At 72.6% G+C, this 226814-nt stretch carries 199 protein-coding genes, 7 tRNA genes, 3 pseudogenes and 1 riboswitch (1 of these 210 running past the window's edge); of the genes and pseudogenes, 63 read left to right on the plus strand and 146 right to left on the minus strand.

Annotated elements, in window-relative coordinates:
* Nucleotides 1–552: 552 nt before the first annotated feature.
* Both ACIHCX_RS20510 and ptsP read left to right on the plus strand, forming a co-directional pair.
* A complete protein-coding gene (locus ACIHCX_RS20510; RefSeq protein WP_400031387.1) occupies nucleotides 553–1002 on the plus strand; it encodes a PTS glucose transporter subunit IIA in 450 nt (149 codons plus the stop codon).
* A 90-nt stretch (nucleotides 1003–1092) separates the two neighbouring features.
* Nucleotides 1093–2763 (plus strand): phosphoenolpyruvate--protein phosphotransferase, encoded by a 1671-nt coding sequence (gene ptsP, locus ACIHCX_RS20515; RefSeq protein ID WP_400031389.1) that lies wholly within the window; start codon nucleotides 1093–1095, stop codon nucleotides 2761–2763.
* A gap of 70 nt (nucleotides 2764–2833) precedes the next feature.
* Here ptsP and ACIHCX_RS20520 read toward each other — a convergent pair whose 3' ends face one another.
* Both ACIHCX_RS20520 and ACIHCX_RS20525 read right to left on the minus strand, forming a co-directional pair.
* Complete coding sequence (locus ACIHCX_RS20520) at nucleotides 2834–3742, minus strand: hypothetical protein (RefSeq protein WP_400031391.1); 909 nt, start codon at nucleotides 3740–3742, stop codon at nucleotides 2834–2836.
* A gap of 138 nt (nucleotides 3743–3880) precedes the next feature.
* Complete coding sequence (locus ACIHCX_RS20525; protein WP_400031393.1) at nucleotides 3881–5857, minus strand: acetoacetate--CoA ligase; 1977 nt, start codon at nucleotides 5855–5857, stop codon at nucleotides 3881–3883.
* 214 nt (nucleotides 5858–6071) lie between these two features.
* Between ACIHCX_RS20525 and ACIHCX_RS20530 the strand changes: the two genes are divergently transcribed.
* On the plus strand, nucleotides 6072–8438 hold the full coding sequence (locus ACIHCX_RS20530) for a glycoside hydrolase family 31 protein (protein ID WP_400031395.1): 2367 nt from the start codon (nucleotides 6072–6074) through the stop codon (nucleotides 8436–8438).
* Between the two features lie 52 nt (nucleotides 8439–8490).
* Here ACIHCX_RS20530 and ACIHCX_RS20535 read toward each other — a convergent pair whose 3' ends face one another.
* Entirely contained in the window at nucleotides 8491–9027 is a 537-nt protein-coding gene (locus tag ACIHCX_RS20535; RefSeq protein WP_400031397.1) for an NUDIX domain-containing protein, read from the minus strand.
* A 143-nt stretch (nucleotides 9028–9170) separates the two neighbouring features.
* Here ACIHCX_RS20535 and glpK point away from each other — a divergent pair, with 143 nt between their 5' ends.
* Nucleotides 9171–10700: a glycerol kinase GlpK gene (gene glpK, locus ACIHCX_RS20540; RefSeq protein ID WP_400031399.1), complete on the plus strand. Its 1530-nt coding sequence runs from the start codon at nucleotides 9171–9173 to the stop codon at nucleotides 10698–10700.
* A gap of 64 nt (nucleotides 10701–10764) precedes the next feature.
* On the opposite strand, the gene ACIHCX_RS20545 is transcribed toward glpK, so the two are convergent.
* The 5 genes from ACIHCX_RS20545 to ACIHCX_RS20565 are packed head-to-tail and all read right to left on the minus strand — an operon-like array spanning nucleotide 10765 to nucleotide 18759.
* Complete coding sequence (locus ACIHCX_RS20545; protein ID WP_400031401.1) at nucleotides 10765–11370, minus strand: GTP-binding protein; 606 nt, start codon at nucleotides 11368–11370, stop codon at nucleotides 10765–10767.
* Nucleotides 11351–14989: a hydantoinase B/oxoprolinase family protein gene (locus ACIHCX_RS20550; protein ID WP_400032035.1), complete on the minus strand. Its 3639-nt coding sequence runs from the start codon at nucleotides 14987–14989 to the stop codon at nucleotides 11351–11353. The genes ACIHCX_RS20545 and ACIHCX_RS20550 overlap by 20 nt, the downstream gene beginning before the upstream one ends.
* Nucleotides 14990–15031: 42 nt before the next feature.
* Complete coding sequence (locus tag ACIHCX_RS20555; protein ID WP_400031403.1) at nucleotides 15032–15424, minus strand: DUF742 domain-containing protein; 393 nt, start codon at nucleotides 15422–15424, stop codon at nucleotides 15032–15034.
* Between the two features lie 18 nt (nucleotides 15425–15442).
* On the minus strand, nucleotides 15443–15886 hold the full coding sequence (locus tag ACIHCX_RS20560) for a roadblock/LC7 domain-containing protein (RefSeq protein WP_400031405.1): 444 nt from the start codon (nucleotides 15884–15886) through the stop codon (nucleotides 15443–15445).
* Nucleotides 15883–18759, minus strand: a complete 2877-nt coding sequence (locus tag ACIHCX_RS20565) for a nitrate- and nitrite sensing domain-containing protein (RefSeq protein ID WP_400031407.1) — start codon at nucleotides 18757–18759, stop codon at nucleotides 15883–15885. The genes ACIHCX_RS20560 and ACIHCX_RS20565 overlap by 4 nt, the downstream gene beginning before the upstream one ends.
* 423 nt (nucleotides 18760–19182) lie before the next feature.
* Between ACIHCX_RS20565 and ACIHCX_RS20570 the strand changes: the two genes are divergently transcribed.
* Nucleotides 19183–19644 carry a hypothetical protein gene (locus ACIHCX_RS20570; protein ID WP_400031409.1) on the plus strand — a complete coding sequence of 154 codons (462 nt, stop codon included), beginning with the start codon at nucleotides 19183–19185 and terminating at the stop codon, nucleotides 19642–19644.
* 44 nt (nucleotides 19645–19688) lie between these two features.
* Here the strand turns inward: ACIHCX_RS20570 and ACIHCX_RS20575 are convergent, their stop codons facing one another.
* The 8 genes from ACIHCX_RS20575 to ACIHCX_RS20610 form a co-directional block, all read right to left on the minus strand.
* A complete protein-coding gene (locus tag ACIHCX_RS20575; RefSeq protein ID WP_400031411.1) occupies nucleotides 19689–24368 on the minus strand; it encodes a hypothetical protein in 4680 nt (1559 codons plus the stop codon).
* Nucleotides 24369–24451: 83 nt separating this feature from the next.
* Complete coding sequence (locus ACIHCX_RS20580) at nucleotides 24452–25330, minus strand: hypothetical protein (RefSeq protein WP_400031413.1); 879 nt, start codon at nucleotides 25328–25330, stop codon at nucleotides 24452–24454.
* Between the two features lie 66 nt (nucleotides 25331–25396).
* On the minus strand, nucleotides 25397–26923 hold the full coding sequence (locus tag ACIHCX_RS20585) for a hypothetical protein (RefSeq protein WP_400031415.1): 1527 nt from the start codon (nucleotides 26921–26923) through the stop codon (nucleotides 25397–25399).
* A 304-nt stretch (nucleotides 26924–27227) separates the two neighbouring features.
* Nucleotides 27228–28088: an SGNH/GDSL hydrolase family protein gene (locus ACIHCX_RS20590; RefSeq protein ID WP_400031417.1), complete on the minus strand. Its 861-nt coding sequence runs from the start codon at nucleotides 28086–28088 to the stop codon at nucleotides 27228–27230.
* A complete protein-coding gene (locus ACIHCX_RS20595) occupies nucleotides 28085–29248 on the minus strand; it encodes a glycosyltransferase (RefSeq protein WP_400031419.1) in 1164 nt (387 codons plus the stop codon). Before ACIHCX_RS20595 ends, ACIHCX_RS20590 begins: the two co-directional genes overlap by 4 nt.
* Entirely contained in the window at nucleotides 29245–30372 is a 1128-nt protein-coding gene (locus ACIHCX_RS20600; RefSeq protein WP_400031421.1) for a glycosyltransferase family 4 protein, read from the minus strand. The genes ACIHCX_RS20595 and ACIHCX_RS20600 overlap by 4 nt, the downstream gene beginning before the upstream one ends.
* 288 nt (nucleotides 30373–30660) lie before the next feature.
* Nucleotides 30661–32079: a HEAT repeat domain-containing protein gene (locus ACIHCX_RS20605; protein ID WP_400031423.1), complete on the minus strand. Its 1419-nt coding sequence runs from the start codon at nucleotides 32077–32079 to the stop codon at nucleotides 30661–30663.
* 323 nt (nucleotides 32080–32402) lie between these two features.
* Complete coding sequence (locus ACIHCX_RS20610; protein ID WP_400031425.1) at nucleotides 32403–32795, minus strand: ankyrin repeat domain-containing protein; 393 nt, start codon at nucleotides 32793–32795, stop codon at nucleotides 32403–32405.
* Nucleotides 32796–33107: 312 nt separating this feature from the next.
* Between ACIHCX_RS20610 and ACIHCX_RS20615 the strand changes: the two genes are divergently transcribed.
* Nucleotides 33108–33302 carry a hypothetical protein gene (locus ACIHCX_RS20615; protein ID WP_400031427.1) on the plus strand — a complete coding sequence of 65 codons (195 nt, stop codon included), beginning with the start codon at nucleotides 33108–33110 and terminating at the stop codon, nucleotides 33300–33302.
* Between the two features lie 49 nt (nucleotides 33303–33351).
* Nucleotides 33352–34929: a hypothetical protein gene (locus ACIHCX_RS20620; RefSeq protein WP_400031429.1), complete on the plus strand. Its 1578-nt coding sequence runs from the start codon at nucleotides 33352–33354 to the stop codon at nucleotides 34927–34929.
* Between the two features lie 112 nt (nucleotides 34930–35041).
* On the opposite strand, the gene ACIHCX_RS20625 is transcribed toward ACIHCX_RS20620, so the two are convergent.
* Nucleotides 35042–36541, minus strand: coding sequence for a PLP-dependent aminotransferase family protein (locus ACIHCX_RS20625; protein WP_400031431.1), 1500 nt, complete (start codon nucleotides 36539–36541; stop codon nucleotides 35042–35044).
* A gap of 99 nt (nucleotides 36542–36640) precedes the next feature.
* Here ACIHCX_RS20625 and ACIHCX_RS20630 point away from each other — a divergent pair, with 99 nt between their 5' ends.
* The 4 genes from ACIHCX_RS20630 to ACIHCX_RS20645 all read left to right on the plus strand — a co-directional run bounded on the left by ACIHCX_RS20630 (nucleotide 36641) and on the right by ACIHCX_RS20645 (nucleotide 40132).
* A complete protein-coding gene (locus tag ACIHCX_RS20630; RefSeq protein ID WP_400031433.1) occupies nucleotides 36641–37291 on the plus strand; it encodes a YitT family protein in 651 nt (216 codons plus the stop codon).
* A complete protein-coding gene (locus ACIHCX_RS20635; RefSeq protein ID WP_400031435.1) occupies nucleotides 37288–38055 on the plus strand; it encodes a glycerophosphodiester phosphodiesterase in 768 nt (255 codons plus the stop codon). The genes ACIHCX_RS20630 and ACIHCX_RS20635 overlap by 4 nt, the downstream gene beginning before the upstream one ends.
* A 73-nt stretch (nucleotides 38056–38128) precedes the next feature.
* Entirely contained in the window at nucleotides 38129–39478 is a 1350-nt protein-coding gene (locus ACIHCX_RS20640) for an MFS transporter (RefSeq protein WP_400031437.1), read from the plus strand.
* 279 nt (nucleotides 39479–39757) lie between these two features.
* On the plus strand, nucleotides 39758–40132 hold the full coding sequence (locus ACIHCX_RS20645; protein ID WP_003977404.1) for an RNA polymerase-binding protein RbpA: 375 nt from the start codon (nucleotides 39758–39760) through the stop codon (nucleotides 40130–40132).
* 158 nt (nucleotides 40133–40290) lie between these two features.
* Here the strand turns inward: ACIHCX_RS20645 and fxsA are convergent, their stop codons facing one another.
* The 4 genes from fxsA to ACIHCX_RS20665 form a co-directional block, all read right to left on the minus strand.
* Complete coding sequence (gene fxsA, locus ACIHCX_RS20650) at nucleotides 40291–40848, minus strand: FxsA family membrane protein (RefSeq protein ID WP_400031439.1); 558 nt, start codon at nucleotides 40846–40848, stop codon at nucleotides 40291–40293.
* Between the two features lie 88 nt (nucleotides 40849–40936).
* Entirely contained in the window at nucleotides 40937–41737 is an 801-nt protein-coding gene (locus ACIHCX_RS20655) for a polyprenol monophosphomannose synthase (RefSeq protein WP_400031441.1), read from the minus strand.
* Between the two features lie 546 nt (nucleotides 41738–42283).
* Nucleotides 42284–43888, minus strand: a complete 1605-nt coding sequence (locus tag ACIHCX_RS20660) for an amidohydrolase (RefSeq protein WP_400031444.1) — start codon at nucleotides 43886–43888, stop codon at nucleotides 42284–42286.
* Between the two features lie 136 nt (nucleotides 43889–44024).
* The gene (locus ACIHCX_RS20665) at nucleotides 44025–44465 is read right to left on the minus strand and encodes an Lrp/AsnC family transcriptional regulator (protein WP_400031446.1); all 441 of its coding nucleotides are present in this window, start codon (nucleotides 44463–44465) and stop codon (nucleotides 44025–44027) included.
* A 234-nt stretch (nucleotides 44466–44699) separates the two neighbouring features.
* Between ACIHCX_RS20665 and ACIHCX_RS20670 the strand changes: the two genes are divergently transcribed.
* Together ACIHCX_RS20670 and ACIHCX_RS20675 are read left to right on the plus strand one after the other, a co-directional pair.
* Entirely contained in the window at nucleotides 44700–45146 is a 447-nt protein-coding gene (locus ACIHCX_RS20670) for a hypothetical protein (protein ID WP_400031448.1), read from the plus strand.
* Between the two features lie 182 nt (nucleotides 45147–45328).
* A complete protein-coding gene (locus tag ACIHCX_RS20675) occupies nucleotides 45329–45580 on the plus strand; it encodes a hypothetical protein (RefSeq protein ID WP_400031450.1) in 252 nt (83 codons plus the stop codon).
* On the opposite strand, the gene ACIHCX_RS20680 is transcribed toward ACIHCX_RS20675, so the two are convergent.
* Complete coding sequence (locus ACIHCX_RS20680; protein ID WP_400031452.1) at nucleotides 45543–46715, minus strand: acyl-CoA dehydrogenase family protein; 1173 nt, start codon at nucleotides 46713–46715, stop codon at nucleotides 45543–45545. The genes ACIHCX_RS20675 and ACIHCX_RS20680 overlap by 38 nt on opposite strands.
* A 322-nt stretch (nucleotides 46716–47037) precedes the next feature.
* On the opposite strand from ACIHCX_RS20680, the gene ACIHCX_RS20685 reads away from it, so the two are divergent.
* Entirely contained in the window at nucleotides 47038–48270 is a 1233-nt protein-coding gene (locus ACIHCX_RS20685; RefSeq protein WP_400031454.1) for a glycoside hydrolase family 18 protein, read from the plus strand.
* A gap of 84 nt (nucleotides 48271–48354) precedes the next feature.
* Here the strand turns inward: ACIHCX_RS20685 and ACIHCX_RS20690 are convergent, their stop codons facing one another.
* Nucleotides 48355–49053, minus strand: coding sequence for a TetR/AcrR family transcriptional regulator (locus tag ACIHCX_RS20690; RefSeq protein ID WP_400031456.1), 699 nt, complete (start codon nucleotides 49051–49053; stop codon nucleotides 48355–48357).
* A gap of 119 nt (nucleotides 49054–49172) precedes the next feature.
* Nucleotides 49173–50549, minus strand: a complete 1377-nt coding sequence (locus ACIHCX_RS20695; protein WP_400031458.1) for a peptidase C39 family protein — start codon at nucleotides 50547–50549, stop codon at nucleotides 49173–49175.
* 499 nt (nucleotides 50550–51048) lie between these two features.
* On the opposite strand from ACIHCX_RS20695, the gene ACIHCX_RS20700 reads away from it, so the two are divergent.
* Both ACIHCX_RS20700 and ACIHCX_RS20705 read left to right on the plus strand, forming a co-directional pair.
* Nucleotides 51049–51669 carry a uridine kinase gene (locus tag ACIHCX_RS20700; protein ID WP_400032037.1) on the plus strand — a complete coding sequence of 207 codons (621 nt, stop codon included), beginning with the start codon at nucleotides 51049–51051 and terminating at the stop codon, nucleotides 51667–51669.
* A gap of 431 nt (nucleotides 51670–52100) precedes the next feature.
* On the plus strand, nucleotides 52101–53966 hold the full coding sequence (locus ACIHCX_RS20705; protein ID WP_400031460.1) for an AAA family ATPase: 1866 nt from the start codon (nucleotides 52101–52103) through the stop codon (nucleotides 53964–53966).
* 37 nt (nucleotides 53967–54003) lie between these two features.
* Here ACIHCX_RS20705 and ACIHCX_RS20710 read toward each other — a convergent pair whose 3' ends face one another.
* From ACIHCX_RS20710 to ACIHCX_RS20755, 10 genes are all read right to left on the minus strand, one after another.
* A complete protein-coding gene (locus tag ACIHCX_RS20710; RefSeq protein WP_400031462.1) occupies nucleotides 54004–55107 on the minus strand; it encodes a hemolysin family protein in 1104 nt (367 codons plus the stop codon).
* Nucleotides 55104–56450 (minus strand): hemolysin family protein, encoded by a 1347-nt coding sequence (locus ACIHCX_RS20715; RefSeq protein ID WP_400031464.1) that lies wholly within the window; start codon nucleotides 56448–56450, stop codon nucleotides 55104–55106. Before ACIHCX_RS20715 ends, ACIHCX_RS20710 begins: the two co-directional genes overlap by 4 nt.
* 225 nt (nucleotides 56451–56675) lie before the next feature.
* Nucleotides 56676–57143, minus strand: a complete 468-nt coding sequence (locus ACIHCX_RS20720; RefSeq protein WP_400031466.1) for a PH domain-containing protein — start codon at nucleotides 57141–57143, stop codon at nucleotides 56676–56678.
* Nucleotides 57144–57164: 21 nt separating this feature from the next.
* On the minus strand, nucleotides 57165–58013 hold the full coding sequence (gene hisG / locus ACIHCX_RS20725; protein WP_400031468.1) for an ATP phosphoribosyltransferase: 849 nt from the start codon (nucleotides 58011–58013) through the stop codon (nucleotides 57165–57167).
* A gap of 88 nt (nucleotides 58014–58101) precedes the next feature.
* Complete coding sequence (locus tag ACIHCX_RS20730; RefSeq protein ID WP_031486114.1) at nucleotides 58102–58374, minus strand: phosphoribosyl-ATP diphosphatase; 273 nt, start codon at nucleotides 58372–58374, stop codon at nucleotides 58102–58104.
* 34 nt (nucleotides 58375–58408) lie between these two features.
* Nucleotides 58409–58894 carry a 6,7-dimethyl-8-ribityllumazine synthase gene (ribH, locus tag ACIHCX_RS20735; protein ID WP_225076283.1) on the minus strand — a complete coding sequence of 162 codons (486 nt, stop codon included), beginning with the start codon at nucleotides 58892–58894 and terminating at the stop codon, nucleotides 58409–58411.
* A gap of 21 nt (nucleotides 58895–58915) precedes the next feature.
* Nucleotides 58916–60244: a bifunctional 3,4-dihydroxy-2-butanone-4-phosphate synthase/GTP cyclohydrolase II gene (locus tag ACIHCX_RS20740; RefSeq protein ID WP_400031471.1), complete on the minus strand. Its 1329-nt coding sequence runs from the start codon at nucleotides 60242–60244 to the stop codon at nucleotides 58916–58918.
* Entirely contained in the window at nucleotides 60241–60885 is a 645-nt protein-coding gene (locus ACIHCX_RS20745; protein ID WP_400031473.1) for a nicotinamide riboside transporter PnuC, read from the minus strand. The genes ACIHCX_RS20740 and ACIHCX_RS20745 overlap by 4 nt, the downstream gene beginning before the upstream one ends.
* Complete coding sequence (locus ACIHCX_RS20750; protein WP_400031475.1) at nucleotides 60882–61490, minus strand: riboflavin synthase; 609 nt, start codon at nucleotides 61488–61490, stop codon at nucleotides 60882–60884. Before ACIHCX_RS20750 ends, ACIHCX_RS20745 begins: the two co-directional genes overlap by 4 nt.
* 153 nt (nucleotides 61491–61643) lie before the next feature.
* Nucleotides 61644–61774: riboswitch (FMN riboswitch) on the minus strand.
* A 362-nt stretch (nucleotides 61775–62136) separates the two neighbouring features.
* Complete coding sequence (locus ACIHCX_RS20755) at nucleotides 62137–63483, minus strand: ROK family transcriptional regulator (RefSeq protein ID WP_400031477.1); 1347 nt, start codon at nucleotides 63481–63483, stop codon at nucleotides 62137–62139.
* 133 nt (nucleotides 63484–63616) lie between these two features.
* On the opposite strand from ACIHCX_RS20755, the gene ACIHCX_RS20760 reads away from it, so the two are divergent.
* From ACIHCX_RS20760 to ACIHCX_RS20775, 4 genes are all read left to right on the plus strand, one after another.
* Nucleotides 63617–64828 carry an MFS transporter gene (locus ACIHCX_RS20760; protein ID WP_400031479.1) on the plus strand — a complete coding sequence of 404 codons (1212 nt, stop codon included), beginning with the start codon at nucleotides 63617–63619 and terminating at the stop codon, nucleotides 64826–64828.
* Between the two features lie 128 nt (nucleotides 64829–64956).
* Nucleotides 64957–66354, plus strand: coding sequence for a uracil-xanthine permease family protein (locus tag ACIHCX_RS20765; protein ID WP_400031481.1), 1398 nt, complete (start codon nucleotides 64957–64959; stop codon nucleotides 66352–66354).
* A gap of 110 nt (nucleotides 66355–66464) precedes the next feature.
* Nucleotides 66465–67130 (plus strand): DUF5995 family protein, encoded by a 666-nt coding sequence (locus ACIHCX_RS20770; RefSeq protein ID WP_400031483.1) that lies wholly within the window; start codon nucleotides 66465–66467, stop codon nucleotides 67128–67130.
* A 91-nt stretch (nucleotides 67131–67221) separates the two neighbouring features.
* A complete protein-coding gene (locus tag ACIHCX_RS20775) occupies nucleotides 67222–68151 on the plus strand; it encodes an LLM class F420-dependent oxidoreductase (protein WP_400031485.1) in 930 nt (309 codons plus the stop codon).
* 16 nt (nucleotides 68152–68167) lie between these two features.
* Here the strand turns inward: ACIHCX_RS20775 and ACIHCX_RS20780 are convergent, their stop codons facing one another.
* A complete protein-coding gene (locus tag ACIHCX_RS20780; RefSeq protein ID WP_400031487.1) occupies nucleotides 68168–69880 on the minus strand; it encodes a flavin monoamine oxidase family protein in 1713 nt (570 codons plus the stop codon).
* A gap of 77 nt (nucleotides 69881–69957) precedes the next feature.
* Nucleotides 69958–70746: a carbon-nitrogen hydrolase family protein gene (locus ACIHCX_RS20785; RefSeq protein ID WP_400031489.1), complete on the minus strand. Its 789-nt coding sequence runs from the start codon at nucleotides 70744–70746 to the stop codon at nucleotides 69958–69960.
* Nucleotides 70747–71205: 459 nt separating this feature from the next.
* Here ACIHCX_RS20785 and ACIHCX_RS20790 point away from each other — a divergent pair, with 459 nt between their 5' ends.
* Nucleotides 71206–71670, plus strand: a complete 465-nt coding sequence (locus tag ACIHCX_RS20790) for a hypothetical protein (protein WP_400031491.1) — start codon at nucleotides 71206–71208, stop codon at nucleotides 71668–71670.
* A 25-nt stretch (nucleotides 71671–71695) separates the two neighbouring features.
* On the opposite strand, the gene ACIHCX_RS20795 is transcribed toward ACIHCX_RS20790, so the two are convergent.
* The 8 genes from ACIHCX_RS20795 to fmt form a co-directional block, all read right to left on the minus strand.
* Nucleotides 71696–72148, minus strand: coding sequence for an Lrp/AsnC family transcriptional regulator (locus tag ACIHCX_RS20795; protein WP_400031493.1), 453 nt, complete (start codon nucleotides 72146–72148; stop codon nucleotides 71696–71698).
* A gap of 32 nt (nucleotides 72149–72180) precedes the next feature.
* Nucleotides 72181–73623: a GuaB1 family IMP dehydrogenase-related protein gene (locus ACIHCX_RS20800; RefSeq protein WP_400031495.1), complete on the minus strand. Its 1443-nt coding sequence runs from the start codon at nucleotides 73621–73623 to the stop codon at nucleotides 72181–72183.
* 132 nt (nucleotides 73624–73755) lie between these two features.
* The gene (locus ACIHCX_RS20805; protein ID WP_400031497.1) at nucleotides 73756–74085 is read right to left on the minus strand and encodes a barstar family protein; all 330 of its coding nucleotides are present in this window, start codon (nucleotides 74083–74085) and stop codon (nucleotides 73756–73758) included.
* Entirely contained in the window at nucleotides 74082–74483 is a 402-nt protein-coding gene (locus tag ACIHCX_RS20810) for a ribonuclease domain-containing protein (protein ID WP_400031499.1), read from the minus strand. Before ACIHCX_RS20810 ends, ACIHCX_RS20805 begins: the two co-directional genes overlap by 4 nt.
* 37 nt (nucleotides 74484–74520) lie before the next feature.
* Nucleotides 74521–75564: a sugar-binding transcriptional regulator gene (locus tag ACIHCX_RS20815; protein ID WP_400031501.1), complete on the minus strand. Its 1044-nt coding sequence runs from the start codon at nucleotides 75562–75564 to the stop codon at nucleotides 74521–74523.
* A 78-nt stretch (nucleotides 75565–75642) separates the two neighbouring features.
* Nucleotides 75643–76329: a ribulose-phosphate 3-epimerase gene (rpe, locus tag ACIHCX_RS20820; protein ID WP_400031503.1), complete on the minus strand. Its 687-nt coding sequence runs from the start codon at nucleotides 76327–76329 to the stop codon at nucleotides 75643–75645.
* A 60-nt stretch (nucleotides 76330–76389) separates the two neighbouring features.
* The gene (locus ACIHCX_RS20825) at nucleotides 76390–77805 is read right to left on the minus strand and encodes an RsmB/NOP family class I SAM-dependent RNA methyltransferase (RefSeq protein WP_400031505.1); all 1416 of its coding nucleotides are present in this window, start codon (nucleotides 77803–77805) and stop codon (nucleotides 76390–76392) included.
* Nucleotides 77806–77887: 82 nt separating this feature from the next.
* Entirely contained in the window at nucleotides 77888–78820 is a 933-nt protein-coding gene (fmt, locus tag ACIHCX_RS20830) for a methionyl-tRNA formyltransferase (RefSeq protein WP_400031507.1), read from the minus strand.
* Between the two features lie 359 nt (nucleotides 78821–79179).
* Here fmt and ACIHCX_RS20835 point away from each other — a divergent pair, with 359 nt between their 5' ends.
* Nucleotides 79180–79749, plus strand: coding sequence for a hypothetical protein (locus tag ACIHCX_RS20835; RefSeq protein ID WP_400031509.1), 570 nt, complete (start codon nucleotides 79180–79182; stop codon nucleotides 79747–79749).
* Between the two features lie 518 nt (nucleotides 79750–80267).
* On the opposite strand, the gene ACIHCX_RS20840 is transcribed toward ACIHCX_RS20835, so the two are convergent.
* From ACIHCX_RS20840 to pyrR, 14 genes are all read right to left on the minus strand, one after another.
* The gene (locus ACIHCX_RS20840; RefSeq protein WP_400031511.1) at nucleotides 80268–82415 is read right to left on the minus strand and encodes a primosomal protein N'; all 2148 of its coding nucleotides are present in this window, start codon (nucleotides 82413–82415) and stop codon (nucleotides 80268–80270) included.
* Between the two features lie 115 nt (nucleotides 82416–82530).
* Nucleotides 82531–83754, minus strand: coding sequence for a methionine adenosyltransferase (metK, locus tag ACIHCX_RS20845; RefSeq protein ID WP_400031513.1), 1224 nt, complete (start codon nucleotides 83752–83754; stop codon nucleotides 82531–82533).
* Between the two features lie 234 nt (nucleotides 83755–83988).
* Complete coding sequence (coaBC, locus tag ACIHCX_RS20850; RefSeq protein WP_400031515.1) at nucleotides 83989–85191, minus strand: bifunctional phosphopantothenoylcysteine decarboxylase/phosphopantothenate--cysteine ligase CoaBC; 1203 nt, start codon at nucleotides 85189–85191, stop codon at nucleotides 83989–83991.
* Between the two features lie 102 nt (nucleotides 85192–85293).
* On the minus strand, nucleotides 85294–85566 hold the full coding sequence (gene rpoZ / locus ACIHCX_RS20855; RefSeq protein WP_003977348.1) for a DNA-directed RNA polymerase subunit omega: 273 nt from the start codon (nucleotides 85564–85566) through the stop codon (nucleotides 85294–85296).
* A gap of 60 nt (nucleotides 85567–85626) precedes the next feature.
* Nucleotides 85627–86220 (minus strand): guanylate kinase, encoded by a 594-nt coding sequence (gene gmk, locus ACIHCX_RS20860; RefSeq protein ID WP_400031517.1) that lies wholly within the window; start codon nucleotides 86218–86220, stop codon nucleotides 85627–85629.
* Between the two features lie 59 nt (nucleotides 86221–86279).
* Nucleotides 86280–86603 carry an integration host factor gene (locus ACIHCX_RS20865; protein ID WP_003977346.1) on the minus strand — a complete coding sequence of 108 codons (324 nt, stop codon included), beginning with the start codon at nucleotides 86601–86603 and terminating at the stop codon, nucleotides 86280–86282.
* 288 nt (nucleotides 86604–86891) lie between these two features.
* Nucleotides 86892–87737, minus strand: a complete 846-nt coding sequence (gene pyrF, locus ACIHCX_RS20870) for an orotidine-5'-phosphate decarboxylase (protein WP_400031518.1) — start codon at nucleotides 87735–87737, stop codon at nucleotides 86892–86894.
* Nucleotides 87734–88849, minus strand: a complete 1116-nt coding sequence (locus tag ACIHCX_RS20875; RefSeq protein WP_400031519.1) for a quinone-dependent dihydroorotate dehydrogenase — start codon at nucleotides 88847–88849, stop codon at nucleotides 87734–87736. Before ACIHCX_RS20875 ends, pyrF begins: the two co-directional genes overlap by 4 nt.
* A gap of 110 nt (nucleotides 88850–88959) precedes the next feature.
* Nucleotides 88960–92268 carry a carbamoyl-phosphate synthase large subunit gene (gene carB, locus ACIHCX_RS20880; RefSeq protein ID WP_400031521.1) on the minus strand — a complete coding sequence of 1103 codons (3309 nt, stop codon included), beginning with the start codon at nucleotides 92266–92268 and terminating at the stop codon, nucleotides 88960–88962.
* Complete coding sequence (gene carA, locus ACIHCX_RS20885; protein WP_400031523.1) at nucleotides 92261–93418, minus strand: glutamine-hydrolyzing carbamoyl-phosphate synthase small subunit; 1158 nt, start codon at nucleotides 93416–93418, stop codon at nucleotides 92261–92263. Before carA ends, carB begins: the two co-directional genes overlap by 8 nt.
* On the minus strand, nucleotides 93415–94008 hold the full coding sequence (locus ACIHCX_RS20890; RefSeq protein ID WP_400031525.1) for a hypothetical protein: 594 nt from the start codon (nucleotides 94006–94008) through the stop codon (nucleotides 93415–93417). Before ACIHCX_RS20890 ends, carA begins: the two co-directional genes overlap by 4 nt.
* Nucleotides 94005–95291, minus strand: coding sequence for a dihydroorotase (locus ACIHCX_RS20895; protein ID WP_400031527.1), 1287 nt, complete (start codon nucleotides 95289–95291; stop codon nucleotides 94005–94007). The genes ACIHCX_RS20890 and ACIHCX_RS20895 overlap by 4 nt, the downstream gene beginning before the upstream one ends.
* Before the next feature lie 5 nt (nucleotides 95292–95296).
* Nucleotides 95297–96274: an aspartate carbamoyltransferase catalytic subunit gene (locus ACIHCX_RS20900; protein WP_400031529.1), complete on the minus strand. Its 978-nt coding sequence runs from the start codon at nucleotides 96272–96274 to the stop codon at nucleotides 95297–95299.
* Nucleotides 96275–96374: 100 nt separating this feature from the next.
* On the minus strand, nucleotides 96375–96959 hold the full coding sequence (gene pyrR / locus ACIHCX_RS20905) for a bifunctional pyr operon transcriptional regulator/uracil phosphoribosyltransferase PyrR (protein ID WP_400031531.1): 585 nt from the start codon (nucleotides 96957–96959) through the stop codon (nucleotides 96375–96377).
* A gap of 253 nt (nucleotides 96960–97212) precedes the next feature.
* On the opposite strand from pyrR, the gene bldD reads away from it, so the two are divergent.
* Nucleotides 97213–97716 (plus strand): transcriptional regulator BldD, encoded by a 504-nt coding sequence (bldD, locus tag ACIHCX_RS20910; RefSeq protein WP_030166512.1) that lies wholly within the window; start codon nucleotides 97213–97215, stop codon nucleotides 97714–97716.
* A gap of 229 nt (nucleotides 97717–97945) precedes the next feature.
* Here the strand turns inward: bldD and nusB are convergent, their stop codons facing one another.
* From nusB to ACIHCX_RS20995, 17 genes are all read right to left on the minus strand, one after another.
* Nucleotides 97946–98380, minus strand: a complete 435-nt coding sequence (gene nusB, locus ACIHCX_RS20915) for a transcription antitermination factor NusB (RefSeq protein WP_400031533.1) — start codon at nucleotides 98378–98380, stop codon at nucleotides 97946–97948.
* 2 nt (nucleotides 98381–98382) lie between these two features.
* Complete coding sequence (gene efp / locus ACIHCX_RS20920; RefSeq protein ID WP_400031535.1) at nucleotides 98383–98949, minus strand: elongation factor P; 567 nt, start codon at nucleotides 98947–98949, stop codon at nucleotides 98383–98385.
* A gap of 56 nt (nucleotides 98950–99005) precedes the next feature.
* Nucleotides 99006–100115: an aminopeptidase P family protein gene (locus ACIHCX_RS20925; RefSeq protein ID WP_400031537.1), complete on the minus strand. Its 1110-nt coding sequence runs from the start codon at nucleotides 100113–100115 to the stop codon at nucleotides 99006–99008.
* An 84-nt stretch (nucleotides 100116–100199) separates the two neighbouring features.
* Nucleotides 100200–101333, minus strand: coding sequence for a Pro-rich N-terminal domain-containing protein (locus tag ACIHCX_RS20930; protein ID WP_400031539.1), 1134 nt, complete (start codon nucleotides 101331–101333; stop codon nucleotides 100200–100202).
* Between the two features lie 165 nt (nucleotides 101334–101498).
* Nucleotides 101499–102590, minus strand: a complete 1092-nt coding sequence (gene aroB, locus ACIHCX_RS20935) for a 3-dehydroquinate synthase (protein ID WP_400031541.1) — start codon at nucleotides 102588–102590, stop codon at nucleotides 101499–101501.
* On the minus strand, nucleotides 102587–103069 hold the full coding sequence (locus ACIHCX_RS20940; RefSeq protein WP_400032039.1) for a shikimate kinase: 483 nt from the start codon (nucleotides 103067–103069) through the stop codon (nucleotides 102587–102589). Before ACIHCX_RS20940 ends, aroB begins: the two co-directional genes overlap by 4 nt.
* A 32-nt stretch (nucleotides 103070–103101) precedes the next feature.
* Nucleotides 103102–104286 carry a chorismate synthase gene (aroC, locus tag ACIHCX_RS20945; RefSeq protein ID WP_400031543.1) on the minus strand — a complete coding sequence of 395 codons (1185 nt, stop codon included), beginning with the start codon at nucleotides 104284–104286 and terminating at the stop codon, nucleotides 103102–103104.
* A gap of 268 nt (nucleotides 104287–104554) precedes the next feature.
* Nucleotides 104555–104692, minus strand: a complete 138-nt coding sequence (locus ACIHCX_RS20950; protein ID WP_400031545.1) for a hypothetical protein — start codon at nucleotides 104690–104692, stop codon at nucleotides 104555–104557.
* A 17-nt stretch (nucleotides 104693–104709) separates the two neighbouring features.
* Nucleotides 104710–105549: a shikimate dehydrogenase gene (locus tag ACIHCX_RS20955; RefSeq protein ID WP_400031547.1), complete on the minus strand. Its 840-nt coding sequence runs from the start codon at nucleotides 105547–105549 to the stop codon at nucleotides 104710–104712.
* Nucleotides 105530–107302, minus strand: coding sequence for an endolytic transglycosylase MltG (gene mltG, locus ACIHCX_RS20960; protein ID WP_400031549.1), 1773 nt, complete (start codon nucleotides 107300–107302; stop codon nucleotides 105530–105532). The genes ACIHCX_RS20955 and mltG overlap by 20 nt, the downstream gene beginning before the upstream one ends.
* Before the next feature lie 125 nt (nucleotides 107303–107427).
* Nucleotides 107428–107892 (minus strand): Holliday junction resolvase RuvX, encoded by a 465-nt coding sequence (ruvX, locus tag ACIHCX_RS20965; RefSeq protein WP_400031551.1) that lies wholly within the window; start codon nucleotides 107890–107892, stop codon nucleotides 107428–107430.
* The gene (alaS, locus tag ACIHCX_RS20970) at nucleotides 107892–110564 is read right to left on the minus strand and encodes an alanine--tRNA ligase (protein ID WP_400031553.1); all 2673 of its coding nucleotides are present in this window, start codon (nucleotides 110562–110564) and stop codon (nucleotides 107892–107894) included. The genes ruvX and alaS overlap by 1 nt, the downstream gene beginning before the upstream one ends.
* On the minus strand, nucleotides 110564–110938 hold the full coding sequence (locus ACIHCX_RS20975; protein ID WP_400031555.1) for a hypothetical protein: 375 nt from the start codon (nucleotides 110936–110938) through the stop codon (nucleotides 110564–110566). Before ACIHCX_RS20975 ends, alaS begins: the two co-directional genes overlap by 1 nt.
* Nucleotides 110939–110947: 9 nt before the next feature.
* On the minus strand, nucleotides 110948–111397 hold the full coding sequence (locus ACIHCX_RS20980; RefSeq protein WP_400031557.1) for a DUF948 domain-containing protein: 450 nt from the start codon (nucleotides 111395–111397) through the stop codon (nucleotides 110948–110950).
* A 188-nt stretch (nucleotides 111398–111585) separates the two neighbouring features.
* On the minus strand, nucleotides 111586–112200 hold the full coding sequence (rpsD, locus tag ACIHCX_RS20985; RefSeq protein ID WP_100567868.1) for a 30S ribosomal protein S4: 615 nt from the start codon (nucleotides 112198–112200) through the stop codon (nucleotides 111586–111588).
* A gap of 348 nt (nucleotides 112201–112548) precedes the next feature.
* Entirely contained in the window at nucleotides 112549–113904 is a 1356-nt protein-coding gene (locus ACIHCX_RS20990) for a replication-associated recombination protein A (protein WP_400031560.1), read from the minus strand.
* 60 nt (nucleotides 113905–113964) lie between these two features.
* A complete protein-coding gene (locus ACIHCX_RS20995; RefSeq protein WP_400031562.1) occupies nucleotides 113965–114621 on the minus strand; it encodes a vitamin K epoxide reductase family protein in 657 nt (218 codons plus the stop codon).
* A gap of 141 nt (nucleotides 114622–114762) precedes the next feature.
* Between ACIHCX_RS20995 and ACIHCX_RS21000 the strand changes: the two genes are divergently transcribed.
* Nucleotides 114763–115623 carry an ABC transporter ATP-binding protein gene (locus ACIHCX_RS21000; RefSeq protein WP_400031564.1) on the plus strand — a complete coding sequence of 287 codons (861 nt, stop codon included), beginning with the start codon at nucleotides 114763–114765 and terminating at the stop codon, nucleotides 115621–115623.
* Complete coding sequence (locus ACIHCX_RS21005; protein WP_400031566.1) at nucleotides 115620–116465, plus strand: ABC transporter permease; 846 nt, start codon at nucleotides 115620–115622, stop codon at nucleotides 116463–116465. Before ACIHCX_RS21000 ends, ACIHCX_RS21005 begins: the two co-directional genes overlap by 4 nt.
* Before the next feature lie 76 nt (nucleotides 116466–116541).
* Here the strand turns inward: ACIHCX_RS21005 and hisS are convergent, their stop codons facing one another.
* Nucleotides 116542–117804 (minus strand): histidine--tRNA ligase, encoded by a 1263-nt coding sequence (hisS, locus tag ACIHCX_RS21010; protein ID WP_400031568.1) that lies wholly within the window; start codon nucleotides 117802–117804, stop codon nucleotides 116542–116544.
* Nucleotides 117805–117817: 13 nt separating this feature from the next.
* Nucleotides 117818–118531 carry an MBL fold metallo-hydrolase gene (locus tag ACIHCX_RS21015; RefSeq protein ID WP_400031570.1) on the minus strand — a complete coding sequence of 238 codons (714 nt, stop codon included), beginning with the start codon at nucleotides 118529–118531 and terminating at the stop codon, nucleotides 117818–117820.
* Nucleotides 118532–118709: 178 nt separating this feature from the next.
* On the opposite strand from ACIHCX_RS21015, the gene ACIHCX_RS21020 reads away from it, so the two are divergent.
* Together ACIHCX_RS21020 and ACIHCX_RS21025 are read left to right on the plus strand one after the other, a co-directional pair.
* Nucleotides 118710–119543, plus strand: a complete 834-nt coding sequence (locus ACIHCX_RS21020; RefSeq protein WP_400031572.1) for a peptidylprolyl isomerase — start codon at nucleotides 118710–118712, stop codon at nucleotides 119541–119543.
* A gap of 146 nt (nucleotides 119544–119689) precedes the next feature.
* Nucleotides 119690–120919 (plus strand): DUF349 domain-containing protein, encoded by a 1230-nt coding sequence (locus ACIHCX_RS21025; RefSeq protein ID WP_400031574.1) that lies wholly within the window; start codon nucleotides 119690–119692, stop codon nucleotides 120917–120919.
* Nucleotides 120920–121012: 93 nt separating this feature from the next.
* Here ACIHCX_RS21025 and ACIHCX_RS21030 read toward each other — a convergent pair whose 3' ends face one another.
* From ACIHCX_RS21030 to pgsA, 15 genes are all read right to left on the minus strand, one after another.
* Complete coding sequence (locus ACIHCX_RS21030; protein WP_400031576.1) at nucleotides 121013–123550, minus strand: RelA/SpoT family protein; 2538 nt, start codon at nucleotides 123548–123550, stop codon at nucleotides 121013–121015.
* 443 nt (nucleotides 123551–123993) lie between these two features.
* Nucleotides 123994–124533 (minus strand): adenine phosphoribosyltransferase, encoded by a 540-nt coding sequence (locus ACIHCX_RS21035; RefSeq protein WP_400031578.1) that lies wholly within the window; start codon nucleotides 124531–124533, stop codon nucleotides 123994–123996.
* Entirely contained in the window at nucleotides 124530–125657 is a 1128-nt protein-coding gene (gene secF, locus ACIHCX_RS21040) for a protein translocase subunit SecF (protein ID WP_400031580.1), read from the minus strand. The genes ACIHCX_RS21035 and secF overlap by 4 nt, the downstream gene beginning before the upstream one ends.
* Nucleotide 125658: 1 nt before the next feature.
* Complete coding sequence (secD, locus tag ACIHCX_RS21045; RefSeq protein WP_400031582.1) at nucleotides 125659–127440, minus strand: protein translocase subunit SecD; 1782 nt, start codon at nucleotides 127438–127440, stop codon at nucleotides 125659–125661.
* A 134-nt stretch (nucleotides 127441–127574) separates the two neighbouring features.
* Nucleotides 127575–128072 carry a preprotein translocase subunit YajC gene (gene yajC, locus ACIHCX_RS21050; RefSeq protein ID WP_400031584.1) on the minus strand — a complete coding sequence of 166 codons (498 nt, stop codon included), beginning with the start codon at nucleotides 128070–128072 and terminating at the stop codon, nucleotides 127575–127577.
* A 165-nt stretch (nucleotides 128073–128237) separates the two neighbouring features.
* Nucleotides 128238–129332: a Holliday junction branch migration DNA helicase RuvB gene (gene ruvB / locus ACIHCX_RS21055; protein WP_400031586.1), complete on the minus strand. Its 1095-nt coding sequence runs from the start codon at nucleotides 129330–129332 to the stop codon at nucleotides 128238–128240.
* 15 nt (nucleotides 129333–129347) lie between these two features.
* Nucleotides 129348–129953, minus strand: a complete 606-nt coding sequence (gene ruvA, locus ACIHCX_RS21060) for a Holliday junction branch migration protein RuvA (RefSeq protein WP_400031588.1) — start codon at nucleotides 129951–129953, stop codon at nucleotides 129348–129350.
* The gene (gene ruvC / locus ACIHCX_RS21065; RefSeq protein ID WP_400031590.1) at nucleotides 129950–130498 is read right to left on the minus strand and encodes a crossover junction endodeoxyribonuclease RuvC; all 549 of its coding nucleotides are present in this window, start codon (nucleotides 130496–130498) and stop codon (nucleotides 129950–129952) included. Before ruvC ends, ruvA begins: the two co-directional genes overlap by 4 nt.
* Nucleotides 130499–130643: 145 nt before the next feature.
* Nucleotides 130644–131396 carry a YebC/PmpR family DNA-binding transcriptional regulator gene (locus ACIHCX_RS21070; RefSeq protein WP_400031592.1) on the minus strand — a complete coding sequence of 251 codons (753 nt, stop codon included), beginning with the start codon at nucleotides 131394–131396 and terminating at the stop codon, nucleotides 130644–130646.
* A gap of 48 nt (nucleotides 131397–131444) precedes the next feature.
* Complete coding sequence (gene pdxT / locus ACIHCX_RS21075) at nucleotides 131445–132053, minus strand: pyridoxal 5'-phosphate synthase glutaminase subunit PdxT (protein WP_400031594.1); 609 nt, start codon at nucleotides 132051–132053, stop codon at nucleotides 131445–131447.
* Between the two features lie 40 nt (nucleotides 132054–132093).
* Complete coding sequence (pdxS, locus tag ACIHCX_RS21080) at nucleotides 132094–132942, minus strand: pyridoxal 5'-phosphate synthase lyase subunit PdxS (protein WP_400032041.1); 849 nt, start codon at nucleotides 132940–132942, stop codon at nucleotides 132094–132096.
* Between the two features lie 203 nt (nucleotides 132943–133145).
* A complete protein-coding gene (locus tag ACIHCX_RS21085) occupies nucleotides 133146–133688 on the minus strand; it encodes a hypothetical protein (RefSeq protein ID WP_400031596.1) in 543 nt (180 codons plus the stop codon).
* A gap of 63 nt (nucleotides 133689–133751) precedes the next feature.
* Nucleotides 133752–134915: a glycosyltransferase family 4 protein gene (locus ACIHCX_RS21090; protein ID WP_400031598.1), complete on the minus strand. Its 1164-nt coding sequence runs from the start codon at nucleotides 134913–134915 to the stop codon at nucleotides 133752–133754.
* Complete coding sequence (locus ACIHCX_RS21095; protein WP_400031600.1) at nucleotides 134912–135850, minus strand: phosphatidylinositol mannoside acyltransferase; 939 nt, start codon at nucleotides 135848–135850, stop codon at nucleotides 134912–134914. The genes ACIHCX_RS21090 and ACIHCX_RS21095 overlap by 4 nt, the downstream gene beginning before the upstream one ends.
* The gene (pgsA, locus tag ACIHCX_RS21100) at nucleotides 135847–136575 is read right to left on the minus strand and encodes a phosphatidylinositol phosphate synthase (RefSeq protein ID WP_400032043.1); all 729 of its coding nucleotides are present in this window, start codon (nucleotides 136573–136575) and stop codon (nucleotides 135847–135849) included. Before pgsA ends, ACIHCX_RS21095 begins: the two co-directional genes overlap by 4 nt.
* Nucleotides 136576–136801: 226 nt before the next feature.
* On the opposite strand from pgsA, the gene ACIHCX_RS21105 reads away from it, so the two are divergent.
* Together ACIHCX_RS21105 and ACIHCX_RS21110 are read left to right on the plus strand one after the other, a co-directional pair.
* Complete coding sequence (locus ACIHCX_RS21105; RefSeq protein ID WP_400031602.1) at nucleotides 136802–139009, plus strand: elongation factor G-like protein EF-G2; 2208 nt, start codon at nucleotides 136802–136804, stop codon at nucleotides 139007–139009.
* 169 nt (nucleotides 139010–139178) lie between these two features.
* Nucleotides 139179–140846 (plus strand): hypothetical protein, encoded by a 1668-nt coding sequence (locus ACIHCX_RS21110; protein ID WP_400031604.1) that lies wholly within the window; start codon nucleotides 139179–139181, stop codon nucleotides 140844–140846.
* A 26-nt stretch (nucleotides 140847–140872) separates the two neighbouring features.
* On the opposite strand, the gene ACIHCX_RS21115 is transcribed toward ACIHCX_RS21110, so the two are convergent.
* The 4 genes from ACIHCX_RS21115 to ACIHCX_RS21130 form a co-directional block, all read right to left on the minus strand.
* Nucleotides 140873–141418, minus strand: coding sequence for an HIT family protein (locus ACIHCX_RS21115; protein WP_400031606.1), 546 nt, complete (start codon nucleotides 141416–141418; stop codon nucleotides 140873–140875).
* 90 nt (nucleotides 141419–141508) lie between these two features.
* Complete coding sequence (gene thrS / locus ACIHCX_RS21120) at nucleotides 141509–143485, minus strand: threonine--tRNA ligase (protein ID WP_400031608.1); 1977 nt, start codon at nucleotides 143483–143485, stop codon at nucleotides 141509–141511.
* 130 nt (nucleotides 143486–143615) lie between these two features.
* Nucleotides 143616–144860: a hypothetical protein gene (locus ACIHCX_RS21125; RefSeq protein WP_400031610.1), complete on the minus strand. Its 1245-nt coding sequence runs from the start codon at nucleotides 144858–144860 to the stop codon at nucleotides 143616–143618.
* Nucleotides 144857–145423, minus strand: coding sequence for a DUF4365 domain-containing protein (locus ACIHCX_RS21130; protein ID WP_400032045.1), 567 nt, complete (start codon nucleotides 145421–145423; stop codon nucleotides 144857–144859). The genes ACIHCX_RS21125 and ACIHCX_RS21130 overlap by 4 nt, the downstream gene beginning before the upstream one ends.
* Before the next feature lie 185 nt (nucleotides 145424–145608).
* Here ACIHCX_RS21130 and ACIHCX_RS21135 point away from each other — a divergent pair, with 185 nt between their 5' ends.
* Nucleotides 145609–146337, plus strand: coding sequence for a 3'-5' exonuclease (locus tag ACIHCX_RS21135; protein ID WP_400031612.1), 729 nt, complete (start codon nucleotides 145609–145611; stop codon nucleotides 146335–146337).
* Nucleotides 146338–146382: 45 nt separating this feature from the next.
* Here ACIHCX_RS21135 and ACIHCX_RS21140 read toward each other — a convergent pair.
* The 4 genes from ACIHCX_RS21140 to ACIHCX_RS21155 form a co-directional block, all read right to left on the minus strand.
* Nucleotides 146383–146454, minus strand: a tRNA-Val gene (locus ACIHCX_RS21140).
* 39 nt (nucleotides 146455–146493) lie between these two features.
* The gene (locus ACIHCX_RS21145) at nucleotides 146494–146940 is read right to left on the minus strand and encodes an SRPBCC family protein (RefSeq protein WP_400031614.1); all 447 of its coding nucleotides are present in this window, start codon (nucleotides 146938–146940) and stop codon (nucleotides 146494–146496) included.
* A gap of 331 nt (nucleotides 146941–147271) precedes the next feature.
* Nucleotides 147272–147343: transfer RNA gene (locus tag ACIHCX_RS21150), tRNA-Val, on the minus strand.
* A gap of 81 nt (nucleotides 147344–147424) precedes the next feature.
* Nucleotides 147425–147889, minus strand: a complete 465-nt coding sequence (locus tag ACIHCX_RS21155) for a TIGR02611 family protein (RefSeq protein WP_400031616.1) — start codon at nucleotides 147887–147889, stop codon at nucleotides 147425–147427.
* 192 nt (nucleotides 147890–148081) lie between these two features.
* Between ACIHCX_RS21155 and ACIHCX_RS21160 the strand changes: the two genes are divergently transcribed.
* Nucleotides 148082–148495: an SsgA family sporulation/cell division regulator gene (locus tag ACIHCX_RS21160; protein ID WP_004002642.1), complete on the plus strand. Its 414-nt coding sequence runs from the start codon at nucleotides 148082–148084 to the stop codon at nucleotides 148493–148495.
* Between the two features lie 235 nt (nucleotides 148496–148730).
* Nucleotides 148731–149291: a CGNR zinc finger domain-containing protein gene (locus tag ACIHCX_RS21165; RefSeq protein WP_400031618.1), complete on the plus strand. Its 561-nt coding sequence runs from the start codon at nucleotides 148731–148733 to the stop codon at nucleotides 149289–149291.
* Between the two features lie 126 nt (nucleotides 149292–149417).
* Here ACIHCX_RS21165 and ACIHCX_RS21170 read toward each other — a convergent pair whose 3' ends face one another.
* Both ACIHCX_RS21170 and ACIHCX_RS21175 read right to left on the minus strand, forming a co-directional pair.
* Entirely contained in the window at nucleotides 149418–149570 is a 153-nt protein-coding gene (locus tag ACIHCX_RS21170) for a hypothetical protein (RefSeq protein WP_172633024.1), read from the minus strand.
* Between the two features lie 151 nt (nucleotides 149571–149721).
* Complete coding sequence (locus tag ACIHCX_RS21175; protein ID WP_400031620.1) at nucleotides 149722–150168, minus strand: hypothetical protein; 447 nt, start codon at nucleotides 150166–150168, stop codon at nucleotides 149722–149724.
* Between the two features lie 190 nt (nucleotides 150169–150358).
* Here ACIHCX_RS21175 and ACIHCX_RS21180 point away from each other — a divergent pair, with 190 nt between their 5' ends.
* On the plus strand, nucleotides 150359–150889 hold the full coding sequence (locus ACIHCX_RS21180) for a DsbA family protein (RefSeq protein ID WP_400031622.1): 531 nt from the start codon (nucleotides 150359–150361) through the stop codon (nucleotides 150887–150889).
* A 49-nt stretch (nucleotides 150890–150938) separates the two neighbouring features.
* Here the strand turns inward: ACIHCX_RS21180 and ACIHCX_RS21185 are convergent, their stop codons facing one another.
* From ACIHCX_RS21185 to ACIHCX_RS21195, 3 genes are all read right to left on the minus strand, one after another.
* The gene (locus tag ACIHCX_RS21185; protein WP_400031624.1) at nucleotides 150939–151763 is read right to left on the minus strand and encodes a GNAT family N-acetyltransferase; all 825 of its coding nucleotides are present in this window, start codon (nucleotides 151761–151763) and stop codon (nucleotides 150939–150941) included.
* A 100-nt stretch (nucleotides 151764–151863) separates the two neighbouring features.
* On the minus strand, nucleotides 151864–152685 hold the full coding sequence (locus ACIHCX_RS21190; protein ID WP_400031626.1) for an aminotransferase class IV: 822 nt from the start codon (nucleotides 152683–152685) through the stop codon (nucleotides 151864–151866).
* A gap of 11 nt (nucleotides 152686–152696) precedes the next feature.
* On the minus strand, nucleotides 152697–153815 hold the full coding sequence (locus tag ACIHCX_RS21195; protein WP_400031628.1) for a chorismate-binding protein: 1119 nt from the start codon (nucleotides 153813–153815) through the stop codon (nucleotides 152697–152699).
* Between the two features lie 178 nt (nucleotides 153816–153993).
* On the opposite strand from ACIHCX_RS21195, the gene ACIHCX_RS21200 reads away from it, so the two are divergent.
* From ACIHCX_RS21200 to ACIHCX_RS21220, 5 genes are all read left to right on the plus strand, one after another.
* Nucleotides 153994–154066: transfer RNA gene (locus ACIHCX_RS21200), tRNA-Gly, on the plus strand.
* 38 nt (nucleotides 154067–154104) lie between these two features.
* Nucleotides 154105–154178: transfer RNA gene (locus ACIHCX_RS21205), tRNA-Cys, on the plus strand.
* A gap of 1 nt (nucleotide 154179) precedes the next feature.
* Nucleotides 154180–154251 (plus strand) — tRNA-Val (locus tag ACIHCX_RS21210).
* Between the two features lie 25 nt (nucleotides 154252–154276).
* Nucleotides 154277–154348, plus strand: a tRNA-Val gene (locus ACIHCX_RS21215).
* A gap of 36 nt (nucleotides 154349–154384) precedes the next feature.
* A tRNA-Val gene (locus ACIHCX_RS21220) sits at nucleotides 154385–154456 on the plus strand.
* Between the two features lie 200 nt (nucleotides 154457–154656).
* Here ACIHCX_RS21220 and ACIHCX_RS21225 read toward each other — a convergent pair.
* A complete protein-coding gene (locus tag ACIHCX_RS21225) occupies nucleotides 154657–154851 on the minus strand; it encodes a hypothetical protein (RefSeq protein WP_400031630.1) in 195 nt (64 codons plus the stop codon).
* A 569-nt stretch (nucleotides 154852–155420) separates the two neighbouring features.
* On the opposite strand from ACIHCX_RS21225, the gene ACIHCX_RS21230 reads away from it, so the two are divergent.
* Nucleotides 155421–156806, plus strand: coding sequence for a protein kinase (locus tag ACIHCX_RS21230; protein WP_400031632.1), 1386 nt, complete (start codon nucleotides 155421–155423; stop codon nucleotides 156804–156806).
* 323 nt (nucleotides 156807–157129) lie between these two features.
* Here ACIHCX_RS21230 and ACIHCX_RS21235 read toward each other — a convergent pair whose 3' ends face one another.
* From ACIHCX_RS21235 to ACIHCX_RS21270, 8 genes are all read right to left on the minus strand, one after another.
* A complete protein-coding gene (locus ACIHCX_RS21235) occupies nucleotides 157130–157948 on the minus strand; it encodes a TrmH family RNA methyltransferase (protein ID WP_400031634.1) in 819 nt (272 codons plus the stop codon).
* 53 nt (nucleotides 157949–158001) lie between these two features.
* Nucleotides 158002–159234: a uroporphyrinogen-III C-methyltransferase gene (gene cobA, locus ACIHCX_RS21240; protein ID WP_400031636.1), complete on the minus strand. Its 1233-nt coding sequence runs from the start codon at nucleotides 159232–159234 to the stop codon at nucleotides 158002–158004.
* Between the two features lie 208 nt (nucleotides 159235–159442).
* A complete protein-coding gene (gene cobT / locus ACIHCX_RS21245) occupies nucleotides 159443–163579 on the minus strand; it encodes a nicotinate-nucleotide--dimethylbenzimidazole phosphoribosyltransferase (RefSeq protein ID WP_400031638.1) in 4137 nt (1378 codons plus the stop codon).
* A 346-nt stretch (nucleotides 163580–163925) separates the two neighbouring features.
* The gene (gene cbiE, locus ACIHCX_RS21250; RefSeq protein ID WP_400031640.1) at nucleotides 163926–165134 is read right to left on the minus strand and encodes a precorrin-6y C5,15-methyltransferase (decarboxylating) subunit CbiE; all 1209 of its coding nucleotides are present in this window, start codon (nucleotides 165132–165134) and stop codon (nucleotides 163926–163928) included.
* Between the two features lie 130 nt (nucleotides 165135–165264).
* The gene (locus ACIHCX_RS21255; protein WP_400031642.1) at nucleotides 165265–165903 is read right to left on the minus strand and encodes a GNAT family N-acetyltransferase; all 639 of its coding nucleotides are present in this window, start codon (nucleotides 165901–165903) and stop codon (nucleotides 165265–165267) included.
* A 176-nt stretch (nucleotides 165904–166079) separates the two neighbouring features.
* Nucleotides 166080–166922, minus strand: a complete 843-nt coding sequence (locus tag ACIHCX_RS21260; RefSeq protein ID WP_400031644.1) for a MetQ/NlpA family ABC transporter substrate-binding protein — start codon at nucleotides 166920–166922, stop codon at nucleotides 166080–166082.
* Nucleotides 166923–166983: 61 nt separating this feature from the next.
* A complete protein-coding gene (locus ACIHCX_RS21265; protein ID WP_400031646.1) occupies nucleotides 166984–167721 on the minus strand; it encodes a methionine ABC transporter permease in 738 nt (245 codons plus the stop codon).
* A complete protein-coding gene (locus ACIHCX_RS21270; protein WP_400031648.1) occupies nucleotides 167718–168764 on the minus strand; it encodes a methionine ABC transporter ATP-binding protein in 1047 nt (348 codons plus the stop codon). The genes ACIHCX_RS21265 and ACIHCX_RS21270 overlap by 4 nt, the downstream gene beginning before the upstream one ends.
* 608 nt (nucleotides 168765–169372) lie before the next feature.
* On the opposite strand from ACIHCX_RS21270, the gene ACIHCX_RS21275 reads away from it, so the two are divergent.
* Nucleotides 169373–169732: a hypothetical protein gene (locus ACIHCX_RS21275; RefSeq protein WP_400031650.1), complete on the plus strand. Its 360-nt coding sequence runs from the start codon at nucleotides 169373–169375 to the stop codon at nucleotides 169730–169732.
* On the plus strand, nucleotides 169713–170165 hold the full coding sequence (locus ACIHCX_RS21280; protein ID WP_400031652.1) for a hypothetical protein: 453 nt from the start codon (nucleotides 169713–169715) through the stop codon (nucleotides 170163–170165). Before ACIHCX_RS21275 ends, ACIHCX_RS21280 begins: the two co-directional genes overlap by 20 nt.
* A 22-nt stretch (nucleotides 170166–170187) precedes the next feature.
* On the opposite strand, the gene ACIHCX_RS21285 is transcribed toward ACIHCX_RS21280, so the two are convergent.
* Both ACIHCX_RS21285 and ACIHCX_RS21290 read right to left on the minus strand, forming a co-directional pair.
* A complete protein-coding gene (locus ACIHCX_RS21285) occupies nucleotides 170188–170685 on the minus strand; it encodes a GNAT family N-acetyltransferase (RefSeq protein WP_400031654.1) in 498 nt (165 codons plus the stop codon).
* Nucleotides 170686–170912: 227 nt separating this feature from the next.
* Nucleotides 170913–172136 (minus strand): glycerophosphodiester phosphodiesterase, encoded by a 1224-nt coding sequence (locus ACIHCX_RS21290; RefSeq protein ID WP_400031656.1) that lies wholly within the window; start codon nucleotides 172134–172136, stop codon nucleotides 170913–170915.
* A gap of 319 nt (nucleotides 172137–172455) precedes the next feature.
* Between ACIHCX_RS21290 and ACIHCX_RS21295 the strand changes: the two genes are divergently transcribed.
* A complete protein-coding gene (locus ACIHCX_RS21295; protein ID WP_400031658.1) occupies nucleotides 172456–173217 on the plus strand; it encodes a lysophospholipid acyltransferase family protein in 762 nt (253 codons plus the stop codon).
* 39 nt (nucleotides 173218–173256) lie between these two features.
* Here ACIHCX_RS21295 and ACIHCX_RS21300 read toward each other — a convergent pair whose 3' ends face one another.
* From ACIHCX_RS21300 to ACIHCX_RS21320, 5 genes are all read right to left on the minus strand, one after another.
* Nucleotides 173257–174768: an MFS transporter gene (locus ACIHCX_RS21300; protein ID WP_400031660.1), complete on the minus strand. Its 1512-nt coding sequence runs from the start codon at nucleotides 174766–174768 to the stop codon at nucleotides 173257–173259.
* Nucleotides 174765–175331, minus strand: a complete 567-nt coding sequence (locus tag ACIHCX_RS21305) for a TetR/AcrR family transcriptional regulator (RefSeq protein ID WP_400031662.1) — start codon at nucleotides 175329–175331, stop codon at nucleotides 174765–174767. The genes ACIHCX_RS21300 and ACIHCX_RS21305 overlap by 4 nt, the downstream gene beginning before the upstream one ends.
* 111 nt (nucleotides 175332–175442) lie before the next feature.
* Entirely contained in the window at nucleotides 175443–176414 is a 972-nt protein-coding gene (locus tag ACIHCX_RS21310; protein WP_400031664.1) for an aldo/keto reductase, read from the minus strand.
* Nucleotides 176415–176556: 142 nt separating this feature from the next.
* Nucleotides 176557–177984 (minus strand): argininosuccinate lyase, encoded by a 1428-nt coding sequence (gene argH / locus ACIHCX_RS21315; protein ID WP_400031666.1) that lies wholly within the window; start codon nucleotides 177982–177984, stop codon nucleotides 176557–176559.
* 149 nt (nucleotides 177985–178133) lie between these two features.
* A complete protein-coding gene (locus ACIHCX_RS21320; RefSeq protein ID WP_400031668.1) occupies nucleotides 178134–179327 on the minus strand; it encodes an argininosuccinate synthase in 1194 nt (397 codons plus the stop codon).
* A 159-nt stretch (nucleotides 179328–179486) separates the two neighbouring features.
* Here ACIHCX_RS21320 and ACIHCX_RS21325 point away from each other — a divergent pair, with 159 nt between their 5' ends.
* The gene (locus ACIHCX_RS21325; RefSeq protein WP_400031670.1) at nucleotides 179487–180074 is read left to right on the plus strand and encodes a pyridoxamine 5'-phosphate oxidase family protein; all 588 of its coding nucleotides are present in this window, start codon (nucleotides 179487–179489) and stop codon (nucleotides 180072–180074) included.
* 3 nt (nucleotides 180075–180077) lie between these two features.
* On the plus strand, nucleotides 180078–180776 hold the full coding sequence (locus tag ACIHCX_RS21330) for a L,D-transpeptidase (protein WP_400031672.1): 699 nt from the start codon (nucleotides 180078–180080) through the stop codon (nucleotides 180774–180776).
* Here ACIHCX_RS21330 and ACIHCX_RS21335 read toward each other — a convergent pair.
* Both ACIHCX_RS21335 and ACIHCX_RS21340 read right to left on the minus strand, forming a co-directional pair.
* The gene (locus ACIHCX_RS21335) at nucleotides 180763–182301 is read right to left on the minus strand and encodes a sensor histidine kinase (protein ID WP_400031674.1); all 1539 of its coding nucleotides are present in this window, start codon (nucleotides 182299–182301) and stop codon (nucleotides 180763–180765) included. The genes ACIHCX_RS21330 and ACIHCX_RS21335 overlap by 14 nt on opposite strands.
* A gap of 47 nt (nucleotides 182302–182348) precedes the next feature.
* Entirely contained in the window at nucleotides 182349–183098 is a 750-nt protein-coding gene (locus ACIHCX_RS21340; protein ID WP_400031676.1) for a response regulator transcription factor, read from the minus strand.
* 156 nt (nucleotides 183099–183254) lie between these two features.
* Between ACIHCX_RS21340 and ACIHCX_RS21345 the strand changes: the two genes are divergently transcribed.
* From ACIHCX_RS21345 to ACIHCX_RS21365, 5 genes and pseudogenes are all read left to right on the plus strand, one after another.
* The gene (locus tag ACIHCX_RS21345) at nucleotides 183255–184607 is read left to right on the plus strand and encodes a ferric reductase-like transmembrane domain-containing protein (protein ID WP_400031678.1); all 1353 of its coding nucleotides are present in this window, start codon (nucleotides 183255–183257) and stop codon (nucleotides 184605–184607) included.
* 7 nt (nucleotides 184608–184614) lie between these two features.
* Nucleotides 184615–185082 (plus strand): FMN-binding protein, encoded by a 468-nt coding sequence (locus tag ACIHCX_RS21350; protein WP_400031680.1) that lies wholly within the window; start codon nucleotides 184615–184617, stop codon nucleotides 185080–185082.
* A gap of 93 nt (nucleotides 185083–185175) precedes the next feature.
* Nucleotides 185176–186558 carry a ferric reductase-like transmembrane domain-containing protein gene (locus ACIHCX_RS21355; RefSeq protein ID WP_400031682.1) on the plus strand — a complete coding sequence of 461 codons (1383 nt, stop codon included), beginning with the start codon at nucleotides 185176–185178 and terminating at the stop codon, nucleotides 186556–186558.
* A gap of 74 nt (nucleotides 186559–186632) precedes the next feature.
* Nucleotides 186633–187082: pseudogene (locus ACIHCX_RS21360) on the plus strand (FMN-binding protein); the annotation flags it as partial.
* A gap of 64 nt (nucleotides 187083–187146) precedes the next feature.
* On the plus strand, nucleotides 187147–187884 hold the full coding sequence (locus tag ACIHCX_RS21365) for an FAD:protein FMN transferase (RefSeq protein WP_400032047.1): 738 nt from the start codon (nucleotides 187147–187149) through the stop codon (nucleotides 187882–187884).
* Nucleotides 187885–187908: 24 nt separating this feature from the next.
* On the opposite strand, the gene ACIHCX_RS21370 is transcribed toward ACIHCX_RS21365, so the two are convergent.
* The 5 genes from ACIHCX_RS21370 to argC form a co-directional block, all read right to left on the minus strand.
* The gene (locus ACIHCX_RS21370; protein WP_400031684.1) at nucleotides 187909–188448 is read right to left on the minus strand and encodes an arginine repressor; all 540 of its coding nucleotides are present in this window, start codon (nucleotides 188446–188448) and stop codon (nucleotides 187909–187911) included.
* A 19-nt stretch (nucleotides 188449–188467) separates the two neighbouring features.
* Nucleotides 188468–189652, minus strand: coding sequence for an acetylornithine transaminase (locus tag ACIHCX_RS21375; protein ID WP_400032049.1), 1185 nt, complete (start codon nucleotides 189650–189652; stop codon nucleotides 188468–188470).
* Between the two features lie 26 nt (nucleotides 189653–189678).
* Nucleotides 189679–190608, minus strand: a complete 930-nt coding sequence (gene argB / locus ACIHCX_RS21380; protein WP_400031686.1) for an acetylglutamate kinase — start codon at nucleotides 190606–190608, stop codon at nucleotides 189679–189681.
* Nucleotides 190609–190771: 163 nt separating this feature from the next.
* The gene (argJ, locus tag ACIHCX_RS21385) at nucleotides 190772–191923 is read right to left on the minus strand and encodes a bifunctional glutamate N-acetyltransferase/amino-acid acetyltransferase ArgJ (RefSeq protein WP_400031688.1); all 1152 of its coding nucleotides are present in this window, start codon (nucleotides 191921–191923) and stop codon (nucleotides 190772–190774) included.
* A complete protein-coding gene (argC, locus tag ACIHCX_RS21390; RefSeq protein WP_400031690.1) occupies nucleotides 191920–192948 on the minus strand; it encodes an N-acetyl-gamma-glutamyl-phosphate reductase in 1029 nt (342 codons plus the stop codon). The genes argJ and argC overlap by 4 nt, the downstream gene beginning before the upstream one ends.
* 232 nt (nucleotides 192949–193180) lie before the next feature.
* Between argC and ACIHCX_RS21395 the strand changes: the two genes are divergently transcribed.
* The 7 genes from ACIHCX_RS21395 (at nucleotide 193181) to ACIHCX_RS21425 (ending at nucleotide 202086) form a co-directional block, all read left to right on the plus strand.
* Nucleotides 193181–194557, plus strand: a complete 1377-nt coding sequence (locus ACIHCX_RS21395) for an extracellular solute-binding protein (protein WP_400031692.1) — start codon at nucleotides 193181–193183, stop codon at nucleotides 194555–194557.
* Nucleotides 194535–195518: a carbohydrate ABC transporter permease gene (locus tag ACIHCX_RS21400; RefSeq protein WP_400031694.1), complete on the plus strand. Its 984-nt coding sequence runs from the start codon at nucleotides 194535–194537 to the stop codon at nucleotides 195516–195518. Before ACIHCX_RS21395 ends, ACIHCX_RS21400 begins: the two co-directional genes overlap by 23 nt.
* Entirely contained in the window at nucleotides 195515–196393 is an 879-nt protein-coding gene (locus ACIHCX_RS21405) for a carbohydrate ABC transporter permease (protein WP_400031696.1), read from the plus strand. Before ACIHCX_RS21400 ends, ACIHCX_RS21405 begins: the two co-directional genes overlap by 4 nt.
* A complete protein-coding gene (locus ACIHCX_RS21410; RefSeq protein WP_400031698.1) occupies nucleotides 196393–197493 on the plus strand; it encodes an ABC transporter ATP-binding protein in 1101 nt (366 codons plus the stop codon). The genes ACIHCX_RS21405 and ACIHCX_RS21410 overlap by 1 nt, the downstream gene beginning before the upstream one ends.
* Nucleotides 197490–198722: a CehA/McbA family metallohydrolase gene (locus tag ACIHCX_RS21415; protein WP_400031700.1), complete on the plus strand. Its 1233-nt coding sequence runs from the start codon at nucleotides 197490–197492 to the stop codon at nucleotides 198720–198722. The genes ACIHCX_RS21410 and ACIHCX_RS21415 overlap by 4 nt, the downstream gene beginning before the upstream one ends.
* A 79-nt stretch (nucleotides 198723–198801) precedes the next feature.
* Nucleotides 198802–201495, plus strand: a complete 2694-nt coding sequence (locus ACIHCX_RS21420; protein ID WP_400031702.1) for an alpha-mannosidase — start codon at nucleotides 198802–198804, stop codon at nucleotides 201493–201495.
* Between the two features lie 123 nt (nucleotides 201496–201618).
* Nucleotides 201619–202086 carry a DUF6314 family protein gene (locus tag ACIHCX_RS21425; RefSeq protein WP_400031704.1) on the plus strand — a complete coding sequence of 156 codons (468 nt, stop codon included), beginning with the start codon at nucleotides 201619–201621 and terminating at the stop codon, nucleotides 202084–202086.
* Here ACIHCX_RS21425 and ACIHCX_RS21430 read toward each other — a convergent pair.
* Both ACIHCX_RS21430 and ACIHCX_RS21435 read right to left on the minus strand, forming a co-directional pair.
* A complete protein-coding gene (locus ACIHCX_RS21430) occupies nucleotides 202068–202661 on the minus strand; it encodes a histidine phosphatase family protein (RefSeq protein WP_400031706.1) in 594 nt (197 codons plus the stop codon). The two genes, ACIHCX_RS21425 and ACIHCX_RS21430, sit on opposite strands and share 19 nt — an antisense overlap.
* A 178-nt stretch (nucleotides 202662–202839) precedes the next feature.
* Nucleotides 202840–204315, minus strand: coding sequence for a PLP-dependent aminotransferase family protein (locus ACIHCX_RS21435; RefSeq protein WP_400031708.1), 1476 nt, complete (start codon nucleotides 204313–204315; stop codon nucleotides 202840–202842).
* On the opposite strand from ACIHCX_RS21435, the gene ACIHCX_RS21440 reads away from it, so the two are divergent.
* Nucleotides 204314–205228: a DMT family transporter gene (locus ACIHCX_RS21440; protein ID WP_400031710.1), complete on the plus strand. Its 915-nt coding sequence runs from the start codon at nucleotides 204314–204316 to the stop codon at nucleotides 205226–205228. The genes ACIHCX_RS21435 and ACIHCX_RS21440 overlap by 2 nt on opposite strands.
* Before the next feature lie 124 nt (nucleotides 205229–205352).
* Complete coding sequence (locus tag ACIHCX_RS21445) at nucleotides 205353–205553, plus strand: DUF1918 domain-containing protein (RefSeq protein ID WP_400031712.1); 201 nt, start codon at nucleotides 205353–205355, stop codon at nucleotides 205551–205553.
* Between the two features lies 1 nt (nucleotide 205554).
* On the opposite strand, the pseudogene ACIHCX_RS21450 reads toward ACIHCX_RS21445, so the two are convergent.
* Nucleotides 205555–206795: pseudogene (locus ACIHCX_RS21450) on the minus strand (glycoside hydrolase family 10 protein).
* Nucleotides 206796–206966: 171 nt separating this feature from the next.
* Between ACIHCX_RS21450 and ACIHCX_RS21455 the strand changes: the two are divergent.
* Nucleotides 206967–207839 (plus strand): 3-hydroxybutyryl-CoA dehydrogenase, encoded by an 873-nt coding sequence (locus tag ACIHCX_RS21455; RefSeq protein WP_400031714.1) that lies wholly within the window; start codon nucleotides 206967–206969, stop codon nucleotides 207837–207839.
* A 199-nt stretch (nucleotides 207840–208038) separates the two neighbouring features.
* Here the strand turns inward: ACIHCX_RS21455 and pheT are convergent, their stop codons facing one another.
* From pheT to infC, 7 genes and pseudogenes are all read right to left on the minus strand, one after another.
* A complete protein-coding gene (pheT, locus tag ACIHCX_RS21460; protein WP_400031716.1) occupies nucleotides 208039–210591 on the minus strand; it encodes a phenylalanine--tRNA ligase subunit beta in 2553 nt (850 codons plus the stop codon).
* Nucleotides 210591–211712, minus strand: coding sequence for a phenylalanine--tRNA ligase subunit alpha (gene pheS, locus ACIHCX_RS21465; protein ID WP_400031718.1), 1122 nt, complete (start codon nucleotides 211710–211712; stop codon nucleotides 210591–210593). Before pheS ends, pheT begins: the two co-directional genes overlap by 1 nt.
* Before the next feature lie 159 nt (nucleotides 211713–211871).
* Complete coding sequence (locus tag ACIHCX_RS21470) at nucleotides 211872–213026, minus strand: ATP-binding protein (protein WP_400031720.1); 1155 nt, start codon at nucleotides 213024–213026, stop codon at nucleotides 211872–211874.
* A gap of 50 nt (nucleotides 213027–213076) precedes the next feature.
* Nucleotides 213077–213940 carry a TrmH family RNA methyltransferase gene (locus tag ACIHCX_RS21475; protein WP_400031722.1) on the minus strand — a complete coding sequence of 288 codons (864 nt, stop codon included), beginning with the start codon at nucleotides 213938–213940 and terminating at the stop codon, nucleotides 213077–213079.
* A 182-nt stretch (nucleotides 213941–214122) separates the two neighbouring features.
* The gene (gene rplT / locus ACIHCX_RS21480; protein ID WP_006141703.1) at nucleotides 214123–214506 is read right to left on the minus strand and encodes a 50S ribosomal protein L20; all 384 of its coding nucleotides are present in this window, start codon (nucleotides 214504–214506) and stop codon (nucleotides 214123–214125) included.
* Between the two features lie 111 nt (nucleotides 214507–214617).
* The gene (gene rpmI, locus ACIHCX_RS21485) at nucleotides 214618–214812 is read right to left on the minus strand and encodes a 50S ribosomal protein L35 (RefSeq protein WP_007829094.1); all 195 of its coding nucleotides are present in this window, start codon (nucleotides 214810–214812) and stop codon (nucleotides 214618–214620) included.
* A 112-nt stretch (nucleotides 214813–214924) separates the two neighbouring features.
* Nucleotides 214925–215588 (minus strand): annotated as a pseudogene (infC, locus tag ACIHCX_RS21490) (translation initiation factor IF-3).
* A gap of 400 nt (nucleotides 215589–215988) precedes the next feature.
* Here infC and ACIHCX_RS21495 point away from each other — a divergent pair.
* On the plus strand, nucleotides 215989–216357 hold the full coding sequence (locus ACIHCX_RS21495; protein ID WP_400031724.1) for a DUF1844 domain-containing protein: 369 nt from the start codon (nucleotides 215989–215991) through the stop codon (nucleotides 216355–216357).
* Nucleotides 216358–216405: 48 nt separating this feature from the next.
* Here the strand turns inward: ACIHCX_RS21495 and ACIHCX_RS21500 are convergent, their stop codons facing one another.
* The gene (locus tag ACIHCX_RS21500) at nucleotides 216406–217158 is read right to left on the minus strand and encodes an SseB family protein (RefSeq protein ID WP_400031726.1); all 753 of its coding nucleotides are present in this window, start codon (nucleotides 217156–217158) and stop codon (nucleotides 216406–216408) included.
* Nucleotides 217159–217340: 182 nt separating this feature from the next.
* Here ACIHCX_RS21500 and ACIHCX_RS21505 point away from each other — a divergent pair, with 182 nt between their 5' ends.
* On the plus strand, nucleotides 217341–218030 hold the full coding sequence (locus tag ACIHCX_RS21505; protein WP_400032051.1) for a hypothetical protein: 690 nt from the start codon (nucleotides 217341–217343) through the stop codon (nucleotides 218028–218030).
* A gap of 60 nt (nucleotides 218031–218090) precedes the next feature.
* On the opposite strand, the gene mycP is transcribed toward ACIHCX_RS21505, so the two are convergent.
* Entirely contained in the window at nucleotides 218091–219254 is a 1164-nt protein-coding gene (gene mycP, locus ACIHCX_RS21510) for a type VII secretion-associated serine protease mycosin (protein WP_400032053.1), read from the minus strand.
* A 47-nt stretch (nucleotides 219255–219301) separates the two neighbouring features.
* Nucleotides 219302–220135, minus strand: coding sequence for a hypothetical protein (locus ACIHCX_RS21515; RefSeq protein WP_400031728.1), 834 nt, complete (start codon nucleotides 220133–220135; stop codon nucleotides 219302–219304).
* A 1235-nt stretch (nucleotides 220136–221370) separates the two neighbouring features.
* Between ACIHCX_RS21515 and ACIHCX_RS21520 the strand changes: the two genes are divergently transcribed.
* On the plus strand, nucleotides 221371–222573 hold the full coding sequence (locus ACIHCX_RS21520; protein WP_400031730.1) for an amino acid deaminase/aldolase: 1203 nt from the start codon (nucleotides 221371–221373) through the stop codon (nucleotides 222571–222573).
* 34 nt (nucleotides 222574–222607) lie between these two features.
* Here the strand turns inward: ACIHCX_RS21520 and ACIHCX_RS21525 are convergent, their stop codons facing one another.
* Genes ACIHCX_RS21525 through ACIHCX_RS21535 form a run of 3 tightly spaced genes read right to left on the minus strand, consistent with a single transcriptional unit; the run spans nucleotide 222608 to nucleotide 224617 of the window.
* On the minus strand, nucleotides 222608–223537 hold the full coding sequence (locus tag ACIHCX_RS21525) for a DUF2510 domain-containing protein (RefSeq protein WP_400032055.1): 930 nt from the start codon (nucleotides 223535–223537) through the stop codon (nucleotides 222608–222610).
* Between the two features lie 37 nt (nucleotides 223538–223574).
* The gene (locus ACIHCX_RS21530) at nucleotides 223575–223712 is read right to left on the minus strand and encodes a hypothetical protein (RefSeq protein ID WP_400031732.1); all 138 of its coding nucleotides are present in this window, start codon (nucleotides 223710–223712) and stop codon (nucleotides 223575–223577) included.
* Nucleotides 223709–224617 carry a LysR family transcriptional regulator gene (locus tag ACIHCX_RS21535; RefSeq protein ID WP_400031734.1) on the minus strand — a complete coding sequence of 303 codons (909 nt, stop codon included), beginning with the start codon at nucleotides 224615–224617 and terminating at the stop codon, nucleotides 223709–223711. Before ACIHCX_RS21535 ends, ACIHCX_RS21530 begins: the two co-directional genes overlap by 4 nt.
* Before the next feature lie 70 nt (nucleotides 224618–224687).
* Between ACIHCX_RS21535 and ACIHCX_RS21540 the strand changes: the two genes are divergently transcribed.
* A complete protein-coding gene (locus ACIHCX_RS21540) occupies nucleotides 224688–225860 on the plus strand; it encodes a TDT family transporter (protein WP_400031736.1) in 1173 nt (390 codons plus the stop codon).
* Here ACIHCX_RS21540 and ACIHCX_RS21545 read toward each other — a convergent pair.
* Together ACIHCX_RS21545 and ACIHCX_RS21550 are read right to left on the minus strand one after the other, a co-directional pair.
* Entirely contained in the window at nucleotides 225772–226491 is a 720-nt protein-coding gene (locus ACIHCX_RS21545) for a helical backbone metal receptor (protein ID WP_400031738.1), read from the minus strand. The two genes, ACIHCX_RS21540 and ACIHCX_RS21545, sit on opposite strands and share 89 nt — an antisense overlap.
* A protein-coding gene (locus ACIHCX_RS21550) for a helix-turn-helix domain-containing protein (protein WP_400031740.1) crosses the window boundary here: on the minus strand, nucleotides 226491–226814 show its 3' portion. 243 nt of this gene lie beyond the right edge of the window; 324 of the gene's 567 nt are visible here — the last part of the coding sequence; its start codon lies off the right edge, out of view; its stop codon occupies nucleotides 226491–226493. The genes ACIHCX_RS21545 and ACIHCX_RS21550 overlap by 1 nt, the downstream gene beginning before the upstream one ends.

Raw genomic sequence — 226814 nt, forward strand, 5'->3', positions numbered from 1 at the left:
CGGTGACACATCACGAGAGCGGAACCAAGAGGAGGAATAGTCCCCTCGGTTCACAGCGTCCTCGCTGTGTTTTTTCAAAGGAACCTCGTCCCAGCCATTCCGGCCGGAGACGGGGTATCAACATATCTGGCGTTGACTTTTGGCACGCTGTTGAGTTCTCAAGGAACGGACGCTTCCTTCGTACTCACCCTCTCGGGCTTTCCTCCGGGCGCTTCCCTTCGGTGATCCAAACTCTATCAGGCTTTTCCGGTCTCTCTGACCACCATCCTGCGGGCATGCAGAAGATGATCCCGAGATAGGATCTGACAAGTATGGGTGCCGCCTGGGCAAAGACGCCTGGTGACGTCACTCGCCCCTGAGCAGGGGTACGACTGTACATGGCACCACGGAGCGGGTGCAAATCGTTTCGATTGGTGGTCTAGACCACCAACGTGAGCTGTGTAAGCTCTCGCCCGTAACCGGTACGTACCGTGACACAGCCTGCCGCACACTGCGCCGTCTCCGGCCTGGCAGTGACGGCGCACACGAATCTCCACCCCCGGGAGGCTTCCCATGACCACCGTGACGTCACCCGTCGCAGGACACGCCATCGGACTGGCGGCCGTGCCGGATCCGGTCTTCGCCGGAGCCATGGTCGGTCCCGGCACGGCGCTCGACCCGGTACGTGAGCCCGCCGAGGCCGTGGCCCCCGTGGACGGAGTCATCGTCTCGCTGCACCCGCACGCCTTCGTCGTCGTCGACGAGCAGGGGCGCGGGGTGCTCACGCATCTCGGCATCGACACCGTGCAGCTCAACGGCGAGGGCTTCGAGCTGCTGGTGAAGAAGGGCGACACGGTGGTGCGCGGCCAGGCGGTGGTGCGCTGGGACCCCGCCGCCGTCGAAGCCGCCGGCAAGTCCCCCGTGTGCCCGGTCGTGGCCCTGGAGGCCACCGCCGACTGCCTCTCCGAGCTGCGTGACAGCGGAGAGGTGAAGACCGGCGACAGCCTCTTCACCTGGAAGTGACATCCCTGCCCCCGGGGACGTCCTCCCGAGGGGCGGCGCGCAACAACCACCGCGGCGGTGGGACCCGCCGCACTAACGGAGACGGGTGAGATGGAGACAACCCTGCGAGGCGTCGGCGTGAGCCACGGTGTGGCGATCGGCGAGGTTCGGCACATGGGCACGGCGGTGCTGGAGCCGCCTGCCAAGCAGATCCCCGCGGAAGAGGCGGAGCGTGAACAGGGGCGCGCCCGTCAGGCGGTGGAGGCCGTGGCGGCCGATCTGATGGCGCGCGGCAATCTGGCCGGCGGTGAGGCGCAGGCGGTGCTCGAGGCACAGGCCCTGATGGCGCAGGACCCCGAGCTGATCGCGGACGTGGAGCGGCGCATCGCGGTCGGCAGCACGGCCGAGCGCGCGGTGTACGACGCGTTCGCCGCCTACCGGGACCTGCTCGCCGGCGCCGGTGAGTACTTCGCGGGCCGGGTGGCCGACCTGGACGACGTGCGGAACCGTATCGTCGCCCGTCTGCTCGGTGTGCCGATGCCGGGCGTGCCGGACAGCGACGAGCCGTACGTACTCGTCGCCCGTGACCTGGCGCCCGCGGACACGGCTCTGCTGGACCCGGCCCTGGTCCTCGGCTTCGTCACCGAGGAGGGCGGGCCGACGAGTCACAGCGCGATTCTGGCGCGGGCGCTCGGTGTGCCGGCCGTCGTGGCACTGCCCGGCGCCGTCGAGCTGGCCGAGGGCACGGTGATCGCCGTCGACGGCAGCACCGGCGAGATCTTCGTGAACCCCGGTGAGGAGAGGAAGGCGCAGCTGGAGGCCTCGGCCGCCGAGCGCAGGGCCGCGCTGGCCTCGGCGACCGGTCCCGGTGCCACGTCGGACGGCCACAAGGTGCCGCTGCTCGCGAACATCGGCGGTCCCGCGGACGTGCCGGCGGCGCTCGAGGCCGGTGCCGAGGGTGTCGGTCTGTTCCGGACCGAGTTCCTGTTCCTGGACGACAGCAAGAACGCGCCGTCCGAGAAGAAGCAGGTCGCGTCCTACCGGCAGGTGCTGGAGGCCTTCCCCGAGGGCCGGGTCGTGGTGCGTGTGCTGGACGCGGGCGCGGACAAGCCGCTGGACTTCCTGACGCCGGCCGACGAGCCGAACCCGGCTCTCGGTGTGCGGGGGCTGCGAACCCTGCTCGAACACCCCGAAGTACTACGCACCCAGCTGACGGCGCTCGCCAAGGCCGCCGAGGGCCTGCCGGTCTACCTCGAGGTGATGGCCCCGATGGTCGCGGACCGGACGGACGCCAAGGCGTTCGCCGACGCGTGCCATGACGCGGGCCTGCGGGCGAAGTTCGGTGCCATGGTCGAGATCCCGTCGGCCGCGCTGAGGGCTCGCTCGATCCTTCAGGAGGTCGAGTTCCTGTCGCTGGGGACCAACGACCTCGCGCAGTACACCTTCGCCGCCGACCGGCAGGTGGGTGCGGTGTCGCGCTTGCAGGACCCGTGGCAGCCCGCGCTGCTCGACCTGGTCGCGACCGCCGCCGAGGCGGCGAGGGCCGAGGGCAAGAGCTGCGGGGTCTGCGGTGAGGCCGCGTCCGACCCGCTGCTCGCCTGTGTGCTGACCGGTCTGGGGGTCACCTCCCTCTCCATGGGTGCGGCGTCGCTTCCCTACGTACGCGCGACGCTGGCGAAGTACACGCTGGCGCAGTGCGAGCGTGCGGCGGCGGCGGCGCGTGCCGCGGACAACGCGGACGAGGCGCGCGACGCGGCGCGGGCGGTGCTGTCCGGCGAGTGACCCGGACTCGCCGTCGCCGGCTGGTCTTCGAGGGGCGCTCCACCTGTGTGGTGGGGCGCCCCTCGGGCGTTCAGCAGTGCTGCGCGGCCGGTCCTTCTTCTCCGAGGTCGGGCGGAACTCCGTAGTCGACGCCGGATTCCGGGGAGATCAGGTCGCCGGACTCGATGTCGGTGCAGTAGGCGTCGAAGACCTCGCCGGCGGTGAGGGGTTCGAGGCCGCCGCCGCGCAGGCGCCAGCCGTAGACGCGGTCGGCGGTGCCGGGTGCGGTGGTGCGCATGACGAGTCCGCCGGGTCCGTCGGTGGCGATGCCGAGAGCGAGGACCGTGGTGAACTCCAGGGCTTCGGCCTCGTCGAGCTGTGCGGTCCCGCCGTCGTCCCCGTCCTGGTCGCGGTCGTCGTCGGCGTGCAGGACGGCGACGAGGCTCTCGGGTGTGCCGGTGACACTGCACACCAGGTGCCGGTTGCCGGGCGGGGCCGTGTCGAGGATGCGGACGACGAGGTCCGCGGCCCGGGCGAAGGCGTCGCGGCCGATGTTCTCGCCGCAGGAGGCGCAGGGGCCGAGTCGGGCCAGCAGGGTGGAGGCGTACTCCCAGGTGGCCTGGCGGACGGCCGTGTCGACGAGGTCGGGGACGAGTTCGGCCAGGGGCCGGCCGTCGTAGGGAAGGCTGGGGCCCGTGCCGGCGAGTTCGGCGGTGAAGCGGGCGCGGCTGGACGGGATGTCGGGATCGAGGCCCGTCGCCGCGCAGTATTCGGCGTACTCCTCGGGGTCGAAGAGGGCCACCGTGGTGTGGCCGCCCTGAGCGGCCACGAGTCGGAGGAGTTTCTCGACCTGTCGGAGGTAGATCGTGTGGTCGTCGAAGGTGAAGCTGCGGTAGCGCCGCATGGCGCGGAAGTCCTGTTCGTCGGTGAGCAGGCCGATGGTGCCGGCGATCTCCCGGCGCAGGACGCGTCGCATGGTCAGGTGGTCGGTGTGCGCCATGTTTCCCCCTGTGAGCGCAGTCGATCTGTGCTCACTCACCGTAACCGGGGCCACTGACAACGGGGCCGGGCAGGCGTTCAGGGAGCCTGCGGGTCCCCCACGCCGTGGGGGGTGCGTGGGGGGTGGGGGACCCGGGGCTCAGGCGCGCTTGCGGGCCAGCTCCTCGTAGAAGCGCAGCAGGCCGATGTCGTCGACCGAGCCGGGGTTGACCGCCTTGTCCAGCGGCGTGCCCTGGAGGAGGCGTTTGACCGGGACCTCGATGCGCTTGCCGGTGAGCGTGTGCGGGATGCCCGGCACCTCGACGACCTCGTCGGGGACGTGGCGTGGGGAGAGCTGTTCGCGGAGGGTCCGCTTGATGCGGCCGAGCAGCGCGTCGTCGAGGGTGGCTCCGGGTGCCAGGTGCACGAAGAGGGGCATCCAGTAGCCGCCGTCGGGCTGTTCGACGCCGATGACGAGGGATTCCTTGATCTCGGGGAGCCGTTCGACGACTTCGTAGATGTCGGCGGAGCCCATCCGCACGCCCTGGCGGTTGAGGGTGGAGTCGGAGCGGCCGTGGATGATCACCGAGCCGCGGGAGGTGAGCGTGATCCAGTCGCCGTGCCGCCACACGCCGGGGTACATGGCGAAGTAGCTGTCGTGGTAGCGGCTGCCGTCGGGGTCGTTCCAGAAGCGGATCGGCATGGACGGCATGGGGTTGGTGACCACGAGTTCGCCGACCTCGTCGACCAGCGGTGTGCCGTGCGGGTCCCAGGACTGGAGGTCGGTGCCCAGGCACGGGGCCTGGAGCTCGCCGATGTGGACCGGGAGGGTCGGTACGGCTCCGGCGAAGCAGGAGCACACGTCGGTGCCGCCGCTGACGGAGGCGATCCACAGGTCCGCCCCGCTCTCGGCGAACTCGTCGTGCAGCCAGCGGAATCCGTCGGGTGGCAGCGGTGATCCGGTCGTCGCGACGCAGCGCACCGTCGAGAGGTCGAAGGAGCGCGCGGGGTGCACTCCCGCCTTGCGGCAGGCCATGACGTAGGCGGCGGAGGTGCCGAACAGGGTGGCTCCGGTGCGTTCGGCGATACGCCACTGGGCGCCGGTGTCGGGGTACCCGGGGCTGCCGTCGTACAGGACGATCGTCGTGCCGGTCAGGAGTCCGGAGACGAGGAAGTTCCACATCATCCAGCCGGTCGACGTGTACCAGAAGAAGCGGTCCTCGGGGCCGAGGTCGCAGTGCAGGCCGAGCTGCTTGAGGTGCTCGACGAGGATGCCGCCCTGGGACTGCACGATCGCCTTGGGCAGGCCGGTGGTGCCCGAGGAGTACAGCACCCACAGGGGGTGGTCGAAGGGCACCGGTTCGAAGACGGGGTCGACGTCGGCGGACGTCAGGTCGGACCACTCCAGGGCGCCCTCGGGGGCTTCGGTGCCGAGGAGCGGGATGTGGACGACCGCGCGCAGGGTGGGCAGTTCGCGGCGCAGTTCGGCGACGACGTCGCGGCGGTCGTGCTCCTTGCCGCCGTAGCGGTAGCCGTCGACGGTGAACAGGACGACCGGTTCCACCTGCTGGAAGCGGTCGAGGACGCTACGGGCGCCGAAGTCGGGGGCGCAGGACGTCCAGACGGCGCCGACCGCGGCCGTGGCGAGGAGGGCGACGACGGCCTGGGGGATGTTGGGCAGATAGCCGCTGACCCTGTCCCCCGGGCGTACGCCGCGGGCGCGCAGCTCGGCGGCCAGGGAGCCCACCTGGCGGCGCAGCTCGGACCAGGTCACCGGGCGCGGTTCGTGGGTCTCGTCGACGTGGAGGAGGGCGGGTTCGTCCGCGCGTGTGGCGGCCGCGCGCAGGGCGTGTTCGGCGTAGTTGAGGGTAGCGCCGGGGAACCACTCGGCGCCGGGCATCGTCCGGTCGCCGAGAACGCGCGCGTAAGGGCTGGTGAACCGCACGTCGAACCACTGCGTGACGGCTTTCCAGAAGGTCTCCAGCTCCTCCACGGACCAGCGGTGCAGGGCCGGGTAACCGCCCAGGGCCGGAGCGCCGTGGTGCTCGGCCGCCCAGGCCTGGAACTCCGTGATCTGTGCCTCGGCGATCCGCTGCGGATCGGGCTGCCAGAGCGGCTGGGGCTTCGCGGTCGACATGGGGCGGCTCCCGGACTGTGCGCGTCGTGTGCGTCGGTCCGCGCACGTGCTGGGGTGTGCGCGTGACGCGGCTGACACGGACGATGCCATGTGATCGACTTCTGCACCAGGGTGCACCGCACATAGTCCGCATCGTGAAGATGTGGTCGCGGCATGGATGAACGGCAGTTGAACGCGACACGCGCTCACCGCCGGCGATGGCAGGGTGAGCAGCATGGACGGTCGTGACCTGGTGCGTTCGGTGAAGGCGGTCGGTTCGGCGGGGGTGGCCCAGGGGCTGCGCACCGTGCGGGCCGCGTGGCGCCGGCGGCTTGCGGATGCCGGCGGCCTGCCGTCGCGCGGGGCCGAACGCGCGCGGGTGCCCGGTGCGGTGCTGGACGTGGAGCCCGGGCCCGGGGGCGGGGTCGTCCGCTTCGCCCGCGCGGAGCTCCGTATCGCCGTGGCCGGGAACGGGGCCGTCTTCTGGGGCTGGGACGGCGCCGGGCCCGAGCCGTCGTACGCGCTCGCCGGCCGGTGCCCGGGTCCGGACCCGCGCGCGGTGCTGGAGCCGGACAAGGACGGTGGCTGGCGGGTCGTGGCCGAGCGGGTCACCGTCGGCATCTCGCGGCACGGCGCCATCGAGGTCCGTACGCCCGGGGGCGTGCCGTTGCGCCGTGATCTGCCGCCCCGGTGGTGGGAGCCGGTCGGCGGGGGGCCCGCACGGTGGTCGCAGCGGTCGGAGGTGGCGGCCGACGCGCGGTTCTTCGGTCTCGGCGGCCGGGCGGGCGGTCCCCGGCTGCGCGAGGGCACCTATCGCCTGTGGAACACCGATCCCGGCCGTGCGTTCGGTCCCGGTGACGATCCGCTCTACGTCACCATGCCGGTCCAGTGGGTCGTGGCCGACGCGGGCACGCACCTGGTCTTCCACGACAACTCCTGGGACGGCACGGTCGCGCTGCGGGAGGGTGCGGAGGGCGCCGGCTCGGGCCACGACCGGGCCGGGGCGAGCGAGCTGCGGATGGACGGCGGTCCGCTGCGCTGCTGGGTGATCGTCGGCACGCCCGCGCGCGTGGCGCACGTCTGGTCCCTGCTCACCGGGCCGGCCGCGCTGCCGCCCGCATGGGCCCTGGGGCATCATCACGCGCGATGGGGCTTCGGCAGCGAACAGGAGGTGCGGCGGATCGTCGCGGGCTACCACGAACACGGGCTGCCCCTGGACGCCGTGCACCTGGACATCGACCACTACGACGCGCACCAGGTGTTCACCGTCGACGAGGACCGCTTCCCCAAACTTCCGGTGCTGGCACAGGAGCTGCGGCGGGACGGGATCCGGCTGGTGTCCATCGTCGACCCGGCCGTGAAGGCCGCGCCGGGCAACGCCGTGTACGACGGCGGAACGGCCGAGGACGCCTTCGTGCGGGACGCCTCGAAGCGGGTGGTGCGGGGCGTCGTCTGGCCCGGTGAGGCGGTCTTCCCGGACTTCACGCACGCGCGCGTGCGGCAGTGGTGGGGCGGGCTGTACCGGGAGCGGCTGGCTCAGGGGTTCGCCGGCTTCTGGCACGACATGAACGAGCCGACCTCCTTCGCCGCGTTCGGTGAGACGACCCTGCCCCGGTCGGCCCGGCATGCCCTGGAGGGCCGGGGCGGCGACCATCGCCAGGCGCACAACGTGTACGCCCTGTGCATGGCCGAGGCGGCGTACGAGGGGCTGCGCGATCTGCTGCCCGAGGAGCGGCCGTTCCTCTTCTCGCGCTCGGGGTGGGCCGGGATGCAGCGCTACGGCGGCACCTGGTCGGGGGACGTGGCCACCGGCTGGCCGGGGCTGCGGGCGTCGCTGTCACTGGTCCTGGGTCTGGGTCTGTGCGGAGTGCCGTACTCCGGGCCCGACGTGGGCGGGTTCGACGGCAGTCCTTCGCCTGAGCTGTATCTGCGCTGGTTCCAACTGGGGTCCTGCCTGCCGCTGTTCCGCACGCACGCGAGCTTGCAGGCGGGGCGCAGGGAGCCGTGGGAGTTCGGACCGGAGGTCCTGGAGCACGCGCGCGTGGCGCTCGCCGAGCGCCGGCGTCTGCTGCCGTACTTCGTGACGCTCGCGCATCTGGCGCGGCGCACCGGGGCGCCCTATGTGCGGCCGCTGTGGTGGAGCGCGCCGGAGGACCGGGCTCTGCGGGACTGCGAGGACGCGTTCCTGCTCGGCGACGGCCTTCTGGTGGCGCCCGTGCTCGACCCCGGTACGGACCGGCGGGCGGTGCGGCTGCCGCGGGGCCGCTGGTACGACACGGCGACGGGACACGCGTACGAGGGGCCGGGGCAGGTGCTGGTCGACGCGCCGCTCGCGCGGGTCCCGGTGTTCGCGCGCGCGGGCGCCGTGATCCCCGTGCGGGGTGAGGGCGGCGGCCTGGAGCTGGAGGTGTGGGCGCCTGCCCGGGGGCGTACCGGGGGCGGGCTGGTGGTGCCGGACGCGGGCGACGGCTGGGCCGAGTCGGAGATCGAACGCTACGCGACCCGTTGGCAGGATGGGGAGGTCGTCGTCGAGCGCGAGCGGGAGGACGGTGCCGGCGAGCCGCCCCACCCGGTGCGCGTACGGGGGCTCGGCACGTCCTGAGTCCGGGCGGGCACCTGGTTCGGGCACACCCGTTTCGAAGCGTGCGGCCGTTTCAGAGGTAGCGGCCGTCGAACCAGGCCCGGACGGCTCGCGTGTGCAGCGGGAAGGCGAGCTCGGCGGGCCCGCGCAGCAGGTGGCGGCCCGCCGTCTCGTCGGTGACGGTGAACTGCGGCAGACCCTCGACGGGGCGCCGCGGAAGCAGTCCGAAGAGCAGCAGATGCCCGTCGGGCGAGCTCATCGCGTCGGCCAGGCGCACCTCGCGCGCGGCCGCCTCGATCCCGGTCTCCTCCCGGAGCTCGCGTACGACGGCGTGGCGCCAGTCCTCGCGGTCGTCGATGTAGCCGCCCGGCAGGGCCGTGCCCCCGCGCGCGGGCGCGATGGTGCGGGTGATGACGACCAGGGCGGTGCCCCGGGTGTCGTACACGGGCTGGAGTGCCACCGCGACCGGCAACGGGTTGCGGTAGGCCACGGTGCCGCAGGCCGGGCAGGTGCGGGGCCAGCCGCTGACGCGCTCGCCGTAGGGCGCTCCGCAGCTCGAACAGTGGGAGTGCGGCGCGGAGTTGACGACCGGTTGCGAGGCTTCGGGCACGCGCGGACTGTATCCGATCAGTGGGCGGACGTCTTCCGTCGGACGGGCTGTTTCCGTCGACGTAGGACAAACTGGTACGAGTGAGGGCTCAGGGGATGGATCACCCGGCCCTCGGCCGCTTCTCCACCTCCCAAGGGACAGCCATGACGGACAACGCCGAGAGGTTCGTGGCCGCCATCGACCAGGGCACCACCTCGAGCCGCTGCATCGTCTTCGACCACCGTGGCGCCGTCGTCGCCGTCGACCAGCGCGAGCACCGCCAGATCTTCCCCAAGCCGGGCTGGGTGGAGCACGACGCCACCGAGATCTGGTCCAAGGTGCAGGCGGTGGTCGCTGGTGCGGTCGCCAAGGCGGGGCTGCGGGCCGACCAGCTCGCCGCGCTCGGCATCACCAACCAGCGCGAGACGACCGTCCTGTGGGACCGGGCCACCGGCAAGCCGGTGCACAACGCGATCGTCTGGCAGGACACACGGACCGCGGGGCTGTGCAACGACCTGGGCGGCTCCGCAGGACAGGATCGTTTCCGCGAGCAGACAGGCCTGCCGCTCGCCAGCTACTTCTCCGGCCCCAAGGCCGCCTGGCTGCTGGACAACGTGCCCGGCCTGCGCGAGCGCGCGGAGCGCGGTGAGATCGCCTTCGGCACGATCGACACCTGGCTGATCTGGAACCTCACCGGTGGCGTCGACGGCGGCCGGCACGTCACCGACGTCACCAACGCCGGCCGCACCATGCTGATGAACCTCAAGACCCTCCAGTGGGACCCGTCGATCCTGTCCGCGATGAATGTCCCCGAGGCGGTGCTGCCCGAGATCAGATCCTCCTCCGAGGTGTACGGGACCGCCGTCGGCCAGCTCGCCGGGGTGCCCGTGGCATCCGCCCTCGGCGACCAGCAGGCGGCCGTGTTCGGGCAGGCCTGCTATGACGTGGGCGACGCCAAGAACACGTACGGCACCGGCAGCTTCCTGCTGCTGAACACGGGCAGCCGGCCCGTGCCGTCCAAGAGCGGCCTGCTCACCACCATGGGCTACAAGATCGGCGACGAGGCCCCGGTGTACTGCCTCGAGGGCGCCATCGCCATCACGGGCGCGCTGGTGCAGTGGTTCCGCGACCAACTCGGCATCATCCGCACCGAGGACGAGATCGAGCCGCTGGCGGCGAGCGTGGAGAACAACGGCGGCGCGTACATCGTGCCCGCCTTCTCCGGCCTGTTCGCGCCCTACTGGCGCTCCGACGCGCGCGGGGTCATCACCGGCCTGACCCGCTACGTCACCAAGGCGCACCTCGCGCGGGCGGTGCTGGAGGCGACCAGTTGGCAGACGCGCGAGGTCGTGGACGCCATGTACCAGGACTCCGGGGTCCGGCTGACGACCCTGAAGGTCGACGGCGGCATGACGAAGAACAACCTGCTCATGCAGCACCAGGCGGACGTGCTCGACGTGCCGGTGATCCGGCCCAGGATCTCCGAGACCACCTGCCTGGGCGCCGCGTACGCGGCCGGGCTGGCCACGGGCGTGTGGAACGACCTCGAGGAACTCAGGTCGCACTGGCAGAAGGACGCCGAGTGGACGCCGTCCATGGACGCCTCGGTCCGTGACCGCGAGTACCGCAACTGGCGCAAGGCCGTGGAGAGGAGCTTCGGCTGGTTGGAGGACGGCGAGGGCTACGGGGGCTAGCAGTCCCCTGGGCCCCTCGCATGCGGTCTGTGCCCCGGCCGGCCGGGGGACCGTGTACACGGCGTCAGATGGCGGCGGCCCGGCGGCGGTCCGCGGCGTGGGCCATCGCGTGCTGGACGACCGCGATGAGGACCTCCTTCACCGACTCGCGTTCGCGGGCGTCGCACAGCAGCAGCGGGACGTCGTCGTCGAGGTCCAGGGCCTGCCGGACGGTGTCCTCGGGATGGCGGGCGGCGCCCTCGAAGCAGTTGACGGCGACGAGGAAGGGGATGGAGCGCCGTTCGAAGTAGTCCACGGCGGCGAAGCAGTCCTCGAGGCGGCGGGTGTCGGCCAGCACGACCGCGCCGAGCGCGCCCTCGGACAGCTCGTCCCACATGAACCAGAACCGCTCCTGCCCGGGCGTCCCGAAGAGGTACAGCACCAGGTCCTCGCGCAGCGTGATGCGGCCGAAGTCCATGGCCACCGTGGTGGTGTGCTTGCCCGCCACGCCGCTGACGTCGTCGACCGGCCGCCCGGCCTCGGTCAGCGGTTCCTCGGTGCGCAGCGGCCTGATCTCGCTGACCGCGCCGACGAGGGTCGTCTTGCCCACGCCGAAACCGCCGGCCACCAGGATCTTGAGCGTGACGGGCTCGACCGGGGGCTTGCCGCGCTCAGAACGGCCGAAGATCATCGCTCTCTTCTCCTGCTCGGTGTGGGTCTGGTGACGGCGGGCCGTACCCTCCGCCGCCGGGGGTCTCGACGACGAGCACGTCACCGGGGGCGACGTCCGCGACGTCGGCTCCGCCGAGTTCGGCGACCGTGCCGTCCGCGCGTTCCACCCGGTTGGCGCCGAGGGCACCGGGCTCGCCGCCCGCCATGCCGTAGGGCCGCACCCTGCGGTGCTGACAGAGCGTGGAGACGGTCATGGGCTCCAGGAAGCGGATGCGGCGCACCGCGCCGTCCCCGCCCCGCCACTGGCCGGCGCCGCCGCTGCCGCGCCGGACCGCGAACTCCTCCAGCCGTACGGGCAGCCGCCATTCGAGGACTTCGGGGTCGGTGAGCCGGGAGTTGGTCATGTGCGTCTGGACGACGCCGGCGCCGGGGAAGCCGTCGCCCGCGCCCGAGCCGGAGGCCACGGTCTCGTAGTACTGGTGGTGCTCGTTGCCGAAGGTGATGTTGTTCATCGTGCCGGAGCCCTCCGCCTGGACGCCGAGCGCCGCGTAGAGGGCGCCGGTGATCGCCTGGGAGGTCTCGACGTTGCCCGCGACGACGGCGGCCGGGGGCTGCGGGGAGAGCATGGAGCCGGGCGGCACGATGATCTCCAGGGGGCGCAGACAGCCGTCGTTGAGCGGGATGTCGTCGGCGACCAGCGTGCGGAAGACGTACAGGACGGCCGCGTTGACGACGGAGAAGGGGGCGTTGAAGTTGGTGGTGAGCTGGGCGGAGGTACCGGTGAAGTCGATCGTCGCCGACCGCTGCTCGCGGTCCACGCGCACCTGTACCCGGATGACCGCGCCCGAGTCGGTCTCGTAGGCGTACTCCCCGTCGTCCAGGGCGCCGACGACCCGGCGGACGGCCTCCTCCGCGTTGTCCTGGACGTGCCGCATGTAGGCCTGGACGACATCGAGGCCGAAGTCCTCAATCATGCGGGCGACCTCGTCGACGCCCTTCTGGTTGGCGGCGATCTGGGCGCGCAGGTCGGCGAGGTTGGTCTCCGGGTTGCGGGAGGGGTACCGCGCGCCGGTCAGCAGGCGGCGGGTCTCCTCCTCGCGCAGGCGGCCGTCCTCCGCGAGCAGCCAGTTGTCGAAGAGGACGCCCTCCTCCTCGATGGTGCGGCTGTCGGCCGGCATGGAGCCCGGCGCGATCCCGCCGATCTCGGCGTGGTGGCCGCGCGAGGCGACGTAGAAGAGGATGCGGTCACCCTGTGTGCCGGCGGTGTCGAACACCGGGGTGATGACGGTGACGTCCGGCAGGTGCGTGCCGCCGTGGTACGGGTCGTTGACCGCGTAGGTGTCGCCCGGCCGCATCCGGGGGCCGCGGCGCCGGATGACCTCCTTGACGCTGGTGCCCATCGAGCCCAGGTGCACGGGGATGTGCGGGGCGTTGGCCACCAGGTTTCCGTCCGGGTCGAACAGGGCGCAGGAGAAGTCGAGGCGTTCCTTGATGTTGACCGACTGGGCCGTGGACTCCAGCCGGGCGCCCATCTGCTCGGCGATGGACATGAAGAGGTTGTTGAACACCTCCAGCAGCACCGGGTCGGCTTCCGTACCGAGATCGGAACTCTGCGTGACCGCCACGCGTTCCAGGAGCAGATGCCCGTCGTCGTTCGCCGCGGCCCGCCAGCCGTCGTCGACGACGGTGGTCGCACTGGCCTCGGTGACGATCGCGGGGCCGGTGACGGGATCGCCGGGGACCAGGTCCTCACGGCGGTGGAGGGGTACGTCGCGCCAGGCGCCGCCGGTGTGGAGGCGGACGGTCTCCGGGTCGCCGCGGCGGCCCGCGCGGGCGTGCGCGTGCGGGGCGAGGGCGGACAGGTCGGGGGGTTCGGTGACGCCGGTGGCTTCCACGGAGAGGGATTCGACGACGATCGGACGGTCGAGCGTGAAGGAGTACGTGGCGCGATGACGTTCTTCGAAGGCGCGCCGCATGGTGGCGGGTTCGGTCAGCTCGACGGTGAGGGTGGTGTCGGTGCCGTCGTAGCGGAGCTGGGCGCGGCGGGTGACCCGGACCCGTTCCTCGGGGACGCCCTCGGCGCGCAGTTCCGCGCGGGCCGCGCTCTCCAGATCGTCGGCGGTCTCGCGCACACCCGGCATGGCGGCGGGCTCCAGGGGCGCCTCGACGGACTGCTCGCGCATGGCCGTGGTGTCGGCGAGGCCGATGCCGAGCGCGGACAGGACGCCCGCCATCGGCGGGACGAGCACGGTGCGGATGCCGAGCGAGTCGGCGACCATGCAGGCGTGCTGTCCGCCCGCGCCGCCGAAGGTGGTGAGGGCGTAGCGGGTGACGTCGTGACCCTTCTGCACGGAGATCCGCTTGACGGCGTTGGCGATGTTGGCGACGGCGATGCGGAGGTAGCCCTCGGCGACCTGCTCGGGGGTGCGGTCGTCGCCCGTCCGCTCGCGGATCTCACGGGCGAGGGCGGTGAAGCGTTCGCGGACGAGTGCCTCGTCGAGGGGCTGGTCGCCGTCGGGGCCGAACACCTCGGGGAAGTGGGCGGGCTGGATGCGGCCGAGCATGACGTTGGCGTCGGTGACGGCGAGCGGGCCGCCGCCCCGGTAGCAGGCGGGTCCCGGGTCCGCGCCCGCCGAGTCGGGGCCGACCCGGTAGCGGGAGCCGTCGAAGTGCAGGACCGAGCCGCCGCCGGCGGCCACGGTGTGGATGTCGAGCATGGGGGCACGCAGCCGGACGCCGGCGATCTGCGTGGTGAGGACGCGTTCGTACGCGCCCGCGTAGTGGGAGACGTCGGTGGAGGTGCCGCCCATGTCGAAGCCGATGACGCGGTCGAAGCCGGCGAGCCGGGACATGCGGGCCATGCCGACGATGCCGCCGGCGGGCCCGGACAGGACGGCGTCCTTGCCGCGGAACTGTCCGGCCTCGGCGAGTCCGCCGTTGGACTGCATGAACATCAGCCGTACGCCGTCCAGTTCGTCGGAGACGTGCTGGACGTAGCGGCGCAGTCCGGGCGACAGGTAGGCGTCGACGACGGCGGTGTCGCCGCGGGGGACGATTTTCATCAGCGGGCTGACCTCGCTGGACAGCGAGATCTGCGGGAAGCCGACGCGGGCGGCCAGCTCGCCGACGGCCCGCTCGTGCGCGGGGTGCAGATGGCTGTGCAGGCAGAGCACGGCGACGGCACGGATCCCGTCCTCGTAGGCCTGCCGGAGGGGGCCCGCCAGCGCGTCCAGGTCGGGGGCGCTCAGCACGGTGCCGTCGGCCGCGACGCGCTCGTCGACCTCGATGACGCGCTCGTACAGCAGCTCGGGCAGCTCGATGCGGCGGGCGAAGATGTGCGGGCGGTTCTGGTAGGCGATGCGCAGGGCGTCCCGGAAGCCGCGGGTGACGACGAGGACGGTCCGCTCGCCCGTGCGTTCCAGCAGGGCGTTGGTGGCCACGGTGGTGCCCATGCGGACCGCCTCGATGGTGTGGGCGGAGCCGTCCAGGAGTTCGCGGATGCCCGCGACGGCCGCGTCGGCGTACCGCGCGGGGTTGTCGGACAGCAGCTTGTGCGTGACCAGACGCCCGTCCGGGCGCTTGGCGACGATGTCGGTGAACGTGCCGCCCCGGTCGACCCAGAACTGCCAGCCCGTCACGCCCGTCGTGCCCGTCATGTCAGTACCCCGCTTCCCGGCCGCTCACAGTGCCCGCAGGCCGTTGATCACGTCCCGCAGGACGCTCTCGTCCGGCAGTTCCGCGGGCGGCACCGGCCGCGTCACATGGACGTACTCCTCGTCCACGAGGTCGCCGACGAGCACGCGCACCACGCCGACGGGCAGATCCAGCTCGGCGGCGAGTTCGGCGACCGACTGCGGGGAGCGGCACAGCTCGACGATGCCGACGTGCTCCGGGGACAGCGTGATGTCCGCCTCCGGATCGTCCACGTGGGCCTCCGTGACGACCATCGCGATCAGGTCGAGACGGTGCTGGACCGCATGGCTGGTGCGGCCCCGCGTCATGGCGTACGGGCGGACCACCGGTCCGGCGTCGTCGTCGAACCAGTGGCTTCGTGCCTGACCGTCTCCGCTCATGTCATCCCACTACCCGCCTCAGGGCACATCGGTGCGCGGGGCGGTACCCAGATGCGCGCCGACCCGCTTGACCAGCAGGGTCATCTCGTAGGCCACCTGGCCGACGTCGGAGTCGGCGTCCGCCAGGACGGCGAGGCAGCTGCCGTCACCGGCCGCGGTCACGAACAGGAAGGCGTCGTCGAGTTCGACGACCGTCTGCCGGACGCCGCCCGCGTCGAAGTGCCGGCCCACGCCCTTGGCGAGGCTGTGGAAGCCGGAGGCGACGGCGGCCAGGTGCTCGCTGTCCTCCCGGGTCAGGTCCTTGGACACGCCGGTGGCCAGTCCGTCCCCGGACAGGATGATGGCCTTGCGGATGCCGGCGATCCGGTCCACGAGTTCGTCGAGGAGCCAGTTCAGCTCCGCCTTGTCGGTCGTTGCGCGCTTGTCGGTCGTTGTGCGGCCGGTCGCCTTCGGTGCGGTCATCGACCGTCCCCCTCTGTCGTTCCTTGTGCTGTGCTGCGTGCTGTGCTGTGTGCGGTGCCGCCGTCCGCGGCCTGGTCGTCCGCGGCGTTCTCCTCGCGGCCGCGCTGCCAGCCGCGCTGGAGCGAGGCCATACGGCTGCGTACCTCGTCGGCGTCCCGTTCGACGGGGTCGGGGCCGTCCCCGGCGGGCCGGCCGGGTCTCTGCTTGAGCTGCGGGGCGAGGCTGGCCTGCCGTACGCGCCGGGGCAGCGGACCCGCGTCGGTTCCCGGACCGCCGGGCGCCTCATCCGGTTCACGCCCTCCGCCGTCCGGCCCTCCGCCGGCGGGGCCGGGCCGGCCGTCGCGCCGCGGCAGGGCCGCGGCCGGCCGCGGCCCGCGGCCGCTCGCCGGGGACTCGTCGGCTCCGCCGCGTTGCCCGCTGCCGTCGGCCTCCGGCGGTCCGAGCGGGGACTCGCCGCGACGCCGGGTCGGCAGCGGGGCCGCCTGCTGGCGCTCCGAGTCGCCGGGGCCCGCCGGGTCCGCCGGGTCCTCCGCGTGGGCCGCCTCGGGCCGGGACCTGTGCTCGGTGACCGGGCGTCCGTGGGAGCTGACCAGCTTGGGTGTCCGGCGCCGGGGCAGCGGGACCGCGCGCCCCGTCTTCTCCTCCTCGCCGGTCTCCTGCGCCGCGCCACGTCGGCCCGCGCTCTGCCGGTGCTCGGCGAGGCTGCGGGGCAGCGCGTCGACTGCCGTCTGACGTGCCGGGGAGGGGCGGGGGCCGAACAGCCGGCCGTGTTCGCCGGACTCCTCGTCGAGGACGTCCGGAAAGTCCTCGACGGCGTCCAGGTCGACGGGTGCCTCCAGCTCCACCGGCCCGTCCAGGACCGAGGCGGGCAGTCCGGGCAGCCGCACGGGTGCCTGGGCGAGAGCGGCCCCGCGGCCCCCCTCGCGGTCGGCCTTCCCGGTGGGCCGGTCGAGGCGGAAGCCGAGGCCGTTGGTGTCCGGGACGTCGTCCGTCAGCAGCGTGTCGGGGATGAGGACGACCGCGGTGGTGCCGCCGTACGGGGACGGCTGCAGCGAGACCCGGACGTTCTGTCGGCGGGCGAGCCGACTGACCACGAACAGTCCGAGCCGGTCGGTGTCGGAGAGTTCGAACTCCGGTGTCTCGGCGAGCCGGAGGTTGGCGTCGAGGAGCGCCTCGGCGGCCATGCCGAGGCCCCGGTCGTGGATCTCCAGGGTGAAGCCGTTGACGACGCGTTCGCCGACGACCTGGACCGCGGTGTGCGGCGGCGAGAACACCGTGGCGTTCTCCAGGAGTTCGGCCACGAGATGGGTGAGGTCGGCGACGACGGGGCCGATGACCGCGGTGCGCGGCAGCCGCCGCACCTCGATGCGTTCGTAGTCCTCGACCTCGGCGACGGCGGCGCGCACGATGTCCATCAGCTGGACGGGTTTGCGCCACTGCCGGGACGGGGCGGCGCCGGAGAGGATCACCAGGCCTTCGGCGTGCCGGCGCATCCGGGTGGTCAGGTGGTCCAGCCGAAACAGGTCGGCGAGTTCGTCGGTGTCCTCGGTGCGTCGTTCCATCGTGTCGAGGAGGGTGAGCTGCTTGTGCAGCAGGACCTGGCTGCGACGGGCGAGGTTGACGAAGACCTCGGAGACGCCGGCGCGGAGTTCGGCCTGTTTGACGGCGGCCTCGACGGCGGCCCGCTGCAAGGTGTTGAGGGCCTGGCCGACCTCGCCGATCTCGTTCCTGTCGTACTCGAGGCGCGGGACCTCGGTCTCGACGTCGACCTGTTCGCCGGCGGACAGGCGGCGCATCACACTGGGCAGCCGGACACCGGAGGCCTCGTGGGCCTCCAGGCGCAGTTGTCTGAGATCGCGGATGAGGCCGCGGCCGATGCGCACGGACAGCACGAGCGAGACCAGTACGGCGATCAGGCCGAGGACACCCGCGACGGCGGCCTCCAGGATGACGTCCATCGCGACCGGGCGGACACGGTCCTGGAAGCGGTCGTTCGCCTCGTCGTTGAGGGTGCCCAGCTCGTCGAGGACGTCTCCGGCCGCGGTGTCCCAGCTCTGCGCGCTCACCCCCCGCGGCATGTCGGACGTGCCGGAGACGGCGGCCTGTTCGGCCGTCCGCAGTGGTGCGGAGGAGGCGTTCTGCCAGAAGCGGTCGTAGCGGCCGCGTTCGGAGGAGGGCAGCAGGGGCAGGTCCACGTCGTACAGCAGGGAGCGCTGGGCGACGAGGTCGGAGACGGCGCGGGACTCGTCGCGGGTGAGGCGGCCGACCATCAGCGAGGAGCCGAGCAACGCGTCCTCGCGGGCGAGGAGTTCGCGGGCCTGGGCGAGACCGACCAGGGCGCGGTACTGCTTGGCCAGGTCGACGTCGTCGACGACGTGGAGGTTGGTGAGCAGGGCGTAGCAGGGGTCGATGAGCCGGTTGTAGAGGTCGAGTGCCTCGGCGCGTCCGACGGTGCGGTCCTCGACGCTGCGGCGCAGCGTGCCGATGCCGTCGAAGGTGTCCAGGGCGACGCTCAGGCGTCCCGCGTCGTCCGGGCCGAGCGCTTCACGGACGTCGGGGTTCTTCGCGGTCCTGCGAATCCTGGCGATGGCCTCGTCCGTGGCGCTCCTGCTGCGCCGCAGTGCGGCGAGGCCGTCGGAAGCGCGGGGGTCGGCGAGGTGGACGAGGGTCTGGCGGCGTTCCTGCTGGAGGACCCGGACCGTGTCCTCGGTCGGGTAGGCGACCTCCTCCACGACGGAGGACGCGTTGAACAGCTGGGCCACCTGCCGCCCGGTGATCAGCGTGGCGAAGGCCCAGATCGCCGTGAGCGAGAGCAGCGGCACGAGAAGCAGCGCCACGATCTTCCGGCGGATGGACTTCCCGCGAAAGCGCATGGCCTCCCCCAGCTCGTCCCCCAAGGGCCCCGGGGGTACACATGTGCGTCAACAAACGGCGCGAGCCTACTACCGACACGCAGTCAACTCGAAGAGCCTTCCGGAGCCCGTACTTCCGTACGGGTGCCGGAAGCGGGCGAGTTGTCGGGGCATTGCGGGAGATGCCGGTCCACGGGCCCGAGTCGGCGGGTGTGCCGGAACGGGTCGTCCGGCCTGGTCGGTTGACCGATTCTTTTCGTCGGCCGGGAATCTTCGTGACGTCTCGTTCGTCCTTGTCCATAGGGGATGGGGGCGGAATCGGCCACAGGAGGCGCACTCCGTGTCCGGGCCGCGTAAAACAGCGCAAGCCGGGCAGCCACTGGGAAGCCGGTTCTTCGGACACCGGGCACGGGCGGTCTGCCGGTGGTGGGGAGGGACGCAGTGATGGGGACAGCGGAGCGACCGACGGCGTACGCGCCTTCGGCACGCACGGGCGGGGAGGCCGGGCGGCCGTCCTACAGACCGTTGTGGGTCGAGGAGCCCGCGCGGCGGCGCAGGATGCCCGATCCGGTGCGAACGGCCGCGGTGCGGGCGGTGCTGATCGCCTCGGTGACGCTGATACAGGCCGTGGTGGCGTTCCTGTTCAGCGTGTCCGGGTCCTGGCTGGCGTTCCCGATGCTTCTGAGCAGTGTGGCCGGCACGGTGGTGGCCACCTGGGCGGCGCTCGACGTGTGGGTGACCCGCCAGGTGTGGAACCAGCGCAACGGCGTGGTGTCGGTGCCGAGCAGCACCGCGCGGGCCCTGCGGCGCGAGCGGCGCCAGGCCCGGCGGGAGGCGCGGGCCGCCGAGCGGGCGCGGAAGCGGATAGGCGGACGGGGCGGCGCGGGGCGGCTGTCGCATCCGTAGGAGCGGTGGCCGCCCGGCCCGGTCGAGCCGGGCCGGGCGGGCCGTCACGCCGGGCGCTTGAACATCCGGGTCGCCGTGATCTCGCTGTGCACCGCCTCCCCCGCGGCAGCCTGCTGCGGCAGCCCCGGCCTCAGGTGCTCCTCCACGCTGATGTACTTGAGCCCGGCCCGGAGGTCGGCGTCGTTGCGCAGCCGGATGACCAGGGGGAACTCGGCGAGCGCCGTCGTGTCGAACAGGCCGGTGGTGTAGAGGAGCTGCACCCCGAGGGCGTCCGAGACGGCCCGCTGGAGTTCCAGCAGGTAGGTGGCGTTGGCGCGGCCGATCGGGTTGTCCAGGAAGAGCGTGCCCGCGTGGCGGTGCTTGTCGCGGCCGCGGTCGTTCGACCTCAGGGCGGCCATCGTGCAGTACAGGGCGATGGCCGCGGTGAGCAGCTGGCCGCCGGAGAACACGTCGCCCATCTGCCCGACGGGGACCCGCTCGGCGCGCAGCACGGCGTCCGGCTTGAGGATCTCCACGGCGACGCCCTTGGGCTGGAGCGCCGCGCCGACTCCGCGCAGCAGCAGGGACATGCCGTCGCGCCGCAGGTCGGAGTTCTTCTTCACGGCGGCGCGGGTCGCCTCGTCGACGACCTCGCCGAGCCACTCGGTGAGCGTGGCCTGGTCGGGCTCGTCGAAGCGGATGCGCAGGAACTCCTGCCCGGACCACTCGCCGAGCCCTTCCGGGAGGCGGGACAGGCGCTGGGCCGACCTGAGTGTGGCGAGCGCCGACTCGACCAGTCCGCGCAGCCGGTCCACGATCGAGTCCCGGTTGCGTTCCAGTTGGGCCAGCTCGTCGGTGAGCACCCGGAGCCGGGGCGCGAAGGCCTCCGCCCACTTCTGGGCGTGCTCGGGCAGGGCGGCGGCGGGAAGTTCGCGGATCTGCTGCCGGGCGGGGGTGCGCACCTGCTCGTAGCGGGTGGAGTTGGCGTGCCGGACGAGGACGTCGCTCGCCTCGCGGACGGCGGTCTCCGCGGCGGACAGGTCGGCGGCACAGCCGCGCAGTGACCTGCGGGCCTCGGCGGCCGCCTGCCGGGCGCCCTCCGGGTTGCCCGGGTACGGCTCGGGTTCCTCCTGCTCCTCGTCGCTCGCCTGCTCGCGCAGCAGATCGCGCAGCATGCCGGCGATCTCGTCGAAGCCGCCGGCCGCGTCCTCGGCGGCGCGGTGGGCCTCCAGCAGTTCGGCGTGCGCCTCGCGGGCCTGGGCCAGTGCCTCGGTCCGGGAGGCGAGTTCGCCGGTGGCGGTGCGCAGCAGGGCCTGTGCGTGCTCGGCGTCGCGCGGGAGGAGTTCCTCGGGAAGAACGGTGTGTGCCTCGCCGTCCTCGGGCGCGTGCCGCTCGGCCTCGCCGCGCAGCCGGCCGAGCTGTTCGCTCGCGGAGGACAGCCGGGTCTCCAGGAGCTGCACCAACTCCTCGGCGCGGGCGGCGGCGGCCTGCCGGGACGGCCCGTCGGAGCCCTCGAAGGACTCCAGGAGTTGCGCCGCGCGGGTGCGGACCTTGTTGCTGAGCCGGTCGAGTTCGGCGCGGGCGGCGCTCTCGTCGCTCTCCGCCCGGGCCTGCTCGGCCCGCAGGTCCGCGCCCACACCGACCTTCTCGTACACCTGGGATGCGGCGCGGTAGGCCTCGCGCAGGGCGGGCAGGGACACCTTGGGTGCGTCCTCGTCGCTCTCCGGGACGTCGTCGGGGGCACCGGCGATCTCGGAGCGCTCGGCGCGCAGTGCCCGTGCCGTGCGGCGGGTGTCGTCGGCGGCACGCTGAGCGGCGCGCCGGTCCTCGTCGGCGGCGCGGGCGCGTTCCAGGCAGACCTGGGCGCGGGCCTCCGACTCGGCGGCCTCCTCGGCGAGTTCGCGCAGTCGGGACTGCCAGCCGGCCCGCTCGCGCAGCCGGGAGGCGAGCCCGGCGAGCGCGTCGGCGGCGCGCCGCGCCCGCTGGGCGGCCTCCTGGCGTTCGTCGCGTTCCTGGGTGGCCTCGGCGGCGGCCTCGTCCGCCTCCGCCCGCAGGCTCCGCGCCTCGGCCAGCTCTGCCTCGGCCTCCTCGGCGAACACGCGCGTGTCCCCGGCGGCCCGGGCCAGCTCCAGCAGCCGGCCGGCGGGGCAGCCGGTGCGCCAGGAGGCGAGCCGCGCCGCCAGCTCCCGGTCCTTGCCGAGCCGGGCGGCGAGCCGGCGGATCTCCTCGTCCCGTTCGGTGGCCCGCGCGCGCAGCGCCTGCCGTTCCTCGTCGGCGGCGTACTCGTCGTGCATGGCCGGGTTCGGCGGGACGAGGAAGACGTCGCCCTGGGGACCGCCGTCGGCCGGGGTGGGGGCGAGCAGGGCGGCCGCGGTGCCGACGGCCACGGTGGACCGGGGCAGCAGGGCCGCCGCCGCGAGCGCCTCGCGGGCACGCGCGTGCGTGTCGGGGTCGGTGATGATCACGCCGTCGACCAGCTCGGGCCGGGCGGCCAGTACGCGCGCGTGGTCGGCGGGGTCGACGGCCTGGGCGAGGTAGCGCCAGCCGGGCAGCGCGGGGATGCCGTGCTCGCCGAGGAACTCCACGGTGGCCAGGACGTCCGGGCCGGGCGGCAGCAGCCCGCCGTCGCCGAGCGCGCCGAGGATCCGGGAGTCGTCGGCGGCGGCGGTACGCAGTTCGAACAGGTGCCGCTCGGCGGAGGAGACAGCGTCGTCGAGCAGTTCGCGCAGCTCGTCGGCGAAGCGGTCCAGGTCCTCGGGGGTGAGCGCGCCCCCGGCCCCGGCCATATCCCCGACCCCGTCTGCGGTGCGGTGGGCCGCCTCGGCGCCCGCCGCCGTGCCGCCCGTGTCGTCCGAGCCGGTCCGGGGCGCCGGCACTCCGGGCCGCGCGGCCGCGGTGGCGCCCGGCAGGCTCAGCAGTTCCGCGAGCCGCCCCTCGGCCGCCAGCGCCTCGGCGACGCGGCGCTCGGACTCGTGGGCGTGCTGGGCCGCCGTCGCCGCGTCGGCGGCGCGGGCCGCGGTGAGTTCCGCGCGGGATTCCGCCGAGGCGGCCTCGCGTGCGTGTTCCGTGGCCTTCCGGGCGGCCTCGCGGACCTGTTCCCAGGCGGCGACCGCCGTCTTCTCCGCGTCGCTGGCGGCCAGGGCCGCACGGGCCGGATCGGCGTCGGGGGCGCTGTCGTCCAGCCAGCCCGCGCGGACCGCCTCGGCGGTCTCCTGCTCGACCTCGGCGAGGCGCTGGCGCAGATGCCCGGCCTCGCTGCGGGCGCGCTGCGCCTCGGTCGCGGCGGCGGTCTGGTCCCGGTAGGCGGACTCGCCGACCTCCTGGAGCCGCGCGGACCGCTCCTCCTCCTCGTTGGCGAGGGTCTCGGCGCTCTCGGCGGCCGTGTGCAGGGCCCGCACGAGATCGGTGGCGGCCTTGGCGCGCGCGGCCAGCGCCGGGGCCGCGTCCCGCTCGGCCTCCTGGATCGCGGCGGAGACCCGGGCCACGCGGTCGGCGGCGGCGCGGTGGCGCAGCACGGACTCGGCGGCCTGCCATGCCGCGTACAGGGTGCGCGCGTCGGCGAGCTCCCGCTTCTGCGCGGCCGCGGACTTCTCGGCGGCGGCGAGGGCCAGTGACGCGTGCCGGTAGGCGAGCTCGGCGGCGATCAGCGCGCTGCGCTCGCGGGCGCCCTCGGCGTGCGTGACGGCGTGGGCGGCGCCCGTGACGCGCTGGGCGAGGTCGGCGGCCCGGACCCGCTCCCGTACCGCCCGGGCGGACAGCCGCCGCACCAGCGTCCGGGTGCGCCGCTCGGCGGCGGCGTGAATGTCACGCGCGCGTGTGCGGGCCTCGGCGGCCTCGACGATCCGGCCGAGCAGGTCGACGGAGCCGGCGGTGAAGTCCCGTTCGGCGATCAGTTCGGCACGCCGGCCCAGCTTGTTGCCGAACCCGCTGACCAGGTCGGCGAGCCCGTCGGTGTCGCGGGTGTCGGTGACCGCGCGCAGCAGCAGGTCGGTGAAGTCGGAGTCCTTCTTCACCGCGAACAGGCCGGCCGCCTCGCCCTCGTCGGCGTTCATCTCCCGCTGGTAGCGGAAGAGTTCGGGGTCGAGGCCGAGGTCGCCCAGGTGCTCGGTCCAGCGCTCGTGGATCTCCTCGAAGTGGACCTCCAGATGCGGGTAGGTCTTCCCCGCCTCGGTGATGGCATCCCGGAAGCCCTTCATGGTGCGGCGGCGGCCCCGCGCGCCCGACTGACCTTCGGCGGACGGCCGTACGGACGTGGCCTCGGCGACCGGGAGGTTGTCCAGGGTGAGTCCGGGTCCGGGCCGGAAGGAGTACCAGGCCTCGGCAAACTTCCGCGGGTCGTTGGAGACTTGGCGTCCGCGCCACTCGCTGACCTTGCCGACGACCACGCACTCGCCGGTCTGCACGTGCTGCCACTCCAGCGCCACGTGTCCGCAGTCGTCGGCGAGCAGGAACTTGCGCAGCACGCCGGAGCTGGCGCCGCCGAGGGTGTTGCGGTGGCCGGGAAGCATCACCGAGAAGATCAGCTTGAGCAGCACGGACTTGCCGCCGCCGTTCTCCAGGAACAGCACACCGGCGGGGGCGGGCCGGCGCGGCGGGCCGACCGGCTCCTCTTCGAAGAACTCCGCCTGGATGGGCGCGGGGTCGGGCACCGGCTCGCCCACACCCCGCAGGTCAAGCACGGTGTCGGCGTAGCGCGCACCGGCGGGCCCGATGGAGTAGAGGCGGACCCGGGACAGCTCGTACATGGCGGACTCTCGTCAGTCTTCTTGCAGTTGGGGGGCGTGCTTCGTGCGGACGGGGGTGGCGGGAGGCGTCGGGGCCCCGGGCCTCAGGAGTGGAACGGCAGCCCCGCGTCGGCCACCAGGTCCAGGTCGTCGGTGTCGTCGGCGGGCAGCAGGCTCGGTGTGCCGCCGGTCACCGGGACGATGCCCAGTTCGAGGAGTTCGGCCATTGCCGCGCTGCCCGCCATGTCGCGCACCTGGAGCTGGTAGCGGGCCGTCGTGCGGTACGTGCCGCCGCTCTCGTCCCCGGTGCGCTGGAGGAACCCGGAGTCGGTCAGGAACGCCAGCGCCTTGGCCACGATGCCCGTGGTCGAGGCGGCCGGCCGGCGTGCGTCCTTGGTGGCCCCGGTCGCGCTGCGTCTGGCCCAGATCCGCCAGGCGGCCTCGAGGCCGGGCGCGTCGGTGGCCGGGTCGGTGTTCTCGCCCTGCTGCTCGGCGCGTTCCTCCAGGCGGCGGCAGGCCTGGCGGACGAACGCGTCGACGCCGTTGACGGTGACCCGCCCGATGTAGGCGTCGTCGGCGAGGTCCTCGGGGCGCGGGAACGCCAGGGCGGCCACCGCGAGGTGGGCCAGTCCGTGCAGGAAGCGGTCGCCGGAGTCGGCGGCGGTACGGCGCGCGTAGTCGCTCATGCGGACGGCGAACACCGAGTCCTCGGCGGCGGTGACCGCCATCCCGGCGCGCGGGGACACCTCGAGGACGACAAGGCCGAGTCCGGCGGCCACGGCGTCCGCGAGCCGTGCGAACGCCGGGTCCTCGCGGTGGCGGCGCAGCAGTTCGGCGTACTCCTGGTCGCGGGCGGGCTGGAGCCTGGGCTGGAGCCCGAAGGCGACGAGCCGGGCCGCGTCGGCGGCGTCGGCGGGTGTGACGGCGACCGCCGTGGGCGTACCTGCGGCTTCCGGCTCACTCCGGTCGACGTGCTCGGTCACGGTTGGTGCTCCTTGCTGGGGTGTCGCTGCTGGGGTGTCACTCGTGCGTACGGCGGCCGGCGGGGCTCACGCCGCCTCCGTCCGGTCGGCCGCCATGCCCGCCGCGTCCAGCAGTGCCGTGCCGACGACGAGGTCGGCGCCGCCGAACTCCGGATCGTCCAGTTCGGTCCCGTCGTCCACCGCGAACAGCAGCTTCTCCTCGCCCTGCCGGTAGGCGGTGCCGACCGGGGGGCTGGCCGCGTGGACGGCCAGCAGGGCGACCAGGTACGGCAGGTCGGGGTCCTTGTCGCGGGCCTCGGCGAGCAGGCCCGACAGCCGTCGCGGCGCGTCGGCCGGCAGGCCAAGCAGCCCCATGGCGGCCGCGAGCTGCTCCTCGCTGAACCGGCTGTCGTCCGGGGTGGCGATCAGGTCGGGCTCGGGCATCTCGGCGCCCAGGTGCTCCCGCTCGACGGGCGGTGTCAGCAGGATGTCCACGAGGTCGGCGACGCGGACCGACACCGGGGTGCGCAGCCCGGTCCCGCGCGCGAAGAAGGCGTCCGTGACCCGGATCGCCTGCTCCAGCGGCAGCGGGAGGGTGGGCGCGAGCAGATGGCCGTAGAGGTCGGTCCCGGAGGTGGTCAGGGGGGTGGCGAAGGCCTGCCGGTCCTGCTCGGCGCGGAACAGGGGGCCGGCGTCGAGCAGCCGGGACTGCAGCTGGGTGTGCCTGCGAATGCAGTCCTTGACGATGTCGACCAGCTCGGCGGCGCGCCGCTTGTGCTCGGGGTCCTCCGACTCGTCGCGCGCCTTGCGGATGTTGGTCAGGATCGCGTTCTCGTGGCGGTAGCGGTCGGCGACGTGGTCCAGGGCCTCGGCGATCATGTCCGGGACGGCGCTGAGCCAGTCCACCGCCCGGACGTTGCGCCGGGTCGCGTCCAGGGCCCTGCGCAGGGTCTCCGAGTACTGAACGGTCCGGTAGCGGGCCTGTTCGGCGGCGAGCTGGGCGTCCGCGAGACGGCCGCGGCTGATGAGCACCTCCAGCTTGACCTCGGCGGCGATCTGGGCGCTGGTGACGTCGGTGTCGAGGGCGCCGACGAGGACGTTGACCGCCTCGTCCGTCGTGCGCAGGTAGACGCTGCCGCCGGGGCCGGGGACCTCCTCGATCAGCTTGAAGTCGTAGTCGCGGCGCACGTACGTGCCGTCCGGCGCGAAGGTGCCGTACACCGCGCGGAAGCCGCGGTCGACGCTGCCGACGTTGATCAGGTTCTCCAGGACCCAGCGGGCCACGCGCTCGTGCTCGCCGGCCGGGCGCCGCGGGGCCTGCGCGGCGACGCGCGGGACGAGCCGGGCCACGACCTGGTCGTGGTCGGCGCCGGTGTCGAAGTCCATGTTGAGGGTGACGAGGTCGATGGCGGCGAGCGCGACCTCCGACATGCCGTACACCGAGTACTCGCCGGCGAGGTTGGCCTTGCGCGCGTCCAGGTCGTGCAGCGGCGCGGTGCAGGCGAGCGCGCGCAGCCGCCGCGCCAGCCCCTCGTCGGCGGCCGGCCCCTGGGCGGGGCGCGGCCCCGCGCTGAGCTGGGGCGGAACGCTGTCCGTCGATGCAGGCGAAGTCACGGTGCACAGATTAGGTCCTCGGCCTGACAACCACCCAAACGGCACGAACACGGTCGGCGCGATGGGGCGTCCCGCCCCACCCGCGGGCGGGGTGCGGAGGATCCGCTGGTCGCGGGTGCGGGACGGCCCGTCAGCGCCGCCGGTCGTGCGCGGCGTGGCCGGCGGGACCACGGTTGACGGCGGTCGAAGGCGCCGCGCCGTCCCTGCGGGGACGTGGCAGGAGCGGCGGCACGCGGCCCCCCGGCCCGGCTCGCATGCTCGCCTCGGCACGCCGGGGCCACGTCGGCCTGGCACAGCTCCGGGATCAGGCCACTTCCGGTTCCGGTCGTTCCGGTGACGACAGGGCTGCCAGGGCCGCCGACACCGACGCCGACGCTCGCAGGTCGAGGCGGGCGCTCGTGCCGCGGGCGTGGTGGCGGAGTTCGTCGGCGGCCAGGGTGAGCAGTTGCGGCAGCAGGTCGGTGCAGCGGCGGGCCACCCAGCCGGTGCCCGCCGTGGCCAGCCACCACAGGCTCGCCGATCTGGTGGGGGCGGGGAACTCCGGCTCGGGTGAGGGCGCGGGCCCGCCCGCCACGCCCGCCTGCGCGAGCAACGCGTGGAAGCGGACGGCGAGTTGGCGGTGCCCGCGCTCCCCCGGGTGCAGCCGGTCCGCGCTCCACATCGCGCGGTCGGTCAGCCACTGGCCCGCATCGGCGTGCAGGTGCACGGCCCCGTACCGCTCCGACAGCGCGTGCACCACCGCGTTGACCGCCCGCTGCCGCCGGGCCAGCGGGCGGGCCAGCGCACCGGGCAGGCCGAGCATCGCGCCGGGGTCGGGCAGACAGGCCGTCAGCAGGACCGCTCCCCGGCCGGTGAAGGCCGCGTAGACCCGGTCGAGCCGGGCGGCCACGGCGTGGATGTCGAAGGTGCGGCGCAGGGTGTCGTTGACGCCGACGACGACCGCCACGACATCCGGGCGCAGCTCCAGGCCGGCCGGGGTCTGCCGCTCCAGCACGTCGCGGGTCTGCGCCCCACTGACGGCGAGGTTGGTGAACTCCACGGCCGAGGGCTGCTCGGCGAGGCCGCCGGCGAGCAGTGCGGCCCAGCCGCGCCATCCGTCACCCGCGGGATCGCCGACACCCTCGGTCAGCGAGTCACCGAGGGCGACGAAGCGCAGGGGTTTCATGCCGCACCCTCCGGCAGCGGGCGTCGCACGGGTGCCGGGGCGTCGTGCGCGGCGAGGAACGCCTCCACGGAGGCGGACCACCCGAAGCACTCCGCACGCGCGCGTGCGGCCTCGCGCCGCTCCCGTTCGGGGCGTGCCAGCAGGCCCTCCACGGCGTCGGCGAACGCCTCGCCGTGGTCCGCCGCGCTGTCGCCGGCGGAGCCGATCACCTCCGGCAGCGCGGAGGAGGCGCTGGCCACCACGGGGGTGCCGCAGGCCATCGCCTCCAGCGCGGCGAGCCCGAAGGTCTCCGCCGGCCCGGGTGCCAGGCACACGTCGGCGCAGGCCTGGAGCGCGGCGAGCCGACCGCGGTCGCGGACGTGCCCGAGGAACGTGGCCGGCAGCGCGCGCTCGCGGGCCCGCTGCTCCAGTCGCGCCCGCAGCGGACCGTCCCCGGCCACCACCAGCACCGCCCGCCGCCCGCGCCGCAGCAGGGCATCCAGCGCGTCCAGCGCGTTGCCGGGCCGCTTCTCCACGGACAGCCGGGAGCACATCACCAGCAGCGCCTCGCCGTCGGGTGCGTACCCGGCGCGCAGTCCCGCCTCCCGCAGCGCGGGGTGCCGCTCCACCAGGTCGACCCCCAGGGGCGCGCGCACGACGTTGTGCGCGCCGACCCGCACGAACTCGCGCTCGGCGAACTCGGTGGTGCACACCACGCGCGCGTAGGTGTGCGCGGTACGGACGTTGAGGGCGTCGGCGGCACGCAGGGACAGGGCCTGCGGCACGCCCCAGGTGCGCAGCACACCGTCGGCGGTCTCGTGGGACACCATCACGGCCGGGACCCGGGCCCGCCTGGCCCACCTGCCGGTCCACCGCAGCGTCGTGCGGTCGGAGACCTCCAGGCGGTCCGGTGCCAGCTCCTCCAGGAGGGCGGCCACCCGCCGTTTGTCGGTGAGGACGCGGTAGCCGCCGGTGCCCGGCAGCAGCGGCCCGGGCAGGGTGATCACGCGCCCCTGCTCGGTCTCCTGGTCGGTGTGGCGCTCGCCGGGGATGATCAGCACCGGCGTGTGGCCGGCGGCCTGGTAGCCCTTGCCGAGTTCGCGCAGCGCGGTGCGCAGTCCGCCGGAGGCGGGGGCGACGAAGTTCGCGAGCCGTACGAGGGTGAGCGGCGTGGCGGTCATGCGGCCACCGCCGTCCGGCGCGCGGCGAGCACGTCCTCGTAGTGGCCGAGGAGCTGGTCGCCGACCGCCGCCCAGGTGCGCCCCTCGACCGCGGAGCGGCCGGCCGCCGCGAACGCCGCCCGCCGTGACGGGTCGGCGGCCAGTGCCCCGACGGCGTCGCGCACGGCGGCCGCGTCGCGCGGCGGGACGAGCAGCCCGGTGCGGCCGTGGGCCACCAGGTCGAGCGGGCCGCCCGCGGCGGGCGCGACGACGGGCACCCCGGAGGCCATGGCCTCCTGCACGGTCTGGCAGAACGTCTCGAAGGGTCCGGTGTGCACGAAGACGTCCAACGAGGCGAAGATCCGGGCGAGTTCGTCGCCGGTGCGGCGGCCCAGGAAGACCGCGCCGGGCAGGGACTCGGTCAGCTGGGGGCGGCTGGGCCCGTCGCCCACCACCACGACCCGTACGCCGTCCAGACCGCAGACGCCGGCGAGCAGTTCGACCTGCTTCTCGGGAGCGAGCCGGCCGACATAGCCGACGATCAGCTCACCGTTCGGGGCGAGTTCGCGGCGCAGTGCCTCGTCGCGGTGCTCGGGGCGGAAACGTACGGTGTCCACTCCGCGGCCCCAGAGCCTGACCCGGGGCACGCCGTGTGCCTCCAGGTCGTGCAGGGCGGCGCTGGAGGGGGCGAGGGTGAGGTCGGCGGCGGCGTGTACGGAGCGGATGCGCCGCCAGGCGGCGGCCTCGCCGGCGCCCATGTAGGTGCGGGCGTAGCCGGCGAGGTCGGTCTGGTAGACGGCGACGGCGGGGATGCCGAGCCGGGTGGCGGCCGCCATGCCGCGGACGCCGAGGACGAAGGGGCCGGCCAAGTGGACGAGGTCGGCGCGGTGCTCGGCGAGCGCCGTCGCGACGCGCCGGCTGGGCAGGGCGACGCGGACCTGGGGGTAGCCCGGGAGCGGTAGGGAGGGGACACGGACGACGGGGCACGGCGCGGGGGCGCCGGGCCCGGTCGAGGCGGCGGTGGCGGGGGCCACGACGAGGGGGGCGTGACCGCGATCGACGAGGTGCCGGGCGGTCTGGAGCGCGCAGTGGGCCACGCCGTTCACATCGGGGGGAAAGGATTCGGTCACGATGACGACACGCATACCCGTGTTGTCGCCGTGCTGGACGTGCCCGCGTCAACGTGGATCTTTCCGTACGAGGAACGTCCCATGAGCGTTGGGCTGTGCGGCCGGACCGGACGCCCCCCGGCCACACGCTCCTGTCCCCCGGGTCACCGGCTGTTCACGCGGTGGGCGAGGTCCGGCCCGGTGTTCACGCGGTGGGCGAGGTCCGGCCCGGTGTTCGCACGGTGGGCGATGTCCGGTTCGCTGTTCAAGCGGTGGGCGCGTCCGGGTCCGGCGTTCACGCGGTGGCACGTCCGGGTCCGGCGTTCACGCGGTGGGCGCGTCCGGTCCGATCCGGCTGCGTACGGCGGTCTGGACCTCGTCCTCCTCGGCCGGGTCGGCGGCGAGCCTGCGCAGTCGCTCGACGACGCGCGTGTCGCCGGTCTCGGCGTGCCGGGCGGCGATCTCGCGGGTGGTCTCCTCGCAGTCCCACAGGCATTCGACGGCGAATCCGGTGGGGAAGGAGGGGTCGGTGGCGGCGAGGGCGCGGGCGGCGCGGCCGCGCAGATGAGAGGAGGCCGTCTCACGGTAGACGTGGCGCAGGACGGGCGCGGCGCAGGTGATGCCGAGCCGGCCGGCGCCGTCGACCAGGGTCCACAGGGTGGGGGCGTCGGGGCCTTCGCCCCGGACCGCCTCCCGCAGGGCGGCGAGGACGAGGTCGCGGTCCCGGACCGCGCCGCGGCAGGCGAGCACGCGTCCGGCGGCGGCGCCCAGCGGGTCGGGGCGTCGGGCCCAGCCGCGCGCCCGCTCGACGGCGGCGGCACCGCGCATGCGTTCGAACGCGTGGACGGCGGCCTCCACCACGGTGGCCGAGCCGTCGGACACCGCCGACTCGACCAGGTCCAGGGCGTCGGGGTCGTCGCCGTCGGCGAGGTAGCGCAGGGCGGTACAGCGGGCCGCGTCGGTGCCCGCGCGGGCGACGCGGAGGATCTCGGGCCGGTCCTCGGGGCCGGCGACGGCGGTGAGGCAGCGGGCGGCCGGGACATGGCGGGCCGTGCCGCGTTCGGCGCCCTGCTCGGCCCACTCGAACACCGCCTGCACGCTCCACCCGGGCCGGGGTCCGGTGGGACGCAGTTGCCGCTGCCAGAGGTCGAAGCAGCCGGCCTCGTGCGCGGCACGCACGCGCGTGGCGACCGACTCGCGCGGGTCGTCGGCCCACAGCCGCCACGGCCGGGGCTCGAAGGCGTCGCGCACCGCGGCGGCCAGCTCGGCCTCGCCCTCGGCGTCGGTGGCGAAGCGCGCGAGGACCGGCGCGGCGAGGGCGCGCAGCCCCGCGTCGTCGTCCCTGAGTGCCAGTTCGTCCAGGGCCCAGGCCCAGTTGGCGCCCGTGGCGGCGTACCTGCGCAGCAGCGCGAGCGCGTCCCGCCTGCCGTAGGAGGCGAGGTGCCCGAGCACGGCGAGGGCGAGTCCGGTGCGGGACTCGTCGGTGTCGAGGGCGTCCTCGGGGTCGAAGAGGTGCGCCTCGATCCGGTCCAGTTCGCCGTCGAGGTCGAGGAAGAGCCGGGCGTAGTAGAGGGAGCGGTTCTCCAGCTGCCAGTCGTGGCGGGGGTCGTGCAGCACGCAGTGGTCCAGTGCCGCCAGCGCCTCGGCGCGGGGGGCGGTGAGCGCGTGCAGCGTGCCGTCGCCGCGGCCCCGCTGGAGCAGGCCGAGCAGCGTACCGCTGGGCGCTATGACCGGATCGAACATGGGAAACAGCCTCACATCAAGCGTCGACGCAACCGGGGATCTCGCACTACCTGGCCGCGCGACAACACGTCGGGGCGCCCGCCGTCCGCTGCTTGCTGTAGACCATGTTCCTCTGCCTCTCGTCGGTGGCCCATGCGGGCCGGCTCACGGCCCGCGCGGTGCGGCAACACCTGCCCAGCCATCGCGTCCGTGAATCACGACGTCATGATGACCCGGCGTCCGCGCTGCCGCGACCGAAATTTCCGGCGGCCCTGTACCGCCTCCCCCGTTGTTTGTGTCGTTCCTGGTCAGAAGGGCCGAAGCCACTGCTCCGGCCCCGCGGATCAGCTCTCGCCGAACCTCTCCAGCAGCTCCGTCCTGCCGAACATCCGGGCCGTGTCGACGGCCGAGGGGGTGCCGAGGGACGGGTCCGCGCCGCCCTCCAGGAGGGCCTCGATCACTTCCTGCTCGCCCTTGAAGACCGCTCCGGCGAGGGGGGTCTGGCCCCGGTCGTTGACGCGGTCGGCGTCGGCGCCCCGGGCCAGCAGCGCGCGGACCGCCGCCGCGTGGCCGTGGTAGGCGGCGAGCATCACCAGGGAGTCACCGCGGTCGTTGGTGAGGTCGGCCGGGACGCCCGCGTCGACGTACGCCACGAGGGCCTCGGTCCGCCCCTGCCGGGCCAGATCGAAGATCTTGGTCGCCAGCTCCACGACCTCGGGGTCGGGGGCTTCACTCATCGGCGGGACCGCCTCTCACTGCGAACGTTCGGTACTGCGGGGAGCAAGCGTACGGCGGTCCGCGCTGGTCGGCCGTACGGGTGAATCGCCAGCGTACTGGCTCGCGGGCCACATGACCGGATGCGCCCAAGGTCAGAGATCATCGGGGACGCGGTCGGACGCCACAGTTCCGCTCAGGCACCCCAGGGGACTCCGCCACCCGATGGAAAACAAATGAAATTCACCCAGTTGCACCTTTTGTCATATGGATACATGCTGTGATGCTGGAAGAACTCAGGGTGACTGTCCCCACTCGACACCAGGAGACCTCCCATGATCCTCTCCGTCTCAGGCGTAATCCTGTTCGGCTTCGTCGTTGTCATCTTCTTCCGCAAGGACGGGCTGAAGCCGTCGCACGCGTGCGTGTCGGCGCTGTTCGGCTTCTACCTCTCGAGCACGGCCATCGCCCCGAGCATCAAGGCCGGCGGCGAGGGTCTGGCGAGCCTTCTGGGCGGCATGAGGTTCTGACGACGTCCGTCCCTCCCGTACGCACCGTACGCACCTCCAGGAGGCAGCAGTGGCCCGGCGCCCCCTCCCCAGCATTCTGAGCACAGGCAGCGCGCAGCTCACCCGGAGCCGGGAGCTGGCGCGCACGGCGGCGGACAGCGCCACCGACGTCCTCCACCCGCTGATCACCATCACGCGTGGTCTGCGCCGGCTGGCCTCGGCCGGACGGCGCAAGTGGTCGGACACGCCGAAGGACCGGCGCGGCCCGCTGCTGTTCCTCGTGGCCTCGCTGTTCCTGGTCGTGACGCTGGTGCCGTACGGCCCGCTGCTCGCCGCCGTCGTGCTGATGGCGGCGGCCGCCTGGCACGGCCGCGACCGCACCCCGCCGCGGCCCAAGGGCCCCGACGAGGCGCGCGTCCGGCGGCTTGCCTCCCTGTACGAGGCCCTGGTCCCCTACTTCTCGGCGGCCGAGGACCCGGCAGCGCTGTACGCGCACGGCGGCGCGTGGGAGAAGGCGTTCCCCACCCACGAGTTCGACGACTCGGGGCGCGTACGCCACCTGGTGATCCGGTACCCCGCGTACTTCACCGACGGCGAGACCGAGTCCCGCGCGCGGATCGAGCACCTGCTCACCGTCAAGGCCGGTCGCGGCCGCGAGTACCTCTTCTCCTGGGACGAGGAGAGCAACCAGCTCACCGTCACCGCGCTCGCCCCGCTGCCCACGGACATCGCCGCGCAGCGCTTCGTCACGGCGCCGGGCGAGACCGTGCTCGGCTTCACCGACCCCTCCGAGGTCCAGCGCACGCTCCCCCTCGGCCACGGCGCCGAGCAGCGCGACGTGCCGCCGGTCGTCTGGCGCACGGGCCTGCGCTCCACCGAGCCGCACCTGCTGGCCCTGGGCCAGGCCGGCAGCGGCACCTCGACGTTGCTGCGCTCCATCGCGCTCCAGGCCCTCCAGCACGGTGACGTGCTGATCGTCGACGGCGGCGGCACCGGCGAGTTCGCCTGTCTGACCGGCCGGGACGGCGTGCTCGCGGTCGAGTGCGGGCTGGCCGGGGTGCTCGCGAGCCTGGAGTGGGCGGCCACCGAGACCGAGCGCCGGCTGATCGCCGTCAACCACGCGCGGCAGGCGGGCCACCCGCCGCCCGAGGACACCAAGCGACCGCTGTGGCTGCTGCTCGACCGGCCGACCGCGTTCACGCACCTGGCCGCCGCGGACGGCCGCAAGGACCCGCAGGCGCTGCTCCAGGTACCGCTGCGGCACGGACGCGCGGTCGGCGTGGCGGTCGTCGTGGCCGAGCAGTTCGACACCGCGGAGGCGCTGAGCGACGCGGTACGACAGCACACACGCGCGCGCGTCGTCCTGGGGCCGGCGACGGCAGAGCAGCTCAAGGCGGTGCTGGGGGCGCCGCCGCACACCACACCGCTGCCCCTCGTCCCGGCCGGACGCGGGTACGCCCGGCTGGGGACGAAGCCGGTCCACCGGCTCCAGGTGCCGGCCACGCCCGACCCCTACGACGAGGCGACGAGCGACGCGCATCGGCAGGCCGTGCTCGATCTTCTGCCGCCGAAGACCACGCCGGCCGACGGCGAGCGGGTGCCGGAGCCCACGGAGGCCGTGACGGAAGCGGTCGTGGAGCCCTCGTGAGCGCCCACGTGCGGGCCCGCGGAGCCCGCGTGCGAGCCCGCGCGGGCTGCGAGGCCGCGACGGGAGGCGCGACCTGCCGCCCCGCGACGGTGGACCGTGCTCCGGGCGGGGCTCAGGCGACGAAGGTGCGAGGGGACTCGCTCCCCCCGGAGGTCGCCGTCTCCACCAGCCGGACCGCCGCAGCCAGCCGCGTCGCCGCCTCCTCCGCCACCGCCCCCGCGACCGTGAACGGGAGCCGGACATAGCCCTCGAAGGCGCCGTCGACACCGAAGCGCGGGCCGGAGGGGACACGGACGCCCACCCGCTCGCCGGCCTCGGCGATACGGGAGCCCGACAGGCCGCCGGTGCGCACCCACAGCGTGAGGCCGCCGCCGGGGACCTCGAACTCCCAGCCGGGCAGCTCGCGCCGGACCGCCGCGACCAGGGCGTCCCGGTTGTCGCGGGCCTGGACCCGCCGGACCTCCACGGCCTCCTCCCACCCTCCGGTGCTGAACAGCCAGTTCACGGCCAGCTGCTCCAGCACGGGGGTGCCCAGGTCGGCGTAGGCCCGTGCGGCGACCAGGCTGCGGATCACGTCGGGGGCGGCCCGCACCCAGCCGATGCGCATCCCGGCCCAGAAGGCCTTGCTGGCCGAGCCGACGGTGATCACCGTGGATCCGGCCGGGTCGAAGGCGCAGACCCGCCGCGGCATCTTCAGCCCCGGCTCCAGGTACAGCTCGCTCATCGTCTCGTCGACGACGAGCACGGTTCCCGCCGAGCGGGCCGCCTCCACCAGCCTGCGCCGCTGCTCCTCGTCGGCGAGCGCGCCGGTCGGGTTGTGGAAGTCGGCGACGACGTAGGCGATCCGGGGCGCGGCCTCGCGCAGCACCTGGCGCCAGCGGTCCAGGTCCCACCCGGTGAGTCCCTCGGCCATGGCGACGGGCACGAGCCGGGCGCCCGCCTCCCGCATCAGCTGGAGGATGTTCGCGTAGGACGGCGACTCGACGGCGATGCGCTCGCCGCGGCCCCCGAAGAGGTGGCAGATGGCGTCCATGGCGCCCATGGCACCGGTCGTCACCATGATCTGCTCGGGCATGGTGGGGATTCCGCGAGCCGTGTACCGCTCGGCGATCATCGACCGCAGCGCGGGCAGCCCGGCCGGATAGTCGCCGTGGGTGTGGGCGTACGGCGGCAGTTCCTCCAGCGCGCCCCGCACGGCGCGGGTGAGCCACGGCTCCGGGGCCGGCAGGGCCGCGGTGCCCAGGTCGATCACCGACCCCAGCGCCTCCGGCGGCAGGGGCTCAAGACCCCGCGCCGGCAGCGGATTCCCGGCCGGCACCGCGGTCCAGCTGCCCGCGCCCCGCCGGGACTCCAGGAAGCCCTCGGTGCGCAGGGCCTCGTAGGCGGCGGCGACCGTGGTGCGGCTGACGGACAGGGACAGGGCGAGTTCGCGCTCGGCGGGCAGCCGGGCGGCGACCGGGACGCGCCCTTCGAGCACCAGCAGCCGGACGCCGTCGGCCAGCGCGCGGTAGGCGGGCGGGCGGCGTGAGTTCGGGCCCGCCGGACGATCCTGCTGGGACTTGAGCAGCCGAGCGAGCTGCGCGGCTCCCACCGCCGAGGTCCACTGCGCCATGACGACCAGTCCACCTTCCCCGAATTGGCCATGGATGGATATTCTCCCCACGCCACAGAGTGTCATCCACCAGGCCACTTCCACCACCAGGGGGACGCTTTGTCCATACCGGCCCGACTGGGGCGACGACTGATCCAGCTCTACATCGGCCTCGCGCTGTACGGCGCGAGCTCCGCACTCCTCGTCCGGGCGGGCCTCGGCCTGGAACCGTGGAACGTGCTCCACCAGGGGCTGTCCGAACTGACGGGCCTGACCATCGGCATGGTGTCGATCGTCGTCGGCGCGGTGGTGCTGCTCCTGTGGCTCCCGCTGCGCCAGCGGCCCGGCCTGGGCACGGTCTCCAACGTCTTCGTCGTCGGCCTCGCCCTGGACGGCGCCCTCGCCCTGCTGCCCGACGTCCGCACACTGGCCGTCCGCGTTCCCCTGCTCCTGGCGGGCATCGTGCTCAACGGAGTGGCCACCGGCCTCTACATCGCCGCCCGCTTCGGACCCGGCCCCCGCGACGGACTGATGACGGGGCTGCACCAGCGCACCGGCCGCTCGATCCGCCTGACGCGGACGGCCGTGGAGGTGGCGGTCGTCGTCACCGGCTTCGCCCTCGGCGGCACGGTCGGCGTCGGCACGGTGCTCTACGCGGTGTCCATCGGACCGCTGGCCCAGCTCTTCCTGCGGGTGTTCGCCGTGCCGGCGCCGGCCGGAGACGGACTCGTTGCCGCCGGGCCACCCGAACGGGCGATACTGCGTCCGTGACCACGCCCGCGCACCACCCGTACCTCGACCATCCGGGGCCCATCCCGTTCGCGCACCGCGGCGGGGCGGCCGACGGGCTGGAGAACACGGTGGCTCAGTTCCGGCAGGCGGCCAGGCTGGGCTACCGCTACATGGAGACCGACGTCCACGCCACGGCGGACGGCCGGCTCGTCGCCTTCCACGACGCGACCCTGGACCGGGTGACCGACGGCGCGGGCCGGATCGCGGACCTGCCCTGGGACGAGGTGCGCCAGGCGCGTGTGGCGGGCCGGGAGCCGGTGCCGCTCTTCGCGGAACTGCTGGAGACCTTCCCCGAGGTCCGCTGGAACGTCGACGTCAAGGCGGAGCCCGCCCTGCGCCCCCTGCTGGACCTGATCGAGCGGACGAACGCCTGGGACCGCGTCTGCGTCGGCTCGTTCTCCGAGGCACGCGTGGTCCGGGCGCTGCGGCTGGCCGGGCCGCGCCTCGCGACCTCGTACGGCACCCGCGGGGTGCTGGCCCTGCGGCTGCGCTCCTGGGGTCTGCCGGCGGTGCCGCGCCGGTCCGCGGTGGCCGCGCAGGTGCCCGTCTCCCAGTACGGCGTCCCGGTGGTCGACCGGCGGTTCGTCCGCACCGCCCACGCGCGCGGGCTGCAGGTGCACGTGTGGACGATCAACGAACCCGCGCTGATGCACCGGCTCCTGGACCTCGGCGTCGATGGCATCATGACCGATCACATCGACACGTTGCGCAAGGTCATGGAGGACCGGGGTGTCTGGGCCTGAGGCCCGGCGCACCCCCGTTCCCCCTCAGGGGCCGTCGGCAGCAGGGGAACCAGCGGGGAAGCGAGGGCACGGGGTGGGCAGTGACACCGTGCGGGCAGGGCAGGCCGGCGACGAGGCCGCCGACCGGCGCCGCGAGCAGCGCGGCTGGTACTTCTACGACTGGGCGTGCTCCGTGTACTCCACGAGCGTGCTCACCGTGTTCCTCGGCCCCTATCTCACGGCGGTCGCCGAGTCGGCGGCGGACGCGGACGGGTTCGTGCACCCGCTGGGCCTCCCGGTGCGGGCCGGGTCGTTCTTCGCGTACTGCGTCTCCGCGTCCGTCATCGTGGCGATCGTGCTGATGCCGGTCGCCGGCGCGGCGGCCGACCGCACCGGCCGCAAGAAGCCGCTGCTCGCGGCCGCCGCCTATGTCGGCGCCGGGGCCACGACGGGCCTGTTCTTCCTGGACGGCCACCGCTATCTGCTGGGTGGTCTGCTGCTGGTCGTCGCCAACGCCTCGGTGGCCGTCTCGATGGTCCTCTACAACTCCTACCTGCCGCAGATCGCCCCGCCCGAGGAGCGCGACGCGGTCTCCTCGCGCGGCTGGGCCTTCGGCTACGCGGCCGGCTCACTGGTGCTGGTGGCGAACCTCGTCCTGTTCACCGCCCACGACTCCTTCGGCGTCTCCGAGTCGACGGCCGTGCGCATCTGCCTGGCCTCGGCCGGCCTGTGGTGGGGTCTGTTCACGCTCGTCCCGCTGAAGCGGCTGCGCGACCGCCGCACCGCCCCCGCCGTGGCGCGGGTCCACGGCTGGCGCCAACTCGCCGCCACCGTCCGGGACATGCGGGCCACCCCGCTCACCCTGTCCTTCCTGCTCGCCTACCTCGTCTACAACGACGGCATCCAGACGGTGATCTCACAGGCCTCGGTGTACGGCTCCCGGGAGCTGGGCCTGAGTCAGTCGACGCTCATCACGGCGGTACTGATGGTGCAGGTGCTGGCGGTGGCGGGTGCCCTCGGCATGGGACGGCTGGCCCGCAGGTACGGGGCCAAGCGCACGATCCTCGGATCGCTGGCCGCGTGGACGGTCATCCTGGCGGCCGGGTACTTCCTGCCGGCCGGGGCGCCGATGTGGTTCTTCGTGCTGGCCGCCGGGATCGGCATGGTCCTCGGCGGGAGCCAGGCGCTGTCCCGGTCGCTGTTCTCGCACCTGGTCCCGCCCGGCAAGGAGGCCGAGTACTTCTCGGCGTACGAGATGAGCGATCGGGGCATGAGCTGGCTCGGGCCGCTGCTGTTCGGGATCACCTACCAGCTGACCGGCAGCTACCGGGACGCGATCATCTCGCTGGTGGTGTTCTTCGCGATCGGGTTCGTGCTGCTCGCCCGGGTTCCGGTGCGCCGTGCGATCGGCGACGCGGGCAATCCGGTTCCCGACCGGATTTAGCGCTCAAGGCGAAAGGGCGGTAGTGTACGCGTTTGGCCTGCCAGACGTACCGTTACTGCGTGTCAAAGATGCCGAAACGCTGGGTGACATCTCCTAACAGATGTGACAAACCGGGCGTCGGTGGGTACTGCACTGGTTGACAAGGCTGCGGCTACGACGGCGACGCATGACCCGGAACGGGAGATCGGAACGGGAATCTTTACCGCCGACCGGACGTTGACCGGATGACGACGACAGCGACACCTGTCCTGTGGGCGACAAGCCCGGGAGGCACGATTCATGAGTGAGCGAGCTCTTCGCGGCACGCGCCTCGTGGTGACCAGCTACGAGACGGACCGCGGTATCGACCTGGCCCCGCGCCAGGCCGTGGAGTACGCATGCGAGAAGGGGCATCGGTTCGAGATGCCCTTCTCGGTCGAGGCGGAGATCCCGCCGGAGTGGGAGTGCAAGGTCTGCGGGGCCCAGGCACTCCTGGTGGACGGCGACGGGCCGGAGGAGAAGAAGGCGAAGCCGGCGCGTACGCACTGGGACATGCTGATGGAGCGGCGTACCCGCGAGGAACTCGAAGAGGTCCTCGAGGAGCGTCTCGCCGTGCTGCGGTCCGGTGCGATGAACATCGCTGTCCATCCCCGGGACAGCCGCAAGAGCGCGTAGTCCCCGCCGGGGGCCGGGCCGGTTCGCAGCGCACGCCGCGCATGCCTGTGGCAGCGGGCGCCGTACGATCACGTACGGCGCCCGCTGCCATGTCTGCTCTCAGTGCCGCGCGACGTCTGCTCTTCGGTCTGCTCTTCGACGGCGCGCGTGCGCCGGTGTCACCGGGTCAGCGGCGGGCGCTGCTCGCCCGGGGCGTCCGCCGGCTCGTCCCTGATCACCTCGCCCTGGACCACCTTGCCGTCGGGGCGGTGCATGCGGGCCTGCTGGAAGGCGTCGCCGAGCGTGCCGGGGGTGGCGTCGCGCAGCCTGCGGTCGACGGTCCGCCCGGCGTAGCGGCTCACGGCCTGCTGGACCGGCGGGACCAGCAGAAGCAGGCCCACCACGTCGGAGACCAGGCCGGGGATCATCAGCAGCAGGCCGCCCAGCATCATCAGGCCGTTGCCACCGCGGCGCGAGGAGGGGGCGCCGCCCTGCTGGAGCGCCTCGTTGAGGTTCTGGAAGGCGCGGCGGCCCGCCCGCTTGATCACCACCGCGCCGAGGACGAGGCCGGCGACCAGCAGCAGGAAGACCGTGAACCCGCCCGCCGCTCGCGCGACCACCGTCAGCAGCCAGATCTCCAGCACGATCCACACCGCCAGGCCCAGCGGCAGGTACCGGCGGGGCCGGGAGCGCCGGGGTCGGGCGGAGTACGAAGAGGTCGGAGCGCCAGTCGTCATGCTCCCAGTGTGCCTGGCGACCGCTCAATCCCGGATAAGGGTGAGGACCTGTTGTGAAAGTCCCGCCTGCCCCGCGACGCAACAGGCCCTAGCCCTGGGTCTTGCCGCCCCGGCGGGTGATCTTGGTCACCCGCTCCCCCACGCCCCACGCGGTGACCCGCCACAGCGCCTCGACGAGGATGTCGCGGCTCATCTTGGAGTCGCCGTGCTCGCGCTCGACGAAGGTGATGGGGACCTCGACGACGTGGTAACCGGCCCTCACGGCGCGGCGGGCGAGGTCGACCTGGAAGCAGTAGCCCTGCGAGGCGACCTCGTCCAGGCCCAGGCCCTCCAGCGTCTCCCGGCGGAAGGCGCGGTAGCCGCCGGTGATGTCCCGCAGGGGCAGGTCCAGGGCGAGACGCGAGTAGGTGCTGCCGCCACGGGAGATGAACTCGCGGGACTTCGGCCAGTTCACCACGCGTCCGCCGGGCACCCAGCGGGAGCCGAGGACCAGGTCGGCGCCCTTGAGGGCGGTCAGCAGCCGGGGCAGCTCCTCGGGCTGGTGGGAGCCGTCGGCGTCCATCTCGATCAGTACGCCGTAGTCGCGCTCCAGGCCCCAGCGGAAGCCCGCGAGGTAGGCAGCGCCGAGACCCTCCTTGCCCTTGCGGTGCAGCACGTGCACGTGCCCGTCCTCGGCCGCCAGTTCGTCGGCGATCTTGCCCGTGCCGTCGGGGCTGTTGTCGTCGGCCACGAGGACGTGCGCCTCGGGGACGGCCGTGCGCACCCGGCTCACGATCGTCTTGATGTTCTCCGCCTCGTTGTAGGTCGGAATGATCACCAAGGCCGTGCCGAGCGGGCCGGGTCGTCTGTCCCGGGAGCCGGCCGCGGGGGTGCCGTCGCCGTCGTTCACTACTGCCCCTTCATGTCCGTGCGCAGGGGACCACCATAGTGGCCCCCGCCTGCGAGGACGTGACATCGCAGACGCACGGGGGTGTCGATTCGGCAAGAGCGGGGTAAGAGCGCTCGCTTCGATCGTGCCATGGATCCGCCGGTACGGCGGATGGGGGCCCGGCGCCCTTCGGGCCGACCTGGGACCCGCTGGCTGCGGATCGACCCAAAGCCGTTGTCTACTGAGCGCCCGGGCCCCACCCGGGTCACACCTTGCCGACCGTTCGGAACGTTCCCCCGCGGACACGGGCGCTGAGCCTGGCTCCCAGCGACGGTGACCCGGTGCGGCACACCGTCCCTGACCCAGCGGCGCCGCGACGCGGGTACGGAAGTTCCCCGGCCGGGCGTCCGGTGGTGGACCCGGCAGAACCTACCGGCCCGCTGCCGTCGCCTGTCAACCAGCGCCTTGACCTGTACAAACGTCCGTGCCCGCCCGGTCGGCGCGGAGGATACGCAGGTCGCGCGACCGAGCGGCGGGCGCGGGGTGGCGCAGCGCGCCCGCGGGAGATCACTCGCCCGGCCGTACGAACACCGTCCGTCCGCCCACCACGGTCCGCAGGCAGACGGGCAGGTCACGCCCCGGGGTGAGGTCGGGCAGTCCCGGGGTGCCGGAGCGCGGGTCGGTCGACCAGCGCGCGACCCGGTCGTCGGGGGCCTGCACGAGGAGTTCGCCGGTACGCCAGACGGCGTAGTCCGCGGGGGCGCCGGGCACCAGGACGCCCGCGTCGTCCCGTCCGACCGCCCGCCAGCCGCCGCGGGTGTGCGCGGTGAACGCGGCGCGTACGGACACGCGGTGCTCGGGGGTGCGGTGGAAGGCCGCCGCCCGGACCGTGCCCCACGGGTCCAGCGGCGTGACGGGGCTGTCGGACCCGAAGGCGAGGGGGACGCCGGCCCGCAGCAGGGCCGCGAAGGGGTTCAGCGTCCGGGCCCGCTCGGCGCCCAGGCGCTGGGTGTACATGCCCTCCTCGCCGCCCCACAGGGCGTCGAAGGCGGGCTGTACGGACGCGGTGAGACCGAGCTCGGCGAAGGCCGCGACGGTCTCCGGCGTGAGCATCTCGGCGTGCTCGACGCGGTGCCGGGCGGCGCGGACACGGGCCGGCCCCACCTTCTCGACGGCGGCGCGCACCCCCTCGACGACCGCGGTCACGGCAGCGTCGCCGATGGCGTGGAAGCCCGCCTGGAGGCCCGCCTCGGTGCAGGCTGCGACGTGGGCGGCGACGGCGGCCGCGTCCAGGTAGGCGGTGCCGGTGTGGGCCGCGTCGGTGTACGGCGCGTGCAGGCAGGCGGTGTGCGAGCCGATGGAGCCGTCCACGAAGAGGTCGCCGGCGGCGCCGTGGGCGCCCAGCCGGCGCGCCTTGTCGACGTCCTCCTCCGCCCAGTAGCCGACGACCCGGGGGCCGGGTTCCTCGGCGGCGAGCCGCAGCAGGCCCGTGAAGTCGTCCTCGGAGGAGATGCGCGGGCCGCCGCACTCGTGCACCGATCCGATGCCCAGGGAGGCGGCACGGGCGAGCGCGGCGCGCTGCGCCCCGGCGCGCTGGGCGGGGGTGACCGCGGCGAACGCGGCGGCCCGCACGGCGTGGTGGGCATCGGCGGTCAGCGGGCCGTCCACGGGCCCGTGGATCTCCGGCACGAGGTCGAGCAGCGCGGTGGTGACCACCGCGGAGTGGACGTCGATGCGGCTGAGGTAGAGCGGCCGGCCGCCGGTGGCCTCGTCGAGTTCGGCGCGCGTCGGGGGGCGTCCGCCGGGCCAGCGGGCCGCGTCCCATCCGTGGCCGAGCAGGACGCGGTCGTCCGGGCGGGCGGCGGCGAAGTCCCGGACCAGGGCGAGCGCCGCCTCCAGGTCGGGCGCGTCGGACAGGTCGAGACCGGTGAGCGCGAGGCCGGTGGCGGTGGTGTGCACATGGGCGTCGGTGAACGCCGGGGTGACGAGGGCCCCGTCCAGGTCGACCACCTCGTCGACTCCGTCGGCGAAGGCGTCGGCCGCCCCCTCGGAGCCGACCCAGGCCACCTGGCCCGCCTCCACGACCATGGCGGTCGCGAACGGGTCGGCGGGACTGTGGACCTCGCCCCTGCGCAGAAGAACGGTCCTGACCTCGACAGCACGCTCACTCATGCCCCCAGTCTCCCGCCTCCTGCGAACCCTCCGGCACGCAGGTCGCCCCGGCACGCTCCGAGGCTCCGCCGCAGGCGTCCCGGCGAACCCGCCCGGTGTCCCGAGACGCGCGCCTGCCACGCCGGCCGGGGTGGGGTCAGATGCGGGGCGGGCGGGATTCGTACGGGGTGGAGAGGACCACCGTCGTGCGGGTCGAGACGCCTGCCAACGTGCGTACGCGGGCCAGCAGTTCCTCCAGCTCGTGCGGGGTGGAGACGCGGACCTTGAGGATGTAGTTCTCGTCGCCGGCGACGCTGTGGCAGGCCTCGATCTCGGGGACGCCGGCCAGGCGGTCGGCGATGTCGTCGGGGGCGCTGGGATCGAAGGGTTTGACCGAGATGAAGGCCGTCATGGGCAGCCCCACGGCCTCGGCGTCGACGACAGCGGCGTAGCCGCGGATGACACCGCGCTGCTCCAGCCGGCGCACCCGCTGGTGCACGGCCGACGTGGACAGACCGGTGGCCTTGCCCAGGTCGGTGTAGCTCATCCGCCCGTCCTCGACGAGCAGCTGCACGATCTGTCGGTCCAGCTCCTCCATGGCGCAAGAACCTACAGTGCGCCAGATCTCCCGGGACAGCCGAGCGGTCCGGAGCGTGCCGCGCCGGCGGACAAACCCACCACGGCGGACACCCGCACGCCGCGTGTGACCAACACCACACACCCCGGAGCCTCTCCGTGATGTTCCCGTGATTACCGGCGAGAGTGGACGGGAAGTGCTTGCTGTGGTCGAGGCCGCAGTGCCTTCACGGCCCAGCCTTAGGGGGAGAATCCCATGCAGAGTGTCAAGCGCCCTGGTCGTTCTGTGCCCAGGCGGCGGCAGACGGTCGTCGAGCTCCAGCCGGAGTGGCTGGACTCCGAGGTCGACGACGACGCGGAGGGTGCGGAAGCCGACGCCTACGACACCTTCGAGATGTACCGGGTGGTCTGCCCGGAGTGCGCACAGCCCATCGCCCTGCTGGCGGACGAGGAGGTACTGCCGGAGCACGCGCTGTGCGCCTCGCCGTGGAACCCGTTCGGGCTCACGGTCTGCGCCGGTACGGGACTCTGGGCGTCCGAGGCCCGGCCCTCGGACGAGTCCTTCGGCCCCCAGGAGCAGGACACCGCGCTGCTGCTGACGCTCCCGCAGAGCCTCGACTGGCGCATGCAGCCCTTCTCGCACGTCGGCGGCCCCGGCTCCCGCCCGATGCGCGTTCCGCAGGTGCGCCGGTACGCCGCCTGAGCGGCGCGACGCCGCCGCCGGGCGTCCGCATCCGCGCGTGCGCCACGGCCGGGGTCCGCAGGCCGCCGCGCCGCCCGGACAGCGCACCCGGTTCTTCACCGACCACCGCTCCGGACGCCGGTGAACTCACACTCGATTCCACCGGGCGGTGACCTGCCCGCCGGACGCCGCGTTGGCCGGGTATGACCATCACGCGCCCGGCAGCCGGACGACGGCGGCGCATCTTCGTGCCGCCACCGCCCGCGGCAACGGTTCCGCCCGCGTCCCCGCAGTCACCGGACCCGCCGATCTACCGCGACCTGATGCGCGCCTGGGCCGACCGGGGCCGCACCCTGCCGGGACGTCACGACCCGGAGTGGGTCCGCCTGGCGGCGCCGCCGAGCGGCCTCGCGCAGCTCAGCGGGTCTCGGGACCCGCGACGTGACGGGCGATGACCATCCGCTGGATCTGGTTGGTGCCCTCGACGATCTGCAGGACCTTGGCCTCGCGCATGTAGCGCTCGGTCGGGAAGTCCGTGGTGTAGCCGTAGCCGCCGAGCACCTGGACGGCGTCCGTGGTCACCTTCATGGCCGTGTCCGTGCAGAACAGCTTGGCCATCGCCGCCTGCCGCGCGAACGGCAGGCCCGCGTCCCGCAGCCGCGCCGCCGCCAGGTACAGCGCGCGGCCCGCCTCGATCTGCGTCGCCATGTCGGCGAGCATGAAGCGCAGGCCCTGGAAGTCGGAGATCGGCCGCCCGAACTGCTGCCGGCCGGCGGCGTAGCCGACCGCCTCGTCGAGCGCGGCCTGGGCGAGGCCGATGGCGCAGGCCGCGATGCCGAGCCGGCCCGAGTCGAGCGCGGACAGGGCGATGGCGAAGCCCTGCCCCTCCTCGCCCAGGCGCCGGTCGTCGCCGACCCGCACGCCGTCGAGGTGGAGCTGCGCGGTGGGCGAGCCCTTGAGGCCCATCTTCTTCTCCGGGGCCGCGGCGCTCAGGCCCTCGGCGTCGCCCGGCACGAGGAAGGCGGTGATGCCGCGCGGGCCCTGCTCACCGGTGCGGGCCATCACCGTGTAGAAGTCGGCGACCCCGCCGTGGGTGATCCAGGACTTGGTTCCGGTGAGCACCCAGCCGTCGCCGTTCCGGACCGCCTTGGTGCTGAGCGAGGCGGCGTCGGAGCCCGAGGCCGGCTCGGAGAGGGCGTAGCCGCCGAGCAGGCCGCCGCCCAGCATCGCGGGCAGGTGCTCGACCTGCTGCTTGGTGGTGCCGTAGGCGGCGAGCCCGTAGGAGGCGAGGGTGTGCACGCTCAGGCCGAGGCCGACGGTGAGACGGGCCGCGGACAGCTCCTCCAGGACCTGGAGGTAGACCTCGTAGGGCTGGTCACCGCCGCCGAACCGGGAGTCGTAGGGCAGGCCGAGCAGGCCCGAGCGGGAGAGCAGGGTGAAGACCTCGCGCGGGAAGCGCCCCGCGTCCTCCTCCTCGGCCGCCTTCGGGGCGATCTCGTGCTGCGCGATGTCGCGGACGAGCGAGATCAGGTCCCGGGCCTCCTCCGTGGGCAGTTGCCGGTCCACCTGCTGCGGGGCGCGGTCGGGCATGGCGACGCTCTCCTCCCTTTCGGGCACAACGACGGATGCAGGCCTTGGGTGGGGCGGCTCCGCCGGGGTCTTCCTCGGGCCCAGCCGGTTCGGCGATCCCGGGTCACGGTCTTGCTGACCAGCGGCTGTGCGCTGTGAGTATGCCCGATCCGGGGCATCTCGTCACCGGTTAACGACCGCTTACTTCAAGAAATCCCGCGGGCCTGAAAATGGTCCGAACCATTGACGCACTGGTCTAGTCCTCCTAGGGTTCCCCGGACCACGCGCTTACCGCGTTCATGCCAATCGGCCCGATCCCCTCTCCCCCACGAGGAGACACCCGATGCACACCTCCCACCGCCTCCGGGCACTGCTGTCCGCCGCCTGCACCGTCGCGCTCGGCGCCGGACTGCTCGCCGGCGCCGGCACGGCCACCGCCACCCCCACCCGGTCCGCCGCCCAGACGGCCGCCGCGGGCTCCAAGGTGGTCGGCTACTTCACCGAATGGGGCGTCTACGACCGCAACTACCACGTCAAGAACATCGAGACCTCCGGCTCCGCGGCGAAGCTCACCCACATCAACTACGCCTTCGGCAACGTCACCGGCGGCACGTGCGCCATGGGCGACTCCTACGCCGCGACCGACCGTGCCTACACCGCCGACGAGTCGGTGGACGGGGTCGCCGACACCTGGGACCAGCCGCTGCGCGGCAACTTCAACCAGTTGCTGAAGCTGAAGAAGCAGCACCCGGAGCTGAAGGTGCTGTGGTCGTTCGGCGGCTGGACCTGGTCAGGCGGCTTCGGCGAGGCCGCGAAGAACCCGGAGGCCTTCGCCCAGTCCTGCTACGACCTGGTCAACAACCCCCAGTGGGCGGGCGTCTTCGACGGCATCGACATCGACTGGGAGTACCCCAACGCCTGCGGCAACACCTGCGACACCAGCGGTCGCGAGGCCTTCAAGGACCTGATGGCGGCGCTGCGCGCCAAGTTCGGCGGCGGTTCGCTGGTCACCGCGGCGATCCCGGCGGACGCGAGCAGCGGCGGCAAGATCGACGCGGCCGACTACGCGGGCGCCGCGGCCGACGTCGACTGGTACAACCCCATGACCTACGACTACTTCGGCGCCTGGGACGCGGCCGGCCCGACGGCCCCGCACTCGCCGCTGACCTCCTACTCCGGCATCCCGAAGGAGGAGTACACCACCTCGGCGACCATCGCCAAGCTCAAGGACCTCGGGATCCCGGCCTCGAAACTGCTGCTCGGCATCGGCTTCTACGGCCGCGGCTGGACCGGCGTCACCCAGTCCGAGCCCGGCGGCACGGCGACCGGACCGGCGGCGGGCACGTACGAGCAGGGCATCGACGACTACAAGGTGCTCAGGGACAAGTGCCCGGCGACCGGCACGGTGGGCGGCACGGCGTACGCCAAGTGCGGCAGCGAATGGTGGAGTTACGACACTCCGGCGACCATCGCGACGAAGATGGCGTACAAGAACGACCAGGGCCTGGGCGGGACGTTCCTCTGGGAGCTGAGCGGGGACACGGCGAGCGGTGAGCTGATCGACGCGGTCGATTAGCGCCGCGGCCGAGGAGGCGGGGCGGGGGCGAGTCCCCCGGGGCGGGGCGAGTCCCCTCCACCCCGCCTCCTCGCCCCTTGCCGTTCAGTCGTCGCGGCGGGCGGGTGCGGGGGCCGGGTGAGTCGGGTCGACCTCCTCGATGGCCCGCAGCGTGCCGCCGAGGGTCTTCACCAGCAACTCGCGCAGGGCGTCCCGGGAGAGCTCGGGCCGGCCGATCCAGTCGAGGGTGGCGCCCTCGACACCGCACACCCAGGCGAGCAGCCCCGTACGGGCCGCCGGGGCGATGGCGGTACGGCCGTAGGCGCCCTCCGCGATGGTCGCGACGATGGCCTCGCGCACCCCGTCCCGGATGGCGTGCACCTCGGCGTCGAAGCCGACGCCGCCGCTGACGATGGTGCGGTAGGCGGCCTGGTTGTGCTCGGCGTAGCGGAGGTAGCCGTCGATGGTGCGGTGCAGCCGGTCCACGGCGGGCCGCTCCAGACCGCCGGCCGCGGAGGTGACCAGGGCGGCGACGGAGTCCTCGACGATCGCCAGGTAGTAGCCGCGTTTGGACCGGAAGTAGTAGTAGATCAGCCCCTTGGCCACATGGGCCTGCCGGGCGATGTCGTCCATCGAGAGGGCGTCGTAGGACGTGTCGGCGAACAACCTCCGTCCGATGGCGAGGAGTTCGGCGCGACGGCCCTCGGAGCGCTCGGTGCCGCGCACCCGGTCGTGGGGCCTTTCGGCTCGAACGGAGCCGAGGGGCTGGGGGCGGACGGACTCACGCGGTTGACTGCTGTTCAATGCGAATCTGGCCTCCAACTGGCGGTCGACCACCGCAGTATGGCAGGCCGGCCCCGCGCGCCGGCAGGTCGCCGGAAAGGCCCCGGTCGCCCGGGGCCTTCGTACGCGCGGGGCCCCGGTCAGCTCACGCCCACGGCGGCGAGCGCCTTGCGCTGGTGGCCCGTGACGTGGGCCGGGAAGTACAGGTAGCAGATGCCGCCGGAACCGGAGGCGACCTTGCCGGAGGCGTTGTAGCGCTTGGTCCTGAGCCAGATGTTCTCGAACTCCCGGCGCCGGTACACGCGCCGTACCGCCGCGTCGCTCGGCGAGGCGGGGTCGTTCGCGATCACGTCGCCGTCGGCGGTGAAGCCGATGACGGTCATCAGGTGGCCGTTGGTGCCGTAACCGGCGCCGGTCAGCTCGGTGTCGAGGAAGGACTGGGACGTTATGGCCGGGATTCCGGCCGCGATCAGCGTCTCCAGGTCGGTGAGCGAGGTGAGCCGGGTGATCACACCCTGCAGCCCGTTGAAGGTGGCCGCGTAGGCGGCGTTGAACGGCCAGTTGCCGCAGCCCTCGTACTGGTAGTCGTACGTGTACCGGGCCGCGTTGCAGACCTGCGGGTCGTCGTAGGACGGGTCCACCCAGGACAGTTGCTCGGGAGTGAGCCGGCCGCCCCAGTACTCGATGATCATCTCGGAGGAGGTGGGGCTGCACCAGGCCTCCCCGCCGTTGTCGTACTCGGGGTACTGGCCGTGGTGGATCGACTGCGAGTAGCGCGGGACGGCCAACTCCTTGGCCAGGCCGGGGGTGGAGGCGGGGACGGTGAAGCGGTCCGGGATGTCGGAGCCCATGGCGCCGACCCGCCAGACGGTGGGGGTGAGCCCGGTGCCGGGCTTGCGGTGGAGGGTGAGCCGCAGTCGGTACGAGACGAGGCGCAGCCCGGAGGCCGCGTCGTCCACGGAGAAGGTGTCCGTCCAGATCGTGCTGCGACCGTCGCTCTGGCCGTCGACGGAGGTTCGTCTGATGTCCTGGTCGCCGGCCGCCCAGCGACCCATCACGTACCAGGGGGTGTCCGTGCCGTCGGTGTACGTGCCCCGCAGTTCGACCTGGATCCACGTGCCGGACGGGGTGTGCGCGTTCCAGGAGGCGACCGCCTCCGTGGCCGGCACGGACAGCCGGTGCACCGGGCTGGTCCAGGTGGCGTACTCCCAGGTCGCGGTCGTGCCGGTGTGCGGGTCGGTGTAGTCGGTGGTGCCCGCGGGCTGCGCGATCTCGAGGCCTGGCCGGGCGCCCGCGACGGCGCGGGTGCCGCGGGCCGTGCCCGTGCGCCAGTCGGTGATCGTGGTCCAGGCGCGGTAGTCGACCGGGCGGGCCGGGGCGGTTTTGGCGTCCTTGGCGCGGGTGGCGGGGGCGGCCGTGGCCGCGGCGGCCATCGGGGCCGCACCACCCGCCATCGCCGCCGCGGCGACGGCGACGGCCAGGACGGATCTGCGGGACGGCTGTTCGGCTCTGCTCATGGGTGGGTGACCCCCAGGTGTCCGACGTCGGGGCGGGTCCGTGGCTGCGCCCACTATGGCCGCGCCGCCCGCCTCCTGCCAGCACTTCGACACATGCCGCGCGCACCAATATTGGTCTCCACCACTGGCATGACCTGCACCGAGTCCCCGGCCCGCCGGGCCCTCCGGCCCGCCGCAGGGGCGGCAGGCCGCGAGCGGCGGGAGGCGGACGGCCGCAAGCGGCGGGCCGCAGGCCGCGACCGGCAGGAGGCGGGCGGCCGCAAGAGGGGCAGGCCGGGGGCCACGGGAGGGGCAGGCCGCGAGCTGCGGGGCACGGAAGGGCAGGCGGCAGGCGGTGGGGCACGGGAAGGCGGGCGGCGGGCCTGCGGGAGGCCGCGAGCGGCGAGCAGCGGGCCGTGAGCGGCGGGAGGGCGGGCCGCAGGCGGGCGGGGGGTCACTAGAATGACCTCGGGAAACATGCCGTCGCCCTCTACGCCCTCTTCGCCCTCCGGGAACCGTTATCCGCGCCCTCGCCGCCTTCCTCCGTGATGTGCCGCCGTCCTGCGGGACCGTGCGGCTGGTCGGCATCGACGGGCACGCCGGGTCCGGGAAGTCCACGTTCACGGGGAAGCTGGCCGCGGCGCTGGGGGGCGCGCCCGTGCTGCGTCTGGACGACATCGCGAGCCATGAGGAGCTGTTCGGCTGGGAGGGGCGGCTGCTGAGCGAGGTCGTCGAGCCGCTCGGACGGGGAGCGGCGGCACGCTACGCCCCCTACGACTGGCGGGCACGACGGTTCGGGGCCGCGCGAGCGCTGCCTCCGGCACCCGTGGTCCTCGTCGAGGGCGTGGGCGCCGGGCGGCGGGTACTGCGTCCGCATCTGGCGCACCTGCTGTGGATGGACCTGCCACGCGAGGAGGCCTGGGCGCGAGGCCGGGCGCGGGACGGGGAGGAGCAGCGGGAGTTCTGGTCCGGGTGGGTCGAGGCCGAGCGGCGGCACTTCGCCGAGGATCCCTCGCGGCCCTTCGCCGATCTTCTGGTACGGCAGTTGCCCGAGGGGTACGCGGTGCTGCCAGGGCCCGCCGGGAATGTTGGACCGGACCAGTTCGTCACGCACCGTGACGGGCCGTCGGCAATGTGCTGAACTTGTGAAGGCCCTTGCCGGGCAACTTCCCCGAGTCCCTCAACTCCGCTTGACCCGGGGGCCGTACAGGTCTTACGTTCTCAATGAGCGGTCATCGCGTACCGCCCGCAGTCACGAAGCCCCCGATTGTTCCCCCGTGATCGGGGGCTTCGTTCTGCCCTCATCGCGTTTTCCGGACGCTGCGCGGTGCCATTCGCTCACACTCGGTCACCAAACCGAAGGCGTCGCGTCCGCCGCCACCTCGCCGAACGGCCTGTGCGGCACCCTTCGGCGGGCGGCGGCCCCGCAGGTACGATGCCCTCGGTGCGACCTTCGAACGGCTGCTTCGCGCACCTGCAACTCCGGTCCGCGGTACAGCGGTTCGACCACAGGAAGCCGTCAGGTGGATGCCTGGCGGCGAACCTTCGGGGGCACGGTTTGTGGGGGACGTGATGGACTTCGGCACGCAGGGCCCGAAGGCCCCGGCCGACCTCGCGTGGCTGCGAGGCGTGGACGCCTACACCATGGGCGCTTATCCGCAGGCGGAGGACGAGTTCCGGGCCGCGGTCCGGCTGGACCCCTCGATGGCCGACGGCTGGCTCGGCCTGCACGCGCTGCGCGTCGACACGACGACCGCGCTGCTCAGGATGTTCCGGCACCGCGACCGCTTCGGCGAACAGCGCGCCCGGCACCACCGCACACTCAACTCCTGGTACTGGCTGGGCTGGTGGGTGCAACCCGTGCTGGAGAGCCCGCGCGACCTGCTGCTCGCGCACGCCTCGCACTGGCTGGACGGCCGCCACGTCCCCGAGCTGGACCGCGCGCTGGCCGGGCTGCCGCCGGTGGACGCCGACCCCCAGGTCCGCTTTCTGCACGCCTGCCGCTCCTACCTCGTCAAGGACTGGGAGCAACTCGTCCGGCACACCGACCCGCTGGTCGACGACCCGCTGCTCGGCATCGAGGCCGGACTGTTCGGCGGCATGGCCCGGGTGCGCCTGGAGATGTACGGGCAGGCCGAGCCGATGCTGTCCGCCGCGCTGATGCGCTGCCGCAGCGAGCAGCCGCAGCGCAAGGAGCTCAGGTACTGGCTGGCACGGGCCCACGAGGGCACCGGCCGCAGCGCCGCGGCGCTCCCCCTGTACCGGGCGGTGCACCGGGTCGATCCGGCCTTCATGGACACCTCGGCGCGGCTCACGGCGATCTCCGAGAGCGACGGGTACGAGGACGCGGCCGACCTCGCCTCGATCACCCTCACCGGTCTCGGGCAGGACATCATGGACGGGCCGGATCTGCTGGACCCGCTGTTCGGCACCGAGGGCCGGGACCTGAGGCCGTCCGGGACCGACCTACCGGCGACCGGTCCGCTGCCGCCGGTGACCGAGCCGGCGGTGCGCCGGCGCGCGCCGGCCGCCGAGGTGCCGCTGCCCACCGGGCCCACCGACCCCGCCCTCCTGGAGGAAGCGCTCGCCCAGCTCGAGCGCATGGTGGGCCTCGAACCGGTGAAACGGCAGGTCAAGGCGCTGTCCGCGCAGTTGAACATGGCGCGGCTGCGGGCCGGGCAGGGGCTGCCCGTGCAGCCGCCCAAACGTCACTTCGTCTTCTCCGGCCCCTCGGGCACCGGCAAGACCACCGTCGCCCGCATCCTCGGCCGTGTCTTCTACGCGCTCGGCCTACTCGGCGGCGACCACCTGGTGGAGGCGCAGCGGGCCGACCTGGTCGGCGAGTACCTGGGGCAGACCGCCGTCAAGGCCAACGAGCTCATCGACTCCGCGATCGGCGGCGTGCTCTTCGTCGACGAGGCCTACTCCCTGTCCAACTCGGGCTACGGCAAGGGCGACGCGTACGGCGACGAGGCCCTTCAGGTGCTGCTCAAGCGGGCCGAGGACAACCGCGACCACCTGGTGGTGATCCTGGCCGGCTATCCCGAGGGCATGGACCGCCTGCTCGCCGCCAACCCCGGGCTGTCCTCCCGCTTCACCACCCGGGTGGACTTCCCGTCGTACCGGCCCGCGGAACTCACCGAGATCGGCAAGGTGCTCGCCGCGGAGAACGGCGACCTGTGGGACGACGAGGCCCGGGACGAGCTGCGCTCGATCGCCGGGCACGTGGTCGACCAGGGCTGGCTCGACGAGCTCGGCAACGGGCGGTTCCTGCGGACCCTGTACGAGAAGAGCTGCGCCTACCGGGACCTGCGGTTGTCCCTGTACCCGGGAACGCCGTCCAGGGACGACCTGTCGACCCTGCGGCTGCCGGACCTGATGCAGGCGTACGGGGAGGTGCTGTCGGGGCGGGGGCCCGAGGATCCGTCAGCCCTGTGACGGATCCTCGGGCCCCCGGGGCCCCTCGTCCGCGTGCCTACGGGACCTGAGTGGCCAGCGCCTCCTCCGGCTCCCCGCTTGCCCGCGGCTCGGTCAGCCGTACCTCCGTGGCCGCGGTGGCCGTGCGGTGCGCGGGGTCGCGCACCTCGCCCACGAGCAGTTCCAGCACGTCCTCCAGGGCCACCAGGCCCAGCACCGTGCCGGAGGCGTCCGCGACCTGGGCCAGGTGGGTCGCCGCCCGGCGCATGACGGTCAGGGCGTCGTCCAGCGGCAGCTCGGCCCGCAGGGTCGTCATCGGGCGCCAGGTCCGCTGCGGTACGGCCTGCTCGGCGTCCTCCACGTCGAGCACGTCCTTGACGTGCACATAGCCCAGGAAGGCACCGTTGCCGGAGGCGACCGGGAAGCGGGAGTACCCGGTGCGGGCGGTGAGCGCGACGATCTCGGCCGAGGTGACCGAGGGACCGACCGTGACCAGCGTCTCGCGCGGGAGCAGGACGTCGGTCACCGGGCGCGAGCCCAGCTCCAGGGCGTCCTCCAGACGCTCCTGCTCCTCGGGGTCGAGGAGCCCCGCCTGGCGGGAGTCCTCCACGAGGCGGCCCAGCTGCACGCTGGTGAAGGCGGCCTCGACCTCGTCCTTGGGCTCGACGCGGAAGAGCCGCAGCACCGCCTTGGCGCAGGCGCCGAGCGCCACCGTGATCGGCCGGCACAGCCGGGCGAAGGCGACCAGACCGGGGCCGAGCCACAGCGCGGCCTTCTCCGGCGCGGCCATCGCGAGGTTCTTCGGCACCATCTCGCCGATGACGAGGTGGAAGAAGATCACGGCGGCGAGCGCGATGACGTAGCCGAGCGGGTGGACCACGCCGCTGGGCATGCGGAGCCAGGCGAACACCGGCTCCAGCAGGCGGGCCACCGTCGGTTCGGCGACGGCGCCCAGGGTCAGCGAGCAGACGGTGATGCCGAACTGGGCGGCGGCCATCATCTGCGGCAGCCGCTCGAGGCCGTGCAGCACCTGGCGGGCCCGGGCGGTGCCGAGCGGTTCGATCTGGCTGCGGCGGACGGAGACGAGGGCGAACTCGGCGCCGACGAAGAAGCCGTTGGCGAGCACCAGCAGCGCGGCGAAGAGCAGTTGGATCACGCTCATCGGGCGGCCTCCGCCACGGCCGGGACCGTCTGAGCCGCACCGGCGGTACGGACCAGCCGCACCCGCTCCGCGCGGTAGTGGCCGACCTGGCGCACGGCCAGCCGCCAGCCCGGCAGCTCGGCGCGGTCGCCGGGGGCCGGGATACGGCCGAGCAGGTCGGCGACCAGTCCGGCGACGGTCTCGTACGGGCCCTCGGGCGCGTCCAGGCCGATCCGCCGGAGCAGGTCGACACGGCAGCCGCCGTCGACGTCCCAGGCGGGGCTGCCGCCCTCGGGCGGGGCCGGCGCGAGTTCCGGCACGTCCCTGGCGTCGTGCTCGTCGCGGACCTCGCCGACGAGTTCCTCGACGATGTCCTCCAGGGTGACGACGCCCGCGGTGCCGCCGTACTCGTCGACGACGACCGCGATCGGCTGCTCGTTGCGCAGCTGGGTGAGCAGCGGCTTCACCGGCAGGGTCTCGGGGACCAGCAGCGCCGGGCGGGCGATACGGCCCACCGGGGTGCGCAGCCACTCGTCGGACGGCACCGCGAGGGCGTCCTTGAGGTGGACCATGCCGACGACCTCGTCGATCTTCTCGTGGTAGACGGGGAAGCGGGACAGGCCGGTGGCGCGGGTGAGGTTGACCACGTCCTCGGCGGTCGCCGAGGACTGGAGCGCGCTGACCTTCACCCGCGGGGTCATGACGTGCTGTGCGGTCAGGTCGCCCAGGGACAGGGTGCGCACGAAGAGGTCCGCGGTGTCCTGTTCGAGGGCGCCGGCCAGAGCCGAGTGGCGGGCCAGCGAGACCAGCTCGCCGGGGGTGCGGGCGGAGGCCAGCTCCTCCGTGGGTTCGACGCCCAGGGCCCGCACCAGCCGGTTGGCGACCGTGTTGAGCGCGGCGATCACCGGGTGGAACAGGCGCGAGAAGAGGTGCTGCGGTCCGGCCACGAAGCGCGCCACCTGGAGCGGCCGGGAGACCGCCCAGTTCTTGGGTACGAGCTCGCCGATCACCATCTGGACCGCCGAGGCCAGCAGCATGCCGACGACGACGGCGACGCCGGACACGGCACCGCCCGGGACGCCGACGGCCGCGAACGGGCCGCGCAGCAGCCCGGCGAGCGCCGGTTCGGCGAGCATGCCGACGACCAGCGAGGTGATGGTGATGCCGAGCTGGGTGCCGGAGAGCTGGAAGGACAGCTCCCGGAGGGACGCGACGACCCTCAGGGCCCGTCTGTCGCCCTCCTCTGCGGCCTTCTCGGCGTCCGGGCGCTCGACCGTGACCAGGCCGAACTCGGCCGCGACGAAGAAGCCGTTGGCGAGAATGAGCAGGAACGCCGCTCCGAGGAGCAGCAAGGGGGTGGTCATGATGCCGCCGCCTCCGCGTTCACGCGGACCAGGTCCGCGCTATGTCGGCAGGGGGCGGCGCAGGTACTGCAGGACGATCCGTCCATCGCCGGAGGGAGTCACTCCTCGGGTAGCAGGAGCCCCTGGCACCGGTCGTGGAACCCAGGGGCGGAGGCGCTGCGAAAACGCGTCCGTAACCAGATTAATCAAGACACCGGCCGATGCGGCAGGGTGGACGTCCCCGAGTCAGCCCTGAGGTTTGTCCGGGGACCGCTCGGAACCCGGGACCGAACGGGCCTCGACGAGCGCGCGCAGGGCGCGCGCATCGGCGATGGCCTGCTGTTTCGCTATACCCGGCTGTATGCCGAGCGCGGCCAGGCTTGTGCCGTCGCTGAGGTTCAGGAACACCCACGGATCACCCGGGCGCAGGTTGACCTGGATTATCTCCGCCCATGCCAGACGGCGCCGGCCTGTGATATTGACGACGGTGACACCCGAGTCGTCGGCGACCACCTTGGGCCGGGCGAGCAGGACGAGGACCCCGGCCAGAAGCGCGCCGGTGAAGGCGAAGCTCACCCGTTCGCCGGGGCTGAGCTGCTCAAGCAGCAGCCCCACGGTGGTGATCACCACGAATATGGCCGCTCCGGCGGTGAGCAGGACGGCCCGGGTGCGGCCCGGCCGGAAGGTGACGGGAAGTGCGGGCAGCTCGGACATCTCTGTGTGCCTCCTCGTCCCTCAGAGGCGGCAGGCGTGGATGGCCGTGGTGAGGATGGCGCGGGCGCCGAGCTCGTAGAGATCGTCCATGATCCGCTGCGCCTCCTTGGCGGGGACCATGGCGCGCACGGCGACCCAGCCCTCGTTGTGCAGCGGGGAGACGGTCGGGGACTCCAGGCCCGGGGTGAGGGCGACGGCCCTCTCCAGCTGCTCGACCCGGCAGTCGTAGTCCATCATCACGTACGTCCGGGCCACCAGGACGCCCTGGAGGCGGCGCAGGAACTGCTGCACCTTGGGCTCCTCGACGTCGGCGCCGGTGCGGCGGACGACGATCGCCTCGGACTTCATGATCGACTCGCCGACGACCGCCAGGCCGGCGTTGCGCAGGGAGGTGCCGGTCTCGACGACGTCGGCGATGGCCTCGGCGACACCGAGTTCGATGGCGGTCTCGACGGCGCCGTCCAGGTGGACGACGGAGGCGTCGATGCCGCTGTCGGCCAGGTGCTTGCTGACGATGCCCTCGTAGGACGTGGCGACCGTCTTGCCGTTCAGGTCCTCGACGCCGCCCACCGTGCCGGGCTTGGCCGCGTAGTGGAAGGTGGAGCGGGCGAAGCCGAGCGGAAGGATCTCCTCGGCGCCCGCCCCGGAGTCGATGAGCAGGTCGCGGCCGGTGATGCCGATGTCCAGGCGGCCGGTGGAGACGTAGATCGCGATGTCGCGGGGGCGGAGGTAGAAGAACTCGACCTCGTTGACCGGGTCGACGATCCGCAGCTCCTTGGACTCCCGGCGTTGCTGGTAGCCGGCCTCATGCAGCATGTCCGCCGCAGGGCCGGAGAGGGAACCCTTGTTGGGGACGGCGATGCGCAGCATGAAGTCGGCTTCCTTCGTTCGTCTCGTACGACTGTTCGTCTCGTGCAACGGTGTGTGCGGTTGCTGGTGCTCAGGGTGCTCGGAGTGCTCAGAGGTGGGCGTAGACGTCGTCCAGGGAGATGCCGCGGGCGACCATCATCACCTGAACGTGGTACAGCAGCTGCGAGATCTCCTCGGCGGCCGCTTCCTTGCCCTCGTACTCGGCGGCCATCCAGACCTCGGCAGCCTCCTCGACGACCTTCTTGCCGATGGCATGGACGCCCTTGCCGACCAGCTCGGCGGTGCGGGACGTGGCGGGGTCGCCGTTTGCGGCCTTGTGCTGGAGCTCGGTGAAGAGCTCCTCGAACGTCTTCTTGGACATGGTGGTGCCAACCCTACGCGCTCCGGGCGACTGCTCACCGCCAGGGTTCGGACACCGAGCGCAGCGTGGCCGCGGTCGCGACCGCGGCGGTGACCGCCTCGTGGCCCTTGTCCTCGCTGGATCCCTCCAGGCCCGCCCGGTCCAGGGCCTGCTCCTCGGTGTCGCAGGTGAGCACGCCGAAGCCGACCGGAACGCCGGTCTCGACCGACACCTGGGTCAGGCCGTTGGCGACGCCTTGGCACACATAGTCGAAGTGGGGGGTGCCACCCCGGATGACGACGCCGAGGGCGACGACCGCGTCGTAGCCGCGGCCGGCCAGGACCTTCGCCACCACCGGGAGCTCGAAGCTGCCCGGGACCCGGAGCAGGGTCGGCTCGTCGATCCCCAGCTCGTGCAGGGCGCGCAGGGCCCCGTCCACCAGTCCGTCCATCACCTTCTCGTGCCACTGCGCCGCGACGACGGCGACCCTGAGGTCCCCGACGTTCCGGACGGACAGTTCCGGTGCACCCTTGCCGCTCACGTGTCTCCTCGCGTCTTTCGCTTACTGGTTGCCGCAGGTGGACACCGCGGTGGTGTCCAGCCAGGGCAGGTCGTGCCCCATCCGGTCCCGCTTGGTGCGCAGGTACCGGAGGTTGTGTTCACCGGCCTGGACGGGCATCGGCTCCCGTCCGGTGACCCTCAGTCCGTGGCGGACCAGGGCGTCGGTCTTGTCGGGGTTGTTGGTCAGCAGGCGCACGCTCCCGACCCCGAGGTCCTGGAGGATCCGCGCGCCGGCGCCGTAGTCGCGGGCGTCGGCGGGCAGTCCGAGTTCGAGGTTGGCGTCGAGGGTGTCCCGGCCGCGCTCCTGAAGTTCGTAGGCGCGCAGCTTGGACATCAGGCCGATGCCGCGTCCCTCGTGGCCGCGCAGGTAGACCACCACTCCCCTGCCCTCCTTCTGGATGCGCTCCAGGGAGGTGTCCAGCTGGGGGCCGCAGTCGCAGCGCTGGGAGCCGAAGACGTCCCCGGTGAGGCACTCGGAGTGGACGCGGACCAGGACGTCCTCGCCGTCGCCGATCTCGCCGTGCACCAGAGCCACGTGCTCGACGCCGTCGGCGGTGGAGCGGTAGCCGTACGCCGTGAAGGTGCCGTGCGCGGTGGGCAGGCGGACCTCGGCCTCGCGGAGGACCGCGGGCTGGGACGGCAGTGCCTCCTGCTCGGGCGAGGCCGGGAGCCCGGGGGCGCGCCGGTGCGCGATCAGGTCCTCGATGGAGATGATCGTCAGACCGTGCTTGCGGGCGAAGACGACCAGTTCGGGCAGGCGGAGCATCCGGCCGTCCTCACCGGCGATCTCGACGATCGCGCCGGCCGGGCGCAGCCCCGCGAGCCGGGCGAGGTCGACGGCCGCCTCGGTGTGGCCGGGGCGGACGAGCACGCCGCCGGGTCGGGCGCGCAGCGGGAAGACGTGGCCGGGCCGGACGAGGTCGGTGGGATCCGCGGTACCGCCCGCCAGCAGTTGGAGGGTGGTGGCGCGGTCGGCGGCGGAGATGCCGGTGGTGACGCCGTGGGCGGCGCCGGCGTCGACGGAGACCGTGAAGGCGGTCTTCATCGACTCGGTGTTCTCCTCGACCATCTGCGGGAGCTTCAGCCGGTCCAGCTCCTCGCCCTCCATGGGGGCGCAGATCAGGCCGCGGCACTCGCTCATCATGAAGGCGACGATCTCGGGGGTCGCCTTCTCGGCGGCGATGACGAGGTCGCCCTCGTTCTCGCGGTCCTCGTCGTCGACGACCACGACCGGGCGGCCGGCCGCGATGTCGGCGACGGCCTGCTCGACGGGGTCGAGGGTGAAGTCCTCCATGGGGTCGGTGCCGTAGAGGACGGTTGCCGCTGTCATGCGGGCGCTCCTTCCAGGACCGGCCGCGCGTCCGTGCGGGTGCGCAGCCACCAGTCGCGCATGCCCCACAGGACCAGTGCGCCGTAGACGATGTAGACGAAGCCGGAGAAGGCGAAGCCGTTGGCGAAGTTGAGCGGTACGCCGACGACGTCGACGAGCAGCCAGGCGAACCAGAACTCGACCATGCCGCGCGCCTGCGCGTACATGGCGACGACGGTGCCGACGAAGATGTAGGCGTCGGGCCAGGGGTCCCAGGACAGCGACGGGTAGGCGTGGAACAGTCCGGCGACGGCGACCGTGCCGACCGCGGCGGCGCCGAGCAGCACGGCACGCTCGCGCCAGGTGGCGAACCGTACGGCGATGTGGCCGTCCGCCGCCCGGCCCTTGCCGCGGTTCCACTGCCACCACCCGTAGACGGCGACGACCATGACGACGATCTGCTTGCCGGCGCTGCCCGAGAGATGGGCGGTGGCGAACGCGGCGAACAGGATCAGGCCGGACAGGAACTGGACGGGCCAGCTCCAGATGGAGCGCCGCCAGCCGAACGCGAGGCCGAGCAGGCCGATGACGTTGCCCGTCATGTCCGACCACTTGATGTGCTGGCCGAGGAGGCTGAACGCCTCGGAATTGAGCCAGTTCACCGTCCGGCCCCCGAAGCGCGGTCGCCGAGCAGCCGCTCGACGTACTTGGCGACGACGTCCACCTCGAGGTTGACCGGGTCGCCGGCCTGCTTCAGACCGAGGGTGGTCAGCGCCAGGGTGGTGGGGATGAGGCTGACGGTGAAGTGCTCGTCACCGGCCTCGACGACGGTGAGGCTGATGCCGTCGACGGTGATGGAACCCTTCTCGACGACGTAGCGCGCGAGGTCCGGCGGCAGCGAGATCTTCACGATCTCCCAGTGCTCGGAGGGGGTGCGGTCCAGGATCGTGCCGGTGCCGTCGACGTGTCCCTGCACGATGTGGCCGCCGAGGCGGGCGCCCACGGCGGTGGGGCGTTCGAGGTTGACACGGGAGCCGGTGGTGAGGACACCGAGGCTGGAGCGCTTGAGGGTCTCCGCCATGACGTCGGCGGTGAACTCGTCGCCCTCGTGCTCGACCACGGTGAGACAGACACCGTTGACAGCGATCGAGTCGCCGTGCCGTGCACCTTCGGTCACGACGGGGCCGCGGAGCCGGAAGCGGGCGGCGTCGCCGAGGTCCTCCACGGCGGTGATCTCGCCCAGCTCTTCGACGATTCCGGTGAACACTTCCCGGGTCCTCCTGCCTCTTCGGGCACGGACTCCGGGGCTGCCGACACGGGCAGATTCCGCGAACGAGAACACTCGGCGGACGACGCCGGACGGGACCCGTCCGCGAAGGACGAGCCCAGATACGGCGGCGCACACAGGTGTGCTCGCTCGCCGCGCACTGCCTCCCATCCGGACTTTAACCGTCGGTCCAGGAATTCCACCTGGTCAACCGGCCGCTGGAAGCGACCGGGTCGCGGACTATAACCGCCGGTTCGGACTTTCACCGACCCCGGAGTGCGCTGCTACTGGTACAGGGACAGTGTGCCACGCCCGATCGGCATGGCCGCGGACGAAGCGTGTGGGGTGGCTCACAGAACATGCCGTGCGCCGTGCCGACGCCGCGCCGTGCGCGGGCGTGGAGGTCCGGCGGCGGGCAAGGGCCGTCGTCACCGCCGCCGGACCGGTCTGGACGGAAGTCAGACACTAAGAGGACTAGACCAGGCAGGTCAACAGGTACGGGGAACAGGCGTGTTCCGCCGGACCGGGCCGAACAACGGCCTGGAGCTGTGAATTTGGTACGACATCCGGGAGGCGCGAGGCGCCTGCCGGACCCGGGTGGCGGCGGAGGCTCGAGCGCTCCGGCGGGGTGAACAACTCGGAGGCGTCAGCGCTCCGGCGGGGTGAACAAGTCGTCCTGGGCGCGGTCGCGGGCGGTCGCGAGCGCGCCGCGCAGCACCGCCCGGCCGCCGAGCGCGCTCGCCCTCACCTCGGTGCGGAGCGGGGACATCCGTGCGACGCGCTCCGCCACGCGCGCCACGAGCGCCTCACCCCCGGCCTGCCCGATCTCACCCCCGAGGACCACGCACCCCGGATCGAGCACGGCCACCACCGAGGCGACTCCGAGGGCGACGCGGTCGGCCAGGGCATCGAGGAAGCGTGAGGCCGCGGCGACGTCCTCGACGAGCGCACCGCCCACAGCGCCCTCCCCAACCCGGACGCCTTCGCCGACACCTGCCGGGGAGGCACCCGCCGAGGTCCCACCGTCCGAGGCGGAACCCGCCGCGGAGGCGGTCGCCCCCGTGATCACCCGCGCCGCCGCCCGTACCCGTCGCGCGGCGACCGGCTCGGCATCTGCTCCCTCCAGGTCGATCCCCTCCGAGCCGGTGCTCTCTGCCAACAGCCCGTGCTGTTCCGCCAGTTCCGCAACCGCCGTCGCGCCGACCAGGGAGTGGAAGCCGTCCGCGCAGCCCGTGGCCGAGGGGAGGCCCGCGGTGCCCGGGACGGGCAGGAAGCCGATCTCGCCGGTGCCTCCGGAGGCGCCACGGCGCAGGGTTCCGTCCAGGACGACGGCCGCGCCGGCGCCGTGGCCGAGCCACAGCAGGACGAACGTGTCCCGGTCCCGGGCGGCCCCGTCCCGCTGTTCGGCCAGGGCCGCGAGGTTGGTCTCGTTCTCGACGGTGACCCGCGCCCGCGGCAGCCGCTCCTGCAACACGGCCACCAGCCGGCGGTGCCATTCGGGCAGCCCCGTGGAGTCCCGGAGTTCGCCGGTGCCCGGGTCGATCAGGCCCGGCGCGCCGATGCCGACCGTGTGCAACCGCTCCGCCCCCGCCTCCTTGACCACCCGCTCCACCAGAGCGACCGCCTGCTCCAGCGCCGGCCCGGTGCCGGCGTCCCCGCCGATCGGCACGGACTCCGCGGCCAGTTCCCGGCCCAGCAGGTCGGCAACGATCACGGACACACTCTCGGTGCGGACGTCGAGCGCGGCCAGGTGGGCGCGGTCGGCGACGATGCCGTGCAGCCGCGCGTTCGGCCCGCGCCGCTGCTCGCCGGACTCACCGACCACGGTGATCAGGCCGGAGGCCGTCAGCCGTTCGACGAGGTCGGCGACGGTGGGCCGGGACAGACCGGTGAGCTGCTTCAACTGCCCCGCCGTCAGCGGTCCTTGCTGCTGGAGCAGCCGCAGGGCGAGCCGGTCGTTGATGACCCGGGCGGTGCTCGGGGATGCGGGCATGCCGGGAATCCTCCCAGATCTGCGGGCTGCTGCCGTCCGTGCGGGACGCTATCTATCAGGCAGGTTCCCTGATAGTTTACGTCGGCGCGACGGCGCGAGGGGCAACGGCGGTCAGCCCGGGAGGGGCCGGACAATGAGTGCAGTGGTCTACGAACAGCACGAGGTGCGGCGCGCACGGTACGCCGTGGCCGCCGTCTTCGCCGTGCACGGCGCCGTCACCGGCTCGTTCGCGACCCGCGTGCCGTGGATCCAGGACCACGCGGCGGTCAGCCCCGGACAGCTGGGGCTCGCGCTGGCCTTCCCGGCGCTCGGCGCGTCCCTCGCGATGCCGCTCGCGGGCGGCATCAGTCACCGCTTCGGCGCCCGCAACGCGCTGCGCGGCCTGATCGCCCTGTGGACGCTCGCCCTCGTCCTGCCCTCCCTCGCCCCGAACCTCCTGACCCTCTGCCTCAGCCTGTTCGTCTACGGCGCCACCGCGGGCATGGCGGACGTCGCGATGAACGCCCTCGGGGTGGAGGTCGAGAACCGGCTCGACCGCTCGATCATGTCCGGCCTGCACGGCATGTGGAGCGCCGGCGCCCTGGTCGGCTCGGCGGCCGGCACGGTCGCCGCGCACCTCGGCTCGGACGCGCGGCTGCACCACCTGCTGGCCGCCGCCGTGCTGACCGTGCTGGGCGTCGCCGCCTGCACCTGGGTGCTGGACCTCCAGCCCGCGCAGGACGAGGAGCCGCCGCCGCGGTTCGCGCTGCCGCCGAAGTCGGCGCTGCTGATCGGGGCGATCGGGTTCTGCGCGGTGTTCGCGGAGGGCGCGAGCCTGGACTGGTCGGCGGTCTACCTGCGGCACCAGTTGGAAACCTCGGCCGGCCTCGCGGCGGCGTGCACCACGGGCTTCACCCTCACCATGGCGATCGCGCGGATCGCGGGCGACCGGGTGGTGGACCGGTTCGGCGCCGTGCGCACGGTACGGGCGAGCGGTGTGCTGGCGGTCCTGGGCGGCCTGTTCGTCGTCGCGGGGGGCCACCCGGCGGTGGCGATGACCGGGTTCGCGCTGATGGGCCTCGGTATCGCGGTCGTCGTACCGCTGTGCTTCGCCGCGGCCGGCCGCAGCGGCCCGAACCCCAGCCAGGCCATCGCGGGCGTCGCGACCATCACCTACACCTCCGGACTCGTCGCCCCGAGCGCGATCGGCGGACTGGCCCAGGCGACCAGCCTGGTGGTGTCCTTCGGCCTGGTGACCCTGCTGGCGTGCGGTCTGGTCGCCTTCGCGGGGGTGCTCACGGCGGGCGACCGGAACCGGTCGAAGATCGGACCCACGAGCACCGCAGTTCCCGACCCGCGGCCCTGAACGGGGCCTGAACAAGGTCGGAACGAGGCCTGAACGGGATCTGAGCAGGGGCGGGTGGCACGGTGACCTCCGCGCACCCCGACAATGGTGCGGACAGGCACCACGTTCAGAGAAAGCGAAATCCCACCATGGACCTCGGCGTGCGCTGGAAGCTGCACGGTGACGGGCGTACGCCCGCACCCGGAGCAGTGGTACGGCCCGACGAACGGCTCTCCTGGCCCCGCACGACAGGACTCGGCGCCCAGCACGTCGTGGCCATGTTCGGCGCCTCCTTCGTCGCCCCCGTGCTCATGGGCCTCGACCCCAACCTCGCGATCATGATGTCGGGCGTCGCGACCGTGATCTTCCTGCTCGCCACCCGCGGCCGGGTGCCCAGCTACCTGGGCTGCTCGCTCTCCTTCGTGGGCGTCGCCGCGGTCATCCGGGCACAGGGCGGCACCAGCGCCACCGTGACCGGCGCGGTCTTCGTCGTCGGTGTCGTGCTGTTCCTGGTGGGCCTCGCCGTGCAGCGCTTCGGGGCGCGGATCATCCACACCGCGATGCCGCCGATCGTCACCGGCGCGGTCGTCATGCTGATCGGCTTCAACCTCGCGCCGGTGACCGCCTCCACCTACTGGCCGCAGGACCAGTGGACGGCCCTGCTCGTGATGCTGTTCACCGGGCTGGCCGTCGTGTGTCTGCGCGGTTTCTGGTCCCGGATCGCGATCTTCCTCGGGCTGGTCTTCGGCTACGGGATCTCCTGGGTCTTCGACCGGGTCCTCGGAAAGATCCACTCCGTGGACGCGACCGGCAAGCTCACCGACCACTGGCGCCTGGACCTCTCGGGCGTGGGCAGGGCCGACTGGATCGGGCTGCCGTCCTTCCACGCGCCCAGCTTCCAGTGGTCGGCCATCCTGGTGGCGCTGCCCGTCGTCATCGCGCTGGTCGCGGAGAACGCGGGGCACGTGAAGGCGGTCGGTGAGATGACCGGCGACCCGCTGGACGACAAGCTCGGCACCGCGATCTCGGCGGACGGCGCGGCCTCCATGCTGTCGACCGCGGTGGGCGGCCCGCCGAACACCACGTACTCCGAGAACATCGGTGTGATGGCGGCGACCCGCGTCTACTCGACCGCCGCGTACTGGGCCGCCGCGGGCTTCGCGCTGCTGTTCGGCATCTGCCCCAAGTTCGGCGCGGTCGTGGCCGCCATCCCGGGCGGTGTCCTCGGCGGCATCACCGTGATCCTGTACGGCATGATCGGCCTGCTCGGCGCGCAGATCTGGATCAACGCCAAGGTCGACCTGCGCAACCCGCTGAACCTGGTGCCGGCCGCGGCGGGCATCATCATCGGCGTCGGCAACGTCAGCATGAAGATCGGCGACACCTTCTCCCTCAGCGGCATCGCGCTCGGCACCCTGGTCGTCATCACCGGCTACCACGCGCTGCGCGCCTTCGCGCCCGCCCACCTCAAGAAGCAGGAGCCGCTGCTGGACGAGGGCACGTCGTCGTACGGCGACGAGGCCCAGGGCACCCGGCCCGCCTCGTAGGCCGACAGCCCGTCCCTCCGCCCGTCCCGGCGGCGGCAGCGTTCCCCCGTTCCGGGGAAGCGCCGGGCCCGTCGGCGCCCGGGCCGTCCCGGGCCTGGGACGCTGCCCCCATGGGGCAATCGGCACAACTCACCCACAGCCCGGACACAGTGGGCGCGGCGGTCGCCCGGATGCGCGACCTGGCCGCCGCGCTGCCCGAGCACGACGGGGTCGCCGTCTTCCACCGCGTGTACCTGGCCGCCACCGAGGCGGTCGGCCGGTGGCCGGCGACCACGCTGGACCTGCCGTGCGCCGGGCGGTATCTCGCCGCCGTGGACGCGGCCGCCGAGGGGCGGCGGCCGCCCGCCTGCTGGCGGCCGCTGTTCCAGTTCCGCCGGCATCCCGGGGTGCGGCCGGCGCAGTTCGCGCTGGCCGGCGTCCACGCGCACATCGGCCACGACCTGGCCCTCTCCGTGGTGGACGCCTGCCGGGCGGAGCAGCGCGAACCGGCCGAGCTGGAGGGCGAGTTCGACCGCCTGGGCGATTTCCTCCTGGCGCTGGAGGAGCGCGTCCGCGAGGATCTGGCGCCGGAGCCAGACCTGCTCCGGATCACCGACCCCCTCACCCACCTGCTCGGCTCATGGGACCTGGAGCGGGCCCGGGAGGCGAGCTGGTCGGCCGTGCGGGCCCTGTGGGCGCTGCGCCGACTGCCCGACGTGGCCGAGGAGTTCGGTCGCCGGCTGGACGCCGCGGTCGGCTTCGACTGCCGCATGATGCTCACGCCGCTGCCCGGCTGATCCGGACATCCGCCCGCACCTTCCCGGAACTGGCCCGTAATCACTGTACGTTGACCGTGGGACACGGACGATCACGAAGGAGCGCACCGTCATGGCGACCCGACTGGGAATCGGCCTTCCGCAGCAACGGCAGTACGACCTCGGCAGGGACGTGCCCGATGTGGCACGCGCGGTGGAACGCATCGGCTACGACAGCGTGTGGGTGTACGAGCGGGCCCTGTTCCCCGAGCCCGCCACCCAGGGGCTGTACGGCATCGAGGGTCTGCCCTGGCCCGACTCGTACCGGCACGTGGCCGACCCGCTGGTCACGCTCACCCTGGCCGCGGCGGCCACCGAACGGGTCCGGCTGGGCAGCAGCGTGCTGGTCGCGCCGCTGCACATGCCGTTCCAGCTCGCCAAGGCCCTCGCCTCGCTGGACGCGGCCAGCGGCGGCCGGGTGATCGCCGGCTTCGGCACGGGCTGGTCCCTGGACGAGTACGCGGCGGCGGGGATCCGGCCGATCGAGGAGCGCGGCCGGGTACTGGACGAGGTGATCGACGTCTGCCGGGCCGTGTGGGGGCCGGACCCGGTGCGCTACGACGGCGGCATCACGAAGATCGCGTCGGCGGTGGTGGGCCCCAAGCCGGCCCGGCCGATCCCGATCCTGCTGGCCGCGGGCACCCGCAGGGCCCAAAAGCGGCTCGTCGAGCACGCCGACGGCTGGCTGCCGGTGGCCATGGGCGCCGAGCAGGTCGCGAGCCAGTGGGACGCCTTGCGGGACTTGGCCGCCGAGCGGGGCCGGCAGCAGCCGATCCGGACGGTGCTGCGGGCGAACGCGTCGTACTCGGCCAAGGCGTACGAGGGCGCCGGCCGCCGGCCGTTCCAGGGCGACGCGGACCAGATCGTCGAGGACCTCCTCGCGTACGCGGCGATCGGCCTGGAGGAGATCCTGGTCGACGTGCAGAGCGGCCTGCGGGATGCCGAGGAGCTCAAGGACGTCGCCGCGGAGGTGCTCGAGAAGGCGCGGGCGGCCGGGGTGTGACCGCCCCGGACCTCCGTCAGTCCTCCGGGAGTTCGACCGGTGCGATGTCGTCGTAGACGTCGCCGGGGCCGGGGTTGACCGGGTCGGTGCCGCCGCCGAGGTGGTGCATGACGCCCCAGACCGCGTTCAGCGCGGTCTGCACGGCGCCCTCGGCCCACCCGGCCGTCCAGGAGATGTCGTCGCCGGCGAGGAAGACGCCCCGCTTGTCCTCGGGCAGCCGGTCCTGCATGAAGTGGGTGAACAGGCGCCGCTGGTAGCGGTAGTGGCCGGGCAGGTTGGCCTTGAACGCGCCCATGAAGTAGGGCTCGTTCTCCCAGGACACGGTCACCGGACTGCCGATGATGTGTCCCCGGATGTCGACGTCCGGATAGATCTCCGACAGCGACTTCAGCATGACCTCCATCCGCTCGTTCGCGGACAGCGGCAGCCACTTCAGGCTGTCGTCGCACCAGGTGTAGGAGAGGCAGATGACGGCGGGCTTGTCCGGGCCGTCGTCGAGCAGGTAGGTGCCGCGGGTCATGCGGTCGGTGAGCGTCATCGACATCACGTCCCGCCCGGTCGGCTCGCCCCGGTCGTCGACGGCCTTGTCCCGCCAGAACGGCCGGTCGACGGGCACGAAGAGCTTGCTGGACTCCATGTAGTGGGTGCGCTCGATCGCGGTCCAGTGGTCGATCGGGAAGAGCGCGTCGTCGCACTGAACCTTGGACAGCAGCATCCAGGACTGGGCGGTGAAGATCGCCGCCCGGTAGGTACGGATGTCGCCGTTCGCGTCCGTCACCGTGATGCGGTTGTTCGCGGTGCGGTGCAGCCGGGTGACGGCGGGGCGCGGTTCACCGTCCACGTGCAGGGACTTCAGCGACGTGCCGTAGGGCCAGTGCACGAGCTTCTCCGGCTCGCGCTCCCAGAGCCGGAGCGGCAGTTGCTGCGAGCCGCCCACGATGCCGCGGTGGTGGTCGTCGGCCTCGGTGTAGACGACGCGCAGGATCTCCAGGATGGAGTTGGGGAAGTCGGTGTCCCAGCCGCCGGTGCCGAAGCCGACCTGGCCGAAGATCTCGCGGTGCCGGAAGGACCTGAAGGCCTCGGACTCGCACAGGAAGCCGTAGAAGGTCTGGTTGTCGAGCTTCTCGACCAGGCGGGACCAGATCGCGCGGATGCGCGGCACGTCGCGCTCGCGCAGGGCGCGGTTCATGTCGGAAAAGTCGGCGCCCTCCTCCAGGCACCGGTTCCAGGCGTCCGCCACGTCCCGGTAGACCTGCGGCAGGTCGTCGATGGTCTCGGCGTAGTGCGACTCGCCCTTGAGGTCGACGACGGTCGACGGGGTCGCCTCGGCCAGGGGGTTGGGGAACGGCTGGGTGTCCAGACCCACCAGGTCGATGTAGTGCTGCAGGGCGGTGGAGGACGGCGGGAAGCGCATGGCGCCCATCTCGGCGGTCAGCGACTCGTCGCAGCCCTCGAAGCCGACGGTGCGCAGCCGGCCGCCGATCCGGTCGGCCTCGTAGACGACGGGCTTGAGGCCCATCTTCATCAGCTCGTAGGCGGCGATGATGCCGGACAGGCCGCCGCCGATGATCGCGACCTCGGTGCCGTGCTCGGTCGCGGGGACCTGTCCCAGGCCCGCCGGGTGGGCGAGGAAGTCGTCGTACGCGTACGGGAAGTCCGGGCCGAACATGGTGATCGGCGGCTGCTGCTCGCCTGCGTGCTCGGCGGCGTTGGGCACCGTGGACGTCATGGGGTGCGGACTCCTTGCGCGAAAGAACCGGGGAGGGGGAGGTCTGAGGGAGCCCGAGGGGGAACCCTGGGGGTCGGTCAGACGAGGGACCCGTAGAGGCCGGGGCGGCGGCCCTCCAGATACGGGTTGGCCTCGCGGGAGGCCGTGAGGAAGGCGGGGTCCGCGTCCGCGAGGACCAGTTCCTCGGACCGGCCGGCGCGAGTGCGCGCGACGCCGTCGGGGCCGGCCAGGGCGGAGAGCCCGACGAACTCGAACTCGCCCTCGGTGCCGACCCGGTTGACGTAGGCGATGTACATCTGGTTCTCGAAGGCGCGCACCGGGACCAGGGACTCGGCGACGAACTGGAACGGGTGCATCAGCGCCGTCGGGACGACGAGGAGGTCGGTGCCGGCCAGGGCGTGGGCGCGGACGTTCTCCGGGAACTCCACGTCGTAGCAGATGATCAGGCCGACGGTCAGTCCGTTCAGCTCGGCCTGGACGACCGGCTGCTCGCCCGGCGTGAACTGGGCGTGCTCGAAGTCGCCGAACAGGTGGGTCTTGCGGTAGCCGGCCAGGCGGGTGCCGTCGGCGGAGATCAGCTGCACGGAGTTGTACACCGCCTCGCCGTCCCGCTCCGGGTAGCCGTAGGCGACGGCCAGCCCGTGCCGGCGGGCCAGCTCCGCGACCGCGTCCGCCCAGTCGCCGTCGGCGGGCTGGGCCAGGCGGCCGATGTCGTCGCCGATCGCGTACCCGGTCAGGAACAACTCCGATGTCGCCAGCAGCCCGGCCCCAGCGGCGGCGGCGCGTCCGGCGGCGGTGTCGAGGACCTCGAGGTTCTCGGCGACGGCGCCGGGGCGTCCGGAGCTCTGGAGCAGGGCGGTGCGCATGGTTGTTCCTCACCGGTACGGGACGGGGGTCGGGGATCGCTTAGACGCTACGGTCGGCGGCCTGGGGCGGACAAGCGGCAGCCGTTGCGCGTCGATGATCTTTTCGTTGCGTACGACCGGCGATGAACGGCGATTCGTTGCGCGTCCCGCGAAGACGCCCTCGACATCACCGTGCGCGCAGCCCACTCAGGCCGGATGCCGAACCGCGCGGCAGGGCACGCGACGCCTCGTCGAAGACGGGCCCGGCCCCGGGAACGGCACCCGGACGACCGGGCTGCGGAGCCAGAAGCAGGACGCGTCGCTGGAGGCGAGTCGCGTCGCCAGAAGCAGGACGCGTCGCCGGAAGCGAGCAGCCTCGGCGGAGGCGGGACGCCTTGCCGGAGCGGGTGGCCAGGCCGGGCTCGCCGCGAGACGATGGCGCGGACGCCGGACGCCGGACGGCTGACCGAGGGAGCCGCGATGTACCCCGCCGCCATCACCGCCCTGCCTCACGTGGACGAGCACGCGACCGTCGTCGCGGCCGGCGCCGACGCCGTCTGGCGCGGGATCGGGGATGTCCTGGACCGCTCCTTCGCGAGTCCCCGGGCCACCCGTTACGCCCGCCTGGTGGGCTGTGCCGACCGGGCGGCGGGCGGCCCGCGGCCCCTGGCCGAGGGTTCGACGATGCCCGGTTTCCGGGTCGTCTCGGCGGTGGTGGGGCGGGAACTGGTGCTCACCGGGCGGCACCGCTTCTCGTCGTACGCCCTGATCCTCCGGCTCGAACAGGCGGGCCCGGGACGGTCGCGGCTGCGCACGGAGACCCGGGCGGACTTCCCCGGCCCGGCCGGCCGGCTCTACCGGACGCTGGTGATCGGCACGGGCGGCCACGCGGTCGGCATGCGGCGCCTGCTGTCGGCGATCGGCCACCGGTCGACGACGGGCTGAAACGGACCCGCGCCCGGCACGCGTGTCAGCCGGGCGCGCCCGAGGAGAAACGGCGCAGCAGAGGTGAGAGCACCAGGACGGACTTGGTCCGTTCCACGAACGGCTCGCCGGCGATCCGCTCCAGGACCCGTTCGAAGTGCCGCATGTCGGCGGCGAAGACCTGGACGATCGCGTCCGCCTCGCCGGTGACGGTGGAGGCGGACACGACCTCCTGGTAGCGCTCCAGGCCGCGTTGGATGGTCTCCGGGGAGGTGTTGCTGCGGCAGTAGATCTCGACGAACCCCTCGGTCTGCCAGCCGAGCGCGGCCGGGTCGACCCGGACGGTGAAACCGGTGATGGCGCCGGTGGCGCGCAGCCGGTCCACGCGCCGCTTGACGGCGGGCGCGGACAGGCCGACCAGCTGCCCGATGTCCGCGTAGGAGCGGCGGGCGTCCTCGGCGAGGGCGTGCACGATGCGTTCGTCGAGATCGTTCAGCACTGTGGGTGGATCACTTCTCGGGACTCGGCGGCTCAGTTCCAGCTGGCGTGCAGCGGCTTGCCCTCGGCGTAGCCGGCCGCGCTCTGGATGCCCACGATGGCCTTGTCGGCGAACTCCTCCAGGGAGCCGGCCCCGGCGTAGGTGCACGAGGAGCGGACGCCCGCGATGATCGAGTCGATCAGGTCCTCGACGCCCGGCATGGCCGGGTCGAGGAACATCCGGGAGGTGGAGATGCCCTCCTCGAACAGCGCCTTGCGGGCGCGGTCGTACGCCGACTCCTCGGAGGTGCGGTGGCGCACCGCGCGCGCGGAGGCCATGCCGAACGACTCCTTGTAGGGGCGGCCGTTCGCGTCGTGCTGGAGGTCGCCGGGCGACTCGTAGGTGCCCGCGAACCAGGAGCCGACCATCACGTTGGACGCGCCGGCCGCCAGCGCCATCGCCACGTCGCGCGGGTGGCGGACACCGCCGTCGGCCCAGACGTGCTTGCCGTACTTCTTCGCCTCGGCGGCGCACTCCAGGACCGCGGAGAACTGCGGGCGGCCCACGCCGGTCATCATGCGGGTGGTGCACATGGCGCCCGGTCCCACCCCGACCTTGACGATGTCCGCGCCCGCCTCGATCAGGTCCTTGACGCCCTCGGCGGAGACGATGTTGCCGGCGGCGACCGGCACCTGCGGGTCGAGGTCGCGCACCAGCTTGACGGCGTTGATCATCGACTCCTGGTGGCCGTGCGCGGTGTCGATGACGAGGGTGTCGACACCCGCCTCGAGCAGCTGCTCGGCCTTGCCCGCCACATCGCCGTTGATACCCACGGCGGCGGCGATGCGCAGCCTGCCCCGGGCGTCGGTGGCGGGGGTGTACAGCGTGGCGCGCAGGGCGCCCTTGCGGGTGAGGATGCCGGCGAGCCTGCCGTCCTTGTCCACGGCGGGCGCGTAGCGGCGGTTGGCCGCGTCGAGGGTGTTGAAGGCTTCGCGCGGGTCGATGTCCGCGTCCAGCAGGAGCAGGTCCTTGCTCATGACCAGTTCGAGCTGGGTGAAGCGGTCGACGCCGGTCAGGTCCCGGTCGGTGACCACGCCGACCGGCCGGTGCTGCTCGTCGACGACCACGCCGGCGTTGTGCGCGCGCTTGGGCAGCAGGGCCAGCGCGTCGGCGACGGTCTGGTGCGGGGCCAGCACGATCGGGGTGTCCAGGACCAGGTGGCGGCTCTTGACCCAGGAGATCACGTCGGTGACGACGTCGATCGGGATGTCCTGCGGGATGACCACGAGGCCGCCGCGGCGGGCCACCGTCTCGGCCATGCGGCGCCCGGCGATGGCGGTCATGTTGGCGACGACGAGCGGGATGGTGGTGCCCGTGCCGTCCGGGGAGCTGAGGTCCACGCCCTGACGCGAGCCGACCGCGCTGCGGCTCGGCACCATGAAGACGTCGTCGTACGTCAGGTCGTACGTGGGCTGGATGTCATTGAGGAAACGCACGTGCCGCACATCCCAGTCGATCAGAGGTGACCCCCGGGCAGGTCCGCCAGGGGGAAAGAGCACGTACTTCATTCTCCCATGGAGCGGACCGTGCCATGCCCGGGCCGAACGTCCAGGCCATCCGGCCGCCCGCTAGGAGGAACCTCCAAGCGCGAGGGCGACGTCCAGGGCAGGACGGCCGCCCACCGGGGCGGCGAGGACCTCCTCGACGATCTCCCACTCCTCGGGCCTGGCCTGCGCGTACGCCCGCCAGCCCCGTACCACGATCAGCATCCCCCGCTCCACGGCCTCGGCGGGCCAGAGGGTCTCGTCGCCGAGGCTGTCGGCCAGCGCGTCCCAGTTCCGCCCGAACCAGTCGGGCAGCGCGAGGGCGCGGGCGGCGCGGTCCATCAGTCCCGCCTTGTCCGTGACTCCGTCGAGGTCCAGGGTGACCACGACCCGGCCTGCCAGGTCTTCGCTCATCTCAGTACCGCCCGGAACGTGTTGTAGTGATCATCGGTGTAGTAGAACTGCCCGCCCTGGCCTGCGACGATGCGCCTGGCTCCACGGTCGCGCGACCCCGGGGTCCGCACCGTGTACTCGTGGTAGTAGCCGCGCGGCTCCTTGGGCAGCCGCCCCTCGAAGTTGCCGAACACGGTGTTGTCCTGCCGGTACGGGTAGGGGCCGCCCCTGTCGATGAGGTCCAGGGTCTGCCGGGCCTCGGCCGGCAGCCGGGACTGGCCGATCGTCGCCATCCCGTGGACCCACGACGTGGCCGAGGGGTCGGAACCGGCCGGCCCGGAGGGCGAGCAGCCCGTCAGGAGGACGGCGAGCGTGACGAGGAGCCCCGCGAGCACACGGGGGACGAACCGCAGCAGCATGCCGTCGATGCTCCCACGGCCGTCCCGCGCGGACTCGTCAGGGGCCGTCCGGGTCCGCCCTGTTGAGAGCGGGCCTGGGGGTGGGCCCCGCCGTCATCAGGTAGTCCGCGGCCGAGGTGTCCGTGACCAGGCTGGTGACCAGGCCGGACCGCAGCACCGCGTCGATCGCCGCCGCCTTGCGCTGCCCGCCCGCGATCGCGACGACCTCGGGGATGCGGCGCAGCTGGTCGGCCTTGACCGTGATGCACCGCTCCCCCAGGTCCCGTCCGATCCGGCGGCCCTCGGCGTCGAAGAGGTGCGCGGCCATCTCGGCGGCGACACCGAGCGAGGCGTAGTGGGCCCGCTCCTCGTCGCTGAGCATGTCGTGCACCGTCGAGATGCCCGGCTCCCAGGAGCCGATGGACACACAGGCGACCGTGACCTTGTCGAAGTACTCGTAGGCGCGCGCGATCCCGGTCTGGTGGCGCAGCGCCGCCGCGGTGGCCGCGTCCGGCAGCAGCATCGGCGCGTAGATGGGGTGGGCGTCGCCGCCGGAGACCTGGGCGGCGCGGCGCACGGCCTCCACCGAGCCGCGCTCGGAGGTACCGGCGTCGTACACGCCCGTCAGCTGCACCACCGTGCACGGCGGCAGCCGGTTCAGGGCCGCTGCCATGTGGATGGTGGACCGGCCCCAGGCCAGGCCCAGCACGTCTCCCTCGTCGACGAGTTCGCCGAGCAGATCGGCGGCCACTTCGCCGAGGTTCTCGGGGTCGGGCGTCTCCTCTGCCTCGGCCGGGGACTCGACCACGACGGCGTGCCTGAGGCCGTAGCGGGCGCGGAGCGCGTCGGAGCGCTCGGCGTCCAGCTCGGCCGGCACGCGGATCTCGATGCGCACGAGATCCCGTTCGAGAGCGGTCTCCAGGACCCGGGCCACCTTGAAGCGGCTGACGCCGAACTCCTCGGCGATCTGGATCTTCGATTTGCCCTCGAGGTAGAAACGGCGGGCCATGGCCGCCGCCTGCACCAGCTCAGCGGGTCCCATCCGCATGGCTGACCGGCCCGCCGACATACCCGACACGGCGATCTCCTCACTGCTGTTCACACTCTGGATTCACCGTTCATCCTTGCAGATCCGGCGCGGTTGATCAGCCCTGAAGGTTGCCGTTCACGCAGCCGTTGTTCAGTGGCCGCATCCCCAGGACGCCTTGGTGGTGGCCGTTTCCGCCTGGTCTCGCAGGGCTCGCACCGCTTCGGCGGGGTCCTGCGCCCCGTAGACCGCCGATCCCGCGACGAACACGTCCGCGCCGGCCTCCGCGCACCGCTCGATCGTCGAGGCCGACACCCCGCCGTCGACCTGGAGCCACAGCTGGAGGCCGTGCTTGCCGATCAGCTCCCGGGTGCGGCGGATCTTGGGCAGCATGATGTCGAGGAAGGCCTGGCCGCCGAAGCCCGGCTCCACCGTCATGATCAGGAGCATGTCGAGTTCGGGGAGCAGGTCCTCGTACGGCTCGATGGGGGTGGCGGGCTTGAGGGCCATCGAGGCCCGGGCGCCCTTGGCACGGATCTCGCGGGCCAGCCGGACGGGGGCGGCGGCCGCCTCGACGTGGAAGGTCACGGAGGAGGCGCCCGCCTCGACGTACTGCGGTGCCCAGCGGTCGGGCTGCTCGATCATCAGATGGCAGTCCAGCGGGGTGTCCGTCGCCCGGGCCAGGGACTCCACGACGGGCACGCCGAGCGTGAGGTTCGGGACGAAGTGGTTGTCCATGACGTCGACGTGGAGCCAGTCGGCCCCCTCGACCGCCTTCGCCTCCTCGGCGAGGCGCGCGAAGTCGGCGGACAGGATGCTGGGGTTGATCTGCACGGCCATGCCCCAAGCGTGCCATGCCCGGGCCCACGGTTCCGCCCCGGTACCCGGCGGAGGGGTCGGTCAGGCGGTGCGGCGGATCAGGGCCAGGTACATCGCGTCGGTTCCGTGCAGATGCGGCCACAGCTGTACATCGGGCCCGTCGCCGAGGGCCCCGACGCCCGGCAGCAGCGGGCGGGCGTCGATCAGGTCGGCCCCGGGGAACTGCTTGAGCACGTCGGTGACCACGGCACGGGTCTCGGCCAGGTGCGGGGAGCACGTCGCGTAACCGACCACACCGCCGACGCGCACCGACTCCAGGGCGGTGCGCAGCAGGCCGCGCTGGAGCGGGGCGAAGCCGTCCAGGTCCTCCGGGCGGCGCCGCCACCGTGCCTCGGGGCGCCTGCGGAGGGCGCCGAGCCCGGTGCACGGGACGTCGACGAGGACGCGGTCGAAGCTGCTCGGCCGCCAGGCGGGGCGCGTCCCGTCGGCGGCGATCACCTGATACGGGCCGGGGTTCCCGGCCAGCGCCTTCGCCACCAGGCCGGCCCGGTGGGGCTGCTTCTCGGAGGCGAGCAGGACGGCTCCGCGCTCGGCGGCGAGCGCCGCCAGCAGGGCCGCCTTGCCGCCGGGGCCCGCGCATCCGTCGAGCCACTTCCCGTCCGGGCCGTCGAGGGGCGCGTTCGCCAGGGCGAGCGCGACGAGCTGGCTGCCCTCGTCCTGGACGCCGGCCCGGCCCTCCCGTACGGCGTCCACGGCGCCCGGTTCGCCGCCCTCGGTCAGCCGCACGGCGTACGGCGACCAGCGGCCCGGCACCGCGGCCTCCTCGCGCAGCAGCTCCTCGGTGGTGGCCCGTCCGGGCCGGGCGACCAGGGTGACCTCGGGCCGCTCGTTGTCGGCCTCCAGCAGGTCCTCGATCCCGGCGCGTGGGCCGCCGAGGGAGTCCCACAGGGCGGAGACGACCCAGCGGGGGTGGGAGTGGACGACGGCGAGATGGTCCTCGGGGTCCTCGTCGTAGGGCGGCGCGACCTTCTCCACCCATCCGTCGAGGTCGTTCCGCGCGACCTTGCGCAGCACGGCGTTGACGAACTTGGCCCGCCCGTCGCCGAGGACGACCCGGGCGAGCTCGACGGTGGCGGACACGGCGGCGTGGCTCGGGATGCGCGTCCCGAGCAGCTGATGGGCGCCGAGGGTCAGCACGTCCAGGACGGGCGGGTCGACCTCCCGCAGCGGGCGGTCGACGCAGTCCGCGAGGATCGCGTCGTACGTCCCCTGGCGGCGCAGCGTGCCGTACACCAGCTCGGTGGCCAGCGCCGCGTCCCGCCCGTCGAAGTCGCCCTTCTCGCGCGCCTTGCGCAGCAGCGGGGGCAGGACGAGGTTGGCGTAGGCGTCCCGCTCGTCCACGGCGCGCAGCGCCTCGAAGGCGAGGATGCGGACGGGGTCCTTCTGGGGTCGGCGGTAGGGCTTTGCGGGCCTGCGGGGCCAACGGGTGTCGCTCACGGAAAAGGTGCTCCGGTTGTCTGGGTGCGCCGCGCTCGAACGCGCTGTGCGCCCAGCCTACGTCCCGGTCAGGGCCGCCAGGTCAGCCCCCGAGCGCCTCGCCCTCGGCGATGCGCGCCCCGCGCGTCCAGTCCGCCGCCCGCATCGGCTTCTTGCCCTGCGCCTGCACCCACAGCAGCTCGACGGCGTACGAACCGGTGCCGACGTGGACGCTGTTCTTGCCGACGGCGAGCGCGCCCGGGGCGAGGTCGGTGCGCTGCGGCGCCAAGGCGGCCTGGATCAGCTTGAGCCGCTCGCCTCGGAACGTGGTCCAGGCGCCGGGCGCCGGTGTGCAGCCGCGCACCACGCGGTCCACGCGCAGGGCGGGGGCCGTCCAGTCGACGTGGGCGTCCTCGACGGTGATCTTGGGGGCGAGGGTGACGCCCTCGGCCGGCTGCGGCACGGCCTTGAGGGTGCCGTCCTCGATGCCGTCCATGGTCGCCGCGAGCAGTCCGGACCCGGCGAAGGCGAGCCGGGTGAGCAGGTCGCCGCTGGTGTCGGTGGGCCGGATCTCCTCGGTGACGGTGCCGTAGACCGGGCCGGAGTCGAGTCCTTCCTCGATGAGGAAGGTGGACGCGCCGGTGATCTCGTCCCCGGCCATGAGGGAGTGCTGCGCGGGGGCGGCGCCGCGCCAGGCGGGCAGCAGGGAGAAGTGCAGGTTGACCCAGCCGTGGGCGGGGATGTCGAGGGCCGCCCTGGGCAGCAGGGCACCGTAGGCGACGACCGGGCAGCAGTCCGGGGCGATCTCCCTGAGCCGCTCCAGGAACTCCGGGTCTCGCGGCTTCACCGGCTTGAGCACCTCGATCCCGGCCTCCTCCGCCCGTTCGGCGACCGGGCTCGCGACCAGCCTGCGCCCGCGTCCGGCCGGCGCGTCGGGCCGGGTGACGACGGCGGCCACCTCGTGCCGCCCGGAGGCGAGCAGGGCGTCCAAGGCGGGAACGGCGACCTCGGGGGTACCGGCGAAGACGAGCTTCATGGGGTGGGCTGGGCCTCTCGGGCGGGATGGACGGCGGGCAGCGCACCAGTCTATGACCACGGGCCGGAAGCCGTGGCCGACAGGCGGTGCGGGGCCGCGGACGGCGAGCGGGCGGCAAGCGGGCGACGAGACGGGACGGCGGAGGCGGCAGGTGACGGGCCGGCAGGTGACGGGGGCGGATGGTGAGGACCGTCGGCGGTCGCGCAGCGCGCGCCCGGCGCGCGGGGGCGTACGTATGTGTTCCTACGCCCCCACACCGTGACCCGTGGAGCGCAAGCGCGTTGGTCAAGAAAGAGTTGACCACCGTGGGCCGGCTGCTCGGCCCGATTCCTTTCAACGCCGGTTCGAGAGGCTTGTTCATGGCCGACCACGCAACCCACGACGCCCAGGCCCGGGCCAGCCTGCATCTGCTGGTGCGGGACATCGAACGGGTCCGCCGGCAGGTGGACGCGCTGCGCACGCTCACCGCCCAGTTGGGCAACGTCTACCGCCCGCGCCGCTCCGGCCCCTCCACGGGCTTCGTCGTCTACGGGCGTGCCCCCGCCCCGACCGTCCGTCTCGCGCAGGAACTGCGCGACAGTGTCGAAACCCTGGTCACGGCCGCCGTGGACTTCGACCGCTCGCTCGGCTTCTCCTGGGACGCCGTCGGCTCGGCCCTCGGTGTCACCAAGCAGGCGGTCCACCGGCGTTACGGCGCCCGCCGCGCGACGGCCCAGGCCGTCGCGGAGACCGAGCGGGCCCCGGAGCCGACGGGCACCCGTACGGTCAACGTCGGCACCGGCATCCCCGCGGTTCCCGCAGTGCCCACAGTCCCCGCAGTGCCCACAGTCCCCGCGGCCCGCTCCATGCCGACCCAGCCGACGGCCGGCAGTCCGTCCCTGCGCGAGGAGCCCCGCCCCACCGCCTTCCCCGGTCCGCGCAACGGCTGAACGCCCCTTCTCGCGCGCCCCTCCCGGCGGGCAACCGGGAGGGTCCTCGACCTCCCCCGCCGACCGGGCATCGACGGCACCCGCCGCCTCCCCCTCGCGCGGCCCCCGCGCGACCGGGCACCCCGGACCCCCCGCACACCATGGCGGCGCTTTCGCGGCTCCGGACGTACGGCCGCCGGGCTGCCTGACGGGGCCCGTGCCGGCCGGTACGACACGGTCTCGCCTCGGCCGCCGCGTCGAGCCCTCGGGGCGCAGCCGAGCCCTCGGGACGCACGGCACACCCCAGGGACAACGGCACACCCAGGGACGAAGGACAGCGCCCCGCACCGGCCCCACCGTGCGCCCCGATCACCCGACCCGAGCAGCGACCCGGCGATCCGTCCGCCGTGGGACACCGAGCCGCCCGCGCCGCACGCGGACTCGGCCCCTGCGCGCCCCCGGCCCGGCCCGGACACGGCCCTTCGGCGAGCGGCCGTACCGGGGCGGACGTTCCCGTTCCCCGCGCGGGCGTCGCCGAGTCAGCCGATGTCCGGTGGGTCGACGCGTATCCAGACAGGGTCCTGGGTTCCGCGGGCCATACGGGCCGCCTGGGCGGACTTCAGGGCGGAGGCCAGGGCGGCTCCGCTGCCGGGCGGGACGCGGATCAGGGCCCGCGTCCAGTGTTCGCCGGGTGGCGGCGCGCCGGAGCCCCGAGGGCGGCCCGGCGGCGTGACCGGCAACGGAACAGGACCCAACACCTGTGCCTCACTCGGCAGTTCGACGGTGGGAAGGAAGTCCTCCACCACCTCCGCCGGGCCCGACACGGCCGCCATACGGGACACCGGGGGGAAACCGAGTTCGGCGCGCTCGGACAGCTCCCGCAGGGCGTGCCCGACCGGATCCCAGCGCACCAGCGCCTGCACCGGTCGCAGGGTCGGTTCGGCGACGACGACCACGGTGCCGCCCGCCGGCTGCGGCCGCACGAGCGCGGCCCCCGCGATCCAGCGCCGCAGCGCGTCCTCGCCCGCCCGCAGATCGGGCCGCCCGAGCATGGCCCAGCCGTCCAGGAGCAGGGCCGCCGCGTACCCGCCCTCGGCGACCGGCTCGGCGCCCGGGGTGCTCACCACCAGCGCGGGTGTCCCCGGCACCGTGTCCAGCACGTGCTCGCGCCCCGAGGTCCGCACCGGTACGGACGGGAACGCCCGGCCCAGTTCCTCGGCGGTCCGCCGGGCCCCGACGATCTGGGCCCGCAGCCGGAACGAACCGCATTCCGGGCAGTGCCAGGCGGACTCCTCCCGCCCGCACCAGCCGCAGCCGAGCGCCCCCGCGTCCTGCCCCTGGAGGGGCCCCGCGCAGTGCCGGCACCGCGCGGCCGCCCGGCACTGCGCGCAGGCCATCCGCGGTACGTAACCCCGGCGGGGCACCTGCACCAGGACAGGCCCGTGCCGCAGCCCCTCCCTGGCCGCCTGCCAGGCGAGCGAGGGCAGCCGTGCCGCCCGCGCGGCCTCGTCCCGGGCGAGATCGGCGTCGCCCACCGTGCGCACGAGCGGAGCCGCCCGCCGCACCTGTTCCCTCGCGGCGACGAGCGGCCGGGCCCAGCCGCTCTCGACGAGCTGCGCCGCCTCCACCGTGCAGCTCCAACCGCCCAGCAGGAAACCGCACTTGTCCTGCGCGGCGCGCAGCAGCAGCACCTCGCGGGCGTGCGGCTGCGGCGCGTGCTGCTCGCTGTGGCTGTCGTCCCCGTCGTCCCAGAGCGCGACAAGACCGAGGTCACGCACCGGCGCGAACATGGCCGCCCGGGTGCCGACGACGGCCCGCACGGACCCCCGGCGCACGGCGAGCCACTGCCGGTACCGCTTCTCCGGCCCCGCGTCGGCGGTGAGCAGCGCGTGCCGCCCCTCGCCCAGGAGGGCCGTCAGCTCGGCGTCCACCCGGGCGGCGGCCCGCCCGTCCGGCACGACGACGAGCGCACCGCGCCCCGAGGCGAGCGCGGCGGCGACGGCGCGGGCCAGCTCCCCGCTCCACTCGGGCCCGGGCAGCGCGTTCCACACGGCACGCGGCGAGCCGCCCGCGGCCAGGGCCCGCACGAACGCGGCCCCCTGCTCGTACCGCGCCCAGGAGCCCGGGTCGGGTGCGGGCGGCGGCGGCAGCGGTGCGGGCGAGGGCCGTTCCTCGGCCCTCGCCCTGCGCGGCGGCACCGCGAGTTGCAGGATGTCGGCGACGCTGCCCGCGTACCGGTCGGCGACGGCCCGCGCCAGAGCGAGCAGTTCCTCGCTGAGCACGGGCTCGGGCGACACGACCTGGGCGAGCGCGGCCAGCGGCCCCGCGTAGTCGGACTCGGCCCGGCGCTCGATCAGGTACCCGTCGATGAGGCCGCCGCCCTCGCGCCGGCCCTCGCGCACGCGGTGCCGTCCGGCTCCGAACCGCACGCGCACCCGCACCCCGGGCCGCGCGTCGGCGTCCAGTTCGGCGGGCACGGCGTAGTCGAAGTACCGGTCGAGGTGCAGTGCGCCCTTGTCGACCAGCACGCGCGCCACGGGCAGTTCCCCGGCCAGCGCGGCTCCACGCCAGGTGCGCGGCTTGGCCCGCGGCTCCTTCGCCTTGCGCACGCTCTCCCGGATGAGCGCAAGCTGCTCCGGCGGCGCCCCGGCGGCCCCGCCGTCCCCCGTCCCGTTCTCGCTGCTCACGCTTGCATTCTTACCAAACGGGACCGACAACCGACGACGAGCGAGGCCCGGACCCACCAGGGGTCCAGGCCTCGCTCAGGTCGCGCGGCAGCCAGGGGTCCGCGGCCCCCGGGTCCTACAGGCCCGCCGCCTCGCGCAGCGCGTCCACGCGGTCGGTGCGCTCCCAGGTGAAGTCGGGCAGCTCGCGGCCGAAGTGGCCGTAGGCGGCGGTCTGGGCGTAGATCGGGCGGAGCAGGTCGAGGTCGCGGATGATCGCGGCCGGACGCAGGTCGAAGACCTCGTCGATCGCCTTCTCGATCTTCTCGGGCTCCACCTTGTGGGTGCCGAAGGTCTCCACGAACAGGCCCACCGGCTCGGCCTTGCCGATCGCGTAGGCGACCTGGACCTCGCAGCGGGAGGCCAGGCCCGCCGCCACCACGTTCTTCGCGACCCAGCGCATCGCGTACGCGGCCGAGCGGTCCACCTTGGACGGGTCCTTGCCCGAGAAGGCGCCGCCGCCGTGGCGGGCCATGCCGCCGTAGGTGTCGATGATGATCTTGCGGCCGGTCAGTCCGGCGTCGCCCATCGGGCCGCCGATCTCGAACCGGCCGGTGGGGTTGACCAGCAGCCGGTAGCCCTCGGTGTCCAGCTTGATGCCGTCGTCCAGCAGCGCCTTCAGCTCCGGCTCGACGACGAACTCGCGGATGTCGGGCGCCAGCAGCGACTCCAGGTCGATGTCGGAGGCGTGCTGCGAGGAGACGACCACGGTGTCCAGGCGGACCGCCTTGTCCCCGTCGTACTCGATGGTGACCTGGGTCTTGCCGTCCGGGCGCAGGTAGGGGATCGTGCCGTTCTTGCGCACGTCCGACAGGCGCTTGGACAGCCGGTGCGCCAGGAAGATCGGCAGTGGCATCAGCGTCGGGGTCTCGTCGGAGGCGTAGCCGAACATCAGCCCCTGGTCGCCCGCGCCCTGCTGGTCCAGCTCGTCGACGTCGTCGCCCGCGGCGCCGCCCTCGATCCGCGACTCGTACGCCGTGTCCACGCCCTGTGCGATGTCGGGGGACTGCGCGCCGATCGAGACGGACACGCCGCAGGAGGCGCCGTCGAAGCCCTTCTTGGAGGAGTCGTAGCCGATCTCGAGGATCTTGTCGCGGACCAGGGTCGCGATGTCCGCGTAGGTCTTGGTCGTGACCTCGCCGGCCACGTGCACCAGGCCGGTGGTGATCAGTGTCTCCACGGCGACCCGGGAGGTCGGGTCCTCGCGCAGAAGCGCGTCGAGAATGGTGTCGCTGATCTGGTCAGCGATCTTGTCGGGGTGACCCTCGGTCACGGACTCCGAGGTGAACAGGCGACGGGACACAACGCTCCCTGGGGTTGCAGCGGCTGCTGGCTGATCATTGGCGGACGGGCACGGGGCTGCGCCCGGCGTCGTCCGGGAACAGTTTATCGGTCGCGCTCGGCCACCGGCCCACCTGTCTCGCCTCTCGGGAGCGCTGTGAGCTGCGGCACGGGCATTCTGCCGAAGCCCGGCGACCTTGACCAGGGTCGCCACGCGCCGGGCTTCGAGCTTCGAGCGGCCGTACGGGGCGGGCGCTCAGCCCAGCCGAGCCGCCACCAGGTCCCACACGGTGTCGGCCAGCGCTTCCTTCGGGCCGTGCGGCACGGGGGTCTCGCCGCCGTCGGCGGCCAGCACCACGGCCTCGTTGTCCTCCGCCCCGAAGGTCCTGCGCTCCCCCACCTCGTTGACCACGAGCAGGTCGCAGCCCTTGCGCGCGAGCTTCTTGCGCCCGTTGGCGAGGACGTCGTCGGTCTCCGCGGCGAAGCCCACGATCACCTGTCCGGGCCGCGCCCGTTCGGCTGATATCTCCGCGAGGATGTCCGGATTGCGCACCAGTGCGACGGGCTCGGGGTCCTGACCGTCCTTTTTCTTGATCTTGCCGGCCGCGTAGGTCGCGGGGCGGAAGTCGGCGACCGCGGCGGCCATGACCACCGCGTCGGCGTCCGCGGCGGCCTTCAGTACCGCCTCCCGCAACTGCACGGCCGTGCCGACCCGGACGACGTCCACGCCCGCCGGGTCCGGCAGGGCGGTGTTCGCGGCGACGAGCGTGACCCGGGCCCCGCGGGCCGCCGCCGTGCGCGCGAGCGCGTAGCCCTGCTTGCCGGAGGAACGGTTGCCGAGGAAGCGGACGGGGTCGAGGGGCTCGCGGGTGCCGCCGCCACTGACGACGACATGGCGTCCGGCGAGGTCGGGCTCGGCGGCGCCGCGGGCGAGCACGCGGCGACAGACCTCGAAGATCTCCGCCGGGTCGGGCAGCCGGCCCTTTCCGGTGTCGACGCCGGTCAGCCGGCCGACCGCGGGTTCGACGACGACGGCACCGCGGCGGCGCAGCGTCGCCACGTTGTCCTGGGTGGCCGGGTGCTCCCACATCTCGGTGTGCATCGCGGGGGCGAAGACCACCGGGCAGCGGGCGGTGAGCAGGGTGTTGGTCAGCAGGTCGTCGGCGAGGCCGTGGGCGGCCCTGGCGAGCATGTCGGCGGTGGCGGGGGCGACGACCACCAGGTCGGCCTGCTGCCCGATGCGCACGTGCGGCACCTCGTGGACGTCGTCCCAGACCTCGGTGGAGACGGGGTGGCCGGACAGGGCCGACCAGGTCGCGGCGCCGACGAAGTGCAGCGCGGAGGCGGTCGGCACCACTCGCACGTCGTGACCGGACTCGGTCAGCCGGCGCAGCAGCTCGCACGCCTTGTAGGCGGCGATGCCGCCACCGACCCCCAGAACGACCTTGGGCTTGTCCACCGTCTCTCCCCGGGCTAGGAAACGTACTTCCCCCATGACACACCACAGGCCCGGCAGTCGCGCTGCCGGGCCTGTGGACAAGTCAACCGCAGTCTGAACGTACTACTGCGCCGGCCCCTCGATGGCCTCGGACGTCAGCAGACCCGCGTTGATCTCGCGCAGGGCGATGGAGAGCGGCTTCTCGTGGACGTGGGTGTCGACGAGCGGACCGACGTACTCGAGGAGGCCCTCGCCGAGCTGCGAGTAGTACGCGTTGATCTGGCGGGCCCGCTTGGCCGCGTAGATCACGAGGCTGTACTTCGAGTCGGTGGCCTCGAGGAGCTCGTCGATCGGCGGGTTGATGATGCCCTCGGGCGCGGAGATGGAAGAGGACACGCTCTACCTTCCGATGGATGGGAAAGAATCAGTTGGTGCGACCGTCACGGTCACTCACGATCACACAATGTCCATCAAGGCTAGCAGCTCGCGAGCCACGCCCTCGACGGAGGTGTTGACCAGGGTCTCGTCGAACTCCGGCTCGGCCGCGAGCTCGGTCTTCGCCGCCTCAAGGCGTCGTGCGATCACCTCGGGCGGCTCGGTCCCCCGTCCGGTGAGCCGGCGCACGAGCTCGTCCCAGGAGGGGGGAGCCAGGAACACCAGCCGGCCCTCGGGCATGGACTCGCGGACCTGCCGGGCGCCCTGGAGGTCGATCTCCAGCAGCACCGGCACTCCCGACTCCAGGTGCTCGAGCACGGCGGCGCGCGGTGTGCCGTAGCGGTTGCCCGCGAACTCGGCCCACTCCAGCAGCTCACCGTTGGCGATCATCTTGTCCATCTCCTCGTCGGTGACGAAGAAGTAGTGGACGCCGTGCTGCTCATCGGGGCGGGGCCTGCGGGTCGTCGCCGAGACCGACAGCCAGACCTCGGGGTGTTCCTTGCGCATATGGGCGACGACCGTGCTCTTACCGACCCCGGAGGGGCCGGAGAGCACGGTCAGCCGCGGACGTGCGTCCGGGGGTACGGGGGTCGCGCCCCGGGGTGTTACAGCCATGCGGCGATTATTCCAGCAATCGCGCGGTGCCCGGGACGCGAGCCCTCAGCCCCCCGAACTCAGGAGCCGGTGCTGCCGAACTCGCGCTCCAGGGAAGCGATCTGGTTGGACCCGAGGCCGCGCACGCGACGGCTCTCGGAAATGCCGAGCCGCTCCATGATCTGCTTGGCGCGGACCTTGCCCACGCCCGGCAGGGACTCAAGGAGGGCGGAGACCTTCATCTTGCCGATGACGTCGTTCTCCTGACCCTGCTTGATGACCTCGTGCAGGGAGGCGCCGGAGTGCTTGAGTCGATTCTTGACCTCGGCCCGCTCCCGGCGAGCCGCGGCGGCCTTTTCGAGCGCGGCTGCGCGCTGTTCAGGGGTTAGGGGCGGAAGAGCCACGCCTACGTCACCTCGGATGTCGAACTGTCGGATACGGACCGGTGAGGAACCTAGTCGCCCCACACCTGGGGAGGCACGAGCAACACGCTTGCCCGGTCTCCCCCACTACCTTGAGGGCGTGGGAGGCGCCCCCACTCGACGGAGACTAGCGGTCCCGTCCGCCAGAGTCAGCGAGAACAGAGGAAAAGTCCTGGTCAGCCTCCGCCAGGCCGGGCATTTAGGACATAATGCCCCGGATTTGAGGATGTATCCAGACTCAGGTGGACCCCGCGCCGTCCGCTCGGGGACTCAGCCGCCGGTCACCGCGGTCCTGATCTCCTGAGCGAAGCGCTCCGCGGCACCCCGCAGCGCCCCCACCTCGGGACCGTGACGCAGAACACCCCGACTGACGCTCGGGACCACGTTGCGCACCGCGGAGCCGAACACCCGGGGAAGATCGGCCGGCGTCGCCCCCTGCGCGCCGATCCCCGGCGCGAGCAGCGGCCCGCCCATGTCCAGGTCGTACGACGACAGGTCGCCCAGCGTGGCCCCCACCACCGCGCCGAAGGACCCGAGCGGGGCCTGCCCCGCGTTCTCCTCGGCGAGGTGCGCGAGCACGGTCGCGCCGACGGTGCGGCCGTCGGGCCGCACGGCGTGCTGGACCTCGGCGCCCTCCGGGTTGGAGGTCAGCGCCAGCACGAACAGGCCCGCGCCGCTCTCCCGCGCCAGGTCGACCGCGGGCCGCAGCGACCCGTAGCCGAGGTACGGGGAGACGGTGAGCGCGTCCGAGAACAGCGGCGCGTCCTTGCGCAGGAACGACTCGGCGTAGGCGGCCATGGTCGAGCCGATGTCGCCGCGCTTGGCGTCCATGACGACCAGCGCACCGGCCGCCCGGGCCTCCTCGACGGACTTCTCCAGGACGGCGAGGCCGCGCGAGCCGAAGCGCTCGTAGAAGGCGCTCTGCGGCTTCAGGGCGGCCACCCGGCCGGCCAACGCCTCCACCACGGTGCGGCTGAACCGCTCCAGACCGGCCACGTCGTCGTTCAGGCCCCACTCGGCGAGCAGCGAGGCGTGCGGGTCGATGCCGACGCACAGCGGGCCGCGCTCGTCCATGGCACGGCGCAGACGCGCGCCGAAGGGTTCCACCGGGCTCATGCCGTCCGGCCTGCCTTCCTTACGTCGGCGCCGACCGCGTCGGCGAGGGTGGGGTACGGGCTGGTCTGCAGGCGCGCGGCGAGCCCCTTGTGGATCGCGCGGCTCCAGAAGGGCCCCTGGTAGATGAAGGCGCTGTAGCCCTGGACCAGGGTGGCGCCGGCCAGGATGCGCTGCCAGGCGTCCTCGGCGTTCTCGATGCCGCCGACGCCGACCAGGGTGATGCGGTCGCCCACGCGCGCGTAGAGGCGGCGCAGCACCTGGAGGGAGCGTGCCTTCAGCGGCGCGCCCGAGAGTCCGCCGGTCTCCTTCACCAGTGAGGGCCCGGACGTCAGGCCGAGTCCCTCGCGCGCGATGGTGGTGTTGGTGGCGATGATCCCGTCCAGGCCCAGCTCCACGGCGAGGTCGGCGACGGCGTCGACGTCCTCGTCGGCGAGGTCCGGCGCGATCTTCACGAGCAGCGGCACCCGGCGCCCCGGTACGGCACGGTCGGCGGCCTCGCGCACGGCGCCGAGCAGCGGGCGCAGCGCCTCGGTGGCCTGGAGGTCGCGCAGACCGGGGGTGTTCGGGGAGGAGACGTTGACGACCAGGTAGTCGGCGTACGGGGCCAGCCGCTCGGCGGACTTCACGTAGTCGGCGGCGGCCTCCTCCTCCGGGACGACCTTGGTCTTGCCGATGTTGACGCCGACGACGGTCCTGAACACGGGCGTGCGCGAGGCCAGGCGCGCGGCGACGGCGAGCGAGCCCTCGTTGTTGAAGCCCATCCGGTTGATCAGGGCTCGGTCCTCGACCAGCCGGAACAGCCGCTTCTTCGGGTTGCCGGGCTGCGGCTCCCCCGTGACCGTGCCGATCTCGACGTGGTCGAAGCCGAGCATCGACATCCCGTCGATCGCCACGGCGTTCTTGTCGAAGCCGGCGGCGAGCCCGAAGGGGCCGTGCATCCGCAGGCCGAGGGCCTCGGTGCGCAGCTCCTTGTGGCGGGGGGCGAGCACGGCGGCGGCGAAGGTGCGCAGCACCGGGACGCGGGCGGCGAGCCGGATCCAGCGGAAGGCCAGGTGGTGCGCCTGCTCCGGGTCCGTCCGCTGGAAGAACAGGCGGAAGAAAAGCTTGTACATCACTGGGTCACTGAGTCCTCGGGTGTCCTCGGGCGTCCCGGGGGCCTCATGGGTCCCCTGGGGTCCTCGTGAAGAGGGGGACACCGTTTCCGGTGTCCCCCTCGGGATCGCTAGTCGCGGGTCGCGGTCAGGAATCCCGCGTGTTCCTGGAGGGAGCGGACCCCCACGTCGCCGCGGTGGAGGGCGTCGATGCCCTGGACCGCCGCGGCCAGCGCCTGGACCGTGGTCAGGCACGGCACGGAGCGGGCCACGGCCGCGGTGCGGATCTCGTAGCCGTCGAGGCGGCCGCCGGTGCCGTACGGGGTGTTGACGATGAGGTCGACCTCGCCGTCGTGGATGAGCTGGACGATGGTCCGCTCGCCGTTCGGTCCGGTGCCCTGGGACTGCTTGCGCACCACCGTGGCGTTGATGCCGTTGCGCTTGAGCACCTCGGCCGTGCCGGAGGTGGCGAGCAGCTCGAAGCCGTGGGCGACCAGCTCACGGGCCGGGAAGATCATCGAGCGCTTGTCCCGGTTGGCGACCGAGATGAAGGCGCGGCCCTTGGTCGGCAGCGGACCGTAGGCCCCGGCCTGCGACTTGGCGTACGCGGTGCCGAAGACGGAGTCGATGCCCATGACCTCGCCGGTGGAGCGCATCTCGGGGCCGAGGACGGTGTCCACGCCGCGTCCGGAGGTGTCCCGGAAGCGGCTCCAGGGCAGCACGGCCTCCTTGACGGAGATCGGCGCGTCCAGCGGCAGCGTGCCGCCGTCGCCGTTCTTCGGCAGCAGCCCCTCCTGGCGCAGCTCGGCGATGGTCGCGCCCAGCGAGATCCGGGCGGCGGCCTTGGCGAGCGGCACGGCGGTCGCCTTGGAGGTGAAGGGGACCGTACGGGAGGCGCGCGGGTTGGCCTCCAGGACGTAGAGGATGTCGCCGGACAGCGCGAACTGGATGTTGATCAGACCGCGGACCCCGACACCGCGCGCGATGGCCTCGGTGGAGGCCCGCAGCCGCTTGATGTCGTACCCGCCGAGCGTGATCGGCGGGAGCGCGCACGCCGAGTCGCCGGAGTGGATGCCGGCCTCCTCGATGTGCTCCATGACGCCGCCGAGGTACAGCTCCTCGCCGTCGTAGAGGGCGTCGACGTCGATCTCTATGGCGTCGTCGAGGAACCGGTCGACGAGCACCGGGCGGGAGGGGCTGATCTCGGTCGACTCGGCGATGTACGCCTCCAGGCGCGCCTCGTCGTACACGATCTCCATGCCGCGGCCGCCCAGCACGTAGGACGGGCGGACCAGGACCGGGTAGCCGATCTCGTCGGCGATGGTCTTGGCCTGGGCGAAGGTGGTGGCGGTGCCGTGCTTGGGGGCCGGCAGGCCCGCCTCGGCCAGCACCTGGCCGAAGGCGCCCCGGTCCTCGGCCGCGTGGATCGCCTCGGGCGAGGTGCCGACGACCGGCACGCCGTTGTCCTTCAGGGCCTGCGCCAGGCCCAGCGGGGTCTGGCCGCCGAGCTGGACGACGACTCCGGCGATCGGGCCGGCCTGCCGCTCCGCGTGGACGATCTCCAGGACGTCCTCGAGGGTCAGCGGCTCGAAGTAGAGCCGGTCGGAGGTGTCGTAGTCGGTGGAGACGGTCTCCGGGTTGCAGTTGACCATCACGGTCTCGTACCCGGCGTCGTGCAGCGCGAAGGAGGCGTGCACGCAGGAGTAGTCGAACTCGATGCCCTGGCCGATGCGGTTCGGTCCGGAGCCCAGGATGATCACCGCGGGCTTCTCGCGCGGGGCGACCTCGTTCTCCTCGTCGTAGGAGGAGTAGAAGTACGGCGTCCTCGCGGCGAACTCGGCGGCGCAGGTGTCGACCGTCTTGTAGACCGGGCGGATGCCGAGGGCGTGCCGCACCTCGCGGACCACGTCCTCGCGCAGGCCCCGGATCTCGGCGATCTGCTGGTCGGAGAAGCCGTGCCGCTTGGCCTCGGCGAGCAGTTCGGCGGTCAGCTCGGGCGCCTCGGCCAGTTCGTCGGCGATCTCCTTGATCAGGAAGAGCTGGTCGACGAACCACGGGTCGATCTTCGTGGCGTCGAAGACCTCCTCGGGCGTGGCGCCCGCGCGGATGGCCTGCATGACCGCGTTGATCCGGCCGTCGGTCGGGCGCACCGCCTCGCGCAGCATCTCGTGCTTGTCGCCGGGCTCGCCGACGAACGTGAACCGGCTGCCCTTCTTCTCCAGCGAGCGCAGCGCCTTCTGGAGGGCCTCGGTGAAGTTGCGGCCGATGGCCATGGCCTCGCCGACCGACTTCATGGTGGTGGTCAGCGTGGAGTCGGCCTGCGGGAACTTCTCGAAGGCGAACCGGGGCGCCTTGACGACCACGTAGTCGAGGGTCGGCTCGAAGGAGGCCGGGGTCTCGCGCGTGATGTCGTTGGGGATCTCGTCGAGGGTGTAGCCGACGGCGAGCTTGGCGGCGATCTTGGCGATGGGGAAGCCGGTCGCCTTGGAGGCGAGCGCGGAGGACCGCGACACGCGCGGGTTCATCTCGATGACGATGACCCGGCCGTCCTCGGGGTTGACCGCGAACTGGATGTTGCAGCCGCCGGTGTCGACGCCGACCTCGCGGATGACGGCGATGCCGATGTCGCGCAGGATCTGGTACTCGCGGTCGGTCAGCGTCATCGCCGGGGCGACGGTGATGGAGTCGCCGGTGTGCACGCCCATCGGGTCGAAGTTCTCGATGGAGCAGACGACCACGACGTTGTCGTGCTTGTCGCGCATCAGCTCCAGCTCGTACTCCTTCCAGCCGAGGATGGACTCCTCCAGGAGCACCTCGGTGGTCGGCGAGAGGGTGAGGCCCTGTCCGGCGATGCGGCGCAGTTCCTCCTCGTCGTGCGCGAAGCCGGAGCCGGCGCCGCCCATGGTGAAGGAGGGGCGGACCACGACCGGGTAGCCGCCGAGCTCGTCGACGCCGGCGATCACCTCGTCCATGGTGTGGCAGATCACGGAGCGGGCGGACTCGCCGTGCCCGGTCCTGCGCCGGACGGCCTCCACGACCGCCTTGAACTGCTCGCGGTCCTCGCCCTTGTGGATGGCCTGGACGTTGGCGCCGATCAGTTCGACGCCGTACTTCTCCAGGACGCCGTTGTCGTGCAGCGAGATGGCGGTGTTGAGCGCGGTCTGGCCGCCCAGGGTGGGCAGCAGGGCGTCGGGGCGCTCCTTGGCGATGATCTTCTCGACGAACTCCGGGGTGATCGGCTCGACGTAGGTGGCGTCGGCGATCTCCGGGTCGGTCATGATCGTCGCCGGGTTGGAGTTGACGAGGACGACCCTGAGGCCCTCGGCCTTCAGGACGCGGCACGCCTGGGTGCCGGAGTAGTCGAACTCGGCGGCCTGGCCGATGACGATCGGGCCGGAGCCGATGACCAGGACGGACTGGATATCGGTGCGCTTAGGCACGCTGGCCCTCCATCGGGACTGTGCTCATCAAAGACGTGAAGCGGTCGAACAGGTAGGCGGCGTCGTGGGGTCCCGCTGCCGCTTCGGGGTGGTACTGCACGCTGAAGGCCGGCTTGTCGAGCAGTTGGAGGCCCTCCACCACGTTGTCATTGAGGCAGACGTGGGAGACCTCGACACGGCCGAAGGGGGTGTCGGAGACCCGGTCGACGGGGGCGTCGACGGCGAAGCCGTGGTTGTGCGCGGTGACCTCGACCTTGCCGGTCGTACGGTCCTGCACCGGCTGGTTGATGCCGCGATGGCCGTACTTCAGCTTGTAGGTGCCGAAGCCGAGCGCGCGGCCGAGGATCTGGTTGCCGAAGCAGATGCCGAACAGCGGCGTGCCGCGCTCCAGGACGCCCCGCATGACGGAGACGGCGTGGTCGGCGGTGGCCGGGTCGCCGGGGCCGTTGGAGAAGAACACCCCGTCCGGGTCGACCGCGTACACGTCCTCGACCGTGGCCGTGGCGGGCAGCACGTGCACCTCGATGCCGCGCTCGGCCATGCGGTGCGGGGTCATGCCCTTGATACCGAGGTCGATCGCCGCGACGGTGAACTTCTTGTCGCCGATCGCGGGAACGACGTACGCCTCCGTGGTGGCCACCTCGGCGGACAGGTCCGCGCCCTCCATCCGGGGGGACTCGAGGACCCGGGCCAGCAGCGTGGCGTCGTCCTGGACGGCCTCCCCGCTGAAGACGCCGACGCGCATGGCGCCACGGTCGCGCAGGTGGCGGGTGAGGGCGCGGGTGTCGATGCCGCTGATGCCGACGACGCCCTGCGCGGCGAGCTCCTCGTCCAGGGTGCGCCGGGCACGCCAGTTGGAGGGCCGGCGGGCGGGGTCGCGCACCACGTAGCCGGAGACCCAGATCCGCTTCGACTCGGGGTCCTCGTCGTTGACGCCGGTGTTGCCGACGTGCGGGGCCGTCATGACGACGACCTGGCGGTGGTAGGACGGGTCGGTGAGGGTCTCCTGGTAGCCGGTCATGCCGGTGGAGAACACGGCCTCGCCGAACGTCTCCCCCACGGCCCCGTAGGCACGGCCGCGGAAGATCCGGCCGTCCTCCAGGACGAGTACGGCGGGAACCCTCGAGGTTCCCCTGGTGGAGGTGGTCATCGTTCGGCGCCTTCCGTGCTGTTCTTCTCGATCATGGTGTTGAGGGCCTCGACCCACTCGGTGTGCTCGGCCGCCCGGTCGGAGCGGAACCCGGAGTCGATCAGGCGTTCGCCGTGTTCCCAGGTCACGACGAGCAGGCCGCCCTCGGTGAGCACCTTGCCGGCGATGCCCTTGTCGAGCCGGGCGCCGCGCAGCCGCGCGGCCGGGACGAAGAAGTCGTCCGCTCCGGGGCGCACCACGTCCAGGCCCGTGCCCGTCAGGGTCAGCTCGGCCCGGCTGCGGGTGCCCAGGCCGCGCGCCACGATGCGGTCCAGCCACTGTCCGGCGGTGGTGGAGCCGTGGTAGCGGCCGGTCATCGTCAGTGTCGCCGGGCCGGGGTCCTCCGGCGCGCTCGGCAGTTCGGGCAGGTCGCCCTGGAGGGTGGCGCGCCACTTCCAGCCCTCGCGCATCAGCCAGTAGACGAGGGCGATGAAGAGGACGAGGCCGATCAGCCAGCCGATGCGGGCGGCCCAGTCGGTGACCGCGGCCGACTTCCCTTCCGCGGCGACTTCGGTCGCGAGCCCGGCTGCGAGCAGAGGTGCAGGTGTCACGTGAGCTTCCCGTCGACGAGCGTGGCCTTGCCCCGGAGCCAGGTGTGGGTGACACGGCCCGGCAGCTCACGTCCCTCGTAGGGGGTGTTGCGGCTGCGTGAGGCGAAGCCCGCGGGGTCCACCTGCCCACGGTATGCCGTGTCGACCAGCGTGAGGTTGGCGGGCTCACCTGCCGAGACGGGGCGTCCGTGGCCGGTGGCCCGCCCGATCCGGGCCGGGGAGAAGGACATGCGGTCCGCGACGCCCGCCCAGTCGAGCAGTCCGGTGTCGACCATGGTCTCCTGGACCACCGAGAGGGCGGTCTCCAGGCCGACCATGCCCATGGCGGCCGCGGCCCACTCGCAGTCCTTGTCCTCGTGGGGGTGCGGGGCGTGGTCGGTGGCGACGATGTCGATGGTGCCGTCGGCGAGCGCCTCGCGCAGGGCGTGCACGTCCCGCTCGGTGCGCAGCGGCGGGTTGACCTTGTAGACCGGGTTGTAGGTGCGCACCAGCTCGTCGGTGAGGAGCAGGTGGTGCGGGGTGACCTCGGCGGTGACCCGGATGCCGCGGGACTTGGCCCAGCGGACGATCTCGACGCTGCCCGCGGTCGACAGGTGGCAGATGTGGACGCGGGAGCCGACGTGCTCGGCGAGCAGGACGTCGCGGGCGATGACCGACTCCTCGGCCACGGCCGGCCAGCCGCCCAGGCCCAGTTCGGCGGAGACGACGCCTTCGTTCATCTGGGCGCCCTCGGTCAGCCGCGGCTCCTGCGCGTGCTGGGCGACGACACCGTCGAAGGCCTTCACGTACTCCAGCGCCCGGCGCATGATCACCGCGTCGTCGACGCACTTGCCGTCGTCGGAGAAGACGGTGACCCCGGCGGCCGACTCGTGCATGGCGCCGAGTTCGGCGAGCTTCCTGCCCTCCAGGCCGACCGTGACGGCGCCGATGGGCCGCACGTCGCAGTAGCCGTGCTCCCGGCCCAGCCGCCAGACCTGCTCGACGACGCCGGCGGTGTCGGCGACCGGGAAGGTGTTGGCCATGGCGAACACGGCGGTGAAGCCGCCGGAGGCGGCCGCCCGGGTGCCGGTCAGGACGGTCTCGGAGTCCTCGCGGCCCGGTTCGCGCAGGTGGGTGTGCAGGTCGACCAGGCCCGGCAGCAGCACCTTGCCGTCGGCCTCGACGATCTCGGCGCCCTCGGCGGACAGCCCGGCGCCGACCGCTTCGACGACCTCGCCGTCGATCAGGACGTCCTGCGGCGCGCCGCCGAGCACCTTGGCACCACGGATCAGGATCTTGCTCATGTGTGTTACTTCTCCTCGGTGGTGCGGGCTTGGGGGGCGGGTTCCATGCCGCCGAGCAGCAGGTACAGCACGGCCATGCGGATGGAGACGCCGTTGGCGACCTGCTCGACGGCGGTGCAGCGGTCGGAGTCGGCGACCTCGGCGGTGATCTCCATGCCGCGGACCATCGGGCCGGGGTGCATCACGATGGCGTGCTCGGGCATCTTCGCCATGCGGTCGCCGTCAAGACCGTAGCGCCGCGAGTACTCGCGCTCGGTCGGGAAGAAGGCGGCGTTCATCCGCTCGCGCTGCACGCGGAGCATCATCACCGCGTCGGACTTGGGCAGCGTGGCGTCGAGGTCGTAGGAGACCTCGCAGGGCCAGGTCTCGACACCGATGGGCAGCAGGGTCGGCGGGGCGACCAGGGTGACGTCGGCGCCGAGGGTGTGCAGCAGGTCGACGTTGGACCGGGCCACCCGGCTGTGCAGCACGTCGCCGACGAGGGTGACGTGCCGGCCGGACAGGTCGTGGCCGAGGCCCGCGTCCCTGCCGACCAGCCGGCGGCGCAGGGTGAAGGCGTCGAGCAGGGCCTGGGTGGGGTGCTGGTGGGTGCCGTCGCCCGCGTTGATGACTGCGGCGTCGATCCAGCCGGAGTTGGCCAGCCGGTACGGGGCCCCCGAGGCGCCGTGCCGGATGACCACGGCGTCGACGCCCATGGCCTCCAGGGTCTGGGCGGTGTCCTTCAGGGACTCGCCCTTGGACACCGACGATCCCTTGGCGGTGAAGTTGATGACGTCCGCGGACAGCCGCTTCTCCGCGGCCTCGAAGGAGATCCGCGTGCGGGTGGAGTCCTCGAAGAAGAGGTTGACGACGGTGCGGCCGCGCAGGGTCGGCAGTTTCTTGATCGGCCGGTCGGCGACCCGGGCCATCTCCTCGGCGGTGTCGAGGATCAGGACGGCGTCGTCGCGGGTGAGGTCGGCGGCCGAGATGAGATGACGCTGCATCTGTCAGGCTCCGTAAGGCGGTTCATTCGGGAGAATTGGGGCAGACGGGCGCGTGCCAGGGCACACGCGCGGGGCGTACGGCGGTGCGTACGCGCGCGTGTTACGGCTGTTCGCCCTGGGCGGCCGGCTTGGCGCCGAGCAGCACGGTGTCGCGACCGTCCTCCTCGGCGAGCAGGACCTTGACCGTCTCCCGCAGCGACGTGGGGAGGTTCTTGCCGACGTAGTCGGCGCGGATCGGCAGTTCGCGGTGGCCGCGGTCGACGAGGACGGCGAGCTGCACCGCGCGCGGGCGCCCGATGTCGTTCAGGGCGTCGAGGGCGGCGCGGATGGTGCGGCCCGAGAAGAGCACGTCGTCGACGAGGACGACCAGGCGGCCGTCGACGCCGTCACCGGGGATCTCGGTGCGGGCCAGCGCACGCGGGGGCTGCATGCGCAGGTCGTCGCGGTACATGGTGATGTCGAGCGAGCCGCAGGGGAGCTTGCGCTCGGTGATCTGCTCGAGTTTGGCGGCGAGCCGCTGGGCGAGGAAGACGCCCCGGGTCGGAATGCCGAGGAGCACCACGTCGTCGGCGCCCTTGGCGCGCTCGACGATCTCGTGGGCGATGCGGGTCAGCACCCGCGCGATGTCGGGTCCCTCGAGAACGGGCCGGGCATCTGAGGCTTGCGTGTTCGCGTGCGTGTCCATACGAAACGGACCTCCTTCTCCGCCTCACGGGACGGACCTTAAAGGACGTCGGAATTGCGCCATACACGCTACCAGGTGCCGGAGGCCCCCCGATCACCCCCTTGGCGCAACCCGCCGCGGCTACCACGGAAGCGGCGCTGCGGACCATTCGGCTTGACGCGGCAGAGTAACGCTGCGTAACCTCACAGTGAGTTACCAGCCGCGCGGCGTGGCAAAGAAGCAAGTCGCGTCGACACAGTGTCCGGGGAGCCATATGTCCAGCGAATACGCCAAACAGCTCGGGGCCAAGCTCCGGGCGATCCGCACACAGCAGGGCCTTTCCCTCCACGGTGTCGAGGAGAAGAGCCAGGGACGCTGGAAGGCGGTCGTAGTCGGTTCGTACGAGCGCGGCGACCGCGCCGTGACCGTGCAGCGCCTCGCCGAGCTGGCGGACTTCTACGGGGTTCCGGTGCAGGAGCTGCTGCCGGGCACCACCCCGGGCGGCGCCGCCGAGCCCCCGCCGAAGCTGGTCCTCGACCTGGAGCGGCTGGCCACGGTGCCGGCCGAGAAGGCGGGCCCGCTGCAGCGGTACGCCGCCACGATCCAGTCGCAGCGCGGTGACTACAACGGCAAGGTGCTCTCCATCCGCCAGGACGACCTGCGCACACTCGCCGTCATCTACGACCAGTCGCCCTCGGTCCTCACCGAGCAGCTGATCAGCTGGGGCGTGCTGGACGCGGACGCGCGCCGCGCGGTGGCGTCCCACGAGGAGGGCTGACCGCTCCGCAGACCCAGCAGAAACGTGCCGCCGGGGTGGCCGGAACCAGAAGGTTCCGGCCACCCCGGCGGCTTTTCCGCAGGCCCTGAACGGACGGACACGGCCCTGGTGGGGCGGACCCGGTCGGACGGGGCCCGGGGCCTCGCACGGACGCCGAGGGGCCCGCAGCAGTCGTGCTGCGGGCCCCTGCGAGTCCGTCCGGCGCCGGCCCGGGCGGGCCGGCTCCTTCTCACGCCTGGTCGCGGCGGAGCGAGGGCTTGAGCTCCTTCAGACGGCACAGCAGGCCGTTGACGAACGAAGGCGACTCGTCCGTGGAGAACTCCTTCGCCAGCTGCACCATCTCGTCCAGCACGACGGCGTCCGGGGTCTCGTCGACCCAGACCAGCTCGTACGCGCCGAGCCGCAGGATGTTGCGGTCGACGACCGGCATGCGGTCCAGCGTCCAGCCGACCGCGTACTGCGCGATCAGCTCGTCGATCCGGGTCGCGTGCTCCGCGTAGCCCTCGACGAGCTGCATCGTGTACTCGCTCACCGGTGGCTGCCGGGTGTCGGTCCGGGACAGCCGGATCCAGTCGGCGAGGACCGTCAGGACGTCGGCGCCGCGCTGGTCGCCCTCGAAGAGGATCTGGAAGGCACGCTTGCGGGCCGTGTTGCGGGCAGCCACGGTTAGCTGTTCACCCGGCCGAGGTAGTCGCTGGTGCGGGTGTCGACCTTGATCTTCTCACCGGTGGTGATGAAGAGCGGGACCTGGATCTGGTGGCCGGTCTCCAGGGTGGCGGGCTTGGTGCCACCGGTGGAGCGGTCGCCCTGGACACCCGGCTCGGTCTCGGCGATGGTCAGCTCGACGGCGGCGGGCAGCTCGACGAAGAGCACCTCGCCCTCGTGCTGGGCGACGGTGGCCTCGAAGCCCTCGACCAGGAAGTGGGCGGTGTCGCCGACGGCCTTGCGGTCGACGTGCAGCTGGTCGTAGGTCTCCATGTCCATGAAGACGAAGTAGTCGCCGTCCATGTAGGAGAACTGCATGTCACGCTTGTCGACGGTGGCCGTTTCGACCTTGACGCCGGCGTTGAACGTCTTGTCGACGGTCTTCCCGGAGAGCACGTTCTTGAGCTTGGTGCGCACGAAGGCCGGGCCCTTGCCGGGCTTGACGTGCTGGAACTCGACGACGGACCAGAGCTGGCCGCCTTCGAGCTTGAGCACCATGCCGTTCTTGAGGTCGTTCGTGGAAGCCACGGTTGCGGAATCTCCTGGACTGACGTACGACCCCGGGGCAGGCGCGCAGCGCGAGGCTAGAGCGCGAGGAGCTCCTTGGTCGTGATGGTGAGTAGCTCGGGTCCGCCGTCCGCCTCGGGGCGTACGACGAGCGTGTCATCGATCCGGACACCGCCCCGGCCCGGGAGGTGGACCCCCGGTTCGACGGTGACCGGCACGCAAGCGTCCAGTTTACCCATGGCTGAAGGGGCCAGCTGCGGGTCCTCGTCGATTTCTAGTCCGACCCCGTGCCCGGTGAGGGGTTGCAGGCTCTCGGCGAACCCGGCCGAATCCAGTACCTGGCGTGCGGCGCGGTCCACATCGCGGTAGGCGGCGCCGGGGGCCAGGGCCTCCCGTCCGGCCCGCTGGGCGGCGAAGACCAGGTCGTAGAGCTGGATCTGCCAGTCCGCGGGAGACGTGCCGATCACGAAGGTGCGGCCGATCTCGCAGCGGTAGCCGCGGTAGGCGGCGCCCAGGCACACCGTGAGGAAGTCGCCCTCCTCGACCCGCCGGTCGGTGGGCCGGTGGCCGCGGCGGCCGGAGTTCGGGCCGGTGGCCACGGAGGTCGGGAAGGCGGGCCCGTCGGCGCCGTGGTCGACGAGCCGCCGCTCCAGCTCCAGGGCGAGATGGCGCTCGGTGCGGCCGACCAGGATGGACTCCAGCAGTTCGCCGAGGGCCTGGTCGGCGATCTCGGCGCCGATCCTCAGACAGGAGATCTCCTCCTCGTCCTTGACGACCCTGAGCTGCTCGACCGCACAGCCCAGATCGGCCAGGCGCAGCCCGGGCGCCACCGAGCCGAGGGCGTGGTAGCGGGCCACCGTGAGGTGGTGCTCCTCCACGGCGAGCGAGTCGGCGCCCTGGGTCCGGGCGTGGTCGGCGGCGGCGACGGCCGGGTCGCCGCCGGAGGGTTGGGGCAGGACCTGCACCGGCAGCGCCTCGTCGGGCCGGACCTCGCCGGGCCGGTCGTCCGGCGGGCTCTGGCACACCAGCAGGTCCTCGCGCCTGCCGAGAAGCAGGACGGCACCCTGCGGGGCTGCTCCCGCCAGGTACCGCACATTGGCGGGACGAGTCACCAGGGCCGCCGCGCTGCCGCCCGCGTTGCAGCGCTCCCTCAGCCGGGTCCGGCGGGCCGCGTACACCTCTGACATGAACCGAGCGTAAGAGTCATGGCTCAATATCGCCGTTCGAGAGGTCCGAGTGGGTCTGCCGGATGCCGGGCTTCGCGGCGCGTGCTACCAGTTCGGGGGGCTGGCGATGGCTCGGGACAGGACCTCGTCCAGGACGCGGGCCGTGGCCGGGACGTCGAGTTGGGAGTTGTCGATGATGGGGAGGCCGGAGCCGTACCAGCCGGCCATGCGGCCGTGGATACGGGCGACCTCCTCGTCGGTCAGCCGGCGGTTGCCGCTGCGCTCGGCGTTGCGCTCCAGGACGATGTCCAGTCCGGGCAGCAGCACGACCGGGAGCAGGCCGGGGCCGACATGACGCTTCCAGCCACCGAGCCCGACCACCGGGCGGTCGGGGAAGACGGCGTCGTCGAGGATGCACGAGATGCCGTTGGCGAGGAAGTTGCGGGCGGCGAAGCCGCAGGTGCGGCGGGCGAGCCGGTACTGCGCCTCGGAGTGGTCGTTCCATCCCGACTGCGGGTCGGCGAAGCCGGAGCGCACCCACTCGCGGACGTCGTCGAGGCTGATGTGCGCGGTGGGCACGCGGCGGTGGTCGGCCCAGTACTTGGCGACGCTCGTCTTGCCCGCGCCCGCCGGTCCGATCAGCAGCACCGCCAGCGTGGTGGTGGTCGGGTCGGGCGCGGTCTGGGCCGGCGGCACGCTGGGCATGCCGACCGGGCCGCCCGGCGGCAGCCGCACGTGACCGGTGGCGTCCGGCGCGGCCGGCGCGGCGGTCGGCGGGACCGCGGGGGCCGGCTGATGGGGTCCCTGGGAGTGCGGGCTCTGCGGACTCCGGGGGTGCGGTGCCGCCGGGGGCGGGCCCTGAGGACGCGGATTCTGCGGCTGCGGAGCCGACGGAGGCGGGCCCTGGTGGCGCGGTGCCGACGGAGGCGGACTCTGAGGGTGCGGAGCCGACGGAGGCGGACCCTGAGGATGCGGGCGCTGTGGCTGGGGAGCCGACGGATGTGGGCCCTGGGGGCGCGGAGCCGACGGGGGTGGGACGGGTGGTTGGCCGCCCGGCAGTTGCGGGGCCGGGGCGCCGGGGTAGCCCGACGCCGGAGGCGGCGGGGGCACGGGCGCGGAGCCCTGGGGTGCGCCCGGGTGCCGCGGCCCCGGCTGATGTGCGGCCGACGACCAGCCGGCGGCCGGTCCGTGCCCCGGCTGGTGGGGCGGCGGCAGCGGTGAACCCACTGCGTGCTGCATCCGGTGCGACTCCGTCTCGTACGGGGCGATGGGCGCCGGCAGCGGGTCCGAGCCCCGCCGCCTACCGAACGGTACCGTCCCCGGCCGCCCTGTGGTGAACGGCCCGGGACGGTCCGAAGTGCCCGTCCCGGCAGGCAGAACGGGTCGGATGCCGCGTGGTGGGACTTACTCACCGACCTCGCCGTACGCGCCGAGCAGCACGGCCGGGTCGGGGCCTTCCAGGACGGTGGGCTTGGCGAGCCCGTCCAGGACGATGAAGCGCAGCAGGTCGCCACGGGACTTCTTGTCGACCTTCATCGTCTCCAGCAGCTTGGGCCACTGGTCGTAGCGGTAGTGCAGCGGCAGGCCCACCGATTCGAGGATCGTGCGGTGGCGGTCGGCCGTGGCGTCGTCCAACCGGCCCGCCAGCCGGCCGAGTTCGGCGGCGAAGTGCATGCCGACGGCGACCGCCGCGCCGTGCCGCCACTTGTACCGCTCGTTCTTCTCGATCGCGTGGCCCAGCGTGTGGCCGTAGTTGAGGATCTCGCGCAGGCCCGACTCCTTGAGGTCGGCGGAGACGACCTCCGCCTTGACCCTGATGGACCGTTCGACGAGTTCGGCGGTGTGCGGGCCGGCCGGGGTGCGGGCGGCCTCCGGGTCCGACTCGATGAGGTCGAGGATCACCGGGTCGGCGATGAAGCCCGCCTTGATGACCTCGGCCAGTCCGGACACGTAGTCGTGGACCGGGAGGGAGTCCAGGGCAGCGAGGTCGCACAGCACACCGGCGGGCGGGTGGAAGGCGCCCACGAGGTTCTTGCCCTCGGCGGTGTTGATGCCGGTCTTGCCACCGACGGCCGCGTCCACCATGGCCAGCACGGTGGTCGGGACGGCGATCCAGCGCACCCCGCGCAGCCAGGTGGCGGCCACGAATCCGGCCAGGTCGGTGGTGGCGCCGCCGCCCACGCCCACGATGACGTCGGTGCGGGTGAACCCGCACTGGCCGAGCGCCTTCCAGCAGTAGGCGGCGACCTCCGCGGTCTTGGCCTCCTCCGCGTTCGGCACCTGGATGGCGACGGCCTCGTAGCCCTGCTCGGCCAGGTCGGCGCGGAGCGCGTCCCCGGTCTCGGCAAGGGCCTCGGGGTGGATCACGGCGACCCGCTTGGCCTTCGCGCCGACCAAACTGGTGAGTTCACCCAGGAGCCGACGGCCGACCAGGACGTCGTACGCCTCGGTGCCGGCCGTGCCGGCGATGTGGATCCGCGTGACCGGCTCGCTCATGCTTCCTTCAACTCCAGTGCGTCCAGGGCGGCTTGGGTGACCTCTTCCGGGGTGCGCCCGTCGGTCGGCACGACCGCGGTGGCGACCTCCTCGTACAGGTGCCGCCGGGCCTCCATCAACTCGCGCCACTGCTTGCGCGGGTTGACGGCGAGCAGCGGGCGGGCCACGTTGAGCCCGGTGCGCCGGACGGCCTCCTCGACGTCCATCGACAGGTAGACCACGCGTGCTCCGGCGAGCAGCGCGCGCGTGTCCTCGTCGAGGACCGCGCCGCCGCCGAGGGCCAGTACGCCGTCGTGCTCGGCCAGCGCCCGGCGCACCGCCTCCTTCTCCATCGCGCGGAAGGCGGGCTCGCCCTCGTCCACGAAGATCTCGGAGATGGCGCGGCCCTGCCCGGCCACGATGTCGTCGTCGGTGTCCCGGTAGGCGACGCCCAGGCGGTCGGCGAGCAGGTGTCCCACCGTGGACTTGCCCACGCCCATCGGGCCGACCAGGACGAGAAGCGGCGCCGCGGTCACCGGATCGCCAGGTTCTCGAGGTACGACCGCACGTTGCGGCGGGTCTCCGGCACGCTGTCGCCGCCGAACTTCTCCGCGACGGCGTCGGCGAGGACGAGGGCCACCATGGCCTCGGCCACGATGCCGGCGGCCGGCACCGCGCACACGTCGGAGCGCTGGTGGTGGGCCTGCGCGGCCTCGCCGGTGGAGACGTCCACGGTCCGCAGGGCCCGCGGCACGGTCGCGATCGGCTTCATCGCGGCACGCACCCGCAGCAGTTCGCCGGTGGTCAGCCCGCCCTCGGTGCCGCCGGAGCGGCCCGTCGCGCGCCGGATGCCGTCGTCGGTGGTGACGATCTCGTCGTGGGCCTTGGAGCCGGGCACCCGCGCCAGGTCGAAGCCGTCGCCGACCTCGACACCCTTGATCGCCTGGATGCCCATGAGCGCGGCCGCAAGCCGGGCGTCGAGCCGCCGGTCCCAGTGCACGTGGGAGCCCAGGCCCACCGGCACGCCGTACGCCAGCACCTCCACCACGCCGCCGAGCGTGTCGCCGTCCTTGTGGGCCTGGTCGATCTCCGCGACCATCGCCTTGGAGGCGTCCGCGTCCAGGCAGCGCACCGGGTCCGCGTCCAGCTTCTCCACGTCCGCCGGGGTCGGGTACACGCCGTAGGGCGCCTTGGCCGCGGCGAGTTCGACGACGTGGCTGACGATCTCGATGCCCGCGGTCTCCTTCAGGTACGACCGGGCCACCGCACCCAGTGCGACGCGGGCCGCGGTCTCGCGGGCGGAGGCCCGCTCCAGCACCGGCCGGGCCTCGTCGAAGCCGTACTTCTGCATGCCCGCCAGATCGGCGTGCCCGGGGCGGGGCCGGGTCAGCGGCGCGTTGCGCGCGACCTCGGCCAGCTCCGCCGGGTCGACCGGGTCGGCGGCCATGACCTTCTCCCACTTGGGCCACTCGGTGTTGCCCACCATGATCGCCACCGGGGAGCCGAGGGTGAGGCCGTGCCGGACGCCGCCGAGGAAGGTGACCTCGTCCCGTTCGAACTTCATCCGGGCACCGCGCCCATAGCCCAGGCGCCGCCGTGCGAGATGGTCCGCCACCGTCTCCGTGGTGATGGGCACGCCGGCGGGAAGGCCCTCCAGCGTGGCGACGAGTGCGGGGCCGTGGGACTCCCCCGCGGTCAGCCAGCGCAACCTGCTCAACGGTGCTCCTCATGCTCGCGCGCCCTGGTACTGCCCCTGCGTACGCGCGTCCTCGCGCGTGGTGCCGGCACGGCCGGGTGCGCGACCCCGGGGTGCCGTCTCCGATCCTCCCACGTCCGGCCCCGGGATCCGGCCGCCGGTCCAGCAGACGGACGGGCGCGGCCCGGTCTCCGGGGCACGGTCGGCGCCCCCGGCGACTGCGGCGGAACCTTGTTTGCGGCGGACCGGGCACCCGGGGCCCGGGTTCGGCGCCGGGGCCGCGCCCCGGTCAGGCGCGGTCGGGACGGTGGCTGCCGTGATCGGTCGTGTCGAGGACCTCGGCCTCGGGGATCGTGGACCAGCCGGTGGCGTGCGGCGGGATCGCCGGGAGCACGACCTCGGGATCGGCCTCGGGGCGCAGGTCCACCAGGGCGGCACGCGGCCCTAACGGGCGGCGAGGGCGCGTTCGCCCGCCTTGCGCATGGCGTCGAGAGGTGCCTGCGAGCAGCCCGTCATCTGTTCGACCTGGAGGACCGCCTGGTGCACCAGCAGGTCGAGGCCGCTGACGACGGCGCCGCCGGCCATGGACCAGCGGGCCGCGAGGGGCGTGGGCCACGGGTCGTAGAGGACGTCGAAGAGGGTGACGGGACGCTCGGGGACGCCGTCGGCGAGCGCGTCCGTGGTGCCGGCCGGGGTGGTGGCGATCACCAGGGGTGCCTTCAGGGCCTGCCTGGCGTCCGCCCAGTCCGCCGTGCGGACCTCGACGTCCAGCCGCTCACCCCACTGCCGCATCTCGGCCGCGCGGGCCTCGCTGCGGACGTAGGCGACGACCTCGCCGGTGCAGACGCGGGCGAGCGCGGCCAGCGCGGAGGAGGCGGTGGCACCGGCGCCGAGGACCGCCGCCGAGTCGACCTGCTCGATGCCGTGCTCGCGCAGGGCGGCGACCATGCCCGGCACATCGGTGTTGTCCCCGACCCGGCGGCCGTCCGCGGCGCACACGACCGTGTTGACCGCCTCGACGGAGGCGGCGGTGTCGCTGATCTCGTCGAGCAGCGGGATGACCGCCCGCTTCAGCGGCATGGTCAGCGACAGCCCGGCCCACTCGGGTCCCAGGTCCTCGAAGAACGCGGGCAGACCTGCCTCGTCGATCTCGAACCGGTCGTAGGACCAGTTCGCGAGCCCCAGTTCCGCATACGCCGCCCGGTGCAGCACCGGGGAGAGCGAGTGGGCGATCGGCGAACCGAGAACAGCCGCCCGACGGGCGTCAGTTGCCCTTCGTGGCATCGAACTTGTCCTTGAGCTTGAGGAACTCGGCATACGTCTTGGCGAACTCGGTTTTGTGTGCACCGTCGGTCGCCACGAAATAGATCCAGCCGTCCTGGGTCGGATTCAATGCCGCATTCAACGCCTCGTCGCCGGGGTTTCCGATCGGTCCGGGCGGCAGGCCCGTGCGGGTGTACGTGTTGTAAGGGTCGTGGTTGCTGTTGATCTCTTTTTCGCTGATGTGGATGTTGCTCTGGCCCTTCAGGTAATTGAAGGTCGAGTCGAACTGCAGCAACCGGTTGGTCTCGGTGTTGGTCGGCTTCAGACGGTTGTAGATCACTTCCGACATCTTGCGGAAGTCGTCGTGCGTCTTGCCCTCGGCCTGGACCAGGCTCGCCACGGTGAGCAATTGCCAGGGCCCTTCGAGGTCCAGGCCCTTGGCCTTCTTCTCCAGACCCAACTCGTTGTACTTCCCGTTGGCCCGCGCCACCATCTCCTTCAGGACGGCCTCGGGCTTCTGCCCCTTGGCGACGGCGTAGCTGGAGGGGTAGAGGAACCCTTCCAGCGGGTCCTTCAGGTTGGGATGGTTCAGCGCCCAGGAGGGCAGGCCGAGGTTCTTGTACTCCTTCTTCGCGACGCCGGCCGTGGTGCCGTCCGGCAGTTCGAGGCGCTTGTCGATCAACGCGTAGACCGCCACGTTGCGCAGGCCCTCCGCGAGGACCAGGTTGCTGCGGCTCTTCGGACTGAGCATCAGTTCGACCGCGCTGGCGGCCGACATCTGCTTGCGCAGCGTGTAGATTCCGTCCTGGATCGAGTTGCCATTGGGGTTCTGCTTCTGCGCCGCCACGAACGCGTCGACGCTCTTGACCACGCCCGCCGTCTTCAGCGCCCGGCCGATGTCGTAGCCGCCCGCGCCCTTGGGAATCTCGACGGTCACCATCTCGTTGATTCCGTCGCCCGAGTAGTCCGGGGCGGAGCCGAAATGGCTTTGGTAGAACTGGTAGCCGTAGTAGAGGACTCCGACCGTACCTCCGCTGAACACCAGGGCGACGACCAGGCAGGCACAGCCGCTGCGGCGCTTCTTGCCCTTGCCGCCGCGGCCCTTGCGGTCGCCCCGCCCCCGGCCCTCGTGCGGATCGTCGCTGTCGTCGTCCTCGTCGTCGCCGTCCGCGAAGAACGCGTGTTCGTCCTGCTCGGGTTCGGGATCCCAGTCCGGTTGCGGCTCCGGCTCGGCCCGCCGGCGGCTCGGCGGCTCCGGCGGCGGGTAGGCCTCGGGGGTGCCGTAGGGGTCGGGCTGCTGCGCGCCGTGGCCCCCGGCCTGCCGGCCGTACGGATCGGCCGGGTCGGCGGGGTACGCGGGCTGCTGCTGCCCACCGGCGCCGTCCCAGCCGCCCTGGCCGTATCCCTGTTGCTGGAGGTGCGCCGGGTACTGCTGGTCGTACTGCTGCTGACCGTACTGCTGACCCTGCTGGCCCTGCTGGCCCTGCTGGCCGTACTGCTGCTGACCCTGGGGGTCGTAGTACTGCTGGCCCTGCTGGTGGCCCTGGTTGCCGTAGTGCTGCTGCGGGTACTGCCCGTCGTAGCCACCGGGCTGCCCGGGGCCCCACTCGCCGTACTGCGGTTGCTGCGACTGCTGCGGATGGTGCTGCGGCCCACCACCGTAGGGGGACTGCGGGCCCGCCTGGGCCTGCTGTCCTCCCCATCCGCCGTCCCCGTACAACGGGTCCTCCGGATGCCACGGTTCGGGGCCTGGACCCCGGCCATACTCAGTCATCGATCCCCTAGAGCCGCGAGGCGCGGGGTGCCACGGCTGTGTGGCCCGGCTCCCGTTCCGCCTCTTGTGCTGTGCGTCGTCTGTTCGAACACCGGCGCATCGCGCGGAACGTTACCGTACCGCGATCAGATGACCACTTCGACGCCCTCGCCGGGTGCTTTCCCTGACCCTCGTTCGGATTCCAGGGCCTGCTGGAGGATGATGACGGCCGCGGCCTGGTCGATCACGGAGCGTCCCTTCCTGGACTTCACTCCGGAGGCGCGCAGTCCCTGGCTGGCCGTCACCGTGGTCATCCGCTCGTCCACCAGGCGGACCGGCACCGGGGCAATGCCCTTGGCCAGCTCGCCGGCGAAGGCGCGGACCTTGACCGCGGCCGGTCCCTCGCCCCCCTTGAGGGAGCGCGGGAGACCGACGACGACCTCGATCGGCTCGTACTCCGCGACGAGCTGCCGAAGGCGGCGGTGTGCCGCGGGGACGTCCCGGCCGGGAACCGTCTCCACCGGGGTGGCGAGGATCCCGTCGGGGTCGCACGAGGCGACCCCGATCCGGGCGTCCCCGACGTCGATCGCGAGCCGACGTCCTCTTCTCATCACTTGGCCGTTTCCGCCACGAGCCGCTCCACGGCGTCCACGGCCTCGCCGACGGCGGCCGGGTTCTGCCCGCCGCCCTGGGCGACGTCCGGCTTGCCGCCACCGCCGCCGCCGAGGGTCTTGGCGGCCGTACGGACCAGGTCACCGGCCTTCAGACCGCGCTCGCGGGCCGCCTCGTTGGTGGCGATGACCGTGAGCGGCTTGCCGTTGTTCACCGTGAACAGGGCAACCACGGCGGCCCGGCCGCCCTGGATCCGGCCGCGCACGTCGAGCACCAGCTTGCGCAGGTCGTCCGGGGTGGTGCCGTCCGGGACCTGCCCCGTGACGACGGCCACACCGCGGACGTCCTTGGCGGACTCGGCGAGACCGGCGGCGGCCTGGAGCACCTTCTCGGCGCGGAACTTCTCGATCTCCTTCTCGGCGTCCTTCAGCTTGCCGAGCATGGCGGAGACCTTCTCCGGAAGCTCCTCCGGACGGCCCTTGACCAGCTCCTGGAGCTGGGCGACGACCGTGTGCTCACGGGCGAGGAAGTTGTAGGCGTCGACGCCCACCAGGGCCTCGATACGGCGCACCCCGGAACCGATCGACGACTCGCCGAGCAGCTTCACCAGGCCCAGCTGGGCGGTGTTGTGCACATGGGTGCCGCCGCACAGTTCCTTGGAGAAGTCACCGATGGTCACCACGCGCACGCGCTCGCCGTACTTCTCGCCGAACTCGGCGATGGCGCCCTGCTTCTTGGCCTCGTCGATGCTCATGACCTCGGCGTGCACGTCGAGGTCATGGGCGAGCACCTCGTTGATCTTCTGCTCGACGTCGGTCATCACGGCCGTCGGGACGGCGGACGGGGAGCCGAAGTCGAAGCGGAACCGGCCGGGCTGGTTCTCGGAGCCGGCCTGGGCGGCCGTCGGGCCGAGGGCGTCCCGCAGCGCCTGGTGGGTCAGGTGCGTGGCGGAGTGGGCGCGGGCGATGGCCTTGCGGCGGCGGAAGTCGATCGAGGCGTGCGCCTTGGCGCCGACGGTGACCTCGCCGACCTGGACGACGCCCTTGTGGACGTACACGCCCGGGACCGGCTTCTGGCAGTCGCGGACCTCGATGACGGCGCCGGAGTCCACCTTGATGCGGCCGGTGTCGCCGATCTGGCCGCCGCCCTCGGCGTAGAAGGGGGTGCGGTCGAGGACGATCTCGACCTCGTCGCCCTCGGTGGCGGCCGGCGAGGAGGCTCCGTCGACGAGGATGCCGACGATCGTGGACTCGCCCTCGGTGTCCGTGTAGCCGATGAAGTCGGTCTCGCCGGCGGAGTCGGCGATCTCACGGTAGGCGCCGAGGTCGGCGTGGCCGGTCTTCTTGGCCCGGGCGTCGGCCTTGGCGCGCTCCCGCTGCTCCTTCATCAGGCGGCGGAAGCCGTCCTCGTCCACGGACAGGCCCTGTTCGGCGGCCATCTCCAGGGTGAGGTCGATCGGGAAGCCCCAGGTGTCGTGGAGCAGGAAGGCCTTGTCGCCGGGCAGCACGGCGGAGCCGGCGGCCTTGGTCTCGGCGACGGCGCTGTCCAGCACGTTCGTACCGGCGTTGAGGGTCTTGAGGAAGCGGGCCTCCTCGGCGAGGGCGACCTTCTCGATGCGCTCGCGGTCGGTGACCAGCTCCGGGTACTGCTGTCCCATCATGGCGATGACGACGTCGACGAGGTCCTTGACGACCGGACCGGTGGCACCCAGCAGACGCATGTTGCGGATGGCGCGGCGCATGATGCGGCGCAGCACGTACCCGCGGCCCTCGTTGCCGGGGGTGACGCCGTCACCGATGAGCATGGTGGCGGTGCGCATGTGGTCGGTGACCACGCGCAGCGAGACGTCGGAGGCGTGGGCCTCGCCGTAGGCGACACCGGTCAGCTCGGTGGCCTTCTTGATGACGGCCATGGACGTGTCGATCTCGTACATGTTCTGCACGCCCTGCAGAATCATGGCGAGCCGTTCCAGGCCGAGCCCGGTGTCGATGTTCTTGCTCGGCAGGTCGCCGAGGATCTCGAAGTCGTCCTTGCCGGTGCCCTCGCCGCGCTCGAACTGCATGAAGACGAGGTTCCAGATCTCCACGTACCGCTCGTCGTTGACGGCGGGACCGCCCTCGGCACCGAACTCGGGGCCGCGGTCGTAGTTGATCTCCGAGCAGGGGCCGCACGGGCCGGGGACGCCCATGGACCAGAAGTTGTCCTTCTTGCCCAGGCGCTGGATGCGCTCCTTGGGCACGCCGACGACCTCGTGCCAGAGCCGCTCGGCCTCGTCGTCGTCCTGGTAGACGGTGATCCAGAGCTTCTCCGGCTCCAGGCCGTAACCGCCCTTGTCCTGGGGCGTGGTGAGCAGCTCCCAGGCGAGCTTGACGGCGCCCTCCTTGAAGTAGTCACCGAAGGAGAAGTTGCCGCACATCTGGAAGAAGGTGCCGTGCCGGGTGGTCTTGCCGACCTCTTCGATGTCGGGCGTGCGCACGCACTTCTGCACGCTGGTCGCGCGCGAGAAGGGCGGCTTGACCTCACCCAGGAAGTAGGGCTTGAAGGGCACCATGCCGGCCGGGACGAGGAGCAGAGTCGGGTCGTCGGCGATGAGCGACGCCGAAGGGACGACGGTGTGCCCGCGCTCCTCGAAGAAGCTCAGCCAGCGGCGGCGGATCTCAGCCGACTCCATCAGTGGTCCTCATTCCGGTTGTACGAGTACGTCGTGTACGGGTGTTCCGAGGACGCCGGGTCCTCGACGTACTTCGGTTGGTTGCGGTTCTCGATGGCGGTGTACCGCCCGGACGGGGGCAGTTCCGGGTCGACCGGGGCGTTCAGGCCCAGTGCCTCGCCGAGTTCGGCCTCCCGCGTGGCCATGTTGTCGCGGACGTCGAGCGCGAAGCCGAGGGCGCGGTCCTTGAGCCGGTGACCGGCCTCGACCGCCTTGGTCGCCGCGGTCGCGGCGAGGCTCTCGGGGGTCAGCTGCCTGAGTTTGCGGTTGACCTTGGTGGTGGCCCACACTCCGGCGGCGACACCAGTGGTGAACCAGAACGTACGGCGGAACATCGCTAGTCCTTACTTCTCCCGGTTGTTCCGCTTCCCCCGCCGCGCGGCCGGGACGGTGCGGCCCACGATCACGGTACGCCTCGACGTCTTGCCGGGCACGTCCTCCTTGCGGCCGACCAGCGCCCGGCGCACGCCGTAGCCGAAGGCCGCGACCTTGACGAGCGGGCCGCCGAAGGTCGAGGCGACGGTGGTCGACAGCGCGGAGGCGTTGGACGTGACCTCCTGGACGTCCGAGGCGATCGCGTCGACGCGGTCGATCTGGGTCTGCGCGGAGCGCACCGCCTGGGAGGCCTCGGCCAGCAGCGGAACGGCCTGGTCGGTCACGTCCGCCACGAGTCTGGTGGTCGCCTTGAGCGTCTGGGCCAGCCTCGCCAGCGCGACGGCGAGGAAGGAGACCAGGATCGCCCAGAACACGGCCACCAGGATCCCGGCCACCTCTCCACCGGACACTGTGCGCACCCGCTCCCTGAAACGTGCCTGTACATCGAGAAAGTCGTGGCACCGAGCCTATCGCGCTGAGGGTGGGGCTCCGTACCGGATTGATGTCCGTGTGCCGGTGGCATGAACGAGCCCGCCGTCCCGCCCGCCCAGAAGGGCGGGGAGACGGCGGGCCGAGGTGGTGCTGCGGTGCTACGACCTGCCGGTGATCAGCGGGCGTAGTACTCGACGACGAGCTGCTCGTCGCAGATCACCGGGATCTCCTTGCGGTTCGGCTCACGGTCCAGGCGGAACGCCAGGGCCTTGAGGTTCACCTGAAGGTAGCGGGGGGTCTCGCCGTCGGGGGCGAAGCCACCCTCGCGGGAGACCTGGAAGAGGGTCTTCTCGCGGCTGCGCTCGCGCACCTGGACCACGTCGTCGGGACGGACCTGGAAGGACGGCTTGTCGACCTTCTTGCCGTTGACCTGGATGTGGCCGTGGACGACCATCTGACGGGCCTGGTAGATCGTGCGGGCGATGCCCGAACGCAGGACCAGGGCGTCAAGGCGCTTCTCGAGGTCGATGACCAGGGCTTCACCGGTCTTCATCGACGTCTTGGCGGCACGCTCGTAGGCGCGGACGAGCTGACGCTCGCTGACGTCGTACTGGGCGCGCAGACGCTGCTTCTCGAGCAGACGGACCTTGTAGTCCGAGTTCTGCTTGCGGCCACGGCCGTGCTCACCCGGCGGGTAGGGACGCGCCTCGAAGTACTTGACGGCCTTCGGGGTCAGCGCGATACCGAGGGCACGCGACTTCTTGACCTTGGGGCGGGACTGGTTCGCCATGAACCAAACACCTCTTGTCTTCTGTACGAATACGGCTTCACCAGGGTTAGGGGAGGTCGCATCCGCAGCCGGGGAAACCCGCCGGGACCCTGCCGGGCCCGATGGGCAGCCGCTCCCCTGGTCTGGGCACATACGTGCAGCACGCGAGTGGCCCACCGACCGCTCCCGGAGCTCCGGGTGGTGGTGGGCTGCCCGCGACACCGTTCGACGGTGCGCGACGCTCCTGGATCCCCGTCGTCCTGGACAGAACGGCGGAGTTCCGGCTGAATGTCCCGCTCTGGTGGCGCCGGTTCCCCTTTCGGGGTTCCGGACACGGAACTCAGCGCTTCAGGGAAGTCTACAGGGCGCTCACGACCGCTTCCGACCGAGGTGTTTGCGGGTCCACTCGACCGCGTCCGCGTACCGCGCCTCGGTGCCGTGCCGGGACGGGGTGTAGTACTCGCGGTCCTTCAGGGCGTCCGGCGCGTACTGCTGGGCGGCGATGCCCTCGGGCAGGTCGTGCGGGTAGACGTACCCCTGCGCGTGCCCGAGCTTGGCCGCCCCCTTGTAGTGCCCGTCCCGCAGATGGGGCGGGACCGGTCCGGCCAGTCCCTTGCGCACGTCGTCCAGGGCGGCGCCGATCGCCGTGGTCGCCGCGTTGGACTTGGGGGCGAGGGCCAGGGCGATGGTGGCGTGGCTGAGGGTCAGGGCGGCCTCGGGGAAACCGATCATGGCGACGGCCTGGGCGGCGGCGACCGCCGTGGGCAGCGCGTGGGGGTCGGCCAGGCCGATGTCCTCACTGGCGGAGATCATCAGGCGGCGGGCGATGAACCGCGGGTCCTCGCCGGCCTCGATCATCCGGGCCAGGTAGTGCAGGGCGGCGTCGACGTCGGAGCCGCGGATGGACTTGATCAGGGCGCTGGCGACGTCGTAGTGCTGGTCGCCGTCGCGGTCGTACTTCACCGCGGCCCGGTCGACGGTCTCCTCCAGCGTGGTCAGGCCGATCTCGCTCTCGCCCTTGTCGAGGGCGGCCCCGGCGGCGGCCTCCAGGGCGGTCAGGGCGCGGCGGGCGTCGCCGCCGGCGATGCGCAGCAGATGGCTCTCGGTGTCCTCGGCGAGGCCGACGGCCGACCTCAGGCCGCGCTCGTCGGTGAGCGCACGGCGGAGCAGACCGCGGACGTCGTCGTCGGTGAGCGGTTCGAGGGTGAGCAGGAGCGAGCGGGAGAGCAGCGGGGAGATCACCGAGAAGTACGGGTTCTCCGTGGTGGCCGCGATCAGGGTCACCCAGCGGTTCTCGACCGCCGGGAGCAGGGAGTCCTGCTGGGCCTTGCTGAAACGGTGGATCTCGTCCAGGAAGAGGACGGTCTCCTTGCCGTACCCGCCGGAGGCGCGGCGGGCGCCGTCGATGACCGCGCGGACCTCCTTGACGCCCGCGGTGATCGCCGACAGCTCCACGAAGCGCTTGTTGGTGGCCTTGGAGACCACGTACGCCAGGGTGGTCTTGCCGGTGCCTGGCGGGCCCCACAGGATCACCGACGAGGGTCCCGCGGGACCGCCCGCTCCCTCACCGACCAGCCGGCGCAGCGGCGAGCCGGGCTTGAGCAGATGCTGCTGGCCCACCACCTCGTCGAGGGTGCGCGGGCGCATCCGGACCGCCAGGGGACTCGCGGCCGGGTCCTTCTCCTGGCGTTCTTCACTTGCGGCGGTGAACAGGTCGGGCTCCACGCTGAAACCCTATGGCACACCGCCGACAACACGGCCGGACGGTGGATCACCGGCTCCGGCTCAGGCCCACAGGCTCGTGCCCCAGCGGGTCAGGATCAGCATGACGATGACTCCGCAGTGCGTGACCGGCAGGACCCAGGTGAACTCGGCGAGGAAGTTCTTCACCGGGCGCGGGGCGGGCAGGAAGTCGTTGCGGATGTTGAAGGAGGTCACGTACCAGAACATGACGATCGTGGCCACCCAGGCCAGCGAGCACCACAGGCACAGCGCGTTGATCCGGTACAGCGACTGGAACTGGAGCCAGGTGACGAAGCAGACGCCGAAGAGCGTGCCGAGGTTGAACGTCACCCAGTACCAGCGCGGGAAGCTGGTGCGGGCGAGCAGGCTCATGCCGACGCAGATGACGATGCCGTAGGCGACCAGGCCGAGCAGCGGGTTGGGGAAGCCGAAGACGGTGGCCTGCTTGCTCTCCATGACGCTGCCGCAGGACACGATCGGGTTGAGGCTGCAGCTCGGTGTGAAGGTCTTGCCGCTGAGCTTGCCCTCGAGGATCTTCTGCTTGTCGATCGTGATGATCCACGCGGCGAGCAGACCGGCCGCTCCGGTGATCACCAGCAGCAGGGCGAAGGCGCGGCTGCCGCCCACCGTCCGCGGTGCGGGCACCGCGCGCTCCGGCTCGGTCTCCGCGGGGACGTGTTTGACTGTCGTCTTGCTCATCACGCCGATTCCGTCACTTGTGGGTGGGACCTTCTTCGGGCACGGCCATTGTGCCGCACGTGTGCGCGTGAGCACCGTCAGGTGGACACGAAGGTGTGCACAGTCGTATCCGAACGTGCGGTTCCGGACCATGCTCGGAGCATGACAGGAAACGAACTCGCGGTGGACGTACGGGGGCTGCGCAAGCGGTACGGGGACGTCACTGCGGTCGACGGAATGGACCTCGCCATCAGGAAGGGCGAGGTCCTGGGCCTTCTGGGACCCAACGGCGCGGGCAAGAGCACCACGGTGGAGATCATCCAGGGCCACCGCTCACGGGACGCGGGCGAGGTCTCCGTCCTGGGGGCGGACCCGGCAAGCGCCCCGCGCGCGTGGCGCTCGCGCGTCGGAATCGTCTGGCAGGACGAATCGGCGCCCGCCGAGTTGACGGTCCGCGAGACCGTGCGGCACTTCGCCCGCTACTACCCCCGGCCGCGCGACCCGGAGGAGGTCATCGCCCTGGTCGGCCTGGAGGCGAAGGCGGGCAGCCGGACCAAGGCGCTCTCGGGCGGCCAGCGCCGCCGGCTGGACGTGGCCCTCGGGGTGATCGGCGGCCCCGAGCTGCTGCTCCTGGACGAGCCGACGACCGGTTTCGACCCGGCGGCCCGGCGCCGGTTCTGGACCCTGATCCGCACACTCGCCCAGGAGGGCACGACGATCCTGCTGACCACGCACTACCTGGAGGAGGCGGAGGCCCTCGCGGACCGGCTGGCGGTGGTCGCCCAGGGCCGGATCGTCGCCGAGGGCACCTCCCGCGAGCTGCGGGAACGGCACGGCAGCGGCGCCACCGTCGAGTGGACGGACCCCGACGGCACCCCGCACACCGAGCACACCGGCACCCCCACCAGGACCGTCGCCGATCTGGCGCGCCGCTTCGACGGCGAGATACCCGGCCTGCGGGTGAGCCGCCCCACGCTGGAGGACGTCTACCTCCGGCTGACCGGACAGGAGGACGCGGGATGACCACGACCGCCGCAGGCACCCGCACCGAGGCGGCCACGTCGCGCGGGCCCGGGGCGTGGGGACTCGGGCTGCACCAGGGCGCCCTGGAGATCACGCAGTTCTTCCGGCAACGCGATCAGGTGGTGTTCACCTTCGCCTTCCCGGTGGTGTTCCTGTTCCTGTTCGCGTCGATCTTCCGCAACGACGTGCACGACGCCGGCATCACCACCGCGCAGCTGTACGTCCCGGCGATGATGGCCTCGGGCATCATGTCGACCAGCTTCCAGTCCCTGGGCATATCCATCGCCGTCGAACGGGACGAGAAGGTGCTGCGCCGGCTGCGCGGCACGCCGATGCCGCCGGCGGCGTACTTCCTGGGGAAAATCTGGCTGGTTCTCTTCACCGGCCTGCTGGAGACGGCGATCCTGCTGCTCGTCGGCTCCACGGTGTACGACGTCCCGCTCCCCTCGGAGGCGTCCCGGTGGTTCGACTTCGCCTGGATCTTCGTCCTCGGCCTGACCGGGTGCGCTCTGCTCGGCATCGCGATCAGTTCGGTGCCCAGGTCGGCGAGGAGCGCCAGCTCGGTGGTCGTCCTGCCGTTCCTGGTGCTCCAGTTCATCTCCGGGGTGTACATCCCGGTCGACACCATCCCCGACTGGATGCTGAACGTCGGCGCGCTGTTCCCCCTGAAATGGCTCTGCCAGGGCCTGCGCGGAGTCTTCCTGCCGGACTCGGCACGGGTGCTGGAACAGGCGGGGAGCTGGGAGTTCGGGCGGATCGCCCTGGTACTCGCGGCCTGGTGCGTCGGCGGCCTGGCGCTGTGCCTGCTCACGTTCCGCTGGAAGGACCGGCGCAAGGAGTGAGACCGGGGCCCACCCAGAACGGCGAAGGGCGCCGGGTGCCCGACCGAGCACCCGGCGCCCTTCTGCACGCGGGGCGTCAGCCGAGGCGGGATTCCAGTTCCGCGACGATCTCGTTGACCGCGATCGCCGTCTGCTCGCCGGAGTCCATGTCCTTGAGCTGGACGACGCCTTCGGCGAGGTCGCGTTCGCCGGCGACGAGCGCGTAGCGGGCACCGGACCTGTTGGCCGCCTTCATGGCGGCCTTGAGGCCCTTGTGACCGTAGGAGAAGTCGGCGGCGATGCCCACCTTGCGCAGTTCGGAGACCTTCGCGAACAGCACCCGGCGCGCCTCCTCGCCGAGCGGAACGGCGAACACGCTGGTGCTGGACGGGAGTTGGAGCTCGACTCCCTCCGCCTCCAAGGCCAGGACCGTACGGTCCACGCCCAGCGCCCAGCCCACCGACGGCAGGGCGGGGCCGCCGATCATCTCGGACAGGCCGTCGTACCGGCCGCCGCCACCCACCGCGGACTGGGAACCGAGCCCGTCGTGCACGAACTCGAAGGTGGTGCGGGTGTAGTAGTCGAGTCCGCGGACCAGCTTGGCGTCGTCCTCGAAGGCGACCCCCTGGGCGTCAAGGAGCGCCCGCACTTCCTCGTGGTACGTCTTGCAGGCGTCGCACAGGTAGTCACGCAGCAGCGGTACGCCCGTGAGCTGCTTCTGGACCGACTCCCGCTTGTCGTCCAGGACGCGCAGGGGGTTGATCTCGATCCGGGCGCGGGTGTCCTCGTCCAGGTCCAGGCCGCGCAGGAAGTCCTGGAGGGCGGCCCGGTAGACCGGGCGGCACTCCTTGTCGCCGAGGCTGTTGAGCAGGATGCGGAAGTCGCTCAGGCCCAGCGAACGGTAGGCCTGGTCGGCCAGGATGATCAGCTCGGCGTCCAGGGCCGGGTCCTCGGCGCCGATCGCCTCGGCACCGACCTGCGAGAAGTGGCGGTACCGGCCCTTCTGGGGGCGCTCGTAGCGGTAGTAGGAGCCGGAGTACCACAGCTTGACCGGCAGGTTGCCCGCCTTGTGGAGGTTGGCCTCCAGGGCGGCGCGCAGGACGGAGGCGGTGCCCTCGGGCCGCAGGGCGAGCCTGTCGCCGCCCTTGGTCTCGAAGGCGTACATCTCCTTGGTCACGATGTCGGTGGACTCGCCGACCCCGCGCGCGAACAGCTCCACGTTCTCGAAGCCGGGGGTCTCGATGTACCCGTAGCCGGAGTTGCGCAGCGGGGCGGCGATCGCCTCGCGGACCGCCAGGTACTTCGCGGAGTCCGGCGGGATCAGGTCGTACGTGCCCTTGGGGGCCTTGAAGGTGCTCACGGAAGGTCTCTCGTCACATTCCTCGTCGGGGAGCGTCGTCCAGGTCCGCTCCCGGGCCGGCGGCCACCTGCCGCAGATAGGGGTTGGTGGCACGCTCCCGGCCGATGGTCGTCTGGGGGCCGTGGCCGGACAGCACCACGGTCGAGTCGTCGAGCGGCAGGCACACGCGGGCCAGCGAGTCGAGCATCTCGGCCATGTCACCGCCGGGCAGGTCGGTGCGTCCGATGGAGCCGGCGAACAGCAGATCCCCGGAGAAGAGGACCGGCGGGATGTCCGCGGCCTCGGGCATCCGGAAGGTCACCGACCCCTTGGTATGGCCGGGCGTGTGCGCGACGGAGAACTCCAGGCCGGCCAGCTTCAGCGCGGCGCCGTCGGCCAGTTCCCTCACGTCGTCCGGCTCCCCCACGGTCAGCTCGCCCATGAGCGGCATGCCGATGGAACGGCCGAGCGCCTTCTCGGGGTCGCTCATCATGTACCGGTCGGCCGGGTGGATCCAGGCCGGTATGTCGTGGGCGCCGCACACCGGGACGACCGAGGCCACGTGGTCGATGTGGCCGTGGCTGAGGACGACGGCGACGGGCTTGAGCCGATGCTTCCTGATCGCTTCCTCGACGCCTTGGGCGGCCTGGTGGCCGGGGTCGATGATCACGCACTCCTCACCGGCGGCGGGGGCGACGAGGTAGCAGTTCGTCCCCCAGGCCCCGGCGGGGAACCCGGCAATGAGCACGATCGTCCTTCGTTGTGTCGATACGGGAGGGCATCAGGCGGCTGAGCCCGTTGTCAGAGCCTACCGGCGCTGCCGGATCCTCAGGTAACCCATATACGGTACGGGGCACACGCGGGTGGCCGCCTCGAGCGACCCACCCGTACCGGTGGACACATGAGACGCATGAGGAGAGAACGCGGTGGTCAGCCAGGAGCAGCGGCGACGTCAGCTCGCCCGGGAGAAGTTCTTGCGGCAGCAGCAGCGGCGCACCGCCGCGCGGCGCAAGTCACACGTGCGCAACTCCGTGATCGCGTCGGTGCTGGGCGTGGTCCTCATCGGCAGTGTCGCGCTGTACACGACCGGGGTGTTGAAGAGCGGCAAGGACGACAAGGCCAACGCGAGCGCGGAGGTCACCCCCAGCGCCTCGGCCACCAGCAAGGCCCCGGACCCGTGCGCCAAGCCGGCCGCGGGCTCGGTGAAGAAGCTGAGCTGGCCCAAGGAGCCGGCGATGACGATCGACAAGTCGGCGAAGTACACGATGACGCTCGACACCACCTGCGGCGCGATCGACCTGGACCTGAAGGCCTCCGCGGCACCGCACACCGTGAACTCCTTCGACTTCCTGGCCGGCAAGGGCTTCTTCGACCACACCAAGTGCCACCGGCTCACCGCGGAGGGCATCTACGTCCTGCAGTGCGGCGACCCGGAGGGTACGGGCCGGGGCGGTCCCGGATACACGATTCCGGACGAGAACCTCAAGGACAAAAGCCTGAAGGGCGACGTCTATCCGGCGGGCACCGTGGCGATGGCCAACACGGGGCAGGAGCACTCCGGCGGAAGCCAGTTCTTCCTGGTGTACCAGGACAGTCCGCTTCCGCCCAGCTACACGCCTTTCGGCACCGTCTCCGCGTCGGGTATGAAGGTGCTGAAGAAGATCGCGGACGCCGGGGCGGAGCCCGCCGATCCGCAGACGGGCAACACCGCCCCGAACGCGACCGTGGTGATCAACAAGGCGACGGTGACGAAGTCCTGACGTCAGCGGCGGCGGGCCGGGAAATTTCGGTCGCGCTGGATGCGGACAGGTCACCCGCCGTTCGCCTATGTTGGCGGTGACGAAACTGTGGACGATGCCCGGGGGAGCTTCGAGGCCCTCCGCAGGCATCATGTGGAGGAGGCGCTGTGAGCAGCGACCCGTGGGGCCGCGTCGACGAGACGGGGACCGTGTACGTGCGAACGGCCGACGGCGAGCAGGTCGTCGGTTCCTGGCAGGCCGGCTCCCCTGAGGAGGCGTTGGCCTACTTCGAGCGCAAGTACGAGGGCCTGGTTGTCGAGATCGGCCTCCTCGAGAAGCGAGTGCGGACCACCGACCTGTCGGCCAAGGACGCCCAGGTCGCCGTCGACCATCTGCGGGAGCAGGTCGACGCGCACCACGCGGTCGGCGACCTGGCCGCGCTGCGTGCCCGTCTGGACAAGCTGGTCGAGACGGTCGAGGCCCGCCGTGAGGAGCGCAAGGCGCAGCGCGCCCGGCAGGCGGACGAGGCCCGGCACGCCAAGGAGGCGCTGGTCGTCGAGGCCGAGGAGCTGGCCCGTTCCGACCAGTGGCGGGCGGCCGGGGAGCGGCTGCGCGCGCTGGTGGACACCTGGAAGGGGCTGCCGCGGCTGGACCGCAAGTCCGACGACGAGCTGTGGCACCGCTTCTCGCATGCCCGGTCGGCGTTCTCCAAGCGGCGCAAGGCGCACTTCGCGCAGCTGGACGCGCAGCGCGAGGACGCCCGCAAGGCCAAGGAGCGGCTGGTCGCCGAGGCCGAGGCACTGTCGGGCTCGACGGAGTGGGGCCCCACCTCGGCCCGCTACCGCGAGCTGATGACGGAGTGGAAGGCCGTCGGCCGTGCCCAGCGTGAGCACGAGGACGATCTGTGGAACCGCTTCCGCGGCGCCCAGGACGTCTTCTTCGCCGCCCGCAGCGCGGTGTTCGCCGAGCGGGACGCCGAGCAGGCGGAGAACCTCAAGCTGAAGGAGGAGCTGGCCGAGGAGGCCGAGAAGCTCCTGCCGGTCACGGACCTGAAGGCAGCCCGGGCCGCCTTCCGCTCGATCAACGAGCGCTGGGAGGCCATCGGCCATGTGCCGCGCGACGCCCGTCCGCGGGTGGAGGGCCGGATGCACACGATCGACCGGGCCCTCCAGGAGGCCGAGGAGACCGAGTGGCGCCGGACGAACCCGGAGGCGCGCGCCCGCGCCGAGGGTCTGACCGGTCAGCTCCAGGCCGCCGTGGACAAGCTGAAGGGGCAGATCGAGCAGGCTCGTGCCCAGGGCAACACCGCCAGGGCCGACAAGCTCGAGAGGGAGCTGGAGGGCCGCCAGGCGCTTCTGGACCAGGCCCTGAAGGGCCTCCAGGAGTTCGGCGGCTGACCACCGGACACCACCCCGGATTCCCGAGCACGGCTGAGGGCCCCCGTAGCGCCTACGGGGGCCCTCAGCCGTGCTCTTGGTGTCTGGGGCGGCCTACGCCCGGCTGCGCGCCGAGGTGACCCGGTAGACGTCGTAGACACCCTCCACGCCCCGTACGGCCTTCAGGACGTGCCCCAGATGCTTGGGGTCGCCCATCTCGAAGGTGAAGCGGGAGGTGGCGACGCGGTCGCGGGAGGTCTGGACGGCCGCGGAGAGGATGTTGACGTGCTGGTCGGACAGGACGCGCGTGACGTCCGAGAGCAGGCGGGAGCGGTCCAGGGCCTCGACCTGGATGGCGACCAGGAAGACCGAGGACTGGGTGGGTGCCCACTCGACGTCGAGGATCCGCTCCGGCTCACGCGACAGTGAATCCACGTTGACGCAGTCACTGCGGTGAACGGATACGCCGCTGCCCCGCGTGACGAAGCCGATGATCGGGTCGCCGGGTACCGGAGTGCAGCAGCGGGCCAGCTTGACCCACACGTCGTCGACGCCCTTGACGACGACACCGGGGTCGGCGCTGGAGCGGCGCTTGCGGCCGCGCCCACGCGCGGGCGGCACGCTCTCGTCGATCTCCTCGGTGGCCGCCTCCTCGCCGCCGAGCGCCTGCACCAGCTTCTGCACGATGTTCGGCGCGGAGACGTGCCCCTCGCCGATCGCCGCGTACAGCGCGGAGATGTCCGAGTAGCGCATCTCGTGTGCGAGGGTGACCAGCGAGTCGCCGGTCAGGATGCGCTGGATCGGCAGGTTCTGCTTCCGCATCGCGCGGACGATCGCGTCCTTGCCCTGCTCGATCGCCTCGTCGCGGCGCTCCTTGGAGAACCAGGCCCGGATCTTGTTGCGGGCGCGCGGGGACTTGACGAAGCCGAGCCAGTCGCGGGAAGGCCCGGCGCCGGCCGCCTTGGAGGTGAAGACCTCCACGAGGTCGCCGTTGTCCAGGGTCGATTCCAGCGGGACGAGACGGCCGTTGACCCGCGCTCCAATGGTGCGGTGGCCGACCTCCGTGTGGACGGCGTACGCGAAGTCCACCGGGGTGGCGCCGGCCGGGAGCGCTATGACGTCGCCCTTGGGCGTGAAGACGAAGACCTCGTTGCGGGACAGGTCGAAGCGCAGCGACTCCAGGAACTCGCCCGGGTCCTCGGTCTCCTTCTGCCAGTCCAGCAACTGCCGCAGCCACGCCATGTCGTTGATGGCGCCCGCGTCCTTGCCCGCCTTGCCGGCGGGTTTCGGCGCGTCGGTACGGACCTTGGAGGCACCGGCGACGGCCTCCTGCTTGTACTTCCAGTGCGCGGCGATGCCGTACTCGGCGCGGCGGTGCATGTCGAAGGTGCGGATCTGCAACTCGACCGGCTTGCCGTTGGGGCCGATGACCGTCGTGTGCAGCGACTGGTACATGTTGAACTTGGGCATCGCGATGTAGTCCTTGAACCGGCCGGGGACCGGGTTCCATCGCGCGTGCACGGTGCCGAGGGCGGCGTAGCAGTCGCGGACCGTGTCGACCAGGACACGGATGCCCACCAGGTCGTAGATCTCCGCGAAGTCACGGCCGCGGACGATCATCTTCTGGTAGACGCTGTAGTAGTGCTTGGGCCTGCCGGTGACGGTCGCCTTGATGCGCGCGGCACGCAGGTCGGCCTGGACCTCGTCGGTCACGATCGCGAGGTACTCGTCGCGCTTGGGGGCGCGCTCGGCGACGAGGCGGACGATCTCGTCGTACATCTTGGGGTAGAGGATCGCGAAGGCGAGGTCCTCCAGCTCCCACTTGATGGTGTTCATGCCCAGCCGGTGGGCGAGCGGGGCGTAGATCTCCAGCGTCTCGCGGGCCTTCTTCTCCTGCTTCTCGCGCTTGAGGTAGCGCATGGTGCGCATGTTGTGCAGGCGGTCGGCGAGCTTGATGACCAGGACCCGGGGGTCCTTGGCCATGGCGACGACCATCTTGCGCACGGTCTCGGCCTGCGCGGCCTCGCCGAACTTGACCTTGTCCAGCTTGGTGACGCCGTCGACGAGCAGCGCGACGGTGTCGCCGAAGTCGCGGCGCAGCTGGTCAAGGCCGTACTCGGTGTCCTCGACGGTGTCGTGCAGCAGCCCCGCCATCAGGGTGGCCGGGTCCATGCCGAGCTCGGCGAGGATCGTGGTCACGGCGAGCGGGTGGGTGATGTACGGGTCGCCGCTCTTGCGCTTCTGGCCGCGGTGCCAGCGCTCGGCGACCTGGTAGGCCCGCTCGATCTGGCGCAGGGTCGCGTTCTCGATCTTCGGGTCGTTGCTGCGCACTATCCGCAGCAGCGGCTCGAGGACCGGGTTGTACGGGTTGGCGCGCTGCACGCCGAGGCGGGCAAGGCGGGCGCGGACGCGGTTGGAGGAACCGGAGCGCCCGGGCTGGCCGGTGGAGGGGCGCACGACGGGGGGCGGCGCGGGGCGCTCGGGCTGGGCCGGCTTGGGCCGGGCGGCCTCGGTCGACTTGCCGACGGGGGCGGACTGCGCGTGCTCGGCCGTCCCGCGGACTTCGCTCTTCGCGTGCGGCGCGGGCTTGGCCGCGGGCGCCGAGGCGGACTCGGGCTTGGCGGCGGTCAGTGGCTGGGCCTCGTCTGGCAAGAGGACTCCTCGTGCGCGATCCGGGTCCCCCGGTCAGGCTCCGGAAACCCCATGGTAGCGATCCAGAGCTCCAGGATCGCCTCGAGCCCGATCGAAGGGCCCTCCACGTCACAAACACACAAGCCGACCGCGGGATTCCGCTACCTCGTCTCAGACACGGGGTGGAGCCCCAGGGACGGGACCCCTCACCCCACCGAGACGGGTGGGCGGGTGGGAAACCGGGGGTGCAGGGGGCAAAGCCCCCGCGGGGGTCTGGGGCGCAGCCCCAGAGACGGGAGCCCACACACCCACCGAGACGGGCGGGCGGGAAACCGGGGGCGCGGGGGGCGAAGCCTCCGCCGGGGTCTGAGGCGCGGCCCCAGGGATGGGATCCCTCACCCGTGGGGCGGGGCGACGTGCCGACCAGGCGGGGCCTGGGGCCGGTAGCCCCAGGCCCCCGTTGGTCAGAGGCGGAGGAGGGCCTCCAGCGGGGCCCCCGACAGCGCGGGCTCCAACCGGGCCCGGCCACCGAGGAACCCGAGTTCCATCAGCACCGCCACCCCGGCGACCTCGGCCCCCGCACGGCGGATGAGCTGGATGGACGCCTCCGCGGTACCCCCCGTGGCCAGCACGTCGTCGACGACCAGCACACGGTCCCCGGCGCTCAGATCCTCCGCGTGGACCTCGATCTCCGCCGACCCGTACTCCAGGTCGTACGCCTGGCTGAGCGTCGCTCCGGGGAGCTTGCCCGCCTTGCGCACGGGGATGAAGCCGAGCCCCGCCCGGAGCGCCACCGGGGCGCCGAGGATGAAGCCGCGGGCCTCCAGGCCCACGACCTTCGTCGCCCCCTCCCGGGTGCCCACCTCCGCCAGCGCGTCGGTGAGGGCGGTGAAGGCCGCCGGATCGGCCAGGAGCGGGGTGATGTCCTTGAACATCACCCCCGGCTCCGGATAGTCGGCCACATCACGGATACGGCTGAGCAGCAGCTCCTGGACGTCGGTCATCGGCGCTTCCCCGAGGGTCGGCCGCGGCCCCGACCGCGGGTGGCGGACTGGTCGCGCGGGCCCACCACGGCGGGTGCGGCGTCCTCCGGGCCCCCGGGACGGTCACCGGCGGCGACGCCGGCCGGCTCCGCGTCCAGGGACTCGCCCTTCGCCGCCGCCTGCGCCCGCTTGGCGAGCACGCGCTTCTTGAGGGCCTTCATCGGCGGCTCGAGCTCCTTGAGGTCGGCGACGAGCGGCGTGGCGATGAAGATCGAGGAGTACGCACCGGCCGCGAGGCCGACGAACAGCGACAGCGAGATGTCGTTCAGCATGCCCGCGCCGAGCACACCGCCGCCGATGAACAGCAGACCCGCCACCGGCAGCAGCGCCACCACGGTGGTGTTGATGGAACGGATCAGCGTGCCGTTGATCGAGCGGTTGGCGATCTCGCTGTACGTCCAGCGCGTCTGCCGGGTGATGTCCTTCGTCTGCTCCTTGAGGCTGTCGAAGACGACGACCGTGTCGTAGAGCGAGTAACCGAGGATCGTCAGCAGACCGATCACCGTACCGGGCGTGACCTCGAAGCCGACGAGGGCGTACACGCCGGTCGTGATCGTCAGGTCGTGGATCAGCGCGACGAGCGCGGCCAGCGCCATGCGCCACTCGAAGGCGATCGCCAGGTAGATCACGACCAGGATCATGAAGATCCCCAGACCCTGCCAGGCCTTGTTGGCGATCTGCTCGCCCCAGCTCGGACCGACCAGGTCGGCGTTGATGTGCTCCGGGTTGACCTTCAGGTCCTTGGCCAGGTCTTCCTTGATCTGGTCGGACTTGCTGGTCTCGATGCCCGCGATCTGGATGCGCAGGCTGCCGTCACCGAGCTTCTGCACGATCGACTCCTGGCCGGAGGCGTTGTGCGCGAAGTCCTCGGCCTGGGCCACCGACGCACTCATGTGCTTCGGCGTGGTGAAGACCGCACCGCCCTGGAACTCGATGCCCATGTTCAGGCCGCGCACCGCCAGGCCCAGGATCGCCGTGATGGTGATCAGGATCGAGATGCCGTACCAGATCTTGCGGTTCTTGATGAAGTCGTAGCCGACCTCGCCATGATGCAGTCGGGCGCCGAGGTTGCCGAGCTTGGACACCTCACGCCTCCTTCGTCTCGACAGGGCCGGCGGCAGGACCGGCGGGACGGCGGGTGCGGCGCAGCGGAGGCTTGGCACCCAGGCGCTTGGGGTCCAGACCGGACCAGCTGTGGCCGCTGGCGAAGAACTTGCGGCGGGCGAGGATCGTCATCAGCGGCTTGGTGAACAGGAAGATGACGACCACGTCGAGCAGCGTGGTCAGGCCGAGCGTGAACGCGAAGCCCTGCACCTTGCCGACGGTCACGATGAACAGCACCGCGGCCGCCAGGAACGACACGAAGTCCGAGACGAGGACGGTACGCCGGGCCCGCGGCCAGCCGCGCTCCACGGCGGGGCGCAGCGAACGGCCCTCGCGGATCTCGTCCCTTATGCGTTCGAAGAACACGATGAAGGAGTCCGCGGTGATACCGATCGCCACGATCGCACCGCACACGGCCGGCAGGTTCAGCGCGAAGCCGATGGCCGGGCCGAGCAGCGACATGAGCGTGTAGGTGAGCATCGCGGAGATCATCAGCGAGGCGATCGCGACCATCGCCAGTCCGCGGTAGTACACCACCAGGTAGATCACGACCAGGGCGAGGCCGATGGCGCCCGCGATCAGGCCGGCGTGCAGCTGCTCACCGCCGAGCGCGGCGGTGACGGTGGTGACGCTGTCCTCCTTGAAGGTCAGCGGCAGCGCGCCGTAGGACAGCATGTTGGCGAGGCTCTGCGCCTCCTCCTGGTTGAAGTGCCCGGAGATCTCCGCGTTGCCGCCGGTCAGCGCCTGGCTGACGTACGGGTCGGAGACGACGTCGCCGTCCAGGACGATGGCGAACTGGTTCTGCGGCGAGGGATTCTGGGCCAGCTTGCCGGTGATGTCGGCGAACTTCGCGGCGCCCTTGGAGGTGAACTCCATGGTCACGGTCCAGCCGGAGGCGGTCTGCGTGTTGAAGACGGCGTCCGCCTTCTTGACGTCCGTGCCGTCCACCTCGGCGGGGCCGAGCAGGTACTTCTGCCACTGGCCCGACGAGTTCTTGCCGCAGGCGACGGTCCCCTCGGTGGGCAGCACGCCCTTGCCGGCGGTGGCGCGCACGGACTGCTTGCTGCAGTCCAGGGCGGCGTACTCGGCCTCGAGCTTGCTGTTCGCGTCACCGGAGCCGCTGCTCGGAGCCGGGGAGCCGCTGGCAGCGGCCGACGGGCTCGTCGAGGCGTTCGGGCTGGCCGGGGAGCCGCTCGCGGCCGGGGTGGCATCCGCCTTCAGGGCGTCGGTGACCGGGCGGCCCTGCTTGGTCTCGGAGGCCGAGGGCGTCGGGGAGCCGGAGGGGGTCGCCCCGCCCGTGGACTTGTCGGTCGCCTTGTGGGAGGTGCCGGGCGACGGCTCGGCCGGGGCGGCGCCGGTCACGTCCGTGGCGAGGACCGGGCGGAAGTACAGCTTCGCGGTGGTGCCGACCTGTTCCCGGGCCTGCTTGGAGTTGGTGCCCTTGGGGATGTTGACAATGATGTTGTCGTTGCCCTGGGTCTGGACCTCGGCCTCGGAGACGCCGAGACCGTTGACACGCCGCTCCATGATGTTGACGGCCGTGTCCATGTTGGCCTTGTTGATCGCGGCTTCCTGGCCGCGCTCCGGGACCGCCCGCAGCGTGATGCTCGTACCGCCGGCCAGGTCGATACCCAGGCGCGGGGCGGTGTTGCCCGTGACGAACATACCTCCCGTGAGCGCCACGATGGCGATCAGAATGAGGGCCAGCGAGCGCCCCGGCTTGCTCGGGGCGCTCGCACTGCGTCCCTTTTTGGATACAGCCACCTTTTAGTTACTCCCTCTCGGGCCGTCCCGCACCGGGTGAGCTCGGCGACGGCCATGACATGGTGTCGGAATCCCGCGCGAAGTGAACGCACCCCAGGGCGCGCGCAGGTGGTGCGGCGCGCCCTGGGTGGTGACTACTTCGCCTCGGAGCCGCCGTCGGTCTTCTTCGGCTCGTCCTCGGCCTGCGCCTCCGTCTTCGCCTCGGCGGCGTCGGCCGGCTCCTCGGCCGCGTCCTTCTTGCCGAGGTCGACGGAGGTGTCGTCGGAGGCGCCGGTGTCGTCGGCGGGCTCGTCCGTACCGGTGAGGGAGGAGGCGTCGTCGGGGACGAGGTCGGACTTCAGATCGTGCTCGATGCCGTGGACGATGCGGTTGTACTCGTCGTCGGTCAGGACGGTCGCGATCGCGTTCTTGGCGAACAGCAGATCGACGCCCGGGCCCGCGTCGAGGAGGACCGTGTCGTCGTTGACCTCCTTGACCGTGGCGTACATGCCCCCGATGGTGCGGATACCACTACCGGGCTGCATCTGGTCGCGCATGTTCGCGGCCTGCTGCTGCTTCTTCTTGGCCGACCGGGTCATCAGGAACATGGCCCCGATGAGCACGATGAACGGGAGGAGGGTCACGAGACTCACGGGTCGGAACTTCCTTCACATGACCGCGATGGGGAGCGGCCTGATTGGTTGGGGGTATGTGTACTGCCTACAAAGGCGGCATCGGCGGAGTCTAGGCGAGTCCGCACGCAAGGAACAACGCTCAGCATGACACCTGGGTTCCTCCCCGGGCCACTACCGCAGCCCTCACGCCCCGAACAGGCCCTGTTGTCCGTTTCCCGCAGCTGATGAGCCGGGCGGGGTGAGACCGAGGTGCGCCCAGGCGGCGGGGGTGGCGACACGGCCCCGCGGAGTGCGGGCGAGCAGGCCCTCGCGGACGAGGAAGGGCTCGGCGACCTCCTCCACTGTCTCACGCTCCTCCCCCACGGCGACCGCGAGCGTCGACAGGCCGACCGGACCGCCGCCGAACAGCTTCAGCAGAGCCTCGAGGACCGCCCGGTCGAGCCGGTCGAGGCCGCGCGCGTCGACCTCGTAGACGGCCAGGGCCGCGGCGGCGATCTCGCGCGTGATGGTCCCGTCCGCCTTGACCTGCGCGTAGTCGCGAACGCGGCGCAGCAGGCGGTTGGCGATGCGCGGGGTGCCCCGGGAGCGGCCGGCGATCTCGGCGGCTCCGTCGGTGTCGATGCGGACGTCCAGGAGGTTTGCCGAGCGGTGCACGACACGCTCCAGTTCCGCGGGCCCGTAGAACTCCATGTGCGCGGTGAAGCCGAAGCGGTCGCGCAACGGGGGCGGCAGCAGTCCCGCGCGTGTCGTGGCGCCGACCAGGGTGAACGGGGGCAGTTCGAGCGGGATGGCGGTGGCGCCGGGGCCCTTGCCGACGATCACGTCGACCCGGAAGTCCTCCATCGCCATGTAGAGCATCTCCTCGGCGGGCCTCGACATGCGGTGGATCTCGTCGAGGAAGAGCACCTCGCCCTCCTGGAGGGAGGACAGGATGGCCGCGAGGTCGCCGGCGTGCTGGATGGCGGGACCCGAGGTGATGCGGATGGGGGCGCCCATCTCGGCCGCGATGATCATGGACAGGGTGGTCTTGCCCAGGCCGGGTGCGCCGGACAGCAGCACGTGGTCGGCGGTGGCGCCGCGCGCCCGGGCGGCGCGCAGCACGAGGTCGAGCTGTTCGCGGACCTTCTCCTGGCCGATGAACTCGCCCAGGTCCTTGGGGCGCAGCGCGGCCTCGACGGCCTGGTCCTCACCGTCGGCCGCGGAGCCCACCAGCCGCTCCGCCGCGGGACCGGCGAGCGCCTCGGCGGCGGGCGTGTCGGTCGTGTCGTCCCAGTTCACTCACGTACTCCTGGCTCAGCGGGCTCGGTTCAGGGTCTGCAGGGCCGCCTTGAGCAACTGTCCCACCTGGGGTGTGCCGCCGGCGGCCTCGGCCCGGGGTGCCACGGCGGTCACCGCCTCGTCGGCCTCGCGGGTGGCGTACCCGAGGCCGATCAGCGCCGCGTGCAGCTGGTCGCGCCAGCCCTGGGTGACGGGCGCGCCCACGGCGGGTGCGCCGACGGGCTCGCCAAGCCGGTCCTTGAGCTCCAGCAGGAGCTTCTGGGCGCCCTTCTTGCCGATGCCGGGAACGGCGGTGAGGGCCTTCTCGTCGCCGGTGGCGACGGCCCGGCGCAGGGCGTCGGGCGTGTGCACGGCCAGCATCGCCTGGGCCAGCCGCGGTCCCACGCCGCTGGCGGTCTGCAGCAGCTCGAAGACCTGGCGCTCGTCGTCGTCCGCGAAGCCGTACAGGGTCAGCGAGTCCTCCCGTACGACGAGGGAGGTGGCGAGCCTGGCCTGCCGGCCGAGGCGGAGCGTGGACAGCGTGTTCGGGGTGCACTGCACGGCCATGCCGACGCCGCCGACCTCGATCACCGCGGCGTCGGGGGCGAGGGCTGCGACCGTGCCGCTGACGAAGGCGATCATGCCGTACGGCCTTTCGTTGTCGGGGGTTGTCCGGCCGTGTGCGCGGCGACGGCCTGCTGGAGCCGGTTCTGGGCGGGGGCCCGCCAGATGTGGCAGATGGCGAGGGCGAGGGCGTCGGCGGCGTCGGCCGGCTTGGGTGGCGCGGCGAGCCGCAGCAGCCGGGTGACCATGGCGCCGACCTGGGCCTTGTCGGCGCGGCCGCTGCCGGTGACGGCGGCCTTGACCTCGCTGGGGGTGTGCAGGGCGACCGGGATGCCGCGCCGGGCCGCGCAGAGCATCGCCACGGCGCTGGCCTGGGCGGTGCCCATGACCGTGCGCACGTTGTGCTGGCTGAACACGCGTTCCACCGCCACGCATTCGGGGCGGTGCTCGTCCAGCCAGCGCTCGATCCCCTGCTCGACGGCGACCAGACGGTGGCTCAGGTCCGCGTCCGCGGGGGTGCGGACGACTCCGACACCGAGCATGGTCAGCGGCCGGCCCGCGACCCCCTCGACGACACCGACGCCGCAGCGGGTCAGTCCGGGGTCGACTCCCAGTACGCGCACGCGTGTCCCCTCCCCTCGTGACCTGGCCGCGGTCCATGGCGTTGATCTTTGACTGACGCCAGGCTATCCGCTGCCACCGACAACGACGGCGGGCCGGCGGGAATGTCCCACCGGCCCGTCCAAGCCCGCGCGCTGCGCGGCGGCGCTACGCGTCGACCTTCTCCATGATCTCGTCGCTGACGTCGAAGTTGGCGAAGACGTTCTGCACGTCGTCGCTGTCCTCGAGCGCGTCGATCAGCTTGAAGATCTTCCTGGCACCCTCCTCGTCCAGTTCCACCTGCATGGTGGGGACGAAGTTGGCGTCGGCCGAGTCGTAGTCGATGCCGGCCTCCTGGAGGGCGGTGCGGACCGCCACCAGGTCGGTGGCCTCGCTGAGCACCTCGAAGGACTCGCCGAGGTCGTTGACCTCCTCGGCACCGGCGTCCAGGACGGCGGTCAGGACGTCGTCCTCGGCCAGTTCGCCCTTGGGGACGATCACGACGCCCTTGCGGTTGAAGAGGTAGGACACCGAGCCCGGGTCGGCCATGGAGCCGCCGTTGCGGGTCATGGCGACGCGCACGTCGGAGGCGGCGCGGTTGCGGTTGTCGGTGAGGCACTCGATGAGCACCGCGACACCGTTCGGCCCGTAGCCCTCGTACATGATCGTCTCGTAGTCGGCGCCGCCGGCCTCGAGACCGCCACCGCGCTTGATGGCCGAGTCGATGTTCTTGTTCGGCACCGACTGCTTCTTGGCCTTCTGCACGGCGTCGTAGAGCGTCGGGTTGCCGTCCAGGTCGACCCCGCCCATGCGAGCCGCGACCTCGATGTTCTTGATCAGCTTCGCGAAGAGCTTGCCGCGCTTGGCATCGATGACGGCCTTCTTGTGCTTCGTCGTGGCCCATTTAGAGTGGCCGGACATCTGCCTGTCTCCTTCGCGTAACCCGTCTGCGTAACGAACGCAGGAATCCTACAAGGACTCCGGTGTCCGGTTCGCGCGCACCATGTCGACGAACAGGGCGTGCACGCGGTGGTCGCCGGTCAGCTCCGGGTGGAACGACGTGGCGAGCGCGTTGCCCTGGCGGACCGCGACGATGTGGCCGTCGTGCTCGGCGAGCACCTCGGCCCCGGCGCCGACGGACTCCACCCAGGGGGCGCGGATGAAGACGCCCTCCACAGGATCGCCCAGGACGCCCTTGACGTCGACGGCGGCCTCGAAGGACTCGTTCTGCCGTCCGAAGGCGTTGCGGCGCACGATCATGTCGATTCCGCCGATGGTCTCCTGGCCCGAGCGCGGGTCGAGGATCTTGTCGGCGAGCAGGATCATGCCGGCGCAGGTGCCGTAGACGGGCAGGCCGTCACGCACGCGCGCGCGGAGGGGGTCCATCACTCCGAAGAGGACGGCCAGCTTGGAGATGGTGGTGGACTCGCCGCCGGGGAGGACGAGGCCGTCGACCTCGGCGAGTTCTTCGGGGCGCCGCACCGGCCTGGCCACGGCGTCCGCCGCGGCCAGGGCGATGAGGTGCTCCCGTACGTCGCCCTGGAGGGCCAGGACGCCGATGACGGGTGCGTCGGTCATGTACGTGGGTTCTCTCTGCGTGCGGTCCCTCGGGGCCGGCTCACCAGCCGCGGTTGGCGTAGCGCTCGGCCTCGGGGAGGGTGTCGCAGTTGATGCCGACCATGGCCTCGCCGAGGTTGCGGGACGCCTCCGCGATGATCTTCGGGTCGTCGTAGAAGGTGGTGGCCTTCACGATGGCGGCGGCGCGCTTGGCCGGGTCGCCGGACTTGAAGATGCCGGAGCCGACGAAGACGCCCTCGGCGCCGAGCTGGCGCATCAGGGCGGCGTCGGCGGGGGTGGCCACGCCGCCGGCGGAGAACAGCACGACCGGCAGCTTGCCCAGCTCGGCGACCTCCTTGACCAGCTCGTACGGGGCGCGCAGCTCCTTGGCCGCGGCGTACAGCTCGTGGTTGTCGAAGCCGCGCAGCCGGGCGATCTCGTTCTTGATCTGGCGCAGGTGGCGGACGGCCTCGACGACGTTGCCGGTGCCGGCCTCGCCCTTGGAGCGGATCATCGCGGCGCCCTCGGCGATCCGGCGCAGGGCCTCGCCGAGGTTGGTGGCGCCGCACACGAAGGGGGTGGTGAAGGCCCACTTGTCGGAGTGGTTGACCTCGTCGGCCGGGGTGAGGACCTCGGACTCGTCGATGTAGTCGACGCCGAGCGACTGCAGGACCTGGGCCTCGACGAAGTGGCCGATGCGGGACTTGGCCATGACCGGGATGGAGACGGCGTCGATGATGCCCTCGATCATGTCCGGGTCGGACATGCGAGCCACGCCGCCGTCCTTGCGGATGTCGGCGGGGACGCGCTCCAGAGCCATGACCGCGACGGCGCCCGCGTCCTCGGCGATCTTCGCCTGCTCCGGCGTGACGACGTCCATGATCACGCCGCCCTTGAGCTGCTCGGCCATGCCGCGCTTCACACGGGCGGTACCGGTCTCGGGGTTCTGGGCGGAGTCGGAAATCGTGGTGGACACGGGTGACCTCACATGGTGAAAGAGGGTGTGGTGCGTCCACGAGGAAACGGGATGTGACCAGTCCACGGCAAGGGCCAATGGGAACCCGGTGGATCCTTTTCGCCCGGCACCGCCCGAAAAGGCGTCACCGGTGCCGGTCAGGCGGCCCGCTCGGCCAGGGCCTTCGGCGGCTCGTCGTCCATCTCGAAGCCCATGGGGAACGGGGCGTGTCCGGCCAGCCGGAACCACCGCACCTTGCGGTGCTCGCGCAGCCGGCGGGCGGCTCCCACCGCGTCGTTGTGGAAGCGGCGGGCCATCGGCACCCTGCGCACGGCCTCGGTCAGCTCACGCGCCGCCTCCTCTCCCCCGGGCGCCTCGCGTACCGCCTCGACCTGCGGGACCTCGGCGAACACGGCCCGCAGGGCCTGGCTCAACTCGCTCTCCGCGACCTCCCGTTGCTCCTCCTCGGCCTGCCGGGCGGCGTGCGCGGCCTCGTACAGCACGATGGAGGCCGCCGGGTCCAGCACGCCGGAGGTGGCCAGTTCCTGCGCCACCGAGGCCCGCCGCAGCAACTGCGCGTCCAGCGCGGCCCGGGTGGCGTCGATACGGACGTGCAGCCGGTCCAGGCGCCCCGCCGTCCAGCTCAGGTACAGCCCGACGGCCACGAGCGCGACGACAATCCAGATGAGCGTTAGGGTCACGGGCGGCAAGGCTACCGGGACACCCCACCCGGGCCGCCAGGGCCTGGCGGCCCGGGGCCGGGGTCAGTCGCGGGCCAGGCCCAGGCGGGCCCGCAGCCCCGAGATGCGTTCGTCGGCGGCGACGGCGGCCGCGCCGGCGGTGACCGTCTCGTAGACGGAGAGGATGTCGGCGCCGACCGTCGACCAGTCGAAGCGGCGCACATGGGCGCTGCCGCGTGCGCGCAGTTCGGCTCGGCGGACCGGGTCGGACAGCAGGCGCACGGCGGCTTCGGCGAGGGCGCCGGCGTCCTCGTTGGCGAAGAGTTCACCGGCCTTGCCCCGGTCCAGGACCTGGGCGAAGGCGTCCAGGTCGGAGGCGAGGACCGGGGCGCCGGCCGACATGGCCTCGACCAGGATGATGCCGAAGCTCTCCCCGCCGGTGTTGGGGGCCACGTACAGGTCGACGCTGCGCAGAAGACGCGCCTTGTCCTCGTCGCTGATCATGCCGAGGAACTCCACCCGCGAGCGCAGTTCCCTCGGCAGACTCTCCACCGCCTGCTCCTCGTCCCCGCGGCCCGCGACCAGCAGGCGGGCCCCCGGGTGGGCGGCGAGGATCCCGGGCAGCGCCCGCATCAGTACGGGCAGGCCCTTGCGGGGCTCGTCGATGCGGCCGATGAAGCCGATCGTGTCGCCCTGCCACTCGGGCCTGGGCTCGGCCCGGGCGAAGAAGTCCACGTCGACGCCGTTGGGGATCACCACCGCGTCGCCGCCGAGGTGCTCGACGAGGGTGCGGCGGGCGTACTCGCTCACCGCGATCCGCGCGCTGATCTTCTCCAGGGCCGCCTGGAGGATCGCGTACGCGGCGATCATCGCCCGCGAGCGGGGGTTGGAGGTGTGGAAGGTGGCGACGATCGGGCCCTGGGCGGCCCAGCAGGCCAGCAGGCCCAGCGACGGCGAGGCCGGCTCGTGGATGTGGATCACGTCGAATCGGCCCTCGTGCAGCCAGCGCCGCACCCGGGCCGCCGACAGGAGACCGAAGTTGAGCCGGGCCACCGAGCCGTTGTAGGGCACCGGGACCGCCCGGCCGGCCGAGACGACGTAGGGCGGCAGCGGCGTGTCGTCGTCGGCGGGCGCGAGGACGGACACCTCGTGGCCGAGGCCGATGAAGTACTCCGCCAGGTCACGGATGTGGAACTGGACGCCACCGGGCACGTCCCACGAGTAGGGGCAGACGATGCCGATCCTCACGCCGTCGCCTTCCCAGGGTCCGCGGGCTGTGCGGGATCCCGCCCGGGATCCAGGTCCGCGAGCCACAAGCGCTGCAGCATGTGCCAGTCCTCCGGATGCTCGGCGATCCCCGTGGCGAAGGCGTCGGCCAGCGCCTGTGTCATGACAGACGTCTTCTCGGCCCGCGTACCTGACCCGGGCACGTCGACCGGGGGATGGACACGGCCCCGCATGACGGGCGAGTCGTCGTACCACAGGGTGACGGGCAGCAGCAGCGCGCCCGTCTGCTGGGCGAGGAGGGCGGGTCCCGCGGGCATCCGGGCCGTCTCGCCGAAGAACGTCACCTCCACCCCGGAGGCGGACAGGTCGCGGTCGGCGACCAGGCAGACCAGACCGCCGTCGCGCAGCCGCCGGGCCAGCGTGCCGAACGCGGAGCCGCCGCTGTGCGGCAGGACCTCCATGCCGAGGCCCTCGCGGTAGGCGACGAACCGGTCGTAGAGCGTCTCCGGCTTCAGCCGCTCGGCGACCGTCGTGAACGGCGTCTTCAGCTCGGTGGTGACCCAGGCGCCGGCCAGGTCCCAGTTGGCCAGGTGGGGCAGGGCGAGGACGACCCCCCGGCCGGCCGCCAGGCCGTCGGTCAGGTAGTGCACGTCCTTGGGGTCGAAGCCGGCCCTGATCCGCTCGGCGCTCCACGTCGGCAGCCGGAAGGACTCCATCCAGTAGCGCAGGTACGAGCGCATCCCCGCACGCGACAGCTCGGCGAGGCGCTCGGGGGTCGCGTCGGGCACCACGCGCGCGTAGTTGCTCTCCAGCCGCCGCACGCCCTTGCCGCGCCGCCGCCAGGCGAGGTCGGCGACCGTGCGGCCGAGCCGCGCCGCGACCGGTTCCGGGAGCTTCTTCACGGTGCCCCAGCCGAGGCCGTACAGCCCGTCGGTGAGCCGCTCCTGGACGGTCATTTCGCCGCCCCGCTCCCCTGCTCCCGCCGCGCCGCGGCGGCCTCCGCCTCGGCCGACTCCCGGCGCACCGTGACGACCCGCTGGACCAGCGTGACCAGGCTGCCCGCGGCGACGATCCACAGGGCGATCGGCAGCAGGTACTGGATGCCCGGCACCCCGAACTTGTGCAGGCCCGCGAACCCGGCCGCGACCAGCGAGATCACCAGCCGCTCGGCACGCTCGACCAGCCCGTTGACGGCGACCGGCAGACCGATCGACTCGCCGCGGGCCTTGGTGTACGACACCACCTGGCCACTGGCCAGACAGAAGATCGACACCGCGCACAGCACGTTGTCGTCGCCACGGCCCGCGTACCACAGGGCGAAACCGCCGAAGATCGCGCCGTCGGCGACCCGGTCGAGGGTGGAGTCCAGGAAGGCGCCCCAGCGGCTGGAGCGGCCGAGCTGGCGGGCCATGTTGCCGTCGACGAGGTCGGAGAACACGAACAGCGTGATCACGACCGTGCCCCAGAAGAACTCGCCCCGCGGGTAGAAGACCAGTGCGCCCGCGACCACCCCGGCGGTCCCGATGAGCGTGACCGTGTCCGGGCTCACGCCCCGGCGGATGAGAAACGCGGCGAACGGTGTGAGGACACGCGTGAAGAATGCACGCGCGTACTTGTTCAGCATGGCCTTCCCGAGGGTCGGTGTCGCCGGGCGGCCCCTGCTGGCCACCGGCTGGCCCATCGTAGCCACGCACGCGCGTGCGTGGCGGCCGGGCGCCCGACCTCGGGGGCACCGGCGCCCACCCGTGCGCACGCGCTGGTGGACGGCGGGATCGGGTCCTTCGTATGGACGCAGCGTGACGGGAGTGGAAAGCTCGAAGGACCGCGGGCGTCGCAGGAGCCGCCAGTGCACGCGGTGCCGCGTGTCCGCGCCCACAGGGACCTCACCGTCAACGGGAGGCAGGATCATGGGCGACAAGACGCAGACCCACCCCGGGGCCGCCGGCAGGGCAGTGGCGGCCGACCATCCCGCGTCCGTACGCAATGTGGTGCTGGTCGGCCACTCCGGATCGGGCAAGACGACGCTGGTGGAGGCGCTCGCGCTGACCGCGGGAGCGGTGAACCGCGCGGGCCGCGTGGAGGACGGCGGCAGCATCTCGGACTACGACGAGATCGAGCACCGACAGCAGCGCTCCGTGCAGCTCTCCCTGGTGCCCCTCGCCTGGGACGGCATCAAGATCAACCTGCTGGACACCCCCGGCTACGCCGACTTCGTCGGGGAACTCAGGGCCGGTCTGCGGGCCGCGGACGCGGCCCTCTTCGTCGTCTCGGCCTCCGACGGCGTGGACGGCTCCACCCGCATGGTCTGGGAGGAGTGCGCGGCCGTCGGCATGCCCCGCGCCATCGTGATCACCCACCTGGAGGCCGCCCGCGCGGACTTCGAGGAGATGACGCGGGTGTGCGCGGAGGCGTTCGGCGCGGACGACCCCGACGCCGTCCTGCCGCTCTACCTGCCCCTGCGCGGCCCGCAGGGCCACGACGGGCACGCGCCCGTGACCGGTCTGGTCGGACTGCTCACGCGGAAGCTGTTCGACTACTCCTCCGGCGAGCGCAAGGAGTCCGAGCCCGGCGAGGACCAGCTGCCGCAACTGGATGAGGCCCGCAACCGGCTCATCGAGGGCATCATCGCCGAGAGCGAGGACGAGACCCTCATGGACCGCTACCTCGGCGGCGAGCAGGTCGACGTCAAGACGCTCATCGAGGACCTGGAACGGGCCGTCGCACGCGGGGCGTTCTTCCCCGTACTGGCCGCCGCACCCGCGGCCGAGGGCGCCAGGCAGGGCATCGGCACGGTCGAACTCCTTGACCTGATCACCCGCGGCTTCCCCACCCCGCTGGAACACGAGGCGCCCGCGGTCAGCGCCGTCGGCGGCAGGTCGCGCGAACTGCGGTCGTGCGACCCCGACGGGCCGCTGGTCGCCGAGGTCGTGAAGACCTCCTCCGACCCGTACGTCGGCCGGGTCTCCCTGGTCCGCGTCTTCTCCGGCACCCTGCGCCCCGACGAGACCGTGCACGTCTCCGGGCACGGCCTGGCCGACCGCGGCCACGAGGAGCGCGCCCTCCACGAAGCCGACGAGCGGGTCGGCGCCCTGTCCACCCCCTTCGGCAAGCAGCAGCGCCCCGTGACGCACGTCATCGCCGGCGACCTCGCGTGCGTGGCGAAACTGGGCCGCGCGGAGACCGGCGACACGCTCTCCGCCAAGGACGACCCGCTGCTGATGGAGCCGTGGCAGATGCCCGACCCGCTGCTGCCCGTGGCCATCCGGGCGCACAGCAAACCGGACGAGGACAAGCTCTCCCAGGGCCTGGCCCGGCTGGTCGCGGAGGACCCGACCATGCGCCTGGAGCAGAACCAGGACACCCACCAGGTGGTGCTGTGGTGCCTGGGCGAGGCCCACGCCGACGTCGCGCTGGAGCGGCTGCGCAGCCGCTACGGCGTCCAGGTCGACGTCGTACCGCACCGGGTCGCGCTGCGGGAGACGTTCGCGGACCGGTCCGGGGGGCGCGGACGGCACGTCAAGCAGTCCGGCGGCCACGGCCAGTACGCCATCTGCGAGATCGAGGTGGAACCGCTGCCGGGCGGTACGGGCATCGAGTTCGTGGACAAGGTGGTCGGCGGAGCCGTGCCGCGGCAGTTCATCCCCTCGGTGGAGAAGGGCGTGCGCGCCCAGGCCGCCCGGGGCGTCGCCGCCGGCTACCCGCTCATCGACGTGCGGGTCACCCTGCTCGACGGCAAGGCGCACTCGGTGGACTCCTCCGACGCGGCGTTCCAGACGGCCGGCGCGCTGGCCCTGCGGGAGGCCGCGGCCGACGCGAGGATCCACCTGCTGGAGCCGGTGGCCGAGGTGACCGTGCTGGTCGGCGACGACTACGTGGGCACCGTGATGAGCGACCTGTCCGGGCGGCGCGGCCGGGTGCTCGGCACCGAGCAGGTGGGCAACGGGCGCACCCTGATCCGCGCCGAGGTGCCCGAGATCGAGATCGGCCGGTACGCGATCGACCTGCGCTCCCTGTCGCACGGCACGGCCCGCTTCGACCGCCGGTACGCACGACACGAGCCGATGCCACCCCAGGTGGCCGACCGGGTGCGCCAACAGGAGCGCGAAGCCTCGTAGTCGGCGCCACCGGCGCACAACCGGGGCACAGGAACACATCGTTGCGCACAGGCGGGCGGCTGTGGCCGTCCGCCTGTCCGCGCGCCCGGCTGCCGATACCCTGATGACCTGATCAACAGGTGTGCCGGGCAGGGAAGTCGGGAAGGCCGCAGGTGCAGGAGCGGCGGCAATGGGGGCGGATGTGACGGACGGATTCGATTTCAGTCCCGGGGCTCAGGTGCCCCTGTCCGGCTCGGCCGGACAGACGGCGGCGACCAACGCGCTCGCCGCGGCCGCGTACCGGGACGACGAAGTCACCAAGATCCTTGACGCGGACAACGAATGGCACCAGTCGAAGGTCAGCCTGCCGCGCCCCTGGGCGAAGATCTTCCGCCCCAGGCTCGGCGAGGCCTTCTCCCGCGCTGTGATCGACCGCATGCTCGGCGTCGGGCGCAAACCGCTCATCCAGTCCTTCGGCCTCGAACCCCAGGTCGTCGTGGAGCACTGCCTGGCGGCCCACCGCATCCGCCGCGACCGCGACAACTGGCTGACGGCGGTGACCGTGCTGTGCGGGCTGCTCTTCCTGCCCGGCCTCCTCGTGTGGCTGCTGGTGTTCACCCTGCGCGCCACCCTCGGCAGACGTGAGGACAAACGAGCCGGCGCCCTCGCCAACACCCTGCTGGTCGCCATGGCCGCAGGCGCCGTGGTCTTCCTGATCAAGATGCCCTTCACCGACTTCTGGGCGTGGTACGCACGCGCGGCGGTCGTCATGCCCGTGATCGGCTGGTTCTGGGCCAAGCAGATCTGCGAACGCTCGGCACGCGAACTGCGCGAGCGCTGGGAAGGCCTGCTGTCCGGCGGCGGCGTGGGCGCCAAGATCCCCGAAGCCGTCCCGGGCAACCCCGGCGACGCGGCCGAGCAGGTACGCAAGGAACTCGCCCGGCTCAGCGCCGAACAGCGCTCCAACTCCGTCTTCTACGCCGGCCCCAAGGGCATACTCGGCATGGGCACGCGCTGGGGCAGCTGGCAGCTGGCCGAGGAACTGGTCTCCGCCGAACCGGGCAAGGAGTTCCACCCCTTCCGCAGCTGGGACGTCATCACCGCGATCCAGGGCGGCCTGGCCATGCTCGAACGCACCTCCATCAACACCGGCGGCTTCCCCAAGCCGACCGTCACCCACTGGGTCGTCACACCGATCGGGGAGAACGCCAAGGAGGTCTCCCGGCCGAGCGGCACCGACGTCGAGACGTACACGGTCAAGACGCACGCCATACAGGACATCTGCAACAAGCAGCAGTTCGGCAGCGGCGACCGCCACTATCTCGGCGTCCAGTGGACCCTCTGGGACGGCCACCTGGTGATCACCATGCTGGTCACCGTGACGGTGCTGCACGACACCCTGCGCATCGAGGTGACCGGCCACGCCCTGGGACCGGTCAACCCCCTGTTCAACCAGAAACCGGCGGCCAAGGAGAAGGAGGTCCAAAAGGCCCTCCGCTTCTGGGAGACCCGCAAGGTGAAACTGCCCCTGATCGACGCCGACGAGGTGGTACGGCTCGCCGCCCGCGCCCCCCTGTCCTGGTACCCGCCCCTGCTGAACTGGCTCGGCGGCAGCCTCACCCTGCCCGAGCCGTTCGGCCTGCGGCATGCCTGGGCCGACCAGCCCTGGCGCCACCGCTTCATGGCCGACGACGCGCTGCGCGCCGCCACCCCGGTGCTGCGGGTGGTGCACGCCGCGGCACTCAGGGTCCTCAAGGAGAACGGCGTGGACGTCGAGAAGTTCGGCACCCGCTCCTCGGTCCTCAGCGGCGCCGTCCAGGACGCGTCACCGAGGAAGGCCGACTCGTACGACGCGTGAGGCAGGCGGGACTTTCGCGGCAGGCCCTACGCCTGCCAGGCCTCCGCGAGCATCTTGCGGGTGTCGGCGAGCAGCTGCGGCAGGACCTTCGTGTGGCCGATCACGGGCATGAAGTTGGTGTCGCCGCCCCAGCGGGGCACGATGTGCTGGTGCAGATGGGCGGCGATACCCGCGCCGGCGACCGTGCCCTGGTTCATGCCCAGATTGAAACCATGAGCCCCGGAGGCGCTGCGCAACGCCGTCATGGCCTGCTTGGTGAGCTCCGCGAGTTCCGCGGTCTCCGCCTCCGTCAGATCGGTGTAGTCGGCGACATGGCGGTAGGGCACGACCATGAGGTGGCCGCCGTTGTACGGGTAGAGGTTGAGCACCGCGTACACCAGCTCGCCGCGCCGGACGATCAGACCGTCCTCGTCGGACTTGGCCGGGATCGAGCAGAAGGGGCAGCCGTCGCCGGCACCGGGGCCGCTGGGCTTGTTCTCGCCCTGGATGTACGCCATCCGGTGGGGCGTCCACAGGCGCTGGAACGCGTCCTGCGTCCCCACTCCGATCTGCTGCTCCGGCTCACTCGTCATGCGTGCAGCATATGGCGTGCGGCCTGCGGGCAGGCAAAGGCCCCCGGGGATACCCCGGGGGCCTGAAGGCCTACGTCGGTGCAGGCCGCATCACACCTGTACGCGGCGCTCCACCACGTCGACGAGCTTCGCCAGCGCCTCGTCACGCGGAATGCCGTTCTCCTGCGAACCGTCGCGGTAGCGGAACGACACCGTGCCCGCGTTCATGTCGTCGTCGCCGACGATGATCATGAACGGCACCTTCTGCTTCTGGGCCGTGCGGATCTTCTTCTGCATGCGGTCCGAGGAGGAGTCCACCTCGACCCGCAGGCCCTTCTTCTTCGCGTCCGCGGCGAACTCCTGGAGGTACTCCACGTGCGCGTCGCCCACCGGGATGCCGACCGCCTGCACCGGCGCCAGCCACGCCGGGAACGCGCCCGCGTAGTGCTCGAGGAGGACCGCGAAGAACCGCTCGATGCTGCCGAACAGCGCGCGGTGGATCATGACCGGGCGCTGCTTGGAGCCGTCCGCGGCCGTGTACTCCAGGTCGAAGCGCTCCGGCAGGTTGAAGTCGAGCTGGACCGTCGACATCTGCCAGGTGCGGCCGATCGCGTCCTTGACCTGGACGGAGATCTTCGGGCCGTAGAACGCCGCGCCGCCCGGGTCGGGGACCAGCTGGAGGCCCTGCTTCTCGCCGACCTGGCGCAGGGTCTCGGTGGCCTCCTCCCAGACCTCGTCGGAGCCGACGTACTTCTCCGGGTCCTTGGTGGACAGCTCCAGGTAGAAGTCGGTCAGGCCGTAGTCGCGCAGCAGGTTCAGCACGAAGGTGAGCGTCTTGTCGAGCTCGTCCGCCATCTGCTCGCGGGTGCAGTAGATGTGCGCGTCGTCCTGGGTGAAGCCGCGGGCACGGGTCAGGCCGTGCACGACGCCCGACTTCTCGTAGCGGTAGACCGTGCCGAACTCGAAGAGCCGCAGGGGCAGTTCCCGGTACGACCGCCCGCGCGCGTCGAAGATCAGGTTGTGCATCGGGCAGTTCATGGGCTTGAGGTAGTAGTCCACGCCCTCGTCGAGCTGCATGGGCGGGTACATGCCCTCGGCGTACCAGTCCAGGTGGCCCGAGGTCTCGAAGAGCTTCCCCTTGGTCGCGTGCGGGGTGTAGACGAACTCGTAGCCCTCCTCCTCGTGGCGGCGGCGCGAGTAGTCCTCCATCACGCGGCGGATGATGCCGCCCTTGGGGTGGAAGACGGCGAGGCCGGAGCCGATCTGCTCGGGGATGGAGAACAGGTCCAGCTCGTTGCCCAGCTTGCGGTGGTCGCGCTTCTCGGCCTCGGCGAGGAATTCGAGGTGCGCCTTCAGCTCGTCCTTGGACGGCCAGGCGGTGCCGTAGATGCGCTGGAGCTGCTTGTTCTTCTCGTTGCCGCGCCAGTACGCCGAGGCGTTGCGCATCAGCTTGAACGCCGGGATCTGCCGGGTGGAGGGCAGGTGGGGACCGCGGCAGAGGTCCTTCCAGCACAGCTCGCCGGTCTTGGCGTCGAGGTTGTCGTAGATCGTCAGCTCGCCGGCGCCGACCTCGACGTCCGCGCCGTCGTCGTGCGAGGCGGAGCCCTTGAGGCCGATCAGCTCCAGCTTGTACGGCTCCTCGGCCAGCTCCTCGCGGGCGGCCTCGTCGGTGACGACGCGGCGGGAGAACTTCTGGCCCCGCTTCTGGATCTCCTGCATCTTCTTCTCGATGGCCTTGAGATCCTCGGGCGTGAACGGCTTCTCGACGTCGAAGTCGTAGTAGAAGCCGTCCCTGACGGGCGGGCCGATGCCCAGCTTGGCCTCGGGGAAGATCTCCTGCACGGCCTGCGCCATGACGTGCGCGGTGGAGTGGCGCAGGATGTTGAGGCCGTCCTCGGAGGAGATCTCGACGCCCTCGACGGTCTCGCCGTCCTTGAGCTCGTGGGCGAGGTCCTTGAGTTCGCCGCCGACGCGCACGGCAACGATCGAGCGCTCGCCGGCGAAGAGGTCGGCGGCCGTGGTGCCCGTCGTCACCGTGCGCTCTTCCCGCTCGGAATCGCGTTGGATGATCACACGGACGTCTGACACCGGTCTCTCCTGACTGCTGGTGGGTGCGGCGCCATACCTGGAGCGCGCGCATGACTGGGATCGTACCGACCCCGGGCCGTGGACCGCGAAACGGTTACGCACGGTCCACGGTCGGTCGCAGTCGTTCCCGTCAGTCGCGGTCGCCGCCGCCGCACTCCTCCTCGAAGCAGTCCGTGTCCTTGTCGTCCTTGTCGTTCTCCTGCAACGACTTCATCAGCCGGTCCCGTTCCTCGTCGTCCACCTGCACGGGTACGACGCCGGAGGCGCCCGAGAGCCGGCGGAAGCCGCCGCGGCTCTCCAGCCGTCCGAGCACCGTCACGGGCAGTCCGACGAGGTGGGCGTGGACGGCGATGCGATAGTCCTCCTCGTCCAGGGTCGCGCGCACGTACGGCACTTCGGCGCCCGCCAGCACCCGCAGCCGTACGGTGCCCTCGCCGCGCGGCCGCGCCCTGCGCATCCGCACCACGGTGCCGGTGATCCGCGCGGGCACCGACGGTTCGGCGCGCAGATAGCGGGCGCCGGCCTCGCGCAGCACGGGCAGGTCGCCCGGCGAGAACTCGACGGCCTCGGCGGTGGCCGCGCAGTCCTCGGGGGTGCCCGCGGCGGGCGACCACTCGACGGCCACGCGCGCGCCCTCGGTGCCGCGGACGAGGGTGGCGACGGCCTCGGTGAGTTCACGGCTCGCGCCCGCGCGGACGGCTCCGTCGAAGGCGTCCATGGCGCCGGTGGCCCGCCGGTAGTCGACGGCCTCACGGACGGCGTACAGGGCCTGGTGGAGGCATACGGCCAGGGGCCGTCCGGGGTCGACGGGGACGAAGGCGGTCAGGCCGCGGCCGTCGGCGGCGGAGCCGACGAGGACGTGCTCCAGGCACGCGGTGGCCGAGCGCCGGTGGCGGGCGCCGTGGTAGCCGGCACGCGCGCGGGTGGCGAGCGCGGCGGCGAGCAGCATCTGCCGGGCGGCGCCGCGCAGCCGTTCCTCGACGGTCCAGCCCGCGGCGTCGGCCGGGCCCTCGGGCACGTCCCGCCACCAGCGGATCTCGTCGCTGGGCAGGGTGAGGGCGGTCAGTACCTCGCGCGCGGAGTGCGTGCCGCTGCGGGCGAGGGCGTCCAGGGCCTCGCCGAGCAGGTCGTCGCTGTCGGGGAAGGCACGGCTCTCGGGCACGAGCAGGCTGGTGCCGGCGCCGACGGGGCCGGGCGGGGTCCAGCGGCCGTAGCGGCCCGCGGCGCCGCCGCGGCGCTGCCAGCCGTGCCGGTGCAGCAGGGCCCCGAGGACGGCGGGGTCCACGTCGGAGGGCGCGGGGAGCGGGCCGCGGTGGGCGTCGACGGGGTGCGACCGCACCGGTCGCAGTGACTCGCCGAGGGGGCGGTGCGTCATGGTCTGCCTCCCGTCCCGACCCGCGTCATGATCTCGCACAGGGCCCGGTCGTCGAAGATGCGCGAGGTCGGGATCCGCACGGTGGTGCGGTGCCGGCCGGTGATGGGGTGGCCTGCGAGGTTGATCCAGTAGCAGCAGTGCCTGAGGTCGAGCCGGTCGTGGCCGGCCCGCAGCCACTGGTCCTGCGACCGGGGCACGATCATCACGACGAGGATCTTGTGCACCGTGACCGGGGTGCGGGCGAGTTTCGCCAGGTGGGCGTTGTCGAGCGTGAAGGAGAAGAACCGGCCCGGGGGGTTGGGCGGTACCTGGTAGGTGCACTTCAGCTGCACCTTGATGGTCACCTCGTCGTCGACGGTGTGTCCGGGGGCGCTGTGGCTGACGTGCCAGTCGATGCCGTTGTCGGGAAAGGGCTGGGACAGCGAGCAGCCGGCCGCCGCGGCGACCGCGTGCAGATAGCCGACCTGAAGTGTCTCCATGCAGGCGGTGGTGGCGAGTGTGCCCCGTGGGGCGCTCGCGCGCTCGGGCAGCAGCCCGCCCCGCTCGGGCTGTGCCATCACCATGGCGACCAACAGCCTTCCGTACTTGGTGAATCCCCGCTGCGGGCCCGTGAACTGCAAAGACCCGCACTCCTGTTGTCTCCTTCCGGCGTACGGCGCAAACAGCCCGGGTATCACCAAACGGGCGGAAGCCGACCGGCAGGAGACGGAGCGTCAGCCGCCCTGGCGGACCGAGGGGTTGTGGGCGTATGACGTACTGGTACGAGGGGCCTCTGGCCGCGTTCGACACGGAGACGACGGGCGTCGACGTCGAGACCGACCGCATCGTGTCGGCCGCCGTCGTCGTCCAGGACGCCCCGGGCTTCCGGCCGCGGGTTCACCGCTGGCTGGTGAATCCGGGCGTGCCGGTTCCCGAGGCGGCGACGGCGGTGCACGGGCTGACCGATGAGCATCTCCAGCGCAACGGCCGCTGGCCGGCGCCGGTGATGTACGAGCTGGCCGAGGAGCTGGCGGAGCAGTCCGCTCTGGGGCGCCCGCTGGTGGTGATGAACGCGCCGTTCGATCTGACGCTGCTGGACCGGGAGTTGCGCCGCCACCGGGCCTCGTCGCTGGAGCGCTGGTTCGAGGCGTCGCCGCTGCGGGTGCTGGATCCGCGCGTGCTGGACAAGCACCTCGACCGCTACCGCAAGGGCAGGCGCACCCTCACCGATCTGTGCGCGCACTACGACGTGGCCCTGCGGGACGCGCACGACGCGGCGGCGGACGCCCTGGCCGCGCTGGAGGTGGTCCGCGCGCTCGGCCGCCGCTTCGCGGCGCGCCTGGAACCGCTGACCCCGGCGGAACTGCACACGCTCCAGACGGGATGGCACGCGGCGCAGGCCCGCGGTCTTCAGGCGTGGTTCGCGCGCAGTGGAACGGAGGAGACGGTGGACCCGTCGTGGCCGCTGCGTCCGGACCTGCCGGCGGCGGCCGCCTGAGGACACGAAAAGGCCGGTCCGCCTGTGCGGACCGGCCTTACCCGGTGGGCGATACTGGGTTCGAACCAGTGACCTCTTCGGTGTGAACGAAGCGCTCTCCCACTGAGCTAATCGCCCGGGAACGCACTGAACCATACAGGCCCGCGGGGCGTTCGTTCAAACCGCTTCCAGCTGGGCGGCCAGGCCACGCCGCCCGGCCCGCATCATCAGCCGGTGGTTCGCGCGGAAGACGGGCCGGCCGACCACGGCGAACCGCCTGAGCAGCGGCTTGTTCACGTCGACGACCTGGTCGTAGCGGGCGAGGGTGCCGGCGCCGTGCGCGGTAAGCGTCCAGCGCGCCCAGCCATCGACGTCCCCGGTGAGCTCGGCCTCCAGGACTCCGGCGGCCGGATCGCGGCGCACCTCGCGCGCGGTGAAGGTCAGGTCGTAGGGCAGGAGGGAGCGGATCCGGACGACGCCGGTCGCCGGGTCGGTCCGGGTCACCTCGCGCACCTGCCGCCACCAGCACGGGTAGTCCTCGACCCGCTCCAGCGCCCGGTAGACGGCGTCGGGTGGCGCGGGCAGGGTCCACCAGGTGCGGAAGCGGTAGTGAGTCCAGTCCATGGGACGAGTCTGGCCCGGACGCGCACCGGTCCGGGACCCCTCCTTCCGTGCCCATGAAGAAAGGTGACGGCGTTTCGGAAATAGGACCGTGGATTTTCCGCCGAAGGCCGCGTCCTTACTTCTTCCGGAATGGGACACAGCCCTGGAAGTCGACCTTCTCCTTGATCCTCGAATACTCCATCGGGAAGAAGAACGGGATGGGCCGGTCGGCTTCTCCGCACGTTCGCCGGCGTTCCGGTCACAGGTAACAGATCGTCACCGCACCCTTGTCCACTCCGCACATACGCCAGCGGCCCGTCTGCGTGATCGCAGACGGGCCGCCGGTTCCGGGTGGGCGATACTGGGTTCGAACCAGTGACCTCTTCGGTGTGAACGAAGCGCTCTCCCACTGAGCTAATCGCCCGGGCACAGGAAGAACATTACCGCATGTCAGCGGGTGCCCGGGACCAGGGCCCGGCGGGCACCCGGCCCGCGCTCTGCGCGCTCAGCGACGGTGGACGGCCCAGGGCGGCACCAGGCCGAACCTCCAGACGTACACCCCGGCCAGCACGGCGACGATCACCAGGCCGGCCACGGTGAGCGCGATGTTGCGGCGGCGCACCTCGGGGTCGAGGGCCCGCTGGGCCGTCTCGGTGACCTTGCGCTTGGTCCAGCGCAGCACGAGCTGGGCCCAGACGAACTCGGTGGCCCAGATCGCCATGCCGCCGAAGATCACCACCCAGCCCGGTCCGGGCAGCGGGAGCATGATGATCCCGGCGATCACGACCAGGAGTCCGGCGAGGAAGATCCCCGCCTGCCAGCCCAGGTGCAGCACGCGGCGTGACCGCACGAACGCGGGAGCCCGCGAGCCCAGCCTCCGCCGGTCCCGCGCCCCGTCGCCGTCCGCCTCGGCCTTCGCTCGCTCCGGCACCTCAGCCGGGGGCTCCGGTCCGTCACTCCCCGTATTCATACAGGGCCACCGTACCGGATGAGAAACCGGTCACCACAATGGGCGTACCGTACGAACACAACCTCGGCCGGAAGAGTTACGTAAAGCCAAGCAAAACACTCAGAGGGGTTTACAACGCCACCGTAGGTGGCATGTCGATTTCGCCGACGTGCGAATCCCCGAGCGCACACTGAGCGAAAGGCCCTGGCGCTTATGAACACCACGGTCAGCTGCGAGCTGCACCTGCGCCTCGTTGTATCGAGCGAGTCCTCACTGCCTGTCCCCGCAGGCCTGCGGTACGACACGGCCGATCCTTACGCCGTGCACGCCACCTTCCACACCGGAGCCGAGGAGACCGTCGAGTGGGTGTTCGCCCGCGACCTCCTCGCCGAGGGGCTTCACCGACCCACGGGTACCGGAGACGTCCGTGTCTGGCCTTCGCGCAGCCACGGCCAGGGCGTCGTGTGCATCGCCCTGAGCTCTCCGGAGGGCGAAGCCCTGCTCGAGGCCCCGGCGCGGGCCCTGGAGTCCTTCCTGAAGCGAACGGACGCGGCCGTGCCCCCCGGCACGGAACACCGGCACTTCGATCTGGATCAGGAGCTGTCGCACATCCTCGCGGAGAGTTAGAGGGAGGCCCGTCGATCCCCTTCAAGCTGCCCGTTGCCGTCCACTCGGGGAGACGGCTCGGGCCAGGACAACCGCATACGCGCGTATACCGGCACCGGTCTCCCGCGGGGGCTGGTGCCGGTGTGCGTACGTGGCCGAAGCGGCGGCGCCGTGAGCTGCTCGGGGGCGCGTGGAGCCACTACCATCGGCCTGCATCGGCGGGCGTGTGCCCGATCCCCAGGCCAGGGAGCGAAACGTGCTGATCACCCACGACACCCGGTGCGCGCTGGACACCGTGGTGGATCTGGTGAACACCGCACCGGAGGACGACGCGGCACCGGACGGGCTGGCGGACATCGCGGCGCTCGAGGATTTCGTGCGCAACCACAAGATGAGCGACGTGGGTGTGCTGTCGGAGTTCGACCTCTCCGCGGTACGCAGGATCCGGGGCCGGTTCGCGGGGATCTTCGCGGCCCCGGACTGCCGGACGGCGGCGGGCATGATCAACGAGCTGGTGGCCGCCGCGGGCACCACACCGCGGCTGACGGACCACGACGGCTACGACTGGCACGTCCACTACTTCGCGCCCGGCGCCTCCGTGACCGACCACCTGGCCGCCGACTGCGGGATGGCGCTCGCGTTCTTCGTGGTGGCCGGGGAGCGGGAGCGGCTGCGGCGCTGCGAGGCTCCCGACTGCCGGCGCGCCTTCGTCGATCTGTCCCGCAACCGCTCGCGGCGGTACTGCGACAGTCGTACGTGCGGCAACCGTCTGCATGTGGCCGCCTACCGGGCGCGCCGCAAGGAGGCGGCCGGCTGAGCGGCCCGCCGAGCAAAGGGCCGGGGGACGGAGCCTGCCGGAGGGTGGTGTCCCCGCGTCGTCCCGGTGCCCTGTCGGTGGTTGTCGTGGTCCCCGGCGGGTGACGCCGAGGACCACGGGTACGGCTCACAGCAACAGCAGGTCGTGCAACGAAGCCATGAGCAGCAGACACCCGATCACCGCAAGGAAGATCATCAGCGGTGGCTGGGAAAGGGCGAAGAGACATCCGCGCGGCTCGTCCTGCTTCGGCGCGGACTCGCTCTGTGTCGTGTCCACCATCTCGGGGCGATGATGACGCAGCCGCCGTGCAGGACGCGATCAACACACCAGGAATGCGCGGGAGTCAGCCGGATTCCGTGATCTTCGGTCCACTTCGGCACGGACCTTGATCACTTACGGGCGCACCCGTGATCACCATCCGTGATCACCGTCATATGCCGTGCTTCTTCAGGATCGCCTCGATGTCGCTGAAGTCGTCCTCGCTCCGGGACGCGGCCGGCTTCGCGGCGGGTCGGCCGGAGGTGCGGGCGGCCGGTCCCAGGGACGGTGCCGACGCCGCCGGAGCCACCGCTGCGCTCTCCGCCGCCCGGGCCGTCTCCTTGCGCTCCTTGCGGGTGCCGCCGCGGCGGCGCTCCACCCCGCGGGTCGTCGCGAAGAGCAGCCAGGCCGCGCCGAGCAGGCCGAACCCCGCCCAGGCGGTCGGGCTGAAGGCGGTGTCGGCCAGCCAGCCGACGATGCCGGCCATCGCCAGACCGACCGGGACCAGGGAGTAGGCCGCGATACGGGCCGCGGCGAGGAAACGCCGCCGGTAGGCCGTGACGGCGGCGATGCCCAGGCCGGCCGCGGACACGGCGGAACATACGGTCTCGGCGATCATCCGGTCCTCCAGGCGGGCTCACCGGTCGGGTGGTTCATCCCTTCCATCCTGCACCGCCCACCGCCGCCAGGGCCATGTTCCGGCCGGACTTCAGGGAGATCTCCGGGTCGTCTCCTCCGCAGGTCCCGGTGGGGCGTACGACGTGTGATCCCGGTTGGGCCGCCCGCGACGGGCCTGGGAGACTGTCCGCATGAGCGACTCCTCCCCCGCGCACACCCCCGTCCCGGTCGTCGACGTCTGGTGCGAGCTCCAGTGCCCCGACTGCCGTACCGCGCTCGACGACCTGCGTGCGCTGCGCGCCCGGTACGGCGACCGGCTGGAGCTGCGGCTGCGGCACTTCCCGCTGGAGAAGCACCAGCACTCCTTCGCCGCCGCGCAGGCCGCGGAGGAGGCCGCCGAGCAGGGGCAGGGGTGGCCGTACGTGGAGGCGGTACTGGACCGGGTCGAGCGGCTGGGCCGCGAGGGTGAGCCCGTCCTGATCGAGGTGGCCCGTGAACTGGGCCTGGACGCCGAGGAGTTCGACACCGCGCTGATCGACGGCCGGCACATCCTGATCGTCGACGCCGACCACGCCGAGGGCAAGGCGATCGGCGTGACCGGCACGCCGACGTACGTGGTCGGGGGCGAGCGCCTGGACGGCGGCAAGAGCCAGGAGGGGCTGCGCGAGCGCGTCGAGGAGATCGTGGACCGACTGCTGGCCGAGGCCGGGCAGGGGGACTGACCCCGGCCCGCCCGTCTCCCGGGTTCTCATGGGGCGCCGAAGCGGTTCCTCAGAGCAGTTCCTTGTAGACGCCGCGCAGCACGGGCCGGTAGCCGAGGGACTCGTACAGCCGCTCGGCCGGGGTGTTGCCGGCGAAGACGTTGAGGCCCAGGACGCCTCTGCCCGCGCTCCGTGCCTGCGCCTCGGCCAGCAGCATCAGGGAGCGGCCGTGGCCCCGGCCGCGGAAGCGCTCGTCGGCCTCGACGTCGTAGACGTAGGCCCTGTCCTCGGTGATCGCCACCCACAGGGTGCCGACCGGGGTGCCCTCGTGCTCCAGGACGCTGAGCAGCATGCCCGGGGTGTCCAGGCCCTGGGGCAGCAGCCGGGCGTGGTCCTCCTCCGACTTGGCCCAGGCCTCGTCGGCGGGCACCCCGCGGTCGATCCAGCTCTGCGCGTAGGCGGCCTTGCCGTGTTCGAACCACGGCGCGTACTCGGCCTGCGTCATGGGCCTGCCCCGGGTGCCGGCGGGCAGTTCGGGCGCGCCGGCGCCCAGCTGCTTCTCCATGCCGCGGTTGCGTTCGACGTAACCGAGCGCCGTGACCAGCCGGACCGCGGCCTCGGCGGCGGCGGGCACGGTGGCCTCGATCCGCTGGCAGCCCCAGCCGCGCGCCACCTCCTCGACGGCGAGCGCGGCCACCGTGCCACGGCCCCGGCGGCGGTCCGGTTCGTCGATGTGCAGGTCGAGGAGCCTGGCGACGGAGGGCCCGAAGACGGGATGCGTGGCGAGGTGTATCCCGCCGACCGGGCGGCTGTTCACGCACACCTGGTAGCGGCGTGAACGGGTTCCGTCGGCGTTCTGCTGAAGCGGCTCGGTCGGCCGCAGGGTCGTGGTCATCAACGATGTTCTACCCGCTGCGACGCGGTGCGGCAGCCGATATATCCCGCCTCCGTGTTCGGATCGGCCCGCGAGCCCGGCCTGATCCGGGCGGGCGGCCTCAGGGGTCCAGGCGCTGGTGCGCGCGTTCGCCGAAGATCCGCATGGCCTTTGCGGTCACCGGGCCCGGGGCGTCCGGCAGTTCGCGGTCGTCGACGCGGTGGACGGCCTGGACGTCGCGCAGGGTGGAGGTGAGGAAGACCTCCTCCGCCCGGCTCAGGACGTCCAGCGGCAGCCGGGTCTCCTTCGCGCCCGTCCACTCGAGCACGAGGGCGCGCGTGATCCCGGCGAGGCAGCCGGAGGCGAGTGGCGGGGTGTGGATCTCCCCGTCGAGCACCACGAAGACGTTGGAGCCGGTGCCCTCGCAGAGCTGCCCCACGGTGTTGCCGAACAGGGCCTCGGTGGCGCCGTGTTGGCGGGCGCGGGCGAGGGCGACGACGTTCTCCGCGTACGAGGTGGTCTTCAGGCCGGTGAGCGCGCCGCGTTCGTTGCGGGTCCAGGGCACCGTGACGACGGCGGTGGAGTCGGGCCGGCGGGTGGTCCCGCCGAGGGCGACCAGCAGCGTCGGGCCCTGGTCCCCGCGGTCGGAGCCGAGGGGGCCGTGGCCTCCGGTGTAGGTGATGCGCAGCCGGCCCAGCGGCGTCGGGTTGGCCTCGAGCACGGCGGCACAGGCGCGGCGCACCTCGTCGTGGTCGGGGTCGGGCAGGCCGAGGCCGCGGGCGGACCGGGTGAGCCGGTCCAGGTGGCGGGTGAGCGCGAACGGCTTGCCGTCGACCGCCTTGACCGTCTCGAAGATGCCGTCACCCACGGTCAGCCCGTGGTCGAACGCGGAGACACGGGCGGACTCGATGTCCCGCAGCGCTCCGTCGAGCCAAAGCTTCACTGGTCCCTACCTCACAAGTCCCTGCTGGGTGCGTCGTGTCGGCCGGGGGTCCCGGCGTCGTCCCCCGGGCAGGCACGGCACCCTTGCAGTCCCTCTCCACTTTCCTCGTACGTTCCTGACGCTACCGCGAGCAGCCGGGCCGCCTTCAGCTCGGTCTCCCGCCACTCCCCCTCGGGGTCGGAGTCCCAGGTGATGCCGGCTCCTGCGCCGAAGCGCAGGACGGGCGTGTCGGCGGCGCGGTCGATCCAGAAGGTGCGTATGCCGACGGCCAGCTCGCCCACTCCGCGGTCGGCGTCGACCCAGCCGACGCCGCCGCAGTAGGGGCCGCGGGGCGCGGTCTCCAGGGCGTCGATGATCCGCACGGCGCTCGACTTGGGGGCGCCGGTGATCGAACCGGCCGGGAAGGCGGCGTCGAGCAGCTCCGGCCAGCCCGCTCCGGCGCGCAGCTCGCCGCGGACCGTGGAGACGAGGTGGACCAGTCCGGGGTGCTTCTCGACGGCGCACAGGTCGGGGACGGTGACGGTGCCGGTGCCGCACACGCGGCCGATGTCGTTGCGGACCAGGTCCACGATCATCACGTTCTCGGCGTAGTCCTTCGCCAGGAGTTCCGCCTCGGTGCGGGCGGTGCCCTTGATCGGGCCGGACTCGACCGTCCGGCCGTCGCGGCGCAGGAACAGCTCGGGGGACGCGGTGGCGATCTCCACCCCGTGTCCGGGCAGGCGAATCGTTCCCGCGTACGGCGCCGGGTTGCCGCGGGCCAGGACGGCGGTCAGGGCGTCCACGTCGGCGTCGGGGGCGACCGGCGCGCCGAGGACGCGGCAGAGGTTCACCTGGTAGACCTCGCCGGTCGCGATGTGCTCGCGGATGCGGCGCACGCCCGCCGTGTACGCGGCGTGGTCGAGGGACGAGGTCCAGTCACCGGTCGCCGGACCGCGCCACCGGCCATGGACGGGGGCGGGTACGGGTTCCTGGCGCACGTCACGGAAGCGGGCGCAGGTCAGCCGGCCCTCGTAGTCCGCGGCGACGGCCCAGAAACCGCTGGAGTCCAGGGCCGCGGGATCGCTGGTGACGTCGGTCAGGCCGGTGGCGACGCGGTCGCCGAAACGGGCAAGAGGTGGCAGGTCGAGCACGCCGCCGAGTCTATGGCGGGCACCGTCCCGAACCCTCCGGGCGTGTCGTTCCGGGCACCCGACCGGGTCGCCGAGCGGACGCAGCGCAGCACGCTGCGCAAACGCGTTTTTGTACTGGCCCGGGAATCCGCTAGAGTTCAACACGTCGCCGGGCCGCGCAAGCGGAACGAAACGACAGGCGGACGTAGCTCAGTTGGTAGAGCGCAACCTTGCCAAGGTTGAGGTCGCGAGTTCGAGCCTCGTCGTCCGCTCGCAGGAAGAGGGGATCTCCCGGATCCCCTGTACTCCTGGTGGAGTGGCCGAGAGGCGAGGCAACGGCCTGCAAAGCCGTCTACACGGGTTCAAATCCCGTCTCCACCTCCAAGGACGATTAGCTCAGCGGGAGAGCGCTTCCCTGACACGGAAGAGGTCACTGGTTCAATCCCAGTATCGTCCACTGGATCTGCCGAAGATCCTTACCCGCGCGATTAGCTCAGCGGGAGAGCGCTTCCCTGACACGGAAGAGGTCACTGGTTCAATCCCAGTATCGCGCACCGGGTTGTGGTTTCTGTCCGTGATCACGATCTCGAGGACGATTAGCTCAGCGGGAGAGCGCTTCCCTGACACGGAAGAGGTCACTGGTTCAATCCCAGTATCGTCCACACACCCGGAATCCCCCGGCCGTCGCGTACGGCCGGGGGATTCGTCGTCCCGGACGCATACACGTGGGCGGCACAGGACAATGCCGGCGCAGCTCCCCAGCTGCGCCGGCATCCTGCCGTCCGCCGCACCCCCGTCCCCACGGGGTTTCATGGATGCGATGTCCCCGCCCGGACCGCTCTTCCGGGCCTGGGGTCGCCGTTCAGCGCCCCAGCATCACACCCACGGACGACGCCTGTGTGGCCACTGTGTTCCAGCCGTCGAAGACCAGCAGGAGCAGGGCCGCCAGGGGAAGGGCCATCAGTGTCGCCACCAGGGGGTGGCGGCGGCCCGTACGGCGGGGGCGTGCGAGGCGCGCCTGGGTGCGGAGCATTGTCCGCGGTGCCGTCAGGGCCATGGTCCCTCTCCTGACCGTCTCGGTTGTGGTTGGCAGCGGCGAGTGCTTGACCTCGGGGGACGAGTGCCGCACCCGCCGCTTGACCTCAAATCTAGGTGCGCGGCGCATCCGGAGCGTCATGCCCTCGTACCGATTGGAGGGCCTCCCGGAGGATGAGCCGTCCGCTGGGGACTACTCCCCTGGGTGGAGACATGACTCCGGGCCTCGGGGTCTTCCCGGAGGGGACGCCGCGGCACCGCCGTCCCCACCGGCCCGCCGGATGAGCCGCACCCGCTTTGCGTGACTTCGCTCACCCCGGCCGCGCCTCGGAGCGGGTCCTGCTCCCCCCGCCGGCGGGCCCCGTCGGCCCCCGGTCCCCGCCGCCGCCCACCACCGGTCCAACCCCCTTCACCCGCAGGACGGTTGGGATCTTGAAACGCCTCAAGCCGGGCTCGTCCAAGGCAGGTTGACCGCCTGTCAAATCCGGTGTCCCACGCGGACAATCGATCGGGTCGAGAGGGCGCGGCCTCTGAGCGCGAGCGGTCCCGGATACGTAAGCTGTGGCTCGTCACAGGGACCGGGCAGCGGGGATGAACATGGCGATGATGCGCCTGAGGCGCGAGGACCCGCGCGTCGTCGGCTCGTTCAGGCTTCACCGACGGCTCGGCGCGGGCGGGATGGGCGTGGTCTACCTGGGCTCCGACCGGAAGGGTCAGCGTGTGGCGCTGAAGGTCATCCGGCCGGATCTGGCGGAGGACCAGGAGTTCCGCTCGCGGTTCGCGCGCGAGGTCTCGGCGGCGCGGCGGATCCGGGGCGGGTGCACGGCGCGGCTGGTGGCCGCGGACCTGGAGGCGGACCGGCCGTGGTTCGCCACGCAGTACGTGCCCGGGCCCTCCCTGCACGACAAGGTGGCCGATGAGGGCGCCCTGTCCTCGGCGGAGGCGGCGGGGATCGGGGCCGCGTTGTCCGAGGGGCTGGTCGCCGTGCACGAGGCCGGTGTGGTGCACCGGGACCTCAAGCCCTCCAACATCCTGCTGTCCCCCAAGGGACCGCGGATCATCGACTTCGGCATCGCGTGGGCGACCGGCGCCTCCACGCTCACCCACGTCGGCACCGCGGTCGGCTCTCCGGGCTTCCTCGCCCCGGAGCAGGTGCGCGGCGCGGCGGTCACCCCGGCCACCGACGTGTTCTCGCTGGGGGCCACCCTGGCCTACGCGTCGACGGGCGACTCACCGTTCGGACACGGCAGTTCCGAGGTGATGCTGTACCGCGTGGTGCACGAGGAGCCGCATCTGCACGGCGTACCGGACGCGCTCGCCCCGCTGGTCCGTGCATGTCTGGCGAAGGACCCCGAGGAACGGCCCAGCACGCTCCAGTTGTCGCTGCGGCTGAAGGAGATCGCCGCGCGCGAGGCGCAGGACCTGGGCGAGGCGCGGACGCCCGCGCCGCGTGCCGCGGAGGCGGACCGGTCGACCGGTCCCCTGGTCGACAGCCACCCGGGACGGCAGCGCGCCGGTCACACCGAGCAGGCGCGGGGCCGGCGGCGCCCACCGGGCTCCTCCCCGGGCACTCCCGCACCGCGGGGCTCCGTCCCTCCGTCGCGGGGCGGCACGTCGTCCCGCGCGGGCGGCGCGTCCCGGGGCGGCGCTCCCTCCCGTACGGGCGGTCCGCGCCCGACGCCGGCGTCGCGGGGCGGTTCGCGCTCGGGCAGCGGCAGCCGTCCGGTCCGGCGCGACGGCGCCGGGCGGACAGGGCCGCGCGGCACGTCGGGCGGCCTGCGGCCCGCCAATCCGAGGCTGCTGCGGCAGCGTCTGATCGTGTTCGTGGTGGTGACGCTGCTGGTCGCGCTGGGCATCGCGGCGGCGCAGGGCTGCCAGGGGCCCGCGCGGGGGCTGGGCGGCGAGGGCCAGAGCGGCCCGGAGCAGCGGCACGCGGCCGCCCTGGCCGCGGAGCCACCCCCGCCGGGGCGGCAGTAGGTCCGGCGGGGCCGCCGGCGACGATCTCGGCCCTCGGACGCATCCCACGGCTCGCCGTACGGCGGGCCCCACGGGCTCATCCGGACGGGGTCCACGGCCCGCCTGGCAGGGCGTACGGCTGAGGGCGGCCCGACGCCACCGCGTCAACGCAACCCAGCCACGGCCGCCGTGGAGGCCGACAGGACCGGCCAGCGGCCGGGACCGACCTGCGACGCCGACCAAGCGGCCCCACAGCTCGCCGAGCCCCACGGCCCGGCGGACACGGCCTACGGCCGAGGGCGGCCCGGTACCAGCGTCGAGGCCCACGGCCCGGCGGGCACGGCCTACGGTTGAGGGCGGTCCGCGGTCACCGCGTAGAAGGCGACCGCGGCCGCGGCGCCCACGTTCAGTGAGTCGACTCCGTGCGACATGGGGATGCGGACCCACTCGTCGGCGGCCTTCAGGGCCCGGGGGGACAGGCCGGAGCCCTCGGCGCCGAGCATCAGGGCGACCCGGTCCATGCGGTGCGGCGCGGCCTCGTCCAGGGTCTTGGCCCGGTCGTCGGGGGTGAGAGCGAGCAGCGTGAAACCGGCCTCGTGGACCGACGCCAGGCCGCCGGGCCAGGTGTCGAGGCGGGCGTACGGCACGGAGAAGACCGCGCCCATGGAGACCTTCACGCTGCGGCGGTAGAGCGGGTCGGCGCAGTCCGGGGAGAGCAGGACCGCGTCCATGCCGAGGGCGGCGGCGGAGCGGAAGATCGCGCCGATGTTGGTGTGGTCGTTGACGGACTCCATGACCGCGACCCGGCGGGCCGTCCGCAGCACCTCGGTCGCGTCGGGCAGCGGCTTGCGCTGCATGGAGGCGAGGGCGCCGCGGTGGACGTGGTAGCCGGTGACCCGTTCGGCGAGTTCCGGGCTCACCACGTGGACGGGTGCGGCGAGTTCGTCGATGACGTCGCGCAGGGCGTCGACCCACTTCGCGGACAGCAGCATCGAGCGCATCTCGTACCCGGCGTTCCTGGCCCGGCGGATGACCTTCTCGCCCTCGGCGATGAACAGGCCCTCGGCGGGTTCGCGCCGGCGGCGCAGCTCCACGTCGGTCAGGTCCGTGTAGTCACGCAGACGCGGGTCGTCGGGGTCCTCGACGGTGATGAGTTCGGCCACGGGTGGTACTGCCTTGTCCTGGTGATCGTGCGGGCGGCTCGGGTCGGCGGGGGTCACTGCTCGGTGCGCGGGCCCACCGCGACGACCTCGCCGATGACGATGACGGCCGGGGGCCTGACGTCCTGCGCGCGCACGGTCTCGGCGACCGTCGCGAGGGTCGCGTCCACCCGGCGCTGGGCGGCCGTCGTGCCCTCCTGGACCAGGGCGACCGGGGTGTCGGGGGACTTTCCGTGGGCCACGAGCGTCTCGGCGATCCTGCCGATCTTGTCGACGCCCATCAGGACGACGAGCGTGCCGGTGAGCCGGGCCAGGGACGGCCAGTCGACGAGGGAGCGCTCGTCGTCGGGCGCCACGTGCCCGCTGACCACGGTGAACTCGTGGGCGACCCCGCGGTGGGTGACCGGGATGCCGGCCGCGCCCGGGACCGAGATCGAGCTGGAGATGCCGGGGACGACCGTGCAGGGGACCCCGGCCTCGGCGAGCGCCCGGACCTCCTCCATTCCCCGGCCGAAGACGTACGGGTCGCCGCCCTTGAGCCGGACCACCGACTTGCCCTGCCTGGCGTGCTCGACGAGGGCCTGGTTGATCGCCTCCTGGGCCATGAAGCGGCCGTACGGGATCTTCGCCGCGTCGATCACCTCGACGTGCGGCGGGAGCTCGGCGAGCAGGTCGCGCGGGCCGAGCCGGTCGGCTATGACGACGTCGGCCTCGGCGAGCAGCCGGCGGCCGCGGACCGTGATCAGGTCGGGGTCGCCGGGGCCGCCGCCGACCAGGGCGACGCCGGGGGTGCGGGTGCGGTGGTGCGGGGCGACCAGCGTGCCGTCGCGCAGGCCTTCCACGACCGCGTCGCGGATGGCCGCGGTGTGCCGGGGGTCGCGGCCGCGCGCGCTGGTGGTGAGCACGGCGACCGTGACGCCCTCGCTGTGGCCGGTGGCCGGGGTCCAGGCGGTCGCGGCGTCGGCGTCGTCGGAGCGGACGCACCACACGCGCAGGCGCTCCGCCTCGGCCGAGGCGCGCGTGTTGGCGTCGTGATCGCTGGTGGCGATCAGGGCGTACCAGGCGTCGGCGAGGTCGCCGTCCTCGTAGGGCCTCTGCTCCCAGGTGATCTCGCCCGCGTCCGCCATCGCCTCCACGGAGGGGGTCGCCGCGGGCGACACGAGGACGATGTCCGCGCCCGCCGCGACGAGTGCCGGGAGGCGGCGCTGGGCGACCTGCCCGCCACCGAGGACGACCACACGGCGGCCGGTCAGGCGGAGGCCTACGGGGTAGGCGGGGTGTTCGGCCATGGGGCGAGCTCCTCTTGCGGCGGCGGTGCGATAGCCCTGACGTGCGGATTTTACGCGGTCGGGGCGTGCGGCGGCCTGGACGTCCGGTGGCTGGGCGGCCTGGACGGGTGCGGGTCGTGGGCACCGGTGCGGCACGTGGTGGACGGACCGTGGGTCGCATCCGTCCACCACTGCGGCCGACGGCCGGGGAATCGTGGATTCCGGGCGGTTACTTCTCCGTGACCCCCGCCGAGTCGAACGTGGCCACCTCGTGCATCGCCCGGGCCGTGCTCTGCACCAGCGGCAGGGCGAGGAGCGCGCCCGTGCCCTCGCCGAGGCGCAGGTCGAGGTCGACCAGGGGGCGCAGGCCGAGCTTGTTGAGGGCGGCCACATGGCCCGGTTCCGCGCTGCGGTGGCCGGCGATGCAGGCCGCCAGCACCTCGGGGGCGATGGCGCGGGCGACCAGGGCGGCGGCGCCGGCGCTGACGCCGTCCAGGATCACCGGCGTGCGCAGGGAGGCTCCGCCCAGCAGCAGGCCGACCATCGCCGCGTGCTCGAACCCGCCGATCGCGGCGAGCACGCCGATGGGGTCGGCCGGGTCCGGCTGGTGCAGTTCCAGGGCGCGGCGGACCACGTCGGTCTTGCGGGCCAGGGTCTCGTCGTTGATGCCCGTGCCCCGGCCGGTGACCTCGGCGGGGTCGACGCCGGTGAAGACGGAGATGAGGGCGGCGGACGCCGTGGTGTTGGCGATGCCCATCTCACCGGTGAGCAGTGCCTTGTTCCCGGCCGCCACCAGGTCGCGGGCGGTCTCGATGCCGACCTCGATGGCCTGCTTGGCCTCCTCGCGGGTCATCGCCGGACCGGTGGTCATGTCGGAGGTGCCCGCGCGGACCTTGCGGGGCAGCAGACCCGGCGTGGCCGGGAGGTCGGCTGCGACGCCCACGTCGACGACGCAGACCTCGGCGCCCACCTGCGCGGCGAAGGCGTTGCACACCGCTCCTCCGCCGAGGAAGTTGGCCACCATCTGGGCGGTGACCTCCTGCGGCCAGGGGGTGACGCCCTGGGCGTGTACCCCGTGGTCGCCGGCGAAGACCGCGACGGCCGCGGGCTCGGGGATCGGCGGCGGGCACTGGCGGGACAGGCCGCACAGCTGCGCGGAGATGATCTCCAGCATGCCGAGCGCGCCGGCCGGCTTGGTCATCCGCTTCTGCCGCTCCCAGGCCTCGCCGAGCGCCTTGGCGTCCAGCGGGCGGATCTGCGCGACGGTCTCGCCCAGCAGGTCGTGCGGGTCCTCGCCGGGCAGGGCACGCCGGCCGTACGTCTCCTCGTGCACGACCCAGGACAGCGGGCGGCGCTTGGACCAGCCGGCCTGCATCAGCTCGGGCTCGTCCGGGAACTCGTCGACGTAGCCCACGCACAGGTAGGCGACAATCTCCAGGTGCTCGGGCAGGCCGAGGACGCGCACCATCTCGCGCTCGTCGAAGAAGCTCACCCAGCCGACGCCGAGGCCTTCCGCGCGGGCGGCGAGCCAGAGGTTCTCGACCGCGAGCGCGGAGGAGTACGGCGCCATCTGCGGCTGGGTGTGGCGGCCCAGGGTGTGCCGGCCGCCGCGGGTGGGGTCGGCGGTGACGACGATGTTCACCGGGGTGTCGAGGATGGCCTCGATCTTCAGTTCCTTGAACTGCTTCGCCCGGCCCTTGGGCAGCGACTTGGCGTACGCGTCGCGCTGACGCATGGCCAGTTCGTGCATCGCCTGCCGGGTCTCGGCGGAGCGGATGACGACGAAGTCCCAGGGCTGCGAGTGGCCCACGGAGGGTGCCGTGTGAGCGGCCTCCAGGACGCGCAGCAGCACCTCGTGCGGGATGGGGTCGGCGCGGAAGCCGTTGCGGATGTCGCGGCGCTCGCGCATCACCTTGAGCACGGCCTCGCGCTCCGCCTCGTCGTAGCCGGGCGCGGCGGGGCCGACGGGCCGCGGTGCCTGCGCCTGCGCGGGGGTGGTCTCCTCCCGGGTCTCTTCCGGGTCGGCGCCGTGGGTGTCCAGGTCGTCCGCGTGCTGGACGGCATCGGGCGCGGGCTCCTCGGCCGACGCGGCGGGCGCGTCGCCGTCGCGGGGTGCGGGAACCGTGACGGGGTCCTCCGGAGCGAGTTGGTCCGCCGGGACGACGATGGGGTGCGGCGGGGTGGGGGCCAGGTGCGGGGTGGTGGGCACCGAGCCCTCGACCGGCACGAATTCTCCGAGGGTCTGGCCGGGCTGCGGCTGGAGGGGGACGCCGGGGCGGAGGGGCACGCCGTGGGTGTGCTCGTCCGGCGCCGGGTCCGCGGGCGGCGTCGCCGCGTCCGGCCGGGCGGGCTGGGGGCCGGCCGTTCCGGTGGCCCCGGGGGCGGCGTCGGCGGGCTCATCCTGGACGGCGGGGTCCGCGAGGTGAGCGGCGGCCGGTTCGGTGGCGGTGCCGGCCGCGTCCTGCGGGGCGGGCTCCGCGGCGATGGGCGCCTCCGGGACCGGCTGTTCCGTGACCGGGGCGGGCGTCGCGGTGGCCTCGGTGGGAGCCGCCGGTACGGGCGCGGCTTCGGAAGCGTCGGCGGTCTGCGGCTGAGGCCGCGTCGCCTCGGCCGGTTGACCTGCCGTCAGGGGAGTCGCGGCGGTGTCGCCGGTCCGAGCCGTGTGGACGGCCCCCGAAACCTGCGTGACGTCGGCCTGGGCGGCCTGCTCAGCGGCCCCTTCCGGGGTCTGGCCCGCCTCGGGGGTGTGCGCGGCGGCGGGCACGGGCCCGGCCTGCACGCCCTCCGGGCCGGTGCCGGTCGCGTGCGCCGTCTCGGCGGCGGCCACGGCGTCGGCGGGAACGCCTGCCCGCGCGGCCTCCGCGGGCTCACCGGCCTGCGCGGCCTCGGCGGCACCTTCGGGGACGTCGCCGGACTCGGGCACCTGCATGCCGTCAGTCACCTGCGCGCTGTCCGGACCGTGCGCACCGCCCGGAGCGTGCGCGGGCTCCGCGGCTCCGCCGGGCGCGGCCACGGACATCGGCGCGGGAGCACCGGGAACGGCCCCGGCACCCACCGACAGCGGACCGGCCTCGGGCACCTGCCCGCCCTGCCCGCCATCCGGCACGGCGGCACCGGAAGCAACACCGGCACCCTCCAACTGCGGCCCCGCCTCCGGCGTCAGGCCACCGGCCGGGAACAAACCCGCACCCGGGACAACCCCGGCGACGGCACCCTCCGACTGGGGCCCGTCCTCGGACACCTGCCCGCCTTCCGGCACCTGACCGGCGCCCGGGACACCCTCTGTGACGGCACCCTCGAGCTGACGCCCGGGCTCAACCCCGGCCACCGGCACGGCGGCACCGGGAACCACCCCGGCACCCACCGACAGCGGACCGCCCTCGGGCACCTGGCCGCCCTCAGACACCTGACCAGCACCCGGGACACCCTCTGCGACGGCACCCTCGGACTGGGACCCGGGCTCAACCCCGGCCACCGGCACGGCCATACCGGGAACCACCCCGACACCCACCGACAGCGAACCGCCCTCGGGCATCTGCCCACCCTGCCCGCCGTCCGGCAGGGCAGCACCGAGAGCAACACCGGTGGCATCCGACCGCGGACCGCCCTCGGTGACACCACCGGGCTCAACCCCGGCCATCGGAACGGCGGTACCGGCACCCTCCGGTGTCCGGCCGCCGGTCACCGTCGGGTCGGCCAAGGGACCCTGACCTGCCGTCGGCAGGTGGCTCGCGTCCGGGCCCTGCGGGGCGACGGCGGCCTGGGCCGCGCCGACCGGCTGCGGGGCCGGGTCCGGGACAACCGTTTCCGCGGTCCCCGCCCCGGCGCCCGTCTCGGGGGTCGCCACGGTGGGCCGGGCGCCCCAGGGCGCGGCGCCCTGCGGGGCCATCTCGCGCAGTTGCGGGACGTCGAGGTACTCGGGGCCGGTCGTGGGCGGTCCGGGCCGGCGGACCGGCGCGTCCGCGGGGCCGCGGTCGGCCAGGGAACGGACCGGGCTCGCGGAGGCGTCGGGGATCGGCGGACCGAGGTGCAGCGGCCGGCGCGGGGGCACCGCCGCGGGGATCCCGGCCGGCGGCGTGGCCGCCTGGTCGCGGTGCCGCACACCGCCGAGGTCGACGGAGCCGGTGTCGCGGCCGGCCGTCTCGTGCGGGCCCGGCTGGTGGACGGCCTCGAGGACCGGCTCCGGGGCGGGCGGGGCCACCTCGTTGCCCCACGCTCCGTGGTAGCCCGGCAGCAGCAGGTCTTCGTCCTGGGCGGGAGACTCGGAGAGGTAGGCGTACGCACCGTGCGCGGAGACGCCCGGCTGCTCCACCATGCCTGCGCTCTCCGGCAGTCCCTCGCCCGGGACCTGGCCGGTGTCGGTCATGCGTACCCCTCGCCCATCGGTTTAGTGCTCCTACGACCTGCTCACCCGGAACGGCGCACCGACCGCCCCCAGTGGAGAACGAGCGTCCGCGCCGTGCGGCACGAACAACCCGCCCGGAAAAGGCGACAAAGCCATTGAGTGGCATTCTCGCGGTCGTCCGGCCACCGCGACAGCGTGATCCGCGACGGCCCGCTGTGGACTGCGCCACGTTGCGCGTTCTCCGGGTCTGCCGTACCACACCCGCCCTGAATCGGGTGGGTTTTCCGGACATTGACGAACGAACTTCCGGACCACCCGGTGCGGTGCAACAATCGGCCAGCCTACCGCGAGCGGTAGGACAACCCGATCACGGGGCGCGCTCGGGCAGCACGGCACTGAGCAGAAACACGACGCTGCGCTCCGTCTCCGTCCAGGCGCGCGTGTCGAGCGCGACGGACTGGAGCAGGGCGCACTCGACCCGGTATCCGTGCTCGGTGAGGTCGCGGCCGACGAGTTCGGCCTCGTCCCGGGTCGCGGCATGGGCGACGATCCGCTGCGGACGCCGGTCGGCGACCGCGGAGACCACGGCCACTCCCCCGCCGCCGACGCGGACGACGTCCGGTTCGGGCAGATTCTCCAGAATGTGCGGGGCGGTGCCGTGCACCACCTGCGTCCGGACTCCGAAGCGCTGCGCGGCCGACTCGGTGCGGGCGCAGGCCCGTGCGTCCCGGTCGACGGCGATGACGGCGGCGCCGCCGAGCGCGGCCTCGGTGGCGAAGGCGCCGCTGCCGCAGCCGATGTCCCACACGAGGTCGCCGACCCGCGGTCCGAGGCGGGCGAGTTGGGCGGCCCGGAGCAGCTCCGTCTCCCCCTCGCCGAGCCCGCCGCCGTAGACCTCGGCGGGCTGGGTCCAGCCGCGCGGCCCCTGGCCGGGGTCGTGCCCGGCGATCCACTCGCCGCCCTCGCCGCCGCTCCGGCCGCCGATGACGATGACGACGTTGGGGTCGCGCCAGGTGTGGTCGGCGGCCTTGTCGGAGGTGACGACGGTGACCTGCTCGCGCTCGGTGCCGAGCTCCTCGCAGATGACGAAGGTGCGGTGGACGCCGTCCAGGAGGAGGCCGAGTTCGGCGGGTCCGGCACCGGGGGCGGTGAGCACGGCGACCTTGGCGTGGGCGCGGCACACGTTGACCGCGCGGCGCAGGGTGCGCTTGTGCGCGACGACCACCTGGGCGTCGTCCCAGGGCATCCCGGCGCGGGCGAAGGCGGCGGCCACGGAGGAGACGGCGGGGACGACCTCCACCTCCAGGCCGAACTCCGGTGCGCGCAGGGCCCGTACGACTCCGAAGAAGCCCGGGTCGCCGTCGGCGAACACGACCGCGGTGCCGCGGTGGGTGGCGATGCGGCGGGCGGCGAGGGGGACACTGCCGAGTCGGACGCGTTCGGCGGTGCGCGGTACCTCGGGCAGCGCCAGGTGGTGGGCCGCGCCGGCCACGAGGGTGGCGGCGCCCAGGGCGCCGCGCGCCGCGTCGGTCAGCGGCGAACCGTCCCAGCCGATCACCGTGACCCGGTCGGCCATCGTCGTCAGTCTCCAGGATTGCGCAGGTCGTGGGGGTGCGGACGCCCGAGAGCGTGTTCCGCGAGCGTACCCGGTGGAGCTGTCCGGTGCGCGGCGGGGCGGGGCGGGTGCGCCCGCGGGTCGCGGCGGCTCAGTTCCATTCCGAGAAGGACGTGTAGCCGCAGGACCCGGCGAGCTGTTCGCCCGCGCCCTCCAGGTCCTCCGGCAGCAGGCTCCACACGATGAAGTCGGTGCGCAGGTCGGTCCACGAGCCGTCCTCGGTGCGGACGTGGGCTATGCAGGCGTTGCGCAGCACGCCCTCGCTGATGCAGCCGATCTTCTGGGCGACCTGCTGGGAGGCGGTGTTGTCGGCGGCCGTGCGCAGCTCGATGCGTTCGAACTTCTGGTCGCCGAAGAGCCATTGCGCGGTGGCGAGCGCGGCCTCGGCGGCGTAGCCCTCCCCGCGCGCCCAGGGTGCGACGATGTAGCACAGTTCGGCGGACCGCACGTGCCAGTCGGCCTTGGTCAGCTGGACGATGCCGACCAGCCGCTGGGTGAGGAACTCGGCGACGGCGAGGTCCAGACCCCGGCCGGCGGCGCGTTCGGCGGGGGCGTACTCGTCGACCCAGGTCCGGGCCCCGTCCTCGGTGAAGGGCTGGGGGACGTCGGTCCAGGCCGCGACCTGCTCGTCGTTCATCATCTCGGCCAGCGCGGGTACGTCGTCCTCCTCGAGGGGACGCAGCACCAACCGCTCCGTGCTGATGGAGATGTTGGGGAAGGTGCTGTTCATGCGCCGCTCCGTAACCGTCGGAAGAACCTTCAGGGCCCTGCTGAACTGCCCAGCATGCAGCATGAAAGCACTGAACCGCACCACGGGGTCCTCCCCCACTGCCGGAACGGCGTGGGGGTGCCCTCACCCGGTGAGGGCGCGGACCCCGTGCGTCGTGCAGGTGCCGGTCGTGCGGATCAGAACGCCGGGACGACCGCGCCGTTGTACTTGTCCTCGATGAACTTCTTCACCTCGGGCGAGGTGAGCAGCTTGGCCAGCTTCTTCACCCGCGGGTCGTTCTCGTTGCCCTTCTTCACGACGAGGATGTTGGCGTACGGGTTGCCCTGCGCGGCCTCGGCGGCGATGGCGTCCTTGGCCGGGCTGAGCTTGGCCTCCAGCGCGTAGTTGCCGTTGATCACCGCGGCGTCGACGTCACCGAGGGAGCGCGGCAGCTGGGCCGCCTCCAGCTCCTTGAACTGGATGTTCTTCGGGTTGGAGGTGACGTCCTTGGGGGTCGCGTCGTATCCGGCGCCGGCCTTCAGCTTGATGAGGCCGTTCGCCTCGAGCAGCTTCAGCGCGCGGGCCTCGTTGGTGGTGTCGTTGGGCACCGCGACGGTGGCGCCCTTCTTCAGGTCGGCCAGCTTCTTGACGCTCTTCGAGTACACGCCGAGCGGCTCCAGGTGCACCGCGCCGCCCGGCACCGGCACCAGGTCGGTGCCGTTCTTCTTGTTGAAGTCGTCGAGGTACGGCTTGTGCTGGAAGTAGTTGGCGTCGAGCTGGCCCTGCTGGACGGCCGTGTCCGGGGTCACGTAGTCGGTGAACTCCTTGACCTCCAGCTTCAGGCCGGCCTTCTTCGCCAGGTGGTCCTTCACGTAAGTGAGGATCTCGCCCTGCGGGTTGGGGGTGGCGCCGACCGTCAGCGCGGCGTCGGTGTCGGCCTTGGCGGAGCCGGAGCCGGACTCCGAGCCGCAGGCGGTGAGCCCGAGGGTGAGGGCTCCGGCGGCGAGGACAGCAGCGGCGATCTTGGTGGTGTTACGCACGAAAAGTGCCTTTCCTTGGGTGGTGCGACCCCTTGAACGGGGAGTCTGGGGAGGAGGGGCTTCAGGCGGCCTTGCCGGCGCCGGCGGTCGCGGGCTCGCCGGCCTTCAGCAGCCGCAGCTTCGGCGCCGGGCCGGAGCGGCCGGAGCGGCGGTCCAGTGCGCGGGCCGCGAAGTCGCCGGCGAGCTGGATGGCCGAGATGACCACGGCGAGGATCGCGACGGTGATCCACATCAGCTGGGTCTCGAAGCGCTGGTAGCCGTAGCGGATGGCGATGTCGCCGAGCCCCCCGGCGCCGACCGTGCCGGCCATCGCCGAGTAGCCGATGAGCGTGACGACCGTGGTCGTGGTGCCGGCGATCAGCGAGGGCAGGGACTCGGGTACGAGGACCTTGCGTACGACGGTCCAGGTGTTGCCGCCCATCGCCTGGACGGCTTCGACCAGCCCGCCGTCCACTTCGCGGACGGAGGTCTCGACGAGCCGGGCGAAGAAGGGGATGGCGCCGATGGCCAGCGGCACGATGGCGGCCTCGCGCCCGATGGTCGTACCGGTGACGAAGCGGGTGAAGCCCATCAGGGCCACCATCAGGATGATGAACGGCATCGAGCGGGTGATGTTCACGACCTGCCCGATCACCTTGTTGGCGACGACGTTCTGCAGCAGCCCGCCCCGGTCGGTGAGGACCAGCAGGACGCCGAGGGGCAGTCCGCCGACGACGGCGACGAGCGTGGACCAGCCGACCATGTAGAGCGTGTCCCAACTGGCCTGGGACAGCAGCGGTTCCATCTCGGACCAGGTCACTTGGCACCTTCCTTCACCAGCACCGGCTGCCCGGCCGGGTCGTGGTCGACGACGTCGATCTGCAGGCCCTGTTCGCGCAGGAAGCCGATGGGCACCACGTTGTCCTCGTAGCGGCCGGGGAGTTCGATGCGCATCCGGCCGACCTGGAGGCCGCCGACCGTGTCGATGGCGGCGCCGAGGATCGAGATGTCGATGTTGTACGTGCGGGACAGCTGCGAGATGACGGGCTGGGTGGCGCTCTCGCCGTGGAAGGTGACGTCGAGGACGGTCCGGTCGTCGCCGGAGGCCTCCCCGCCGACCGGGAAGAGCGCGGCGGCCAGCTCGGAGCCCGGGGTGGCGAGGAGTTCGCTCACCGTGCCGGACTCGACGACGCGGCCGTTCTCCATGAGCGCCGCCGAGTCGCAGACGGACTTCACGACATCCATCTCGTGCGTGATGAGCAGGACCGTCAGGCCGAGCTGCCGGTTCAGGTCGCGCAGCAGCTGGAGGACGGAGCGGGTGGTCTCCGGGTCGAGGGCGCTGGTGGCCTCGTCGGACAGCAGCACCTTGGGGTCGCCGGCGAGGGCGCGGGCGATGCCGACACGCTGCTTCTGGCCGCCGGAAAGCTGGGCGGGGTAGGCCCGGGCCTTGTCGGCGAGACCGACGAGGTCGAGCAGTTCGAGCGCCCTGCGGGAACGTTCCTTCCCCGAGGTGCCGAGGATTTCCAGCGGCAGTTCGACGTTGTCCTGGACGGTGCGCGAGGACAGCAGGTTGAAGTGCTGGAAGACCATGCCGATCCGGCTGCGCGCCCGTCGCAGCTCCTTGCCCGCCCGGTGGCCGCGGCCGGCCAGGGCGGTGAGGTCCTGTCCGGCGACGGTGACCGTGCCGGAGGTGGGGCGCTCCAGCAGGTTGACGCAGCGGATGAGCGAGGACTTGCCGGCGCCGGACTGGCCGATGACGCCGTACACCTCGCCCTCGCGGACGTGCAGGTCGACGCCGTCGAGCGCGGTGATCTCGCGGCCGCGCGAACTGTAGACCTTGGTGAGGCCCGATGTGGTGATCACGTGGGTTTCCGTCACTGTCGAGTGCGCGGCGCGTCGTGGACGCCGGGCACGGCATTCATGGTCGGGGGGCGCCAGAACGCGGCACAGCTCTCGCAGAGGTGCTCAAACCGGGAGAAACGTGTGCGCGGGGGGCGTGGCTCGGCCGCGGGCGCCGGGCGGACCGGACGCGGGTGCGGACGTGCGCGGGCTCTCGCTTCGGGGCGCGAGGCTCAGCTGGTACAGGGGCCCTCTAGAAGGCGCACATTCGACGTACAGGACACATACAACGAGCACCGGGCGGGACAGTCGCCTCGGTCGCAGGGGTGCGGTCGCTCGTCGTGGTCATGCGGTCAGTAAACCAGAGACGCAGGGACCGGAGGCCATCGCTGTCCACATGCCGGACACGCATGGACAGCTGGAAATGCGGCACGGACCTGGGGTTTCGCGCCCGTGACCAGTGCGGACAAGGCCCTCGGGCGTCGGTCCGCGCGGTCGAGGCGGGTCCGGGGACCGGCGGACTGTGGCCAACGCCACGGCGCCGCACCCGGGGAAGCGGCACCGGCGGGCGCCGGGTCCACGGAGCCGGGCCGGGCGCGGCGGGACGTAACCCCCGTAATAAGGTCGGCGGCATGCTTGATGCCCTGACGCTGGTGACCGGCGTCGCCGCGCTGCTGCTCGCCGCCTGGTGCGGCTGGGCGGCCTACCGTGACCAGCCCACGAAGGACTGGCACTTCATCGGCATGGCCCTGGTGTCGCTGCTCGCCCTGGTCCAGCTGGTGGTCGGGGTCGTGGCGCTGGCGCGGGGCGAGAAGCCGGCGCAGGGCACGACGATCTTCGTCGCGTATCTGCTGGGAGCCTTCGCGTGCGTCCCGGCGGCCGGGCTCATGTCGCTGACCGAGCGCACCCGCTGGGGTTCGGTGACGGCCGCGGCGGGCGGCGTGGTCCTCGCGGTTCTGGAGGTGCGGCTCTATGACATCTGGGGAAGGTGAGAGGAGCGCCATGGAGGAGAAGCCGGCCGGGGCGCGGCTCATCAGCGGTCCGGGCATCCTGCTGGTCTGGCTGTACGGCGTGATGGTCGTCGGCGCCGTGTCGCGCTCGGTGTACCAGATCGCCACGGAGTTCGACCGGGCGCCGCTCGCCTACTCGCTGTCCGCGGTCGCCGGAGTCGTCTACGGCTTCATCACGTACTCGCTGGTGCGGGGCGGGGAGAAGGCGCGCAGGGCCGCGCTGGCGTGCTGCGTCGCCGAGCTGGCGGGCGTGCTGACGGTCGGCACGTGGACGCTCCTGGACCAGTCCGCGTTCCCCGACGCGACCGTGTGGTCGGACTACGGCCGGGGCTACGTCTTCATCCCGGTGCTGCTCCCGCTGTCGGCCATGTACTGGCTGCGCAGGGCGCGGAAGCAGCAGCCGCAAGCAGCCTGATCCGGGTCCCGACCGCCGGCAGCTACGCGGTCGCCGCGTAGCTGCCGTCCGGCTTCTCCAGGATGATCATCAGTACGCCGTCGGTGCCCTGGGAGGTGCCGACCGCCTGGTAGCCCACGCGCCGGTACAGCCGCAGGTTTCCCTCGCTGCGGTGGCCCGTGTGCAGCCGGAACCTGGTGGCGCCGCGCTCCCCGGCCAGCGCGGCCTCGGCCGCGCGCAGCAGCCGGGCGCCGATGCCGTGCCCCTGGAGGCGCGGGTGAACGCAGAGCTTGCTGATGAGGGCCGCACCGTCCTCGGTCACCCGGCCGCGCACCGAGCCGACCACCTCGTCGCCGAGCCGCGCCACGAAGACGCAGTCCTCGGCGAGTTCGTGACGGATCGAGTCGAGGCTCTCGACGAGCGGGTCGATGCGGTAGTTGCCGTACAGCGCGGCCTCACTCTGGAAGCACAGGTACTGCAACCTGAAGATCTGCTCCGCGTCCTGTTCGGCCGCCGCAGAGATGGTCACGCTCATGCCCATGTGCGCACGCCTCCCGCTCACTTGATCGCCGGTCGTCCTTCACTCCTATCCCCGCGCCGCGCGGGCCGCAACCTCCCGTTCGGTCAACTTTTGCGGGCATTCCGGACAACTAGGACCTTCCAGGCCCGTGTTGCCCTGTGAGATACCCAACTCACCCCAAACGCCACGGCCGTCCCGGCGCGGGCTGCCGGTACGGCCGTGGCGCGCCCCGAACGGGGCGGCGGGGTTCAGCGGTTGCGGTGCGGGCCGCTCAGGAAGTCCTCGCGGGCGAGCAGTCCGGCGTCGGCGTTGTCGGTGAAGATCCCGTCGATGCCGGTGGCGAAGTAGGCCTGGAACACGCCGAAGACGTCACCGTAGGCGTCGGCGGCGGTGCCCTTGCGGAACGCGGGCGGCAGGAACGGGTTCTCGTTGCGGACGGTGTAGGGGTGCAGGATCAGGCCTGCGGCGTGCGCGTCCCTCACGAGCGTGCTCGGCTTGGTGAAGTTGCCGTCCGCGTCCTTGGGGATGACCAGGTCGACGGTCGGGCCGATGCCCTGCGCGTAGGAGGCGATCTCCTTCAGGCCCTTGGGCGTGATCAGGTCGGCGACCGTACGCGGATCGCCCGCCTCGACGAAGTCCCAGGGGCGGCTCGGCGCGTCCGACAGCAGCACCACGAGCGGATTGCCGACGAGCCGGTGCAGCCGCTGGACGCTGCCCGGTTCGAAGGACTGGAGGATCACCGGGGAGTCCTTCTTGTCCTTGCCGTACTTGCGCAGCAGCGCGGCGATCCGCTCCTCCAGATCGAGGCCCAGCTTGCGGAAGTACGTCGGGTGCTTGGTCTCGGGGTAGATCCACACCTGCCGACCGCGCTTGCGGGTCTGCTCGTCCTGCCACTTCAGGACCTCTTCGAAGGTGGGGATCTCCCAGCGTCCGTTGTAGAGGGTGTTGTGGGGGCGGTTGGCCGGGATGCGCTCGACCGCACGCAGCGTCTTCAGCTCGGCGAGGGTGAAGTCCTCGGTGAACCAGCCGGTGGTGGGCACCCCGTCCAGGGTCTTGGTGGTCCTGCGGGCGGCGAACTCGGGGTGGTCGGCGACATCGGTGGTGCCGCCGATCTCCGGCTCGTGCCGGCACACGAGGTGACCGTCCTTCGTCGGCACCAGGTCACCGGCCTCGACGACATGGGCGCCGAGGTCGAGGGCCAGGTCGTAGGAGCCGAAGGTGTGCTCGGGCCGGTAGCCGCTGGCGCCCCGGTGGCCGACGATCGTCGGCACGGGCAGACTCTTCAGCCCGCCGCTCTTCCGGCCATCGCCCTGCTGCCCGCCGCCCTGCCGCCCGCCGGCTGCCGCGCCCCGGGCGGCTCTGGCCGCGCCGGGCAGTCCGAGGACCGCTCCGCCCGCGCCCAGCACCGCGGCCCCGAGCACCGCCCTGCGTCCGGTGCCGCGTCCCTGCTCGTCCGACTCCCGCGTACCCATGACCGCCTCCTGGTCTCGTGTCGTCCGTGCGCGCCGATCGTAGGGGGGTGCCGGTGACGGACGGGAGGCCGCGTGGCGAACACCGGCGTGACGCCGGGTGTCGCCGGAGGCCGTACGGGACACAAGGGGCGCCGTCCGCCGGACGGGTGACGGCCCGTCGGCATGTTCCGGCCCGGCCCGGGAAGGCGCACTCAGGGCCTTTCGCTCTGCGCGGACGGCGAGCGACCTCCATCACACCGTTCCGTTCGGGTGACCGGGGCGAAACGTACTCCGTCGCAGGTAAACGTATGTCAACAGTGTGTAAGAGGCGGTGAGCCCGATGTGCATTCGGCCCCGGGCCGCGAGTATCGTCCTCACCTGCACAGACTCATACTCAATCCCTCGACATCTCCAGACACCGGAGGGCCCGTTGTCCCGCTTCGCGCTCATCAAGGCAGTGCTCGGCCCGATCATGCGCCTGATGTTCCGCCTACGGGCGGAGGGCGCGGAGCGGATTCCGGGCGACGGCCCGGTCATCCTGGCCGGAAACCACCTGACCTTCATCGACTCGATGATCCTGCCGCTGGTCTGCGACCGTCAGGTCTTCTTCATCGGCAAGGACGCCTACGTCACCGGGAAGGGCCTCAAGGGCCGGCTGATGGCCTGGTTCTTCACCGGCGTCGGCATGATCCCCGTCGACCGTGACGGCGGCCGGGGCGGTGTGGCCGCGCTGATGACCGGCCGCCGGGTGCTGGAGGAGGGCAGGATGTTCGGCATCTACCCGGAGGGCACCCGCTCCCCCGACGGCCGCCTGTACCGCGGCCGCACCGGCATCGCCCGGCTCACCCTGATGACCGGGGCGCCCGTGGTCCCGTTCGCCATGATCGGCACCGACAAGCTCCAGCCGGGCGGCACGGGTCTGCCCCGGCCGGGCCGCGTCACCGTCCGCTTCGGCGAGCCGATGGAGTTCTCCCGGTACGAGGGCATGGACCGGGACCGGTACGTCCTGCGGGCCGTGACCGACTCGGTGATGGCGGAGGTCATGCGGCTGTCCGGGCAGGAGTACGTCGACATGTACGCAACCAAGGCAAAGGCCGCGTAGGCCTCCGGCGGCCGGGGTTCAGGGCCTTCGGCCCTCCGGTCAGAGCTTCTGGCCCTTCAGCAGGAACCACGCCGCCAGTGCCGTGGCCAGCAGGACCGCCGCTCCCGCGCCCGACGCCAGGTGCAGGCCGTGGACGAAGGACTCCCTGGCCGCGTGCAACAGGGCCGCGGAGGTGTGCGCCGGCAGACCCGCCGCCGCCTCGACCGCGCCGCCCAGCGACTCGTGGGCGGCGGACGGTGTGCCCGCCGGGCCGGTGAAGCCGCGGTAGACGCCGGTCACGATGGAGCCCAGCAGGGCGATGCCGAGGGCCGCGCCCAGTTCGTACGCCGTCTCGGAGACCGCCGAGGCAGCGCCCGCCTGCTCCTTGGGCACGCTGGAGAGGATCACGTCGGCGGTGACCGTGAAGGAGAAGCCGGCGCCGACGCCGACCGCCAGCAGGGCCGTGCCCAGCAGCGGGTAGCCGGTGCTCACGCTGAGGGTGGTCAGCGCGGCCAGCCCCACTCCGATGGCGGCCAGCGAGCCGGAGACCACGCCCCGCACCGAGAAGCGCCGGGCCGCCCGGCCGGCGACCAGTCCGGCCGCCACCGCGCCCAGAGCGGCCGGCAGTTCGAACAGGCCCGCCTCGAACGGCCGCCTGCCCTGGACCAGTTGCAGGTACTGGGAGAGGAAGAACACCAGGCCGGACATGCCGAGCACGGTCAGCAGGTCGGCGAGGACGGCGCCGGAGAACCCCCGGTTCCGGAAGAGCCGTATGTCCAGCAGCGGCTTCGGCAGCAGGAGCTGACGGCGCAGGAAGCCGTACAGCGCGGCCGCGCCCAGCAGTCCCGTGGCCAGGGCCGGCCAGGTGAACCCGCGTGCCGCGGCCTCCTTGACCGCGTAGACGACGCCGACCACGCCGACCAGTGACAGCACGACGCTCGCCAGGTCCCACGGGCCCGGGTCGGGGTTGCGGGACTCGGGCAGGGTCCTGATGCCGACCAGGACGAGGACCGCCATCACGGGCAGGTTGATGAGGAAGACCGAGCCCCACCAGAAGTGCTCGAGCAGCAGGCCGCCCACGATCGGGCCGAGGGCCGTGCCGCCGGAGGCGGTCGCGCCCCAGATGCCGACGGCGAGGCTGCGCTCGCGCGGGTCGTGGAAGAGGTTGCGGATCAGGGCGAGCGTGGCGGGCATCAGGGTGGCGCCCGCGACGCCGAGCAGCGCCCGGGCCAGGATCATCAGTTCCGGCGTGGTGGCGTAGGCGTTGAGCACGGAGACGGCGCCGAACGCGGTGGCACCGCCGAGCAGGATGCGCTTGCGGCCGATGCGGTCGCCGAGGCTGCCCATGGAGACGAGCAGGCCGGCGATGACGAAGGAGTAGACGTCGCCGATCCACAGCAGCTGGGTGCCGGAGGGCCTGAGGTCCTCACTGATGAAGGGGGTCGCGAGACCGAGGACGGTCGCGTCGACGGCCACCAGCAGCACGGCGAGCACGAGGACGGAGAGCGCGAGCCAGCGGCCCGAACGCTGCTCCACCTCCGCCGCGCGAGCCGGCTGCAGGGTGCTGGTCATGATTCCTCGTTCCGTGATGTGTCCGTGCGCAGTGCGCCGCCGAGCAGCAGCTCGGTGATCATGTGAGGGAAGTCCTTGGGGGCGACCCTGCCGCTCAGCACGACGTAGGCGCCGGAGGCGATGAGCCCGAAGAGGGCCTCGGTGAGCCAGGCGGGGGTGAGGTCGATACGGAACTCGCCGCTGAGCTGGCCGCGCCGGAAGACCTCGGAGATGCGCTCGTCGAGCCGGGCCCAGCCCTCGTTCTGCTCCTCGCCCTCGAAGAGCTGGTTCTCCGTGTAGAGGAAGGAGAGCAGCCCGGCCGCCGGCTCGATCTCGCGGACCAGGCGCCGTACGGCGTCGCCGGCCGGCCCCTCCCCCAGGCGGGCCGTGTCGAGGGCGGCCTCGCACTCGGCGATGCCGAGCGCCTCCAGCGCCCTGACGAGCGAGTCGCGTCCGGCGAAGTGGCGGTGCAGCGTGGCCCGGCTGATCCCGGCCGCCTTGGCGACCTCGTCCATGGTGGCGGTGGACTTGTGGGTGAGCAGGGTGGCTGCGCTGCGCAGCACGTGGTCACGATCGACAGCCATGAGACAACAGTAGCCCATGTGAGACATTGATGTCTCACCATGGGCGCGCGTGTCTCACGCTCACGGACGGGAACAGCTCACCTCGGGTGGAAAAAGGGGTGCCGCGGGCGCTCAGTGCCAGGGCAGCTGCCCGCGCCGCTCCCAGTAGGCCCGAGGTTCCTCGGCCAGCGCGTCGAGGCGGGCGAGCTGCTCCTCGTCCAGGTCGACGGCCGGGGCCTCGAGGTTGGAGACGAGCTGACCCGGGGTGGCGGCGCCGGAGAGGACCACTCCCACCCACGGCCTGCGCAGGATCAGGGCGAGGGCGACCGCGTCGCAGCCCAGGCCCGTCTCCCGGGCGACCGCCTTGAGCGCCTCGGGGGCGTACGGCTCGGCGAGCCGCCCGTTGGCCATGCCCTCCTTGACGATCACCGTCAGCCCGGCGTCGTGCGCCTCGGCGAGCGCGGCGGCCGCGGAGGTCTCCAGGGCGTTGTACGTCGACTGGACGGTACGGAAGAGGGGGGCGCCGTCGACCGTCACGCCGAGCGCGGCCCGGACGGTGTCGGCCTGGGCGGGCCCGCTGGTGGAGAAGCCGATCGTGAGGCCGTCCGCGGCGGCCTCGGCGAGCCTGGCGTGCAGTTCCCCGTCGGTGAGCGCCGGGCTGTCCGGGGTCAGCGAGTGGATCTGGTACAGGTCGAGGCGGTCGCCGAGGAGTTCGGCGGTCTCGGCACGCTGCCGCTCGTAGGTGGCGAGGCTGTGGTCCTTGACCTCGTGCCGGTCGGCGTCGGTGGTCCAGTTCGCGGTGTAGGTGTAGCCCCACTTGCTGCCGACGACGACGTCGGCGGCGTCGGGGCGGGCCCTGAGCCACTCGGCGAGGAACTCCTCGGCGCGGCCGTAGGAGCGGGCGGCGTCGACGTAGCGGACGCCCTGCGCGTAGGCGGCGTCCAGGAGTTCGTGGGTGCGCTCGCGCAGGGCGTCGACGGTGCGGTCGGCCGGGAGGTCGCGGTCCCGGCCGAGATTGACGTAACCGGGCCGTCCGACGGCGGCGAGCCCCAGGCCGATGTGGCAGGTGGGCGTCGTGACCGAGGCCAGTCTGGCGAAGGGCATCGCGGGCTCCGTCCGGTCGGTTCCTTACGGCTGTCGACCCAACGTAGCCCGTGATGCCCCGGCAGGCGCGTACCGCCGTTTCCCGGCGTCCGCGGCTTCCCGGTGTCCGCTCCCTCTCGGGGCCGATGCTTCCGGGCGTCCGCTACTTCCCGGCGTCCGCCCACTGGTGCTGCGCCGCCACGTCCGCCTTGACCTCGGCGAGCTGGACGGCGACCGCGCTCGGGGCGGTGCCGCCGCGGCCGCTGCGGGAGGCGAGGGCGCCGGGGACGTTGAGGACGGTGCGCACCTCGGGCGTCAGATGGGCGGAGATCTTGGCGAACTGCTCGTCGGTCAGCTCGTCGAGTTCCTTGCCCTCGGCCTCGGCGGCCTTCACGCACTCGCCGGCGACCTCGTGCGCCACCCGGAACGGCACGCCCTGCTTGACCAGCCACTCGGCGATGTCGGTGGCCAGCGAGAAGCCGGCCGGGGCCAGCTCCTCCATCCGCTCGCGGTGCACGGTGAGCGTGGCCATCATGCCGGTGAAGGCCGGCAGCAGGACCTCCAGCTGGTCGCAGGAGTCGAAGACGGGCTCCTTGTCCTCCTGGAGGTCGCGGTTGTACGCCAGCGGCAGGGCCTTGAGGGTGGCGAGCAGACCGGTCAGGTTGCCGATCAGCCGGCCGGACTTGCCGCGCGCCAGCTCGGCGATGTCCGGGTTCTTCTTCTGCGGCATGATCGACGAGCCGGTGGAGAAGGCGTCGTGCAGGGTCACGAAGGAGAACTCCTTCGTGTTCCAGATGATGACCTCCTCGGCGATCCGGGAGAGGTTCACCCCGATCATCGCGGTGACGAAGGCGAACTCCGCGACGAAGTCACGGGAGGCCGTGCCGTCGATGGAGTTGCCGGCGCTGCCGCGCTCGAAGCCGAGGTCCCGCGCCACCGCCTCCGGGTCCAGGCCGAGGGAGGAACCGGCCAGGGCGCCGGAGCCGTACGGCGACACCGCGGTCCGCTCGTCCCACTGGCGCAGCCGCTCGGCGTCCCGCGACAGGGACTGGACGTGCGCGAGCACGTGGTGGGCGAACAGCACCGGCTGGGCGTGCTGGAGGTGGGTGCGGCCGGGCATGGCCACGTCCGGGTGGGCCTCGGCCAGGCCGATGAGCGCGTCCTGGAGGTCGGCGATCAGGGCGCCGATGATCCGGGCGTGGTCGCGCAGGTACATGCGGAAGAGGGTGGCGACCTGGTCGTTGCGGGACCGGCCGGCGCGCAGCTTGCCGCCGAGGTCGGCGCCGAGGCGCTCCAGCAGGCCACGCTCCAGGGCGGTGTGCACGTCCTCGTCGGCGATGGTGCCGGTGAAGGAGCCGTCGGCGACGTCCGCCTCCAACTGGTCGAGGCCGGCCAGCATGCGCCGCAGTTCGTCGTCCGTGAGCAGCCCCGCCTGGTGCAGCACGCGCGCGTGGGCGCGGGAGCCGGCGATGTCGTAGGGCGCGAGGCGCCAGTCGAAGTGGACGGACGCGGACAGCTTCGCCAGGGCCTCGGCGGGACCGTCGGCGAAACGGCCGCCCCAGAGCCGTACGTCACCGCTGTTGCTGCTCACTTGGGTTTGCTCCTCGGAGATGGCGATGTGCGCGACCGCCTCCCCACCCGTGAGTGAGGAGGCGGCTGTCAGGCTAGTGCGTGCGAGGCGACCCGGCGCCGTGACGCGAGGTCCGCGCCGGGTCGGGCCCGTCGGGGCCCGGTCGGGGCCTAGGCCAGATCGCGCCGCGCGGCGATCTTCGACGACAGGCTGTAGATGTCGATGAAGCCCTTGGCGGCGGACTGGTCGAAGGTGTCGCCGGTGTCGTAGGTGGCGAGGTTGAAGTCGTACAGCGACTCCTGCGAGCGCCGGCCGGTGACGACCGCGCGGCCGCCGTGCAGAGTCATGCGGACGTCGCCGGAGACGTGCTGGTTGGCCTCGTTGATGAAGCCGTCCAGGGCGCGCTTGAGCGGGGAGAACCACTGGCCGTCGTAGACCAGTTCGCCCCAGCGCTGCTCGACCTGCCGCTTGTAGCGGGCGAGCTCGCGCTCGACGGTGACGTTCTCCAGCTCCTGGTGGGCGGTGATCAGGGCGATCGCGCCCGGAGCCTCGTACACCTCACGGGACTTGATGCCGACGAGGCGGTCCTCGACCATGTCGATCCGGCCGATGCCCTGGCCGCCGGCGCGCTCGTTGAGCTGCTGGATGGCCTGCAGGACGGTGACGGGCTTGCCGTCGATGGCGACCGGGACACCCTCCTTGAAGGTGATGACCACCTCGTCGGCCTCGCGGGCGACGGCCGGGTTCTGGGTGTACTCGTAGATGTCCTCGATCGGCGCGTTCCAGATGTCCTCGAGGAAGCCGGTCTCCACGGCGCGGCCGAAGACGTTCTGGTCGATGGAGTACGGGGACTTCTTGGTGGTCGCGATCGGGAGGTTCTTCTCCTCGCAGAACGCGATGGCCTTGTCCCGGGTCATCGCGTAGTCGCGGACCGGGGCGATGCACTTCAGGTCGGGGGCGAGGGCGACGATGCCGGCCTCGAAGCGGACCTGGTCGTTGCCCTTGCCGGTGCAGCCGTGGGCGACGATGCCGGCGCCGTGCTTCTGGGCGGCGGCGACCAGGTGCTTGACGATCGTCGGCCGCGACAGCGCGGAGACCAGCGGGTAGCGGTCCATGTACAGGGCGTTGGCCTTGATCGCCGGGAGGCAGTACTCGTCGGCGAACTCGTCCTTGGCGTCGGCGACCTCGGCCTCGACGGCACCGCAGGCGAGCGCGCGCTTGCGGATGACGTCCAGGTCCTCGCCGCCCTGGCCGACGTCGACCGCAACGGCGATGACCTCGGCGCCCGTCTCCTCGGCGATCCAGCCGATGGCGACGGAGGTGTCCAGACCGCCCGAGTAGGCGAGTACGACGCGCTCGGTCACGGGATTCTCCTCACACTGCATTCGCTGATATGCATGAGTATGCAGAACTCTGCATGGTTCGTCAATCTCGTCCGCGGCGCGTCGCGGCGCCGGGGCGCGCGAGACGCCGGCAGCAATCCTTTAGACAGGCGAACGGCTTTCCCTCGATAATCGCTGGACATGGGAAAGACGTATGAACGCATCGACGGCAGGCTGCGCACGTTCATCGAGCAGCAGCCCCTCTTCTTCACCGCGACCGCCCCGCTGTCCGGCGACGGCACGGTCAACCTCTCCCCCAAGGGCCTCAAGGGCTCCTTCGCGGTGCTCGACGAGCACACCGTGGCCTATCTGGACTTCGCCGGGTCCAACGCCGAGACGATCGCCCACCTGCGCGAGAACGGCCGGATCACGCTGATGTGGTGCGCCTTCCAGGGCCCGCCCACCATCGTGCGCGTCCACGGCCGGGGCGAGCCGGTCTTCCGCGACGACCCGCGCTTCGGCGAGCTCCTCACCCGTTTCCCCGACATCGACCCCGCCCGGCACGGACTGCGCGCGATCATCGTCGTGCACGCCGAACTCGTACGGGACACCTGCGGCTACGCGGTGCCCTTCATGGCGTACGAGGCGGACCGGGATCTGCACGGCAGGCGCTTCGCGCGGGAGGACGACGCCTCGCTGAGCGACTACTTCACCAGGAAGGAGCACGTGGCCACCAGCCTGGACGGACTGCCCGGGCTGCCGTTGCCGCTGCCGCCGTCTACGGTCTGAGCCATGCGCCCCGGTCCCGCCTCGGTCCTCGCCGCCCTCTCCCTCCTCACGCTCGGTGCCGCTCCCGCGGGCGAGGTGCCGCTGCCGGCGCGGATGCGGGACACCGGTGGCGGCACCCAGCTGATCACCGCTTCCGCGGCCCGGACCGGCGCCACGTCGGGCACGGTCACCTGGTGGGACCGGCGCGGCGGACGCTGGGTCCGTACCGGTTCGGCACCGGCCCGGTTCGGCGCGCGGGGGCTCGTCGAGGGGACGGCGCGGCGGCAGCGGACGAATACGACACCGACCGGGCTGTACCCCCTGCCGTTCGCCTTCGGCGTCGCGTCCGCGCCGGGCTGGACACGGCTGCGGTACCGGCGGGTGGGCCCGGACTCCTGGTGGTGCGAGGACAACGGCTCGCGCTCCTACAACCGCTGGACCCAGCCGCGCCCCGCCGACTGCCGGGCCGCCGAGTCCGAGCACCTGGCGGCCCACCCGGGGCAGTACGCGCACGCGCTCGTCATCGGCTTCAACTACACCCGCCCCGTGCGCGGCCGGGGGGCGGGGATCTTCCTGCACGTCAACGGACCCGGGGCGACGGCCGGCTGCGTGTCGGTGCCGCGGGAGGCCATGCGGCGGATCCTGGCGTGGGCGGATCCCGCGCGCCGGCCGCACATCGCGATCGGCACGGCGGGCGGGGCGACCGCGATCAGCCGTTACTGACCTCTGCGCCGCCCGTCGGCAGCCGGACCGTGAAGGCCGTGGAGCCGGGACGGCTGTCCAGTCCGACACCGCCGCCGTGGGCCTCCGTCACGGCCGCCACGATCGACAGGCCCAGGCCGGCCCCGGCGCCGCCGAAGGAGTCGGCGCGGCGGCGGTCGGCCCGGGTGAAGCGCTCGAAGACACCCGGCTGGACCTCCTCCGGCACGCCGGGCCCGTCGTCGTGCACCCGCAGGACGGCCGTGGCGGCACTCTCCGGGTCCGTCCCCCGGTCGGACTCCAGCTCCAGGGACACCGTCACCTTGGTACCCGCGGGTGTGTGCGCACGCGCGTTGGCCAGCAGGTTGGCGAGCACCTGCTGGAGCCGGTGGGCGTCACCGGTCACCGTCACCGGCTCCTGAGGCAGCTCCAGCGTCCAGCGGTGCCCCGGACCCGCGGCCCGGGCGTCCGTCACCGCGTCCAGGACCAGGCGGGTGAGGTCGACCGGGTGGCGTTCCAGGGGACGTCCGGCGTCAAGACGGGCCAGGAGCAGCATCTCGTCGACCATCTCGCCCATGCGGGCGGACTCGGCGGCGATGCGCTCCAGGGCCCGGGTGACCTCGGGCGGCACCGGCCCCGGGTGCAGCAGGGCCAGCTCGGCGTGGCCGCGCACCGTGGCGACCGGGGTGCGCAGCTCGTGGCTGGCGTCGGCGGCGAAGCCGCGCAGCCGCTCCTCGCTCGCGTGCCGTTTGGTCAGCGCGTCCTCGACGTGGTGGAGCATCCGGTTGAAGGCGGCGCCGACCCGCCCGACCTCGCTGCGCGGGTCGGCGCGCGGCGCGCGGGGCGGCAGCGCGACCTCGCCGCTGGCGAGCGGCAGCTCGCTGACCCGGGCGGCCGTTTCCGCGACCCGGGTCAGCGGCCGCAGCGACCAGCGCACCCACAGGGCGCCGGCGACCCCGGCGACGGCCAGGGCCAGCCCGGAGACGGTCCCCGCGACCAGTTCCAGCCGGTGCACGGCGGCCCGCACCGGCGCCATCGGCAGCCCGGTGACCAGCACGTCGCCGTCCCGGCCCGGCCAGGCCGCCAGCCGGTACTCCCCCAGGTCGGACAGGCGCACCGTGTGCCCGTCGCGGTCCACCGGGAGCACGGCCAGAGCCCTGCGGTCGGCGCCGGTGAGGGTGACCTCGAAACCGGGACGGGCCCCGGAGGGGACCACGGCCGTATGGGTCACCGTGCCGCCGAGGAGCCGAGCGCCGAAGGTACCGGCGGCCTGGCGGCGGGTGTCGCCGCGCTCGTCGCCGTCGTGGTCGGAGGGCTTGGTGGGCGTGACGGTGCCGTGCTCGAGGCTCTCCGGGAAGCCCGGTCCTGTCTGCTGGAGCTGCTGGTCGATGCGGCCGGTGAGGAAGCCGTCCAGTTCGAGGACCGCGGCCACGCCGACGGCGGCGCAGCCGACGGCCAGCAGCACCACCAGGCCGAAGGTGAGCCGGGCCCGCAGGGTGTGCGGCCGGGGCAGACGCCGTATCCGCCGCACCAACGCCCGTCGCGCCATCGCCTGTCGCACCTTCGTCCGTCGCGCCTTCGCCTGTCGCGGCGCGGTCATCGCCCCGCCGGTTTCAGCACGTACCCGGCGCCGCGCACCGTGTGGATCATGGGTTCGCGTCCGGCGTCCACCTTCTTGCGCAGGTAGGAGATGTACAGCTCCACCACATGGGCCTGGCCACCGAAGTCGTAGGACCACACGCGGTCGAGGATCTGGGCCTTGCTCAGCACCCGGCGCGGGTTGTCCATCAGGAAGCGCAGCAGCTCGAACTCGGTCGGGGACAGCTCGATCAGCTCTCCCGCCCGGGTGACCTCACGGGCGTCCTCGTCCATGACCAGGTCGCCCACGGTCAGCCGCGGGCCGGCCGCCGGCTGCCCGGCCATCCCGGCGCGGCGCAGCAGTCCGCGCAGCCGGGCGACCACCTCCTCCAGGCTGAACGGCTTGGTCACGTAGTCGTCGCCGCCCGCGGTGATCCCCGCGATGCGGTCCTCCACCGCGTCCCGCGCCGTGAGGAAGAGCACACAGACGTCCGGCCGCACGGCGTGCAGCTCGCGCAGCACGGCGAATCCGTCGGTGTCCGGGAGCATCACGTCGAGGACGACGGCGTCGGGCTGCACCTCCCGGGCCGCGGCGACGGCCGCGGCCCCGTCGCCCGCGGCGCGCACCTCCCAGCCCTGGTAGCGCAGGGCTCCGCAGAGCACTTCGGCGAGGTCGGGGTCGTCGTCGACGACGAGGACGCGCACGGGGGTGCCGTCGAGGCGGGTGAGGGCGGGCAGGCCGTGAGGGCTCGGGCGGAAGCTGTCCATGGCCCCTCCAGCATCGCCGGTCCGCGGGCCGGACGGCGAGGGAAGGGGCCTCTGAGTTTCCTGTGAGTGCGCCCACACGGCCCTCGGCTCAGAGCTCCTTCAGAGGTTCGCCCCGCACAGTTGTGTCCTGGACCGGCGAAGGGAACGGGAGAGCGGATGACCACGGTGTACGAGCGGCGGACGGCTCCGCCCGTGCCGCTGGCGCCCCGGCGCTCCCCGGCGGGCGCGGTGCTGGCGCTGCTGTGGGCGGGAGTCGCCGCGGTGGTCGTGCTCTGGTGGTCCGGCACCGCCTCCGTCGTGGGTGCGGCGGGCTGGCTGACCGGCGCCGGGCGGATCGCGGGCCTGCTGTGCGGGTACGCCTGCGCGGTGCTGGTGGGCCTGATGGCGCGGGTGCCGCTGCTGGAGCGCCGGATCGGCTCGGACCGGGTGGCGCGCTGGCACGCGATGGCCGGCCGGTACACGGTGTGCCTGCTGGTCGCCCACGTGGTGCTGATCCTCGCCGGGTACGCCGCCCAGGACGGTTCCTCCGTGCTGCGCGAGGCGGTCACGGTGGTGCTGGACTACCCGGAGATGCTGAAGGCCACCGCCGGCACCGTGATCCTGTTCGCGGTCGGCGTCACCTCGGCGCGCGCGGTGCGCCGCCGGACCAGTCACGAGTTCTGGTACTACACGCACCTGCTCACCTACGCCGCCGTCTTCCTGGTCTTCGGCCACCAGGTCGCGCTGGGCGCCGAGTTCACCGGCAGCAGCCTGGCCACGGTTGTCTGGTACGCCCTGTACCTGGGCGTCGCGGCCCTGGTGCTGTGGTTCCGGATCCTGGTCCCGGTGCGGCTCAACCTGCGCCACCGGATGCGGATCGAGGCGGTGCACAAGGAGGCACCGGGCGTGTACTCCGTCGTCGTGCGCGGTGACCGGCTGGACGAACTGGACGCGCGGCCGGGGCAGTTCTTCCGCTGGCGGTTCCTCGCCGAGGGCCTGGGCTGGACGTCGACGCCGTACTCCCTGTCGGCGCCGCCCCGTCCGGACCTGCTGCGCATCACGGTGAAGGCACTCGGCGACCACAGCGCGGCCGTACCGCTGCTGCGGCCGGGCACCCGGGTGTGGGCGGAGGGACCCTACGGGTCGATGACCGCCGACCGGCGCACCTCGCACAGGTCCCTGCTGATCGCCGCCGGGGTCGGCATCACCCCGCTGCGCGCGCTGTTCGAGACGCTGCCCGGTGACGTCACCCTGCTCTACCGGGCTCGTACGGCCGAAGACCTGGCGCTGGGCGGCGAGTTGGAGGCCATAGCGGGGTGGCGCGGGGCACGGGTGCTGTACGCGCTCAACGGCCCGCACGGCGAACGCCCCTCCCTCACCGTGGAGTCCCTGCGCGCGGCCGTCTCCGACCTGTCAGGACACGACGTGTACGTCTGCGGCCCGCACGCCTTCGCCCGGGACGTGTACGAGGTGCTGCGCGCCGCCGGGGTGCCGGACCGCCGTATCCACCACGAGTCGTTCGAGCTGTGAGGCCCTGTTGCACGCGTTGAGGAAGAACCGTCCGCTGCGCCGCGTCGTGCTGGCGAGCGCCGCCACCGTCTCCGGGCTGGTGATGCTGCTGTCGCTCAAGCCGCACACACCGCCGCGGATCGTCGCGGATCCCGCGCCGGCCCCGAGCAGTAGTCCCCGGGTGTCCGGCGGCGCCGGCGGGGCCGGTCGGTCCACCGGTACCAGGACCGTCACCGGTGAGACGGCGCAGACCCGCTGGGGTCCGGTCCGGGTGCGGGTCACGCTCGTCGACGGCCGGATCACCGACGTGACGGCACTCGCCCAGCCCTCGGACAACCCGCGGGACCGGGAGATCAGCGGCTACGCCATCCCCCAGCTGCGCAGGGAGGCGCTGGCCGCGCAGAGCGCGAGCATCGACACCGTCTCGGGCGCGACGTACACCAGCGACGGATACCGCCGCTCGCTCCAGTCCGCGCTGGACGCGGCCGGGCGCTGAACCTCACCGGACACTGAACGCGAGGCCGCCGTGGCACGTATTGCAGGGCCAAGGGACCACGTCGCCCCCCTTGCCCCCGTCCACGGAGGAACCGTGACCACCACGCTCGCAGGAGGCCGCGCCGCCCGGCGCCAGACGATGCGCCGCATCCGGCCGCGCCGCTCCCCCGCCGTCCCGCTGCTGGCCGCCGTCTGGGCGGGCGCGGCGGGCGTCCTCTGGCTGTGGTGGACGAACACCCCGACCGTCGACGGCACCGCCGGGAGGGTGCTGAACGCGGGCCGGATCACCGGCCTGCTGGCCGGCTACCTGATGGCGCTGGTCGTGCTCCAGATGGCACGGGTGCCGGCCCTGGAGCGGCGGGTGGGCTCCGACCGGGTCGCCCGCTGGCACGCCATGAGCGGCCGGTACACGCTCTGCCTGGTCCTCGCGCACGTCCTGCTCACCATGTGGGGCTACGCGCTCCAGGGCGGCAGGTCGTTCAAAGACATCGTGGGACAGACCGTGGAGTCCGTCGAGCAGCTGCCCGACCTGGGCAAGGCCGCGATCGGCGCCGGTCTGCTGGTGGTCGTCGGGCTGGTCTCGATCGGCCCGGTGCGCCGCCGGATGCCGTACGACACGTGGTACCACGTGCACCTGTTCACCTACGCCGCGGTGTTCCTGACGTTCTGGCACCAGATCACCACCGGCAACGACTTCGCCGTGGAGCCGGCCGCGCGGACCTTCTGGTACGGCCTGTACGGCGCGGTGACCGCGCTGGTCGTCTGGTACCGGATCCTCACCCCGGTCCGGCTGAACCTGCGCCACCGCATGCGGGTGGAGGCGGTGATCGAGGAGACGCCGGGCATCGTGTCGGTGCTGATCGGCGGCAACAGGCTGCACCGGATGGGCGCGGAGGCCGGGCAGTTCTTCCGGTGGCGGTTCCTGGCGCCGGGCATGCGGTTCTCCTCCCATCCGTACTCGCTGTCGGCGGCGCCCCGCCCGGACACGCTGCGCATCACCGTCAAGGCGATCGGCGACCACAGCGCCCGGCTGCGTGAACTCGCCCCCGGCACCCGGGTGTGGGCGGAGGGACCCTACGGCGCGCTGACCGCGTCCCGGCGCAGCCGCGGCAAGGTACTGCTGGTGGCGGGCGGGGTGGGCATCACGCCGATGCGTGCGCTGTTCGAGACGCTGCCCGGCGCGGCCGGCGACATCACGCTGCTGTACCGGGCCAACAGCACGCAGGACCTGGCCCTGTGGGGCGAACTGTCGAAGATCGCCGACGAGCGCGGCGCCCGGCTGATGTACGCGGTGAACAGCCCGGACGGGGAACGCCCGGACATCTCCGCCGAGTCGCTGCGCCGCAAGATCGCCGACATCGACCGCCACGACGTCTTCCTGTGCGGCCCGCCCGGCTTCGCGCAGTCGGTGTACGAGGCACTGCGCGGCGCGGGGGTCCCCGCCCGCCGCATCCATCACGAGTCGTTCGAGATGTGAGCGACGGGAACGCGGAACGTCCGCGAAGACCACAGGACCTACGGGACTCACGGGAATTCAGGAGCTCATCGGCGATGAGGAAGAGCCACCCCATCCGACGTGCCGTGCTGGCCGGCGCCGCGACCGTGTCCGGCATCGTGCTGCTGCTGTCGCTGAAGCCGGCCTCCGACCCGGCCGCCGCGGCGGCCGGCGCGGCGCCGCAGCGGACCGCGGCGGCGCAGGAGTCGCCGCAGGGCGGCAGCGGCGCACGGCGCACGGGCACGCGGTCCGTCACGGGCGACGTGGCCCGGACCGAGTACGGCGACGTGCAGGTACGGCTGACCGTCAGCGACGGCAGGATCACCAGGGCGGAAGCCGTCCAGGCTCCGCAGGGCGGGGTCAGCGGCCAGAAGAGCGCGCTGGCCGTACCCCGGCTCAACCAGGAGGCCGTCACCGCGCAGAGCGCGGACATCGACACCGTCTCCGGAGCGACCTACACCAGCGGCGGCTACCGGAAGTCCCTCCAGTCGGCTCTGGACAAGGCCGATGGCTGAGGCCGTGTCCGGGTCGGTGCCGGGCCCCGCGGCGGTGCGGCACGCGGAGGAGGTCATGGGGACCGTCTTCTCCTTCGACGTCCGCGGCGGCCGGTCCGACGCGGTGGCCGCGGCACTGGGCGAGGCGGTCGCCGGACTGCACCGGGTCGACGAGGTGTTCAGCACCTACCGGCACGACAGCCAGCTCTCCCGCCTGGCACGCGGTGAACTCACCGTGACGGAGTGCGACCCCGAGGTCGCCGAGGTGCTCGCCCTGGGCGCCGAGGCGGAACGGGCCAGCGACGGCTGGTTCAGCCTGCGTTACCGGGGTGGCCTGGATCCGACCGGGATCGTCAAGGGCTGGGCCGCCGAACGGGCCGCCCGGCGGATCGCGGCGGCGGGGGTGAGCGGGGTCAGCGTGAACGGCGGCGGAGACGTGCAGGTGCTCGGCGCCCCCGACGCGCAGCGGCCCTGGCGGGTGGGGGTGTCGGACCCCCTGCGCCCCGGCGGACTCGCGGCGGTGGTCTCCGCGGCGGGTACGAGCGAGTTGGCGGTGGCGACGTCGGGCACGGCCGAGCGCGGCGCCCACATCGTCGACCCGCGCACCGGCAGGTCGGCGATCACCGACCTGGTCGCGGTCACCGTGGTGGCCCCCAGCCTGACCTGGGCGGACTGCTGGGCGACGGCCGCGTTCGCCATGGGCTCCCGCGAGGGCCTGGCCTGGCTGGACTCGTTGCCGGACGTGGAGGCGCTGCTGATCACGGCGGGCGACGAGGTCAGGTGCACGCACGGGCTCGCCGCCCGGCTGGGCTGAGAGCCGGCCGGCCTCGCGCCGGGGTCACTGGCCGTTCTGCGCGAGCCTCAGCAGGTGATCCGCCAGCGCCTGTCCCCCCGTGGGGTCCCGGCTGATCAGCAGCAGCGTGTCGTCGCCGGCGATGGTCCCCAGGATGTCGTGCAGCTCGGCCTGGTCGATGGCCGAGGCGAGGAACTGCGCCGCCCCCGGAGGCGTCCGCAGGACGACGAGGTTGGCGGAGGCCTCCGCGGAGATCAGCAGCTCCTGCGAGAGCCGCCGCATCCGCTCCTCCTTCACCGACTCCCCCAGCGGTGCGCGCGGGGTGCGGAAACCGCCCTCGCTGGGCACCGCGTAGATGAGGTCGCCGTCGGTGTTGCGGATCTTCACCGCGTTCAGCTCGTCCAGGTCGCGGGAGAGGGTCGCCTGGGTGACGCTCAGCCCGTCGTCGGCCAGCAGCTTCGCCAACTGGCTCTGCGAGCGCACCGGTTGCCGGTTGAGGATGTCCACGATCCGGCGGTGGCGGGCGGTGCGGGTCTGCGGCACCGCCGGCCCGGCCTCGCTCTGACCGTTCTGCGGCTGACTCATCGTCGTCTCATTCTCCGGATCATCCGTCCCCGTTTGTCACGTCCAGGACGCCGGGCAGTGCCCCGAGGAAGGCGTCCACCTCGTCGTCGCCGAGGTTCAGCGGCGGCATCAGCCGAACGACGTCGGGGGCGGGCGCGTTCACCAGGAACCCGGCTTCCTGAGCCGCCTGCTGCACCTGGGGCGCGCGCGGCTCGGTGAGCACGATACCCAGCAGCAGGCCCGCGCCCCGGACGTGGGCGACCAGCGGGTGGTCCAGGGACTCGATCCCGTCGCGCAACTTCTCGCTCTGCCGCTTGACGTTCTCCAGCAGCCCCTCGCCCGCGATCGTGTCCAGGACGGCCAGTCCGGCGGCGCAGGCGACCGGGTTGCCGCCGAAGGTCGTGCCGTGCTGACCGGGCTGGAGCAGGTCGGCGGCGCGCCCGAAGGCGACGGTGGCGCCGAGCGGCAGCCCGCCGCCCAGGCCCTTGGCGAGCGTGACGACGTCGGGCAGGACGCCCTCGTGGGCCTGGTACTCGAACCAGTGCCCGGTGCGCCCGACCCCGGTCTGCACCTCGTCGAGGACCAGCAGCGAACCGGTGGCCGCCGTGATCGCCCTGGCCGCCTTCAGATAGCCGGGCGGGGGCACCACGACCCCGTTCTCGCCCTGGATGGGCTCGATGACGACGAGGGCGGTCTCCTCGGTGACCGCGGCGGCCAGCGCCCGCGCGTCCCCGTAGGGCACGTGGGTGACCTCGCCGGGCAGCGGCAGGAACGGCTCCTGCTTGCCGGGCTGGCCGGTCAGCGCGAGGGCGCCCATCGTGCGGCCGTGGAAGCCGCCCTGGGTGGCGACCATGTGCGGCCGGCCGGTGAGCCGGCCGATCTTGAAGGCGCCCTCGTTGGCCTCGGCGCCGGAGTTGCAGAAGAACACCCTGCCGTCCCGGCCGAAGAGCTGGAGCAGACGTTCGGCGAGGGCGACGGGCGGTTCGGCGACGAACAGGTTGGAGACATGGCCGAGGGAGGCGATCTGCCGGCCGACCGCCTCGACGACGGCGGGGTGGGCGTGGCCGAGCGCGTTGACCGCGATACCGCCGACGAAGTCGACGTACTCCCGGCCGTCGGCGTCCCACAGCTTCGCGCCCGCGCCGCGGACGAGGGCAAGCCGCGGGGTGCCGTAGTTGTTCATGAGGGCGCCCTGCCAGCGCGCGGTCAGTGCCTGGTTGCTGATGCCCTGGTTGCTCACGCTCTGGTCGCTCACGACTCCCCCTGTTCGTCCGGCACGACCATCGTGCCGATGCCCTCGTCGGTGAAGATCTCCAGCAGGATCGAGTGCTGGACCCGGCCGTCGATGACGCGGGCGGTGGTCACGCCGCCGCGCACCGCGTGCAGGCAGCCCCGCATCTTCGGCACCATGCCGGAGGACAGCTCCGGCAGCAGCTTCTCGAGTTCGCTCGCGGTCAGGCGGCTGATCACCTCGTCGGAGTTCGGCCAGTCCTCGTAGAGGCCCTCGACGTCGGTGAGGACCATGAGGGTCTCGGCGCCCAGCGCCGCAGCGAGTGCCGCAGCCGCCGTATCAGCATTGACGTTGTAGACATGTCCGTCGTCCCCGGAGCGGGCGATCGAGGAGACGACCGGGATGCGGCCGTCGGCGAGCAGCGCCTCGATCGCGCCGGTGTCGATCTCGGTGATCTCGCCCACCCGGCCGATGTCGACCGACTCGCCGTCGATCTGGGGGGTGTGCTTGGTGGCGGTGATGGTGTGCGCGTCCTCGCCGGTGATGCCGACGGCGAAGGGCCCGTGCTGGTTGAGCAGGCCCACCAGCTCCCGCTGCACCTGCCCGGCCAGCACCATGCGGACGACGTCCATGGCCTCCTCGGTGGTGACCCGCAGGCCCGCCTTGAACTCGCTGACGATGCCGTGCTGGTCGAGCGCCCGGCTGATCTGGGGGCCGCCGCCGTGCACGACGACGGGCCTCAGGCCGGCGTGCCGCAGGAAGACGACGTCCTGGGCGAAGGCCGCCTTCAGCTCCTCGTCCACCATGGCGTTGCCGCCGAACTTGATGACGACGGTCTTGCCGTGGTGCCGGGTCAGCCAGGGCAGCGCCTCGATGAGGATCTCGGCCTTGGGCAGCGCGGTGTGCTTACGGGTCGGGGACTTTCCCTCTTCTGAGTGATTGACCGTCATAACCGACTTTCGGAAAGATCTCGGATCAGCCGCCGGGCGGGCGGTGTTGGCCTGCGGAGGCGAGGTAAGACTTGTGCCGGGCACGTCCTGGGGCGAGCGCTCGCCTGTGAAACAGGAACCCTCGTCGGTGACAGCGAGGACCCGCGACAACCAAGCGGGCACGTCAAGAGGAGTAGGCGCTGTTCTCGTGGACATAGTCGGCCGTGAGGTCATTGGTCCAGATCGTCGCTGACTCGGTGCCGGCCGCGAGGTCCGCCACGATGTGGACCTCGCGGTAGCGCATGTCGACCTTCTCCCGGTCCTCGCCGACGCCCCCGTTCTTGCAGACCCAGACGCCGTTGATGGCGACGTTCAGCCGGTCCGGCTCGAAGGCGGCCTTCGTGGTGCCGATCGCCGACAGGACGCGGCCCCAGTTGGGGTCCTCGCCGTGGATGGCGCACTTGAGGAGGTTGTTGCGGGCGATGGAGCGGCCCACCTCCACGGCGTCCTCCTCGCTCGCGGCGCCCACCACCTCGACCTTGATGTCCTTGCTGGCGCCCTCGGCGTCCCGGATCAACTGCTGTCCGAGGTCGTCGCAGACCGCCCGTACGGCCTCGGCGAACTCCGCGTACTCAGGGCTGACTCCGGAGGCGCCCGAGGCGAGCAGCAGCACGGTGTCGTTGGTGGACATGCAGCCGTCGGAGTCGACGCGGTCGAAGGTGACCTTCGTGGCGGCGCGCAGCGCCTTGTCGAGCACGTCGGCCTCGAGGTCGGCGTCCGTGGTGAGCACGACGAGCATGGTGGCCAGGCCCGGGGCGAGCATGCCGGCGCCCTTGGCCATGCCGCCGACGGTCCAGCCGTCCTTGGTCACCACGGACGTCTTGTGGACGCTGTCGGTGGTCTTGATGGCGATGGCGGCCTTCTCGCCGCCGTGCTCGGAGAGCTGGGCGGCGGCCGTCTCGACGCCCGGCAGCAGCTTGTCCATGGGCAGCAGGACGCCGATCAGGCCGGTGGAGCAGACGGCGACCTCGACGGCGCCGACGCCGAGCACGCCGGCGGCCTTCTCGGCGGTGGCGTGGGTGTCCTGGAAGCCCTTGGGTCCGGTACAGGCGTTGGCGCCGCCGGAGTTGAGGACGACCGCGGAGAGCCTGCCGGTCCTGAGCACCTGCTCGGACCACTGCACCGGGGCCGCCTTGACGCGGTTGGAGGTGAAGACGCCCGCGGCCGCGCGGCGGGGCCCGGTGTTGACCACCAGGGCCAGGTCCGGGTTGCCGTTCTCCTTGATCCCGGCGGCGATGCCCGCCGCCTGGAACCCCTTGGCTGCCGTGACACTCACGGTGCGACTCCGATCGTCGAAAGCCCGGTGGTCTCGTCGAGTCCGAGGGCGATGTTCATGCTCTGCACCGCTCCGCCCGCGGTGCCCTTGGTCAGGTTGTCGATGGCGCTGATCGCGAGGACCCGCTGCGCGGCGGGGTCGTGGGCCACCTGGATCTGCACGGCGTTGGAGCCGTACACGGAGGCGGTGGCGGGCCAGCGCCCCTCGGGGAGGAGGTGGACGAAGGGCTCGTCGGCGTAGGTCTTCTGGTACGCGGCGCGCACGGAGTCGGCGGTGACCCCGGGGCGTGCCTTGGCGCTGCACGTGGCGAGGATGCCGCGGGGCATCGGCGCGAGGGTGGGGGTGAAGGACACGGTGACGTGCTCCCCCGCCGCGGCGCTGAGGTTCTGGATCATCTCCGGGGTGTGCCGGTGCAGGCCGCCGACCCCGTAGGGGGACATGGATCCCATGACCTCGGAACCGAGCAGGTGCGGCTTGGCCGCCTTGCCGGCGCCGGAGGTACCGGAGGCGGCGACGATCACCGCCTCGTTCTCGACGAGTCCGGCCGCGTAGGCCGGGAAGAGGGCGAGGGAGGCGGCGGTCGGATAGCAGCCGGGCACCGCGATGCGCTGGGCGCCCTCCAGCGCGGCGCGGGCACCGGGAAGTTCCGGCAGGCCGTAGGGCCAGGTGCCGGCGTGCGGGGAGCCGTAGAAGCGTTCCCAGTCGGCGGGGTCCTTCAGCCGGAAGTCGGCGCCCATGTCGATGACGAGGACGTCGGGGCCGAGCTGCTCGGCGACGGCGGCGGACCGGCCGTGCGGCAGGGCGAGGAAGACGACGTCGTGCCCGGCGAGGACTTCGGGGGTGGTCTCCTGAAGAACGCGGTCGGCGAGGGGCAGCAGGTGCGGCTGCAGGGCGCCGAGCCGCTCTCCGGCGTTGGTGTTCCCGGTCAGGGCGCCGATCTCGGCCTCGGGGTGCGCCAGCAGCAGGCGCAGCGCTTCTCCGCCCGCGTATCCACTCGCTCCGGCGACCGCCACACGTACAGCCATGAACCCTCCTCCTCGATGGCATGACTATACGTTTCGCTGCACGTTTATGCAATCCTGCCGGGTTCGTCGCAGGCGATGACGGGGCCGTCCGGCCACTGAGGGGAGTCGCGCACGCCTCTGATGCGTTACGCAGACGTTAAGACATCAGGTCTTCACGACCCGCTCCGGAGCGTGCGAGCCTCCAGGGGCACTCACCGAGGCAGCACCAGCCGACGAAGGGTATGACATGCCCATGCTGACCAGACGTGGAACGGCGCTCGCCGCAGCGGTCTCCCTGACGCTTCTCGCCGGCGCGTGCGGCGGCTCAGGGGACGACGGCGGATCGGGCGCGACCCTGAAGATCGCGACCAACGCCATCTCCGGCGGCAAGAACGGCCCCCAGGCGGACTGGCTCCAGAAGTGGGCCATCCCGAACTTCGTCAAGGCCGAGAAGGCCAAGGGCGTCGACGTGAAGGTCACGTTCCAGCCCAGCGGCGTGGACGACGAGCAGTACAAGACCAAGCTGGCCCTCGACCTCCAGTCCGGCTCCGGGCCCGACGTGTTCGACATCGACGGCATCTGGGTCGGGGAGTTCGCGCAGGCGGGATACGTCAAGCCCATCGATAACGTTGTCAAGGACAGCGGCGCCTGGGACGGCTGGAAGCAGATTCCGGATTCCGTGCAGCAGCTGGCCGCCTTCCAGGACAAGCGCTACGGCATCCCCAACGGCACCGACGGCCGGGTGCTCTTCTACAACAAGGACCTGTTCAAGAAGGCGGGCCTGCCCGAGACCTGGCAGCCGACCGGCTGGGACGACATCATCCGGGCCGGCGAGAAACTGAAGTCGGTCAGCGGCGTCACCCCGATCCAGCTCAACGCCGGCACGGCGATGGGCGAGGCCACCACCATGCAGGGCTTCCTGCCGGTGCTGGCGGGCACCGGCGAGCCGATCTGGGCCGACGGCAAGTGGACGGGCGCCACCCAGGGAATGAAGGACGCCCTCGGCGTCTACCGGAAGATCTACTCCGAGAAGCTCGGCGACCCGCTCCTCCAGCAGGAGGCGCAGGGCCGCGACAAGTCCTTCGAGCGGTTCGCCCAGGGCAGGATCGGCATCCTGATGGAGGGCGACTACTTCTGGCGCGGTGTCGTCAACCCCGACGGGGGCGTCGCACCGATGAAGAACCGCGACGCGGTCGTCGGCTACGCCAAGATCCCGGCGATGGCACCGGGCAGGGGAGTCAACGGCCAGGACTTCGTCTCCTACTCGGGCGGCAGCGTGCAGACGCTCAACCCCAGGTCCAAGAACCCCGAGCTCGCCTTCGAACTGATGAAGTTCCTGAACTCCGCCGAAGCCGTCAAGTCGAAGCTGGCCGGCCAGGCCCAGATCACCGCCCGCACCGACGTCAACAACGAGGTGCTGACGAAGGACCCGATGCTGTCCTTCGTCGCCGCGGACGTGCTGCCCCTCACCAGCTTCCGTCCGCCGCTGGCGCAGTACACGCAGGTCTCGACGCTGCTGCAGGAGGCCACCGCGGCGGTGGTCGGCGGCACGAGCCCGCAGGCCGCGGCCGAGGAGTACGCGAAGAAGCTGGAAGGGGCCGTGGGCGGTGCCGACAACATCAGGTCCTGAGCTCCGCACCGAAGAGGCGGACGCGCAGGACGCGAACGGGCACGCGGCACCGCTCCGCGCGTCCGCCCGGGTCCGGGCCGGCGGCGACGCCGCCGGCCTGGGCCGGGCCCGCGCCACGGCGTTCCTCGTCCCGGCGCTCCTGCTGATCGCGGCGTTTCTGCTCTTCCCGGCGATCTGGACCATCTACCTGGGGCTGACCGACTACCGGCTCACCGGCCTCGCCGCGGCACACCCGAAGTTCGTGGGCCTGGACAACTTCACGAACGCGGTGAACGACGACCGGTTCGGCAACTCCCTCTGGCTGACCGTGCAGTTCGTCCTCGGCTCGGCCATTGTCGGCCAGTCGCTCCTCGGCTTCGCCGTCGCCTGGGTGATGCGCGAGCGGCGCGGCGCGCTGCGCCGCCTCGTCGAGGCTCTGATGCTCCTGGCCTGGGTGCTGCCCGGCTCGGTGGTGACCTTCCTGTGGATCGCGCTGCTCGACCGGGACAGCGGCTCACTGAACGCCCTGCTGCACACGCCGGGCACCGCCTGGCTGCTGCAGTACCCGATGGCGTCGATCGTCGTCTTCAACATCTGGCGGGGTGCCGCCTTCTCGATGATGCTCTACGCGGCCGCGATCGGGAACGTGCCGCCCTCGCACCTGGAGACGGCACGGCTGGCCGGGGCGTCCGGCCTGCAGCAGCTGCGGGACGTGGTCCTGCCCCGGATCAAGGGGCACATCCTGACCAACCTGCTGCTGATCAGCCTGTGGACGTTCAACGACTTCACCCCGTTCCTGCTCACCGCGGGCGGACCCGAGGACAGGACCGCGATCATGCCGGTGTTCATCTACAAACTGGCCCTGAACAACGGCGAGCTCGGCTTCGGTGCGGCGATCTCGGTCCTGATGCTGCTGTTCAACCTGGTCATCGCGCTGTTCTACCTACGGATCCTCCGGCAGCGGAAGGACGGCACCGCATGACCGCCCCCCTCGCCGGGTCCGCCGCCGCCGACGCGTCGCACGAGGCCGGCCTGGAGCGGGTGCGGCGCACCGTGCGCACCGTCGGGCACTACACCTTCGTCTGTCTGGTGATCGCGTTCTTCGCGCTGCCGCTGCTGTGGCTGGCGTCCGCGCCGTTCGACGCCACGCCCAGCGTCACGGCCTCGCTGCCGGACTTCACCCTGCGCAACTTCCGCGTCCTCGCGGACAACCCGTACGCGCTGCGGTCACTGGGCAACTCCGTCGTCCTGGCGGCCGGCGCGGGCGCCCTGACCCTGGTGCTGTCGGCGCTCGCCTCGTACGCGCTGAGCCGGGTGCGGCTGCCGGGCCGGGACGTCCTGCTGTACGTCCTGCTGCTGCTGTCCTCCATCGTGACGGGCACGGCGGCCATGGTGCCCCTGTTCAACCTGGCGTTCGAGCTGCACCTCATCGACTCCCAACTGGGCGTGGTGCTGGTGATGACCGGTGGCATGCTGCCCGGCGCGATCTTCATCCTGAAGGACTTCATGGACGGCACGCCGGCGTCGTACGAGGAGTCGGCCCGTGTCTTCGGCGCCTCCCCCCTGCAGATCGTGCGGCACATCGTGGTGCCGGTGGTGCGGCCGGGCCTCGCGACGATCGCGGTGTGGGCGGTGGCCCAGGTGTGGGGCAACTTCCTGGTGCCGTTCCTGCTGCTGCGCACGCCGGAGAAGTCCCCGGCCGCCGTGGTGATGTACACGCTCTACACCGAGGGAGGACAACCGAACCTCGCGCTCATCTCCACCTTCTCCCTGCTGTACTCACTGCCGGTGGTCCTGATGTTCCTGTTCGTCAGTTCCCGGTACGGATTCCGGTTCCACGGAGGGATCAAGCGCTGATGGCACCCATCACCATGACCGAGCTCGTGAAGATCTACCCCGGGGGCGTCCGGGCCCTGGACGCCATCGACCTGACGGTCGAGGACGGGGAGTTCTTCGCACTGCTCGGCCCGTCCGGCTGCGGCAAGACGACCCTGCTGCGCACCGTCGCCGGTCTGGAGGCATCCAGCGGCGGCTCGATCCGCATCGGCGACCGCGACGTGACGGCCCTGCCGCCGGGGCGGCGCGATGTGGCGATGGTGTTCCAGGACTACGCGCTCTTCCCGCACATGACGGTCACCGACAACATCGCCTACCCCCTGCGCATCAAGAAGGTGCCCTCCGCCGAGCGTGCCCAGAAGGCCGCCGGGACCGCCGCCGAACTGGGCCTGTCCGACTATCTGGGGCGCCGCCCCGGCCAGTTGTCCGGCGGCCAGCAGCAGCGCGTGGCGCTCGCCCGGGCGATGGCCTGTCACCCGCAGGTGTTCCTCTTCGACGAGCCGCTGTCGAACCTGGACGCGCGGATGCGCCTGGAGGCCCGCACGTTCCTCAAGCGGCTGCAGCGTGAACTCGGCGTCACGACCGTGTTCGTCACCCACGACCAGGCCGAGGCACTGGCCCTGGCCGACCGGATCGCGGTGATGGAGGGCGGCCGGATCCGTCAGCTGGGCACCCCGAAGGAGGTGTTCCACCGCCCCGCCAACACCTTCGTGGCCTCGTTCATCGGCTCCACCCCGATGAACCTGCTGGACGCGGCGGTGTCGTCCTCGGGCGAGCACCTGGCGATCGGGAACGACGTGCTGCCCGTGCCCGCCGCGTACGCCCGGGCGCTGACCGACGGCGAGAAGCTCGTCCTCGGCGTCCGGCCGGAGTACCTGTCCTACTCCGCCGAGCCGGTGAAGCAGGCGCTGTCGGGCGAGGTCACCGTCGTGGAGAACCTCGGCAGCGCACAACTGGTCACGCTGAGCGGCGAGGCGGGCTTCGTCCAGGTGGTCGTCGACGAGGACACCGTCCTCGTGACGGGCGACCGGGGCTACGCCGTGCCCCGCCAGGACCGGATGCTGCTCTACCGGGACGGCGACCTCATCGGCACCGGCACCCCGGCCGGGGCCGCCGCGTGAGCGCCCGCACCACCACGGTCCACCGCGGTCGCTGGTCGTTGCAGGACCGGCTGGACGCGACGCTGCGGGAGCTGCCGTTCGAGGTGGCTCCCGGTACCGCGGCCGTCACCGTCGAGCTGTCCTACGACCGGTCGGCGGGCGTCCTCGACCTGGGCTGCCTGGGAGCGGACGGCTTCCGCGGCTGGTCGGGCGGCGCCCGGACGACGTACACGATCGCGGCCGACTGGGCGACGCCCGGCTACCTTCCGGGCGAACTGGAACCCGGTGTCTGGCGGGTGCTGCTGCGGCTGCACCGCATCCCGCCGGACGGCCTCGACCACGAGGTGCGGGTGACCACCGCGACCGCCCGCCCGGCACCGCCCGCCCCGCCGGCCGCACCGGAGCCGGACCTGGCTCGGCGTCCCGCCGCACGCCGGCGGCGCGACATCCCCTCGGTCGACGGGCTGCACTGGTACGCGGGCGACCTCCACAGCCACACCGTGCACAGCGACGGCGCGCTCACCGTCCCCGAACTGGCGTTTCTGGCCGCCGACCGCGGCCTGGACTTCCTCGCGGTCACCGACCACAACACCGTCAGCCACCACCCCGAACTGGCGGGCGCCGGCGCCCGTTACGGCATCACCCTGCTGCCCGGCCAGGAGGTCACCCGCGACGAGGGCCACGCCAACGTGTTCGGCGACGTCGGGTGGGTGGACTTCCGCGAGGGGGCCGACTCCTGGCACGCGCACGCCCGCGGCAGGGGCGGCATCATGTCCGTCAACCACCCGCTGGGCGGCGACTGCGCGTGGCGGCTGCTGATCGCCGACCGCCCCCGGCACGCGGAGATCTGGCACTCCGGCTGGTTCGACCGGCGCTGGGGCGCACCGCTGTCGTGGTCGGGCGCCTGGCGACCGGACGTCATCGCCGTCGGCGGCAGCGACTTCCACCGCAAGGGCGACGACCACCTGCCCGGTGCCCCCACCACCTGGCTGCTGGCCGAGGACGACAGCCCCGACGCCCTGCTCGCCGCGCTGGCCGCCGGCCGCACCGCGGTCAGCGCCGGACCCGACGCCCCGCTCCTGCTGCGGCAGGGGGACCGATGCGTCGCGCTGGGGGCCGACGGCACGGTACTGGTCCGCCCGGACGGGCGGCGCCGGGTCGTCCACGGGGACCGTACGACCCTGCCGGCCGACGCGGGCCCGCACCGTCTGGAAAGCCACGAGAACGAGGTGATCGCGCTGTGCCAGTGAACATCCGGGTGGCGAACGCACCGGTCGGCTCCACCCGCCCCGTACGTGACCGTCTCAAGACCACAGGGGAGGCGCGCCCGTGAACGACAGCGCTCACGACCACGACGCCCACGACCGTGAGCTCGTCGTCGTTCCCCACACCCACTGGGACCGGGAGTGGTACCTGCCCTTCCAGCGCTTCCGCCTGCAACTCGTCGCCCTGCTGGACGAACTGCTGGACCGGATGGAGGGCGACCCGCGCCACCGGTTCACCCTGGACGGGCAGCTGGCCGCCGTGGACGACTACCTGGAGGTGCGTCCCGAGGCCCGCGAGCGCGTGGTGTCGCTGGTGAGGGCCGGGCGGCTGGCCATCGGCCCGTGGGACATCCTGATGGACGAGTTCCTCTGCTCCGGCGAACAGATCGTCCGCAACCTCGAACGCGGTATCCGCCGCTCCGGCGAGCTGGGCGGCACCATGCCCGTCGGCTACCTCCCGGACATGTTCGGCCACATCGCGCAGATGCCGCAGATCCTGCGCGGCGCGGGCCTGGACCACGCCTGCGTCTTCCGCGGTGTGCCCAGCGCGGTCACGACCGACACCTTCGCCTGGACCGCACCCGACGGCACGGCGGTCCGCACCCGCTACCTGGCCGCCGGCGGGTACGGCAACGCGGCGGGCCTGCTCGCCGACCGCGACGCGGTGGCCGGGAGGCTGCGTGAACTGCACCACCGGATGTCCGCCTGGGCACTGCCCGGGAGCGGCCCGCTGCTCGGCATGTACGGCTCGGACCACAGCGCGCCGGAGAGCGACGCCCCGGATCTGCTGGCGCGGGCGGGCCGCGCGACCGGCGTCACCGTCGGGCTGGCCACGCTCACCGAGTTCTTCGAGGGGCTGCCTCCGGCCACGGACGGGCTGCCGGTGCTGCACGGCGAACTCCGCTCGCACGCCCGCGCGAACATCCTGCCGGGCGTCCACTCCGTACGCCCTCACCTGAAGCGGGCGATGAGCCGCGCCGAGCGCCGCGTGGAGCGGTACGCCGAGCCGATGGCGGCGCTGTACGGCGACGGCGGCGAGCAGCGTTTCCTCGACATGGCCTGGCAGCGCCTGATCGCTGTCAGCGGCCACGACTCGGTCACCGGCTGCGGCTGCGACGAGACCGCCGTACAGGTAGGGGCGCGGATGGCCGAGGCCGAGCAGCTTGGCCAGGCGGTCTGCGACCTCATCGGGCGGCGCCGCGCCGTGGCCGTCCCCCGGGAGGCGCTGCTGGTCTTCAACCCGTCTCCGTGGCCGCGCTCCGGTGTCGTGTTCGCCGAGGTGGACCGGCCGGGCGTGCGGGTCCTCGCGGACGACACCGACGTCCCGGCGCCGGTCGCCCTCGCCCGCGTCCACGGAACCGAGCTGTACGGGCGGCACATCGCCTCCTGGTCGCTGAGCGACGACGGCTCGACGCTCACCTTCGAGGTGGCCCGGCACCCGTCGGCCGCCTTCGACGTGGCCGAGGTCCGCGAGGCGCTGGGCGCCGACTGGCTCGAGCGGAGACTGCGGGTGCGCATCGTCACCCCGCCCGGCGCGACGGTGCCGGTGTGGGCTCAGGTGCCCCCACTCGGCTACGCGGCCGTACGCCCGGCCGACGAGGGCTCGCCCGTCGGCGCCGAACCGCCGGCGTACGACGTGCGGTCGGACGGCCGGGTGCTGGACAACGGCCTGGTGCGGATCGAGGTGGCCGGTGACGGCACCTTCGGCCTGCGGGGCCCGGACGGCACCGTCACCGCGGGCCTCGGCGCCCTGGTCGACGGCGGCGACCTGGGCGACACGTACAACTACGCCCCTCCCGCCGCCGATCTGCTGGTCACCGAACCGGAGACGGTACGGGTCACCCGCGGCGCGGCCGGGCCGCTGCGCGCGGTGCTCGAGGTCGAGCGGCGCTACTCCTGGCCGGCCGCCGGGGACTTCGCGGTGCACGGCCGGTCGCAGCGCACCGAGCCGGTCGCCGTCACGATGCGCGTCGAACTGCGCGCGGCCGAGCCGTACGCCCGCGTCGACGTCGAGTTCGACAACCGCTGCGACGACCACCGGCTGCGGCTGCACCTGCCGCTGCCGTCCCCGGCCCGGTCGTCCTTCGCCGAGGGCCAGTTCGCCGTGGTCGAGCGCGGACCGACGGCGGAGGGCGGAGGCGGTGAGGCGCCGTTGCCGACCTTCCCGGCCGCGGGGTTCGTGGTGGCGGGCGGACTCGCCGTCCTGCTCACCGAGTACAGCGAGTACGAACTGGTCGACGACGGACGCGAACTGGCGCTTACCCTGCTGCGCGGTGTCGGGCAGCTCTCCCGCAACCGGCACGTGCTGCGCGACGAGCCGGCCGGCCCCCAGCTGCCGACGCCGGGCGCGCAGAGCCGGGGCCGCCGCTCGGTCTCGCTGGCCCTGCTGCCGTACTCCGGCGCCTGGGAGGAGGCGGCGGACACGGTGCTGCGGGCGGCGGACGAGTTCCGGCACGGCCTGCTGGCGGTTCCGGGCACGGCCGCCCGCTCGGCGCCGCTGCCCGAACCGGTGCATGGTCTGTCCGTCGGCGGCACCGGTGTGGTCCTGACCAGCGTGCGCGAGCGGGGCGAGTGGACCGAGGTGCGGGTCGTCGCCGAGGGCGGCGTGGCCACCGAGGCACTCGTCGACGGCGGGTTCACCCGCGCCCGACGCGTCGACCTGCTGGGCCGGGCCGGCGAGGAACTGCCCGTGCGGGAGGGGAGGGTACGACTGCCGCTGCGCGCCTGGGAGATCGCCACGCTCCAGCTGGGCCGCTGACGGCCGCTCTTCCGGTGCGGTCGGGGCAGCCCGGACACGGTGGCCGGCGACGACCCGGCGGGACCGCGAAGCCCGATGTGCGGCCGGCACCCGGCGGATGCCACAGGACGTACCGTGGACGGCGTGGGAGACGACGAGCGGTGGGTGCCGGGCGAGTTCTGGCCGGTGCCGGACGTACTGGGGTACCTGACCGGGAGCTGGCTGGTCCGGCGCTCGGTGCGGGATCTGGCGAGCGGTGAGGTCGGGGAGTTCCGCGGCAGGACGGTCTTCCACCCCCTGGACGGCGGCGGCCTGCTGCACCGGGAGTCCGGCCGGTTCCTCTGGCAGGGCATCGCGCGGCCGGCCGAGCGGACGCTGCGCTTTCTGCCCCGGAGCGTACCGGGGACGGCGCAGGTGCGGTTCGCGGACGGGCGGCCCTTCCACGACCTGGACCTGCGGTCCGGGAAGCACCTGACCGACCACCCGTGCGCCGCCGACCTCTACCGGGGCGAGTTCACCGTCCAGGACGCCGGGCACTGGCGCACGGTGTGGCGCGTGGGCGGCCCCGCGAAGGACCTCGTGCTGACCACGGACTACACACGCGACGGCTGAGCGGGCACGCCGTCCAGACAGAGGCTCCAGCGGCCGGCGTGTCCGGTGACGGCGGTCGTGGACAGGGGGCGGACGTCAATGTTCCAGTATGTCGCGGGGGGCGCCTTCAGCACGTAGACGACAGCGGCGCGGATCACGGAGGGTTCGGCGACGGCGACGATACGGCCGCCGTCCTCGACGGGCCGGGTGTCGAGCCAGGCGCCCACGCGCGTGACGAAGGACAGCAGCGACTCGCCGCCGTGCGGGGTGCCGCGCGGATCGGCGAGCCAGGCGTCCACGACCGCGGGCTCGCGCGCCATCGCCTCGCCGAGCGTGAGCCCCCGCCAGCGGCCCATGTCGCAGTCGCGCAGGGCCAACTGGGCGAGCGGGGCGTAGCCGAGGGCGTCCCCGGTGGCGCGGCTGCGCGGGGTCGGCGAGCAGTAGCGCAGCTCGGCGGCGGCCAGCGGCAGCAGATCGCCGGCGACGCGCTGCATCTCCTCCCAGCCCGCCCGGTCGAGCTGCTGGTCGTCCTCGAAGCGCTCGGCGAGCAACGCGGAGCTGCGCGCCGCGGCGACGAACGTGACCCGGTGTGCCATGCGCAGATCGTGATCCCGGGCAGTGGGCGGGTCAAGGGGTGGCACTGGAAAACGAGCCCCGACAAGTTCCCTTCCCGTGCTCGGGGCGCTCCGGCGGCCGGGGGTCGAGCCTCTCGACCGGGTCGGTGGTGTCGGTCGTTCTCCCGGCCCGGCTCCGGTCGGCTCCCCCGGCCGGATGTCAGGGCAGCGCCTCCGCGCAGGCCGTCCGCAGCCGGCGCACGCCCTCGGCGATCTCCGCCGTGCCGCCGACCGCGGCGAAGCTCAACCGCACGTGGGCGGCCGGGGGTTCGGCGCTGAAGTACGGGCGGCCCGGGGTGATCGCGACACCCGCGCGCAGGGCGGCGGCGGTCAGGGCGGCCTCTCCCCCGGAGCCGAAGGGCTGGGAGGCGCCCCCGGTGCCGTCGGGCAGGCGCGCCCACAGGTGGTAGCCGCCGGACGGGACGTGCGGCAGGGCGAGGTCGGGAAGGTGCCGCCGCAGCGCGGTGGTCAGGGCGTCCCGGCGGCTTCTCAACTCCGCGGCGAGCGCGCGCAGATGACGCGGCCAGGCGGGTGAGCCGACCAGTTCCAGGGCGGCCTCCTGCAACGGCCGCGGCACGAAGAACGTGTCGACGACCTGGATGGCCCGCAGCCGTTCCAGCACGGGGCCGCGCGCGACCAGCGCGCTCACCCGGAAGCTGGGCGAGGTGGCCTTGGTCAGCGAGCCGACGTGCACCACGACGCCGTCCGGGTCGTCGGCGACGAGTGGCGGCGGCAGGACGCCGGCGTCCTCGTGCGCGAGCCGCCGCACGAAGTCGTCCTCGACGACGAAGGCACCGGCCTCGCGGGCCGTGCGCAGCACCCGGGCGCGCCGGTCGGGGGCGAGGACGGCGCCGGTGGGGTTCTGGAACAGGGGCTGGCAGACGAACACGCGGGCGCCGGTGGCCCGGAACGCGTCGGCGAGGAGGTCCGGTCGCACCCCGTCCGCGTCGACGGGCACCGGCACGGGCCGCAGCCCGGAGGAGCGGGCGATGGCCAGCATGCCGGGATAGGTCGGCGACTCGACCAGCACCGGCGCGCCGGGCGGGGCCAGGGCACGCAGGGCGGTGGTCAGCGCGGACTGGCCGCCCGCGGCGATCAGGACCTCGGCGGCGGTGACCGTTCCGCCCGGTCCGCCGATGTCCCGCGCGAACCACTCGCGCAGCTCCGGCAGCCCCTCCAGCGGCGGCCGCCCCCAGGCCCCGGGACGGCGGCCGGCCCGGGACAGCGCGGCGGCCATGGCCCGCTCGGGCTGCAACGAGGGGTGCAGATAACCCCCGTTGAACTCGATCACGCCCGGCGGCGGGCCGGCCAGCGAGACCGTGACGCCGGAGGCGTCCACCGTGCGCGGTACGAGGTCGGCGGCGCCGTCCGCGCTCAGCGCGACCTCCTGCCAGGAGGTGTCGCCGGCGGGAGCGGCCGCCTCACGCGCCGCCGCTCGGAAGGCGCCGGCGCCGGGACGGGTGACCACCAGGCCCTCGGCCGCCAGTTGCGCCAGGGCCCGGGAGACGGTCACCGGACTGACCCGGTACCGCTCGACCAGGACCCGGCTCGACGGGAGCTTTCCACCAGGTGGGTAGCGGTCCAGTTCCGTTCGCAGCCGTTCTGCGAGTTCACCCACACTGCTACGCTGTTGCATGAGAGCACAGAGTAGCGCTACCGCCGCGACACCGATAGCGGTGGACACCCCGGCCCGCACGCGCGCCGGCACCCTTCAGGCGGCCCTCGGCGTGGTCGCCTTCTCCCTCACCTTCCCGGCCACCGCCTGGGGCCTGGAGGGCTTCGGGCCCTGGTCCCTGGTGGCCGTGCGCAGTGTGCTCGCCGCCGTCCTCGCGGGCGGCTGCCTGCTGGCGCTGCGCGTACCGCCGCCCGCGCGCCGGCACTGGCCCGGCCTCGCGGTCGTGGCCGCGGGGGTGGTCCTCGGCTTCCCGCTGCTCACCACGCTCGCCCTGGAGACCTCCACCACCGCGCACGCCGCCGTCGTCGTGGGCCTGCTGCCGCTCACCACGGCGCTGCTCTCCGCGCTGCGCTTCGGCATCCGTCCCTCGCGCACGTTCTGGGCGGCGGCGCTGGCGGGCGCGGCGGCCGTGGTGGCCTTCACCGTGCAGCAGAGCGGCGGTGCGCTGACCACCGCCGACGGCTACCTGTTCGGCGCCCTGCTGGTGTGCGCCGCCGGCTACACCGAGGGCGGCCGACTGGCCCGCGTCATGCCGGGCTGGCAGGTCATCGGCTGGGCGCTGGTGCTGTGCCTGCCGCTCGCCGTGCCCGCGGCCGCGCTGGCGCTGGCGCACGAGCCCGTGCGGCTGGGCGTCCACAGCGTGGCCGGGCTGCTCTGGGTCGCGGCGGGCTCGCAGTTCCTCGGGCTGGTCGTCTGGTACCGGGGCATGGCGGCCGTCGGCATCCCCAAGGCCAGCCAGTTGCAGCTCGCCCAACCCCTGCTCACACTGGTGTGGTCGGTGCTGCTGCTCGGCGAGCACCTCACCGCGGCCGCCCCTGTGACGGCCGTAGCCGTGCTCGTCTGCATCGCCGTCACCCAGCGGGCGCGCGGCTGACCGGCGCTCACAACCGGTGCCGACCGCACACCGGCCCGGCCGCTCACCGGTTCGGCCGCGCTCCGCACCGTAGACTCGGAAGTCGAGGACCGCTGCTCCCGCACATGGTGAGGAGGCCCCGCAGATGCGCGCAACCGTGGGCGACCAGCTCGTCCAGCACGGCAGGGTGGTCGGTCAGCACGACCACGTCAGCGAAATCGTCGAGGTCATGGGCGCGGAGGGCAACCCGCCGTACCGCGTCCGCTTCCCGGACGGGCACGAGGCCGTGATGTCACCGGGCCCCGACTGCCAGGTCCGCCACAAGAAGGAACACGAGCACCACTGAGTCAGCGCGGGGGTCGCGCCGGCCGCCGGTAGTGGTCGGCGACGACCCGCGCCATCGCCCCGGCCGGGTCGGCCGCGACCTCCTTCGCGGCGAAGAAGACGTGCCCGCCCACCTCCGGGTGCGCGGCCGCCAGGGTGAGGTGGCGGGACAGCTCGTCCGGGTCCTTCCAGGCGGCGCCCTGCGCGGGGTCGCCGGCCTTGTAGAGCGCCTCCCCCACGTACAGCCGTGTGCGGCTGCCCCGTGCCGCCTCGGCCCACCAGGGCAGCAGGGCGGCGTAGTCGGCGGTGGTGAGTCGATGGCCCAGTACAGCTGCGGGACGACGTAGTCGATCCAGCCCTCCGTGACCCACTTGCGCGTGTCCGCGTACAGGTCGTCGTACGTCTGCACGCCCGCCCGGGTGTGAGAGCCGCGCGGGTCGGCCGAGGCGTTGCGCCACACCCCGAAGGGGCTGATCCCGAACCGGGTGCCGGGGCGGGTGGCCTCGACGGCCGCGGCCGTCTCGCGGACCAGCCGGTCGATGTTGTCGCGCCGCCAGTCGGCCCGGCTCGCGAAGGCGCCGCCGTACCGGTGGTAGGCGACGTCGTCGTCGAAGCTCTGGCCGGCGACCGGATAGGGGTAGAAGTAGTCGTCGAAGTGGACGCCGTCCACCGGGTACCGGGACACCGCGTCGAGCATCGCCCGCTGCACGAAGGCCCGAACCTCGGGCAGACCGGGGTTGTAGTACAGGCCCCCGCCGTGGCGGACCACCCAGTGGGGGTTCCTGCGGGCCGGATGGGAGGCGGCCAGCCGGGCCGGGTCGTGGTGCAGGGCGACCCGGTACGGGTTGAACCAGGCGTGCAGCCGCAGTCCACGGGCGTGCGCCTCCGCCACGGCCGTGCCCAGCGGATCCCAGCCGGGGTCCCTGCCCTGCGTGCCGGTGAGGTACTGCGACCAGGGCTCGTGGGGTGAGGGCCACAGCGCGTCGGCCGCCGGCCGCACCTGGAGGATCACCGTGTTGAGCCGGCGGCGCACCGCCACGTCGAGCAGGGCGGTCAGCTCGCCGCGCTGCCGGGCGGCGCTCAGCCCGGTGCGCGAGGGCCAGTCGCGGTTGCGCACGGTCGCCAGCCACATGCCGCGCATGCCGGTGACCGCGGCGCGGCCCCGCCGGTCCGTACCGGTGCCGCCCGCGGTGGCCGCGTCGCCGGTCATCGCCAGCGTCGACAGCGCCGCCACGGTGAACGACCGTCGTGTCACTCGGGCCATCAGGGCACTCCCCGTACGCCGTGGATCCGCACGGTCACGGATCGTTCCAGGGGCCAGCATGCACGACCCGGGCGACCGAACACGGCCACCACGGGGGTAACGTGCACGATCGGAGCAGGCACCGCACAAGGGGCCGCCTGCCACAGCCGTAGGAACTGCGAAAGGGACGATGTGACCGGCATTTCGGGAGACATTGCACGCGTCGGAGTGGTGGGCTGCGGCCAGATGGGTGCGGGCATCGCCGAGGTGTGCGCCCGGGCCGGCCTGGAGGTGAAGGTCGCCGAGACCACCGGCGAGGCCCTGGAGATAGGCCGTACCCGGCTGTTCAACTCCCTGGCCAAGGCGGCCGAGCGCGGCAAGATCAGCGAGGACGAGCGGGACGCCACGCAGGCCCGGCTGAGCTTCACCACCGACCTCGGCGAGTTCGCCGACCGCGACCTGGTGATCGAGGCCGTGGTGGAGAACGAGCAGGTCAAGACCGAGATCTTCCAGGTCCTGGACCAGGTGGTGACCCGACCGGACGCGATCCTGGCCTCCAACACCTCCTCCATCCCGCTGGTGAGGCTGGCGGTCGCCACCGCGCGGCCCGACCACGTGATCGGCATCCACTTCTTCAACCCCGCCCCGGTGCAGCAGCTGGTCGAGCTGATCCCGGCGCTCACCACCTCCGAGGGCACGCTGAGCCGGGCGCAGCTGTTCACCGAGAAGGTGCTCGGCAAGCACGCCATCCGCGCCCAGGACCGCTCGGGCTTCGTGGTGAACGCGCTGCTGATCCCCTACCTGCTCTCGGCGATCCGGATGTTCGAGTCGGGCATCGCCAGCCGCGAGGACATCGACAACGGCATGGAGCTGGGCTGCGCCCACCCGATGGGCCCGCTGAGGCTGTCCGACCTGATCGGCCTGGACACGGTGGCCTCGGTCGCCCATTCGATGTACGAGGAGTACAAGGAGCCGCTGTACGCCGCGCCCCCGCTGCTGCAGCGCATGGTGGACGCCGGCCGGCTCGGCCGGAAGTCCGGCTCCGGCTTCTACACCTACGCCTGACCACGAAGCACGACGGACAGCGGGCCCGGCACCGAAAGGGTGCCGGGCCCGCGTCGTTCACCACCCTGATGGGCCGGCGGAGTCCCTTGTCGACCCCGGCCGGCCAAAAAGGGGCGCGGGGAACTGCGCGACCGACCACCGACCACCCGCGGCCGACGACGGACTCGCAGTCCCCCGCACCTCACTGAGAGGTGCAGCCCTAGCTGCGCAACTCCGCCCCCGTGCGCTCCGCGGCCAGCGCCACCGCCGCGTCGCGGGCCGCGGACGCCTCGTCCACGGTCAGCGTGCGGTCCGGCGCACGGAAGCGCAGCGCGTAGGCGAGGGACTTGCGGCCCTCGCCGAGCTGCTCGGCGTTCTCGTAGAGGTCGAACAGCCGGATGGACTCCAGGAGTTCACCGGCGCCCTCGCGCAGCGCGGCCTCGACCTCGGCAGCCGGGACCGGCTTGTCCACGACGAGGGCGACGTCCTGCGTGGCGACCGGGAAGGTGGAGATGCCCGGTGCCCGCGGGGTGTCGTCGCCGGCCTCCTCCAGCACGTCCAGGTTCAGCTCCATGGCGCAGGTCCGCTCGGGCAGGCCGAGCGCCTTGACCACCCGCGGGTGCAGTTCGCCCGCGTGGCCCACGACCTGCTCGGCGCCGTCCACGGCGACCGCGAACTCGGCGCAGCGGCCCGGGTGCCACGGCCCGTACTGGCCCTTGCGGACGATCAGTTCGGCTCCGGTCTCGCGGGCCACGGTCCGCGCGGCCTCGACCGCGTCGGCCCAGTCCGCCGGGCGGCCCTTGCCCCACCAGCCGGTCTGCTCACGGGCGCCCGCGAGGACCACGGCCGCATGGCGCGGCTGCTCGGGCAGCGAGGCGTTCAGCGCGGCGAGCTCCTCGTCGGTGGGACGCCGGTCGACGGGCGGCTGGGCGGCGGCCCGCTGCTCCGAGCGCAATGGGGTCTCCCCTGCTCGAGCGGAGCCGAGAGCTTGGGGAAGGAACACCAGACCGGTCTCGAACAGGGCGAGGTCGTGGCTGCCGCGGCCGTCGTTGCGGCGCAGCGCGCCGAGCAGGCCCGGCAGCAGCGTGGTGCGCAGCGCGGGCTCCTCGTCGCTGAGCGGGTTGACCAGCCGGACCACGCGGCGCGCGGGGTCGTCGGGCTCCAGGCCGAGTTGGTCGAAGACCTGCTCGCCGACGAACGGGTAGGTCGGCGCCTCGACGTAGCCCGCGCCGGCCAGCGCGCGGCCGACCCGGCGGTGCAGCCGCTGGCGGTGGGTGAGGCCGCGGCGTGAGGGGAGCCTGGGCAGCGTGGAGGGCAGGTTCTCGTAGCCCTCCAGGCGGATGACCTCTTCGGCCAGGTCGTTGGGGTCCGTCAGGTCGGGCCGCCAGGACGGGACGGAGACGGTCAGCTCGTCCTGCCCCTCCACCCGGCAGCCGATCTGCTGCAGCCTGCGGACGACGGTCTCCCGGCCGTAGACGACACCCGCGACCTTGTCCGGGTGGTCGGCCGGCACGGTGATCGTGCGCGCGACCGCGGGTGCGGCGACCTCCGTGACACCGGCGTCGGCCGTGCCGCCCGCGAGCAGGACCAGCAGGTCCACCGTGCGCTGGGCCGCGGCGGAGGCGGCCTGCGGGTCGACACCCCGCTCGAAGCGGCGGGAGGCCTCCGAGGACAGCTTGTGGCGGCGGGCGGTGCGCGCGATGGAGACCTGGTCGAAGTGCGCGGCCTCGATGACGACCTCGGTGGTCGCGTTCTCGGTGTCCGCGTGATCCGCGATCTCGGTGTTGGCGCCGCCCATCACGCCGGCGAGGCCGATGGGGCCGCGCTCGTCGGTGATCACCAGGTCCTCGGCGTGCAGCGTGCGCTTGACGCCGTCGAGGGTGGTGAACTTCTCGCCCTCCTCGGCCCGGCGCACGCCGATCGTGCCCTGGACCAGCTTGCGGTCGTAGGCGTGCAGCGGCTGGCCGAGCTCCAGCATCACGTAGTTGGTGATGTCGACGGCGAGCGAGACCGGGCGCATCCCGGCCTTCTGGAGACGGCGCTGGAGCCAGATCGGGGAGCGCGCCTCGGGGTCGAGGCCGGAGACGGTGCGCGCGGTGAAGCGGTCGCAGCCGTGCGGCTCGTCGATCCGCACGGCGTAGCCGAACGCGTTCGGCGCCGGCACGTCGAGCAGCGCCGGATCGCGCAGCGGCAGGCCGTAGGCGATGGCGGTCTCGCGGGCGACACCGCGCAGGGACAGGCAGTCGCCGCGGTTGGCGGTGACGGCGATGTCGAGGACCTCGTCGACCAGCTCCAGCAGCTCGATGGCGTCCTTGCCGACCTCGGTCTCGGGCGGCAGCACGATGATGCCCTTGGTGCCGTCGTCGCCCATGCCCAGCTCGTCGCTGGAGCAGATCATGCCGTGGGAGGTCTTGCCGTACGTCTTGCGGGCGCTGATCGCGAAGCCGCCGGGCAGCACGGCGCCCGGGAGGACCACGACGACCTTGTCGCCGACCGCGAAGTTGCGGGCGCCGCAGACGATCTCCTGCGGCTCGCCGGTGCCGTTGGCCCGGCCGACGTCGACGGTGCAGAAGCGGATCGGCTTCTTGAAGCCCTCCAGCTCCTCGATGGTCAGCACCTGGCCGACGACGAGCGGCCCCTTGAGGTCGGCGCCGAGCTGTTCGACGGTCTCGACCTCGAGGCCGGCCGAAATGAGCTTGGCCTGGACGTCGCGCCCGGTCTCCGTCGCCGGCAGGTCGACGTACTCCCGCAGCCAAGAAAGCGGGATCCGCATCAGATCTCCATCCCGAACGGCCGGGTGAACCGGACGTCACCCTCGACCATGTCTCGCATGTCTTCGACGTTGTGGCGGAACATCAGCATCCGCTCGATGCCGAACCCGAAGGCGAAGCCGCTGTACTTCTCCGGGTCGACGCCGCAGGCGGTGAGCACCCGCGGGTTGACCATGCCGCAGCCACCGAGTTCGATCCAGCCCTCGGAGGAGCAGGTGCGGCAGGGCCGGTCGGGGTTGCCGACGGACTCGCCGCGGCAGACGTAGCACACCATGTCCATCTCGGCGGACGGCTCGGTGAAGGGGAAGAAGTTCGGCCGCAGCCGGGTCTTCATGCCCTCGCCGAACAGGGACTGCACCATGTGGTCCAGGGTGCCCTTGAGGTCGGCCATGGTCAGGCCCTCGTCCACGGCGAGCAGCTCGACCTGGTGGAAGACGGGCGTGTGGGTGGCGTCCAGCTCGTCGGTGCGGTACACGCGGCCGGGGCAGATCACGTAGACCGGCAGGTCGCGCTCGAGCAGGGAGCGGATCTGCACCGGCGAGGTGTGGGTGCGCAGGACGACACCGGACTCGCTGCCGCCTTCGGGGCCCTGCACGAAGAAGGTGTCGGCCTCGCCACGGGCCGGGTGGTCCGGGCCGATGTTCAGGGCGTCGAAGTTGAACCACTCGGCCTCGGCCTCGGGGCCCTCGGCGACCTCGTAGCCCATGGCCACGAAGACGTCCTCGATGCGCTCCGAGAGCGTGGTCAGCGGGTGGCGGGCGCCGGCCGGCACGCGAGCGTACGGCAGCGTGACGTCGACGTCCTCCTCGACCAGCACGCGGGCGTCCCGCTCCGCCTCGAGCTCGGCCTGGCGGGCGGCGAGGGCCTTGTTCACCGCGCCGCGGGCCATGCCGACCCGCTTGCCGGCGTCGGCCTTGGCGTGCGGCGGCAGGGCGCCGATCTCGCGGTTGGCGAGGGCCAGCGGCGAGGCGGGGCCGGTCTGGGCGACCTTGGCCTCGTGGAGCGCGTCGAGGGAGTCCGCGGCGGCGAAGGCGGCGAGCGCCTCGTCCCGCATGCGCTCGATCTCTTCCGGTTTCAACGCCTCGACCTCGACAGGGTCGTACGACTTATTGGGTGCCGACATCTCTTCCCGTGCTTCCGATTGGCTGGCTGGAGGTCCCCGTCACCGACTTGCACCGACTCGCGGACAGATCGTCTCGGTTTTCGGGACACAAAGGTGCCAAAGGCCGAGTCTAACGGGGGCCGGGGAAAGCGAATGCGCCCGTGGGTCCTCGGCGGGTGCTCAGAGCAGGTGTGCCGGGGTGCCCACGGGCAGGGTAAATCGGATCTCCGCTCCGCCGCTGCGGGCGCGGCCGACCGTGATGGAGCCGCCGTGCGCCTCGACGATGCCCTTGACGATGTAGAGCCCGAGGCCGGTGCCGCCGCGCTTGCTGCCCCGCCAGAAGCGGGTGAAGACGCGGTTCATGGACTCCTCCGGGATGCCGGGTCCCTCGTCGCTCACCGTGACCGACGTGGCGGTGTTCTCGATGGTGCCGGCGGCTTCCCCTTCCCGTGGGGACGGCGCCGGTGTGACGTCAATGGTGACGGATCCCTCGCCGTGGCGCACGGCATTTTCCACGAGGTTGCTCAGCACCTGGTCGATCTTGTCGGGGTCGGCCCACAGCTCGGGCAGCGGCTGCTCGACGCGCACCAGGAACCGGTCGGCGGGCTGCCCGGCGGCGACGTACGCCTGGACGTGCCGCCCGACCGCGGCGCCCATGTCGACGGGCTGGCGGCGCACCTCCAGCCGGCCGGAGTCGATGCGGGATATGTCGAGCAGTTCAGCGATGAGCCGGGTGACCCGGTCGGCGTCGGCGTCGACGGTCTCCAGCATCAGCCGCTTCTGGTCGTCGGTGAACCGCTCCCACTTGGCGAGCAGGGTCGCCGTGAAGCCCTTGACGGAGGTGAGCGGCGAGCGCAGTTCGTGCGCGACGGTGGCGATCAGCTCGGCATGGCTGCGCTCGGTGCGGCGGCGGGCCTCGGTGTCGCGAAGGGAGACGACGAGGCGGCGGACCGGCCCGGTGGGGTGGCTGCGCACGTACTTCGCGGAGACGAGGACCTCCCGGCCGCCGGGCAGCAGGAGGTTGCGCTCGGGCTGGCCCACCCGGATGGCCAGCCCGCCGTAGGGGTCGGTCAGCTGCCACCAGCGGCGCCCCTCCAGGTCCTCCAGCGGCAGGGCCTTCTCCAGGGACTGCCCCAGGGCCTGCTCGGCGGGTAGAGCGCTGATCCGGGCGGCGGCGGCGTTGAAGCAGATGATCCGCCCGCGTTCGTCGGCGATCACCAGGCCGTCGGGCAGGTCGTCGGGGTCGACGCCGAGTGCGGCGGTCTCGTCCGGCCTGGGCGCGGGTGGTCGTCGCGCGCCCCGCGCTCCGGGCACGCGATCGGTGCCGACACTCATCCCCTCACCCCACCTCTCAGCCGGTGCAGCAGGCCCCCGGGCTGGTCACCCTACTGGGTACGGGCGGCGGAACGGCATCCTCCGGAGCCGCGCTGTGCTCGGGCCGACGCGTACAGACATACGGCGGCGGCGGTCGCGAGGTTCAGGCTCTCGGCCTTTCCGTGGATGGGGACGCGGACGACGGCGTCGGCGAGGGCGCGGGTCTCCTCCGGCAGGCCCCAGGCCTCGTTGCCGAACACCCAGGCGGTGGGGCCGCCCATGGTGCCCTGGTCGAGTTCGTCGTCCAGGTCGTGCCGGCCCGCGCCGTCGGCGGCGAGGATGCGCACCCCGGTGTCCCGGAGCGCGGCAACCGCCCGCTCGACGGGGACGCCGACGGCCACGGGCAGGTGGAACAGGGAGCCGACGGAGGCACGGACGGCCTTGGGGTTGTACAGGTCGACGGAGGCGTCCGTGAGGACGACCGCCTCGGCTCCGGCGGCGTCGGCGCAGCGCAGGACGGTGCCGGCGTTGCCGGGGTCGCGGACGTGGGCGAGGACGGCGACGAGCTTCGGGCGGGCCGCGACGACGTCCTCGAAGGGGGTGTCGAGGAAACGGCAGACGCCGACGAGTCCCTGCGGGGTGACGGTGGTGGAGATGTCGGCGATGACGTCGTCGGCGGCGAGGTGGATCCGGGCCCCCGCGACGCGGGCCTCCCCCACGATGTCGGCGTACCGCTCGGCGGCCTCGACGGTGGCGAACAGTTCCACGAGGGTGGGCGTCTCGCCGGCCCGGTGCGCCGCCGCCTCCCGCACGGCCTGCGGCCCCTCCGCGAGGAACAGCCGCTCCTTGCCCCGGAAGTTCCGCTTGGCCAGCCGCCGCGCTGCCGAGACGCGGGGCGAGCGGGGGGAGATCAGGTCAGGGGTGGCGGGGGGCATGGAGAACTTCACCTTCGGTAGGAACGTTCCGCCGCGAGGGCGGCCGGCCGTGGGTCCACAGCGGTCGGCCGGGGTTCCGGGCGGTACCGAACGCGCCTCGGGCACCGCGCGGCGCACATACGACGGACCCGCAGGCAGAGCCCACGGGTCCGTAGGATCGCGCCGGCTCGGCCGGCGCGGGGTCACGCTGCCTTGGGCGCGTTGACGTCGCTCGGCAGGGCCTTCTGCGCGACCTCGACGAGCGCGGCGAACGCGTTGGCGTCGTTGACGGCCAGCTCGGCCAGGATCTTGCGGTCGACCTCGACGTTCGCGGCCTTCAGACCCTGGATGAAGCGGTTGTAGGTGATGCCGTTGGCGCGGGCAGCGGCGTTGATGCGCTGGATCCACAGCTGGCGGAAGTCACCCTTGCGCTTCTTGCGGTCGTTGTAGTTGTAGACCAGCGAGTGGGTGACCTGCTCCTTGGCCTTGCGGTACAGGCGCGAGCGCTGACCGCGGTAGCCGGAGGCCTGCTCGAGGATCGCCCGGCGCTTCTTGTGGGCGTTGACTGCCCGCTTGACGCGTGCCACTTGATTAACTCCTTGTAGCGGGGCCGTGGTTGTCCTCACACGGCCCGGAAACGATTGGGTCCCGGTCCTGGCGTACGGCGCGCGGGGATCGGACGATCACGCGCCGCCGCGTCACTTGCCGAGAAGCTTCTTGATCTTCTTGGCGTCGCCCGGGGCCATCTCGGCGTTACCGGTGAGGCGACGCGTCAGACGGGACGACTTGTGCTCGAGCAGGTGGCGCTTGCCGGCGCGCTCACGGAGCACCTTGCCGGAGCCGGTGACCTTGAAGCGCTTGCTGGCACCGCTGTGCGACTTGTTCTTCGGCATAGCGCCGTTCTCTCCTCGTCGGTGGCGCTCCGATGCCCGGTCGCGAGAACCGGGCACGGTGGAGCGTCGCTCTTTTGTCGGTTTACATCCTGGGACGGGGGTCCCGGGGGGGTCACGCCTCGGCGTGCTCCTCGGCCGGCGCCTCGGCGTCCGCGGCGTTCTGCGAGCGGCCCGGGTTGGCCTTCGCGTCGGCCTTGCGGGCCTCCTGCGCCTGGCGGGCCTCGGCCATCGCCTCGGTCTTCTTCTTGTGCGGACCGAGAACCATGATCATGTTGCGGCCGTCCTGCTTCGGGTTCGACTCCACGAAGCCGAGGTCCTGGACGTCCTCCGCGAGCCGCTGGAGCAGCCGGTAGCCCAGCTCGGGCCGGGACTGCTCGCGACCACGGAACATGATCGTGATCTTGACCTTGTCGCCCTGCTTGAGGAACCGGACGACGTGACCCTTCTTGGTGTCGTAGTCGTGCGGGTCGATCTTCGGCCGGAGCTTCATCTCCTTGATGACCGTGTGCGCCTGGTTCTTGCGCGCCTCACGGGCCTTCATGGCCGACTCGTACTTGAACTTCCCGTAGTCCATGAGCTTGCACACGGGCGGGCGGGCGTTCGCCGCGACCTCGACCAGGTCCAGGTCGTACTCCTGCGCAAGCTCCAGTGCCTTCGCAAGCGGCACGATGCCGACCTGCTCGCCACTGGGACCGACAAGTCGCACCTCGGGAACGCGAATCCGGTCGTTGATGCGGGGCTCGGCGCTGATGGATCCTCCTCGGTTAGCACCACACGGCGGTCTGGCGGACGGCCGCGTACTCTGTGTTCGACAGACCTAACCGCGCCGAAGCACGAAAAATGCCCCGGACGATCACAGGCGGGGCTCCTCGAACTACCGGAGCGACCGCCGCGATGGTCGCGGGGCGCACTATCGGACGGATCGCCGCCGCTGGGGCGGATCCGTCTGACCGGTGACCCGCCGCCCCGGAGGGCGGTCAGGTGGGAGTTCGAAGCCTCCACTTGTGGGCCGGGCCCGTATGCCTTGGCTACTGCCCTGTGCATACACGTCCAGCCGGTCGTCACACAAGGCTAGCAGCATCGGGTGGGAAGAGCTAATTCGGGCGGACCGCGGCCGACGACCGCCCACCACGGCTGACTACGGGAGCTCCCCGTTCTGCGCCTATCGTGTGGGGCATGAGTGAGACCTCCCCCTCCGGTACCGACGAGCAGCCCGACTTCGACGCCATGACCCGCGACATCGCGGAGGTCCCGGCGGTCGAGGTGATCGTGACGGTCGCCGTCAACCTGATGAGCGCCGCCGCCGTGAAGCTCGGTCTGACCGAGGAGGGCGACACGTACAAGGACCTGGACGAGGCGCGCAAGCTGGTGAGCGCGCTCGCCGGACTGCTGGACGCGAGCGCCACCGAGATCAGTTCCTTCCACGCGGCGCCGCTGCGCGACGGCCTGAAGTCGCTGCAGCTGGCCTTCCGCGAGGCCTCGGTCGTCGCGGACGAGCCGGGTCAGGGCCCGGGCGAGAAGTACACCGGGCCGATCTACGGCTGAGCCGCTCCCGCCGATCCCCGTTTCCCGACGCGGCGGATCACCGCCGCGTCACGCGGCCGATCCCCGCTCCTTCACGTACAAGGGCTCGCCCGGCGGCGTCGCCCCGGCCGGCAGCAGTGCCAGGTCGAGGCCGCGCACCAGGCGGGCCCTCAGTGTCTCGCTGGCGGCGAGCCGCTCGGCGACGGCGCGGGCGGCCTCGGCCGGGGCGGTGGGGACGGACGGGTCGAGCACCAGCGCCAGGGTTCCGTCGGCCTGTCCCCGCCCGAGGTGGGCGCGCAGCACCGCGGGCTCCGCGGCGACGGCCTCGCGCACCGCGGTGACGACGGCCGGGTCGGCCAGCGGGTCGGTCGTCGTACGGCCCTCGGCGAGGGCGAGCAGCGCGGGTCCGGTCAGCTCGAACGGCACCGGTCCGGCCAAGTCCAGCACCACCGTGTCCGCCTTCTCGTGCGCGGCGGCCTCCAGGACCTGGTGCAGCCGTACGGCCACGGGCCGGGCGGCCGGGTCCCAGCGGGCCAGGGAGTCGGTGGAGGTGAAGGCGGGCAGCGCGGTGCGGTGCCCCGCCTTCAGGGTGGGCACGGCCATCTCGCTGGTCTTCTCCCGGCGCAGCCCGTTCTCGTCCTCCTCCACCTCGCCGAGGACGGCCACCACGGGCACGAGCAGCCGTGCGCTCCTGAGCGCCTCGAGGACGGGTCCCACGGCGGTGCGGTCCTCGGCCCAGGCGGCGAGCGCCGCGCTCAGCCCGGGGTCGACGGATCCGTCGTCGTCGGAGAAGCCGGAGTCGGGAATGTTCTTCTTCGCCACGGTGCCGACCCTATCCGGGACCGTGCCCGTTTCCTCAGGGTCCCCCGGCCCCCGTCCGACCCTCCTCCCGCGGGACGTTCGGCCCCGTATCGTCGGCGGCGGACGGGCTGCGGGCGCGGAGGCGGCGGGAGCACGGGCCGCGAGCGGGGAGGCGGGCGGTGGAGACGGCGAGCGGAGGACCGATGCCGGGGCCGGTGACGGTGAGCGGCGACGCGACCGTGGCGGTGGCGGTCCGCCGTCTCGGCTCGGGGGCGAGCGCCGGGTACGGCGACGCGGTGTTCGACACGGCGAGCATCGTCAAGGTCGACATCCTGGCGGCGCTGCTGCTGCGGGCGCAGGACGCGGGGCGGCGGCTGACCACGCGGGAGAGGACGTGCGCCGCCGCGATGATCGAGCACAGCGACAACGACTCGGCGACCGCGTTGTGGCGGGTCATCGGCGGCGCCGACGGGCTGGACGCGGCGAACGAGCGGTTCGGACTCACGGAGACGACCGGCGGCGACGGTCCCCTGTGGGGTCTGACCCGTACCACGGCCGCCGATCAGCTGGTGCTGCTGGAGCAGGTGTTCGGCGCCCGCTCGGAGCTGGGCGGGGCCTCGCGGACGTACCTTCAGGGGCTCATGGGGCGGATCGTCCCGGGCCAGGACTGGGGCGTGTCGGCCGCCGCCGACGGCTCCGGGTGGGCCCTGAAGAACGGCTGGATGCCGCGCGACGCGACCGGTCTGTGGGTCGTCAACAGCATCGGGCGGGTGACGGCCGGCGGCGACGACTACCTGGTGGCCGCCCTGTCCAGCGGCAACCCGACGAAGGAGCAGGGCATCGCCCTGGTGGAGGAGGCGGCACGGTCGGCGGTGTCGGCGTACGGCCGTTGAGGGCGTGATCCCCGGCCGTTGAGGGCGCGATCCCCCCGGCGTGGCCGGGAGACCCGGGCTCTACAGCCGGAAGTCGCTCGCCCCGTCCTCGCGGCGGCCGCGCCACAGGACGACCGCCACGACCAGCATCACTCCCCCGGCACTGCCCGCCAGGGGCCCCGCCCAGCCGGAGCCGGCGTCGGCCGCCTCGGCGGAGTCGGGGCCGGGACCGAAGTACCGCTCGCCGTAGGACGCCGCGGTCAGGCCCTCGGGCCGAAGGCGGCCCGCGGCCTTGATGGCGGCGGCGGGATCGACCATGCCGAAGCCGCGGGAGTCGTCGCGGCCGCCGACGGGGGCATTGCGGGCCGTGTCCTCCAGGAGCTTCTTGATCTGTGCGGGGGTCAGCCCGGGGTGGGCTGCCTTGACGAGGGCGACGGCGCCGGAGACGAAGGCGGAGGCGGCGCTCGTGCCCCAGCCCTCGTAGTAGCGCCGGTCGGGGTCGGCGATGACGACGTCGACGCCGGGCGCGCTGACCGTCGCGTACCAGCGGCGGGTGGAGAAGGAGGCTCGGGTGCCGAAGCGGTCCACGGCGGTCGCGGCGATCACGCCCGGATACGCCGCCGGGTAGGAGATGTGGTCGCCCTTCTCGCCGCCGTTGCCGGCCGAGGCGACGACGACGGCGCCCTTGCTCAGCGCGTACTGGACCGCCTGGTCCTCGGCGGGCTCGGGGTGCGCGGAGTCCGAGTCGTCGCCGAGGGAGAGGTTGATGACGTCGGCGCCGTGGTCGGCGGCCCAGCGGATGCCCTCGGCGAGGGCGTTGCCGCGGGTGGTACGGGCCTTGCCGCGGGCGGAGTCGTCCTCCTCCAGGATCACCCGCACGGGCAGGATCGTGGCCTCGGGCGCGATGCCCATGACCCCGTCGGCGTTGCCGACGCCGTGGCCGTGACCGGCGATGATGCCGGCCATGGCGGTGCCGTGGCGGGCCCAGGGGCGATCGCCGCGCCGCGCGCCGAAGCCGATCATGTCCTTGCCGGGCAGGACGTTGCCGCGCAGGTCGGGGTGGTCGTCGTCGACGCCGGTGTCCAGGACGGCGACGGTGATGCCCTTGCCCTGGGTAGTGCGCCAGGCCTCCTGGGTGTGCAGGGCGTCGAGGCCCCACTGCTGGGCGCGGATGCTGTCGGCGTGCGCGGCGGCGGACGGCACGAGGGCGAGGCAGGCGGCGAGGAACAGACTCGGCACACCCATGGCGAGCACCCTGCGCGGCGTACGGTTCCCGGACGTCGCGGCGGCTGTCACGAGGGCTCCTCCGTGGCGGACTTGACGGTTTGGCGCAGGCCCCGTTCGATGCGGTCGGCGAGGCCCTGGGCCTCGTTTCCGAGGCCTGCCTGGGCGACGGGGGTGGTGGCTCCGGACTTCGTCGCGTCGGCGGCGGCCTGCGGGGTGCCGGCCGCGCGGCCGTCGGCCCAGCCGGACACGGCGTAGACGACCACCGGGGCCTCGGTCAGCACGGAGACGGTCCACGCCGCGCGCTGCTCGTCGCCGAAGGCCGCGGCGACGGTGCCCTTGGCGGCGTACGGGCGCGGCACGAGGTCGGTGCGCCGGGCGAGCCCCTCGTTCTCGTAGCGGGTGGCGAGGGACGTCATGGCGGACGCGTCGGCCTTGGTGAAGAGCAGGCCGACGGTGGTGACGTAGCTCTGGGTGGCGTCCGTGTAGGTGGCGCGCAGCAGGCGGGCGCAGCCGACGGGGGCGAGGACCTTGCGCAGCAGCGGATCGAAGGCGCCCGCGCAGCCGCTGTCCGGGGCGACCGCGACGCGGGTCCAGGTGCGGTCGGCTCCGCCGGGTCCGGCGCCGCGGCCGTCCACGGTGGGCGGGAAGAGCTGGTCGACGGGGACGCTGTGCCACATGGCGCCGGCCGCGGCGAAGCCGCTCGCCGCGCCGGGGCTGCCCGGCTCCCCGGTGAGCCAGCTGCCGGTCACGGCGCCACCTATGAGCCCGATCCCCAGCACCAGGCAGGCGGCCGCCGCGGCGACCCGTGGCCGCACCAGCCGGCCGGTGGCACGCGCCCGCCGGTCGTACCCCTCCGGATCCCCGAACCCCATGCCGAGCCCCGTCGTCCCCGGGGCCATGGCCGCGCTCCAGGACAGCGCCGGATCGGGCGCCGCGGGGACACCCGCGGCAGGCGGCGGTGTCCCGGCAAAGGCGGCGGCAGCATGCGGGAAGGCGCCGGACGGCTGCGTCCGGCTCGTACCCGCCGCCCCGTTGCGCTGCGGGGCGTCGAAGGGGGGACGCGGCGGCACCGCGGTCCAGGCCGTGTCGGCCGGCCGCTGGGGCCGGCCGGTGGGACGGTTGCGGGTGTCGTCCGGGCTGCCGGGGACGCCGGGTCCTCCGGATCCTCCAGGTCCTCCCGGAGAGGGGCTCTGGACGGAGACGGGGCGCAGGCGCGTGGTCGTCTCGGAGGGGGTCTCGACGGGCGCGCGGCCATCGCGGGCCGCCGTCGGGGGGCGGTGCCCCGGACGCGGGGGTATGTTCCCGTGCCCACGTCGGCCGGGTATCGCCGGCTCACCGGGGAGCGGAGCGGCGGTCCCGCCGTCCCTGGACCCCGCGTTCCCTGACACGCCGTCAACAGGGCCGCGGCCCTCCGGGTCCGGGAGACGCGCCGAGGCGAGGGGCGGGGGCGGTGTCGTGGGGGGCGTGGTGCGAAGGGAAGGGGGACGGAAGTCCGGGAAGCGGGGGCGGCCAGCGGTGGTGCTCCGGGGGTCGTCGGTGGCGGAACCGGTGCGAGGCGAGGGGAAACCGGTACCGCGCCCCGCGCGGAGGTCCGTCTCCGGACCCACCGCTCCTCCACCCGTGACGGCACGCGGGGAACCATCCGCAACCGAAGCCGCGGAACCCGTCGAAGCGCCGCGCGTCTCCGCGGTCGTGGCGCCGTCGGGCGCCGTCCGTGTTGGGCCCTCGGCCGTGCCGGGTGCGGCCTGGGCGGGCGGGCCGTCGGCGGCGGGGGCCGTCGCGTCCGAGTCGCCGTCGCCCCCCGCGGGCCCCACGGGCCGTGGGGGGACGGGGGCGTGGCGCGCTTCCGTGCTCATGCACCCCCCGTTTCCTCGTGCCCGTGCCGCTTCGCCGGGCACGGCCGTCCTCGTCGCCCCGCCCGGCGCGGACTCGCCGTCACCGGACACGCATACCCGTACGAGCGAACCGCCATCCCGGCTCAACTCCACGGCCGGAATCACATCGCGGCTCCGCCGTGCGTGCGCGTCACTCTACGGGCTGCCCCGGCCCGGTCGGGAACCAGTCCACAAGCCCAGGCGGATCTGCCCGGAACATCCCCCTACCCCGCGGTAATCAGGTCTGGCAGGCTGCGACCATGACTGCGCGCGCCGCCGACCGGGCCCGTTACGACCGGGCCGCCGCCCATCTCGACGCCCCTGTCGCGATCGTGGACCTGGACGCCTTCGACGCCAACGCGGAGGACCTCGTCCGCCGGGCCGGCGGCAAGCCGATCCGGGTCGCCAGCAAGTCCGTGCGCTGCCGGGCCCTGCTCGAACGCGCCCTGGCGAAGGACGGCTTCGCGGGCATCATGTCGTTCACCCTCGCCGAGTCCCTGTGGCTGGCCCGCTCCGGCTTCGACGACGTGCTGCTCGCCTACCCGTCCGCCGACCGCGCCGCCTGCGCCGAACTCGCCGCCGACCCCAAGCTCGCCCGCGCCGTCACGGTGACGGTCGACGATCCGGCGCAGCTCGACCTGATCGACGCCGCACGCGGGGACGGAGGTGAAGTCGTCCGGGTCTGCCTGGAGTTGGACACCTCGCTGAGGCTGCTCGGCGGGCGGGTGCGGGTCGGCGCGCGCCGTTCCCCGCTGCACTCCCCCGCCCAGGTCGCCGACATGGCCCGTACGGTGGCCCGGCGCCCGGGGTTCGCGCTCGTGGGGATCATGGCCTACGAGGGCCATGTGGCGGGCGTGGGCGACGCGGTCGCGGGACGGCCGCTGCGGTCGCGCGCGATCCGGCTGATGCAGGCCGCGGCGCGCAGGGAACTCGCCGAGCGCCGTGCCGCGGTGGTGCGGGCGGTCCGGGCCGTGGCACCGGACCTGGAGTTCGTCAACGGCGGCGGCACCGGCAGTGTGCAGCACACGGCGGCGGAGGACGCCGTCACCGAGGTCGCCGCGGGCTCCGGGCTGTACGCCCCGCGGCTCTTCGACAACTACACGTCGTTCCAGGGCCGTCCGGCGGCGCTGTTCGCCCAGCCCGTGGTGCGGCGCCCGGGGGTCGGGGTCGTCACGGTCCTGGGCGGCGGCTACCCGGCCTCCGGTGCGGCCGGCGCGGACCGGCTCCCGGCGCCGTACCTGCCCGAGGGGCTGCGCTACGACCCCCAGGAGGGTGCGGGCGAGGTGCAGACCCCGCTGCTCGGCTCCCCCGCCGACGACCTGCTGATCGGCGACAAGGTGTGGTTCCGGCACGCCAAGGCGGGCGAGTTGTGCGAGCGGTTCGACACGCTGCACCTCGTCGAGGGCGACCGTGTGACGGCGTCCGTTCCGACGTACCGGGGCGAGGGGCACACCTTCCTGTAACCCGGTGCTCGGGCCCCGCTGCGCCGTCTCGGGATCAGCTCGACGGGCCGATGCTGCTGCCCACGCCGCCGCTGCTCGCGGTGTCGCCGACGGGCCGGATGCCCTTGGTGATCCTGTCCATGTCGGCCAGCGGCGGGCCGTCCGGACCGGCGTCGAAGACGAAGCGGACGAGGACCGGCGCCTGGATGCCGGTGCTGGACGGGAAGACGAGCGACTCGACGTAGCCGCCCGGCCCCTTGGCGGTTCTGACCAGCCGGCGCACGAAGTAGCCGGCCCGGCCCGCGACCGCGACCGGCCCGGACGCGACGGTCCGCTGGGAGGTGATGCCGCCGTAGAGGCGCTGACCGATCACGTTCTGCTCGTACGCCTCGTCGGTCGCGTCGTCGATGTCCCGCTTGGCCAGGGTCTCGGGGGAGGCGCCCTCGGCCGCGGACGCCGTACGGGTGATGACCAGGCCGTGCCGGCAGTACCCCACCCCGGCGGGGCAGTCGTAGACGCCGTGGGTGGTCATGACGACGTCGTTCTGGGCGACGTTCTCCGGTTTCTCCCAGCCCTCCGGCAGCGGCAGGGTGATGCCGTTGAGCTGGTCGACGGCGACGGAGGGATCGTCGTCGGGGGCGGTGGGTTCGTCGGCGGAGGAGGCCGGGGACGGCGATCCGGTCGTGGCGGGAGCGCTCGTGGGCGGGGCGGACGGTGTGCCGCCGGCCGTGTCCGCCGGGCCGCCGTCCGTGTCGTCGCGGTCCAGCAGGACCGCGCCCGTGACGACCGCGGCGACCAGGACGGCACCGGCGGCGACGAGGGCGACGGCCTTGGCCCGGGACGGTCGCGCACCGGCGGGCGGTGACGCGGACGGCTGCCCGGGCGCCGCGGGGGCGCGCCGGTGCTCGGTCCAGGCCGTGCCGTCCCACCAGCGTTCCTGGTGGGGGGCGTTGGGGTCGCGGTACCAGCCGGGCGGGGGCGTCATGCTCACCAGGTCACTCTATGCACCGGGCCCGGCGGATTCATCGGCGCGGCGGTTCCACCGGCCGGGCGGGCGGCCCCAGTTCACGCTCCGCCGTGGCGAACAACGGTGCGTCGGGCCCGGGATGGGTGAACCGGGTGCCGTCGTCGGCGCGGGAGCCGAGGCCGTCGATCGTCACGACCGCGTCAGGGACAGCAGTTCGCGGGCCGGGCCGACGGGGCGGTGACCGGTGGGCCAGACGGCGCGCAGGTCGCGTTCGAGGGTGACGCCGTCCACGGGCACGGGGACGAGCCGGCGCAGGGACAGCTCCTCGCCCACCGCGAGTTCGCTGAGCACCGCCGGTCCCGCCCCGCTCACCACGGAGGCCTTCACCGCCGTCGTGGAGGACAGCTCGATCAGCGGGCGCGCCAGACCGCCGAGAGCCGCGTCCAGCACCTGCCGGGTGCCGGAGCCCTTCTCGCGCAGGATCAGCGGTGTGGCGGCCAGTTCCGCCGCGGGCAGCGGCCGCCGGCGGCGGGCCCACGGGTGGTCCGGGGCGGTCACCACGATCAGCCGGTCGTGGCCGATCACGACGGAGTCGAGACCGACCGGCACGGACACCCCCTCCACGAAGCCGAGGTCCGCCTCGTCCCCCAGCAGCCGCTCCGCCACCACCGCCGAGTTCCCGGCGAGCAGGGACACCGCCGTGTCCGGGCGCCGGGCGCGCAGCGCGATCAGCCATCCCGGCAGCAGGTACTCCGCGATCGTCATGCTGGCCGCCACCCGCAGCCGCGAGTCCCGCCGGTCCCGCAGCGCCTGCGCGCCCGCGTCGAAGGCCTCCGCCGCCTCCACGATCCGCCGCGCCCAGTCGGTGACCAGGGCTCCGGCGTCCGTGGGCCGCGATCCGCGCGGCGAGCGGTCCACCAGCGCCACGCCCAGCTGCCGTTCCATGGAACGGATCCGGCTGCTCGCCGCCGGCTGGGTGATGCCCAGCTCCCGCGCCGCCCGGCCGAGGCTCCCCAGCCGCGCCACCGCCAGCAGCAGCTCCAGCGCGCCCAGGTCGGGCACCCGGTGCGCCAGCGAGGTTCTCTCGGTGTTCCCCATAAGGCCAGCTTATGTCGTGATAGACGCAAATCCCCTGGTGGGAGCGTATGGACCAGGAAAAACTGGCGTCATGGTCACCGCAGCCCACTCCCTGCCCCGGCAGGCCGCACCCCGACCCCGCTTCCCCGCCGTCCGTCATCTGGGCCCCCACTGGTACGCCTCCGTCATGGGCACCGCCGCCGTCGGCACCGCGGGCGCCGCGCTGCCGCCGCACGTTCCCGGACTGCGCACCGTGTGCACCGCCGTGTGGGCCCTCTCCCTCGTGTGGCTCACGGTGCTGCTGACCGCCCGCACGCTGCACTGGATCCACCACCGCGACCAGGCCCGCGCCCATCTGCTCGACCCGATGGCGGCGCCGTTCTACGGCTGTCTGTCCATGGGGCTGCTGGCCGTCGGCGGCGGGGCCCTGTCCGTCGGGCGGGACTGGATCGGCACCCCCGCCGCCGTCGCCCTGGACGCCGTGCTGTTCACCGCCGGTACGGTCGTCGGGCTCGCGGCCGCCGTGGCCGTGCCGTACCTGATGGTGGCGCACCACCGGATCGAGCCGCACCAGGCGACGCCGGTGTGGCTGCTGCCGCTGGTCGCGCCCATGGTGTCCGCCGCCCTGGGGCCCGCGCTCGTGCCGCACCTGCCTCAGGGACAGGCGCGGGCGACCCTGCTCCTGGCGTGCGTGGCGATGTTCGGGCTCAGCCTGCTCGCGACCCTGGTCGTACTGCCGGTGGTCTTCGGCCGGCTGCTCACGGGCGGCCCGCTGCCGCTCGCGCTCACCCCCACGCTGTTCCTGGTGCTCGGCCCGCTCGGGCAGTCCACCACGGCCGTCGGCGCCTTCGCGGACACGGCGTCCGGTGTCGTAGCGTCCCCGTACGCCGGCGGCTTCGCCGTGCTCGCGGTCCTGTACGGCGTCCCGGTCATGGGCTTCGCGCTGATGTGGTGCGCCTTCGCCGCCGCCCAGGTGCTGCGCGCCGCCCGCCGGGGCATGGGGTTCGCCATGACGTGGTGGTCGTTCACCTTCCCGGTGGGCACCTGTGTCACCGGCGCCGCGGCCCTGGCCCGGCACACCCACCTCGCCGCCTACAGCGCGCTCGCGGTCGGCCTGTACGCCGTTCTGGTGACCGCCTGGGCCGCCGCGGGCGTGCACACCGTCCGCGGGCTGATCAGCGGCGCGCTGCTCGCAGCGCCTCGCCCAGCACCCGGGGAGCCCGCGCGAGCGACGGCCCGTACCACGTCAGGTGCCGCCCGCTGACCAGAGCGCAGGGCAGTCCGGGGAAGGCCTCGGGACCGTCGTCGGCGGCGAAGCGGTACGGCTCGTCCGGCAGCACGACGACGTCCGGGGCCGCCGCGCGCAGTTCCTCCAGCGGGACGCGCGGATAGCGCTCGGCGTGCCGGGCGTAGAGGTGGTCGACGCCCAGGCGGGCCAGGACGTCGCCCGCGAAGGTGTCCCGGCCAAGCACCATCCAGGGCCGCCGCCAGATCGGTACGACCGCCGTCGTACGGCGCGGGAGCACGGGCGGCGACGACCAGGCCGCCTCGGCCTCGTCAAGCCACCGGGGCCGGCCGGTCCCGCCGCACGCGCGCAGCACCCGCGCCAGCTCACGGAAGGCCTGCGGCAGGTCCCTGACCTCGGTCACCAGAACCTCGATGCCCGCCGCGCGCAGGGCGTCGAGGTCGGGTGCCCGGTTCTCCTCCTCGTTGGCGATCACCAGGTCGGGGGCGAGGGCGGTGATCCGGTCCACCTTGGGGTTCTTGGTGCCGCCGACCCGGGTGACGTCGAGACCCGCCGGGCGGACGCACCAGTCGGTGGCGCCGACGAGCACGCCGGGCAGGGACACGGCCACGGCCTCGGTGAGCGAGGGAACCAGCGAGACGACCCTCATCAGCGGGACCGGTCCTGTACGGCCTCGATGTGCTCGGCGACCGCGACCACGATCACCCGGGTGTCCGGCACGGTCGCCCGCCAGCGGTGGCGGACCCCGCCGGTGAGGTACATCGTGTCGCCGCGCACCAGCCGGTAGGCCCGGCCCTCCGCCTCGACCTCCACCGCCCCGTCGGCGACGTACATCAATTCGTCGTTGCGGTGCTGGAATTCACGGCCGACGTCGTGGTCGCCGGTGAACTCCGAGGCGTGCAGCTGGTGGTGGCCGCGCACCAGGGAGCGTACCCGGGGTTCGGGCTCCAGCTCGGTGACCTCGGCGCGCAC

Source organism: Streptomyces sp. NPDC052043 (assembly GCF_044548235.1).
In the GTDB taxonomy this organism is placed as follows: domain Bacteria; phylum Actinomycetota; class Actinomycetes; order Streptomycetales; family Streptomycetaceae; genus Streptomyces.

What these genes read in the sequence shown, in the direction of transcription:
- pheS (WP_400031718.1), bottom strand. Translation starts at nt 211,712, where the DNA reads ATGTCGGCACCCAATAAGTCGTACGACCCTGTCGAGGTCGAGGCGTTG.
- ACIHCX_RS20605 (WP_400031423.1), bottom strand. Translation starts at nt 32,079, where the DNA reads ATGTTCGATCCGGTCATAGCGCCCAGCGGTACGCTGCTCGGCCTGCTC.
- ACIHCX_RS20925 (WP_400031537.1), bottom strand. Translation starts at nt 100,115, where the DNA reads ATGTCAGAGGTGTACGCGGCCCGCCGGACCCGGCTGAGGGAGCGCTGC.
- ACIHCX_RS20955 (WP_400031547.1), bottom strand. Translation starts at nt 105,549, where the DNA reads ATGCCACGAAGGGCAACTGACGCCCGTCGGGCGGCTGTTCTCGGTTCG.
- rpe (WP_400031503.1), bottom strand. Translation starts at nt 76,329, where the DNA reads ATGGCCGTGCAGATCAACCCCAGCATCCTGTCCGCCGACTTCGCGCGC.
- ACIHCX_RS21255 (WP_400031642.1), bottom strand. Translation starts at nt 165,903, where the DNA reads ATGAACAGCACCTTCCCCAACATCTCCATCAGCACGGAGCGGTTGGTG.
- glpK (WP_400031399.1), top strand. Translation starts at nt 9,171, where the DNA reads ATGACGGACAACGCCGAGAGGTTCGTGGCCGCCATCGACCAGGGCACC.
- ACIHCX_RS20895 (WP_400031527.1), bottom strand. Translation starts at nt 95,291, where the DNA reads ATGAGCAAGATCCTGATCCGTGGTGCCAAGGTGCTCGGCGGCGCGCCG.
- ACIHCX_RS20975 (WP_400031555.1), bottom strand. Translation starts at nt 110,938, where the DNA reads ATGTTCCGCCGTACGTTCTGGTTCACCACTGGTGTCGCCGCCGGAGTG.
- ACIHCX_RS20565 (WP_400031407.1), bottom strand. Translation starts at nt 18,759, where the DNA reads ATGCGCTTTCGCGGGAAGTCCATCCGCCGGAAGATCGTGGCGCTGCTT.
- ACIHCX_RS21275 (WP_400031650.1), top strand. Translation starts at nt 169,373, where the DNA reads ATGCTTGATGCCCTGACGCTGGTGACCGGCGTCGCCGCGCTGCTGCTC.
- ACIHCX_RS20680 (WP_400031452.1), bottom strand. Translation starts at nt 46,715, where the DNA reads ATGCCCGACCGCGCCCCGCAGCAGGTGGACCGGCAACTGCCCACGGAG.
- ACIHCX_RS20995 (WP_400031562.1), bottom strand. Translation starts at nt 114,621, where the DNA reads ATGAGCAAGACGACAGTCAAACACGTCCCCGCGGAGACCGAGCCGGAG.
- pheT (WP_400031716.1), bottom strand. Translation starts at nt 210,591, where the DNA reads ATGCGGATCCCGCTTTCTTGGCTGCGGGAGTACGTCGACCTGCCGGCG.
- ACIHCX_RS21430 (WP_400031706.1), bottom strand. Translation starts at nt 202,661, where the DNA reads ATGGCACACCGGGTCACGTTCGTCGCCGCGGCGCGCAGCTCCGCGTTG.
- ACIHCX_RS21370 (WP_400031684.1), bottom strand. Translation starts at nt 188,448, where the DNA reads ATGAGTCAGCCGCAGAACGGTCAGAGCGAGGCCGGGCCGGCGGTGCCG.
- ACIHCX_RS21135 (WP_400031612.1), top strand. Translation starts at nt 145,609, where the DNA reads ATGACGTACTGGTACGAGGGGCCTCTGGCCGCGTTCGACACGGAGACG.
- ACIHCX_RS21495 (WP_400031724.1), top strand. Translation starts at nt 215,989, where the DNA reads ATGAGTGAGACCTCCCCCTCCGGTACCGACGAGCAGCCCGACTTCGAC.
- ACIHCX_RS20705 (WP_400031460.1), top strand. Translation starts at nt 52,101, where the DNA reads ATGGACTTCGGCACGCAGGGCCCGAAGGCCCCGGCCGACCTCGCGTGG.
- rpmI (WP_007829094.1), bottom strand. Translation starts at nt 214,812, where the DNA reads ATGCCGAAGAACAAGTCGCACAGCGGTGCCAGCAAGCGCTTCAAGGTC.
- ACIHCX_RS20675 (WP_400031450.1), top strand. Translation starts at nt 45,329, where the DNA reads ATGACCATCACGCGCCCGGCAGCCGGACGACGGCGGCGCATCTTCGTG.
- ACIHCX_RS20685 (WP_400031454.1), top strand. Translation starts at nt 47,038, where the DNA reads ATGCACACCTCCCACCGCCTCCGGGCACTGCTGTCCGCCGCCTGCACC.
- ACIHCX_RS21520 (WP_400031730.1), top strand. Translation starts at nt 221,371, where the DNA reads ATGACTGCGCGCGCCGCCGACCGGGCCCGTTACGACCGGGCCGCCGCC.
- ACIHCX_RS21155 (WP_400031616.1), bottom strand. Translation starts at nt 147,889, where the DNA reads ATGAATACGGGGAGTGACGGACCGGAGCCCCCGGCTGAGGTGCCGGAG.
- ACIHCX_RS21445 (WP_400031712.1), top strand. Translation starts at nt 205,353, where the DNA reads ATGCGCGCAACCGTGGGCGACCAGCTCGTCCAGCACGGCAGGGTGGTC.
- fxsA (WP_400031439.1), bottom strand. Translation starts at nt 40,848, where the DNA reads ATGACGACTGGCGCTCCGACCTCTTCGTACTCCGCCCGACCCCGGCGC.
- ACIHCX_RS20510 (WP_400031387.1), top strand. Translation starts at nt 553, where the DNA reads ATGACCACCGTGACGTCACCCGTCGCAGGACACGCCATCGGACTGGCG.
- ACIHCX_RS20570 (WP_400031409.1), top strand. Translation starts at nt 19,183, where the DNA reads ATGGGGACAGCGGAGCGACCGACGGCGTACGCGCCTTCGGCACGCACG.
- ACIHCX_RS20595 (WP_400031419.1), bottom strand. Translation starts at nt 29,248, where the DNA reads ATGACCGCCACGCCGCTCACCCTCGTACGGCTCGCGAACTTCGTCGCC.
- ACIHCX_RS21280 (WP_400031652.1), top strand. Translation starts at nt 169,713, where the DNA reads ATGACATCTGGGGAAGGTGAGAGGAGCGCCATGGAGGAGAAGCCGGCC.
- cobA (WP_400031636.1), bottom strand. Translation starts at nt 159,234, where the DNA reads ATGGCCGAACACCCCGCCTACCCCGTAGGCCTCCGCCTGACCGGCCGC.
- hisG (WP_400031468.1), bottom strand. Translation starts at nt 58,013, where the DNA reads ATGCTGCGCATCGCCGTCCCCAACAAGGGTTCCCTCTCCGGCCCTGCG.
- ACIHCX_RS20555 (WP_400031403.1), bottom strand. Translation starts at nt 15,424, where the DNA reads ATGAGCGGAGACGGTCAGGCACGAAGCCACTGGTTCGACGACGACGCC.
- ACIHCX_RS21230 (WP_400031632.1), top strand. Translation starts at nt 155,421, where the DNA reads ATGAACATGGCGATGATGCGCCTGAGGCGCGAGGACCCGCGCGTCGTC.
- gmk (WP_400031517.1), bottom strand. Translation starts at nt 86,220, where the DNA reads ATGGCTGTAACACCCCGGGGCGCGACCCCCGTACCCCCGGACGCACGT.
- ACIHCX_RS21535 (WP_400031734.1), bottom strand. Translation starts at nt 224,617, where the DNA reads ATGGGGAACACCGAGAGAACCTCGCTGGCGCACCGGGTGCCCGACCTG.
- ACIHCX_RS21110 (WP_400031604.1), top strand. Translation starts at nt 139,179, where the DNA reads ATGGGGGCGGATGTGACGGACGGATTCGATTTCAGTCCCGGGGCTCAG.
- ACIHCX_RS20645 (WP_003977404.1), top strand. Translation starts at nt 39,758, where the DNA reads ATGAGTGAGCGAGCTCTTCGCGGCACGCGCCTCGTGGTGACCAGCTAC.
- ACIHCX_RS20740 (WP_400031471.1), bottom strand. Translation starts at nt 60,244, where the DNA reads ATGACAGCGGCAACCGTCCTCTACGGCACCGACCCCATGGAGGACTTC.
- pdxS (WP_400032041.1), bottom strand. Translation starts at nt 132,942, where the DNA reads ATGGCCGAGCAGCTCAAGGGCGGCGTGATCATGGACGTCGTCACGCCG.
- ACIHCX_RS20610 (WP_400031425.1), bottom strand. Translation starts at nt 32,795, where the DNA reads ATGAGTGAAGCCCCCGACCCCGAGGTCGTGGAGCTGGCGACCAAGATC.
- ACIHCX_RS20835 (WP_400031509.1), top strand. Translation starts at nt 79,180, where the DNA reads ATGGCCGACCACGCAACCCACGACGCCCAGGCCCGGGCCAGCCTGCAT.
- ACIHCX_RS21170 (WP_172633024.1), bottom strand. Translation starts at nt 149,570, where the DNA reads ATGGTGGACACGACACAGAGCGAGTCCGCGCCGAAGCAGGACGAGCCG.
- ACIHCX_RS20530 (WP_400031395.1), top strand. Translation starts at nt 6,072, where the DNA reads ATGGACGGTCGTGACCTGGTGCGTTCGGTGAAGGCGGTCGGTTCGGCG.
- argC (WP_400031690.1), bottom strand. Translation starts at nt 192,948, where the DNA reads ATGGCTGTACGTGTGGCGGTCGCCGGAGCGAGTGGATACGCGGGCGGA.
- ACIHCX_RS21035 (WP_400031578.1), bottom strand. Translation starts at nt 124,533, where the DNA reads ATGACCGACGTCCAGGAGCTGCTGCTCAGCCGTATCCGTGATGTGGCC.
- ACIHCX_RS20760 (WP_400031479.1), top strand. Translation starts at nt 63,617, where the DNA reads ATGAGTGCAGTGGTCTACGAACAGCACGAGGTGCGGCGCGCACGGTAC.
- aroB (WP_400031541.1), bottom strand. Translation starts at nt 102,590, where the DNA reads ATGAGCGAGCCGGTCACGCGGATCCACATCGCCGGCACGGCCGGCACC.
- ACIHCX_RS20560 (WP_400031405.1), bottom strand. Translation starts at nt 15,886, where the DNA reads ATGACCGCACCGAAGGCGACCGGCCGCACAACGACCGACAAGCGCGCA.
- ACIHCX_RS21435 (WP_400031708.1), bottom strand. Translation starts at nt 204,315, where the DNA reads ATGCAACAGCGTAGCAGTGTGGGTGAACTCGCAGAACGGCTGCGAACG.
- ACIHCX_RS21310 (WP_400031664.1), bottom strand. Translation starts at nt 176,414, where the DNA reads ATGCCCTTCGCCAGACTGGCCTCGGTCACGACGCCCACCTGCCACATC.
- ACIHCX_RS20520 (WP_400031391.1), bottom strand. Translation starts at nt 3,742, where the DNA reads ATGGCGCACACCGACCACCTGACCATGCGACGCGTCCTGCGCCGGGAG.
- ACIHCX_RS21130 (WP_400032045.1), bottom strand. Translation starts at nt 145,423, where the DNA reads ATGGTGATGGCACAGCCCGAGCGGGGCGGGCTGCTGCCCGAGCGCGCG.
- ACIHCX_RS21300 (WP_400031660.1), bottom strand. Translation starts at nt 174,768, where the DNA reads ATGACCAGCACCCTGCAGCCGGCTCGCGCGGCGGAGGTGGAGCAGCGT.
- ACIHCX_RS21180 (WP_400031622.1), top strand. Translation starts at nt 150,359, where the DNA reads ATGAGCGACTCCTCCCCCGCGCACACCCCCGTCCCGGTCGTCGACGTC.
- ACIHCX_RS20730 (WP_031486114.1), bottom strand. Translation starts at nt 58,374, where the DNA reads ATGTCCAAGAAGACGTTCGAGGAGCTCTTCACCGAGCTCCAGCACAAG.
- ACIHCX_RS21175 (WP_400031620.1), bottom strand. Translation starts at nt 150,168, where the DNA reads ATGATCGCCGAGACCGTATGTTCCGCCGTGTCCGCGGCCGGCCTGGGC.
- ACIHCX_RS21000 (WP_400031564.1), top strand. Translation starts at nt 114,763, where the DNA reads ATGACAGGAAACGAACTCGCGGTGGACGTACGGGGGCTGCGCAAGCGG.
- ACIHCX_RS20770 (WP_400031483.1), top strand. Translation starts at nt 66,465, where the DNA reads ATGGGGCAATCGGCACAACTCACCCACAGCCCGGACACAGTGGGCGCG.
- pyrF (WP_400031518.1), bottom strand. Translation starts at nt 87,737, where the DNA reads ATGAGCCCGGTGGAACCCTTCGGCGCGCGTCTGCGCCGTGCCATGGAC.
- ACIHCX_RS21295 (WP_400031658.1), top strand. Translation starts at nt 172,456, where the DNA reads ATGTGCATTCGGCCCCGGGCCGCGAGTATCGTCCTCACCTGCACAGAC.
- ACIHCX_RS20615 (WP_400031427.1), top strand. Translation starts at nt 33,108, where the DNA reads ATGATCCTCTCCGTCTCAGGCGTAATCCTGTTCGGCTTCGTCGTTGTC.
- ACIHCX_RS21325 (WP_400031670.1), top strand. Translation starts at nt 179,487, where the DNA reads ATGGGAAAGACGTATGAACGCATCGACGGCAGGCTGCGCACGTTCATC.
- pdxT (WP_400031594.1), bottom strand. Translation starts at nt 132,053, where the DNA reads ATGACCGACGCACCCGTCATCGGCGTCCTGGCCCTCCAGGGCGACGTA.
- ACIHCX_RS21470 (WP_400031720.1), bottom strand. Translation starts at nt 213,026, where the DNA reads ATGAGTGTCGGCACCGATCGCGTGCCCGGAGCGCGGGGCGCGCGACGA.
- mycP (WP_400032053.1), bottom strand. Translation starts at nt 219,254, where the DNA reads ATGGGTGTGCCGAGTCTGTTCCTCGCCGCCTGCCTCGCCCTCGTGCCG.
- ACIHCX_RS21505 (WP_400032051.1), top strand. Translation starts at nt 217,341, where the DNA reads ATGCCGGGGCCGGTGACGGTGAGCGGCGACGCGACCGTGGCGGTGGCG.
- ACIHCX_RS20940 (WP_400032039.1), bottom strand. Translation starts at nt 103,069, where the DNA reads ATGGGCGTGGGCAAGTCCACGGTGGGACACCTGCTCGCCGACCGCCTG.
- ACIHCX_RS21335 (WP_400031674.1), bottom strand. Translation starts at nt 182,301, where the DNA reads ATGGCGCGACGGGCGTTGGTGCGGCGGATACGGCGTCTGCCCCGGCCG.
- ACIHCX_RS21285 (WP_400031654.1), bottom strand. Translation starts at nt 170,685, where the DNA reads ATGGGCATGAGCGTGACCATCTCTGCGGCGGCCGAACAGGACGCGGAG.
- ACIHCX_RS20670 (WP_400031448.1), top strand. Translation starts at nt 44,700, where the DNA reads ATGCAGAGTGTCAAGCGCCCTGGTCGTTCTGTGCCCAGGCGGCGGCAG.
- ACIHCX_RS21515 (WP_400031728.1), bottom strand. Translation starts at nt 220,135, where the DNA reads ATGGCCCCGGGGACGACGGGGCTCGGCATGGGGTTCGGGGATCCGGAG.
- ACIHCX_RS20790 (WP_400031491.1), top strand. Translation starts at nt 71,206, where the DNA reads ATGTACCCCGCCGCCATCACCGCCCTGCCTCACGTGGACGAGCACGCG.
- ACIHCX_RS21160 (WP_004002642.1), top strand. Translation starts at nt 148,082, where the DNA reads ATGAACACCACGGTCAGCTGCGAGCTGCACCTGCGCCTCGTTGTATCG.
- ACIHCX_RS20810 (WP_400031499.1), bottom strand. Translation starts at nt 74,483, where the DNA reads ATGCTGCTGCGGTTCGTCCCCCGTGTGCTCGCGGGGCTCCTCGTCACG.
- ACIHCX_RS20780 (WP_400031487.1), bottom strand. Translation starts at nt 69,880, where the DNA reads ATGACGTCCACGGTGCCCAACGCCGCCGAGCACGCAGGCGAGCAGCAG.
- ACIHCX_RS21545 (WP_400031738.1), bottom strand. Translation starts at nt 226,491, where the DNA reads ATGAGGGTCGTCTCGCTGGTTCCCTCGCTCACCGAGGCCGTGGCCGTG.
- ACIHCX_RS21070 (WP_400031592.1), bottom strand. Translation starts at nt 131,396, where the DNA reads ATGTCCGGCCACTCTAAATGGGCCACGACGAAGCACAAGAAGGCCGTC.
- ruvA (WP_400031588.1), bottom strand. Translation starts at nt 129,953, where the DNA reads ATGATCGCCTTCGTCAGCGGCACGGTCGCAGCCCTCGCCCCCGACGCC.
- bldD (WP_030166512.1), top strand. Translation starts at nt 97,213, where the DNA reads ATGTCCAGCGAATACGCCAAACAGCTCGGGGCCAAGCTCCGGGCGATC.
- ruvX (WP_400031551.1), bottom strand. Translation starts at nt 107,892, where the DNA reads ATGAGAAGAGGACGTCGGCTCGCGATCGACGTCGGGGACGCCCGGATC.
- ACIHCX_RS21405 (WP_400031696.1), top strand. Translation starts at nt 195,515, where the DNA reads ATGACCGCCCCCCTCGCCGGGTCCGCCGCCGCCGACGCGTCGCACGAG.
- ACIHCX_RS20665 (WP_400031446.1), bottom strand. Translation starts at nt 44,465, where the DNA reads ATGGAGGAGCTGGACCGACAGATCGTGCAGCTGCTCGTCGAGGACGGG.
- ACIHCX_RS20525 (WP_400031393.1), bottom strand. Translation starts at nt 5,857, where the DNA reads ATGTCGACCGCGAAGCCCCAGCCGCTCTGGCAGCCCGATCCGCAGCGG.
- ACIHCX_RS21225 (WP_400031630.1), bottom strand. Translation starts at nt 154,851, where the DNA reads ATGGCCCTGACGGCACCGCGGACAATGCTCCGCACCCAGGCGCGCCTC.
- ACIHCX_RS20900 (WP_400031529.1), bottom strand. Translation starts at nt 96,274, where the DNA reads ATGCAGCGTCATCTCATCTCGGCCGCCGACCTCACCCGCGACGACGCC.
- ACIHCX_RS20765 (WP_400031481.1), top strand. Translation starts at nt 64,957, where the DNA reads ATGGACCTCGGCGTGCGCTGGAAGCTGCACGGTGACGGGCGTACGCCC.
- ACIHCX_RS21290 (WP_400031656.1), bottom strand. Translation starts at nt 172,136, where the DNA reads ATGGGTACGCGGGAGTCGGACGAGCAGGGACGCGGCACCGGACGCAGG.
- ACIHCX_RS21345 (WP_400031678.1), top strand. Translation starts at nt 183,255, where the DNA reads ATGACCACGGTGTACGAGCGGCGGACGGCTCCGCCCGTGCCGCTGGCG.
- ACIHCX_RS21145 (WP_400031614.1), bottom strand. Translation starts at nt 146,940, where the DNA reads ATGGACTGGACTCACTACCGCTTCCGCACCTGGTGGACCCTGCCCGCG.
- ACIHCX_RS21540 (WP_400031736.1), top strand. Translation starts at nt 224,688, where the DNA reads ATGGTCACCGCAGCCCACTCCCTGCCCCGGCAGGCCGCACCCCGACCC.
- ACIHCX_RS21340 (WP_400031676.1), bottom strand. Translation starts at nt 183,098, where the DNA reads ATGGACAGCTTCCGCCCGAGCCCTCACGGCCTGCCCGCCCTCACCCGC.
- ACIHCX_RS20625 (WP_400031431.1), bottom strand. Translation starts at nt 36,541, where the DNA reads ATGGCGCAGTGGACCTCGGCGGTGGGAGCCGCGCAGCTCGCTCGGCTG.
- ACIHCX_RS20805 (WP_400031497.1), bottom strand. Translation starts at nt 74,085, where the DNA reads ATGAGCGAAGACCTGGCAGGCCGGGTCGTGGTCACCCTGGACCTCGAC.
- ACIHCX_RS21410 (WP_400031698.1), top strand. Translation starts at nt 196,393, where the DNA reads ATGGCACCCATCACCATGACCGAGCTCGTGAAGATCTACCCCGGGGGC.
- ACIHCX_RS20575 (WP_400031411.1), bottom strand. Translation starts at nt 24,368, where the DNA reads ATGTACGAGCTGTCCCGGGTCCGCCTCTACTCCATCGGGCCCGCCGGT.
- ACIHCX_RS20715 (WP_400031464.1), bottom strand. Translation starts at nt 56,450, where the DNA reads ATGACCACCCCCTTGCTGCTCCTCGGAGCGGCGTTCCTGCTCATTCTC.
- ACIHCX_RS21185 (WP_400031624.1), bottom strand. Translation starts at nt 151,763, where the DNA reads ATGACCACGACCCTGCGGCCGACCGAGCCGCTTCAGCAGAACGCCGAC.
- ACIHCX_RS21095 (WP_400031600.1), bottom strand. Translation starts at nt 135,850, where the DNA reads ATGACCGTCCAGGAGCGGCTCACCGACGGGCTGTACGGCCTCGGCTGG.
- ACIHCX_RS21115 (WP_400031606.1), bottom strand. Translation starts at nt 141,418, where the DNA reads ATGACGAGTGAGCCGGAGCAGCAGATCGGAGTGGGGACGCAGGACGCG.
- ACIHCX_RS20695 (WP_400031458.1), bottom strand. Translation starts at nt 50,549, where the DNA reads ATGAGCAGAGCCGAACAGCCGTCCCGCAGATCCGTCCTGGCCGTCGCC.
- ACIHCX_RS20785 (WP_400031489.1), bottom strand. Translation starts at nt 70,746, where the DNA reads ATGCGCACCGCCCTGCTCCAGAGCTCCGGACGCCCCGGCGCCGTCGCC.
- fmt (WP_400031507.1), bottom strand. Translation starts at nt 78,820, where the DNA reads ATGAAGCTCGTCTTCGCCGGTACCCCCGAGGTCGCCGTTCCCGCCTTG.
- ACIHCX_RS20590 (WP_400031417.1), bottom strand. Translation starts at nt 28,088, where the DNA reads ATGAAACCCCTGCGCTTCGTCGCCCTCGGTGACTCGCTGACCGAGGGT.
- ACIHCX_RS20720 (WP_400031466.1), bottom strand. Translation starts at nt 57,143, where the DNA reads ATGTCCGAGCTGCCCGCACTTCCCGTCACCTTCCGGCCGGGCCGCACC.
- argB (WP_400031686.1), bottom strand. Translation starts at nt 190,608, where the DNA reads ATGACGGTCAATCACTCAGAAGAGGGAAAGTCCCCGACCCGTAAGCAC.
- ACIHCX_RS21105 (WP_400031602.1), top strand. Translation starts at nt 136,802, where the DNA reads ATGGGCGACAAGACGCAGACCCACCCCGGGGCCGCCGGCAGGGCAGTG.
- ACIHCX_RS21395 (WP_400031692.1), top strand. Translation starts at nt 193,181, where the DNA reads ATGCTGACCAGACGTGGAACGGCGCTCGCCGCAGCGGTCTCCCTGACG.
- ACIHCX_RS21475 (WP_400031722.1), bottom strand. Translation starts at nt 213,940, where the DNA reads ATGCCCCCCGCCACCCCTGACCTGATCTCCCCCCGCTCGCCCCGCGTC.
- cbiE (WP_400031640.1), bottom strand. Translation starts at nt 165,134, where the DNA reads ATGGCCGACCGGGTCACGGTGATCGGCTGGGACGGTTCGCCGCTGACC.
- ACIHCX_RS21440 (WP_400031710.1), top strand. Translation starts at nt 204,314, where the DNA reads ATGAGAGCACAGAGTAGCGCTACCGCCGCGACACCGATAGCGGTGGAC.
- ACIHCX_RS21365 (WP_400032047.1), top strand. Translation starts at nt 187,147, where the DNA reads ATGGGGACCGTCTTCTCCTTCGACGTCCGCGGCGGCCGGTCCGACGCG.
- alaS (WP_400031553.1), bottom strand. Translation starts at nt 110,564, where the DNA reads ATGGAGTCGGCTGAGATCCGCCGCCGCTGGCTGAGCTTCTTCGAGGAG.
- ACIHCX_RS20545 (WP_400031401.1), bottom strand. Translation starts at nt 11,370, where the DNA reads ATGATCTTCGGCCGTTCTGAGCGCGGCAAGCCCCCGGTCGAGCCCGTC.
- ACIHCX_RS21005 (WP_400031566.1), top strand. Translation starts at nt 115,620, where the DNA reads ATGACCACGACCGCCGCAGGCACCCGCACCGAGGCGGCCACGTCGCGC.
- ACIHCX_RS20755 (WP_400031477.1), bottom strand. Translation starts at nt 63,483, where the DNA reads ATGCCCGCATCCCCGAGCACCGCCCGGGTCATCAACGACCGGCTCGCC.
- ACIHCX_RS20710 (WP_400031462.1), bottom strand. Translation starts at nt 55,107, where the DNA reads ATGAGCGTGATCCAACTGCTCTTCGCCGCGCTGCTGGTGCTCGCCAAC.
- carA (WP_400031523.1), bottom strand. Translation starts at nt 93,418, where the DNA reads ATGACCACCTCCACCAGGGGAACCTCGAGGGTTCCCGCCGTACTCGTC.
- ACIHCX_RS21525 (WP_400032055.1), bottom strand. Translation starts at nt 223,537, where the DNA reads ATGACGCCCCCGCCCGGCTGGTACCGCGACCCCAACGCCCCCCACCAG.
- ACIHCX_RS21330 (WP_400031672.1), top strand. Translation starts at nt 180,078, where the DNA reads ATGCGCCCCGGTCCCGCCTCGGTCCTCGCCGCCCTCTCCCTCCTCACG.
- ACIHCX_RS20600 (WP_400031421.1), bottom strand. Translation starts at nt 30,372, where the DNA reads ATGCGTGTCGTCATCGTGACCGAATCCTTTCCCCCCGATGTGAACGGC.
- cobT (WP_400031638.1), bottom strand. Translation starts at nt 163,579, where the DNA reads ATGACCGACACCGGCCAGGTCCCGGGCGAGGGACTGCCGGAGAGCGCA.
- ACIHCX_RS21305 (WP_400031662.1), bottom strand. Translation starts at nt 175,331, where the DNA reads ATGGCTGTCGATCGTGACCACGTGCTGCGCAGCGCAGCCACCCTGCTC.
- ACIHCX_RS20875 (WP_400031519.1), bottom strand. Translation starts at nt 88,849, where the DNA reads ATGTACAAGCTTTTCTTCCGCCTGTTCTTCCAGCGGACGGACCCGGAG.
- ACIHCX_RS20660 (WP_400031444.1), bottom strand. Translation starts at nt 43,888, where the DNA reads ATGAGTGAGCGTGCTGTCGAGGTCAGGACCGTTCTTCTGCGCAGGGGC.
- ACIHCX_RS20775 (WP_400031485.1), top strand. Translation starts at nt 67,222, where the DNA reads ATGGCGACCCGACTGGGAATCGGCCTTCCGCAGCAACGGCAGTACGAC.
- ACIHCX_RS20930 (WP_400031539.1), bottom strand. Translation starts at nt 101,333, where the DNA reads ATGCAGCACGCAGTGGGTTCACCGCTGCCGCCGCCCCACCAGCCGGGG.
- ACIHCX_RS21125 (WP_400031610.1), bottom strand. Translation starts at nt 144,860, where the DNA reads ATGACGCACCGCCCCCTCGGCGAGTCACTGCGACCGGTGCGGTCGCAC.
- pgsA (WP_400032043.1), bottom strand. Translation starts at nt 136,575, where the DNA reads ATGGGCCAGCCGGTGGCCAGCAGGGGCCGCCCGGCGACACCGACCCTC.
- mltG (WP_400031549.1), bottom strand. Translation starts at nt 107,302, where the DNA reads ATGACTGAGTATGGCCGGGGTCCAGGCCCCGAACCGTGGCATCCGGAG.
- pyrR (WP_400031531.1), bottom strand. Translation starts at nt 96,959, where the DNA reads ATGGACACGCACGCGAACACGCAAGCCTCAGATGCCCGGCCCGTTCTC.
- rpsD (WP_100567868.1), bottom strand. Translation starts at nt 112,200, where the DNA reads ATGGCGAACCAGTCCCGCCCCAAGGTCAAGAAGTCGCGTGCCCTCGGT.
- ptsP (WP_400031389.1), top strand. Translation starts at nt 1,093, where the DNA reads ATGGAGACAACCCTGCGAGGCGTCGGCGTGAGCCACGGTGTGGCGATC.